Annotated in this window: 206 protein-coding genes, 1 other RNA gene, 1 pseudogene and 1 riboswitch (2 of these 209 only partly in view); of the genes and pseudogenes, 111 read left to right on the top strand and 97 right to left on the bottom strand. The window is 71.2% G+C overall.

Going from position 1 to position 225,386, the window contains the following annotated elements; all coding sequences use genetic code 11:
- Window positions 1–248, top strand: the 3' portion of a protein-coding gene (locus DA075_RS03535; RefSeq protein WP_099956378.1) for a chloride channel protein. It extends 1,540 nt beyond the left edge of the window; only the last 248 of its 1,788 coding nucleotides appear in the window; its start codon lies off the left edge, out of view; its stop codon occupies window positions 246–248.
- 307 nt (window positions 249–555) lie between these two features.
- Here the strand turns inward: DA075_RS03535 and DA075_RS03530 are convergent, their stop codons facing one another.
- The 5 genes from DA075_RS03530 to DA075_RS03510 form a co-directional block, all read right to left on the bottom strand.
- The gene (locus DA075_RS03530; protein ID WP_099952034.1) at window positions 556–1,044 is read right to left on the bottom strand and encodes an Lrp/AsnC family transcriptional regulator; all 489 of its coding nucleotides are present in this window, start codon (window positions 1,042–1,044) and stop codon (window positions 556–558) included.
- A gap of 51 nt (window positions 1,045–1,095) precedes the next feature.
- Entirely contained in the window at window positions 1,096–2,019 is a 924-nt protein-coding gene (locus DA075_RS03525; RefSeq protein ID WP_099952033.1) for an ROK family protein, read from the bottom strand.
- Window positions 2,020–2,025: 6 nt separating this feature from the next.
- Entirely contained in the window at window positions 2,026–3,372 is a 1,347-nt protein-coding gene (locus DA075_RS03520; protein ID WP_099952032.1) for a dicarboxylate/amino acid:cation symporter, read from the bottom strand.
- A 456-nt stretch (window positions 3,373–3,828) separates the two neighbouring features.
- On the bottom strand, window positions 3,829–4,695 hold the full coding sequence (locus DA075_RS03515) for a CYTH domain-containing protein (RefSeq protein WP_099952031.1): 867 nt from the start codon (window positions 4,693–4,695) through the stop codon (window positions 3,829–3,831).
- Window positions 4,696–4,845: 150 nt separating this feature from the next.
- Complete coding sequence (locus DA075_RS03510; protein ID WP_099952030.1) at window positions 4,846–5,433, bottom strand: TetR/AcrR family transcriptional regulator; 588 nt, start codon at window positions 5,431–5,433, stop codon at window positions 4,846–4,848.
- A gap of 70 nt (window positions 5,434–5,503) precedes the next feature.
- Between DA075_RS03510 and DA075_RS03505 the strand changes: the two genes are divergently transcribed.
- From DA075_RS03505 to DA075_RS03485, 5 genes are all read left to right on the top strand, one after another.
- Window positions 5,504–6,817, top strand: a complete 1,314-nt coding sequence (locus DA075_RS03505; protein ID WP_099952029.1) for an MFS transporter — start codon at window positions 5,504–5,506, stop codon at window positions 6,815–6,817.
- Between the two features lie 160 nt (window positions 6,818–6,977).
- Window positions 6,978–7,886 (top strand): thioredoxin, encoded by a 909-nt coding sequence (trxA, locus tag DA075_RS03500; RefSeq protein WP_099952028.1) that lies wholly within the window; start codon window positions 6,978–6,980, stop codon window positions 7,884–7,886.
- A 145-nt stretch (window positions 7,887–8,031) separates the two neighbouring features.
- Entirely contained in the window at window positions 8,032–8,700 is a 669-nt protein-coding gene (locus DA075_RS03495) for an LON peptidase substrate-binding domain-containing protein (protein WP_099952027.1), read from the top strand.
- 64 nt (window positions 8,701–8,764) lie between these two features.
- On the top strand, window positions 8,765–8,968 hold the full coding sequence (locus tag DA075_RS03490) for a Trm112 family protein (protein ID WP_099952026.1): 204 nt from the start codon (window positions 8,765–8,767) through the stop codon (window positions 8,966–8,968).
- Window positions 8,969–9,073: 105 nt separating this feature from the next.
- Window positions 9,074–9,272: riboswitch (cobalamin riboswitch) on the top strand.
- Between the two features lie 147 nt (window positions 9,273–9,419).
- The gene (locus DA075_RS03485; RefSeq protein ID WP_210207044.1) at window positions 9,420–11,447 is read left to right on the top strand and encodes a TonB-dependent receptor; all 2,028 of its coding nucleotides are present in this window, start codon (window positions 9,420–9,422) and stop codon (window positions 11,445–11,447) included.
- A 109-nt stretch (window positions 11,448–11,556) separates the two neighbouring features.
- On the opposite strand, the gene DA075_RS03480 is transcribed toward DA075_RS03485, so the two are convergent.
- Both DA075_RS03480 and DA075_RS03475 read right to left on the bottom strand, forming a co-directional pair.
- Complete coding sequence (locus tag DA075_RS03480) at window positions 11,557–12,033, bottom strand: GNAT family N-acetyltransferase (protein WP_099952025.1); 477 nt, start codon at window positions 12,031–12,033, stop codon at window positions 11,557–11,559.
- Window positions 12,034–12,082: 49 nt separating this feature from the next.
- Window positions 12,083–12,331, bottom strand: a complete 249-nt coding sequence (locus tag DA075_RS03475; RefSeq protein ID WP_232386410.1) for a hypothetical protein — start codon at window positions 12,329–12,331, stop codon at window positions 12,083–12,085.
- Between the two features lie 353 nt (window positions 12,332–12,684).
- On the opposite strand from DA075_RS03475, the gene DA075_RS03470 reads away from it, so the two are divergent.
- Genes DA075_RS03470 through DA075_RS03460 form a run of 3 tightly spaced genes read left to right on the top strand, consistent with a single transcriptional unit; the run spans window position 12,685 to window position 16,692 of the window.
- Window positions 12,685–14,010 carry a cytochrome c gene (locus DA075_RS03470; protein WP_244936495.1) on the top strand — a complete coding sequence of 442 codons (1,326 nt, stop codon included), beginning with the start codon at window positions 12,685–12,687 and terminating at the stop codon, window positions 14,008–14,010.
- Between the two features lie 13 nt (window positions 14,011–14,023).
- Window positions 14,024–14,506, top strand: coding sequence for a (2Fe-2S)-binding protein (locus DA075_RS03465; RefSeq protein WP_099952023.1), 483 nt, complete (start codon window positions 14,024–14,026; stop codon window positions 14,504–14,506).
- On the top strand, window positions 14,503–16,692 hold the full coding sequence (locus tag DA075_RS03460; RefSeq protein ID WP_099952022.1) for a xanthine dehydrogenase family protein molybdopterin-binding subunit: 2,190 nt from the start codon (window positions 14,503–14,505) through the stop codon (window positions 16,690–16,692). Before DA075_RS03465 ends, DA075_RS03460 begins: the two co-directional genes overlap by 4 nt.
- Window positions 16,693–16,936: 244 nt before the next feature.
- Here DA075_RS03460 and DA075_RS03455 read toward each other — a convergent pair whose 3' ends face one another.
- Both DA075_RS03455 and DA075_RS03450 read right to left on the bottom strand, forming a co-directional pair.
- Entirely contained in the window at window positions 16,937–17,179 is a 243-nt protein-coding gene (locus tag DA075_RS03455; RefSeq protein ID WP_099952021.1) for a hypothetical protein, read from the bottom strand.
- 196 nt (window positions 17,180–17,375) lie between these two features.
- Window positions 17,376–17,648: a DUF6894 family protein gene (locus tag DA075_RS03450; protein WP_099952020.1), complete on the bottom strand. Its 273-nt coding sequence runs from the start codon at window positions 17,646–17,648 to the stop codon at window positions 17,376–17,378.
- A gap of 407 nt (window positions 17,649–18,055) precedes the next feature.
- Here DA075_RS03450 and DA075_RS03445 point away from each other — a divergent pair, with 407 nt between their 5' ends.
- Entirely contained in the window at window positions 18,056–18,358 is a 303-nt protein-coding gene (locus DA075_RS03445) for a hypothetical protein (protein WP_099952019.1), read from the top strand.
- Between the two features lie 50 nt (window positions 18,359–18,408).
- On the opposite strand, the gene uraH is transcribed toward DA075_RS03445, so the two are convergent.
- Window positions 18,409–18,783, bottom strand: a complete 375-nt coding sequence (uraH, locus tag DA075_RS03440; RefSeq protein WP_414468178.1) for a hydroxyisourate hydrolase — start codon at window positions 18,781–18,783, stop codon at window positions 18,409–18,411.
- A gap of 127 nt (window positions 18,784–18,910) precedes the next feature.
- On the opposite strand from uraH, the gene DA075_RS03435 reads away from it, so the two are divergent.
- Window positions 18,911–20,266 carry an 8-oxoguanine deaminase gene (locus tag DA075_RS03435; protein WP_099952017.1) on the top strand — a complete coding sequence of 452 codons (1,356 nt, stop codon included), beginning with the start codon at window positions 18,911–18,913 and terminating at the stop codon, window positions 20,264–20,266.
- Window positions 20,267–20,275: 9 nt separating this feature from the next.
- Here the strand turns inward: DA075_RS03435 and DA075_RS03430 are convergent, their stop codons facing one another.
- The 8 genes from DA075_RS03430 to ahcY all read right to left on the bottom strand — a co-directional run bounded on the left by DA075_RS03430 (window position 20,276) and on the right by ahcY (window position 33,379).
- Entirely contained in the window at window positions 20,276–20,980 is a 705-nt protein-coding gene (locus DA075_RS03430) for an aspartate/glutamate racemase family protein (RefSeq protein ID WP_269153898.1), read from the bottom strand.
- A gap of 72 nt (window positions 20,981–21,052) precedes the next feature.
- Window positions 21,053–22,435 carry a M20/M25/M40 family metallo-hydrolase gene (locus tag DA075_RS03425; protein ID WP_099952016.1) on the bottom strand — a complete coding sequence of 461 codons (1,383 nt, stop codon included), beginning with the start codon at window positions 22,433–22,435 and terminating at the stop codon, window positions 21,053–21,055.
- Between the two features lie 275 nt (window positions 22,436–22,710).
- The gene (gene addB / locus DA075_RS03420; RefSeq protein ID WP_099952015.1) at window positions 22,711–25,857 is read right to left on the bottom strand and encodes a double-strand break repair protein AddB; all 3,147 of its coding nucleotides are present in this window, start codon (window positions 25,855–25,857) and stop codon (window positions 22,711–22,713) included.
- Window positions 25,854–26,351: a GNAT family N-acetyltransferase gene (locus DA075_RS03415; protein ID WP_099952014.1), complete on the bottom strand. Its 498-nt coding sequence runs from the start codon at window positions 26,349–26,351 to the stop codon at window positions 25,854–25,856. The genes addB and DA075_RS03415 overlap by 4 nt, the downstream gene beginning before the upstream one ends.
- Before the next feature lie 231 nt (window positions 26,352–26,582).
- A complete protein-coding gene (locus DA075_RS03410) occupies window positions 26,583–27,326 on the bottom strand; it encodes a nucleotidyltransferase family protein (RefSeq protein WP_099952013.1) in 744 nt (247 codons plus the stop codon).
- A 16-nt stretch (window positions 27,327–27,342) separates the two neighbouring features.
- Window positions 27,343–28,872, bottom strand: coding sequence for a tRNA (adenosine(37)-N6)-threonylcarbamoyltransferase complex ATPase subunit type 1 TsaE (tsaE, locus tag DA075_RS03405; protein WP_244936595.1), 1,530 nt, complete (start codon window positions 28,870–28,872; stop codon window positions 27,343–27,345).
- Between the two features lie 257 nt (window positions 28,873–29,129).
- Window positions 29,130–31,601, bottom strand: coding sequence for a sensor histidine kinase (locus DA075_RS03400; RefSeq protein ID WP_099952011.1), 2,472 nt, complete (start codon window positions 31,599–31,601; stop codon window positions 29,130–29,132).
- Window positions 31,602–31,972: 371 nt separating this feature from the next.
- Complete coding sequence (ahcY, locus tag DA075_RS03395; RefSeq protein ID WP_099952010.1) at window positions 31,973–33,379, bottom strand: adenosylhomocysteinase; 1,407 nt, start codon at window positions 33,377–33,379, stop codon at window positions 31,973–31,975.
- 220 nt (window positions 33,380–33,599) lie between these two features.
- Here ahcY and DA075_RS03390 point away from each other — a divergent pair, with 220 nt between their 5' ends.
- The 3 genes from DA075_RS03390 to DA075_RS38485 all read left to right on the top strand — a co-directional run bounded on the left by DA075_RS03390 (window position 33,600) and on the right by DA075_RS38485 (window position 35,872).
- Window positions 33,600–35,234, top strand: a complete 1,635-nt coding sequence (locus tag DA075_RS03390) for an ABC transporter substrate-binding protein (RefSeq protein WP_099952009.1) — start codon at window positions 33,600–33,602, stop codon at window positions 35,232–35,234.
- Between the two features lie 66 nt (window positions 35,235–35,300).
- A complete protein-coding gene (locus DA075_RS37355; RefSeq protein WP_244936494.1) occupies window positions 35,301–35,459 on the top strand; it encodes a ribbon-helix-helix domain-containing protein in 159 nt (52 codons plus the stop codon).
- A 77-nt stretch (window positions 35,460–35,536) separates the two neighbouring features.
- Window positions 35,537–35,872 carry a type II toxin-antitoxin system RelE/ParE family toxin gene (locus DA075_RS38485; protein WP_099952008.1) on the top strand — a complete coding sequence of 112 codons (336 nt, stop codon included), beginning with the start codon at window positions 35,537–35,539 and terminating at the stop codon, window positions 35,870–35,872.
- A gap of 136 nt (window positions 35,873–36,008) precedes the next feature.
- Here the strand turns inward: DA075_RS38485 and DA075_RS03375 are convergent, their stop codons facing one another.
- The 7 genes from DA075_RS03375 to DA075_RS03345 form a co-directional block, all read right to left on the bottom strand.
- The gene (locus DA075_RS03375) at window positions 36,009–36,752 is read right to left on the bottom strand and encodes a pseudouridine synthase (RefSeq protein ID WP_174800048.1); all 744 of its coding nucleotides are present in this window, start codon (window positions 36,750–36,752) and stop codon (window positions 36,009–36,011) included.
- Between the two features lie 10 nt (window positions 36,753–36,762).
- On the bottom strand, window positions 36,763–37,686 hold the full coding sequence (locus DA075_RS03370) for a class I SAM-dependent methyltransferase (protein ID WP_099952007.1): 924 nt from the start codon (window positions 37,684–37,686) through the stop codon (window positions 36,763–36,765).
- A gap of 2 nt (window positions 37,687–37,688) precedes the next feature.
- Entirely contained in the window at window positions 37,689–38,669 is a 981-nt protein-coding gene (gene era / locus DA075_RS03365; RefSeq protein WP_099952006.1) for a GTPase Era, read from the bottom strand.
- A complete protein-coding gene (gene rnc, locus DA075_RS03360; RefSeq protein ID WP_099956373.1) occupies window positions 38,666–39,376 on the bottom strand; it encodes a ribonuclease III in 711 nt (236 codons plus the stop codon). Before rnc ends, era begins: the two co-directional genes overlap by 4 nt.
- Window positions 39,377–39,476: 100 nt before the next feature.
- Window positions 39,477–40,268 carry a signal peptidase I gene (lepB, locus tag DA075_RS03355; protein WP_099952005.1) on the bottom strand — a complete coding sequence of 264 codons (792 nt, stop codon included), beginning with the start codon at window positions 40,266–40,268 and terminating at the stop codon, window positions 39,477–39,479.
- A 150-nt stretch (window positions 40,269–40,418) separates the two neighbouring features.
- The gene (gene acpS, locus DA075_RS03350; protein ID WP_099952004.1) at window positions 40,419–40,820 is read right to left on the bottom strand and encodes a holo-ACP synthase; all 402 of its coding nucleotides are present in this window, start codon (window positions 40,818–40,820) and stop codon (window positions 40,419–40,421) included.
- Window positions 40,817–41,587, bottom strand: a complete 771-nt coding sequence (locus DA075_RS03345) for a pyridoxine 5'-phosphate synthase (protein WP_099952003.1) — start codon at window positions 41,585–41,587, stop codon at window positions 40,817–40,819. The genes acpS and DA075_RS03345 overlap by 4 nt, the downstream gene beginning before the upstream one ends.
- Window positions 41,588–42,261: 674 nt before the next feature.
- Here DA075_RS03345 and DA075_RS03340 point away from each other — a divergent pair.
- The 7 genes from DA075_RS03340 (at window position 42,262) to DA075_RS03310 (ending at window position 51,407) form a co-directional block, all read left to right on the top strand.
- Window positions 42,262–42,801: a PRC-barrel domain-containing protein gene (locus DA075_RS03340; RefSeq protein WP_414468065.1), complete on the top strand. Its 540-nt coding sequence runs from the start codon at window positions 42,262–42,264 to the stop codon at window positions 42,799–42,801.
- Window positions 42,798–44,147 (top strand): MFS transporter, encoded by a 1,350-nt coding sequence (locus DA075_RS03335; RefSeq protein ID WP_099952002.1) that lies wholly within the window; start codon window positions 42,798–42,800, stop codon window positions 44,145–44,147. Before DA075_RS03340 ends, DA075_RS03335 begins: the two co-directional genes overlap by 4 nt.
- Window positions 44,148–44,391: 244 nt before the next feature.
- Window positions 44,392–46,155, top strand: a complete 1,764-nt coding sequence (locus DA075_RS03330; RefSeq protein ID WP_099952001.1) for an ABC transporter ATP-binding protein — start codon at window positions 44,392–44,394, stop codon at window positions 46,153–46,155.
- A gap of 483 nt (window positions 46,156–46,638) precedes the next feature.
- Window positions 46,639–47,175, top strand: coding sequence for a (2Fe-2S)-binding protein (locus DA075_RS03325; RefSeq protein WP_099956371.1), 537 nt, complete (start codon window positions 46,639–46,641; stop codon window positions 47,173–47,175).
- Window positions 47,172–48,185 (top strand): FAD binding domain-containing protein, encoded by a 1,014-nt coding sequence (locus DA075_RS03320; RefSeq protein ID WP_099952000.1) that lies wholly within the window; start codon window positions 47,172–47,174, stop codon window positions 48,183–48,185. The genes DA075_RS03325 and DA075_RS03320 overlap by 4 nt, the downstream gene beginning before the upstream one ends.
- 8 nt (window positions 48,186–48,193) lie before the next feature.
- Window positions 48,194–50,431 carry a xanthine dehydrogenase family protein molybdopterin-binding subunit gene (locus DA075_RS03315; RefSeq protein WP_099951999.1) on the top strand — a complete coding sequence of 746 codons (2,238 nt, stop codon included), beginning with the start codon at window positions 48,194–48,196 and terminating at the stop codon, window positions 50,429–50,431.
- Between the two features lie 79 nt (window positions 50,432–50,510).
- Window positions 50,511–51,407, top strand: coding sequence for an alpha/beta fold hydrolase (locus DA075_RS03310; RefSeq protein WP_099951998.1), 897 nt, complete (start codon window positions 50,511–50,513; stop codon window positions 51,405–51,407).
- A gap of 22 nt (window positions 51,408–51,429) precedes the next feature.
- Here the strand turns inward: DA075_RS03310 and DA075_RS03305 are convergent, their stop codons facing one another.
- Window positions 51,430–52,122 (bottom strand): LysR substrate-binding domain-containing protein, encoded by a 693-nt coding sequence (locus tag DA075_RS03305; protein WP_099956370.1) that lies wholly within the window; start codon window positions 52,120–52,122, stop codon window positions 51,430–51,432.
- Between DA075_RS03305 and DA075_RS03300 the strand changes: the two genes are divergently transcribed.
- The 4 genes from DA075_RS03300 (at window position 52,106) to DA075_RS03285 (ending at window position 54,699) form a co-directional block, all read left to right on the top strand.
- The gene (locus DA075_RS03300) at window positions 52,106–52,375 is read left to right on the top strand and encodes a hypothetical protein (RefSeq protein WP_420813104.1); all 270 of its coding nucleotides are present in this window, start codon (window positions 52,106–52,108) and stop codon (window positions 52,373–52,375) included. The two genes, DA075_RS03305 and DA075_RS03300, sit on opposite strands and share 17 nt — an antisense overlap.
- A 65-nt stretch (window positions 52,376–52,440) precedes the next feature.
- Window positions 52,441–53,055 carry a LysE family translocator gene (locus DA075_RS03295; protein ID WP_099951997.1) on the top strand — a complete coding sequence of 205 codons (615 nt, stop codon included), beginning with the start codon at window positions 52,441–52,443 and terminating at the stop codon, window positions 53,053–53,055.
- A gap of 100 nt (window positions 53,056–53,155) precedes the next feature.
- On the top strand, window positions 53,156–53,716 hold the full coding sequence (locus DA075_RS03290; RefSeq protein WP_099951996.1) for an isochorismatase family protein: 561 nt from the start codon (window positions 53,156–53,158) through the stop codon (window positions 53,714–53,716).
- The gene (locus DA075_RS03285; RefSeq protein ID WP_099951995.1) at window positions 53,713–54,699 is read left to right on the top strand and encodes a GlxA family transcriptional regulator; all 987 of its coding nucleotides are present in this window, start codon (window positions 53,713–53,715) and stop codon (window positions 54,697–54,699) included. Before DA075_RS03290 ends, DA075_RS03285 begins: the two co-directional genes overlap by 4 nt.
- 3 nt (window positions 54,700–54,702) lie before the next feature.
- Here the strand turns inward: DA075_RS03285 and DA075_RS03280 are convergent, their stop codons facing one another.
- Complete coding sequence (locus tag DA075_RS03280; protein ID WP_099951994.1) at window positions 54,703–55,137, bottom strand: tellurite resistance TerB family protein; 435 nt, start codon at window positions 55,135–55,137, stop codon at window positions 54,703–54,705.
- A 94-nt stretch (window positions 55,138–55,231) separates the two neighbouring features.
- Complete coding sequence (locus DA075_RS03275) at window positions 55,232–55,417, bottom strand: hypothetical protein (RefSeq protein ID WP_099951993.1); 186 nt, start codon at window positions 55,415–55,417, stop codon at window positions 55,232–55,234.
- A 136-nt stretch (window positions 55,418–55,553) separates the two neighbouring features.
- Here DA075_RS03275 and DA075_RS03270 point away from each other — a divergent pair, with 136 nt between their 5' ends.
- Window positions 55,554–56,825, top strand: coding sequence for an alpha-hydroxy acid oxidase (locus DA075_RS03270; RefSeq protein ID WP_164712201.1), 1,272 nt, complete (start codon window positions 55,554–55,556; stop codon window positions 56,823–56,825).
- Between the two features lie 147 nt (window positions 56,826–56,972).
- Here the strand turns inward: DA075_RS03270 and olsB are convergent, their stop codons facing one another.
- Together olsB and DA075_RS03260 are read right to left on the bottom strand one after the other, a co-directional pair.
- Window positions 56,973–57,959: a l-ornithine N(alpha)-acyltransferase gene (gene olsB / locus DA075_RS03265; RefSeq protein WP_099951991.1), complete on the bottom strand. Its 987-nt coding sequence runs from the start codon at window positions 57,957–57,959 to the stop codon at window positions 56,973–56,975.
- 179 nt (window positions 57,960–58,138) lie between these two features.
- On the bottom strand, window positions 58,139–58,534 hold the full coding sequence (locus tag DA075_RS03260) for a DUF2267 domain-containing protein (RefSeq protein WP_099951990.1): 396 nt from the start codon (window positions 58,532–58,534) through the stop codon (window positions 58,139–58,141).
- 289 nt (window positions 58,535–58,823) lie between these two features.
- Here DA075_RS03260 and rplU point away from each other — a divergent pair, with 289 nt between their 5' ends.
- From rplU to DA075_RS03215, 9 genes are all read left to right on the top strand, one after another.
- Window positions 58,824–59,141 carry a 50S ribosomal protein L21 gene (gene rplU, locus DA075_RS03255; protein WP_048436258.1) on the top strand — a complete coding sequence of 106 codons (318 nt, stop codon included), beginning with the start codon at window positions 58,824–58,826 and terminating at the stop codon, window positions 59,139–59,141.
- Window positions 59,142–59,184: 43 nt separating this feature from the next.
- Window positions 59,185–59,466 (top strand): 50S ribosomal protein L27, encoded by a 282-nt coding sequence (rpmA, locus tag DA075_RS03250; protein ID WP_099951989.1) that lies wholly within the window; start codon window positions 59,185–59,187, stop codon window positions 59,464–59,466.
- A gap of 192 nt (window positions 59,467–59,658) precedes the next feature.
- Window positions 59,659–60,291, top strand: coding sequence for a GNAT family N-acetyltransferase (locus tag DA075_RS03245; protein WP_099951988.1), 633 nt, complete (start codon window positions 59,659–59,661; stop codon window positions 60,289–60,291).
- A 68-nt stretch (window positions 60,292–60,359) separates the two neighbouring features.
- Complete coding sequence (obgE, locus tag DA075_RS03240; RefSeq protein ID WP_099951987.1) at window positions 60,360–61,388, top strand: GTPase ObgE; 1,029 nt, start codon at window positions 60,360–60,362, stop codon at window positions 61,386–61,388.
- 86 nt (window positions 61,389–61,474) lie between these two features.
- Window positions 61,475–61,912, top strand: coding sequence for a type II toxin-antitoxin system VapC family toxin (locus DA075_RS03235; protein WP_164712200.1), 438 nt, complete (start codon window positions 61,475–61,477; stop codon window positions 61,910–61,912).
- Between the two features lie 71 nt (window positions 61,913–61,983).
- Window positions 61,984–62,241 carry a hypothetical protein gene (locus DA075_RS03230; protein ID WP_099951985.1) on the top strand — a complete coding sequence of 86 codons (258 nt, stop codon included), beginning with the start codon at window positions 61,984–61,986 and terminating at the stop codon, window positions 62,239–62,241.
- 40 nt (window positions 62,242–62,281) lie between these two features.
- Window positions 62,282–63,433, top strand: coding sequence for a glutamate 5-kinase (proB, locus tag DA075_RS03225; protein WP_099951984.1), 1,152 nt, complete (start codon window positions 62,282–62,284; stop codon window positions 63,431–63,433).
- A 142-nt stretch (window positions 63,434–63,575) separates the two neighbouring features.
- Window positions 63,576–64,259, top strand: coding sequence for a spermidine synthase (locus tag DA075_RS03220; protein WP_420813150.1), 684 nt, complete (start codon window positions 63,576–63,578; stop codon window positions 64,257–64,259).
- A 161-nt stretch (window positions 64,260–64,420) separates the two neighbouring features.
- Window positions 64,421–66,772 carry a DUF3772 domain-containing protein gene (locus DA075_RS03215; RefSeq protein ID WP_099951982.1) on the top strand — a complete coding sequence of 784 codons (2,352 nt, stop codon included), beginning with the start codon at window positions 64,421–64,423 and terminating at the stop codon, window positions 66,770–66,772.
- A 24-nt stretch (window positions 66,773–66,796) separates the two neighbouring features.
- On the opposite strand, the gene DA075_RS36375 is transcribed toward DA075_RS03215, so the two are convergent.
- Window positions 66,797–66,940, bottom strand: coding sequence for a hypothetical protein (locus DA075_RS36375; protein WP_164712199.1), 144 nt, complete (start codon window positions 66,938–66,940; stop codon window positions 66,797–66,799).
- 157 nt (window positions 66,941–67,097) lie between these two features.
- Between DA075_RS36375 and DA075_RS36370 the strand changes: the two genes are divergently transcribed.
- The 3 genes from DA075_RS36370 to DA075_RS03205 all read left to right on the top strand — a co-directional run bounded on the left by DA075_RS36370 (window position 67,098) and on the right by DA075_RS03205 (window position 69,079).
- Window positions 67,098–67,265 (top strand): hypothetical protein, encoded by a 168-nt coding sequence (locus tag DA075_RS36370; RefSeq protein ID WP_164712198.1) that lies wholly within the window; start codon window positions 67,098–67,100, stop codon window positions 67,263–67,265.
- A gap of 148 nt (window positions 67,266–67,413) precedes the next feature.
- A complete protein-coding gene (locus DA075_RS03210) occupies window positions 67,414–67,737 on the top strand; it encodes a translation initiation factor 2 (RefSeq protein WP_123834115.1) in 324 nt (107 codons plus the stop codon).
- Window positions 67,738–68,071: 334 nt separating this feature from the next.
- Window positions 68,072–69,079 (top strand): helix-turn-helix domain-containing protein, encoded by a 1,008-nt coding sequence (locus tag DA075_RS03205; protein ID WP_210207014.1) that lies wholly within the window; start codon window positions 68,072–68,074, stop codon window positions 69,077–69,079.
- A 58-nt stretch (window positions 69,080–69,137) separates the two neighbouring features.
- Here the strand turns inward: DA075_RS03205 and DA075_RS03200 are convergent, their stop codons facing one another.
- A complete protein-coding gene (locus DA075_RS03200; protein ID WP_420813103.1) occupies window positions 69,138–69,482 on the bottom strand; it encodes a hypothetical protein in 345 nt (114 codons plus the stop codon).
- A gap of 175 nt (window positions 69,483–69,657) precedes the next feature.
- Entirely contained in the window at window positions 69,658–69,945 is a 288-nt protein-coding gene (locus DA075_RS03195; RefSeq protein ID WP_099951979.1) for a hypothetical protein, read from the bottom strand.
- A gap of 376 nt (window positions 69,946–70,321) precedes the next feature.
- Between DA075_RS03195 and DA075_RS03190 the strand changes: the two genes are divergently transcribed.
- Both DA075_RS03190 and DA075_RS03185 read left to right on the top strand, forming a co-directional pair.
- Entirely contained in the window at window positions 70,322–71,461 is a 1,140-nt protein-coding gene (locus DA075_RS03190) for a multidrug effflux MFS transporter (RefSeq protein ID WP_420813149.1), read from the top strand.
- 120 nt (window positions 71,462–71,581) lie between these two features.
- A complete protein-coding gene (locus DA075_RS03185) occupies window positions 71,582–72,226 on the top strand; it encodes a transglutaminase-like cysteine peptidase (RefSeq protein WP_099951978.1) in 645 nt (214 codons plus the stop codon).
- Here DA075_RS03185 and DA075_RS03180 read toward each other — a convergent pair.
- Window positions 72,210–72,491, bottom strand: coding sequence for a hypothetical protein (locus DA075_RS03180; RefSeq protein WP_099951977.1), 282 nt, complete (start codon window positions 72,489–72,491; stop codon window positions 72,210–72,212). The genes DA075_RS03185 and DA075_RS03180 overlap by 17 nt on opposite strands.
- Window positions 72,492–72,779: 288 nt before the next feature.
- On the opposite strand from DA075_RS03180, the gene DA075_RS03175 reads away from it, so the two are divergent.
- Window positions 72,780–74,171: an SGNH/GDSL hydrolase family protein gene (locus tag DA075_RS03175; RefSeq protein WP_232386443.1), complete on the top strand. Its 1,392-nt coding sequence runs from the start codon at window positions 72,780–72,782 to the stop codon at window positions 74,169–74,171.
- Between the two features lie 3 nt (window positions 74,172–74,174).
- On the opposite strand, the gene DA075_RS03170 is transcribed toward DA075_RS03175, so the two are convergent.
- The 4 genes from DA075_RS03170 to gltB all read right to left on the bottom strand — a co-directional run bounded on the left by DA075_RS03170 (window position 74,175) and on the right by gltB (window position 83,887).
- On the bottom strand, window positions 74,175–76,352 hold the full coding sequence (locus tag DA075_RS03170; RefSeq protein WP_420813102.1) for a TonB-dependent siderophore receptor: 2,178 nt from the start codon (window positions 76,350–76,352) through the stop codon (window positions 74,175–74,177).
- A 509-nt stretch (window positions 76,353–76,861) separates the two neighbouring features.
- Window positions 76,862–78,298, bottom strand: a complete 1,437-nt coding sequence (locus DA075_RS03165) for a glutamate synthase subunit beta (RefSeq protein ID WP_099951976.1) — start codon at window positions 78,296–78,298, stop codon at window positions 76,862–76,864.
- Between the two features lie 11 nt (window positions 78,299–78,309).
- The gene (locus DA075_RS03160; RefSeq protein ID WP_099951975.1) at window positions 78,310–78,945 is read right to left on the bottom strand and encodes a glutathione S-transferase family protein; all 636 of its coding nucleotides are present in this window, start codon (window positions 78,943–78,945) and stop codon (window positions 78,310–78,312) included.
- A 250-nt stretch (window positions 78,946–79,195) separates the two neighbouring features.
- Window positions 79,196–83,887 carry a glutamate synthase large subunit gene (gene gltB / locus DA075_RS03155; RefSeq protein WP_099951974.1) on the bottom strand — a complete coding sequence of 1,564 codons (4,692 nt, stop codon included), beginning with the start codon at window positions 83,885–83,887 and terminating at the stop codon, window positions 79,196–79,198.
- A 712-nt stretch (window positions 83,888–84,599) separates the two neighbouring features.
- Here gltB and DA075_RS03150 point away from each other — a divergent pair.
- The gene (locus tag DA075_RS03150; protein WP_099951973.1) at window positions 84,600–85,658 is read left to right on the top strand and encodes a threonine aldolase family protein; all 1,059 of its coding nucleotides are present in this window, start codon (window positions 84,600–84,602) and stop codon (window positions 85,656–85,658) included.
- An 18-nt stretch (window positions 85,659–85,676) separates the two neighbouring features.
- Here DA075_RS03150 and DA075_RS03145 read toward each other — a convergent pair whose 3' ends face one another.
- Window positions 85,677–86,597, bottom strand: a complete 921-nt coding sequence (locus DA075_RS03145) for a DMT family transporter (RefSeq protein WP_099951972.1) — start codon at window positions 86,595–86,597, stop codon at window positions 85,677–85,679.
- Between the two features lie 102 nt (window positions 86,598–86,699).
- On the opposite strand from DA075_RS03145, the gene DA075_RS03140 reads away from it, so the two are divergent.
- From DA075_RS03140 to DA075_RS03105, 8 genes are all read left to right on the top strand, one after another.
- Window positions 86,700–87,509 carry an IclR family transcriptional regulator gene (locus DA075_RS03140; protein WP_099951971.1) on the top strand — a complete coding sequence of 270 codons (810 nt, stop codon included), beginning with the start codon at window positions 86,700–86,702 and terminating at the stop codon, window positions 87,507–87,509.
- A gap of 134 nt (window positions 87,510–87,643) precedes the next feature.
- Window positions 87,644–88,372, top strand: coding sequence for a protocatechuate 3,4-dioxygenase subunit beta (gene pcaH / locus DA075_RS03135; protein ID WP_099951970.1), 729 nt, complete (start codon window positions 87,644–87,646; stop codon window positions 88,370–88,372).
- Between the two features lie 4 nt (window positions 88,373–88,376).
- Entirely contained in the window at window positions 88,377–89,012 is a 636-nt protein-coding gene (pcaG, locus tag DA075_RS03130) for a protocatechuate 3,4-dioxygenase subunit alpha (RefSeq protein ID WP_099951969.1), read from the top strand.
- Between the two features lie 307 nt (window positions 89,013–89,319).
- Entirely contained in the window at window positions 89,320–90,153 is an 834-nt protein-coding gene (locus tag DA075_RS03125) for a 3-oxoadipate:acetyl-CoA acetyltransferase (RefSeq protein ID WP_099951968.1), read from the top strand.
- Between the two features lie 4 nt (window positions 90,154–90,157).
- On the top strand, window positions 90,158–91,528 hold the full coding sequence (locus tag DA075_RS03120) for a class-II fumarase/aspartase family protein (protein ID WP_099951967.1): 1,371 nt from the start codon (window positions 90,158–90,160) through the stop codon (window positions 91,526–91,528).
- 25 nt (window positions 91,529–91,553) lie between these two features.
- Window positions 91,554–92,735, top strand: coding sequence for a bifunctional 3-oxoadipate enol-lactonase/4-carboxymuconolactone decarboxylase PcaDC (gene pcaDC / locus DA075_RS03115; RefSeq protein ID WP_099951966.1), 1,182 nt, complete (start codon window positions 91,554–91,556; stop codon window positions 92,733–92,735).
- 109 nt (window positions 92,736–92,844) lie between these two features.
- The gene (locus DA075_RS03110; protein WP_099951965.1) at window positions 92,845–93,489 is read left to right on the top strand and encodes a TetR/AcrR family transcriptional regulator; all 645 of its coding nucleotides are present in this window, start codon (window positions 92,845–92,847) and stop codon (window positions 93,487–93,489) included.
- 75 nt (window positions 93,490–93,564) lie between these two features.
- Window positions 93,565–93,807 carry a hypothetical protein gene (locus DA075_RS03105; RefSeq protein ID WP_099951964.1) on the top strand — a complete coding sequence of 81 codons (243 nt, stop codon included), beginning with the start codon at window positions 93,565–93,567 and terminating at the stop codon, window positions 93,805–93,807.
- A 136-nt stretch (window positions 93,808–93,943) separates the two neighbouring features.
- Here DA075_RS03105 and DA075_RS03100 read toward each other — a convergent pair whose 3' ends face one another.
- From DA075_RS03100 to DA075_RS03090, 3 genes are all read right to left on the bottom strand, one after another.
- Window positions 93,944–96,079 carry a TonB-dependent receptor gene (locus DA075_RS03100; protein WP_099951963.1) on the bottom strand — a complete coding sequence of 712 codons (2,136 nt, stop codon included), beginning with the start codon at window positions 96,077–96,079 and terminating at the stop codon, window positions 93,944–93,946.
- Between the two features lie 122 nt (window positions 96,080–96,201).
- Complete coding sequence (locus tag DA075_RS03095; protein WP_099951962.1) at window positions 96,202–96,987, bottom strand: SDR family NAD(P)-dependent oxidoreductase; 786 nt, start codon at window positions 96,985–96,987, stop codon at window positions 96,202–96,204.
- A 52-nt stretch (window positions 96,988–97,039) separates the two neighbouring features.
- Entirely contained in the window at window positions 97,040–97,486 is a 447-nt protein-coding gene (locus DA075_RS03090; protein WP_099951961.1) for a cupin domain-containing protein, read from the bottom strand.
- Window positions 97,487–97,743: 257 nt separating this feature from the next.
- Between DA075_RS03090 and DA075_RS03085 the strand changes: the two genes are divergently transcribed.
- The 5 genes from DA075_RS03085 (at window position 97,744) to DA075_RS03065 (ending at window position 102,141) form a co-directional block, all read left to right on the top strand.
- Entirely contained in the window at window positions 97,744–98,193 is a 450-nt protein-coding gene (locus DA075_RS03085) for a copper chaperone PCu(A)C (protein WP_099951960.1), read from the top strand.
- A 105-nt stretch (window positions 98,194–98,298) separates the two neighbouring features.
- Window positions 98,299–100,068: a PQQ-dependent dehydrogenase, methanol/ethanol family gene (locus DA075_RS03080; protein WP_099951959.1), complete on the top strand. Its 1,770-nt coding sequence runs from the start codon at window positions 98,299–98,301 to the stop codon at window positions 100,066–100,068.
- 54 nt (window positions 100,069–100,122) lie between these two features.
- Entirely contained in the window at window positions 100,123–100,665 is a 543-nt protein-coding gene (locus DA075_RS03075; RefSeq protein ID WP_232386453.1) for a c-type cytochrome, read from the top strand.
- Window positions 100,643–101,269, top strand: coding sequence for a hypothetical protein (locus DA075_RS03070; RefSeq protein WP_099951957.1), 627 nt, complete (start codon window positions 100,643–100,645; stop codon window positions 101,267–101,269). Before DA075_RS03075 ends, DA075_RS03070 begins: the two co-directional genes overlap by 23 nt.
- Window positions 101,270–101,460: 191 nt before the next feature.
- Window positions 101,461–102,141, top strand: coding sequence for a haloacid dehalogenase type II (locus DA075_RS03065; RefSeq protein ID WP_099951956.1), 681 nt, complete (start codon window positions 101,461–101,463; stop codon window positions 102,139–102,141).
- 12 nt (window positions 102,142–102,153) lie between these two features.
- On the opposite strand, the gene tcuC is transcribed toward DA075_RS03065, so the two are convergent.
- Window positions 102,154–103,473 (bottom strand): MFS transporter, encoded by a 1,320-nt coding sequence (gene tcuC, locus DA075_RS03060; protein WP_099951955.1) that lies wholly within the window; start codon window positions 103,471–103,473, stop codon window positions 102,154–102,156.
- A 190-nt stretch (window positions 103,474–103,663) separates the two neighbouring features.
- Between tcuC and DA075_RS03055 the strand changes: the two genes are divergently transcribed.
- Both DA075_RS03055 and DA075_RS03050 read left to right on the top strand, forming a co-directional pair.
- Window positions 103,664–104,464 (top strand): substrate-binding domain-containing protein, encoded by an 801-nt coding sequence (locus tag DA075_RS03055; protein WP_099951954.1) that lies wholly within the window; start codon window positions 103,664–103,666, stop codon window positions 104,462–104,464.
- 147 nt (window positions 104,465–104,611) lie between these two features.
- A complete protein-coding gene (locus tag DA075_RS03050; protein WP_099951953.1) occupies window positions 104,612–104,806 on the top strand; it encodes a hypothetical protein in 195 nt (64 codons plus the stop codon).
- A gap of 12 nt (window positions 104,807–104,818) precedes the next feature.
- Here the strand turns inward: DA075_RS03050 and DA075_RS03045 are convergent, their stop codons facing one another.
- Window positions 104,819–105,079: a hypothetical protein gene (locus tag DA075_RS03045; RefSeq protein WP_099951952.1), complete on the bottom strand. Its 261-nt coding sequence runs from the start codon at window positions 105,077–105,079 to the stop codon at window positions 104,819–104,821.
- Window positions 105,080–105,478: 399 nt separating this feature from the next.
- Here DA075_RS03045 and DA075_RS03040 point away from each other — a divergent pair, with 399 nt between their 5' ends.
- From DA075_RS03040 to DA075_RS03030, 3 genes are all read left to right on the top strand, one after another.
- The gene (locus tag DA075_RS03040) at window positions 105,479–106,843 is read left to right on the top strand and encodes a TAXI family TRAP transporter solute-binding subunit (RefSeq protein WP_099951951.1); all 1,365 of its coding nucleotides are present in this window, start codon (window positions 105,479–105,481) and stop codon (window positions 106,841–106,843) included.
- A 140-nt stretch (window positions 106,844–106,983) separates the two neighbouring features.
- Entirely contained in the window at window positions 106,984–108,810 is a 1,827-nt protein-coding gene (gene typA, locus DA075_RS03035; RefSeq protein WP_099951950.1) for a translational GTPase TypA, read from the top strand.
- Between the two features lie 182 nt (window positions 108,811–108,992).
- Window positions 108,993–110,429, top strand: coding sequence for a phospholipase D-like domain-containing protein (locus DA075_RS03030; RefSeq protein WP_099951949.1), 1,437 nt, complete (start codon window positions 108,993–108,995; stop codon window positions 110,427–110,429).
- Here DA075_RS03030 and DA075_RS03025 read toward each other — a convergent pair.
- The 9 genes from DA075_RS03025 to rnpB form a co-directional block, all read right to left on the bottom strand.
- Window positions 110,362–111,180, bottom strand: coding sequence for an endonuclease/exonuclease/phosphatase family protein (locus DA075_RS03025; protein ID WP_099951948.1), 819 nt, complete (start codon window positions 111,178–111,180; stop codon window positions 110,362–110,364). The two genes, DA075_RS03030 and DA075_RS03025, sit on opposite strands and share 68 nt — an antisense overlap.
- A gap of 110 nt (window positions 111,181–111,290) precedes the next feature.
- Entirely contained in the window at window positions 111,291–112,679 is a 1,389-nt protein-coding gene (gene murD, locus DA075_RS03020) for a UDP-N-acetylmuramoyl-L-alanine--D-glutamate ligase (protein WP_099951947.1), read from the bottom strand.
- Between the two features lie 204 nt (window positions 112,680–112,883).
- The gene (gene mraY / locus DA075_RS03015) at window positions 112,884–113,969 is read right to left on the bottom strand and encodes a phospho-N-acetylmuramoyl-pentapeptide-transferase (RefSeq protein WP_099951946.1); all 1,086 of its coding nucleotides are present in this window, start codon (window positions 113,967–113,969) and stop codon (window positions 112,884–112,886) included.
- Window positions 113,970–114,048: 79 nt separating this feature from the next.
- Window positions 114,049–115,521: a UDP-N-acetylmuramoylalanyl-D-glutamyl-2,6-diaminopimelate--D-alanyl-D-alanine ligase gene (locus DA075_RS03010; protein WP_099951945.1), complete on the bottom strand. Its 1,473-nt coding sequence runs from the start codon at window positions 115,519–115,521 to the stop codon at window positions 114,049–114,051.
- Window positions 115,518–116,975 (bottom strand): UDP-N-acetylmuramoyl-L-alanyl-D-glutamate--2,6-diaminopimelate ligase, encoded by a 1,458-nt coding sequence (locus DA075_RS03005; protein ID WP_099951944.1) that lies wholly within the window; start codon window positions 116,973–116,975, stop codon window positions 115,518–115,520. Before DA075_RS03005 ends, DA075_RS03010 begins: the two co-directional genes overlap by 4 nt.
- Window positions 116,972–118,702: a peptidoglycan D,D-transpeptidase FtsI family protein gene (locus tag DA075_RS03000; RefSeq protein ID WP_099956365.1), complete on the bottom strand. Its 1,731-nt coding sequence runs from the start codon at window positions 118,700–118,702 to the stop codon at window positions 116,972–116,974. The genes DA075_RS03005 and DA075_RS03000 overlap by 4 nt, the downstream gene beginning before the upstream one ends.
- A 167-nt stretch (window positions 118,703–118,869) precedes the next feature.
- The gene (gene ftsL / locus DA075_RS02995) at window positions 118,870–119,319 is read right to left on the bottom strand and encodes a cell division protein FtsL (RefSeq protein WP_099951943.1); all 450 of its coding nucleotides are present in this window, start codon (window positions 119,317–119,319) and stop codon (window positions 118,870–118,872) included.
- Window positions 119,316–120,371 (bottom strand): 16S rRNA (cytosine(1402)-N(4))-methyltransferase RsmH, encoded by a 1,056-nt coding sequence (gene rsmH, locus DA075_RS02990; RefSeq protein ID WP_099951942.1) that lies wholly within the window; start codon window positions 120,369–120,371, stop codon window positions 119,316–119,318. The genes ftsL and rsmH overlap by 4 nt, the downstream gene beginning before the upstream one ends.
- 424 nt (window positions 120,372–120,795) lie before the next feature.
- Window positions 120,796–121,224, bottom strand: an RNA gene (rnpB, locus tag DA075_RS02985) — RNase P RNA component class A.
- 136 nt (window positions 121,225–121,360) lie between these two features.
- Here rnpB and DA075_RS36365 point away from each other — a divergent pair.
- Entirely contained in the window at window positions 121,361–121,531 is a 171-nt protein-coding gene (locus DA075_RS36365) for a hypothetical protein (protein ID WP_164712196.1), read from the top strand.
- Between the two features lie 44 nt (window positions 121,532–121,575).
- Here the strand turns inward: DA075_RS36365 and gloA are convergent, their stop codons facing one another.
- Window positions 121,576–122,016, bottom strand: coding sequence for a lactoylglutathione lyase (gene gloA / locus DA075_RS02980; RefSeq protein WP_093567019.1), 441 nt, complete (start codon window positions 122,014–122,016; stop codon window positions 121,576–121,578).
- A gap of 184 nt (window positions 122,017–122,200) precedes the next feature.
- Here gloA and pepN point away from each other — a divergent pair, with 184 nt between their 5' ends.
- Together pepN and DA075_RS02970 are read left to right on the top strand one after the other, a co-directional pair.
- Window positions 122,201–124,858 carry an aminopeptidase N gene (gene pepN, locus DA075_RS02975; protein ID WP_099951941.1) on the top strand — a complete coding sequence of 886 codons (2,658 nt, stop codon included), beginning with the start codon at window positions 122,201–122,203 and terminating at the stop codon, window positions 124,856–124,858.
- 199 nt (window positions 124,859–125,057) lie between these two features.
- A complete protein-coding gene (locus DA075_RS02970; RefSeq protein ID WP_099951940.1) occupies window positions 125,058–127,409 on the top strand; it encodes a PAS domain-containing sensor histidine kinase in 2,352 nt (783 codons plus the stop codon).
- Between the two features lie 125 nt (window positions 127,410–127,534).
- Here DA075_RS02970 and DA075_RS02965 read toward each other — a convergent pair whose 3' ends face one another.
- From DA075_RS02965 to DA075_RS02930, 8 genes are all read right to left on the bottom strand, one after another.
- Window positions 127,535–128,023, bottom strand: coding sequence for a DUF1203 domain-containing protein (locus tag DA075_RS02965; RefSeq protein ID WP_099951939.1), 489 nt, complete (start codon window positions 128,021–128,023; stop codon window positions 127,535–127,537).
- 136 nt (window positions 128,024–128,159) lie between these two features.
- Window positions 128,160–129,800: a methyl-accepting chemotaxis protein gene (locus tag DA075_RS02960; RefSeq protein WP_099956364.1), complete on the bottom strand. Its 1,641-nt coding sequence runs from the start codon at window positions 129,798–129,800 to the stop codon at window positions 128,160–128,162.
- 551 nt (window positions 129,801–130,351) lie between these two features.
- Complete coding sequence (locus DA075_RS02955; RefSeq protein WP_099951938.1) at window positions 130,352–133,273, bottom strand: bifunctional [glutamine synthetase] adenylyltransferase/[glutamine synthetase]-adenylyl-L-tyrosine phosphorylase; 2,922 nt, start codon at window positions 133,271–133,273, stop codon at window positions 130,352–130,354.
- Entirely contained in the window at window positions 133,270–134,757 is a 1,488-nt protein-coding gene (locus tag DA075_RS02950; protein ID WP_099951937.1) for a HAMP domain-containing sensor histidine kinase, read from the bottom strand. The genes DA075_RS02955 and DA075_RS02950 overlap by 4 nt, the downstream gene beginning before the upstream one ends.
- The gene (locus tag DA075_RS02945) at window positions 134,754–135,443 is read right to left on the bottom strand and encodes a response regulator transcription factor (protein WP_099956363.1); all 690 of its coding nucleotides are present in this window, start codon (window positions 135,441–135,443) and stop codon (window positions 134,754–134,756) included. Before DA075_RS02945 ends, DA075_RS02950 begins: the two co-directional genes overlap by 4 nt.
- A gap of 386 nt (window positions 135,444–135,829) precedes the next feature.
- Window positions 135,830–136,573 carry a YoaK family protein gene (locus DA075_RS02940; protein WP_099951936.1) on the bottom strand — a complete coding sequence of 248 codons (744 nt, stop codon included), beginning with the start codon at window positions 136,571–136,573 and terminating at the stop codon, window positions 135,830–135,832.
- Window positions 136,574–136,721: 148 nt separating this feature from the next.
- Complete coding sequence (locus DA075_RS02935; protein ID WP_099951935.1) at window positions 136,722–137,093, bottom strand: response regulator; 372 nt, start codon at window positions 137,091–137,093, stop codon at window positions 136,722–136,724.
- 135 nt (window positions 137,094–137,228) lie between these two features.
- A complete protein-coding gene (locus DA075_RS02930; protein WP_174800047.1) occupies window positions 137,229–137,840 on the bottom strand; it encodes a pyridoxamine 5'-phosphate oxidase family protein in 612 nt (203 codons plus the stop codon).
- A 154-nt stretch (window positions 137,841–137,994) separates the two neighbouring features.
- On the opposite strand from DA075_RS02930, the gene DA075_RS02925 reads away from it, so the two are divergent.
- Both DA075_RS02925 and DA075_RS02920 read left to right on the top strand, forming a co-directional pair.
- The gene (locus DA075_RS02925) at window positions 137,995–138,801 is read left to right on the top strand and encodes a thioredoxin domain-containing protein (protein WP_099951933.1); all 807 of its coding nucleotides are present in this window, start codon (window positions 137,995–137,997) and stop codon (window positions 138,799–138,801) included.
- Window positions 138,802–138,917: 116 nt separating this feature from the next.
- The gene (locus DA075_RS02920; protein ID WP_099951932.1) at window positions 138,918–139,751 is read left to right on the top strand and encodes a beta-keto acid cleavage family enzyme; all 834 of its coding nucleotides are present in this window, start codon (window positions 138,918–138,920) and stop codon (window positions 139,749–139,751) included.
- A gap of 3 nt (window positions 139,752–139,754) precedes the next feature.
- Here the strand turns inward: DA075_RS02920 and DA075_RS02915 are convergent, their stop codons facing one another.
- From DA075_RS02915 to DA075_RS02905, 3 genes are all read right to left on the bottom strand, one after another.
- Complete coding sequence (locus tag DA075_RS02915) at window positions 139,755–140,813, bottom strand: lytic transglycosylase domain-containing protein (RefSeq protein ID WP_099951931.1); 1,059 nt, start codon at window positions 140,811–140,813, stop codon at window positions 139,755–139,757.
- Window positions 140,814–141,046: 233 nt separating this feature from the next.
- On the bottom strand, window positions 141,047–142,453 hold the full coding sequence (locus DA075_RS36360; protein WP_099951930.1) for a DUF5666 domain-containing protein: 1,407 nt from the start codon (window positions 142,451–142,453) through the stop codon (window positions 141,047–141,049).
- An 11-nt stretch (window positions 142,454–142,464) separates the two neighbouring features.
- Window positions 142,465–143,322: a DUF6502 family protein gene (locus tag DA075_RS02905; RefSeq protein WP_099951929.1), complete on the bottom strand. Its 858-nt coding sequence runs from the start codon at window positions 143,320–143,322 to the stop codon at window positions 142,465–142,467.
- Window positions 143,323–143,468: 146 nt separating this feature from the next.
- Here DA075_RS02905 and DA075_RS02900 point away from each other — a divergent pair, with 146 nt between their 5' ends.
- From DA075_RS02900 to DA075_RS02890, 3 genes are all read left to right on the top strand, one after another.
- A complete protein-coding gene (locus DA075_RS02900) occupies window positions 143,469–143,672 on the top strand; it encodes a hypothetical protein (protein ID WP_099951928.1) in 204 nt (67 codons plus the stop codon).
- A gap of 16 nt (window positions 143,673–143,688) precedes the next feature.
- Window positions 143,689–143,904, top strand: a complete 216-nt coding sequence (locus tag DA075_RS02895; protein ID WP_099951927.1) for a hypothetical protein — start codon at window positions 143,689–143,691, stop codon at window positions 143,902–143,904.
- Window positions 143,905–144,001: 97 nt separating this feature from the next.
- Window positions 144,002–144,778, top strand: coding sequence for an outer membrane protein (locus DA075_RS02890; protein WP_099951926.1), 777 nt, complete (start codon window positions 144,002–144,004; stop codon window positions 144,776–144,778).
- Between the two features lie 162 nt (window positions 144,779–144,940).
- Here the strand turns inward: DA075_RS02890 and aroQ are convergent, their stop codons facing one another.
- Window positions 144,941–145,399 (bottom strand): type II 3-dehydroquinate dehydratase, encoded by a 459-nt coding sequence (aroQ, locus tag DA075_RS02885; protein ID WP_099951925.1) that lies wholly within the window; start codon window positions 145,397–145,399, stop codon window positions 144,941–144,943.
- Between the two features lie 195 nt (window positions 145,400–145,594).
- On the opposite strand from aroQ, the gene DA075_RS02880 reads away from it, so the two are divergent.
- Together DA075_RS02880 and DA075_RS02875 are read left to right on the top strand one after the other, a co-directional pair.
- Window positions 145,595–145,852: a hypothetical protein gene (locus DA075_RS02880; RefSeq protein WP_099951924.1), complete on the top strand. Its 258-nt coding sequence runs from the start codon at window positions 145,595–145,597 to the stop codon at window positions 145,850–145,852.
- Window positions 145,853–145,954: 102 nt separating this feature from the next.
- Complete coding sequence (locus tag DA075_RS02875) at window positions 145,955–146,887, top strand: LysR family transcriptional regulator (protein WP_099951923.1); 933 nt, start codon at window positions 145,955–145,957, stop codon at window positions 146,885–146,887.
- 346 nt (window positions 146,888–147,233) lie between these two features.
- Here DA075_RS02875 and mmsB read toward each other — a convergent pair whose 3' ends face one another.
- The 4 genes from mmsB to DA075_RS02855 all read right to left on the bottom strand — a co-directional run bounded on the left by mmsB (window position 147,234) and on the right by DA075_RS02855 (window position 151,964).
- Window positions 147,234–148,439: a multiple monosaccharide ABC transporter permease gene (gene mmsB, locus DA075_RS02870; RefSeq protein WP_099951922.1), complete on the bottom strand. Its 1,206-nt coding sequence runs from the start codon at window positions 148,437–148,439 to the stop codon at window positions 147,234–147,236.
- Window positions 148,440–148,444: 5 nt separating this feature from the next.
- A complete protein-coding gene (gene mmsA / locus DA075_RS02865; RefSeq protein WP_099951921.1) occupies window positions 148,445–150,031 on the bottom strand; it encodes a multiple monosaccharide ABC transporter ATP-binding protein in 1,587 nt (528 codons plus the stop codon).
- On the bottom strand, window positions 150,031–151,113 hold the full coding sequence (gene chvE / locus DA075_RS02860) for a multiple monosaccharide ABC transporter substrate-binding protein (protein ID WP_099951920.1): 1,083 nt from the start codon (window positions 151,111–151,113) through the stop codon (window positions 150,031–150,033). Before chvE ends, mmsA begins: the two co-directional genes overlap by 1 nt.
- A 92-nt stretch (window positions 151,114–151,205) precedes the next feature.
- Window positions 151,206–151,964 carry an SDR family NAD(P)-dependent oxidoreductase gene (locus DA075_RS02855; protein WP_099951919.1) on the bottom strand — a complete coding sequence of 253 codons (759 nt, stop codon included), beginning with the start codon at window positions 151,962–151,964 and terminating at the stop codon, window positions 151,206–151,208.
- Between the two features lie 159 nt (window positions 151,965–152,123).
- On the opposite strand from DA075_RS02855, the gene DA075_RS02850 reads away from it, so the two are divergent.
- Genes DA075_RS02850 through DA075_RS02840 form a run of 3 tightly spaced genes read left to right on the top strand, consistent with a single transcriptional unit; the run spans window position 152,124 to window position 154,788 of the window.
- Window positions 152,124–152,897: a FadR/GntR family transcriptional regulator gene (locus tag DA075_RS02850; protein ID WP_244936492.1), complete on the top strand. Its 774-nt coding sequence runs from the start codon at window positions 152,124–152,126 to the stop codon at window positions 152,895–152,897.
- Complete coding sequence (locus DA075_RS02845) at window positions 152,894–153,916, top strand: aldose epimerase family protein (protein ID WP_099951917.1); 1,023 nt, start codon at window positions 152,894–152,896, stop codon at window positions 153,914–153,916. Before DA075_RS02850 ends, DA075_RS02845 begins: the two co-directional genes overlap by 4 nt.
- Window positions 153,913–154,788 (top strand): SMP-30/gluconolactonase/LRE family protein, encoded by an 876-nt coding sequence (locus tag DA075_RS02840; RefSeq protein ID WP_099951916.1) that lies wholly within the window; start codon window positions 153,913–153,915, stop codon window positions 154,786–154,788. The genes DA075_RS02845 and DA075_RS02840 overlap by 4 nt, the downstream gene beginning before the upstream one ends.
- 266 nt (window positions 154,789–155,054) lie before the next feature.
- Here the strand turns inward: DA075_RS02840 and DA075_RS02835 are convergent, their stop codons facing one another.
- Window positions 155,055–155,741 carry a nitroreductase gene (locus DA075_RS02835; RefSeq protein WP_099951915.1) on the bottom strand — a complete coding sequence of 229 codons (687 nt, stop codon included), beginning with the start codon at window positions 155,739–155,741 and terminating at the stop codon, window positions 155,055–155,057.
- A gap of 219 nt (window positions 155,742–155,960) precedes the next feature.
- On the opposite strand from DA075_RS02835, the gene DA075_RS02830 reads away from it, so the two are divergent.
- From DA075_RS02830 to DA075_RS02800, 7 genes are all read left to right on the top strand, one after another.
- Window positions 155,961–156,827, top strand: coding sequence for a transporter substrate-binding domain-containing protein (locus DA075_RS02830; RefSeq protein WP_099951914.1), 867 nt, complete (start codon window positions 155,961–155,963; stop codon window positions 156,825–156,827).
- Window positions 156,828–156,897: 70 nt separating this feature from the next.
- The gene (locus tag DA075_RS02825; RefSeq protein WP_099951913.1) at window positions 156,898–157,560 is read left to right on the top strand and encodes an amino acid ABC transporter permease; all 663 of its coding nucleotides are present in this window, start codon (window positions 156,898–156,900) and stop codon (window positions 157,558–157,560) included.
- 10 nt (window positions 157,561–157,570) lie between these two features.
- Window positions 157,571–158,359, top strand: coding sequence for an amino acid ABC transporter ATP-binding protein (locus tag DA075_RS02820; protein WP_099951912.1), 789 nt, complete (start codon window positions 157,571–157,573; stop codon window positions 158,357–158,359).
- The gene (locus DA075_RS02815) at window positions 158,356–159,111 is read left to right on the top strand and encodes an SDR family NAD(P)-dependent oxidoreductase (RefSeq protein ID WP_099951911.1); all 756 of its coding nucleotides are present in this window, start codon (window positions 158,356–158,358) and stop codon (window positions 159,109–159,111) included. Before DA075_RS02820 ends, DA075_RS02815 begins: the two co-directional genes overlap by 4 nt.
- Window positions 159,112–159,182: 71 nt before the next feature.
- Window positions 159,183–160,256 (top strand): enolase C-terminal domain-like protein, encoded by a 1,074-nt coding sequence (locus DA075_RS02810; RefSeq protein ID WP_099956362.1) that lies wholly within the window; start codon window positions 159,183–159,185, stop codon window positions 160,254–160,256.
- A 222-nt stretch (window positions 160,257–160,478) separates the two neighbouring features.
- Window positions 160,479–161,033 carry a hypothetical protein gene (locus DA075_RS02805; protein WP_099951910.1) on the top strand — a complete coding sequence of 185 codons (555 nt, stop codon included), beginning with the start codon at window positions 160,479–160,481 and terminating at the stop codon, window positions 161,031–161,033.
- 62 nt (window positions 161,034–161,095) lie between these two features.
- Window positions 161,096–161,542, top strand: a complete 447-nt coding sequence (locus tag DA075_RS02800; RefSeq protein ID WP_099951909.1) for a hypothetical protein — start codon at window positions 161,096–161,098, stop codon at window positions 161,540–161,542.
- 64 nt (window positions 161,543–161,606) lie between these two features.
- On the opposite strand, the gene hmpA is transcribed toward DA075_RS02800, so the two are convergent.
- Entirely contained in the window at window positions 161,607–162,848 is a 1,242-nt protein-coding gene (gene hmpA / locus DA075_RS02795; protein ID WP_099951908.1) for an NO-inducible flavohemoprotein, read from the bottom strand.
- A gap of 92 nt (window positions 162,849–162,940) precedes the next feature.
- Here hmpA and DA075_RS02790 point away from each other — a divergent pair, with 92 nt between their 5' ends.
- On the top strand, window positions 162,941–163,402 hold the full coding sequence (locus DA075_RS02790; RefSeq protein ID WP_099951907.1) for an Rrf2 family transcriptional regulator: 462 nt from the start codon (window positions 162,941–162,943) through the stop codon (window positions 163,400–163,402).
- Window positions 163,403–163,482: 80 nt separating this feature from the next.
- Here the strand turns inward: DA075_RS02790 and DA075_RS02785 are convergent, their stop codons facing one another.
- Together DA075_RS02785 and DA075_RS02780 are read right to left on the bottom strand one after the other, a co-directional pair.
- Entirely contained in the window at window positions 163,483–164,319 is an 837-nt protein-coding gene (locus DA075_RS02785; RefSeq protein WP_099951906.1) for an NAD-dependent epimerase/dehydratase family protein, read from the bottom strand.
- A gap of 43 nt (window positions 164,320–164,362) precedes the next feature.
- Window positions 164,363–165,082: a GntR family transcriptional regulator gene (locus DA075_RS02780; protein WP_232386482.1), complete on the bottom strand. Its 720-nt coding sequence runs from the start codon at window positions 165,080–165,082 to the stop codon at window positions 164,363–164,365.
- A 149-nt stretch (window positions 165,083–165,231) separates the two neighbouring features.
- Between DA075_RS02780 and DA075_RS02775 the strand changes: the two genes are divergently transcribed.
- Window positions 165,232–166,506, top strand: coding sequence for an MFS transporter (locus tag DA075_RS02775; protein WP_099951905.1), 1,275 nt, complete (start codon window positions 165,232–165,234; stop codon window positions 166,504–166,506).
- A 176-nt stretch (window positions 166,507–166,682) separates the two neighbouring features.
- Window positions 166,683–167,660, top strand: a complete 978-nt coding sequence (locus tag DA075_RS02770) for an SMP-30/gluconolactonase/LRE family protein (RefSeq protein WP_099956360.1) — start codon at window positions 166,683–166,685, stop codon at window positions 167,658–167,660.
- A 195-nt stretch (window positions 167,661–167,855) separates the two neighbouring features.
- On the opposite strand, the gene speB is transcribed toward DA075_RS02770, so the two are convergent.
- Complete coding sequence (gene speB / locus DA075_RS02765; RefSeq protein ID WP_099951904.1) at window positions 167,856–168,893, bottom strand: agmatinase; 1,038 nt, start codon at window positions 168,891–168,893, stop codon at window positions 167,856–167,858.
- Window positions 168,894–169,221: 328 nt separating this feature from the next.
- On the opposite strand from speB, the gene DA075_RS02760 reads away from it, so the two are divergent.
- Both DA075_RS02760 and DA075_RS02755 read left to right on the top strand, forming a co-directional pair.
- Window positions 169,222–170,505, top strand: coding sequence for an MFS transporter (locus DA075_RS02760; RefSeq protein ID WP_099951903.1), 1,284 nt, complete (start codon window positions 169,222–169,224; stop codon window positions 170,503–170,505).
- 17 nt (window positions 170,506–170,522) lie between these two features.
- Complete coding sequence (locus DA075_RS02755) at window positions 170,523–171,596, top strand: helix-turn-helix domain-containing protein (RefSeq protein ID WP_099951902.1); 1,074 nt, start codon at window positions 170,523–170,525, stop codon at window positions 171,594–171,596.
- A gap of 156 nt (window positions 171,597–171,752) precedes the next feature.
- Here DA075_RS02755 and DA075_RS02750 read toward each other — a convergent pair whose 3' ends face one another.
- Window positions 171,753–172,301: a Ros/MucR family transcriptional regulator gene (locus DA075_RS02750; RefSeq protein WP_099951901.1), complete on the bottom strand. Its 549-nt coding sequence runs from the start codon at window positions 172,299–172,301 to the stop codon at window positions 171,753–171,755.
- A 362-nt stretch (window positions 172,302–172,663) separates the two neighbouring features.
- Between DA075_RS02750 and DA075_RS02745 the strand changes: the two genes are divergently transcribed.
- The 5 genes from DA075_RS02745 to DA075_RS02725 all read left to right on the top strand — a co-directional run bounded on the left by DA075_RS02745 (window position 172,664) and on the right by DA075_RS02725 (window position 178,666).
- On the top strand, window positions 172,664–174,049 hold the full coding sequence (locus DA075_RS02745) for an MBOAT family O-acyltransferase (protein WP_099951900.1): 1,386 nt from the start codon (window positions 172,664–172,666) through the stop codon (window positions 174,047–174,049).
- Window positions 174,036–175,019, top strand: coding sequence for a hypothetical protein (locus DA075_RS02740; protein ID WP_099951899.1), 984 nt, complete (start codon window positions 174,036–174,038; stop codon window positions 175,017–175,019). The genes DA075_RS02745 and DA075_RS02740 overlap by 14 nt, the downstream gene beginning before the upstream one ends.
- Window positions 175,016–175,630 (top strand): GDSL-type esterase/lipase family protein, encoded by a 615-nt coding sequence (locus tag DA075_RS02735; protein ID WP_232386486.1) that lies wholly within the window; start codon window positions 175,016–175,018, stop codon window positions 175,628–175,630. The genes DA075_RS02740 and DA075_RS02735 overlap by 4 nt, the downstream gene beginning before the upstream one ends.
- 85 nt (window positions 175,631–175,715) lie before the next feature.
- Window positions 175,716–178,061, top strand: coding sequence for an Orn/Lys/Arg family decarboxylase (locus DA075_RS02730; RefSeq protein ID WP_099951898.1), 2,346 nt, complete (start codon window positions 175,716–175,718; stop codon window positions 178,059–178,061).
- On the top strand, window positions 178,061–178,666 hold the full coding sequence (locus tag DA075_RS02725) for a GNAT family N-acetyltransferase (RefSeq protein ID WP_099951897.1): 606 nt from the start codon (window positions 178,061–178,063) through the stop codon (window positions 178,664–178,666). Before DA075_RS02730 ends, DA075_RS02725 begins: the two co-directional genes overlap by 1 nt.
- A gap of 272 nt (window positions 178,667–178,938) precedes the next feature.
- Here DA075_RS02725 and DA075_RS02720 read toward each other — a convergent pair whose 3' ends face one another.
- The 8 genes from DA075_RS02720 to DA075_RS02685 form a co-directional block, all read right to left on the bottom strand.
- The gene (locus tag DA075_RS02720; RefSeq protein WP_099951896.1) at window positions 178,939–180,162 is read right to left on the bottom strand and encodes an oxalate decarboxylase family bicupin; all 1,224 of its coding nucleotides are present in this window, start codon (window positions 180,160–180,162) and stop codon (window positions 178,939–178,941) included.
- A gap of 165 nt (window positions 180,163–180,327) precedes the next feature.
- Window positions 180,328–180,762 carry a Zn-ribbon domain-containing OB-fold protein gene (locus tag DA075_RS02715; RefSeq protein WP_099951895.1) on the bottom strand — a complete coding sequence of 145 codons (435 nt, stop codon included), beginning with the start codon at window positions 180,760–180,762 and terminating at the stop codon, window positions 180,328–180,330.
- Between the two features lie 4 nt (window positions 180,763–180,766).
- The gene (locus DA075_RS02710) at window positions 180,767–181,933 is read right to left on the bottom strand and encodes a thiolase domain-containing protein (RefSeq protein WP_099951894.1); all 1,167 of its coding nucleotides are present in this window, start codon (window positions 181,931–181,933) and stop codon (window positions 180,767–180,769) included.
- A gap of 2 nt (window positions 181,934–181,935) precedes the next feature.
- Window positions 181,936–182,850: an SDR family NAD(P)-dependent oxidoreductase gene (locus DA075_RS02705; protein ID WP_099951893.1), complete on the bottom strand. Its 915-nt coding sequence runs from the start codon at window positions 182,848–182,850 to the stop codon at window positions 181,936–181,938.
- A 17-nt stretch (window positions 182,851–182,867) separates the two neighbouring features.
- The gene (locus DA075_RS02700) at window positions 182,868–183,641 is read right to left on the bottom strand and encodes an enoyl-CoA hydratase-related protein (protein WP_099951892.1); all 774 of its coding nucleotides are present in this window, start codon (window positions 183,639–183,641) and stop codon (window positions 182,868–182,870) included.
- Window positions 183,641–185,164, bottom strand: a complete 1,524-nt coding sequence (locus DA075_RS02695) for an acetyl-CoA acetyltransferase (protein WP_099951891.1) — start codon at window positions 185,162–185,164, stop codon at window positions 183,641–183,643. The genes DA075_RS02700 and DA075_RS02695 overlap by 1 nt, the downstream gene beginning before the upstream one ends.
- Before the next feature lie 316 nt (window positions 185,165–185,480).
- Window positions 185,481–187,610: an acetate--CoA ligase family protein gene (locus DA075_RS02690; RefSeq protein WP_099951890.1), complete on the bottom strand. Its 2,130-nt coding sequence runs from the start codon at window positions 187,608–187,610 to the stop codon at window positions 185,481–185,483.
- The gene (locus tag DA075_RS02685) at window positions 187,597–188,847 is read right to left on the bottom strand and encodes an ABC transporter substrate-binding protein (protein ID WP_232386492.1); all 1,251 of its coding nucleotides are present in this window, start codon (window positions 188,845–188,847) and stop codon (window positions 187,597–187,599) included. Before DA075_RS02685 ends, DA075_RS02690 begins: the two co-directional genes overlap by 14 nt.
- Window positions 188,848–188,966: 119 nt before the next feature.
- Here DA075_RS02685 and DA075_RS02680 point away from each other — a divergent pair, with 119 nt between their 5' ends.
- From DA075_RS02680 to DA075_RS02675, 3 genes are all read left to right on the top strand, one after another.
- Window positions 188,967–189,815 carry an IclR family transcriptional regulator gene (locus DA075_RS02680; RefSeq protein ID WP_099951888.1) on the top strand — a complete coding sequence of 283 codons (849 nt, stop codon included), beginning with the start codon at window positions 188,967–188,969 and terminating at the stop codon, window positions 189,813–189,815.
- A gap of 272 nt (window positions 189,816–190,087) precedes the next feature.
- The gene (locus tag DA075_RS36355) at window positions 190,088–190,246 is read left to right on the top strand and encodes a hypothetical protein (RefSeq protein WP_164712195.1); all 159 of its coding nucleotides are present in this window, start codon (window positions 190,088–190,090) and stop codon (window positions 190,244–190,246) included.
- Complete coding sequence (locus tag DA075_RS02675) at window positions 190,243–190,485, top strand: hypothetical protein (protein ID WP_099951887.1); 243 nt, start codon at window positions 190,243–190,245, stop codon at window positions 190,483–190,485. The genes DA075_RS36355 and DA075_RS02675 overlap by 4 nt, the downstream gene beginning before the upstream one ends.
- 114 nt (window positions 190,486–190,599) lie before the next feature.
- Here the strand turns inward: DA075_RS02675 and DA075_RS02670 are convergent, their stop codons facing one another.
- The 4 genes from DA075_RS02670 to DA075_RS02655 all read right to left on the bottom strand — a co-directional run bounded on the left by DA075_RS02670 (window position 190,600) and on the right by DA075_RS02655 (window position 193,299).
- Window positions 190,600–190,929: an L-rhamnose mutarotase gene (locus DA075_RS02670; protein WP_099951886.1), complete on the bottom strand. Its 330-nt coding sequence runs from the start codon at window positions 190,927–190,929 to the stop codon at window positions 190,600–190,602.
- A 12-nt stretch (window positions 190,930–190,941) separates the two neighbouring features.
- Window positions 190,942–191,778: an amidohydrolase family protein gene (locus DA075_RS02665; protein ID WP_099951885.1), complete on the bottom strand. Its 837-nt coding sequence runs from the start codon at window positions 191,776–191,778 to the stop codon at window positions 190,942–190,944.
- A gap of 11 nt (window positions 191,779–191,789) precedes the next feature.
- Window positions 191,790–192,788, bottom strand: coding sequence for an aldo/keto reductase (locus DA075_RS02660; RefSeq protein WP_099956358.1), 999 nt, complete (start codon window positions 192,786–192,788; stop codon window positions 191,790–191,792).
- Window positions 192,789–193,065: 277 nt separating this feature from the next.
- Window positions 193,066–193,299 (bottom strand): hypothetical protein, encoded by a 234-nt coding sequence (locus tag DA075_RS02655; protein ID WP_099951884.1) that lies wholly within the window; start codon window positions 193,297–193,299, stop codon window positions 193,066–193,068.
- Window positions 193,300–193,458: 159 nt separating this feature from the next.
- On the opposite strand from DA075_RS02655, the gene DA075_RS02650 reads away from it, so the two are divergent.
- Complete coding sequence (locus DA075_RS02650) at window positions 193,459–194,379, top strand: oxidoreductase (RefSeq protein WP_099951883.1); 921 nt, start codon at window positions 193,459–193,461, stop codon at window positions 194,377–194,379.
- A 5-nt stretch (window positions 194,380–194,384) separates the two neighbouring features.
- Here DA075_RS02650 and DA075_RS02645 read toward each other — a convergent pair whose 3' ends face one another.
- Window positions 194,385–194,819 (bottom strand): phospholipase A2 family protein, encoded by a 435-nt coding sequence (locus DA075_RS02645; protein ID WP_244936490.1) that lies wholly within the window; start codon window positions 194,817–194,819, stop codon window positions 194,385–194,387.
- 395 nt (window positions 194,820–195,214) lie between these two features.
- Here DA075_RS02645 and DA075_RS02640 point away from each other — a divergent pair, with 395 nt between their 5' ends.
- Together DA075_RS02640 and DA075_RS02635 are read left to right on the top strand one after the other, a co-directional pair.
- Window positions 195,215–195,484, top strand: coding sequence for a hypothetical protein (locus DA075_RS02640; RefSeq protein ID WP_099951882.1), 270 nt, complete (start codon window positions 195,215–195,217; stop codon window positions 195,482–195,484).
- Between the two features lie 94 nt (window positions 195,485–195,578).
- A complete protein-coding gene (locus DA075_RS02635) occupies window positions 195,579–196,805 on the top strand; it encodes a DUF2254 domain-containing protein (RefSeq protein WP_099951881.1) in 1,227 nt (408 codons plus the stop codon).
- Here the strand turns inward: DA075_RS02635 and DA075_RS02630 are convergent.
- Window positions 196,796–198,676 (bottom strand): ABC transporter ATP-binding protein, encoded by a 1,881-nt coding sequence (locus tag DA075_RS02630; RefSeq protein ID WP_099951880.1) that lies wholly within the window; start codon window positions 198,674–198,676, stop codon window positions 196,796–196,798. The genes DA075_RS02635 and DA075_RS02630 overlap by 10 nt on opposite strands.
- A gap of 83 nt (window positions 198,677–198,759) precedes the next feature.
- Here DA075_RS02630 and DA075_RS02625 point away from each other — a divergent pair, with 83 nt between their 5' ends.
- The 5 genes from DA075_RS02625 (at window position 198,760) to DA075_RS02600 (ending at window position 205,937) form a co-directional block, all read left to right on the top strand.
- A complete protein-coding gene (locus DA075_RS02625; protein WP_099951879.1) occupies window positions 198,760–200,169 on the top strand; it encodes an amidohydrolase family protein in 1,410 nt (469 codons plus the stop codon).
- Between the two features lie 79 nt (window positions 200,170–200,248).
- Window positions 200,249–200,521: a hypothetical protein gene (locus DA075_RS02620; protein WP_099951878.1), complete on the top strand. Its 273-nt coding sequence runs from the start codon at window positions 200,249–200,251 to the stop codon at window positions 200,519–200,521.
- A gap of 108 nt (window positions 200,522–200,629) precedes the next feature.
- Window positions 200,630–202,459, top strand: coding sequence for a dihydroxy-acid dehydratase (gene ilvD / locus DA075_RS02615; RefSeq protein ID WP_099951877.1), 1,830 nt, complete (start codon window positions 200,630–200,632; stop codon window positions 202,457–202,459).
- 13 nt (window positions 202,460–202,472) lie between these two features.
- Entirely contained in the window at window positions 202,473–203,612 is a 1,140-nt protein-coding gene (locus DA075_RS02610) for a winged helix-turn-helix domain-containing protein (protein ID WP_276330925.1), read from the top strand.
- A gap of 666 nt (window positions 203,613–204,278) precedes the next feature.
- Entirely contained in the window at window positions 204,279–205,937 is a 1,659-nt protein-coding gene (locus DA075_RS02600) for a GMC oxidoreductase (RefSeq protein WP_108394312.1), read from the top strand.
- 222 nt (window positions 205,938–206,159) lie between these two features.
- Here the strand turns inward: DA075_RS02600 and DA075_RS35705 are convergent, their stop codons facing one another.
- A complete protein-coding gene (locus DA075_RS35705; RefSeq protein WP_123834113.1) occupies window positions 206,160–206,399 on the bottom strand; it encodes a hypothetical protein in 240 nt (79 codons plus the stop codon).
- A gap of 380 nt (window positions 206,400–206,779) precedes the next feature.
- Window positions 206,780–210,316: a DNA polymerase III subunit alpha gene (dnaE, locus tag DA075_RS02595; RefSeq protein WP_099951873.1), complete on the bottom strand. Its 3,537-nt coding sequence runs from the start codon at window positions 210,314–210,316 to the stop codon at window positions 206,780–206,782.
- Window positions 210,317–210,814: 498 nt separating this feature from the next.
- On the opposite strand from dnaE, the gene DA075_RS02590 reads away from it, so the two are divergent.
- The 7 genes from DA075_RS02590 (at window position 210,815) to katG (ending at window position 218,261) form a co-directional block, all read left to right on the top strand.
- Window positions 210,815–212,182 (top strand): glutamate--cysteine ligase, encoded by a 1,368-nt coding sequence (locus DA075_RS02590; protein WP_099951872.1) that lies wholly within the window; start codon window positions 210,815–210,817, stop codon window positions 212,180–212,182.
- Window positions 212,183–212,547: 365 nt separating this feature from the next.
- A complete protein-coding gene (locus DA075_RS02585) occupies window positions 212,548–212,979 on the top strand; it encodes a hypothetical protein (protein ID WP_099951871.1) in 432 nt (143 codons plus the stop codon).
- A 114-nt stretch (window positions 212,980–213,093) separates the two neighbouring features.
- A complete protein-coding gene (locus DA075_RS02580) occupies window positions 213,094–213,351 on the top strand; it encodes a sulfurtransferase TusA family protein (protein WP_099951870.1) in 258 nt (85 codons plus the stop codon).
- Window positions 213,348–213,950, top strand: a complete 603-nt coding sequence (locus DA075_RS02575) for an NUDIX domain-containing protein (RefSeq protein ID WP_244936489.1) — start codon at window positions 213,348–213,350, stop codon at window positions 213,948–213,950. Before DA075_RS02580 ends, DA075_RS02575 begins: the two co-directional genes overlap by 4 nt.
- Window positions 213,951–214,113: 163 nt before the next feature.
- On the top strand, window positions 214,114–214,416 hold the full coding sequence (locus DA075_RS02570) for a hypothetical protein (protein WP_099951869.1): 303 nt from the start codon (window positions 214,114–214,116) through the stop codon (window positions 214,414–214,416).
- A 262-nt stretch (window positions 214,417–214,678) separates the two neighbouring features.
- Window positions 214,679–214,834 carry a hypothetical protein gene (locus DA075_RS36350; RefSeq protein WP_164712194.1) on the top strand — a complete coding sequence of 52 codons (156 nt, stop codon included), beginning with the start codon at window positions 214,679–214,681 and terminating at the stop codon, window positions 214,832–214,834.
- A 1,126-nt stretch (window positions 214,835–215,960) separates the two neighbouring features.
- Window positions 215,961–218,261, top strand: coding sequence for a catalase/peroxidase HPI (katG, locus tag DA075_RS02565; RefSeq protein ID WP_099951868.1), 2,301 nt, complete (start codon window positions 215,961–215,963; stop codon window positions 218,259–218,261).
- A gap of 136 nt (window positions 218,262–218,397) precedes the next feature.
- Here the strand turns inward: katG and DA075_RS02560 are convergent, their stop codons facing one another.
- The 3 genes from DA075_RS02560 to DA075_RS02550 all read right to left on the bottom strand — a co-directional run bounded on the left by DA075_RS02560 (window position 218,398) and on the right by DA075_RS02550 (window position 221,550).
- Entirely contained in the window at window positions 218,398–219,528 is a 1,131-nt protein-coding gene (locus DA075_RS02560) for an FAD-binding domain-containing protein (protein ID WP_244936488.1), read from the bottom strand.
- 91 nt (window positions 219,529–219,619) lie between these two features.
- Window positions 219,620–220,813, bottom strand: coding sequence for a COG3904 family protein (locus DA075_RS02555; protein ID WP_099951866.1), 1,194 nt, complete (start codon window positions 220,811–220,813; stop codon window positions 219,620–219,622).
- Between the two features lie 359 nt (window positions 220,814–221,172).
- Complete coding sequence (locus DA075_RS02550; RefSeq protein ID WP_269153900.1) at window positions 221,173–221,550, bottom strand: DUF3140 domain-containing protein; 378 nt, start codon at window positions 221,548–221,550, stop codon at window positions 221,173–221,175.
- A 137-nt stretch (window positions 221,551–221,687) separates the two neighbouring features.
- Here DA075_RS02550 and DA075_RS02545 point away from each other — a divergent pair, with 137 nt between their 5' ends.
- Window positions 221,688–222,476 carry an enoyl-CoA hydratase gene (locus DA075_RS02545; RefSeq protein WP_099951865.1) on the top strand — a complete coding sequence of 263 codons (789 nt, stop codon included), beginning with the start codon at window positions 221,688–221,690 and terminating at the stop codon, window positions 222,474–222,476.
- A 186-nt stretch (window positions 222,477–222,662) separates the two neighbouring features.
- Here DA075_RS02545 and DA075_RS36345 read toward each other — a convergent pair whose 3' ends face one another.
- Both DA075_RS36345 and DA075_RS36995 read right to left on the bottom strand, forming a co-directional pair.
- Window positions 222,663–222,848 (bottom strand): hypothetical protein, encoded by a 186-nt coding sequence (locus DA075_RS36345; RefSeq protein ID WP_164712193.1) that lies wholly within the window; start codon window positions 222,846–222,848, stop codon window positions 222,663–222,665.
- 5 nt (window positions 222,849–222,853) lie between these two features.
- A pseudogene (locus DA075_RS36995) lies at window positions 222,854–223,056 on the bottom strand (IS5/IS1182 family transposase); the annotation flags it as partial.
- Between the two features lie 789 nt (window positions 223,057–223,845).
- Here DA075_RS36995 and DA075_RS02535 point away from each other — a divergent pair.
- Window positions 223,846–224,895, top strand: coding sequence for a 30S ribosomal protein S2 (locus tag DA075_RS02535; RefSeq protein WP_099951864.1), 1,050 nt, complete (start codon window positions 223,846–223,848; stop codon window positions 224,893–224,895).
- 147 nt (window positions 224,896–225,042) lie between these two features.
- Window positions 225,043–225,386, top strand: the 5' portion of a protein-coding gene (gene tsf, locus DA075_RS02530; protein WP_099951863.1) for a translation elongation factor Ts. It continues 580 nt past the right edge of the window; 344 of the gene's 924 nt are visible here — the first part of the coding sequence; it begins with the start codon at window positions 225,043–225,045; the stop codon falls past the right edge of the window.

The raw sequence follows: 225,386 nt of genomic DNA, 5'->3' as shown, positions 1-225,386 counted from the left end.
GCCTCGACGAGCGGGTCTCGGATGCCGCCCTGGCCCTGGTCCACCCCGACGACGTCACGGCGCACGCGATCGACCTGATGCTTACGACCGGCCAGGGCCGCCTGCCGGTCACCGATCCGGCGAGCGGCAGGCTCGTCGGGCTCCTCACCCGCAAGGACCTGCTCCAGGTGCGGGCGGCTTTCAGCCGGGCGGAGATGGAGCGGCAGGCGTACTTTGCGCGGGGGGCGAAGGCGGTGGGGAGCGCGTGAGGGGTGCGGTCGCTTCACCGAACTCCCGCCCGCGACCTCATCCCGAGGTGTCATACCATCGCGCTTTCGCATCGACGTGTCGATGCGAAAGCATCCGGCGCATCGGCGCCGGCGCCCGTTCGGGCTGAGCCAGCGCCTTCGAACGAGTCCGTTCGAAGGCACAAGGCATCAGTCGATCGATGATCGACGGACCTCGAAGAAGGGTTCCAGAACTCGCCGAGACTCATGGAGCCTTTTCGAGGCCCATTCCGTGCGCGCCTCAGGATGGAGATCGCGGATGGGAGGGCCGGGATGCTCCGCGAAAGAATTATTCCTTCAAGTGATCCAACGGCAAGGCCGTCGTATACTTCACCTGGTCCAGTGCGAAGCTCGACCGGATCTTCGCCACCCCGGGAATCCGGGTGAGGTGATCGACGATCAGCCGTTGGTACTGGGTCAGATCCTCGACCACGACGCGCAGCATGTAGTCGGCCTCGCCGCTCATCAGGTAGCATTCCATCACCTCCGGCCGGTGCCGGATGGCGTCGGAAAAGGCCTGGAGGGCGGCCTGGTTCTGCTTCTCGAGCGAGACGTGGACGAAGACGTTGACGTGGAGGCCGAGCGCCTGCGGATCGGCCACCGCGACGCAGCGCCGGATGATGCCCCGCGCCTTGAGGTCGGCAACCCGGCGCCAGCACGGCGAGGTCGAGAGGCCGACCGCCTCGGCGAGCTCGCCGATGCCGACTTCGCTGTCCTGCTGCAGGTGCTCGAGGATGCGGATCGAGGCCGGGTCGAGATCGACGGGTCTGGCCGGCACGGTGTGTCTCCCGGAGGCTGAAAGACGGTCGGAACGACCGCTTAGCACTCCTCACGCGGTAGGTGCATCCGAATCGTTCCACAACCACGCCGCCCCGCGCACCCCGGAGGCGTCGCCGTGGCGGCTCCGCCGGATCGGGGTGCCGAATCCGCCGCCGAAGACGTGGGGGGCGACGCGCTCGGGCAGCGCGTCGTAGGTCTCGGGAATCGTCGAGAGGCCGCCGCCCAGCACGATCACGTCCGGGTCGAGGAGGTTGACGACGCCCGCAATGCCGCGTCCGAGCCGGTCGAGCCAAGCCGCGAAGGTCGCTCGCGCCGCCGCGTCGCCCGCGCGCATCGCCGCGACGATCGCCTCGCCGCTCATCGCCCGGTCGGTGCGGCGGGCGTGGTCGGCGGCAAGCCCCGGACCGGAGAGCCAGGTCTCGAGGCACCCGGTCCGGCCGCAATAGCAGGCCGGGCCCGGGCGCTCGTCGTCGCGGGGGGCGGGCAGCGGGTTGTGGCCCCATTCCCCGGCGATGCGCTGGCGCCCGGACAAGGCCCGGCCCGCGAGCGCGATGCCGGAGCCGACGCCAGTGCCGAGGATCACCGCCCAGACGAGCGCCGCCCCCTCCCCCGCCCCGTCGACGGCCTCGGAGACCGCCAGGCAATTGGCGTCGTTCTCCAGCCGCACCGGGCGGGCGAGCACCCTTGCGAGATCGTCGCCGAGGGGCCGGCCGTTGAGCCAGGTCGAGTTGGCGTTCTTGACCCGGCCGGTCGCCGGCACCAGCGCGCCGGGAATGCCGATCCCGACGGTTCCGGTGCCGCCGGCTTGCGATTCCAGGGCCGCGACGAGAGCCGCGATGGCCCGCAGCGAGGCGTCGTAATCGCCCCGCGGGGTCGCGACGCGCCGCTCGGCCCGGACGTGGCCGTCGAGGTCGAGGGCGATCCCGGCGATCTTGGTGCCGCCGAGATCGATGCCGATGCGCAAGGAGGGCATCCCGGATCAGGGCGCGACCGGAACCGGCTTCTCGTCGGCGATCTCGGTGCCGATCGCCAGCGGGTTGGCCATCACTTCGCGCAGCTTGACCGGATCGAGCTCGCCCTCCCAGCGGCTGACCACCACGCAGGCGACGCCGTTGCCGACCAGGTTGGTGAGGGCGCGGCACTCCGACATGAACTTGTCGATGCCGAGGATCAGCGCCATCGCGGCGACGGGCACCGGGTTGCCGGGAATCGCCCCGAGCGTCGCGGCGAGGGTGACGAAGCCGGCGCCGGTGACGCCCGAGGCGCCCTTCGAGGTCAGCATCGCGACGGCGATGATGGTGGCGTACTGCCCGAAGCTGAGATCCGCCCCCACGGCCTGGGCCAGGAACAGCGTCGCCAGCGTCATGTAGATGTTGGTGCCGTCGAGGTTGAACGAGTAACCGGTCGGGATGACGAGGCCAACCACCGAATCCGAGGCGCCGAGGCGCTTCATCTTCTGCATCATGTGCGGCAGCACCGTCTCGGACGAGGAGGTGCCGAGCACGATCAGTAGCTCGTCCTTGATGTAGGCCAGGAACTTGATGATCGAGAAGCCGGAGAAACGCGCGATCAGCCCGAGCACCACGAGCACGAAGAGCAGGCTGGTGAGGTAGAAGGTGGCGACGAGGCCCGCGAGGTTGCCGAGCTTGCCGATGCCATACTCGCCGATCGTGTAGGCCATGGCGCCGAAGGCACCGATCGGCGCGAGCTTCACGATCATGCCGATGATGCGGAAGAAGATCTCGCCCGCCGCCTCGATGGCGTGGATCGCCGGCTTGCCGCGCTCGCCCAAGCCCGTGATGACGACGCCGGTCAGCACCGCGACCAGCAGGATCTGCAGCAGGTCGCCGCCCGCGAAGGCGTCGAAGTAGCTTTTCGGGATGATCGCCATGATGTGGGCGATCGTGGAATCGGCCTGCGCCTTGCTGGCGTAGCCGGCCACCGCCTTGGCGTCGAGCTTCGAGGGGTCGACGCCGAAGCCGGCGCCCGGCTGCACGATCTCGCCGACGACGACGCCGATGACCAGCGCGAGCGAGGACACCACCTCGAAGTAGATAAGCGCCTTCAGGCCGACGCGGCCGACCTTCTTCAGGTCGCCGATCGACGCGATGCCGTGCACGATGGTGCAGAAGATGATCGGGGCAATCATCATCTTGATGAGCGCGATGAAGGCGTCGCCGAGCCATTTCATCGACTTGGCGGTATCGGGCAGGACGTAGCCGAGCAGCACGCCGAGCGCGATGGCGATCAGAACCTGGATGTAGAGGACCCTGTACCAGGGCTGCGACGAGCCCGGGGCCGTCGCGGACGGCGTGGCGTGCTGCATGATCGTTCTCTCCCCGAGGTGCCGGCCGCCGCCTTCTTGGGATCGGCCGTCGCGGTGCGGCCTCTGCCGCGTGACTGTCGTGCGGAACAGGCCGCGGCCCGGACAGTGTAGAAAGTCCGCGCCCCGTGTTCCAAGTCGAAAATCAGGGAAAACCCTTCGGTTGTCCCCGCTGCGGCCCCGCTGCCTTTGCGACATCGGGAGTCGAGACCGTCCGGCGGCCGTCGCGCGTCGCAGCCGCCCACGAGCGACCGTCTGGAGGTCGGACGCAGGCGGGGCCGGGCGTGCCGTGCAGGCGCGCCGGCGTCAAGCGCCTGATGGATGACGGGGCACCCTTCAACCGTGCGACACCGATCCGTCGCGACCAGGGGGCTCGGCGACGACGAAAAATCCCGGTCTCCGCCAGGGCGGATCCCGGGATGGGTAGATTCATCCGTCGTCGAGGAGGGCTCGCCGCCCTCAGGGCGTCGGCTGGGTCCGGCGCGGGCGCACGGTCCAGCGCTCAAAGGCCGGCGTGCCGTCGTCCCGGGCGGCATCCCCGCCCGGCACGGCGGCGCCGAGGGCCTGGGACAGGCTCTCGATCACGTCGTCGATGCGGGTATCGGGATGAGCCTCCGGCGGAGCAGGCGGCGGCGGCTCGGGGGCGGCCTCGGCCTGGTGCGGCGCCTCGTGGACCGGCTCGGGCTCCGGCGGCGGAGACGGCGCCGGTTCGGGCTGCGGCGGCGTGGCGATGCGGCGCAAGGCGTTGACCACCCCGCCCTCCTCGCCGTTGCGGCTCGGCGCGGCGTAGCGGCCGAAGCCGTAGCGCGGCTCGATCAGATCGAGCACGGCGTCGAGGGCGGCGTTGGACAGGCCGATCTCGCCGGGCTGCGGCACGCCCTGGAGCGCGATGCTGCGGCCCTCGTAGGCCGCATCGGCCGTGACCTCGGGGCCGAACCACGGCGGGACCGGGAAGCCGCCCGCCTCGTCGGGATTGTCGAACACCACCGACACGACGTCGACGGTGCCGGGGGCGACGTAGCGGTCGATCAGGGCGTCGCGGCCGTTGCCGAGGGCCACCTGGGTCCGGTCGTAAGCGGCGCGGCCGGCGCAGACGTCGAGGAGGGCATCGCCATGGGCGCGCGGCACCTCGGTGCGCTCCTCGCTCGTGGCGCCGCCATCGGAGGTGACCAGGACGAGGTGGCACTGGCCGCCATCGACGCGCACGAACGAGGTCCGGCCGGATTGCGGCGGAAAGTAACCTTCGGTGATGCGGGAGGAGCCGCGCTCCTTGCGGATCAGGCGGACCAGCGCCGGCGCAACCTGGAAACGTCGTACGAGGGTCATACGCTCAACTCCACGGGGGTCGCGGCCCAGAGGCCGCGATCGGCGTCAACTCTCGCGTATCGACCGATCATGGCGACAGAATCAAGGCCGTGCTGCCGCCGCCCCCCGATTTATTGACGGAATTCTATTGTGCGGCGCGCGATGCTGGCATCATGCCCGGCTCGCTGCGATCAGGGCCTCGGCGGCATCGGCGAGCGACCGGTTCGGCCCGTCGGCGCCGAAGATCTGCCCGCAGGCGAAGGCGCCCTCGACGAGGAGGAGCAGAGCGTCGGCGAGGCGCTCGGGCGCGCGGGCGCCGAGCGTGCCGGCGACCTCGGCGAGGCGGGCGTGAAGGGCGCGCTTGCCCTCGCGTGCCGCCTCGCGGACGGGGTGATCCGCCTCCGGATACTCGACCACGGCGTTGGAGAGGCCGCAGCCGCGAAAGCCCGGCTGGGCGCTGCGCCGGGCGATGCCGTCGAGAAAGGCCACGAGGCCCGCCGCCGGGTCGCTCGGATGGGCCGCCAGCGCCTCGTCGAGGCGGGAGCGCAGGCGCACGTCGTAATCCGCCAGGCAGGCGACCACGAGGGCATCCTTCGACGCGAAGCCACGGTAGAGGCTCGGCTTCGTCACCCCGGCCCGGGTCACGATCTCGTCGACGCCGACGCCCCGGAAGCCACGGCGGTAGAACAGGTCGCGGGCGGCTGCCCGGATCCGGTCGCCGGCCCGGAGGGGTGCGGTCCCGTCACGTCCCTCCACCATGCATTCACCCTTGACGATGTTACTGACTGGTACGTAACGTCCTAGCACGATTCGGGGAGGATGTCCCAGCATGAGTTCGACCGTGTCGCCGCGGGGCCTCGCCTCCCCCGCCCCGACTGCACCCAGACCGCGCCCCTTCGGCCGGAACTACGCCTTCGTGGTGGTGGGCGTGATCTTCCTGTGCCTGCTGGCGGCCGCGGGCCTGCGGGCCTCGCCGGGCGTGCTGATCCTGCCGCTCGAGCAGGCCTTCGGGTGGAGCCGGAGCACCACCTCCTTCGCCGCCGGGCTCGGCATCTTCCTGTACGGGCTGGTCGGGCCGTTCGCGGCGGCCCTGATGCAGAGCTTCGGCATCCGCCGCACGCTGCTCTGCGCGCTGGCCCTCATGGCGACCTCGACGGGCTTGAGCGCCCTGATGAGCGAGCCCTGGCACCTCGTCGCCACCTGGGGCGTGCTGTCGGGCCTCGGCAGCGGCTGCGTCGCCATCGTGCTCGGGGCCACGGTCGTGAACCGCTGGTTCGCCGTGCGCCGCGGCCTGTTCATGGGACTGCTCACCGCCAGCACCGCCACCGGGACGCTGGTGTTCCTGCCGGGCCTCGCGGCGATCGCGCAGGCGGGCGGCTGGCGACCGGTGGTGCTCACCGTGGCCTGCGCCATCGCGGCGCTGATCCCGGTCGTCGCCTGGCTCCTGCCGGAGCGCCCCTCCGATATCGGCCTCACGCCCTACGGCGCCGCCCCCGGCACCGTCCCCGAGCCGCCCCGGCGCGCCAATCCGTTCCGCGCCGCGATCGACGGGCTGGTGCGGGCGAGCGCCAAGGGCGATTTCTGGCTCCTGTTCGGCACCTTCTTCATCTGCGGCCTCACCACCAACGGGCTGGTGGGCACCCACCTGATCTCGTTCTGCGCCGACCAGGGCATCCCGGAGGTGCGGGCCGCCGGGCTCCTGGCGCTGATGGGCGTGTTCGACCTCATCGGCACCACCGGCTCGGGCTGGCTCACCGACCGCTACGACCCGCGCAAGCTCCTGTTCGTCTATTACGGCCTGCGCGGCCTGTCGCTGATGGCCCTGCCCTTCACCGACTTCTCGTTCTACAGCCTGTCGATCTTCGCGGTGTTCTACGGCCTCGACTGGATCGCCACGGTGCCGCCCACGGTGCGCCTCGCCAACGAGACCTTCGGCGAGCGCGATGCCCCGATCGTGTTCGGCTGGATCGCCGCCGGCCACCAGCTCGGCGCCGCGACGGCCGCGTTCGGCGCCGGCCTGGTGCGGGCCTCGGAGGGCCGCTACCTCGAGGCCTTCCTGGCCGCCGGCCTCACCGCCGTGATGGCCGCGCTGATGTCGCTGATGATCGGCCGGATGCGGCAGGCGGCGCCGGCGGCGGCGTGAAGAAGCGCCGGACGTAAGCCCGCGGGCGCGTCCGGCTCCGGTTTTCCCATGCGTTTTCAGGCTTTCCGCGCCTTGCCCTGGTCAGGGCGACCGGTCTACCCCATCTGATCGGCGGGCCGTCCAGGCCTGCGACGTGAAGGCCGTTCTCCCGAGGTCATCGATGCTTACCGACACTCCCGCGGCCGGCCAGCCCCCCGCGGGCGCCCTGATCAAGGACACCACCACCGCGACCTTCCGCCAGGACGTGATGCAGGAATCCCTGCAGCAGCCGGTGCTGGTCGATTTCTGGGCGCCGTGGTGCGGGCCGTGCAAGCAGCTCACCCCGATCATCGAGAAGGCCGTCAAGGACGCCGGCGGCAAGGTGAAGCTCGTCAAGATGAACATCGACGAGCATCCCCAGATCGCCGGCCAGCTCGGCATCCAGTCGATCCCGGCGGTGATCGCGTTCCAGCGCGGGCAGCCGGTCGACGGCTTCATGGGCGCCCTGCCCGAGGGCCAGGTGAAGGCCTTCATCGAGCGCCTGGTCGGCCCCCTCGGTCCCACCGCGGTCGAGGACCTGATGGCGGAGGCGCAAGGAGCGGCCGAGGCCGGCGACCCGGACGCCGCCGCCGAGATCTACGCCGCGATCCTGGGCCAGGAGCCGGGCCATCCGGGCGCCATCGCGGCGCTCGCCCGCCTGCTCCTCGACCGCGACGACCTCGAGGGCGCCCGCCGCTTCCTCGAGGCGGCGCCGCCCGAGGCCGCCAAGGACCCGGCCATCGCGGCCGTGAAGGCGGCGATCGAGCTCGCCGAGCAGGCCGCCTCGCTCGGCGACCTCGCCGGCCTGCAGCGCCGGATCGAGGCCGATCCCACCGATTTCCAGGCGCGGTTCGACCTCGCGCTCGGCTTCAACGCCAAGGGCCGGCAGCAGGAGGCGATCGACCAGCTGATCGAGATCGTCCGCCGCGACCGCTCCTGGAACGACGACGGCGCCCGCAAGCAGCTGCTCCAGCTGTTCGAGGCCTGGGGCCCGATGGACCCGATGACCATCCGCGGCCGGCGCAAGCTGTCGACCCTGATGTTCTCCTGACGGCGCTCGCAAGTGCATCCGGGGCGCGGCATTACGTCGGACAGGTATCCACGCCGGAGGGCCGCGCCCTAGTTAGCGGGTTGCGATCCCGGGCCCGAGACGACGGGGCCCGGGACCCCTTTCGATCCGCGCGGGAGCGACGCCGATGAGCATGAACGTCGCCTACAAGGGGCCGGCCGACTGCCCGACCGAGATCCCGGTCTTTCCGCTCCCGGGCGCGCTGCTGCTGCCGCGGGGCCAGATGCCGCTCAACATCTTCGAGCCCCGCTACCTCGCGATGGTGGACGAGGCCCTGCGCACCGACCGGGTGATCGGCATGATCCAGCCGGATTCCGATACCGGCGAGACCCCGCTGTCGCCAAAGCTCTTCCGGGTCGGCTGCGCCGGCCGGGTGACCCAGTTCGCCGAGACCGGCGACGGCCGCTACCTGATCTCGCTCACCGGCATCGCCCGGTTCCGGATCGAGGAGGAGCTGTCGACCAGCACGGGCTTCCGCCGCTGCAAGGTCACCTTCGCCCCGTTCGAGAGCGACTTCCACGCCCGCGCCGGCGAGGAGGCGGTGGATCGCGCCGGCGTGCTGAAGGCGCTTCGCGATTTCGTCGAGGCCAACGACCTCAAGGTCGACTGGGCCGGGATCGAGGAGGCGCCGAACGAGGCCCTGGTCAACGCGCTCTGCATGATGAGCCCCTTCGGCCCGCGCGAGAAGCAGGCGATGCTGGAGGCGCCCGACCTCAAGACCCGGGCCGAGGTGCTGATCGCCGTGACCGAGATGGAGCTGGTGCGGGCCTCGGGAGCTGAGCCGACGCTGCAATAGGCGGCGCTTTGGGCTAAAGCCCCGGGGGCAAAGTCCCGCATCGGACCGTTCGGAAGGACCACCCGTGACCGACTCCCCCGCCTCCTTCGAAGCCGCTCGCATCGATCCGAAGCTGCTCGAGCTCCTGGTCTGCCCCCTGACCAAGGAGCGGCTCGACTACGATTCCGCGCGCCAGGAGCTGATCAGCCGCTCGGCCAAGCTCGCCTACCCGATCCGCGACGGCATCCCGATCATGCTGCCGGAAGAGGCGCGTCCTCTGGCGGATTGAGGGCGCGAAGCCGCGCGGGACAGGGCCCCGCGCGGTGTCCCGTCGACAACCGGCAACACACCCGACAATTCGGGGCGGGATGCGTTGGCGCCCGCCGCCTCCCCGTCTAAACCTCGTCGGGACGGTTCCCCCCGGGGATCAAAAGGGAACGCGGTGAGGGCACGAGCGCCCGAAGCCGCGGCTGCCCCCGCAACTGTGAGCGGCGAGCCTCCATCACCGACGTCACTGGGCGTTCGACGCCCGGGAAGACGATGGAGGGCGAAGACCCGCGAGCCAGGAGACCTGCCGTCAGCCGTGGTCACATGTGGGCCGCGCCGGACGGGGTGCGCCGGTGCCTCCACGGTGACGTGCCACAGCCCGCGAAGGCTCGTCCGTGCCTGTCTGCCGTTCTCCTTTCCTCGCGGCCCTCGCCGCCGCGTGCCTGCCCGTCCCCGCCCTCGCGCAGGACGACATCCGCCTCGACCAGATCGAGGTGAAAGCTCCGGCGCCCGCGGTGCCGGGGGCGGCCAGCGCCGGCTATCCCGGCGGCGTCACCGGCATCGGCGGGGCCTTGCGCCCGGTGGACGCGGCGAGCGCCGGGATCATCAGCGGGGCCGCCATCAACAGCCTGCCGGTCACCCGTCCGGGCGAGGTGCTGGAGGCGGTGCCGGGCCTGATCGTCACCCAGCATTCCGGCGAGGGCAAAGCCAACCAGTTCTTCCTGCGCGGCTTCAACCTCGACCACGGCACCGACATCGCCCTCCACGTCGACGGCATGCCGGTGAACATGCGCACCCACGCCCACGGCCAGGGCTACGCCGACCTCAACTTCCTGATCCCCGAACTCGTCGGCGCGGTCGAGTTCCACAAGGGCCCGTACTTCGTCCGCGATGGCGACTTCGCCTCCGCCGGCTCGGTGCGGATCGACTACCTCGACAAGCTGGACCGCAACATTGCGCTGACCACCCTCGGCAGCTTCGGGTACAAGCGCGGGCTCTCGGCCGCCTCCGTGCCGCTCGGCGCCGGCAACCTTCTGGTGGCGGGCGAGGCGCAGGCCTATGACGGGCCGTGGGTCGTGCCCGATGCCCTGCGCAAGCTCAACGGCGTCGCCCGCTACAGCCAGGGCACCGCCACGGACGGCTTCGCCGTTACCGGCATGGCGTACTGGGCGAGGTGGAGCGCCACCAACCAGATCCCGGAGCGGGCGGTGGCGGAGGGCATCATCGGCCGCACCGGCACCCTCGATCCGACAGATGGCGGCGACACCGGACGGTTCTCGCTCTCGGGACGCTGGAGCCGGTCGGACGCGGGCGGCATCACGCGGGCCTCGGCCTACGTGATCCGCTACCAGATGAATCTCTGGAACAACTTCACCTATGTCCTCAACGACCCCGTCAACGGCGACCAGTTCCGCCAGCGCGACGCCCGGGTGCTCGGCGGAGGCGAGATCTCCCGGACGTTCCAGGGCGACCTGTTCGGGTTGGCCATGGAGAACGAGATCGGCATCCAGACCCGTACCGACGACATCCGGGTCGGCCTGTTCAACACCACGGCCCGGCAATACCGTTCGACGGTGCTCGACGACCGGGTGATGGAGGCGAGCGCCGCGATTTACTACGAGAACCGGGTTCGATGGACCGACTGGCTGCGCACCAGCGTCGGCTTTCGGGCCGACGGCTATGTCGCCGATGTCCGCTCCGACACGCCCGCGAATTCGGGCCGGGCTCGCGACGGCATCGTCAACCCGAAGCTCGGCGCGGTGTTCGGGCCGTGGGCCGACACCGAACTCTACCTGAATTACGGCGGCGGCTTCCATTCGAACGACGCCCGCGGTGTCACCGCGACGGTCGATCCGGCGAGCCCGCTCTTCACCGTCGCCCGCGCGCCGTTCCTGGTCCCTTCCACCGGCTACGAGGTCGGCATCCGCAACCGCTCGATCGCCGGGCTGGAGACGAGCCTCGCCCTGTTCCGGCTCGACTTCGCCTCCGAGAACCTGTTTCAGGGCGATACCGGCACCACCGAGCCGAGCCGGCCGACCCGGCGCTTCGGCATCGAGTGGAGCAACCACTACGCCGTGACGTCCTGGCTGCGGCTCGAAGCCGACCTGACCCTCACCAATGCCCGCTTCGCCGACCGCGATCCGGTCGGCCGGCGGATCCCGGAGGCACCGACCGCCATCGCCTCGGCGGGCCTCACCTTCGGCGAAGGTCAGGGCTGGTTCGGTGCCCTGCGCTTCCGCTATTTCGGGCCGCGGCCGCTGATCGAGGACAATTCGGTGCGCTCGAAGCCGACCGCTTTGCTCAACGGCCGGATCGGCTACGCCTTCGACACCGGCGTGAGCCTCGCCCTCGACGTGCTCAACCTGACGAACGCGCGGGCCGACCAGATCACCTACTTCTACGAATCGCGACTGCCGGGGGAAGCGGCGGGCGTCGCCGACCGGCACTTCCACCCGGTCGAGGCCACGGCCCTGCGGTTGACGCTGGCGGGGCGGTTCTAGGCGACGATCCTCCGGTTTGCCCCGGCGGAGTGGCCATCCTCCCTGTCATTCCCGGGCCGCGCAGCGGAACCCGGAATGACCCTGCGGGGGTCGATCAGATCAGAGATGCTCACATAGGCGCTGGCAGATCCCGTCGCATCAGCGCGTAGACCCTCTCTCGATACGGAACCGTCTCCACCGTCCGCCAGCCGATCCTAGCATAGAGCGCTTCCGCGCTGCGGGTATAGAGCCACAGGGCCGGGACCCCGCGGGCGACCGCCTCCGCCTCCACCGCCGCGACCAGCCGGACGGCGTGGCCGCGGCGCCGAGCCTGGGGCGCCACGAAGACGCCGGCGAGCCAGGGCGTCAGGTCGGGCCGCAACTCGAGATCGTGGGCGGCCAGGCTCGCCATGCCGACGGGCTCGTCATCGACCAGGAGCACGAAGGTGCGGGGCATCGGGCCGGCCGTGGCGGAGCCGGCGGTTTCCGCCGCCGTCACCTCGGCGAGGCTGCGCCCTTGTCCCTGCGCGAAGGCCTCCCAGCGCCAGCGCGCGGTGACGGGCACGAGGTCGAGCCGCTCGGCCGTGGTGACGATCGCGTGAGGCATCGGACATCCCCCGGGACGGGCCGTCCTTCGCCCGGCGCGTCCGCTCGGGTCAATGCCACCCTTGGCCGAAGCGGCCGGTCGAGTGCAGCAAGGTGTGCCCGCATTCGAGGCAGAGATAGCGGGTCTCGACACCGCCGCCGAAGGCCTCGATCACCGGCGTCGAAGCCACCACCATGAGGCGGGCATGGGGACGCTCCTGCCAATGCGCGCGCATCTGCCCGCAGCAGGCCCGGCAGGCCGCGTCGTCGGCGCTCATCGGGGGCGGCCCGAGGCGGGCCTTGTAACTCTGCTGGGCCATGCGGCGTCAGTCTCGTGCGGTGGGGCCGCATCCGAAACGATCCCGGGATGGGTCGCCCGCCGGCTCCGCGGGATCAGCAAGAACGGGACCGGCGAGAAGAGGTGAGGCGAGCGGGCGGGAGACCGTCCGTTCGGGGTCGAACCATGCGGACGCTCCGCCGCTCGGCCGATACGGCCAAGCCAAATCGGCGTCGCTCCGCCGACCGGACGATAGCACTGTTTCGCGGGATTGCGGCAAGACTGAGCGAGGGGCAGGCTTGCATGCGAGGATGGGTCCGCGGGAACCGTCGCGGGGGGCACCGGTTGTCTCGCCGCCGGAGGAGCGGGCCTTCGCGACGCGGGAGGAGCCGGTTCGTGACGCGTCGCCGGATCACCGTCTGGCTCGGAGGGGCGTTTCTCCTTGCAGGGGCAGGATACGCCATCGCGGCCTGGCGGCCTGCCCTCGCGCCGGGCGGCCCGGCACCGGCCGAGACCGCGCCGGAGCAGGTCCGCAAGGGGGCAGCCCTCGCGTCCCTCGGCTACTGCGCCTCCTGCCACACCGCGGAAGGCGGCCGGCCCTATGCGGGCGGGCGCGGCATCGGCACGCCGTTCGGCACGATCTACGCCACCAACATCACGCCGGATCCAGAGACGGGGCTCGGCCGCTACTCGCTCGCCGCCTTCACCCGGGCGATGCGCGAAGGCGTCGACCGGGAGGGGCGCCACCTCTACCCGGCCTTTCCCTATACCCACTATGCCGGCCTGACCGACGCGGACATCGCCGCCCTCTACGCCTTCGTGATGAGCCGCGAGCCGGTGCGGCAGGAGGCGAAGGCCAATGACTTGCCCTTCCCGCTCTCCTGGCGCCCCCTCCTCGCCGGCTGGAAGCTGCTCTTCGCGAAAGCCCCCGACATCCCGGGGAACAAGATTCCGGCCGATCCGCGCCGGGATGCGGAGTGGCATCGCGGCGCCTATCTGGCCGAAACCTTGAGCCATTGCGGCGCCTGCCACAGTCCCCGCAATCTCGTGGGCGCCGAGGTGAGAACGAAGGCCTATGCGGGGGGCGAGGCGGATGGCTGGTGGGTGCCGCCCCTCGACCGCTCCTCCCCGGCACCGCTCGCCTGGGACAAGGAGAGCCTCGCCCGCTACCTCGCCGAATGGGATCCGCAGCATGGCGGAGCCGCCGGGCCGATGCGCCCGGTGGTGGAGGCGCACCGGACCGTCCCGGCGGGCGAGATCCGGGCGCTCGCCGCCTATACGGCGACGCTCTACGGCTCCGGTCCCGCCGGCAGCCGCACCGGCCCGGTCGACCGGGCGGTCGCGAGCGACGATCCCTCCCTGGCCCGAGGCGCCGCCACCTATGCGGGCGCCTGCGCGGTCTGCCACGAGAGCGGCGGCGGGGCCGCCGGCGGCGTGCCCTACACCACGCCGTCGCTCGGTCACCGCACCACCCTGCGGGCGCCCGATCCGCGCAACCTGATCCTGGTCCTGCGCGACGGGATCGCACCCCGGGAGCGGGCACCGGGTCCGATCATGCCGGCCTACGGGTCGATGCTGGATCCGGCCCAGATGACCGACCTCGCCGCTTACTTGCGCGCCCGCTTCAGCCCCGACGGACCCTGGCCGAAGCTCGGCGACGCGGTGAAGACACTGATGCGGGATAACCCGCGCCCCGGCGCCCGGGCCGAGGCGGGACGTTGAGGAGGAGACGCCGATGCCGACCCTGACGGTGAACGGCCGCAGCCAGGCGGTCGCGGCGGAGCCGGAGACCCCGCTTCTGTACGTGCTGCGCGATGAACTCGGACTCAATGGTGCCAAGTTCGGCTGCGGCCTCGGCCAGTGCGGGGCGTGCACGGTGGAGGTCGAGGGCCGCGCGATCCTGTCCTGCCTCACCCCGATCGGCGTGCTGGAGGGCCGGTCCGTCACCACCGTCGAGGGGCTGGGGAGCCCGGAGAATCCGGGCCCGCTCCAGGCCGCCTTCATCGCCGAGAACGCGGCGCAGTGCGGCTACTGCATCGCCGGCATGGTGATGCGGGCCCACGCCCTTCTGCGCGCCGTCCCGCATCCGAGCGAGGCCGAGATCCGGGACGCGCTGCGGTTCAACCTGTGCCGCTGCGGCACCCATCTGCGGATCCTCGCCGCCGTGCGGCGCGCCGCAGGGCTGCCCGAGCCCGCCACCACGGGGGCGACGCCGTGAGCGCGCTCACCCGCCGCACGCTGCTCGTCGGCGGCGCGCTCCTCGTCGGAATCGGGCTGCCGCGCCGGTCCGAGGCCGCATCCCTGCCCGGCAGCTTGGCGCAAGCGCCGCGGATCGATGCCTGGATCCGGATCGGCGAGGACGGCGCCGTCACGGTGCTCACCGGCAAGGCGGAGCTCGGCCAGGGCATCAAGACGGCGCTGATCCAGGTGGCGGCGGAAGAACTCGGGCTGGAGCCCGCATCCTTGCGCCTCCACACCGCCGATACCGAGCTGACTCCGAACGAGGGCTACACCGCCGGCAGCCACTCGATGCAGGATTCGGCCACCGCGATCCGGCACGCCGCCGCGGCGGCGCGGGCGCTGCTACTCGAGGTCGCCGGGAATCGGCTCGGCCTGAAGCCGGATTCGCTGCGGGTCGAGGGCGGCGCAATCGCGGCGCCGGACGGACGGCGCATGACACTCGGCGAGATCGCCCAGGAGGTGGAGCTCGACGCACCGGTGCCCGACACGATCGCCCTGCGGGAGCCGGCGACCTACACGATCGTCGGCCGGCCGTTGCCTCGGGTCGACATTCCCGCCAAGGTCGCGGGCGGCGCGGCCTACGTCCAGGACATCCGCACCCCCGGCATGGTCCATGCCCGGATCCTGCGCCCGCCCCGTCCCGGCGCCCGCCTCGTCAGCGTCGACGCGGAGGCGATCGCCTCCCGCCCCGGGGTGATCCGGGTGCACCGCGACGGCGACGTCCTGGCGGTGCTGGCCGAGCGGGAATACGCCGCCGTGACGGCGATGCGGGCGCTCGCCAAGGTTGCGGTCTGGCAGGGCGGCACGAGCGTGCCGGAGCCCGAGGCCTTGTTCTCCGACCTTGCCGGTCGACCGGCACAGCGGACGATCATTCACGAGGCCGGCGCCGATGCGCCGGTGCCGCCGGGGCGCCGGATCACCGCGCAATACCGACGACGCTACCAGATGCACGGCTCGATCGGCCCGTCCTGCGCGGTGGCCGAGTTCGATGGCGGGCACCTCACCGTGTGGTCGCACGCGCAAGGCATGTTCCCCCTGCGCCGGGCGCTCGCCGAGATGCTGTCCCTGCCCGAGGAGCAGGTGCGCTGCATCCATGTCGAAGGGTCCGGCTGCTACGGCCATAACGGCGCCGACGACGTGGCGGGCGACGCCGCGCTGCTGGCCCGCGCCCTCCCCGGCCGGCCGGTGCGGGTGCAGTATACCCGCGAGCAGGAGCACCTGTGGGAGCCCTATGGCGGGGCGATGACGACCGAAGCCTCGGCCGTGCTCGGGCCGGACGGGCGCATCGCCGACTGGGCTTATTCGGTGCGCAGCCCGACCCACCTCACCCGCCCGCCGGGTGCGGGCCAGCTGCTCTCGGCCCGGATGCTGGAAACACCGTTCCCGGCCCCGCCCCCGAAGGCGCTGCCGCAGCCGGAGGGCGGCGGCGACCGCAACGCCATCCCGCTCTACCGGCTGCCCCGGGCGCGGGTGGCGCACGACTTCGTCGCCGACATGCCGCTCAGGGTCTCGGCCCTGCGCAGCCTCGGCGCCTACATGAACGTGTTCTCGATCGAGAGTTTCGTCGACGAGCTGGCCGAGGCCGCCGGCGCCGATCCGGTCGCGTTCCGCTTGCGCCATCTCGACGATCCAAGGGCGCGGGCCGTCGTGGAGGCCGCCGCCGGGCGTTTCGGCTGGGGAGGGGCGCTGCCGAGAGGTCGCGGCGCCGGCTTCGCCTTCGCCCGCTACAAGAACCTCGCCGCCTATTGCGCGCTCGCCGTCGAGGTGGAAGTGGCGCGCGAGAGCGGCCGGGTCCGGCTGGTGCGGGCGCAGGCGGCGGTCGATGCCGGCCAGGTGGTCAACCCGCACGGCATCCGCGACCAGATCGAGGGTGGGATCATCCAGGCGATGAGCTGGAGCCTGTTCGAGGCGGTGGCGCACGATGCCGAAGGTCCGACGAGCCGCGACTGGAGCACCTATCCGATCGCCCGCTTCCCCGACATTCCCGAGCGCCTCGACGTTCACCTGCTCGATCGCTCAGGCCATCCGTTCCTCGGCGCCGGCGAGGTCGCGCAGGGGCCGACCGCCGCCGCGCTCGCCAACGCGATCCGTCACGCCGCGGGGGTGCGCCTGCGCGAAGTGCCGATGCGACCGGAGCTGGTGAAGGCAGCGATCGGGGTGTGACCCGCGGACCGGCCGGGCTGTCGAGGGAGACGACGAGACGCCGGCTGCGTTTCCCTGCCACGAAGTCGGGCAGATCCGACTTCGCTCCTCGCTTGCAGATCCCGGTCAAGCCAGGGATCTGCCGGGATTTAGGAGACGATCCGCGCCGATTGGGTCGAAGGAAGCATCGCCGGGCAGCCTTGCCGCATCCGGGACAAGGTGGAGCACCGAGCCCCGCTCCAGACGACCTCCGCGCGTTGAAACCTCAGGCCTTCTTCTTCGCCCGCGCCTTGGGGGCGGCCTTGGCGGCTTTGGCGACCTTGGCAGCCGCGACCGCCTCGGCCTCGCGGGCGAGACGCAGCGCCTTGAGGCGGGCGGTGTTGTCGTCGCGGCTGCGCTCCGCGCTGGCGAGGTCGGACCAAGCCTGTGCCGCCATCTCGGCCTGCATCTGAGCCCGCGCCGCGCGGGTCTCCGCCTGTCCGCGCGCGGTACTGTCTTGGGTCGCCATGACGTCATCCCTCTTGCGAGACGCGGGCGAGCCGCAGCCTCGGGAGGGCGCCGGGCCGAACGTGCCGCCGAGTGCGACCCGCCCCCGGCGCCCTCTCCTTATATAGGACGTGGCGGAGAATTGTCATGCACTCGCGGCCGGGCCGGTCCGGAGGGCGAGGTGCGAACCGGTCTCGGCGGCCTCGGCGGGACCGGCCTCAATGAGCGTTCGGCGCCCCGTGCCGCGGCTCCTCGGACGCGTCGTCCGCCAGGGCCTCGGCGAAGGGGAATTCCAGCACGACCTCGCCGGCCTCGTCGGTCACCACCAGGCTCGCGGCCAGCAGACGGTCCTGGTTCTTCGGATCATCCATCATCGCGCGGATGATCGCGCGCGACGCCTCCCAGGCATGATCGGGATCGCGCAGTTCTTCACCGTTCAGATCGGTGATCACGTCGTCGCCGATGTGAGTGTTGAAGAAGTATCGGGGCATGGGCAATCCTTCCGGCCGGGCAGTGTTCCTACCTGCCCTGTTCGGCCTTCCGGGACCAGTCCCCTGATCGGGTGATGCGATGCCGATTTCGACGCGTGTGCCCGATTGGGGATCGAGAATGACGAGTCCCATCGTCAACTCCTGTGCAACGCGCCCCGCCGCCCAGGCCCAGTGAGACTGCAACTTGTGGCGGAGATGAGACCTCGCGCGCAATCCAGCGCCGGGTCCCGGCCGGCCATGACGCGGCTCCGTCGACCCGGGCGCCGCCGAACGGTGAACAAGTCGGCTCTTGTCCACTTGCGCCGGGTCCGCGATTCAGCTTTTCTGACCGTGGGTCATTGGCGGGACGTTAGGTCACGAAACCCCTGCGCCGCCCGGCCTCGCCCAAGGGAGCCTCGAGACATCCGATGTTGTGGCGCATCACCCATTGGAGCCGCAAGCTGCCCCCGCCCGCCCTCGTCGGTGGGTTCGACCCGGTTTACTATCTCGGCAAGAATCCGGACGTGGCGGCCGAGGGGTGCGATCCTCTCGAGCATTACTTGCATTTCGGCTGGCGCGAGGGGCGGGATCCTTCCGCCGAGTTCAGCACGCGCGGCTATCTCTCGGCCAATCCGGACGTGGAACGGGCGGGAGTGAATCCCCTGCTCCATTACCGCGAGCACGGCCTGGCCGAGCGCCGGCGCGGCTGGCAGCAGAAGCCGGGCGCCTGATCCCGGACTCCGCACTGGTACGCGAAGTCCCGGGCAGTCCCCGGAGCCTCTCAGCTTCCCCGATAGGTGCTGTAGGCGTAGGGCGCGATCAGCAGGGGTACGTGGTAGTGGGTCAGGCCGGGCCGGACCACGAAGCGCACCGGCACCTCGTCGAGGAAGTCGCCGGCGCCGTCGTCGCCCGAACCCGCGAAATAGGCCCCGACCGCGAAGACCAGCTCGTAGATGCCCGGCCGCAGCGCCTCGCCCGCGAGCAACGGCGCGTCGCAGCGCCCGTCCGCGTTGGTGAGCGTGCGGGCGACCTCCTCCCGCGCGCCGTCGGTCAGGCGCCAGAGCTGCACCGCCACCCCGGCGGCCGGCCGCCCATGGGCGGTGTCGAGAACGTGGGTGGTCAGGCGCGGCGTCTCGGGGCTCGACGGGGTGGGCACGGACATCGTGGGTCTCCGGTCACGGCCCTCAGGGGGTGCCCGAGGCCTGCCGCGCGGTCAAGCACGGCTTGACCGGCGCCGACCGGGGCGCCCAGCATGGCGGCTCCGTCTCCACTGGAGCTCCCGCATGGCCACGCTTCTCCTGCGCAACGCCGACCGCGTCGTCACCATGGACGCGGCACGGCGCGAGATCGCGGGCGGCTTCGCGCTGATCGAGGGTAACCGGATCGTCGCGGTGGGCGGCCCCGAGGCGGTGCCCGAGACCGCCGACACGGTGATCGATCTCGCCGGCCACGTCCTGCTGCCCGGCCTCGTCAACACGCATCACCACATGTACCAGTCGCTCACCCGCGCCGTGCCGGGGGCGCAGGACGCGGACCTGTTCGGCTGGCTCAAGGCGCTCTATCCGATCTGGGCCCGGCTCACGCCCGAGATGGTGCGGGTGTCGACGCAAGTCGCGATGGCCGAGCTGATGCTGTCGGGCTGCACCACCTCGAGCGACCACCTCTACCTCTATCCGAATGGCTGCCGCCTCGACGACAGCATCGAGGCGGCCGACGCGATCGGCCTGCGCTTCCACGCGGCCCGCGGGGCGATGAGCCTGGGCGAAAGCGCCGGCGGCCTGCCGCCCGACGCGCTGGTTGAGGACGAGGCCGCGATCCTCGCCGACACGCGCCGCCTGATCGAGACCTGGCACGATCCCGCGCCGTTCGCGATGCGCCGGATCGTGGTGGCGCCGTGCTCACCCTTCTCGGTCAGCCCCGGGCTGATGCGGGATTCGGCCGTCCTGGCGCGGGCCTACGGCGTCTCGCTCCACACCCACCTGGCCGAGAACCAGGACGACGTCGCCTATAGCCGCGCGCGCTTCGGCATGACGCCCGCCGAATACGCCGCCGATCTCGGATGGGTCGGGCCGGACGTCTGGCACGCCCACTGCGTCAAGCTCGACGAGGACGGGATCCGGCTGTTTGCCCGCACCGGCACCGGGGTCGCGCATTGCCCGTGCTCGAACATGCGGCTCGCCTCCGGCATCGCCCCGGTGCCGCGGATGCGCTGCGAGGGTGTCGCCGTCGGCCTCGGCGTCGACGGCTCGGCCTCGAACGATGCCGGCCACCTTTTGGGCGAGGCGCGCCAGGCGATGCTGCTGGCCCGCGTCGGCTTCGGACCCGCCGCGATGACGGCCCGCGAGGCCCTGGAAATCGCGACGATCGGCGGGGCGCGGGTGCTCGGGCGCGACGATATCGGGGCGCTGACCGTCGGCATGGCCGCCGATTGCGTCGCCTTCGACCTGCGGGCGCTCTCTACCGCGGGCGCCCTGCACGATCCGGTCGCCGCCCTGGTGTTCTGCGCGCCGCCGAGCGTGGGCTTAAGCGTGATCAACGGGCGGATCGTGGTGCGGGACAGGGAGTTGCTCACGCTGGACACGGGCGTGTTGGCGGAGCGGCACAACGTGCTCAGCCGGCGATTGGTGGACGGAGAGTAGCCTCCGTGGTCAGATTCCCGCCAACGCCCAGTCGACCGCCGCCTCGGCATGCAGCGCCGTGGTGTCGAAGAGCGGCACCGGGCTGTCCTCCGGCCGCACCAGCAGCATGATCTCCGTGCAGCCGAGGATGATCCCCTGTGCTCCCCGCTCGACCAGCCGGGCGATGATCGCCCGGTAGGCCGCGCGCGAGGCCGGCAGCGCTCGGCCCTGGACCAGCTCCTCGTAGATCACCCGGTGGACCACGGCCCGGTCGTCCGCGTCCGGCACCAGGACGCCGAGGCCGTGGCGCGATGCGAGCCGGCCCTTGTAGAACTCCTGCTCCATCGTGAAAGCGGTGCCGAGGAGGCCGATCCGGGACAGGCCGGCGGCGCGGATCCGCTCGGCGGTCGGGTCGGCGATATGCAGGAGCGGCAGGCCGATCGCCGCCTGCACCTGATCGGCCATGCGGTGCATGGTGTTGGTGCAGATCAGCACACAATCGGCGCCGCCTCGCTCCAGGCGCCGCGCGGCGTCGATCAGCTCGTCCGCCGCCTCGTCCCAGCGCCCCGCATGCTGCAAGGCCTCGATCTCGCCGAAGTCGAACGACCACAGCAGGCAGCGCGCCGAGCGCAGGCCCCCGAGGCGGGCGCGAACCGTCTCGTTGATGATGCGGTAATATTCGGCCGAGCTCTCCCAGCTCATTCCGCCGATCAGGCCGATGACTTTCTGCTGCACATCCGTCCTCCTTTCGACGGCGATGCGCCGGGGGTGACCTGCCGCCGGCCATCCGGCGGCAGGTGCGCCCGCCTACTTCGCCAGGGCCGCCAGGATCCGCGCCCAGGAGCGGGTGCCCTTGTGGAAGCTCTGGAGGTCGTACTTCTCGTTCGGCGAGTGCACCCGGTCGTCGTCGAGGCCGAAGCCGACGAGCAGGGTGTCGAGGCCGAGGGTGCGCTTGAAGTCGCCGACGATCGGGATCGAGCCGCCCGACCCGATCGTCACCGGGGCCTTGCCCCATTCCTCGGCGAGCGCGCCCTTGGCGGCCTCGAGCGCCGGCATGCCGTGGGGAAGGGCCAGCGCCCGCGAGCCCTTGTGGGTGACGATCTCGACCGAGCAATCGGCCGGGATGCGGGCCTCGACGAAGGCGCGGAAGTTGCGGTCGAGCGCCTCCGGGTCCTGGTCGCCGACGAGGCGGAACGAGATCTTGGCGCTCGCCTTCGAGGCGATCACCGTCTTGGTGCCCTCCCCCGTATAGCCGCCGATGATGCCGTTGGCGTCGCAGGTCGGGCGGGACTGGATCTGCTCGATCAGCATCCGGTCGCGCTCGCCCGCCGGCTTGTTCAGGCCGACGGTGCCGAGGAAGCTCTCGGGGGTCAGGTCGAGGCCCCGCCACTGCTCCAGCACCTCCGGCGGCGTCTCGTGCACGCCGTCATAGAAGCCCGGCACGGTCACCCGGCCCTCCCCGTCGTGCAGGTCGGCGATGATGCGCGAGAGCACCCGGATCGGGTTGGCGGCCGCACCCCCGAACAGGCCGGAATGCAGGTCGCGGTCGGCGCAGGTGACGGTGACCTCGAAATAGGCCAGGCCGCGCAGGGACGAGGTGATGGCCGGGGTGTCGCGGTCCCACATCCCGGTGTCGCAGACCAGCGCCACGTCGGCCTTCAGCTCGTCGCGGTTCGCCGCGACCCATTCGGGCAGGAACTTCGAGCCGTCCTCTTCCGCGCCCTCGATCAGGAGGGTGACGCCGACCGGCAATTCGCCGTCGATCGCCTTGAAGGCCCGGCAGGCCTCGACGAAGGTCATCACCTGTCCCTTGTCGTCGCAGGCGCCGCGCGCGCTGATGACCTTGCGGCCATCCGCCAGCGTCGCCATGCGCGGCTCGAAGGGCGGCGTCTCCCACTCGTTCAGGGGATCGACCGGCTGCACGTCGTAGTGGCCGTAGAACAGGACGTGCGGAGCGCCGGGCTTGGCGTAATGGGCGAGCACCACCGGGTGGCCGCCGGTCTCGCGCAAGGAGACCTCGAAGCCCATGGCGGCGAGATCGCCCTTCAGCCATTCCGCCGCCTTCCGGCACTCCGCCGCATAGGCCGGGTCGGTCGAGATCGACGGGATGCGCAGGAAGGCGAACAGCCGCTCCAGGGAATTGTCGAGGTCGCGGTCGATGTCGTTGAGGATCCGGTCAAGCGCGGCCATGCGGTGTCTCCGGTCTGGCCGGGCCCCCGTCGGCCCGGCACTCACCGCGCCATCACTAGCCCAGCGGCGGCGCGGCCAGAAGCCGTGAGGCACGGGCGGCGGGCCGCCCCGGGCGCATGGCCGGTGGAGAGGGGCGCGAGCGCTTGCGGGGCGCCCTCATACCGTCGCGCTTTCGCATCGACACGTCGATGCGAAAGCGTCCGGCGCATCGGCGCCGGCGCCCGTTCGGGCTTAGCCAGCGCCTTCGAACGAGCCCGTTCGAAGGCGCGGCGGCATCACTCCTCCCCCTCGACCAGCGACCATTCCCTGACCCGCGCCAGGTGGTCGTAGTCGGAATACGCCTTGGCGTATTTCGGGTAGGGCCGGGACAGGTAGGCGGCCTCGCCGGCCATGAACGCGCCGACGAGCCGGCGCAGGCCCGCGACATGGGCCTCGACCAGCTCGGGAAGCGTCCGCCCATCCCCCCGCGGCGCCTTGAGCGGCGCAGGATCGAGCGGCGTCTTGCCGCCGCCGGCGCGGATGTAGAGGAGGTCGGGCGTCTCACGCGCGGGGTCGAGGTCCCGGAAGGCGCCGGCCTGGAGCATCGCGGCCTCCAGGGTCAGCTGGGGCGAGAAGCCGGCGAAGACCTCGCGGGCGCTCGGCGGCTGGCCGGTCTTGAAGTCGATGATGGTATGGCCGCCGTCGCGGCGGGTCTCGATCCGGTCGGCCCGGGCGCGCAGCGTCAGGACGTGCCCGCCCGGGACGGCGAGCGTCCAGCGGCCGCCGGCCTCCGCCTGCACGCGGCGGATCCCGGGGCGGCGCTCGGCCTCCCAGGCGAGGAACGCCTCGGCCAGCCGCACGAAGCGGGGCCACCATTCGGCGTAGAGCTCCGGATAGGCGTCCGAGATCGGCGCGAAGGCGTTGGCGGCGAGCGCGTAGAGGACCTGCTCGGCCTCGTCGAGGGCGGGCAGCGCGTCCGGAAACCGCTCGGCGAAGCCGCCCAGAACGCTGTGCACGATGGTGCCGCGGTCGCTGGCGCTCGGCTGCACCGCCACCGGCTCCAGGGCGTCGAGGCCGAGCACGTGGCGGGCGAAGATCCCGTAGGGATCGCGCACCAGGGTCTCGATCTCGGTGACGCTGAGCGAGCGCGGGAAGAGGGCCGGGTCGGGCCTGGGCGCCGGGCGGCGCAGGCGTGGCGGCAGCGGGCCCGTGCCCGCATCGATCGAAGCGGCGAGCGCCCGGAAACGCTGACCGCCCTTCACCAGGCCGGCCCACAATGCCTCGCCCGCGAAGGCGCGCAGGCGTTGCAGGAAGCGCGACGGCACGGTCGGCGCGCCCTCGCGCTTATGCGCCCGGGTGATGACGGCGTCCGGGCAGCCCAGCGCCTGGACGAAGTCGTGCGCGGTCTGGCCGAGGCGCTTCTCCGGCGACGGCAGGCCGACGCGGTGGCGCATCGGCCGGTTGAGGAAGGCGTCGGTCTCGGCCTTCGGCGGCCAGACGCCCTCGTCGAGGCCGCCGAGCACCACGCGGTCGACGGAGAGGAGCCGCGCCTCCAGGAGACCGAGGATGCGCAGCCGCGGATGCGGGCTGGCCTTGCGCCGCGCCACCACCCGCTCGCGGGCGAGCGCGGTGAAGAAGGACGGATAATCCGAGAAGCGGCCGGCGAGCAGGCCGGGCTCGGCCAGCTCCATGTCGTCGAACAGGGCGTCGAGCACCCCCACCGAGGTGTCGACCTCGTCCTCGTCCGCCTCGGGCTCCTCCGTCTCGGGCCCCGCCATGAGGAGGTCGCAGGTGGCGCGGTGGGCCCTGGCGATGACGATCAGGTCGCCGGGAGCGTCGTCCTCGTCGGCGAAGAAATCCTGGAAGGCGACCGAGAGGCGCAGCAGCAGCGCGTCGGCGGCGTCCCAGTCCTCGGGCGTGAGGCGCCGGCGCGGACGGGGATCGTGCGGCCGCTCCTCGGTCCGGGCGAGCCGCAAAGCCTCCGCGATGCCGGCGAAGCCCTTGGCCGGGGCGGGACCGCGCAGGCACCCGATCTCCAGGGCGCTCGCCGCCCGCTCGATCTCGGCCCGGGTCAGGCCGAGGCGCACCAGCGGATGGGCGAGGAGCGCCAGCACCCGCTCGGGCTTGGCGTCGAGCGCCGCGACGTCGGCGGCGAGCCGGGCGAGGCGCCCGGCCGGGCTGCGCGCCAGCGGCTCGCCCGCCGAGTCGTCGGCGACGATGCCCCAGCGCTTCAGCTCGGCCGCGACCCGGAGCGCCAGGGCGCGGTCCGGCGTGATGAGGGCCGCATTGCGGCCGGGCTGCTCCAGCGTCTCGCGCAAGGCCACCGCGATGGCGAGCGCCTCCTCGCGCTCGTCGGCGGCCTCGACCACCCGGATCCCGGCGGCGCCCTCGCGGGCGAGTTTTTCGCGATAGTCCGGATCGAGATCGGCCCAGGCGTCGGTGGTCTCGGCGGGGCGCAAGGCTTGCGACAGGAGCCCGGCCCGGGCCCTGGCGGCCGGCGTCGGGGTGCCGAGGGGGATCACCGCCGCCCGGTCGAGGGAAAGGCCGCTCTTGCCGACGAGGTGGTGCAGCACCGCCTGCGGATGGGCATGGGCCGCCGCCTCCCCGTCGCCGGCCGGGTCGATGGCGCTCCAGCCGGCGGCATCGAGGTCGCGGTCGAGGCCCGGCAGCACCACGGCGCCGCGGGGCAGGCCGGCGATCGCCGCGATGAGCCGGGCGGTGGCCGGCACCGAGCCGGTCGAGCCGGCGACGATCACGGGATCGGCCGGACGCTCGCGGGTGAGGCGCGCGGCCTCCGCCAGCACCAGGGCCTGGCCGCGCGCGACCGGGTCGCTGACCCCGCGATCGGCCAGGATCCGGGGCCAGAACTCGGCGGCGATGCGCACGAAATCGAGGGTGAGGGAGAAATAGCGCGAATGCTCGGCCTCGACGGCGCCGGCGAGGTCGTTCCAGGGCAGGCCCTCGACGGTCAGCGCATCCATCAGCCCTTCGAGGTCGGCGGCGAGGCCGACCGCATCGGCGGGCGAGGACGGCACCCGGAACGGCACCTCGTCACCCAACGGCAGGAGCTGGCGGTCGACGGTGCCGGCCCAGGCCTGGACGAGGCGGGCCAGGATCAGCCGGCGCTCCAGCGGCGGGATCGGCGGCCGCAGCACCTCCTCGCGGCGCTCGCCCGGAGGGGCGGCGAGCAGGTCGAGCTCGGCCTCGTCGGCCTCGCCGAGGGGGACCATGCGCGGCAGGAGCGCCGCCGGTCCGCATTCCTTCGCCAGGATGGCGGCCAGCGCCCGGGCGGCGCGGCGGGTCGGCAGGTAGAGGGTGACGGCGGCGAGACCGAACGGCCCGCCGGCCAGATCCCCGACGAGGCGGCCGGAGAGCAGCGCCTCGGCCAGGGTGTCGAGGAAGCGTGAGCCCGGCGCGATGGTGAAGACGTGACCCTCGCTCACCGGACGGCCCCGCGCAGGAGGTAGCGCACGGTCTTCGCGCCGCCATGAATCTGGGCGGTGCCGACCTCCTCGAAGCCGAGGGCGGCGTGGAAGGCGTCCGAGCCCGGGTTCGGCGGCACGCGGTTGACCTCGCAGGCGACGCGGTCGTGGCCGGCGGCGGCGGCGCGGGCGAACAGGTCCCCGTAGAGCGCCCGGGCGAGCCCGCGGCCGCGCTGCGCCGGCGCGGTGACGATCCGGTCGACATAGACGAAGCGCGGATAGCGGGCCTGGAACCAGCGGAAGTTCGGGCTGGCGTAACGGGCGTCCTGGTCGAGGGCGATCAGGAAGGCGGCGAGGCCCTCGGGGGTGGTGATGGTCGTCGCGAGGAAGGCTTGGTCGGCAAGGGCGCGGAGGGCCGCTTCGTCGAGGTGGGAGGTCTCGGCGACGTGGGCGGCGTTGAGGGACAGGACCGCGGGGAGGTCGTCGAGCGGGCCGATCGAGAAGCCGGGGGTCATGCGAGGTCCGTGTGATCTATTCGATGGGGCGGCGGGATCTGCGTTCTCCCATGCGGACACCCGCATTCGCACCTCGCCGGACGAAGCGCGAGTTTCTCCTCTCCCCGCGAGAAGTCGGGCTTGCCCGACGTCGTCCGTCGCTTGCAGATCCCAGGCAAGCCCGGGATCTGTCGGGGGGAGGAGAAGTCCCGCGCCCTATTCTTTACCGGACCGAGTTCGGCGAACCCCGCCTCACGGCTGCGTCGCGCTCGCGCGCACCCGCTCCTCGGCCTCGCGCAGGGCCTCGGGGGTGCCGACATGGAGCCATTGCCCATCGAGGCGAAGCCCGAACAGGCGCTCGGCCGCGATGGCGCGGTCGAACAGCAGGTTCAGGGAGAACGATCCCTCCGGCGTGTCGGCGAACAGCTCGGGCTTCACGATCGCGACGCCCGCATAGACGAAGGGCGAGACCTCGCGCTCGGCCCGGCGGGTCAGGCGCCCCTCCTTGTCCATGTTGAAGTCGCCCGGGCCGTCATAGCCGAGGCTGGTGGCGGCGGAGGCCAGCAGCAGCAGCATGTCCATGCGCTCCGGATCCCAGGCGGCGACGAGCCGGCGGAGATTCGGCTGCGGCCCTTCGAGCCAGAACGAATCGGAGTTCAGTACCATGAAAGGCGCCGACCCCAGGTGATCGAGCGCCTTCTTCACCCCGCCGCCGGTCTCGAGCAGCGTGCCGCGCTCGTCCGAGATGGTGATGCGCGGGGCAGCGCGGCGGCGCACCAGGTGCGCCTCCATCAGGTCGGCGAGGTAATGCACGTTGACCACCGCCTCCGGGATGCCGGCCTCGGCGATCCGGTCGAGGGCGTAGTCGACCAGCGACTTGCCGGCGACCTCGACCAGAGGCTTCGGGGTGGTGGCGGTGATCGGGCGCATGCGCTTGCCGAGGCCCGCGGCCAGCACGAAGGCGCGCGTCACGGCGGTGCTTGGGAAATCGGTCATCGCGGGCGGGGTTTCGTCAAGGTTCGGGGCAGAGGCGCGGCAGGTGCGCGGCATACCAGGCCCGCACGCCGGCGAGCGCCGGGTGGGCGAGGTTGCGGGCAAGGTAGCCCTCGATGCGCGGCAGGTGGGCGAGATAGCCCGGCTTGCCGTCGCGCCGGTCGAGGCGGGCGAAGATGCCGAGGATCTTGGTCGCGCGCTGGGCTCCCAGCACCGCGTAGGCGCGGGCGAAGCCCTGCATGTCGAACTCGGCGTCGCGCATCTTGCGCTCGCGGGCGTAGAGGCCGAGCAGGCGAAGCTCGAACTCGGCGCTGGCATCGACCCGGGCATCCTGGAGCAGCGAGGCGACGTCGTAGGCCGGGTGGCCGAGCACCGCATCCTGGAAGTCGATCAGGCCGATGCGCTCGATCCCGTCGCGCTCGGGCAGCCAGATCAGGTTGGGCGAGTGGTAGTCGCGCAGGGTCCAGGTCCGCTCTTCGGCCTCGAGGCCTTCCAGCGCCTCGCTCCAGGCGGCGACGAAGGACGCCTTCGCGCCCGGCGCCAACGGGGTGTTGGCCACGTAGGGCGCGTACCATTCGGGCAGGAGCTCGGCCTCGAACAGCAGGGCCTCGCGGTCATAAGGCGGCAAAACGTGGTCGCGGCCCTCGGCCACCGGCAGCACCCCGGGCAGGGCCGTGCCGTGCAGGCGCGCCAGCACCTTAACGGCCTCGGCGTAGCGCTCGGGACGCGGGCCGTTCTGGTCGGCCACCGGCTCGGTGCCGAGGTCTTCGAGGATGAGGAGCCCCGCCTCCAGGTCCTCGCCCAGGATCTTCGGGGCACTGAGCCCCAGGGCCCGCAGGCCACGATCCATCGCCACGAAGGCGTGCACGCTCTCGGCGAGGTGGACGATGGCGCTGTAGGGCTTGCCGTCCCGCACCGGCGGCCCGTCGGCCTTGGGCGGCGAGACCATCAGCACGGCCTTGGCTCCGTCCGGATTGGTCAGGCGCTCGTAGGACCGGCTCGACGCGTCGCCCTGCATGTGGGTCCGCTCGGCCTCGCCCCAGCCGGAGCGGTCGAGCAGCACGCGCAGGGCCCGCGCCCGCATCAGCCGGCCGCCGAGGCCGCCGCCGCCGATCAGGCGGGCGAGACGGGCGTCGTCGCCGAATTCGGGCTTCAGGGCGAGGTCGATGGCGAGGGTCGGGCCGTGGCGCGGCGGCAGCCGGTCGGGCCACTCGACCAGCGCGATCGCCCGCTCGGTCATCTCGTCGAAGCCGAGCTCGATCAGCTCGTCGGGCCCGCGCAGCCGGTAGAGGTCGGCATGGACCACCGCCTGCCCGGTGCGGCCCTCGTAGGGCTGGACGAGCGTGAAGGTCGGGCTCGGGACTTCGAGGTCCGGATCGCCGACGATCTCGCGGATGATCGCCCGGGCCAGCGTCGTCTTGCCGCCGCCGAGCCCGCCGGAAAGCGCCACCAGGTCGCCCGGCCGCAGGATCTCGGCGAGGAAGCGGCCGAGATCCTCGGTCGCGCTCTCGTCCGGCAGCACGATCTCCCAGGGTGTGCGCTCGGCCATGCCCTCCTGGTCCACTCCGCCATCCTCGCTCACGGGCCCATCAGGGGCGTCGAGCCCCGTCATAGCCCATGAACCTTAATCCTTCCCGGCCGTCCTCGGGCTCGTGCGACACCATGCCCGGACCGACCGGCCGGAGACGATACGCCCAAGTCGGCCGGTCGCAAGCCGGCCGGAGACAACGCGCCCAAGGTGCCGGAATTTCCCGACCCCGTCACCCGCCGGCACGAAACGCTGTCCCACGGCGGCCGCCCTGCCGGCTACTCGGCCGCCGCCAGATGGGCCTCGCCGTCGCCGACCGGGAAGGTGCAGGTGACCCTCGTGCCGGCGCCGGGGGAGGATGCGATGTCGATGCGCCCGCCATGCAGCTCGACGAAGGAACGCACGATCGACAGGCCCAGGCCCACCCCCCGGTGGCGGGTGCCGAGCGTGTGGCTCTCGAAGCGCTCGAACACCCGCTCCATCACCTCGGGCGGCATGCCGCGGCCCTGGTCGATCACCTCGAGCACCAGGCTCTCACCGTCCTTGCGGGCGCAGACCCTCACCTGCTGGCCCGGCGCCGAGAAGCCGACCGCGTTGGAGAGCAGGTTGAACAGGATCTGGCGGACGCGCTTGCCGTCGGCGACGAAGCTGCCGATGTCCGGTGGCACGTCGAGGACGAGGGCGATGTCGGCCTCCGCCAGCCGGTCGCCGATGCCGCGCACCGCCGCCGCGATGGTGGTCTGCACGTCGACCCGCTCGCGCGTCAGCTCCATCGAGCCGGCATCGATCGAGGCAAGGTCGAGGATGTCGTTGATGATGACGAGGAGCGCAGCCGAGGAGCGCATGATGTGGTCGGCATATTCGCGCTGGCGCGGGTTGAGGGCGCCGACGGTCTCGTCGCCGAGAAGCTCGGTGAAGCCGATGATGTTGGTGAGCGGCGAGCGCAGCTCGTAGGAGACGTGGTGCACGAACTCGTCGCGCAGGCGGGTGGTGCGCTCCAGCGCCTCGTTCTTGTCGGTGAGCGCCCGCTCGACATTGACGCTCGCCGTCACGTCGATGTGGGTCAGCAGCGTCGCACCGTCCGGCAGTGGCTCGGCGGCGCAGTCGAGCATGGTGCCGTCGGCGAGCGCCAGCCGGCAGGCGAGGCCGTGGCGGGCGTCCACCAGGCCGGTCACCGCCTCGCGGATCTGCGTCCACGGCTCCTCGGCCGGGCTCAGGGTGCGGCAGACCGCGATCACCTGGTCGATATGGGGCTGGACCTCCAGCATCTCGGGGCCGATGCGCCAGACCTGGGCGAAGGCCCGGTTGGCGAATTTCAGCCGCCCGTCGGTGCCGAACACCGCCACCGGCTCGCGCAGGGTGTCGAGCGTCTCGCTCTGCACCTGCATCAGCACGTTGTAGCGCGATTCGAGGTGGACCCGCTCGGACACGTCCTCGAACAGGTAGGTCAGCCCCCCTTGCGGGTTCGGGTCGGCGAGGACGCGCAGGGTGCGCCCGTCCGGCAGGTGCCACCAGGTCTCCTGCGCCTCCGCCGCCCGGTAGGCGGCGAGCACACCGGCCTTCCAGCTGCGGAAATCCGCCTGCTCGGGCAATTTACGGGCGTTGCGCAGGGTGTCGAGGATCTCGCCGTCGAGGGGCCGCCCCTCCAGGAAGGCGGGATCGAGGTCCCAGAGCTGGCGGTAGGCGGCATTGTGGAAGATCAGCTGCTGGCGCGCGTCGAACATCGCGACGGCGGTGGGCAGCTGGTCGAGCGTGCGGACATTGGCGTCCATCTGGCGCTGCAGGTCGGCGCGCACGCTCTCGAGCTCCGAGACGTCGACCGCGATGCCGACGGTGCCGGCCTCGGTCGGGACCTCGGTGACGTCGAGGGTGCGGCGCGCGCCCGCCACGACGGCGGAGACCCGCAAGGGACCGGTCCCGCCCCGGGAGCGGCGGCGCTCGGCCTCCTCGCGGGCGGTGCGCTCGAGGAGTTCCGCCCCCTCGCGCACCGCGCGGGCGCTGTCGCCCGCCTCCGCGGCGGCGACGTAGGCGGCGTTGGCCCAGGCCAGGCGCCCGTCGCGGCCACGGCGCCAGACCGGCTGCGGGATCGCGTCGAGGAGGCCGGACAGGGCCGAGAGGCCGTGACGAGCCTCCTCCAGGGTGGCGCGCAGCTCGACCAGTTCCTGGCGCTCGCCGGTCAGCTCGCGCAGGCGCAGGAGCGCCTGCCCCCCCACCGCCTGGCCTTGCGCCTCGATGGTGCGGCCCTGGGGCGTGTGGACGGTGCGGCGGAAGCGCTCGCCGCGCCCGCGCAAGGACTCGACGGCAGCGTCGAGGGCGGCGGCGTCGGCGGGCATGAGCCAGGCCCCGAAGGCGAGCACCCGCCGGACCGAGCCCGGCCGGGAGCCCTCCGCGGTGATGCCGACATCGCCCTCGACCCGCGGCTCGCCGCGGGCATCCCAGGTCACGACGACCTGCGGCTCGGAGCCGAGCAGCAGGTCGGCCCGGTCGTGGGCGCCGCGCAGCTCGGCGAGCTCAGCCGTCAGGGTGTGCTCGCGCCGGGCCCAGCGGGCGCGCTCGCGCAGGTAGATCAGCGACAGGATCGTGGCGAAGATCGTCAGGCCGATCAGCACCGCGAAGCCGACGGCATTGTGCGCGTGCAGCCCCGGGGCGGTCTCCGCAGCCTGGGCGGCGGCCGCGAGGCCCAGTGCACCGCCCAATACGCCGGCGCCCGCGCGGCCGCCGAGCCGTCGCGGCGTACGTCCAACCCCCATGATCCGTCCGTCTCCACGCGAACCGGCCTGCCGGCCCTCGACCGGACCGGCACGCCTCACGACCTGAACGCTACGCCTCGAATGACCGCCGGGAGCCGCCCGCGACCGCGGCGCGGTTCCCCTCCCCAGAGATTCGGGCTGAGTTTAGCGCGGCGCGGATTCGCGCCGGAAGGGGTGAATTGGGGGGAGGCCGTCGTCGCCCGCTCGGAGCATCGTCAAGAGCACAGAAATGCCACACCTGAGGCAGAACAAAGACGGAACATTAGTTCCTGACCCGATCGTGCAACCGCGGCAGGCGATCGTACACGCACACGAAAAAGCCCGGCCTTTCGGCCGGGCTCCCTTCGATCACTATGTGATCGCTGCGTCGATCAGTAACGGTAGTGGTCGGGCTTGAACGGGCCGGCCTGGCTGACGCCGATATAGGCGGCCTGGTCCTCGCGCAGCTTGGTCAGCTTGACGCCGATCTTCTCGAGATGCAGCGCCGCGACCTTCTCGTCGAGGGCCTTGGGCAAGGTATAGACCTTCTTCTCGTACTTGCCCGGGTTGGTCCAGAGCTCGATCTGGGCGAGCGTCTGGTTGGTGAAGGACGCCGACATCACGAAGGACGGGTGGCCCATGGCGTTGCCGAGGTTCACCAGGCGGCCCTCCGACAGGAGGATGATGCGGTGGCCGTCGGCGAACTCGATCTCGTCCACCTGCGGCTTGATGTTCTGCCACTTCAGGTTCTTGAGACCCGCGACCTGGATCTCGTTGTCGAAGTGGCCGATGTTGCAGACGATGGCCCGGTCCTTCATCGCCCGCATGTGGTCGAGGGTGATGACGTCCTTGTTGCCGGTCGCGGTCACGAAGATGTCGGCGCGGGGCGCGGCGTCTTCCATGGTGGTGACCTCGTAGCCCTCCATCGCGGCCTGGAGCGCGCAGATCGGGTCGACCTCCGAGACCATGACGCGGCAGCCGGCGTTGCGGAGCGAGGCGGCCGAGCCCTTGCCGACATCGCCGAAGCCCGCGACCATCGCGACCTTGCCGGCCATCATCACGTCGGTGCCGCGGCGGATGCCGTCGACCAGCGACTCGCGGCAGCCATAGAGGTTGTCGAACTTCGACTTGGTAACCGCGTCGTTGACGTTGATCGCCGGGAAGAGGAGCTTGCCCTCCTTGGCGAGCAGGTACAGGCGGTGCACGCCGGTAGTGGTCTCCTCCGAGACGCCCTTGATCGACTCGGCGAGACCCGCGAACCAGCCCTTCGGCTTCTCGGCCAGCATGCGCTTGAGGAGCGCGAAGAAGATCTCCTCCTCCTCGGAGCCCGGCTTGTCGAGGAAGGCGGTGTCGCCCTGCTCGGCGCGCAGGCCCAGATGCACGAACATCGTGGCATCGCCGCCGTCATCGAGGATCATGTTCGGCATGCCGCCGTCATGCCACTCGAACAGCTTGGCGGTGTAGTCCCAGTAATCCTTCAGGGTCTCGCCCTTGATGGCGAAGACCGGGATGCCGGCGGCGGCGATGGCGGCGGCAGCGTGGTCCTGGGTCGAGTAGATGTTGCACGACACCCAGCGGATATCGGCGCCGAGAGCCTTCAGGGTCTCGATCAGCACCGCGGTCTGGATCGTCATGTGCAGCGAGCCGGCGATCTTGGCGCCCTTCAGCGGCTGGCTCGCGGCGTATTCCTGGCGCACGGCCATCAGGCCGGGCATCTCGGTCTCGGCGATCGCGATCTCCTTGCGGCCGAAATCGGCCAGCGCGATGTCCTTGACGATGTAATCCGTATTGCTCGGCATGGTCGGGCTCCCCGTATCGGCCGGTTCGGCTGCGCCTATAGCAGCCCCCCGGCGGGGAGGCAATCAAGATATAAAGATGTCTTTATGCGACCGCTTCGAAGGTGGGCGGGGCACCGTACCGGCCGCGCTTGCGCGCGACTTGCAGCCGCGTTTGCACGCGACTTGCAGAGGTCAGGCGCGTCACGCGGCCGGACGGGCCGCGCCAGCCGGGGTTCTTCTCATGCGTCACGCCTCCCTCTCGCGCCGCCAGCTGCTCGCCGGCGCCTCGGCCCTCGCGGCCCTCGGGCCGACGGGGGCCGTCTTGGCGCAAGGGACTCTTGCCGAAAGGACGGCGTCCGGCAGCCTGACCTACGGCATCTCGCTGTTCGACCTGCCGCTCACCACCGGCCAGCCGGACCGCGGGGCGGGCGGCTACCAGTTCACCGGGCTCACCCTCTACGATCCTCTGGTCGCCTGGGAACTCGACGTCGCCGACCGGCCGGGCAAGCTGGTGCCGGGCCTCGCCACCTCCTGGGAGAGCGACGCCGCGGATCGGCGCAACTGGGTCTTCCGCCTGCGCGAGGGCGTCACGTTCCACGACGGGTCGGCGTTCGATGCCGACGCGGTGATCTGGAACTTCGACAAGGTGCTCGACGCCAAGGCCCCGCATTACGACCAGCGCCAGGCCTCGCAGGTGCGCCCGCGCCTGCCCTCGGTGGCCTCCTACAGGAAGCTCGACGCCAAGACGGTGCAGGTCACCACCAAGGCGGTCGACGCGCTGTTTCCCTACCAGATGCTGTGGTTCCTGATCTCGTCGCCGGCGCAATACGAGGCGGTGGGTCGCGACTGGACCAAGTTCGCCTTCCAGCCCTCCGGCACCGGGCCCTATCGGCTGGCCGCCCTGGTGCCGCGGGTGCGCCTGGAGCTGGTGCCGAATCCGACCTACTGGAACCCCAAGCGCATGCCGCGGCTCGCGAAGCTGACGCTCGCCTGCATGCCGGAGGATCTGTCGCGGGCGAATGCCCTCCTCTCGGGCAATGCCGACCTGATCGAGCTGCCCGCCCCCGACGCGGTGCCGCGCCTCAAGGGCGCCGGCATGCGGGTGACCGGCAACGACACGCCGCATGTCTGGAACTACCACCTGTCGATGCTGGAGGGCAGCCCGTGGCGCGACCTGCGCCTGCGCAAGGCCGCCAACCTCGCCATCGACCGCGAGGGCGTCGCGGCGCTGATGGGCGGCCTGGCGACCCCGGCTCTGGGTCAGGTGCAGCCGTCGAGCCCGTGGTTCGGCAAGCCGGGATTCCAGATCAAGTATGACGTCGATGCGGCGCGCAAGCTGATGAAGGAGGCGGGCTACTCGGTCCAGAACCCGCTGCGCACCAAGTTCATCGTCCCGACCGGCGGCTCGGGGCAGATGCTGTCGCTGCCGATCAACGAGTTCGTGCAGCAGAGCTGGGCCGAGATCGGCATCGCGCTCGAGTTCCAGGCGGTCGAGCTGGAGGTCGCCTACACCGCCTGGCGCCAGGGCGCCGCCGACCCGTCGATGAAGGGCATCACCGGCAGCAACATCGCCTACGTCACCTCGGATCCGCTCTACGCCATCCTGCGCTTCTACGATTCGAAGCAGGTCGCGCCGACCGGCGTGAACTGGAGCCACTACCGCAACCCGGAGGTCGACCGGCTCTGCGACGCGGTGCGGGCGAGCTTCGACCCGGCCGAGCAGGACAAGATGCTGGCGCGCATCCACGAGATCGTGGTGGACGACGCGGTGCAGGTCTGGGTCGTGCACGACACCAACCCGCACGCGCTCTCGGCCAAGGTGAAGGGCTACACCCAGGCGCAGCACTGGTTCCAGGATTTGACGACGCTGGGGTGAGAACGCCTCGTCGTGTGTGAACATGTATGCCCTGTTCATACGCCTTCGGAGCGTACGGGTCTCCCCATGGCGCACATCGAGCGCCTGACGGTCGTCTTTCCCGAGCCGATGGCGGCGCAGATCCGCGCCGCCGTCGAAGCGGGAGACTATGCGTCAACGAGCGAGGCGGTGCGCGACGCCGTGCGCCTGTGGTCGGACCGGCGGCAGATGCGCCCACGACCTTGAGCGGTTGCAGCAAGCCCGGGATGAAGGCAAGGCCAGCGGATCCGCCGGCGAGGTCAATTTCAAAGCTTTGAGGCAGGATGCGCGCAACCGTCTCGCTGCATTGCGCAACGATCGTGACGTTTAGAATTTCGTGGTCGAGATTGGCTCGTGACGCTCTTCTCGATATCTATCTAATTATCGGCCTACACAGTCCGGTCGCGGCCGAGTGCATCTACGATCGCGTCGAACATCGAGCCGAGAAGCTGCGAGAACATCCGAGGATGGGGCCGCGACGCCCTGATATTCGACCCGGAGCGCATGTCCTTGTGGAACCGCCCTATATCGTCCGCTATGAGATCACGCCTGATACCGCAGCGCTTTCGAACGGACTCGTTCGAAGGCGCTGGCTAAGCCCGAATGGGCGCCGGCGCTGATGCGCCGGACGCTTTCGCATCGACGTGTCGATGCGAAAGCGCGATGGTATGAGACGGACGACGAACTCGTCGAAACCGTCGCGTCGTCGCTGTTCTCGACGGCCGCAGGGACTTGAGCCTGGGGATCTGAAGAGTCCTAGCCAAATACCCGCGCCACGTCCCCCTCCCCCATCACCCGGTACTGCCCAGGCTCCAGGTCGGCCGGCAGGTCGAGCGCCCCGACCCGATCCCGATGAAGCGCCGCAACGTGGTTGCCGACCGCCGCGAACATCCGCCGGACCTGATGGTAGCGGCCCTCCGTCAGGGTCACGGCGGCACTCGTCGGACCGTGCACCTCCAGGGTCACCGGCAGCAGCGGCTTCTCCTCGCCCTCCAGCATCAGGGTGCCGGAGGCGAAGATCGCCCCCTCGTCGCCGCGCAAGGGGCGATCCAGCGTCACCTGATAGCGCTTCGACACGCTGGCCTTCGGCGAGATGATCCGGTGTAGCAGCGCACCGTCGTCGGTGAGGAGGAGGAGACCGGACGTCTCCTTGTCGAGGCGGCCGACGGTGGAGAGCGGCGGCTCGCGGCGGCGCCAGCGCGGCGGCAGCAGGCCGTAGACCAGCGGGCCGGCCTCCTTGTGCGAGCAGGTGACGCCGAGCGGCTTGTGCAGCATCAGCGCCATTCCGGGGAGCGGGTCGAGGGATTTGCCGCTGACGGTGAGGCGGGACGACAGGTCCGGGTCGAGGGCGATGCGCTGGTCGGCGTCGCGCAAGGGGGACCCGTCGAGGACGATCGTGCCGGCGCGGGCCAGCATCTGGATCTCGCGGCGCGAGCCGTAGCCGAGATTGGCGAGCAGTCGGTCGAGCCGGACCGACGCCACCTTCGCCTTGCTGCTCATCGTCGAGCGCTCATTTGCGCGCCTCGTGGATCTTGTAACCCTGCGCGGCGGCCCGTTGCGTCACCTCGCGAAACACCTCCGCCAGGGTCGCCTCGTAGGGCAGATGGGTGTTGGCGGTGAGCCAGAGCGTGCCGCCCGGCCGCAGAGCCGCCGCGGCCCGGCGGATGAAGGCCTGGCCGAGCGCCCGGTCCTCGGCGCCGCCCTCGTGGAAGGGCGGGTTCATCACCACGAAGTCGAGGCGCTCCGGCACGGCATCGACCGCCCGGGCATCCGCCCAGCGAAGCGTGACGCGGGGATCCTCGACGTTGCGCCGCGCCGCCGCGACGGCCCGGCGGTCGTTGTCGACGAGCGCGAGGCCCGTCACCTTGGTAGAAGCCAGAACCGCCCGGGCGAGGACGCCGAGGCCGCAGCCGAGATCGGCGCCGCGCCCGGAGAGCGCCGGCAGATGCGCGATCAGCAGGGCGGTGCCGGGATCGATCCGGTTCCAGGAGAAGATGCCCGCCTGCGTCCACAGGCCGAGTTCGGAGAGGTGCTGCGGCGCGCCCTCGGCGATGGACGCGTCGAGCCCGGCCGGTTCGTCCGGCCGCACGGTGCGGACGATGCGGTGGTGGCTTTTGGCGGTCTCGTCGAGGCGGCAGCCGAAGCCGGAGAGCTCGCGAGAGAGCCGCGAGCCGCCGCGGTCCTTCGGCGCGAGCACGGTGAGGGGCGCACCGGGCGCGAGCGCCCGCAGGGCCAGCGCCAGGGTGTAGCGGCGCTCCAGGGTGCCGGGCGGGGCCAGCACGGTGGCCCCCGCCAATACGCCGGGGGGAAGCTCCTCCAGGGCGGCGGCGCCCGGCACGAGGGGCGAGAGCTGCACGGCGCCGTCGGGCACCTCGACGAGGTCGGCGGGCGGATGGCCGTAGACGCCCGGCCGGGCGAGAGCGAGGTCGGTCACGATCAGCCGCGGGGGAATTCCAGGCCCATCTCGCGGTAGCGCTCCGGATCGTCGGCCCAGTTCTCCCGCACCTTCACGAACAGGAACAGGTGGACCTTGGCCTCGGCCGCCTCGGCGATGTCGATCCGCGCGGCTTGGCCGATGGCCTTGATGGTCTGGCCACCCTTGCCGAGCACGATCTTCCGCTGGCTCTCGCGCTCGACGAAGATGGTCTGCTCGATCCGCACCGAGCCGTCGGGCCGGACCTGCCACTGGTCGGTCTCGACGGTCGAGGAATAGGGCAGCTCCTCGTGCAGCCGGTCGTAGATCTTCTCGCGCGTGATCTCGGCAGCGAGCATCCGCAGGGGCGCGTCGGAGACCTGATCCTCGGGATAGAGCCAGGGGCTCACGGGCATCCGGGTCGCGAGTTCGCGGCGCAGGTCGTCGACGCCGTCGCCGGTCAGCGCCGAGATCATGAAGATGCGCTCGAATTGCACCCGCTCGTTGAGCGAGGCGGCGAGCGCCAGCAGGCGCTCGCGGGCGATCACGTCGATCTTGTTGAGCACCAGGTATTTCGGGCGCTTCAGCTCCGGCATCCGGTTGAGGATCGCGTCGACCTCCTCGTCCACGCCTTTCCGGGCGTCGATCAGGAGGCAGACCGCGTCCGCATCCGCCGCGCCGCTCCAGGCGGAGGTCACCATCGCCCGGTCGAGGCGCCGCTTGGGCGCGAAGATGCCGGGAGTGTCGACGAGGACGATCTGCGCCGCCCCCTCCATGGCGATCCCGCGCACCAGCGCCCGGGTGGTCTGCACCTTGCGCGAGACGATCGACACCTTGGTGCCGACGAGGCTGTTGAGCAGGGTCGACTTGCCGGCATTCGGCACGCCGATCAGGGCGACGAAGCCTGCCCGGGTCTCCTGGTGGGGCTCCTGCTGGGTCGCCTGCGGTGGGCCGGACTCTTCGGGGCCGGTGTCGTCGGTTCTGGCGGTGGTCTCGTCGGTCATTCTGCCTGCTCCCCGGGCTCGTCCCCGGTCCACAGCCCCTCGCGCACCAGGAGCGCACGCGCGGCCGTCTGCTCGGCCAGGCGCTTCGAGCCGCCGATGCCGATGCCGGGCGCGACGCCGGTGACCCGGGCCTCGATACGAAATTGCGGGGCGTGGTCGGGCCCGGCCCGCTCCACCACCTCGTAGACCGGCGTCGGCCAGCCTTGCGCCTGCGCCCATTCCTGCAACGCGGATTTCGGGTCGCGGCTGCGCGTCCCTTCCGTCTGGCGGTCGGCCTCGAAGGCGCGGTCGATCACCACCTTGGCGGCGCCGTAGCCGGCATCGAGGAAGATCGCGCCCAGGATCGCCTCGCAGACATCGGCGAGGATCGCCGAGTTGCGGCGCCCGCCGCCATGCACCTCGCCGCCGCCGAGATTCAGGTGCGGGCCGACCTCCCAGGCATTGGCCACCATGGCGCAGCTCTCGCGCCGCACCAGGCTCGACAGCCGCCGCGACAGGTCGCCCTCGTCGGCGCCCGGCAGGGCATTGTAGAGCCCGTCGGCCACGGCGAGGCCGAGCACCCGGTCGCCGAGGAATTCGAGGCGCTGGTAGCTGCCCCGGCCGTTGGTGGCGCTGACATGGGTCAGCGCCCGCACCAGGAGGTCGCGGTCGGCGAAGCGGTGGCCGATCCGCTCCTCCAGCACCGAGAGGTCGGGCCGGCGCCGCATCCCGCGCTTGCGCCGCGGCGGGGCCTCACCCGGTGCGGGGGCCGGCGGGTCGGCCTGCGGCGTGGCGGCGTCGGCGTCGCTCAACTCGTTCAAGCTCCCGTCAGTGGATCGGCTTGAACAGCCGGTTCCAGCGCACCGTCCACGGCCAGTTCCAGATCTGCCAGGCGGCGGCGCCCTCGTCGATCGAGAAGAAGATCACCTCGGCCCTGCCGATCAGGTTCTCGTACGGCACGTAGCCGACATTGCCGAGGTCGCGCGAATCGGTGGAGTTGTCGCGGTTGTCGCCCATCATGAAGAAGTGGTTCGGCGGCACGGTGTAGACCTGGGTGTTGTCCCACAGGCCGCGGTCGCCGTCGCGCTCGATGATCTCGTGGGTGACGCCGCTGGGCAGGGTCTCGCGGTATTGCGGCACCAGGGTCGGCTGGCCGAAGGCGTCGGTGGTCGAGTAATCGGCGATGCGCTCGCGCTTCACCGGCCGGCCGTTGATGTTGAGCACGCCCTCGATCACCTGGATCCGGTCGCCCGGCAGGCCGATCACTCGCTTGATGTAGTCGGTGGCGTTGTCCTTCGGCAGCTTGAACACCACGATGTCGCCTTGCTTGGGCGACGCACCCCAGATCCGGCCCTTGGCCTCGAACGGCAGGTACTCGCTCAGCGGCAGCGAGTACTTCGAATAGCCGAGCGAGTACTTCGAGACGAAGAGGTAGTCACCGATCAACAGGGTCGGGATCAGCGAGCCGGACGGGATGTTGAACGGCTGGAACAGCAGGGTGCGGACCACGACGGCGATCAGGAGCGCCTGGACGCCGACCTTGACGGTTTCCTTGATCGAGTCCCACAGGCCGGCGTCCTTGCCGCGTTTCAGGTCCTGGTCCGTGCGTGCGCGATCCATACTCGTTCTCTCCGGCGGTCCGTGCAGATGTCGCCTGGGCACCCGCCGAGGGCACGCGGCCGGCTTTATGCGCGGTGCGGGGGGTCTAGACCAACGCTTGCCCGCCCGCAACGCGGCGGCGCAGCCAGGGGCGAATCACCCCTTCGCGAATCACCGCTCCGGCAACGCCTCGATGATGACGAAGGCCTGGGCGAGCGGCGGATCGTCGGTCAGCGTCACGTGCAGAACCGGGCGGTGGCCAGGCGGGATCAGGGCGGCGAGGCGCTCGGCCGCGCCATTGGTCAGGTGCAGGGTCGGCCGGCCGCCGGGCAGGTTCACCACCTCCATGTCGCGCCAGAACACGCCGTGGCTCATGCCGGTGCCGAGCGCCTTGGAACAGGCCTCCTTGGCGGCGAAGCGCCGCGCATAGGATGGGGCGCGGGCGGCGCGCCGGTCGCTGCGGGCGCGCTCGCCCTCGGTGAACACCCGGTGGGTGAAGCGGTCGCCGAAGCGCTCGAGCGAGCGCTCGATGCGGCGGATGTCGCAGAGATCGGAGCCGATGCCGACGATCATGCGCGGGTCCCGTCCTGGGCTTGCCGGCGGCCGGCCTCCATCGCGGCCCGCATCGCCCGGATCGCCGCGGGCAACCCGTCGAAGATCGCCTCTGCCATCAGGGCATGGCCGATATTCAGCTCGCGCAGCTGCGGCAGGGCCGCCACCGGGCCGACGCTGTCGACCGTGAGGCCGTGGCCGGCATGGATCTCGAGCCCGAGGGCGTGGCCATGCTCGGCCGCGCGGGAGAGCCGCGCCAGCTCGGACCGGACCTTGGCCGCATCGCCCGCGATCACGGCCTCGCAATAGGTGCCGGTGTGCAGCTCGACCACCGGCGCGCCCAGCGCCCGCGCGGCCTCCATCACATGCACCTCCGGCTCGACGAACAGCGAGACCCGCACCCCGGCCTCGCCGAGCCGCCCGATCACGGGCGCCAGGTGCTCGCGGCCGCCGACGATGTCGAGCCCGCCCTCGGTGGTGCGCTCCTCGCGCTTCTCCGGCACCAGGCAGGCGGCGTGGGGCGTCAGGCGGAGCGCGATGCCCAGCATCTCCTCGGTCGCCGCCATCTCGAAGTTCAGCGGCCGGTCGATCTCGCGCCGCAGCCGCTCGACATCGGCATCGCGGATGTGGCGGCGGTCCTCGCGCAGATGGGCGGTGATGCCGTCGGCCCCAGCCGCGACCGCCGCCTGCGCCGCGCGCACGGGGTCCGGCATCGTGCCGCCGCGGGCGTTGCGCAGGGTGGCGACATGATCGACGTTGACGCCGAGGCGGAGGGGTGAAGCGGACATTGACGGACTTCTCGGGGCGGGATTCTCGAACGGGGGCTCTCGAAGGAACGCCCGCGATGTAGCGTGGCCCCCCGGCCGCCGCCAGCCGCCCGTATGGCGGAACAACACTCCCCCGCGAAAGCGCGGGGCGGCGGGGCATCCGCCTGGACACCTCGCCCGCTGCGCCGCACTGTGCTCCGTACGCGGCGCGGGCCCGGAGGCCCGCCCGGCGTGGCGCATCCGCGCCGCGATAACCCGACGACCGATGCTCGGGCGGGCCGCCGCGCCTGCCCCGGAGGCCCACGATGTCTGCTCGACGGCTCGACCGCGGCGGTGACGCGCCCGCCCGGCTGCCCCTGCCGCTCCGCCCCCACAACTTCGCCGCGTTCCTCCGCCATCGGGGCGTCTCCCCGCCGGAACCCCCGGCCCCGGCCACGGTTGCCGGGAAGACGCGTCGCGTGACCCTGCGAGAGGCCGGTTTGCCAGGAATTGTGCCAGGCGCCCTGCGGACGATCCTGACGGCGCTCGCCGCGCTTTCCGCCGTGACGGCGGTGCAAGCGCAGCAGGGCTCGTCGCCTGCGGAGGCCCAGAAGCCACCGGCAGCGGCACCCGCCCCGACGGCGCCCTCGCCGGCCCCGTCGCCGGCTCCCGGCGCGCAAGCCCCCGCGGCCCCTCCCCCGGCAGCGCAGGCCCCGGTGAGCCAGCCTCCCGCGAACCCGGCCCCGGCAAACCCGGCTCCCGCCCCGGCCCCCGCCGCGCAGGCGCCGGCGACCCCGTCCGGCACGCCGGCCACGGTCCTCGACACCCAGGATTACGACGGCGTCCTCGGCAAGCCGGTGCGCAGCGCCGCCGGCGAGGATATGGGCCGGATCATCGACATCATCGTCGACAAGGACGGCCGGCCGCGGGCCGCGATCATCGATTTCGGCGGCTTCCTCGGCGTCGGCTCGCGCAAGATCGCGGTCGATTGGCGCGCCCTGCACTTCTCGGCCGACAACAAGCCGGGCCGCGCGGTGCTGCAGCTCAACCGGAACCAGGTGCGGGTCTCGCCCGAGTACAAGCCCGGCGACCCGATCGTGGTGCTGGGTCCGGCCGGCCCTGTGCCGGCGCCGGCCTCCGCGGCAGCGCCGGCACCCGCCGCCCCGGCTCCCGCGACGCCGCCGCCCAATGCGGCCGCCCCCGCCTCGCCCCCGGCCCCCGACGAGGCCGCGGCGCGCAACCCGCCGGACAAATGACGCGCCCGCGCCAGGCCCATCGCCGCCCCGTCGCCCACCGCGACCGGGAGGTCGCCCGCGCCGAGATGCGGCCGGACCCCCGGCCGGATGCGACCCGCGACCGTGATAGGGCCGGTGCGTCCCTGGGCCGGCGGCGGGAGAAGCCGGCGCCCTCGCTCACCAGCAGCCGCGGGCTCGACGCCTTTACGTTCTTCGTCGCCAACCTGCAGACGGGCTTCGGCCCGTTCGTGGCGGTCTACTTCACCTCGCAGAGCTGGACCCAGTCCGATATCGGGCTGGTCCTCACGATCGGCGGCCTGTTCAGCCTGTTCGGGCAGGTGCCGGGCGGCGCCTTCGTCGACTGGGTACGCTCGAAGCGCTTCGTCGCCGCCCTGTCGGTGGCGGTGATCGGCGCCTCCGCCGCCGGCCTCGCCCTGTTCCCGACCTTCCTGATCGTGGCGCTCTCCATGGCGGCGCACTCGATCGCGAGCTGCACGCTCACCCCCGCCATCGCGGCGATCAGCCTCGGCCTCGTGGGACATGCGGGCTTGGGCGAACGGCTCGGCCGCAACGCCCGCTTCTCCTCGATCGGCAACGCGCTCGCCGCCGCCGGCATGGGCGCCTGCGGCTACTACCTGTCGAGCGAGTCGGTGTTCTACGTCACCGCCGCCCTGGCGCTGCCGACGCTCGCCGCCCTGTGGTTCGTGCGTGCGAGCGAGATCGACCTGGTGCGCCCGCAGGCGCCCGAGGGCGGCGCGACGCCCGGCGGCTGGGAGAGCCTGAAGCTCGTCGTCACCAACCGGGCGCTTTTGTGCTTTGCCGCCTGCATCACCCTGTTCTTCGTCGCCAACGCGGCGATGCTGCCGCTGGTCGGCAGCGTGCTCACGGTGCGCACGAGCCAGACCGCCACCATCCTGATCGCCGCCTGCATCATGGCCCCGCAGCTGGTGATGGCGCTGATCGCGCCCGCGGTCGGCCGCGCCGCCCAGGCCTATGGCCGGCGCCCGCTCCTCATCCTCGGCTTCGCCGCCCTGCCGATCCGCGGCCTGCTCTTCGCCTACACGGACGCGCCCGAGCTGCTGGTGGCGGTGCAGGTGTTCGACGGGATCTCGGCCGCGGTGCTCGGCGTGATGGTGCCGCTCGTCGTGGCCGATTGCACCCGCGGCACCGGCCGCTTCAACATGGCGCTCGGCGCCGTCGGCACCGCCATGGGCCTGGGTGCGGCGGCCAGCACCACGCTCTCGGGGTACATGGCCGACCATTTCGGCTCCCACGCCGCCTTCCTGGGCCTCTCCGCGGTGGCGGCCCTGGCCCTCGTCCTGGTCCTGGCGATCATGCCGGAGACCCGGCGGCCGAAGGAGCCATGAGTCGGGTTGCGATGAGAGACGGGAAAGCGGTGTGCACCGCAGCGCCGCTCAACTCCCGTTCAGAAACGACGGATTAAACGAGGGGCAGCACCATTCGCCTGCAACATAAGGTGACGCTTGCGCGTTGCGAGAAGCGGGTGGGGCTTGCGGGAGAAAGCGGAGAGATTGCGGCGGGATTCTTGCATCCCGTTTCTCTCCCGACCGTGGGCCGCACGCGTGCGAAGAACCGGGATCGATCGCCACGATGGATGACCTCTGCGCGTACGCCAACCGGCCCTGGGCCTTCGTGGCCCGCTACCTGCGCCGCCGCATCGTGCCCCACGCGGCCATCCTGGTCGCGGTCCTGGGCGCCGTGGCCTGCTCGGTCAGCACACAATACGGATTGAAGGGCGTCGTCGATGCCCTCGGCAAGGGGCCCGAGGCGAACCTGATCTGGCCGGCCCTCACCGTGCTGATCTGCTTCATCGCCGCCGACAACATGCTGTGGCGGGTGGCGAGCCTGATCGCCAGCTTCACCTTCGTGAACGTCACCGGCGACATCCGCCGCGACCTGTTCCAGCACCTGACCGGGCATTCGCCGTCCTACTTCGCGGACCGGCAGCCCGGCACGCTGGCGAGCCGCATCACCGCGACCTCGAACGCGATCTTCACCGCCGAGAACATGTTCGTCTGGAACGTGATGCCGCCCTGTGCGGCGGCGTTCGGCGCCATCCTCTACGTCGGCAGCGTCAGCGTGCCGATGGCGCTCGGCCTGCTCGTCATCTGCGGCGGCGTGGTGGTGCTGATGTTCCGCATCGCCGCCGCCGGCAAGCCGCTGCACCACGACTTCGCCGAGAAGGCCGCCTCCGTCGACGGCGAGATGGTCGATCTGGTGAGCAACATGCCGCTCGTGCGGGCCTTCTCGGCCTATAAGCGCGAATTCGCCCGCTTCGACGAGACCATCGGCACCGAGATGAAGGCGCGGCGCCGCTCGCTCCTCTACCTCGAGCGCCTGCGCATCATGCACGCCCTGATCACCGTGGTGGCGGTGCTCGGCCTGCTCTACTGGGCGATCAAGATGTGGGAGGCGGGGTCCGCCACCGCCGGTCAGGTGGTGCTGGTCTGCACGCTGGGCATCACCATCCTGGCGGCGACCCGCGACCTCGCCGTCGCCCTGGTCGATGTCACCCAGCACACCGCCCGCCTGTCGGAGGCCCTGCGCACGCTCCTGCAGCCGCACGACCTGCGCGACCACCCGGAGGCGAAGCCCCTCGTCGGCGAGGGCGCCCGCATCACCTTCGAGAACGTGGGGTTCAACTACCCGGACGGCCGCGAGGTGTTCGGCGACTTCAACCTCGACATCCAGCCCGGCCAGCGCGTCGGCCTCGTCGGCCGCTCCGGCGGCGGCAAGTCGACCCTGTTCACCCTGCTGCAGCGCTTCTACGACCCGCAGAAGGGCCGCATCCTGATCGACGACCAGGATATCGGCCGGGTCACGCAGGAGAGCTTGCGCGAGGCGATCACGGTGGTGCCGCAGGACATCTCCCTGTTCCACCGCTCGTTGCGCGAGAACATCCGCTACGGCCGGCCTGAGGCGACCGACGAGGAAGTCTGGGCCGCGGCGGAAGCCGCCCGCTGCACCGACTTCATCAACGACCTGCCGGGTGGCTTCGACACCATCGTGGGCGATCGCGGCGTCAAGCTCTCGGGCGGCCAGCGCCAGCGCATCGCGGTGGCCCGTGCCATCCTGAAGGACTCGCCGATCCTGCTCCTCGACGAGGCCACCTCGGCGCTCGATACCGAGTCGGAGGAGGCGATCCGCGAGGCGCTGGGCAACCTGATGAAGGGCCGCACCGTGATCGCCATCGCGCACCGGCTCTCGACCCTGAAGGATTTCGACCGGATCGTGGTGCTCGACGGCGGCCAGGTGATCCAGGACGGCTCCCCGGACCGCCTGGTGCATCTCGACGGCTTCTACCGCGACCTGATCCAGCGCGAGACGATCAAGCTGTCGCGCGAGGCGGCATAGGGGGCTCCGGCGTCCCTCCGCCCAGAGTGATTATTCCTCCTTCGTGGGGCTTGGCGCCGGTTCACTTCGCGTGAGCCGGCGCTTCGCCGTTGGGGGGGACGGCTCGAGGCTCCGCGAGGGCCTGTTCGATGGGGCCGATCCAACTCAAATCATTCGCGTCATCCCGGATTCTCGTCTTCAGGCGAACCCGGGATGACACGGAGGGTGCAACATCTGTATTTTCCGACCGAACAAAACCGCCGAGAAACAACGAAGAACAGCCATCATGCGCCGAGTTGGGGCGCAGATCGTGGGCGGACTTTCGCACGCAACCGCGATCACGCCAGGCCCCTCCCCCGCGACCACCTGCCCGCAGACCCCCCGGGCTCCCTTGGGGAACGACCCCACACTAGAACGGTTATCGGGTATGCCGCCCGGCTTCAGGGCCGCGTGCCCTCTCGGCGCGCCCCGGTGCCGGGCCCCTCACGAGTGATGGCCAAGCCCATGCTGAGCGAAAGCGGCTCCTCCGCCCCACCGGGGACGATCCCCGTCACCCTCACGGTCAACGGGCAGGAGCGGCAGCTCCAGGTCGCGCCCTGGACCACCCTCCTCGACCTCCTGCGCGAGGAACTCGACCTCACCGGCACCAAGAAGGGCTGCGACCACGGCCAGTGCGGCGCCTGCACGGTCATCGTCGACGGCAAGCGGATCAATTCCTGCCTGGCGCTGGCGGTGCAGAAGGACGGCGCCCACGTCACCACCATCGAGGGCCTGTCCACCGGGACACTCCACCCGGTCCAGGCGGCCTTCGTCGAGCACGACGCCTTCCAGTGCGGCTACTGCACGCCGGGCCAGATCATGTCGGCGGTGGCGCTGATCGAGGAGGGCCGCGCCCGCTCGCGCGAGGAGATCCGCGAGCACATGAGCGGCAACATCTGCCGCTGCGGCGCCTATACCAACATCGTCGACGCCGTCGAGGACGTGCTGAAGAACAAGGCGACGGGCGGAGCGAACCGCACCTTCCGGGAGGCCGCGGAATGAACCGGTTCGCCTATACCCGCGCCGGCACCGTGCAGGAGGCCGTGCAGGCCCTCGCGGCCGATCCGGCGGCGCGCTTCATCGCCGGGGGCACCAACCTCGTCGATTTGATGAAGTACAACGTCGAGCGGCCGGGCCGGCTCGTCGACATCACCCGCCTGCCGCTCGACGAGATCGTCCAGCACGAGGGCGGCCTGCGGCTCGGCGCGCTGGTGCCGAACGCCACCGTCGCCTACGACCCGCTGGTCAACGAGCGCTACCCCCTGCTCGCGAGCGCGCTCCTTGCCGGGGCCTCGCCGCAGCTGCGCAACGCCGCCACGACCGGCGGCAACCTGCTCCAGCGCACCCGCTGCTACTATTTCTACGACGAGGGCACGCCCTGCAACAAGCGCGAGCCCGGCAGCGGCTGCCCGGCGATGACCGGCGTCAATCGCATCCACGCGATCCTGGGCGCCTCGGACACCTGCATCGCCACCCATCCCTCCGACATGTGCGTGGCGCTGGCAGCGCTCAACGCGATCGTGCAGGTCGAGGGGCCGGACGGCCGGCGCGCCATTCCGTTCGGTGAGTTCCACCGCCTGCCGGGCGACGAGCCGCAACGCGACACCACGCTCCGGCACGGCGAGATCGTGCTCTCGGTCGACCTGCCGGACGAGGACTTTTCCAAGCACTACACCTACCTGAAGCTGCGCGACCGGCTCTCCTACGCCTTCGCGCTGGTCTCGGTCGCAGCCGTGATCGAGCTGGACGGCGACACGATCCGCACCGCGCGCCTCGCGCTCGGCGGCGTCGCCCACAAGCCCTGGCGCAACGCGGACGCCGAGGGACGCCTCCAGGGCAAGCCGGCGACGGAAAAGACCTTCCGCGAGGCCGCGGACGTGATCCTGGCCGAAGCCCGGCCCTACGCCCACAACGCCTTCAAGGTCGAGCTGGCGCGGCGCGCCATCGTGCGGGGCTTGAGCCAAGCCGCCGCCGGCACGCCGCAATCGCAGACCGACAAGCGCATCGCCTGAGGACATCCATGGCCACCCCCTCGCATTACGTCGGCACTGCCCGGAGCCGGCTCGACGGCCCCGCCAAGGTGACGGGCGCCGCCAAATACGCCGCGGAGTTCACCGCCCCCGACCTCGCCCACGGCGTCGTCGTGTCGAGCGCCATCGCCAAGGGCCGCATCACGGCGATCGACGCCAAGGCCGCCGAGGCGGTGCCCGGCGTGATCAAGGTGTTCACCCACGAGAACAAGCCGCGCACCGCCTGGCTCGACTACAATTACCGCGATCAGGTCGCGCCGCCCGGCTCGCCGTTCCGGGCGCTCAACGGACCCGAGATCGTCTATGGCGGCCAGCCGGTGGCCCTGGTGGTGGCCGAGAGCTTCGAGCTCGCCCGCTACGGCGCCAGCCTGGTCAAGGTGACCTATGAGGAGGAGGTGCCGAACACCGACCTCGAGAAGAACCGTGACGCGGCCTACGTGCCGCCGAAGAAGCGCTCCGGCATCAAGCCGCCGCCGGATCCGCGGGGCGATGCCGCCGGCGCCTACGACGCGGCGCCGATCCAGCTGCGCCACGAGTACAAGCAGGCGATCGAGCACCACAACCCGATGGAGCCGCACGCCTCGACGGTGGTCTACGAGGGCGAGGGCAAGCTCACCATCCACGACAAGATCCAGGGCGTGAACAACACGCAAGGCTATGTCTGCAGCGTGTTCAGCCTGAAGCCCGAGGACGTGCGGGTGATCACCCCTTACGTCGGCGGCGGGTTCGGTTCGGGATTGCGGCCGCAATACCAGCTCTACCTGGCGGTCTCTGCCGCCCTCGACCTCAAGCGCTCGGTCCGGGTCGTGCTGACCCGCGACCAGATGTTCACCTTCGGCTACCGGCCGGAGACCTTCCAGACCGTGGCGCTCGGCGCCGACAAGGACGGGCGCCTCCAGGCGCTGACGCATGATGCGGTCGCAGGCACCTCGACCTTCGAGGACTACCAGGAAGCCGTGGTCAACTGGTCGGGCCTGCTCTATCACTGCCCGAACGTCACGCTCGACTACAAGCTTGCCAAGATCGACACCTACACCCCGTCCGACATGCGGGCGCCGGGTGCGGTGACGGGCATCTTCGCCCTCGAATGCGCGATGGACGAGCTGGCCTATGCCACCGGCGTCGATCCGCTGGAATTGCGCCTGCGCAATTACGCCGAGCACGACGAGGGCGAAGGCAAGGAGTTCACCTCGAAGGCGCTCCGCGCCGCCTACGAGCAGGGCGCGTCGCGCTTCGGCTGGTCGAAGCGCAAGGCGGAGCCCCGCTCCATGCGCGACGGGCGCGAGCTCGTCGGCTGGGGCATGGCGACCGGCGTCTGGGAGGCCATGATGATGCAGTCGAGCGCGAGCGCCACGCTCACGCCCGACGGCAAGCTGGAACTCGCCTGCTCCACCGCCGACCTGGGGACGGGCACCTACACGATCCTCGCCCAGATCGGCGCCGACGCGCTCGGCTTGGCCCTCGACCAGGTGACGACCCGGCTCGGCGACACGGCGCTGCCCGAGGCGCCGCTCGCCGGTGGCTCCTGGACCGCGGCCTCCTCGGGCGCCGCCGTGCAGGCGGCCTGCCGCAAGGTGGCGGAGCAGCTGTTCGGCTACGCCCGCAGCATGAGCGAATCGCCGCTGGCGAATGCGGACTTCGCCCACGTGACCTTCGCGGATGGCGAGATCCGGCTCCAGACCGACCCCTCGCGAAAGGTCGGAATCGCCGAGGCGATGCGGGCCGGCGGCGTCGAGCGGGTCGAGGCGACCGAGAAGGTCAAGCCGAGCATGCTCACCAACATGCGCTTCTCGGCCTATACCCACTCGGCAGTCTTCGCCGAGGTGAAGATCGACGAGGACCTCGGCGTGGTGCGGGTGACGCGGGTGGTGAGCGCCATCGCGGCCGGCAAGATCCTCAACCTCAAGACCGCCCGCAGCCAGATCCTCGGCGGGGTGGTGATGGGGATCGGCGCCGCGCTGGAGGAGGAGTCGATGCTCGACCACACCCTCGGCCGGATCATGAACCACAATCTCGGCGAGTACCACGTGCCGGTGAATGCCGACATCCACGACATCGAGGTGATCTTCGTCGACGAGCACGACGACAAGGTCAGCCCGCTCGGCGTCAAGGGTCTGGGCGAGATCGGCATCGTGGGCGCCGCCGCCGCGGTGGCGAACGCGGTGTTCCACGCCACCGGCAAGCGGGTGCGCGAGCTGCCGATCACCATCGACAAGATCATCGGCTGACCCATCTGGTCACCGAAGGAATGTAAGGGCGGGGCCTTCAAGGCCCCGCCCTTCGCGTTGATAGGCGGGAGCATTGCCCATGGACGTCAACAGCGTCACGGCCGGCGAGGTCGAGATCACCTACGAGGCCTCGGGCCCCGATATGGGCCAGCCGGTCCTGCTGCTGCATGGCTGGCCGGACGATCCGCGGACCTTCGATGGCGTGGTGCCGAAGCTGAACGCCGCCGGCTGGCGTACCATCGTGCCCTATTGGCGCGGCTGCGGGCCGACGAAGTTCCTGAACGCCGAAGGTCCGAAGAGCGGCGAGACGGCGGCGCTCGCCACCGACATCCTCGCCTTCATGGACGGCCTAGGCTTCTCGCGCCTGCCGGTGATCGGGCACGACTGGGGCGCCCGCGTCGCCTACCTGCTCGCCGCAGCCCGGCCGCAGCGGGTGTCCTCGATCGCCGCTCTCTCGGTGCCCTGGGCGCCCGGCCGCATCGGCGTGCCGCCCCTGCCGCAGGTGCGGGCCTTCTGGTACCAGTGGTTCATGAACACCGCGCCGGGCGCCGCCTTCGTGCGCGAGAACCCGGTCGCCTTCGCCCGCGAGCAATGGGTGGCCTGGAGCCCGCCCGGGCCGTGGTTCAGCGACGACACCTTCGGCAAGACGGCGCCGTCGTTCCAGAACCCGGACTGGGCGGCGGTCACCCTCAACTTCTACCGCTCGCGCTGGGGCGCCGACGCGCCCGATTCGCGCTTCGCCGAGCTGAGACAGGCGGCGGAGGATGCGAGCCACATCGCGGTGCCGACCCTGGTGATCCATGGGGGCGCCGATACCTGCGTGCTGCCGGCCTCGTTCTCAGGGCAAGAGCAGCATTTCACCGGCCCGTACCGGCAGGTGCAGCTCGACGATGTCGGCCACTTCCCGACCAGGGAGGCGCCGGACGCGGTGGCGGAGGCGCTCCTGACGCATCTGGGCGAGGTCGGGGAGCACTGACGGACCGACCGACGCGGCTCGGTCACCCGTCGGGAGACCGGGCCCGCATCCGCTCGGCCAGGAAATCGACCAGGACGCGCACCCGCGCCGGAACCGTGGCGCCGCCGACGAACACCGCGTGGATGCTCTCGCGATCCTGCGGGTTGTAGGCGTCGAGGAGGGGGACGAGCTGACCGCTCGCCACCTCCTGCTGGATATGGAAGCTCCCCACCCGGGTGATGCCGACCCCCTGGACCGCGAGCTGCACCGGCGTCTCGCCGCTATTGGCCGTCAGGTTGCCGCCCACCGCGAGCAGAACATCGCGCCCCGCCTCACGGAATGGCCAGCCGGGCTCGATGCGCCGGAAGCTGAAATCCAGGCAATTGTGCCGCGCGAGATCGGCCGGGACCCGCGGCACGCCGGCCCGGGCGAGGTAGGACGGGGCCGCGACGACCGTGCGCCCGGTCTCGCCGAGGCGGCGGGCGGTCAGCGGGCTGTCGGCGAGGGGGCCGAAGCGGATCGCGACGTCGGTCCGGCCACCGAGCACGTCCGCGATCTGGTCGCTGAGATCGATCTCGACGGTGATCTCGGGGTAGCGCGCGACGAACTCCGCCAGCAACGGCACGACGACCAGGCGGCCATGGGCGGTGCTCCTGGTGCTGTTCGCGGCGGGGATGCGCTCCGCCTGGGCCTGCGGGCCGCTGATCTTCCTGTGGGGTGTGGCGAGCTTCACCATCGTGCCGCCGCTCCAGATGCGGGTGGTGAGCGCGGCGGCCGCGGCCCCGAACCTCGCCTCCGCGATGAATATCGGCGCCTTCAATCTCGGCAACGCGATCGGGGCCGCTCTCGGCGGCGGGGTGATCGATGCGGGCCCCGGCTTCCCGGCCGTGTCGCTGGCGGGCGCCGCCGCGGCCGGAACGGCCCTCGCGCTGCTGCTGGGCCTGCGGCGCAGGACGCCGCGAACGCATCTGGCCGCAGCGCGGGGGTGATCCAGCGTCAAGTTTGGCCCGGTTCTTGGATGGACGTCACGCTTACTGTCGAAGGGGCACGCCTGATGGACATCACGACGCTTCTCGCCTTCGCGGCAGCCTTCCTGGTCTTCGCCGCGAGCCCCGGGCCCGACAACATGACCATCGTCGCCCGCACGCTGTCGCACGGACCGGCCGCCGGCCTCGCCTACGGGTTCGGCATGGTGGTCGGCATCCTGGCCGTCCTGGTCCTCGCCGCCGGCGGGCTCGCGGTCGTGGCGCAGGAGTTGGGGCTGGCGATGACGGTCCTGCGCTACCTCGGTGCCGCCTACCTGGTCTTTGCCGGGATCCGCCTCTGGATCGCGGAGCCGGTGCTGCCGGCGGAGCGAGCGGGCGGCACGCGGCCCGGCCTCGCGGCGAGCGTCCTCACCGGCCTCGCCCTCAACCTCGGCAATCCGAAGATGCCGTTGTTCTACCTCGCCCTGCTGCCGAACGTGGTCGGCGCCGCCCTCACGCCGGCCCAGGTCGGGATCCTCGCCGGCGTGATCCTGGCCGTCGAGGCCCTGGTGATCGGCGGCCATGTCGTGCTGGCCGGCCGGCTGCGCCGCACCTTACGGACCCGCGTTGCCGTCCGGCGGGCGAACCGCGCCGCCGGCGGGGTCATGGTGGGAGCCGGCCTGGCGGTGGTCGCGGCCCGCTGAGCCTCTGTCCTTTTTCGTCCGCTTCCGGTCCGCGGGCGGCCTTTCGGACCCTGGGGCTGCGCCTATCCTGACGCCGTCTCAACCCTTAAGGATCAAGCCCATGCCGGACACCGCCCTCCTCGTCATCGACGTCCAGGACTCGTTTCGCCAGCGTCCCTATTGGGACGAGGCGGACCTCCCCCGCTTCCTCGACCGGACGCAAGGACTGATCGACGGCGCCGTGGCGCGAAACGTCCCGGTACTGCAGGTCTTCCACGTCGAGGACCAGGGGCCGTTCTCCCTCGCCTCCGGCCATGTCCGCACCCTGGAGCCCCTGCGGCTGACGCCCGACGCGGTGTTCCACAAACGGCGCCACAGCGCGCTGGTCGGCAGCGGACTCGAGGTCTGGCTGAACCAGAACGGCATCCGCCGGCTGATCGTCAGCGGCATCCGCACCGAGCAGTGCTGCGAGACCACGACCCGCCACGCCTCGGACATCGGCTACGGCGTCGATTACGTCGCCGAGGCGACCCTGACCTTCGCGATGACGGATGCCGCCGGGCGCCGCTGGAGCGCCGACGAGATCCGGGCCCGCACCGAGCTGGTTCTCGCCGGGCGCTTCGCCCGCATCGCCACCGTCGAGGAGGCCTTGGCCAGCCCAGTCTCCCGCCTCGCCGCATGAGCGCGACGGCGGACATTCCTGTCGTCGTGGTCTGCCCGCCGCGCACCCTTCTCCTCGACGTGGCCGGGCCCGTCGAAGTGCTGCGGAAGGCCAACCTGCTCCAGGACCGGGTGCGGTTCCGCGTCATCCATGTCGGGCCGTACGCGGAGGTCACGAGTTCGACCGGGCTCGCGCTCGCGGGCCTCTCTCCCCTGCCCGCACCGCTGCCGGAGGGCGCGACCGTGGTGCTCGCCGGGACGGCGGAGCGGATCCTCGACGACCCCTCGCCTCCCGGCGACCACGAGCGGGCCGCCGAGGCGGCGATCGTCGCCTGGCTGCGGGACACGATCCGGCCGGGCCACCGCCTGGTCTCGATCTGCTCCGGCGCCCTGCTGGCGGCCCGGGCCGGGCTCCTCGATGGGTATGCCTGCACCACCCATCACGCGGCCTGCGCCGAACTCGCGGCGCTCGCCCCGGAGGCCCGGGTGCTGGAGGACAGGCTGTTCGTCGAGGACCGCGAGCGGCTGACCAGCGCCGGCATCACCGCCGGCATCGACCTGATGCTGCATCTGGTGGCGCGTCTCGTCGATCCGGCCTGCGCGGCGGCGGTGGCACGCTACCTCGTGGTGTATCTGCGCCGGGCCGGCAACGACCCGCAGATCTCGCCCTGGCTCGACGGCCGCAACCACCTGCACCCGGCGATCCACCGGGTGCAGGACGCGGTGAGCGCCGATCCGGCCAGGGCCTGGAGCCTGGAGGCGCTGGCCGACATCGCCGCCACCAGCCCGCGCCACCTCTCGCGGCTGTTCAACCGCCATGCCGGGATGAGCCTGCCGGGCTACATCAACGGCTTGCGGGTGGCCTTGGCCCGCGACCTCCTCGCCCAGACCCGCCTCGACATGGAGCGCGTGGCCGAGCGGGCCGGCTTCGCCTCGCCGCGCCAGCTCCGCCGGGCCTGGAGCCGCCTGCACGACCGGCCGCCGAGCGCGCTCAGGGAGGGCTGAGGCTCAGGAGAGCAGCGCGTCCCGGTCGAGCCCGAGCCCCGCCGCCACCTCGGTCAGGGCCCAGTGCTCGGACGGGCTGATGCCCTCGAAATCGGCGACGTCGGCAGCGATGAGGAAGACGCTCTGGCGCTGCTCGGCCGGGCGCTCGGCGACGGCCTCGATGAAGTGCAGGTTCTGCATCCGCCCGGCCCGGGTGCGGGCCCGGCCGATCGCGTCGTAGAGTTCTTCCTCCAGCATCAGGCTGTCATAGCCCTTCTCGAGGATCGGATCGGCCAGCATGCCCTTCAGCGCGGCCTCGAACTCCGCCCCCGCGACCTCGCCGTCGGCCACGATCACGTTGGCGCAGGCCGACACCGCGGCCCGCATCAGCGGGGCATCGCCCGCATAGGCCGTCACCGTCTGCTTGAACCGGCCGAAGGCCGCCTGGACGAAGCTCATCGGTCTCCCTTACGCGAATTGGCGGTGCCCTCCTTAGCAAGCGCGGTCGGGAGAGAAAATCGGCAGCCTGCCGCAGCGCAGCACGGGCATTCCGTCACAGCTCCTGCGGCACCTGCGCATGCGCCAGGAGCGCGAACAGGCCGGGGCCGCCGACACCGTAGCCGAGGAGGGCCGGCAGGATCATTCCGCCGAGGGCCTGGCCGGGACCGACCTCGCCGGAAATGAGCGGCAGGACGGTCGCCGCCGGCCCCGCCGCCACGTGGGTGACGTCGCCGATCACGATCGCGAAGGGTGACGCGCGGCATCGTCCGCCGTTCCGCCGCCCTCCCCCGCCCCGGCTTGCCGGTTGCGGGCGGCCTTGCGCCGGTGCTACCCGTCGGGACGACCGGATCGCAAAAACCGGAGGGGAGGCAAGCGTGGATGCAGACGAGCCCCATACGGGGCGGGCTCTGGCCCATCGGCCGTCCTCCGCCCTGACGCCGCCGCCGCGCGCACCGGCCCGGGCGCCGGCGCCTGCCGCCCCGACCCGCCTGACCGCCCGGCTGCAGCGGGCCCACGCCATCGCGGACCTGCGCCGCCAGGCCGCCCGGCGGCTGCCGAAGGCGGTGTTCGACTTCATCGACGGCGGCGCCGAGGACGAGCGCACCTTGCGCGACAACGTCGAGGCCTTCGACGCCTGGATGCTGATGCCGCGGGTCGGCGTCGATGTCGGCACCCGCGACCTCTCCCGGCCGATCCTCGGCTATCCCTCATCCCTGCCGATCATGATGGCGCCGACCGGGCTCGCCGGCTTCTTCTGGCCGGACGGCGAGGTGGCGGGCGCGCAGGCGGCGGCGCGGGCCGGCATTCCCTACTGCCTGTCGACCAATTCCGTCGGCTCGATCGAGCACGTGGCGGAGGGCGCGCCCGAGGGCGAGCGCTGGTTCCAGCTCTATTTCCTGCGCGACCGGGAGTGGATGCAGGCGCTGCTGCACCGGGCCGCGGCGGCGCGCTACCGGGTCCTGTGCCTCACCGTCGACCTCGCGGTGCAGGGCCGGCGCGAGCGCGACCTGCGCAACGCCTTCACCATGCCGCTGCGGCCACGCCTCTCCACCGCCCTCGACCTCGCCCGCCGTCCGGCCTGGCTCGCCGGGGCCGCCCGGTCGCGGCTGGGCTTCGGCAATTTCGAGGTCGCGGGCAGCGGCTTCACCAGCGTGGCGCAGCACGTTGCCTCGCTGTTCGACCCCTCGGCCAATTGGGACGACATCGCGCGTATCCGCGACCAGTGGCACGGCCCGATGGCGCTGAAGGGCCTGCTGCATCCGGCCGATGCCGAGAAGGCGGCGGCGCTCGGGATCGAGGCGGTGATCGTGTCGAACCACGGCGGCCGCCAGCTCGACGACGTGCCGGCGGCGATCGCGGCCCTGCCCGACGTGGCCGAGGCGGTGGCGGGCCGGGCCGAGATCATCCTCGACGGCGGCGTGCGCCGCGGCACCGACGTGATCAAGGCTCTGGCGCTCGGCGCCACCGCCTGCAGTCTGGGGCGGCCCTTCCTGTGGGGCCTGTCGGCCGGCGGGTCCGAGGGCGTCTCCCGGGCGATCGAGATCTTCCGGAGCGAACTCGACAACGCCATGACCCTGCTCGGCACGCCGACCCTCGATGCCATCACGCGGGATCACGTGCGGGCGCGGCGGGGTGGTGGATGGTGAGGGCGAAGCTCGGTGCTCCGACGGACATTTTCGACCGGTCGAGCTTGTCCGACCGCTCCAGCAGGTAATCCCGCCCACGGCCTCATCCTCAGGTCGCGGATGGGATAAGGGCGGAGCGGTCGTCTCACCGGGACTGTGCCGCTCCCCTCACGCCGCGTGCCGGCCCGCCTCCGCGCCGAAATGGCCGATATAGCGCTTGGCGATCGCCTCGACGGGCAGCACCACGAACACGTCGGTCGTGCCGAACTGGTAATCGACCACCGCCCCGTCGCCGAAGGTGGCGCCGACGCGCAGATAGCCCTTGATCAGCGGCGGCAGGGCCTGGAGAGCGGCCTTGGGGTCGATCGCCTCGCGGCTCAGGCGGTCCATGGCGACGTGGCGGCCCGGAAGGGCCCGGGCGCGCCAGCCCTCGGGGGCGCGGGCGAAGTGGTGCAGGAAGCTCAACGGCAGGGCGAGGCGCTCCGGATCGGTGCCTTCGAGGCTGGCGCAGCCGAGCATCGCGTCGATGCGGTGATGCAGGACGTAGGTCCAGATGCCGTGCCACAGAAGCTCGACCGTGCGCTTGGTGCGGTAGGGCTTGAGCACGCAGGAACGGCCGAGCTCCAGCACCCGCTTGCCGGCATTGGCCTCGAGGACCGGGCCGAGATCGTACTCGCCGGCGGTGTAGAAGCCGAAATGCCGGTCGGCCTGCTCCTGGCGCAGCAGCCGGTAGGTGCCGACGACCCGGGGCTTGGGCTTGCGGAAGGGCTTCGCCTCCTGGGCGGCGTGGTCGATCACCAGGAGATGGTCGCAGACGGCGTCGTACTCGTCGGCGTCGCGGCGCTTGAGCAGGGCCATGCCGGTCGGGATCGCCGCCATCTCCTCGTAGAAGACGCGGTAGCGCAGGCGCTGGGCCCGCTTGACCTCCTTGGGCGTCGTCGCGAGGCGCACCTCGAGGGAGCCGATGCGGCCGAGCACCGGGTCGAGCCCGGGGGTCGAGGCATGCCTCAGGCGCGGGAAGAGCCGCGAGGGCTGGCCGAACCCCTTGAGGTGGATGCCGCCCTCCGCGGCGCGCCCGATGAGGCGCGTCAGAGGAATTCCGGGCGGAGCATCGCGGCCGCCGCCGGCCGGGCCGCGGGTGAGGAACGGAACCATGGTCGAGGCATCCCGTGCGGCGCCGACCGATCCGGCGCCCGGGGGGCGATCGCCGCGACCGCCCCGCGTGGCGACAAGACACCACGAAACCCGGCACGGGAATATGACAGGGGTTTGCGAAGTCCCGCAATCGGTTGGCGGGGCGGCACCGCCCCGCCGCCAAGAAAGCGGCCAAGAAATCAGACGAACTGGCTCAGCCCCGGGACGGAACCGACGATCGGGCCCATCACGTCCTCGCCGGCCTTCTCGCGGCCATAGGCGAACAGCTCGCGGCCGAGCGGCTGCATCTGGCCCATCGGCACGCCGGCGGACATCAGCTTCTGGCCGAGCGCCATCACGCCGCCGCCCATCATGCCGCCGAGCATGCCCATCAGGCCGCCGCCGCCCTCGCCGGGGCCGCCGTCGCCGGACTGGGCGATCGCCGCATCGGCACCCGGCATGGCCGCGATCAGCTTATTGACCTCCTCGGCCGGGCCCTCCTTCTGCAGGAAGGCCAGGATGAGCCCGATCGCCTTCTGGGCCGTGGTCGCGTCGAGTCCCGTGGCCTGCGTCACCCGGGCAACAAGCTCTTCCATCGTGGTCTCCCGCTCCTCAGGCTTGGCTTTCCGGAGGCTTGGCCGTCCGGCGCGCCGCCGGGCGGTCTTCGGCGAAGGAGGGCGGGAAATCAAGGCGGGGCGGCGAAACCGCGCCGTCCGCCGTTGACAGACGGCGCCCGCACCCGTAACGGTGCCATCTGGCGCGCGGGCTGCACGGTCCGCGCGCCGTCGCGTTCGCGGCGGCCTTAATCCAGGCTCCCGAGCGTCAACTGTCAAAAAGACGACCCCGGCGAGGCGCCGGAGGCCGGATGGAACACGGACGAGAACGATGTTCGCAGTGATCAAGACCGGCGGCAAGCAGTACCGCGTCGCCGCCAACGACGTCATCACGATCGAGAAGCTCGAGGGCGAGGCCGGCACCGCGGTCACCTTCGGCGAGGTGCTGCTGTTCACCGACGGCGCCGGCGCGACCCAGGTCGGCGCCCCGCTGGTCTCGGGCGTCAGCGTCGCCGGCGAGATCGTCAAGCAGGCCCGCGGCCCGAAGGTCATCGCCTTCAAGAAGCGCCGCCGCCAGAACTCGCGCCGCAAGCGCGGTCACCGCCAGGACCTCACCGTGGTCCGCGTCACGGGCATCAGCGCCGCGTAAAGCTGGCCGCGAGCCCTTTTCTCAGAATCCAGGAGTTAGCCCCATGGCTCACAAGAAGGCAGGCGGTTCGTCCCGCAACGGTCGCGATTCGGCTGGTCGTCGTCTCGGCGTGAAGAAGTTCGGCAGCGAAGCCGTCGTCGCCGGCAACATCATCGTGCGTCAGCGCGGCACCAAGTGGCATCCCGGCGTGAATGTCGGCATGGGCACCGACCACACCCTCTTCGCGCTCACCGAGGGCCGCGTCCAATTCATTACCAAACGAGGCCGCGCCTTCGTAACGGTCGTCGCCAACGACGCCGCCCCGGCCCTGGAGGCCGCAGAGTAACCCGACGGAGCCAGTGACGAGGGAGCTCCGCCGGTGTCCCCACACCGACCCGGCGACTCCTGCTCATCTGGGCCCTTCAAACGGCCAAGCTCCGAGCGAGATCCGAGGGGAAGGTGGGGCACCACCTTCCCCTTCGTCGTTCTCGTAACCGTGCCCGAGCGGGAGGCTCTGGGTTCGGATCGGAGTCAGGCGATGTTTCCCGACCTCACCCGCGACGATGTCTTCCGGCTCGAGACCCGGAGGCTTTGGCTGCGCTGGGCCCGCCAGGCCGACGCGCAAGCCCTCGTCCGCTTCGCCGGTGAGAAAGCCGTAGCCGGGATGACCGCCCGCATTCCGCATCCGCTCGACCCGCCATCCGTGGACGATTTCATCCTCGAATCGCGGCGGGCCAATGCGGATGGGCGGGCGCTGGTCATGGCGATCACGCCGCGGCGCCACCCGACCCAGGCGATCGGCATCGTGAGCATCGAGCCCGATCCGGACGGTACGCCGCATCTCGGCTACTGGCTCGGCACGCCGCATTGGGGCCAGGGCCTGGCCACCGAGGCCGCGCGGGCGATGATCGACGCCTTCTTCGCCTATACGGAGGGGAGCGAGCTCGCCGCCTGCGCCCGGGTCGTCAACCCGGCCTCGCGCCGGGTGCTGGAGAAGTGCGGCTTCGCCTCGGTCGGCTCCGGCCTGCAGGCCTTCCCGGCCCGGGGCGGCGTCTTCCCGGTCGACCGCTTCCGGCTCGACCGGCGGGCCTGGGACAGCCTGAAGACCTGGCACGCCGCGGGCCTCGTCTTCGCGCGTCATGACCGGCCGGAATGCCGGCCCGGCGCCTGATCTGATAGAATTCCGGCGGCCGGGGCTCCTCCCCGGCCGCCCCCAAACCGATTTCTGGAGTGCGTCCCGTGAAGTTCCTCGACGAGGCCAAGGTCTACGTCCGCTCGGGAGACGGCGGCGCCGGCTGCGTCTCGTTCCGGCGGGAGAAGTTCATCGAGTTCGGCGGGCCCGACGGCGGCGACGGCGGCCGGGGCGGCGACGTCTGGATCGAGTGCGTCGAGGGTCTCAACACCCTGATCGACTACCGCTACCAGCAGCACTTCAAGGCGCGGAAGGGCGAGCACGGCTCGGGCCGCAACCGCGCCGGGGCCAAGGGCGAGGACGTGGTGCTGAAGGTGCCGGCCGGCACCGAGATCCTGTCCGAGGACCGCGAGACCCTGATCGCCGACATGACCACGGTCGGCCAGCGGGTGCGGCTGGCCAAGGGCGGCAATGGCGGCTTCGGCAACGCCTACTTCACCACCTCGACCAACCGCGCCCCTAAACACGCCAATCCGGGCCTCGAGGGCCAGGAGCACTGGCTCTGGCTGCGCCTGAAGCTCATCGCCGATGCGGGCCTCGTCGGGTTGCCGAATGCCGGCAAGTCGACCTTCCTGGCCGCCGTGACGGCCGCCAAGCCCAAGATCGCCGATTATCCCTTCACCACCCTGCATCCGGGCCTCGGCGTGGTGCGGGTCGATACCCGCGAATTCGTGCTCGCCGACATTCCGGGCCTGATCGAGGGCGCGCATGAGGGCGTGGGCCTGGGCGACAAGTTCCTGGCGCATGTCGAGCGCTGCCGGGTGCTGCTCCACCTCGTCGAGGGCACCAGCGAGGATGCCGGCGCCGCCTACCGGCTGGTGCGCACCGAGCTGGAGGCCTACGGCCACGGCCTGGAGGAGAAGCCCGAGGTGGTGGCCCTCTCGAAGGCCGACACCCTCGATCCCGAGACCCTGGCGCTCCAGGTCGAGCGGCTGGAGGCGGAGACCGGCCGGAAGCCCCTGGTCCTGTCCTCGGCGACCCGGCAGGGCGTGACAGAGGCCCTGCGCACCCTGATGGCCCGCATGGATGAGGCGGCGGCCGAGGCGCCGGTGGAGCGGGCCGCCTGGCAGCCTTGAGGGCAGCGCGCGTCGCGCGGGACTCTTCGGGCAGTCGGGAGATGTCCCATGGCCGAGCCTCTGATCATCGACAGCGACCAGCCGCGATGATCGCGGTCGATGCGTCGGCGCTGCTCGCCATCGCCTTCGGCGAGCCGGAGGCGCAAACCTTTCTCGCCGCATTGGCGCGGGAAGACTGCGTCACGGGTACATCAGCAGCCTTGGAAGCGCATAACGCCGTCGAACGCCGCGGCGAACCCGATGCGACAGCCATCCTCCGTGACCTCATGGCGCTCTCGAATCTCACGCTCCTCCCTTTTACGGCGGCCCATACCTTTATCGCGCAACAGGCATTCGATCGGTACGGGCAAGGTCGCGGACATTCCGCGTCCTTAAACTTCGGCGACTGCTTGTGCGACGCGGTCGCCATGCGTGACGATCTTCCTCTACTGTTCAAGGGAAACGACTTCAGCACGACGGCCCGCTTGCCCGCCGTGAGCATGCGGCCGTGGAACCCGCCCTCGACCGGGTTCGCGACCTCGTGAGGCTGGCTCCCGGTTCTCTTGGCCGGCAGGATGGCAGAAGCGTAAGAACTCGGATCGCAACGGAGTGGCTGATGGCGAAGCGTCCTGTCATCGATCCCGCCGACATCGCCGAGCGGATGGCCGAGTGTCTCGAGACGACATCCGACGACGTCATGCGCCCCTTGCACGAACTCGACGCTCATGCCGTCGCAACGGCTTCCCTCACTCCTGCCCAGCGGGAGGAGTACGACGCCCTGCGCGCCCTGGTGAAGGACGTGACCCGATACAGGCTGCCCGGCACCACCTCGGATCACCCCGACTTCCACGGCGGGAACGGCCTGCCGGCATGATCGCTCTCGACACGCCCGCGCTCCCATGACACTCGGCCCCATGCTCACTCACCCCGCGCCCCGCCCGCCCGAGACCCCCACCCTCGACCAGTTCCGCCGCGTCGTCCTGAAGGTCGGCTCGGCGCTCCTCGTCGACCGGGCGCGGGGGCGGCTGCGGCATGCCTGGCTCGCGGCCCTCGCCGAGGACATCGCCGACCTGCACGGCCGCGGCGTCGACGTGCTGGTGGTCTCCTCCGGCTCGATCGCGCTGGGGCGCACGGTGCTCAATTTCGCCCCCGGCCCCCTGCGGCTCGAGGAGAGCCAGGCCGCCGCGGCGGTAGGGCAGATCGCGCTCGCCCGGCACTGGTCGGAGGCGCTGGCCCATCACGGCATCGTCGCCGGCCAGATCCTGGTGACGCCGCAGGACACCGAGGAGCGCCGGCGCTACCTCAATGCGCGCGCCACCATCCTCAAGCTCCTGGAGGAGCGCGCCGTCCCGGTCGTCAACGAGAACGACACGGTGGCGACCTCGGAGATCCGCTACGGCGACAACGACCGCCTCGCCGCCCGGGTCGCCACCATGATCGGCGCCGACCTGCTGGTGCTGTTCTCCGACATCGACGGGCTTTACACCGCCCCGCCGGCGAGCGACCCGGATGCCGAGCACCTGCCGGTGATCGCCCGGATCACCCCGGAGATCGACGCCATGGCGGGCGGTCCCGCCTCGGAACTGTCCCGCGGCGGCATGCGCACCAAGGTCGAGGCGGCCAAGATCGCGATCTCCGGCGGCACCCACATGATGATCGCCGACGGGCGGGTGAAGAACCCGCTCAAGGCGGTGGCGTCCGGGGCGCGCTGCTCGTGGTTCCTCGCCGGCTCGACGCCGGGCGCGGCCCGCAAGACCTGGATCGCCGGCTCGCTGGAACCCCGTGGCACGCTGACGATCGATGCCGGGGCGGCGCGCGCGCTGCAAGGCGGGGCGAGCCTGCTGCCGGTCGGCGTGGTGCGGGTCGAGGGCAGCTTCAGCCGCGGCGACGCGGTGACGATCCGGGCCAGGGACGGGCAGGTGCTCGGCCGCGGCCTCGTCGCCTATGACAGCGAGGATGCCGGCCGCATCCTCGGGCGGTCGAGCCGGGAGATCGAGGCGGTGCTGGGCTATCCGGGCCGGGCCGCCATGGTGCACCGGGACGACCTCGCCCTGGTGGGCGACTGACCCGCGGCGCGCGGCCGGCCGGAATGCGGCCGGCGCGCTGTACGGGGGGCGCGCCGCCGGGTATCGCCGCGGCGAGGCGCCCGCCCCTCCCCCGGCGGCGGAGAGAAGAGTGATGCGGCGTTCCCCCGTGCCGGGCGCGGCCCTGGCGGCCTGGACCGAACTCGACACCGGCCCGATCCCGGGCGGGGGAGGCTCCCTGCGGCTGGTGCGGCGCGACGACGAGCACCTGATCGTCGTCGAGGGCATGGAGCTGATGGGCAGCCATCGCAGCGGCTCCGAGCGGGAGCTCGCGGCTCTCGCCTGCGCGGCCCTGCGCGACCGCAAGGCGCCCCTGGTGCTGATCGGCGGGCTCGGCATGGGCTTCACCTTGCGGGCGGCCCTGGCCGAACTCGGGCCCGACGCCGACGTGGTCGTCGCCGAGCTGGTGCCGGCGGTCGTGGCCTGGGCCCGCGGGCCCCTCGCCCCCATTTTCGGCGGCTGCCTCGACGACCCGCGGGTCGAGATCCGCGAGGGCGACGTCAACCGGGCGATCCAGTCCGGACCGCAGGCCTGGGACGCGATCCTGCTCGACGTCGATAACGGTCCGCGCGGCCTGGTCAGCCGGGCCAATGACCGGCTCTACGATTCCTGGGGATTGAAGCGGGCGCGCTGGGCCCTGCGGCCGGGCGGCCTGCTCGGCATCTGGTCGGGCTGCCCGGACCGCAAGTTCAAGGCCCGCCTGCAGCGCACCGGCTTCGCCGTCGCGGAGCACCGCATCCGCTCCGAGCGTCCCGGGCGGACGCCGCACGTGGTCTGGATCGCGACGCGCCCGCCCGAGGCCGGCTGAGGACAGGGAACGCGGCGGGCTCGCGCACGTGGCGGACGGGGCGCACAGCCTCCCGGCGTCCCTGTCATCTTGTCGTCCCCGGCTCTTGCCGATCGGCAAGGGCATGGTAGGCAACCTGCGGCCAAGCTTCGCACGGCGCGGCGTCCCGGGCTGTCCTCTCCATGCCTCTCCTCGGTCTGCCCCTCCCCGGTCCCGTCCGTGGCGTCCTCGGCTGCCTCCTGGTCGCGCTGACCTTCTGGCTCGCGGCGCACCCGGCGGCGGCCCAGACCGAGGACACGCGCCGCGCCACGCTGAATGCCGGCATCGCGGCGGCCCGAGCCGAGGCGGAGCGGCTGCAGGGCGACTTCAAGGGCCTGCTCGCCATCCGCGACCGGACCGAGGCCCTGATCACCGAGGCCAAGGCGCTGCGGCGGGAGGCGGAGGCGGCCCGGGCGGCAGCCCAGGCGCAGCTCGCCGAGATCGCCCGCGCCGCGGTGCCCGACGCCGCCGGCGCCGAGAAGCGGCAGGCGGAGGCCGAGCTGGCGCAGGTCGAGGCGCGGCTGCGGCAGGACGGGCAGAGCCTGCGCGCCGCCGAGGAGTTGCTGGCCCGCGTGACCGAGGCGCGGCGGTCGCTGTTCGCCCGGCGCCTCCTCGCCCCGAGCCCGAGCCCGCTCACTCCCGCCTTCTGGAGCGAGCTTCTCGACCGGGCGGTGCCGCAGATCGGCGAGAGGCTGGCGGATCTCCGGGCGCGGGCGGCGGAGAACGGCCTGGACGACGAGGAACTCCTCGGCGGCGCCGTGGTGCTGGTCCTGGCGCTGATCCTCTACGGGATCAGCCGCTCGGCCGGACGGCGCCTGGCGCGGCGCTGGCGCCGCCTGTGCGAGCGGACGGGCATCGGCCCGCGCCGGGCGGCGGCGGTCCACGCCGTCATCGAGCTCTGCGTCACGGTGGCCCCGGTGCCGGTGGCCCTGGCCCTCCTGATCCTGCTCAACGAGGACATGGACCTCTCGCCCGGCAGCGTCGATTCGGTGGCGGTGCGGCTGCTCGCGGCCATCGCCGGCGCGATCCTCGGCCCCGGCATCCTGCGGGCGATGGTGGCGCCGCGCGATCCCGCGATGCGGCTCCTGGCGGTTGGCGATCCGGCGGCCCGGACCATCCATCGCACCGGCACGGCGATGCTGCTGATCTATGCAGGAAACCTCGTCTTCGCCGAGTTCGCCATCATGGCGCAGTTCCGGGCGGCGATCGGCGAGGCGGCGACCATCCTCACGGTCCTCGCCTGCTGCGCGCTTCTCGCCGGCGCGCTGGCGCGGCTCGCCCATGCCGAGCCCCCGGACGAGACCGAGCTGGCGGCGATGCCGGCGGCCTCTCCCGTCGGCTCCCTCGGCGCCCTGGCGCCCCTCGCCTGGGCGGTGACGGCCGCCGCCTTCGCCTGCATGCTCCTCGGCCTCACGGCCCTCGGCGCCTTCCTCATGGGGCGCCTCCTCGTCACCGGGATCCTCGTGGCCCTGGGCTGGATCGTGCTGATCGGCGTCGATGCGCTCTCGGTCGCGCCCGGGGACGTCGCCCGCTCGCCCCGGCTGTCGCGATTGTGCCGCACCTTCACCCTCCGGCCCGGGACGCTGGCGCTCGGCTCGATCGTGGTCTCGGGCCTGCTGCATGCCGTCGTGGTCGGCGCGATGGTGTTCGTGGTCATCGGCCCCTGGAGCCTCGCCCATGGCGAGCTGAACCCGTTCCAGGATGCGTTCCTCGGCACCACCGTGGCGGATCTGCGCGGCTGGCTCGGCGCCGCCGGCCTCGCGCTCTTCGCCTTCGCGGCCGGCCTGCTGGCGACCCGGCTCGCCACCGGCTGGCTCGACCGGCGCTTCCTGCCCCATACCCGGCTCGATGCCGGGGCGCGCTACTCGGTCATCACGGTGGTGGGCTATGGCGGCCTCGCCCTGACGCTGGTCGTAGCGCTCGGCCAGCTCGGGGTGAACCCGCAGAGCCTCACGGTGATCGCCGGCGCCCTCTCGGTCGGCATCGGCTTCGGCCTTCAGAGCATCGTGTCGAACTTCGTCTCGGGCCTGATCGTGCTCGCCGAGCGGCCGATCCGGGTCGGCGACCTCGTCACCGTGAAGGGCGAGGAGGGCCGGGTGAAGAAGATCAGCGTGCGCTCCACCCTGATCGCCACCGGCGACCGCACCGATCTGGTGGTGCCGAATACCGACCTCATCACCTCGATCGTCCGCAACAAGACCCTCACGGACGATACCCAGCGCCTGCGCGTGCCGCTCCTCCTCGACAAGGAGACCGACATCGAGGTGCTGCACGAGATCCTGCTGAAGGTCGTCGAGCGCCATCCCAACGTCGCGGCCCACCCGGCGCCGAGCGCCCTCCTGATGCGGATCGGCGAGCACGGCCTCGAATACGAGGTGCGCTGCTTCCTGGTCGATCTCGCGGCGAGCGACGCGACCCGTAGCGAGCTGAACACGATCTGGCTGACGCTGTTTCGCCGCGCCGGCATCAAGCTCGGCGGGCCGCCGGCGGCCTGACGGCCGGGATGCCGGATCGCAGGCTCAGAACGCCCCGACGAGCGGCACGGCGGCCACGATGGCGGTGGCCAGGGTGAGGGCGAGGGCCAGAGCCAGGGAGATCGCCCGTCCCGCCGTCGGGGGCTCTCCTGCCGTCCACGGCATCCGCGCGAGATCAGACCTGGTCATGATGAAACTGCTTGCCGACGCATGGGAACCCGAGTCGCATTAGCATGTTCGGCAAGCCCTTCGGCAGCGTAAACCATGCACAGCGTCTCAAAAATCCTGCCCAGGCATCTCAAAATGACGCGGCGGGGTCGTGCGGAGCCCGGTGGCGCTCCGCGGAATGACCCGCCGGCAGACCGGATGCGCCCTCGCCGGCCACATGACCGGGCCGGTACGCGCACACCCGGCAGACGAAGCAGCGAACCAGAGCGGCTTCTCCGCGACCATCGCCTGCGACACGTCGATCGACGATTTCATTTTCCATGACTTTGCGTCTCAGGCGATCTGATCGACCTCGACCGTCGGACACCGTCAGGAAACAAGCGGACCGATCCCTGAGGTCAAGCTCGCTCCGACCGGCCCGGGATCCTCCCCGTCATCGACCATCCTCCTGACCTTGGAAGCGGCCGCCGGTCTGCCCTCCGCGCGAGCCCGACGTGATGCGCATCCTTGCCACCGGCCTGAGCTTCCTCGCCCTGACCGCCTGCGGGACCGTGACCCGCGGCACGACCGAGCCGGTCACCTTCCTGTCGGAACCGCCGGGCGCGTCGATGCGCACCTCGTTCGGGCCGGGCTGCCCGGTCACGCCCTGCACCCTCGAAGTGCCGCGCAAGCAGGAATTCGTCTGCACCTTCTCGCTTCCCGGCCACGCCGACGTGCAGGTGCTGGTCACCACGATTGCGAGCGGGACGGGCGGCGCCAGCATGGCGGGCAACCTCGTCGCCGGCGGCCTCATCGGCCCGGGCAGGCCATCCCGGTGAGGGCCGGCCACCGGCCATTTCGCGGCGGGCGAGACCCCTCCCCCTCATTCGCGGGGTCTCCGTGCGACGACTCCGTGATTGCGCTGTACGAGGGACGACGGCCGTCGTTTCCGCATTGACGCAGGGCTTCCGCCTGCTCATGGCTTCACGTGCGTCGCCGTGATGGAATCGTCGCGTCCCGACCCTTCCGTCGCGGGCCATCCGGCGCACACGACGGGCGCCCGGATCGGATCCGTGCGCCTCGCGTCACGAGAGGCCGCACGCATCCTTGCCGGAGGCGAAAGCGGCACCAATCCGGGCAGCGGGCGCTGACGCCATGGCGGAACACGCGGCGATGAACTTCATGCTCGAGCCCCTCGCGGCCGAGCAGCAATTCGCCCTCTGGCACGACCTGGTGCAGCCCTTGTTCCGGGTCAGCCTCGACGGGGAAGCCGTCGCAGGCTTCCGGGCCGAGGTGAAGGCGGTCCCGATCTCCGACGCCCTGCTGACGACCGCGACCTCGCGGGCACAGTCCTTCGAGCGCAGCATGAGCGACGTCCGCCGCTCGGGCTGGGACCACGTCGTGATCCAGCACTATGTCGAGGGCGGCTTCGAGGGGCTGTGCGGCGACCAAACCGTCTCGGTGGCCGCCGGGGACATCAACGTCCTCGATCTCAACCGCACCCTGCAGACGCGGGCGACGGATTTCTCCAACCTGACGCTGATCCTGCCGCGGGACCGCCTGCCGATCGCCGGATCGCACGACCTGCACGGGCGGGCGATCGGCCGGAGCAGCGCGCTCGCGGCGGTGATCGGGAGCCACCTGCGCAGCCTGGCCGAGCATGCCGGCTCCCTCTCCCCCCGGGAGGCCAGCGCTGCCCTGGATGCGCTCTGCCTGCTGCTCTCGGGCAGCGACCTGCGGGAGGCCGGCCCGCTCGTGCGGGCGGCGGCCTGCGCCAGCGTCCACGACCGGGTCTGCGCCTATATCGACCGTCACCTCGACGACCCGGCCCTGAGCCCCGCCGGCATCGCCGCTTCCTGCCGGGTGTCGCGGGCGACCCTGTACCGGCTGTTCGGCTTCGAGGGGGGCGTCATGGCCTACATCGCCGGGCGCCGGCTCGACCGGGCCTTCATGACCCTGAGCCGGGCCGATGACGGGCGCAGCAGCATCGCGCAGGTGGCCTTCCGCAGCGGCTTCACCAGCGAGACGCATTTCAGCCGCTCGTTCCGGACGCGGTTCGGGATGAGCCCGCGGGACGTCCGCCGCAGCGCCCAGGATGGCTTGCAGCCGGCCGGATCGGCGCCCGGCCTCGGCCCGCGCGACTGGGTCCAGACGATCCGGCGCCTGCGCGACACCTTCTGAAGCGGGACGTCCGGACCCGGAAAGTGTCGGGCGCCCGACAGCGTCCCGCGCCCTGCCCTTAGGGCAGCGCGCCGATCAGCGCCTTGGCGCGGGTCATGGTGTCGTTGCAGGCCTGGGCATTGCCGGCGCGGTCCTGGTCGCGCGCCGTGCCGATCAGCCCGCGCGCCTCGGCGATCCGGCCGGCCTGCGGCGCAGTCGCGGGGTCGCTCGGTCGTCCCGCCGGGGGAGCCGCGAGAGCCTTGGGCGAGCCTTGCGTCGTCGGCGTGTCGCCGGTCACCGCCGCGGCGCCGGGACTCTCGAGCCGGCGCTCGATCGTGGCGATCTGCTCGGCGCAGGGCGTCGCGGCCGCGGGCGTGGCGATGAGCGGAACCAGAATCGACGCTGCGACGAACATCCCCCGCATCGGGCGGTCCTCCTGCCTGACACCGCCTCGCAAGACGCGCTCGTCATGGGCGGCATCCCCCGGCAACGGATGGCCCCGCCTTCGGTTCGCGCCGCGGGTTGCGGCGCCGGTGTCGCACGGCGCCCCTCCCCGCCCGCATCGGTCGCTCGCCCGGCTTTCGTCCCGGATCCCGGCCTCAGCGCGCGACCTCGTGCGCCGCCGCCGAGACGAGGCGCAGCACCGCGCGGCGGGCCTCGGGATCGGTGATCCGGTTGAAGGCGCGCAGGAGGTCGATCGCCTGCCGCTCGAAGACTCTGCCGCCGTCCTGCTCCGGCCCGGCCGCGGAAGCCGGATCGATCGAGACCCCGAGCACGGCCTCGATCTCGCGCAGGCGGCGCAGCGACAGGCTCCCGCCGGAGACCGCGTCGTCGCCGCCGCGAGCGGGGTTCGGCCAGAGACCGGAATCGAACGCGCCATCGGACATCGGCATCTCCTGCCCCTCGGGCCAGGGGCCCGGGTCGCGGCGCGGCCGCGCCGTAGAAAGTCTGATTATTGTCGCGATCGTTCGCAGACAAACAAGACGGGTCAAGTCACTCAGACGTGATGAGCGATCCGGCCCTCCGGGGGCTCCGCCCGGGCGACGAGCGCCGGCGGCAGGGCTCAGCCATTCCCGTCCGGCATGCCTCGCACGGCCGCCATCGCCTAACAGAGGATCAGCCCCCGAAGGACCGTGAGCGGACCCAGCGATGACGATGACACCGAGGCGTTCCGGCCGAGATCAGGACCAGGCGCCGTCGCCTCATCCGGGCTCGCCACCGGCCTCTTCAGCGCCGGTCTCCTCGGCTTCGGGACAGGCGTCGCTGGCGCTTCTCGTCGCCGTGACCATGACCGGCACAGTGGCCCTGCACATCTTCGTGCCGGCGCTCGCCGCGGCGGCGGCCGATCTCGGCACCACGCCGGTCGCCGCACAGCTGACGATCACCCTGTATCTCGTCGGCCTGGCCTGCGGGCAACTGGTCTACGGGCCGCTCTCGGACCGGTTCGGCCGGCGCCCGGTGCTGATCGCCGGCCTGTCACTCTATCTCGCCGGGCTGCTCCTCGCGATCCCCGCTCCCTCGATCGAGGTGCTGATCGTCGCCCGGGTCCTGCAATCGCTCGGGGCCTGCGGCTCGCTGGTGCTCGGCCGGGCGATGGTGCGGGACGTCTCGACCGCTGCGGACGCCGCCCGCAAGATCGCCATCCTCACCATGGCGATGACCCTGACCCCGGCGCTCGCGCCGGCTATCGGCGGCCTCGTCGCCGGCGCCTTCGGCTGGCGGGCGGTGTTCGTGGTGCTGGCCGCCGTGGTGGCGCTCCTCGGCGCGCTCGTGGTGGTGACCCTGCCGGAGACCAACCGGCGGCCGGTGGCGCTGCCGGGGATCGGCGCCGTCGCGGGGGCTTACTTGCGCCTGCTGCGCCACCCGGCCTACCGGGCCTACCTCCTCGCCGGGGCCTGCGCCGGCACCAGCCTCTACGCCTTCCTGGCGGTGGCGCCGTTCCTCCTCGTCGACCGGCTCGGCCGCTCGTCGCAGGAGGTCGGCCTCGATTGCCTGATCGTGGTGGCCGGGATGGTGATCGGCTCGGCCGCGGCCGGGCGCCTGGCGGGGCGGATGCCGATCCGGCGCGCGGCCAAGATCGGCAACGGCGTCTGCCTCCTCGCCGCCCTGGCGCTGCTGGCGATCGACCGCAGCGGGCATCTCACGGTGGCGACGCTGCTCGCGCCCCTCGTGCTCTATGCGATCGGCATCGGGCTCCTCGGGCCGAACGCGGTGGCGGGTCTGATGAACGTCGATCCCCACGCCGCCGGCTCGGCTTCGAGCCTCTACGGCTTCATGCAGATGGCGCTTGGCGCCCTGTTCACCCTCGTGGTCGCCACCTGGCACGACGGCTCGGCCACCCCGGTGGCGGCGACCCTGCTCGGGGCCTCGGTGATCGCCGCGCTCTCGCTACGGCGGGCGTGAGGCGGCCGGCGCAACCCTGTGAACACACGTTAACCTTTTCTTAACTCGGCCGTTGCCCCGGCGGAGCCGCCGTGCGACCAACTCGTTAACGAGAGCTTAACGGTTGCGGGTACGGGTCAGATGCGTATCGCGGGTCGCAAGGGCGGAATCGGAATCGCGCGGACCGTGGCGGTCGCCGCCGGGCTGCTGGCTTCGGCGGGCGGGGCGGGCAGCCAGACCCTGGCGGCGCTCCCGGCCGTGACCATCCCGGCGGCGGCCGTCGGCGAGGCCCGGCCGGTCCCGGCCTGGACCGAGTTCTGTGCCCGCTACGCGTCGGAATGCGCGGTGGATACCAGCGAGCCGGCGCAGGTGACGCTCACCCCGCGGCTGTGGCAGACGGTCACCGGCATCAACCGCCAGGTCAACGCGTCCCTGCGCGCGGTCACCGACCAGGAGCATTGGGGCGTGCCGGACCGCTGGGACCTGGCCGAGGACGGCTCGGGCGATTGCGAGGATTACCAGCTCCTCAAGCGCAAGCTCCTGGCGCAGGCCGGCCTGCCGCGACGGGCGATGCGGATGACGGTGGTGATCGACGAGAAGGGCGAGGGCCACGCGGTGCTGATGTTGCGCACCGACCGCGGCGACCTGGTCCTCGACAACAAGACCAGTGCCGTGCTGCCCTGGCACAAGACCGGATACACCTTCATCAAGCGCGAGGGCGACGAGAACGCCCGCTGGGTCTCGCTCGGCCGGGCGGTGTCGCCGGTCGTCACCGCGAATCGCTGACGCCGGTCCCGTACCGGGCGGCCAGGACCTCGGTCGCCAGTGCGGCGCTGGCATTGGTCCAGGGCAGCGCCAGCACCACCCGCACGCCGGGCGCCGGCGCCGGGGCGACCGGCCGTGCCATCGGCGCGGTGATCGGCGCCGGATCGAGGGCCGGCCGCAGGGTGAGGGCCGCGGCCTCCCGGCCGCCCCGGCTCAGCAGGACCGCGGACCCGATCGCGACGATGAGCGCGGCCTGGACCCCCAGCCGCCGTACAGTCCGAACCATCTGAAAGCACCCGCCTGTCGTGCGGCGACCTGTTGTGCCCCGTCGCTCGCCTGGAACAGATCATCGGCTGGCGCCGCTTAACGGCCGGTCGTCATCGCGCCAGTCACCTCTTCGGAAATCGGCGATGTTCGGCGATGCTGAACGGAGGTTTTACACTGGCCTTCATCATCCCCTAACCTTGACAGGATGCGACCGGCTCGGCGCGCCGCCGCGCCGGGCTGGGCCGGAACCGGTTGCCGCGCTATACTCACCGCCATGAAGATGCGGGCAGAGCCGGGGACGATGCGGATGGGGTGGCCGACGGGACGGGAACTGTCGCGCCTCGCCCTCTCGCGCCTGCGATTGGGCCTGCTCTCGGGCCTGCTCGCGGGCGTCGGCCTGCCGGAGGCGGCCCGGGCGCAATATTACGACGAGGGCACCGGCTACCGCCGCGCGCCCGCCTACCGGCAAGCCCCCGCGCCCGAGCCGCAACGGCAATTCTACTGGCCCTGGGAGGACCGGCCCGCAGCGGCGCCCCAGGCGCAGGATGCCGGCCGGCCCGCCTATCGTGGCGCCTACCGCACGCCCCGCCCGCGGCGGGAGCGGGAACGCGAGCGGGAGCGCGAGGTGACGCATAGCCGCGAGGGGCGCTCGGTGCAGCGGCCCAAGCCCCGCCCGGCCCCGGTCGTGGCCCGGCCCGCCGCCCCCAAGCCGAAGACCGACCCGCGCACGCAGATCGCGGTGTTCGGCGATTCTCTCGCCGAGCTCCTCGGCCAGGGCCTCGACACGGTCTACGAGGCGAATCCGGACGTGGTGGTGCTCCGCCGCGCCAAGGGCGACAGCGGCCTCGTGCGCAAGGACGTGGTCGATTGGCCGAAGGCCGCGGAGGACACCCTCAAGTCCAACCCGAAGGTGTCCTACGCCGTCGTGATGATCGGCGCCAACGACCGCCAACCCCTGCGCGACGGGGATCAGACGATCGAGCCCCTGAGCGAGCGCTGGCGCGTGCTCTACCGCGACCGGGTCGACGCGCTGCTGAAGGTCTTCACCGACCGCAAGGTGCCGGTTGTCTGGGTCGGCGAGCCGCCGATGAAGAGCGACACTCTCTCGGCCGACATCACCTCGCTCAACGAGATCTTTCGCGATCGGGTGCAGCGGGCGGGCGGCGTCTACGTCGACATCTGGCCAGCCTTCGTCGACGAGAACAACCGCTACGCCGCGAACGGGCCCGACCTCGAGGGGCAGCAGGCGCGCCTGCGCACCGCCGACGGCGTGCACTTCACGAAGGCCGGCGCCCGCAAGGCGGCCCATTTCGCCGATGTCGAGATCAAGCGGCTGCTCGAGGCGACGACCGGCACCCCGTCCCTGCCGGACGCCGTCTCGCCGCTCGCCCCGGAGGCGCCGCCGGCGGCGGCGGGCGAGGCCAAGCTCGACGACGACGCGGCGATCGACCGGCTCATCACCGCGATGCTGCCGAGCCTGCCGGAGCCGCCGGGCATCCCGGCGCTGCCGGTCAAGCCCGCCGCCGGCCCGGTGCTGCCGCTCACCCGCAACGAGGTCGCGCCGGGCGGCCAGCTCGTCACCGGCCGGCCGCGGATCGACCGCGACACCGGCTACACCCTGGAGCGCAGCCTGACCCGCGGCGCGGCACCCCCGACCCAGCCCGGCCGGGCGGACGATTTCCGCTGGCCGCGGGGATGACGGCTACATCCGCGCCGTGAGCGTCGCCAGCACCGAGAACGGCGCCCCCGGCAGGTTGTTGAACTGGTTGAACGGCTGCTCGATGTAGCGCGCGTCGGTCAGGTTCTTCAGGTTCAGCGAGAACCGGGCATGCTCGTCGAGGTCGTAGAACACGGCCGCGTCGACACGGGTATAGGCGCCGACCTTGTAGGTGTTGGAGATGTCGCCGAAGCGCGAGCCGACATAGGTCACGCCGACGCCGAGGCCGAGGCCGCGCCAGGCGCCTTCCTGGACCTGGTAGGTCGTCCAGAAGCTGCCGCTGAACAGCGGCGCCGCCTCCAGCCGGTTGCCGACTGGGATCGTGGTGTCCCGCGTCACCCGGGCATCGGTGTAGCCGACGCCGCCGATGATCTTCCAGCCCGGAAGGATCGTCCCGGCGAGGTCGGCCTCGACGCCCTTCGAGCGCTGCTGCCCGGTGATGATCGAATAGTTGGTCCGGACCGGGTCGTTGGCCGAGACGTTGTTGCGGGTGATGTCGAAGACCGAGGCGGTCAGGCTCAGGTCGGGCGAGAAGTCGAACCGGGTGCCGACCTCGATCTGCTCGCCGGTCTCCGGCGGAGGGTTGACGACCCCGAAGACGTTCGCAGTCTGCGGCTTGAACGAGGTGGTGTAGCTGGCGTACAGCGCCAGGGGTTCGGCGACGCGGTAAATCAGGCCGACCCGCGGCGACAGGCCGGACAATTGCTGATCCGGCGGGATGGCCGTCGAGGTCGGCGTGCGGCTGAAGTAGAACTGCGTGCCGGTGTCGTAGCGCAGGCCGAGCAGGAGCTGCAGGCCGTAGCCGAGATCGATCTGGTCCTGGGCGTAGAGCCCGGTCAGCTCGTTCTTCTGCTTGAGGTCGCTCTGCAGCGAGAGCGCGCCCGGCAGCGCGAGGCCGGGCACGGGATTGAGGAATCTCACCGAGGAGAGCGGGCCCTGGGTGGTGACCGCCCGCCGGTAGCCGTTGAAGTACTCGACGCCGAGCAGCGCGGTGTGGTGCAGGCCGAGAACGTCGAACTTCGCCACCAGCTCAGTCTGGCTGTCGACGGAGGCGTAGGTCGAGGTGGCGGCGGTGGTGCGCCGGGTGACGGTGAGCCCGTTGGCCGAGACGCCGGTGGCGCGGGCCGCGATCGCGTCGAAGCTGCCGCTCTGGGCGTTGAGCACCTGACGCAGCATGAGGTGCTCGTTGAAGTCGTGCTCGACCTTCAAGGTGCCGAAATTCGCGTTGGCGTTGTAACGCGAGAACGGCTCGCCGTAGTAGCGCGAGATGTTGTCGAGCGGCACGCGGCCGTTCCGGGCAATCAGGCCCTCGTCGTAGACCGTGTCCTGCCGGGTGAACTCGCCGATGAACGAGACCCTTGTGTCCGGGCTCGGGTTCCAGGTGAGCGCCGGGGCGATGAAGAAGCGGGAATTGTCGCGCCCGGCGAGGTCGCGGAAGGTCGGGTCGACCTGCGTCCCGAAGCTGAGGCGGGCGGCCAGCCCATCGGCCCCCGGCACCGGGCCGGAGGCCGAGCCCTGCACCCGCCGGAAGCCGAAGCTGCCGCCCTGAATGCTGGCATCCGCCGTCGGCACCAGGCTCGGCTGGCGGGTGACGATGTTGATGACGCCGCCCGGATCGCCGCGACCGTAGAGCACCGAGGCCGGCCCTTTCAGCACCTCGATCCGCTCGACATCGGCGAGGTCGCGCTGGACCGGGTAGAAGTTGCTGGCCTGGTTCATGAACACGCCGTCGATGGCGTAGGTCTGGGTCCGGAAGCCGCGGATGATGAAGGTGTCGCTGCGGCCCTGGATGGTGCCGCCGGGCTGCACGTTGCTGACGTTGAATAGCGCATCGGTCAGCCGGGTCTCCGCACGGTCGACCAGGACCTCGCGGGGCACGACGTTGACGGTCTGCGGAATGTCGCGCAGGGCTGTGTCGGTCTTGGTCGCCGTGGCACTGCGGGTCGCGCGGTAGCCCTGGACCGGGCCGGTGGCGGTTTCGGTGAATTGCGGGCCCCCCGTGCCCTGCGACGAGCCGGCGACCGTGATGGTGTCGAGGGCGATGGTCTCGCCGGACTCCTGTGCCCCTGCACGGCCCGCCGCGAGGCTCGGCGCCGCGCCCGCGAGCAGAGCGAGGAGCAGCGGCGAGCGGCGCCGTTTCGCGGGACAGGAACGTGGGCGCACGGGGACCTCGGCCGGAAGAAACGTCTGCTCCGCGGGTAATCGCGCGGGCTCCAGCAATCAATCGCTTCGTTCGCGCAAGAATTTGAACCGTTCCAGGCCCGGTCGCTATCGGTCCCTGTGTTGCGTCAGCGCATCTATCGCGAGGGCGGATGCTGGGTCAGGGCAGTGGATAAGTCACTTTGCATTCTGCGAATTGGAATAGATCTAATATCGCCGCATAGCCGGTGGGGATGGCTAGGCCCGGTTTTGCCACCCTCCCTGTCATCCCGGGGCCGCGCAGCGGAACCCGGACCCATCACCGCTGACGGTACAGGATGAAGCGTCGCCCGCTCCGCCCCGTCCTTCGAGGTCAGCGGCAATGGATCCCGGGCTCTCGCCTTCGGCGAGCCCCGGGATGACGTTCTGGAGCGGCAGCGAGAGGGTCGACATCCCCGGAACGAGAACGGGACCCGCTCCGATCCGGTGCGGGTCCCGTCGGTCGATCAGGACATTCTATGCGGCCCGCCGCCTCACAGCGGCAGGGTCGTCGCGCCCATCAGCGCTTCGTCGATGGCGCGGGCCGCCTGCCGGCCCTCGCGGATCGCCCAGACCACCAGGGACTGGCCGCGGCGCATGTCGCCGGCGACCCAGACCTTGTCGTTCGAGGTCCGGTACTGGACGTCGTCGGCCAGCACGTTGCCGCGCTTGTCGCGGGCGACACCGGATTCCTCCAGCAGGCCCTTGGCCAATGGGCCGGCAAAGCCGATCGCCATGAAGACGAGATCGGCCGGCAGCAGGAACTCGGAGCCGGGGATCGGCTTGCGGGACTCGTCGACCCGGGCGCAGACCACGCCCTTCACCTTGCCCTTCTTCCCGTCGATGCGCAGGGTCGCGGCCTGGAACTCGCGCTCGGCGCCCTCCGCCTGGCTGGAGGAGGTGCGCATCTTGGTCGCCCAATAGGGCCACACGGTCAGCTTGTCCTCCCGCTCCGGCGGGCGCGGGCGGATGTCGAGCTGGGTGACCGAGAGGGCGCCCTGGCGGAAGGCGGTGCCGACGCAATCCGAGGCGGTGTCGCCGCCGCCGATCACCACGACGTTCTTGCCGGCGGCGAGGATCGGCGGCTCGGCCGTGGCAGCCGCATTGTCGAACTCTTGGCCGACGCGGCGGTTCGATTGGACCAGGTAGGGCATGGCGAAGTGCACGCCCTCGAGCTCCTGGCCCGGCAGGCCCGGATCGCGCGGGGCCTCGGCACCGCCGGCGAACAGCACGGCGTCGAACTCGTTGTGCAGGCTGGCGAAGGAGCGGGTGACGCCGATGTTGACGCCGTAATGGAACTGCACGCCCTCGGCCTCCATCTGCCGCACCCGGCGGTCGATGTGGCGCTTCTCCATCTTGAAGTCGGGGATGCCGTAGCGCAGCAGGCCGCCGGCCTTCGGCTCGCGCTCGAAGACGTGGACGTCGTGGCCGACGCGGGCGAGTTGCTGGGCCGCCGCGAGGCCGGCCGGGCCCGACCCGATGATCGCCACCCGCTTGCCGGTCTTGGCCTCGGCAGGCTCGGGCACGACCCAGCCCATGCTCCACGCCTTGTCGGCGATGGCCTGCTCGATGGTCTTGATCGCCACCGGCTGGTTCTCGAGGTTGAGGGTGCAGGCCTCCTCGCACGGGGCGGGGCAGATGCGGCCGGTGAATTCCGGGAAATTGTTGGTGGAGTGCAGGTTGCGCGCCGCCTCCTCCCAATCCGCATTGTAGACGAGGTCGTTCCAGTCCGGGATCTGGTTGTGGACCGGACAGCCGGTCGGGCCGTGGCAGAACGGGATGCCGCAATCCATGCAGCGCGCCGCCTGCTTCTTCAGGTCGTGCTCGTCGAGCGGCAGGGTGAATTCGAGGAAGTGGCGCACGCGGTCGGCCGCGAGCTGATACTTCTGCTCCTGCCGGTCGAATTCGAGGAAGCCTGTGACCTTGCCCATCGGAAGAGTGCTCAGTTCGTGAAGTGATCGGGCCGGCGGCGGGTCTCGACGACCCCGGCGACGGTGGCGGATGTGGGGAGCACCTCCCCGCAACGGGTGAGCCAGGCCCGGATGGCGGGCCGGCCCGAGAGATCGAATCCGCCCTCGTCGGCGAATTGCGTATAGGCGAACAAGGCGACATCCGCGATGCTGACGGCGTCGCCGACGAACCACCGGGTGGCGGTCAAGTGTCGCTCCATCAGGTCGAGGGCGGCCTCGCCCCCGGCCACCCGCTTCGGGTCGCGGGTCTCGGCCGGTTCGCCCCGGTAGCGCATATGGAAGCGGCAGACCGCGATGGTCGGCTCGTGGCTGTACTGCTCCCAGAACAGCCACTCGTCGATCTTGGCCTGCATCCACGGATCGTCCGGCAGCAGGGACGAGCCGCGGGCGAGGTACCGGATGATCGCGTTCGACTGGGCGAGCGTCCGCCCGTCGTCGAAGACCACACCCGGAACCTGGCCCATGGGAAAGCGGGCGAGGTATTCGGGCGTGCGGCTCTCACCCTTCATGATGTCGACGGGCACCCACGTATGGGCGAGCCCGAGGTGATCGGCGACGTACCGCACCTTCAGGCAGTTGCCCGACACCGTGTCGCCGTAGATCTTCACCGGTTTCTCCCTGCGCTCCCGATCGTCGACGAGCTTCGCCCCCAGCCCTCCCCCCTCTGCGGGGGAGGGTAGCCCCTGCGTCGGCAGGGGTCGGGAGAGGGGCAGCGCGATGCTCTTCCAGGTGGCGCCCGTCAGAACGGTTCCGCCTTATCCGGAAGCGTGGTTCCCCTCTCCCGCCCCGCCCCGCGGGGCACCCTCCCCCGCAAAAAGGGGGGGGAGGGTTTGCCGTTCAACCTTCCGAGCCGCCGGATTACTCCGCCGCCACCGGCATCCGGGCCCGCTCCATCTCGCGCAGGGCCCGCCGGTACTCGACCGGCATCACCTTCACGAACTTGGTGCGGTAGGTCTGCCAGTTGTCGATGATCGCCTTGGCGCGCACCGAGCCGGTATACTTCAGGTGGTTGTTGATGAGGCCGACCAGGCGCTCCTCGTCATGGCCGGACATGTCTGCCAGGATGTCGATGCGCCCCTTGGTCTCCAGGTCGCCGTCCTGGTGGAAGCGACGCATGAACTCGTCCTCCTCCTCGACCGGCTCGAGATCGACCATCGACAGGTTGCAGCGCTTGGCGAAGGACCCGTCCTCGTCCAGGACGTAGGCGATGCCGCCCGACATGCCGGCCGCGAAGTTGCGCCCGGTCTCGCCGATCGACACGACCACGCCGCCGGTCATGTACTCGCAGCCATGGTCGCCCATGCCCTCGACGACCGCGATGGCGCCCGAGTTGCGCACCGCGAAGCGCTCGCCGGCCGCACCCCGGATATAGGCCTCGCCCGCGATGGCGCCGTACAGCACCGTGTTGCCGACCATGATGGTGCGGTCCGACGGCGAGCCCAGCGCATCCGAGGGCCGGATGATCAGCTTGCCGCCTGACAGGCCCTTGCCGACATAGTCGTTGGCGTGGCCGGTCAGGCTCAAGGTCACGCCGGCGGCGAGCCACGCGCCGAAGCTCTGGCCGGCGGTGCCGGTGAGCTTCACCGTGATGGTGTCGTCCGGCAGACCCTCGTGGCCGTGCGCCTTGGCGACCATTCCCGAGAGCATCGCGCCCGCCGCCCGGTCGGAGTTGCGGATCACGTCCTCGACCGTCACCGCGGCGCCGGTCTCGATCGCGTCGCCGACGGCCGCAATGAGCCGCCGGTCGAGGACCTGGTCGATCGGGTGCTTCTGCGCCTCGACGTGGCGGAGCGCGACGGTCTCCGGCACGTCCGGCTTGTGGAACAGCCGGGTGAAGTCGAGGCCCTTGGCCTTCCAGTGCGAGATCGCCGCGAGCTTGTCGAGGTATTCCGAGCGCCCGATCAGCTCGTCGAGCTTGGTGACGCCCAAGCCGGCCATCAGCTCGCGCACCTCTTCGGCGACGAAGAAGAAGTAGTTGATGACGTGCTCGGGCGTGCCCTTGAAGCGCTTGCGCAGCACCGGATCCTGGGTCGCGACGCCGACCGGGCAGGTGTTGAGGTGGCACTTGCGCATCATGATGCAGCCGGCCGCGATCAGGGGCGCGGTCGAGAAGCCGAACTGGTCGGCGCCGAGAAGCGCCGCGATCAGCACGTCCCGGCCGGTGCGGATGCCGCCATCGGCCTGGAGCGCCACCCGGCCGCGCAGGTGGTTGAGCACCAGGGTCTGCTGGGTCTCGGCGAGGCCGATCTCCCAGGGACCGCCGGCGTGCTTGATCGAGGTCAGGGGTGCCGCGCCGGTGCCGCCGTCGAAGCCCGAGATGGTGATGTGGTCGGCGCGCGCCTTGGCGACGCCGGCCGCCACCGTGCCGACACCGACCTCCGCCACCAGCTTCACCGAGACATCGGCCGCCGGGTTGACGTTCTTCAGGTCGAAGATCAGCTGGGCCAGATCCTCGATCGAGTAGATGTCGTGGTGCGGCGGCGGCGAGATCAGGCCGACGCCCGGGGTCGAGTGCCGGACCTTGGCGATCTTGGCGTCGACCTTGTGGCCGGGCAGCTGGCCGCCCTCGCCGGGCTTCGCTCCCTGAGCCACCTTGATCTGCATCATGTCGGCATTGACGAGGTAATCCGTCGTGACGCCGAAGCGGCCCGAGGCGACCTGCTTGATCGCCGAGCGGCGCGAGCGGCCGTCCGGCAGCGGCCGGAAGCGCTCGCGCTCCTCGCCGCCCTCGCCCGAGTTCGAGCGGCCGCCGAAGGAGTTGAGGGCGATCGCCAGGGTCTCGTGCGCCTCCTTCGAGATCGAGCCGTAGGACATCGCGCCGGTCGCGAAGCGCTTCACGATCTCGGCCGCCGGCTCGACCGCGTCGATGTCGACCGGGGCCCGGCCGATCTCCGCCGCGCTCTTGATCCGGAACAGGCCACGGATCGTCTTGAGGTGGTTCTCCTGCTCGTTCACCATCTTGGCGAAGGCCCGGTAGCGCTCGGGCAGGTTGAGCCGCACGGCGTGCTGGAGCGTCGCGACGGTGTCCGGCGTCCAGGTATGCGCCTCGCCGCGCAGGCGGTAGGCGTATTCGCCGCCGACATCGAGGGCGGTGCGGTAGACCGGCGCGTCGCCGAAGGCGTCGCGGTGGCGGCGCACCGTCTCCTCGGCGATCTCGGCCATGCCGATCCCTTCGATCGTCGTCGCCGTGCCGAAGAAGTCGCGCTCGACGAAGGCCGAATTCAGCCCGATCGCGTCGAAGATCTGCGCGCCGCAATAGGATTGATAGGTCGAGATGCCCATCTTGGACATCACCTTGAGCAGGCCCTTGTCGATCGACTTGATGTAGCGGTAGACGATCTCGTCGTCGGCCAGCTCGGGCGGCAGCTCGTCCTTCATCGCGATCAGCGTCTCGAAGGCGAGATACGGGTTGATCGCCTCGGCGCCGTAGCCGGCCAGGCACGCGAAATGATGCACCTCGCGCGGCTCACCCGATTCGAGCACGAGCCCGACCGAGGTGCGAAGCCCCTTGCGGATCAAGTAGTTGTGCACCGCGGCGGTGGCGAGCAGGGCCGGGATCGGGATCCGGTCCGGCCCGACGGCGCGGTCCGAGAGCACGATGATGTTGTAGCCGCCGCGCACCGCCGCCTCGGCGCGGTCGCAGAGGCGGTCGAGGGCACCCTCCATCGCCTGCGCGCCGGTCTCGGCCGCGTAGGTGATGTCGAGGGTCTTGGTGTCGAAGCGGTCCTCGAAATGGCCGATGCAGCGGATCTTCTCCAGGTCCGCGTTGGTCAGGATCGGCTGGCGCACCTCGAGGCGCTTCTTGCGCGAGGTGCCCTCGAGGTCGAGGATGTTCGGCCGCGGCCCGATGAACGAGACGAGGCTCATCACGGCCTCCTCGCGGATCGGGTCGATCGGCGGGTTCGTTACCTGCGCGAAGTTCTGCTTGAAGTAGGTGTAGAGGAGCTTCGGCTTGTCGGAGAGCGCCGAGAGCGGCGTGTCCGTACCCATCGAGCCGACCGCCTCCTGGCCGGTCACGGCCATCGGCTGCATCAGCAGCTTCAGGTCTTCCTGGGTGTAGCCGAAGGCCTGCTGGCGATCGAGCAGCGACACGTCGGTGCGCGACTCGCGCGGCTGCACCGGGCGCAGGTCCTCGAGCACGATCTGGGTGCGCTTCAGCCACTCCTTGTAGGGGTGGGCGGCGGCGAGCTCGCTCTTGATCTCCTCGTTGGAGACGATGCGCCCCTTCTCGAGGTCGATCAGGAGCATCCGGCCCGGCTGGAGGCGCCAGGACGAGACGATCTTCTCGTCCGGGATCGGCAGCACGCCCATCTCGGAGGCGAGGACGACAAGCCCGTCATCGGTGACGAGGTAGCGGGCGGGGCGCAGGCCGTTGCGGTCGAGGGTGGCGCCGATCTGGCGGCCGTCGGTGAAGCAGAGCGCGGCCGGGCCGTCCCACGGCTCCATCAGGGCGGCGTGGTACTCGTAGAAGGCGCGCTGCTCCTCGCTCATCAGCGGGTTGCCGGCCCAGGCCTCGGGCACCAGCATCATCATCGCGTGGGCGAGCGGGTAGCCGCCCTGGACCAGGAACTCCAGCGCGTTGTCGAAGCAGGCGGTGTCCGACTGGCCCTCGTAGGAGATCGGCCAGAGCTTCGAGATGTCGTTGCCGAACAGCTCCGAATCGACGCTGGCCTGGCGCGCCGCCATCCAGTTCACGTTGCCGCGCAGCGTGTTGATCTCGCCGTTATGCGCGACCATCCGGTAGGGGTGCGACAGGCGCCAGGTCGGGAAGGTGTTGGTGGCGAAGCGCTGGTGCACGAGCGCCAGCGCCGAGACGAAGCGCTCGTCCTTCAGGTCGAGGTAATAGTGGCCGAGCTGGTTCACCAGCACCATGCCCTTGTAGACGATGGTGCGCGAGGACAGCGAGACCGGGTAGAATTCCTTCAGCCGCTCGTCCTTGAGGGTGTAGACGGCGTTCGAGATCACCTTGCGGACGAGGAACAGCCGGCGCTCGAAGGCGTCCTGGTCGACGCTGGAGGCCGGACGGCCGATGAACACCTGGCGGTGGCGCGGCTCACTCGCCTTCACGCTCTCGCCGAGGTCGCTCGAATCGACCGGCACGTCGCGCCAGCCGAGCAGCGTCAGGCCCTCGTCGGCGATCGCCTTCTCGACGATCCCCTCGACGGTCTTAAAACCCTGCTCGTCCTGCGGCATGTAGAGCTGGCCGACGCCGTAATACCCGGCCTCCGGCAGCTTGATGCCGAGGCGCTCGGCCTCCGCCGCGAAAAAGCCGTGCGGGACCTGCACCAGGATGCCGCAGCCGTCGCCCATCTTCGGGTCGGCGCCGACCGCGCCGCGATGGTCGAGGTTCTCCAGGATCTGCAGGCCCTGCTGGACGATGGCGTGGCTCTGGCGGTTGTGCATGTCGGCGATGAAGCCGACGCCGCAGGCATCCTTCTCGTTGCCGGGATGATAGAGGCCCTGACGCGCCGGCAGGGCCGGATCGCGCACGACGAGGGCGGGGACCGCCTGCCCGCGGGTGGGGTGCTGGGACTGGTCCGTGCCGCTCATGGTCTGGTCTCCCAAGGTCCGGTCTTCGAAGGCTCGCGGGCGAGCGCGCTGGTTCGTGTCGATCGGGCCGATGCGCCAGTCCGCGCACGGCCCGGTGAGGGACAGCCTGCCGCAGGGACGGGCATGCCTGCCGCAGAGGCAAGCCCGCCGTTCCGGGCAGGTATACCCGCATCATCGGGCGGGCAAAGTGGCGCGGACGGCCTCAGGGGCGCCGCGGAGGCGGGCGGATCTCAGGGCAAGGCCGCCGCCTCTTGTCGTTTCAGTCCGCGGGAGGGTCGGTCGCGTCTCGCGAAGGGAGCGCCCGCACCTCGCGAGCGCCCGGCAGGCTGGTGTCAGCCGGCGTGCGCCCGAACCGCCTGAATGGCGGCGCGTTTGGTATCTCGTTTGGCCGTCGTGCAAGCCACAAGCCAGCGCCCTTGCGACCCGGAGGCACGGGGCCCGACCGGGAAAATGGGACAGCGGTACTGTCCTAACTCGCGGAACCTGCCAGATTTCAACCGCTCCAGCAAGAGGCCATTCCGTCCAGGCTTGTGCTTTTCTTGCGTTTCGTGGCCGCCCCTCGCAACGAAACACCGAATCCGGGAGAGACCACGCATCTTTCCCGCGTGGGACGCAGCCGGCAGGACATGAGAGGCATGAGCCGGTGCGCCTCGCCTGCGCCGGCCCTCCCCGCCATGATGGCGGGGAGCACGATCGAGGGACTTGTAAGTCGATGAACTTCGCGAGCGACAACGTGGTGGGGGCGAGCGCTCCGGTCCTGGAGGCGATCGTGCGCCACAATGGCGGGGCGATGCCGGCCTATGGCGCCGACCCGCTGACGCTCGGGCTCACCCCGCGCTTTCGCGCGCTGTTCGACCATGCCGACCTCGCGGTGTTCCCGGTCGCCACCGGCACCGCGGCCAATGCGCTGGCGCTGTCCGTGATGGTGCCGCCCTTCGGCCTCTGCCTGTGCCACGAGGAGGCGCACGTGATGGAGGACGAGTGCGGCGCGCCGGAATTCTACACCCACGGCGCCAAGCTGCACGGCCTGCCCGGCCCCGGCAGCAAGATCGCGCCCGACACCCTCGACGGCTTCTTGAGCGGCCTGACCCGGCACGTGAAGCAGATGCCGCCCCGGGCGCTGACCCTGTCGCAGCTCACCGAGAGCGGGCAGGTCTACACGGTCGAGGAGATCACGGCGCTCTCCCGCATCGCCCATGCCCACGGGCTTACCGTCCACATGGACGGGGCGCGCTTCGCCAACGCGCTCCAGGCTCTCGGTTGCTCGCCGGCCGAGATGACCTGGCGCGCCGGGATCGACGTCCTGTCCTTCGGAGCGAGCAAGAACGGCGCGCTCGCCGCCGAGGCGATCGTGGTCTTCCGCCCCGACCTCGCCGAGACGCTGGAATTCCGCCGCAAGCGCGCCGGCCACATCCTGTCGAAGGGCCGCTTCCTCGCCGCCCAGCTCGACGCCTATCTGGCCGACGACCATTGGCTGACGAACGCCGCCCACGCCAACCGGATGGCGGCCCGCCTCGCCGCGGGCCTGTCCGAGGTCCCGGGCGTGCGCCTGGCCTGGCCGGTCCAGGGCAACGAGCTCTTCCCGATCCTGCCGGCCGGGCTCGACGCGGCCCTGCGCCGGGGCGGCGCGGTCTATTACGACTGGGCGAGCCGCAGCCTGCCCGCAGGCGAGGCCGTGCGCGAGGACGAGCGCATGATCCGCCTGATCACCGCCTTCTCGACCACCGAGGCGGAGGTGGAGGAGTTCTTGGCGCTGGCGCGACGGGCGTAACGCGGGTGGGGAACGGCGTCACACTGCCCCCTCCTCTCCCGGCGGCGTGACCCGCGGGCGCTCGTGGTAGAGCAGGTACAGCCCCGAGGCCGCCACCACCGCGCCGCCGATCACCGTCCAGTGGTCCGGCAGGTGGCCGAAGATCAGGAAGCCGAGGAGCACCGCCCAGAGCAGGTGGGCATAGGCGAAGGGCGCGAGCGTCGAGGCCGGGGCGCGGCGATGGGCGAGGATCAGGAGCCAATGCCCGAGCGCCCCGAAGAAGCCGACCGAGAGGATGCCGAGCCAGGTCGAGGTCTCCGTCGGCGTCTCCCACAGAAAGGGCAGGAACGGCGCGGTCAGCACCGAGCCGACGAGGCCAGTATAGAACATCGTGGTCTCGGGCGGATCGTAGGCGGCGAGCATCCGCGTCACCACGATGTAGACCCCGTTGACGAGGGCGGTCACCACTGCGAGCAACGCCGCCGGGTGCATCCCCGAGACGCCCGGGCGGCTCACTACCAGCACGCCGGAGAACCCGACCAGCACCGCGGCCGTCCGCCGCCAGCCGACCCGCTCGCCGAGGAGCGGACCGGCGATCAGCGCCACCACCAGGGGCGAGGCGAAGGTGATCGAGGTCACCTGCGCCAGCGGCAGATAGCGGAGCGCCACGAACGAGCACATCGTGGCGGTCACCAGGCACAGGGAGCGCAGCACCTGAAGCCCGGGCTTTCGCGTGCGCATCAGCCCGACGATGTCGCGCCGCGCGGCGAGAAACACCGCCACAATCACGAAGCTGACGAGGTAGCGCACGGCCACGATCAGCATCGGGCTCATCGTCCCGCTCAGGAACTTCGCCGAGGCATCGATGGAGGCGAAGCCCGCCACCGCGCTCACCATCAGGGCGATGCCGGTCAGGGTCTCCCGCTGGCCCGTCTCCCGCAGGCCTCCGCCGCCGCGCATGCTGCCTCCCTCCCTCGTCGCCGTCTCTTGACTTAGAATGGAACTGAGTTCAAATCCAGAACCGCGTTCCAGATTTCGGGACGCGAGACTCGAGCACGAGAGATGGCCGGCTCCCTCCTGCGGCGCGCCCTGGACCTGGTGGAACTCCTCGCGAACCATCCGCGCGGGCTGCCGCTCCAGACCATCGCCGACACGCTGGATATTCCGAAGAGCGGTGCCCACCGGCTCCTGGCCGAGCTGGCCGAGCACGCTTACGTCGTGCAGGATGCAGAGACCGGCCGCTATCTCCTCACCACCAAATTCGCGACGCTCGGCCTCAAGCACCTCTCGCGCACCGGCGTCGTCGACATCGCCCAGTCGGTGCTCAACCGGCTGGCGGATCTGAGCGGCGAGCTGGCGCGCCTCGCGGTGGTCGATTACCCGCGCCTCGTCTGGGTGGCGAAGGCGCAAGGCGCCCGCACCGGCCTGCGCTACGACGGCGACATGGGCTCCGAGGCAAGGCTCTCGACCAGCTCGACCGGCATCGCGTGGCTGGCGAGCCTCACGGACGAGGAGGCCCTGAGCCTCGTGATGCGCCAGGGCCTCGGCTCGCCCGAGGAATGCGGCCCCAATGCGCCGCGCACGGTCGCCGCCCTGATGGTGCTGGTGAACGAGGCCCGCGCCCGCGGCTATGCCTGGGTTCAGGACACCAACACGCCGGGCGCCGCCGCGATGGCGGCCAACATCGTACATCCGCAGACCGGGCGGGCGATCGGCAACCTGAGCGTCGCCGGGCCGAGCCTGCGCCTCACGGAGGCGCAGCGCGACGCCATCGCGCCGGACCTGCTCGCCGCCGCCGCCGACCTGTCCTCGGTCGGCGCCTTCTCCGAGTATCTCGGGGCGCTCGGCGGCCGAACGGCAGTCATGTCGTGACGACACCCTGAAATGGCCCGGGCCGCGGGACGGTGGTAAGTCCCGCAGGCGCGTCGAACGACTGGGCCACCAAGAGCCACCGAGGATCAACCCTCGCACGACCCGTCTCCGAAAGGAGCCTACAGGAGGAAGCGATGACCCACGCCGACAGCGAGTTCCTGCAAAGGGACCGCTCGATCCACCCCCCGGCCTTCACGCCGGACTACAAGACCAGCGTCCTGCGCTCGCCGCGGCGGGCGATGATCTCGCTGCAATCCTCCCTGTCGGAGGTGACCGGCCCGGCCTTCGGCCATTCGGAGCTCGGCCCGCTCGACAACGACCTGATCCTCAACTACGCCCGCGAGGGCGAGCCGATCGGCGAGCGGATCTTCGTCCACGGCCATGTCCGCGACGAGAACGGCCGCGGCATCCCCCACACCCTGGTCGAGTTCTGGCAGGCCAATGCGGGCGGGCGCTACCGCCACCGCAACGACCGCTACCTCGCGCCGATCGACCCGAATTTCGGCGGCTGCGGCCGGACGATCACCGACGAGAACGGCTTCTACTACTTCCGCACGATCAAGCCCGGGCCCTATCCCTGGCGCAACAACCTCAATTCCTGGCGCCCGGCGCATATCCATTTCTCGGTGTTCGGCTCCGGCTTCGCCCAGCGCCTCATCACCCAGATGTACTTCGAGGGCGACCCGCTGATCTGGCGCGACCCGATGGTGCTCGGCATCCCGGACCGCTCGGCCGCCGAGCGGCTGATCGCCCCCCTCGACCTCGGCGCCGCGGTGCCTCTCGACATGCTCGCCTACAAGTTCGACATCGTGCTGCGGGGACGCCAGCAGACGCTGTTCGAGAACAAGCTCCAGGGGAACTGAGACCATGGTCCAGCCGCTTCCCGTCCGTCTCCAGGAGACGCCGTCCCAGACCGCGGGTCCCTACGTCCATATCGGGCTGATCCCGCACCAGGCCGGCTTCGACATCTTCGAGACCAACTTCACCAACGTGCTCACCGGCCCGGACACGAAGGGCGAGCGCATCCGCATCGAGGGCCGGGTCTTCGACGGCGCCGGCGTCCCGGTGCGCGACGTGCTGGTCGAGATCTGGCAGGCCAACGCCGCCGGCCGCTACAACCACCCGGCCGACCGCCAGGAGGGCAAGCCCCTCGACGAGAGCTTCCGGGGCTGGGGCCGCACCGGCTCCGACTTCGAGACCGGCGTGTGGCACTTCGAGACGGTGAAGCCCGGCCCGGTCATCGGGCGTAAAGGGCATCGCCCGATGGCGCCGCACATCAACCTCTGGATCGCCGCCCGCGGCATCAATATCGGCCTCCAGACCCGGCTCTACTTCGCCGACGAGGCCGAGGCCAATGCCGACGACCCGGTGCTGAACCTCGTCGAGCGCGGCCAGCAGCGCGACAGCCTGCTCGCCAAGCGCCAGGAGCGGGACGGGAAGGTGGTCTACGTCTTCGACATCACCCTCCAGGGTCCGAACGAGACCGTCTTCTTCGACGTGTAAATTCCATATTCTACGAGCTTCGGCTTGATCGGTCCGAAGGAAGACAAAGCGCGTCTCCCCTCTCCCGTGTGGGAGAGGGGCCGGGGGATCGAAGATCCCGCGTGAGAGTGGCGCGCTTCCGTGTGAAGCTCTCAGCGTCGTGCGGGCAGCTCGGCGTTCTGTGCCTTACTCTGAACCGTCTCCACCCTGCGCGATCTTCGATCGCCCCTACCCTCTCCCACACGGGAGAGGGGATCCCGCGCATTGCTCGGCACCGGCAGAGATCAAGCCTAGATCCCATCACGACCGCAAGAACAAGGAGAACGCCATGAACCCCGTCGTCATCGCCGTAGCGATCACCGGCTCGGTGCCGCGCAAGAAGGACAACCCGGCGGTCCCCACCACCGTCGCCGAGCAGATCGAGTCGACCCACCAGGCCTTCGAGGCCGGCGCCACCCTCGTCCACATCCACGTCCGCAACGACGACGAGTCGCCCTCCTCCGACCCGGACAAGTTCGCCGCCGTCCAGGAGGGCGTGCGCAAGCATTGCCCCGGCATGATCGTGCAGTTCTCGACCGGCGGCCGCGGCCGCGACCCGAGCGCCCGCGGCCTCTCGCTGGTGCACCGGCCCGACATGGCCTCGCTCTCGACCGGCTCGGTCAACTTCCCGAGCATCGTCTACGAGAACCACGCCACCCTGGTGAACGACCTCGCCGGCACGATGCACAAGAACGGCATCCGGCCGGAGATCGAGATCTTCGATTTGTCCCACATCCACGGCGCCAAGCGGCTGATCGAGGAGGGGCTGATGGACGCCCATCCGCACGTGCAGTTCGTGATGGGCGTGAAGAACGCGATGCCGGCCGACGAGCACCTGCTCGACATCCTGCTCGCCGAGACCCGCCGGGTGATCCCGGGCGCGACCTGGACCGCCGCCGGCATCGGCCGCGAGCAGGCCCGCGTGATGGGCTGGGCGCTCGCCCGCGGGGCGGACGCGGTGCGCACCGGCCTTGAGGACAACATCCGGGTGACCAAGGACCGCCTGGCGGCGAGCAATGCCGAGTTGGTCTCGCTGGCCGCCGAGATGGTGACGCGCCACAACCGCCGCGTCGCGACGCCGGCGGAGGCACGCACCCTCCTCCACCTGACGCAAGCGGCCTGATTCGATGACGCTCTCGGCCCTCGACTCCGCCCTGCTCGGGCCCCTCTTCGCCACGGACGCAATGCGCGCCGTCTTCGCCGACGAGGCCCGGGTGGCGGCGATGCTGCGGGCCGAGGCGGCCCTCGCCCGGGCGCAAGCGGAAGCCGGCCTGGTGCCGGCCTCCCTCGCCCCCGCCATCGAGGGCATCGCCCCGAAGGCGCTCGATCCGGCGGCCCTCGGCCGGCGCACCGCCGTGTCGGGCGTGCCGGTGATCCCCTTCGTCAAGGCGGTGCAGGGCGCGCTTCCCCCGGAGCTGGAGCCCGCCTTCCACAAGGCCACCACCACCCAGGACATCGCCGACACCGCCCTGGTGCTCCAGGTCCGCGACGCCCTCGACCTCGTCGCGGGGGACCTGCGGGCGATCATCGAGGGACTGTCGGTCCAAGCCCGCCGGCACCGCGAGACGCCTTGCGTCGGACGCACCTACGGCCAGCACGCCGCCCCCGTCACCTTCGGCTTCAAGGCGGCGATCTGGGCGCTCGGCATCGCCGAGGTGGCGGCCCTGCTGCCGGCCCTGCGCGACCGGGTGCTGACGGCCTCGCTCGGCGGCCCGGTCGGGACGCTGGCGGGCCTCGGCGAGCAGGCGGAAGCGGTGGGCGACGGCTTCGCCGAGGCGCTCGGCCTGCACCCGGACCTCGCGCCCTGGCACACGCGCCGCGCCCGCATCGCCGAGACCGGCGCGTGGCTCGCCCTGCTGATGGGGGCGCTCGCCAAGTTCGCCACCGACGTCGCGCATCTGGCTACCACCGAGGTCGGGGAGGTGGCCGAGCCCTACGTGCCGGGCCGCGGCGGCTCCTCGGCGATGCCGCACAAGCGCAACCCCGTCTCCTCGACGGTGATCCTCTCCGCCTTCGGCGCCGCCAAGGGCGTGAGCCTCACCCTCCTCGACGGGATGGCGGCGGCGCATGAGCGCCCGGCCGGCGCCTGGCACGCCGAGTGGCACGCCCTGCCGACGCTGTTCGGCCTCGCCTCCGGCGCACTCCGCGAGGCGCGCAGCCTTGCGCAAGGGCTGGTGCCCGAGCCTCAGCAGATGCAGCGCAACCTGAACCTGACGCAAGGCCTGCTCTTCGCGGACGCTGCCGCGAGCCGGCTCGGCCCCGTCCTCGGCGCCAAGGCGGCCCACGCCCTCGTCGAGGAGGCCGCCGGCGCCGTGCGCGACGGCAAGGGCTCGCTCCAGGAGGTCTTGCAGGAGGCCTTGCGCGCCCGGCCCGAGGCGGCGGGCGCCGACCTCGATGCCGCCTTCGACCTGGGCCCCGCCATCCGGGCCGGGGCCCGCACCGCCGACCGGGCGCTGGCGGAAGTCTCGCGCCTCGCCGCCTTCCTGCACTCCGCCTGATCATCATCCGCTGACCGAGGTTCCCATGCCCCAGATCGAGGCCAACGGCACCCTGCTGAACTACGAGCTTTCCGGCCCGAGCGGCGCGCCGGTGGTGGTGTTTTCCAACTCGCTCGGCACCTCGCTGGCGATGTGGGACCCGCTGGTTCCCCATCTCCGCGGCCGCTACCGGGTGCTGCGCTACGACACGCGCGGCCACGGCGCCTCGCAGGTGCGCGACGCGCGCATCGAGGTCGAGGACCTGGCCGAGGACCTGATCGGCCTGCTCGACGCCCTGCACATCCCCCGCGCCCACGTGGTCGGGCTGTCGCTCGGGGGCATGACCGGCCAGGCGGCGGCGAGCCGCCACCCGGACCGGGTGATCAGCCTGACCCTGATGGCCACTGCCGCCTTCATGCCCAGCGAGGCGTCGTGGAACGAGCGCGCCGAGCTGGTGCGGGCCAAGGGCACGGCGGCGATCGTCGAGGCGACGATGACCCGCTGGTTCACGCCCGACTTCCCGGCTTCCTCCCCCGACGCGGTGGCGCCGGTGCGCGCGCAGTTCACCGGCACCGATGCGGCCGGCTACGCGGTCTGCTGCAACGCCATCGGCCGCATGGACCTGCGCCCGGTCCTTAACCGGATCGCCGCCCCGACCCTGGTGATCGCCGGGCGCGACGACCCGGCGACGCCGCCCGCCATGGCGCAGGAGATCTGCGACGGCATCCGCCACGCCGAGCTGGTGGTGCTGCCGAACGCCGCCCATCTGCTTTCCGTCGAGCAGCCGGCCGCCACCGCCGCCCATCTCCTCGGCTTCCTCGACCGGCACCGCGAGGCGCCCGACGCCGCCACCGGGGCGGTGGCCTTCGAGGCGGGGCTCGCCAACCGCAAGAGCGTGCTCGGCGATGCCCACGTGGAGCGCTCGCTGAAGGTCGCCGGTGACTTCGCCGGGCCGTGGCAGGACTTCATCACCCGCACCGCCTGGGGCGAGGTCTGGGGCGATCCGCGCATCCCGTGGAAGACCCGCTCCTTCGTGACGCTGGCCATGATGGTGGCGCTCGGCCGCGAGGAGGAGTTCAAGCTCCATGTCCGCCCGGCCCTGCGCAACGGCGTCACCATCCCTGAGTTGCAGGCGCTGCTGATCCAGACCGCGATCTATGCCGGCGTGCCGGCGGCGAACGGCGCCTTCCGCTGGGCCCGCGAGGTGCTGGGAGAGGATCTCGCCTGAGTCCGGGCGACGAACTCGCCTGAGTGTGGGACGAGGTCGCCTGAGCCGGTGCGCCGGGGCGGCCGGGATGGTAGAGCAGGCGCCATCCCGCCGCCCCAGTTGTTCGATCATGGACGCCGTCACGCCCCGCCCCTCCCGCACCAAGGATCCCGAGCGGACCAAGGCCGACATCCTGGCGGTCGCGACGGAAGAGTTCGCCGCCTTCGGGCTGAGCGGCGCGCGCGTCGATGCCATCGCGGAGCGCACCCGCACCTCGAAGCGGATGATCTACTACTATTTCGGCGGCAAGGAGGGCCTGTACCTCGCGGTGCTGGAGAAGGCCTACGCCGACATCCGGCAGGTCGAGGCCGACCTCGACCTCGGCAATCTCGCGCCGGCCGACGCCATCCGCCGGCTCGTCGAGTTCACCTTCGAGTACGACGCGGCCCATCCGGACTTCATCCGTCTCGTCACGATCGAGAACATCCATCGGGCCGAGCACCTGTCGGGCTCGGAGACGATCCGCGGGCTCAATCTCGGGGTGATCCAGACCATCACCGACATCATCGCCCGCGGGCAAGCCGAGGGCGTCTTCCGCGCCGACGTCGATCCCCTCGACGTGCACCTGATGATCAGCGCGCTCTGCTTCTTCCGGGTCTCGAACCGCCACACCTTCGGGGCGATCTTCTCCGTCGACCTCGACGCGCCGAGCTTACGCGCCCGCCACAAGCGGATGGTCGGCGACGCGGTGATCGGGATGCTGGCCCTGCGCTGATCCGGGCGGGAACCGGACTCGCCGCGCGGCGATTATTCTCCCAAGATTGCACGACATCTTGTCAGGGAGAGCCCGATGACCAGGGGCACCAGCCGCCTGATCCTTCTCGCCGTCCTGGCCGCCTCGCCGGTCCTGGCGCAGGTCACGGATACGCCGCAGCGCAGCCGCGAGCAGACCCCCAACATGCCGCCGCCCCACGAGACCCTGCCCGAGCGGGTCCGCCCGGCAGACCCGGACTCGACCGGTACCGTGCGGCCGAGCGCGCCCGCGCCGGACCCGAAGACGAGCGACGGGGTGCTGCGGCCGCAGAAGGGGTGATGGGTCGAACGCGTTTCGATCTACCCCAGCAGATCTGCCTCCCTCGGTGTCATCCCGGGGCCGCGCAGCGGAGCCCGGGATGACGATGGAGGGTCTCAGGTCCATCTGGAAGACTTGATCAAGATCTATCAAGCTCTCAAAACCGCGCCGTCAGGAACACCCTGACATTCCGCCCCGGCAGAACGATCTCGTCCTTCTTGAACGAGGCCGAGTTACGGATCACGTCGTTGAGCAGGTTCGTGCCCTGCACGCCCAGCGTCACCTCGCTCCAGCCGGTCACCGCCGGATCGAAGGCCTTGGTATAGCTGACCTCCGCCCGCAGGTTGTCGTAGCCGGGCGTGCGCGTCTCGTAGGGCGCGGTCTCGGTATGGGCGAAGGCGTGGAGCAGGTTCACCCGCGCGTACCAGCCCTCCGCCCGGAGGAAGACGCCGCCCCCGACCCGGTGGGGCGGGATGCGCGGCACATAGGTGCCGTCGTCGAAGGTGGCGCGCACGAAGTCGTACTGTGCCTCGATGCCCGCGAAACCGTTGCCGACGGGCAGGAGGTCGAGCTGCGAGCCGATCTCGGCGCCGGCGAAGGTGGCGTTCTGCTGCGAGTAGACGACCTGGGCCAGCTCGTCGTCGCTGCCGCAGCTCGAAAAGTCGTCGCCGCAGCGCAGGCCGGTCAGGCGCTTGTAGATGAAGCCGGTGTAGCGGGTGTAGTAGCCCGTGGCGTCGAGGCGAAAGGGACCCACGGCGCGGCGGATGCTGGCCTCGATGGTGCGGGCGCGCTCCTTCTTCAGGTTCGGGTCGCCGATCTCGAAGGTCTCGGTCGCGTCGTGCGGGCCGCGGGAATAGAGTTCGAAGGCGGACGGTGCGCGCTCGACATACTGGCCGGTGAGGCTGGCGACGAAGCCGTCGGGCAGATCCTGCAGCACGCCGAAGCTCGCGCTCTTCGGGGCGAAGCGCCGGCGGCGTCCATACGAGAGCGGGTCCTCACCCTCGACCGGGAGATAGTCGCCCGGGAACAGCGTCGCGGTGCCGGTGGAGCGCGCCCCCTCGATCCGGCCCGCCGCCTGGAGGCGCAGGCCCCGCTCCAGCCGCAGCTCCTCGAACAGGTAGACGGCATTGCTGCGCGAATCGGTCGGCGCCAGGAGGCCGCCCGCCTCGCCCGAGGTGCCGATCAGCCGCCGGTCGGCCTGGAGGCCGAGCGCGCCGGTGAGCGTGCCGAGGCTGGTGAGCACCGGCACGTGCTGGATCTCCAGGCGCCCCTCCGCCTCACGGCTCTTGAAGGTCGCCTGGATGCCGTCGATGCCGTTGTCGCCGATGCCGATCTCGTTGTGGCGGTAGGTCGAGCCGCCGAGCCAGAACCGGACCGCCTCGATCGGCCCGTCGACCGGGCGGTACTCGCCCTTGGCCTGGAGCTTGTCCTGGGTCGGATCGAGGCGGGTGCGGCTCTGGGCGGCCTCGCCGCCCGGGATCTGGTAGAGCGCGTCGTAATGGCTGAACGACAGGCCGACGAAGCCGCGGTCGAACAGGTACGACATCCCGACAGCGCCGCCCTGCGACTCGTTCGCGGAGTTGCGCTGGATGCCCAGCGGCGTGGCGTAGCTGTCGGCGGCAGTCTTGAACGCGTCGGCGTGGAAGGCGACCGATTGGCCGGCTGCGTCCACCGTCGCGGCGGCGTTGCGGCCGTTATCGACCGACGAGTAGCCGGTGGTGACCTGCCCGGCGACGCCGTTCGGCGGAGTGAGCGTCGGGATGCGGTTGTTCTCTGCCGAGACCACGCCGCCGATCGCCTGGCTGCCGTAGCGCAGGGAGGCAGGGCCGCGAATCACCTCGATGCGGTTGGCGATGAGCGGGTTGATCGGCACGGCATGGTCCTCGCCGAGATCCGAGACGTCGTGGACACCGATGCCGTTCTCCTGGATCCGCACCCGGCTCGTATCGAGGCCGCGGATGATCGGCCGGCTCGCCGCCCCCGGGGCGTAGGTGGTGGCGGAGAGGCCGGGCCGGTCGAACAGGGCGTCGCCCAGGGTACGGGGCTGCTGGCGCACGATGTCGGCCTGGGTCACCACCGTGACCGGCGAGAAGGTGGTGGTGACGACAGGCAGCACGCCGACAGGGAAGGCGCCCGACGCCCCCGCCCCGCCGGAGGGCGCCGCCGCGATCGGGCTCGGCGAGGCGACGTCGATCGTGTCGAGGGCGATGTCCTCGGCGCGCGAAGGCCCTGCGAAGGTCACGGCCGCCGCCAAGAGGACCGAACCCGCCCCGAACGATCCCACCTTGCTCATGCCTGCCCCCGCGAATGGTATAACGTTGCATTCGCGCGACGGGAGCTAGGCTGGCAAGAGGGAAGCTGGCGCACCCCGCACGAGCGCGCCAAGCGTAACGTTATTACAACACGAGGAGCCTCTCAGCGGGCGGCCAGGTCCCGCCGCAGGGTCGGCAGCCCGATCCCGGCGGCGTCGAAGCCGCCATCCACCGCGAGCGTCTGGCCGGTGACGTAGCTCGCACGCGGCCCGCACAGGTAGACGACGGCGTCCGCGATCTCGCGCTCCAGGCCGTAGCGGTTGAGCGGTACGGCGTCGTGGTAATCGGCCCGGATCGCCGGGCTGTGGACCTCCTTGGCCATGGCGGTGTCGACCGGGCCCGGCGCCACGGCGTTGACCCGGATGTTCAGGTGGGCGAGCTCGACCGCCTGCTGCTTCGTCAGGTGCTTGAGCGCGGCCTTGCTGGTGCCGTAGGCGACCCGCAGGGTCGAGGCGCGCTGGCCCGAGATCGACGTGATGTTGACGACCGCCCCGCCGCCGCCCCGCGCCATCACGGGAGCCGCCGCCTGCACGCACAGGAACGGGCCGGTGAGGTTGACGGCGAGCACCCGGGCCCATTCGGCAGGGCTGGTGTCGAGGAGCGGCTTGAACACTGCGGTGCCGGCATTGTTGACGAGCGCGTCGAGCCGGCCGAACCGGGCCTCGACCTGAGCGACCGCGTTCGCCACGGCCTCCGGATCGGCGACGTCGGCGGTCAGCGCCAGGGCGTCGTCAGGACGGTCGAGCGCCGCCGCGGCCTTCTCCTGCGCCGCGCCGTCGATGTCGAGGAGCGCGACCCGCCAGCCCTCCTCGAGGAAGAGTTGTGCCGTCGCCAGCCCGATGCCCCGCGCCGCGCCGGTGACCAACGCGACCTTGCTCTCGCCCGCCATCCCGTATCCTCCCGTTGTTAGTCCGCGTGCATCGCGGGAGGGACCCGGAAGGTCAAGCCGGATCGGCGCCCGCGGCGTTGCGGGCCATGAAACTCTGCGCGGTTCCCGTCGTCGGATCGACGAAGATCACGTCGGTCGGCGCGCGCCGGGGCGTGTCGACGGAGAGGAAGACCACCGGCTCCTCGAGCAGGTGCGGCAGGGCATGGACCACGCCGCGCTCGAAGAACAGGAGCTGGCCCGGACCGAACTCCGCCTCGTCGGAGGCATCGCCGATCCAGAACGTGCCGCGGCCGGAGAGCACGTAGAGGTACTCGTCGCAGCCCTCGTGGTAATGCGCCGGCGTCGGCCGGTAGACGCGGAAGACCCGGGCGCTCGCCGCCGGCCGGTCGGTCAGGTAGGTGTCGACCAGCATCGTCGTGGCACTCTCCGGCAGGGCGGCGGCGATCGCCCCGATGTCGAAGCGGCCCCGCTCCCGGGCCGGATTCTCGCTGTCGGGCATCGTTCGTGCTCCCCGTCTGGCCTCGTCAACCGTCCAAGCTAGCGCGCCGGGGCCTCCTGCGGGAGGGGGCCTGGCGCCGGGTCCGTGTGCATCGGTCGCGGACGATTTTCCGCCGCGCGTTAATCCCGGATCTTGACGGAGCACGGTTGCGGGCTACCCTCTTGCGCAATTCGCCGCGAAAAGGCGAAGCTGATCCTAATAGGAGGAGAATGGATGCCAGCATCCATGTCGCGCCTTGACGCCGAGACGGCAACGCCATGCCGTTGAAGACGCGCCGCTTTTATTGGATGACCAGCGCGACCGTTGCCTTGTGTCTAGGCTGCACCCCGGCCCTGGCCGGCGACATCGACGTGCTGCACGCCTCCGTCGCTCCCACCGAGAAGGTCGGGTCGGACATCCCGCTGCGGATGACGGTCCTGAACCGGGCCGCCGAGGCCGATTCCCTGCTGCGCTTCCGCTGCCCCTTCGCGAATTTCAGCGAGCGGGTGACCGTGGACAAGGGCGGCGAGGGCCCGCCCTCGAAGCGCCCGGTCCAGGCCATCGCCCTCAAGGCCGCGGGCGAGACCGAGCTGACGCCGGAGGGCATGCACGTGATGCTGCTCCAGATCCGCCAGCCCCTCGCCGCGGGCGAGCGCTTCACCTGCGCGGCGAGCTTCCGCAAGGCCGGCTCCGTCGAGGTCCCGGTGGAGGTCCGCGCCGGTCCTTGAGGCGACCGGCGCGCCGACCAGCTCTATTGTCCTAATCACGCCCGGCCGCGAGACGGCCCGCGCCGCGGCGACAACAGACCAAAAGGCCGTCCGGAGGAAACCATCATGACGACCTCACGCACGGCGCGGCGCATCCTCGCCGCGACCTCGCTCGCCGCGCTCACGGCGGCCGCCCTGCCCCTCCCCGCGGCCTTCGCCGCCGATGCCGGCGTCACGCAGGACCGCCTGCTGAACGCCGACAAGGAGGACGGCAACTGGATCCACCACCACAAGAACTTCGCCGGGCACCGCTACTCGACGCTGAACCAGATCAACAAGGGCAACGTCAAGAATCTCAAGGTCGCCTGGACGATGCATCTCGGCGGCATCGAGGGCGGCGGCATCTGGAGCCATGGCGGGCTCGAGGGCACGCCGATCGTCGAGAACGGCATGATGTACGTCACCGACGGGTGGGGCTCGGTCTACAAGATCGACACGCGCGGCGGCGAGGGCAAGCTGCTCTGGAAGATGGACCCCAAGACCGACCGGGAATGGGCCGGCGCGGTCGCCTGCTGCGGCGTCAACAACCGCGGCGTCGCGCTCTGGGGCGACCTCGTGGTCAGCCACACCCTGGACGGGCGCCTGATCGCCACCAACAAGGAGACCGGTCAGGTCGCCTGGCAGCGCCAGGTCGCCGATCCGGACAAGGGCGAGACGATCACCGGCGCGCCGCTCATCGTGAAGGGCCTGGCGATCTCGGGCGTCGGCGGCGCCGAGTACGGCATCCGCGGCTGGATCGCCGCCACCGACCTGAAGACCGAGAAGGAGGTCTGGCGCACCCACACCATCCCGGGCAAGGGCGAGCCGGGCTACGAGACCTGGAAGGGCGACAACAACGCCGCGGTGAGCGGCGGCGGCTCGACCTGGGTCACCGGCACCTATGACCCCGACACCGACACGATCGTGTGGGGCGTCGGCAATCCGGGACCGGACTGGGACAACGCCTACCGCCCGGGCGACAACCTCTACACCGACTCGACGCTGGGCCTCGACGCCCAGACCGGCAAGATCAAGTGGCACTTCCAGCACACGCCGAACGATCCCTACGATTACGACAGCGTGTCGGAGAACCTGCTGGTCGATGCCGGCGGCCGCAAGCTCGCCATCGAGGCCGACCGCAACGGCCACGCCTACGCGGTCGACCGCACCACCGGCCAGTTCGTCTGGGCGACGCCCTTCGTCAAGAAGGTGACCTGGACCAAGGGCATCAACCCCGATACCGGCAAGCCGTTCGAGTACGACCCGAACAAGGACGTGCAGCGCTACAACCCGGCGGCGACGCCGTCGGCGGAGAACAAGAACGCGGATTTCTGCCCGGGCAACATGGGCGGCAAGAACTGGCCACCGACCGCCTACAATCCGAACCTGCAATACTGGTACATCCCGGTCATCGAGAGCTGCAACCGCGTCACCCACGAGGCGATGACGCAGGCGAGCCTGAAGCCGCGGGAATTCTTCACCGGCGGCGGACCGAGCCAGCCGTTCCGGATCACCGGCAGCGTGACGGCGATCGACGTGAAGACCGGCAAGGTCGCCGGCAAGCACGAGACCCAGTTCCCGCTGCTCGGCGGCATGCTGGCGACGCCCGATCTCGTCTTCACCGGCGAGCCCTCCGGCGGCGTGATGGCCCTCGACGCCAAGACCCTCGACAAGATGTGGGAGTTCCGCACCGGCGGCGGCGTCAACGCGCCCCCGATGACCTTCACGGTCGACGGCAAGCAGTACGTCGCGATCCTGGTCGGTCTCGGCGGCGCCTGGGACAAGTGGTTCATCGACTCGACCCCGGAGCTGAAGAACATCCAGACCGGCTCGATGCTCTACGTCTTCGCGCTCTGAGCTGAGATCCATCAAGGGCGGGGCGCCGGGGGCGCCCCGCCACGCACGAGGTTCATGCGGATGCGGACAATGATGGTGCCGGTGGTGATCGCCGGCCTCGCGCTCATGTCGGGCGCGGCTTGGGTGCAGGGCGCGGCTTGGGCGCAGGGCGCCCGGACCAGCGGGGGCGACGGCGATCTCGCGGTGTTCAAGAAGGCGTGCTCGGGGTGCCACAAGTGGCATGGCGGCGGCGGGGGCGGCTATGGCGGCGACGCGCTGTCCCTGCGCAAGACGCAGCTCGAGAAGGATCAGGTCGCCGAGGTGGTGCGCTGTGGCCGACCCGGCACCGGCATGCCCTACCACCTGCGCGGCGCCTACGATTCGGTGAAGTGCTACGATTCGCTCAAGGCCGATATGGGCACCAGCATGCCGCCGGAGACGGCGGTTTTCTTACGCCCGGCGGAGATCGACGCGGTGGCCACCTACGTCGTCACCCAGCTCAAGGGCAAGGGTGACCCGACGATCGAGGAATGCACCGCCTTCTTCGGCGCGACCTCCCGGGCCTGCGACATCTACCGCAAGAAGGAGGGCTCCAATGCCGCGACGGCCTCGCACTGAGCTCGCCGCGCTCGTCGCGCTCCTCTGCGCCGGCCCGGCCCTCGCGGCCGGCCCGGAGATCGCCGACCTGCGCGACCTCAGGGTCGGGATGCCGGTCTCGGAGATCTCCCCCAAAGGCTACGGCGACCTCGCCTGCCGGGAGGGCCCGGCGCGCACGCTCGCGGGCTGGAGCGACTGGCGCGCCTGCCCGGCCGACGCGACGGGAAAGCGCGCCATCGGCTTCGCTTACGCCGACGGCACCACCCGCAACGGCACCCGGGTCGCCGGGCATCCGGCGCGGCTGACGCTGCTCGTCGGCGAGGAGGCCCGGGTCGACGGGCTGGTGATCGAGACCGACGATGCGGTGCCGCTCTACCTGCGCAAGAAGGGCCACCTCCTCGGGATCCAGGCCCGCGGCCACTGGGGCGATGACGGCTGGACCTGCACCGAGGGCAAGCCCACCGGCGACGAGGCGCCGCTCGGCGAGACCTTCGTCAAGGAGGAGTGCCGCAAGAGCTTGAGCGGAAAGAGCGTGACGGTGACCCGCGACCTCTACGGCCACCAGGGCGCCGACCCGCGGGCCTTCATCAGCCGGACCCGGATCGTGGTGGCGGCGACGCGTTAGGGCGCTGCCACGCGGGGCCGGCCGGCCCGAAGCCCTGGAGCCCTGCCTGATCGCGACGGGGTCGGGCGCGGCCCCGAACAGCGTCCGGTTGCAACGCCGCTCGATGCGACGGCGTTGTCTGGACCGCACAGGCACGGCCGCTCCCATGGGTGAGCGAGGCCAACCCCGCTCACCGATCCACGAGACGCCGCATGCCCTTCCCCGCCCCGCTCGACCACGCCGAGGCCGTGGTCTTCGACGCCTACGGCACCCTGCTCGACGTCCATTCCGCCGTGCAGCGCCACGCCGCCGCGATCGGGCCGGAGGCGCAAAGGCTGTCCGAGACCTGGCGGCAGAAGCAGCTCGAATATTCCTGGGTCTTGTCGCTGTGCGGGCGCTACGCCCGGTTCTGGACGCTGACCGAGCGGGCGCTCGACTACGCCCTCGCCCAGCATCCATCGGTGGATCGCGCGATACGGGCGGACCTGCTCGACGCCTACCGGTCGCTCGACGCCTATCCGGAAGTGCCCGGCACCCTGGAGCGCCTGCGCCGGGACGGCCTCAGGACCGCGATCCTGTCGAACGGCGACACGGCCATGCTCGACGCGGCGGTGAGCGCCGCGGGCCTCGGGGACCGGCTCGACGCGGTCCTGTCGGTCGATCCGGCCGGCACCTTCAAGACGGCGCCCGCCGCCTACGACCTCGCGGGAAGGGCCCTGGGCGTCGCGCCGGAGCGGATCGCCTTCTTGTCCTCGAACCGCTGGGACATCGCCGGGGCGGCGGCCTACGGCTTCGCCCCGGTCTGGGTCAATCGCACGGGCCAGCCCGACGAGTACCCGGACCTCGCGCCGGTCCGGGTGATCGCCTCCCTCGACGGGCTTTTGGCCCGCTAGCGCCCAGCCTCACTATTCGCCGGCCGCGGGCCGCGCCGCACCGGGAAGCGCGTCGGTCGCGGTTGCGCCGCGGCGGTAGATCAGCAGGGTGGCGATGAGGCCGCAGGCGCCCGCGAAGGCCATCCACAGGCCCGGCGCCGCCTTGTTGTGGAGTTCCTTGATCAGCCAGGTCGAGACGACCGGGGTGAAGCCGCCGAACAGCGCGGTGGCGAGCGAGTAGGCCAGCGAGAAGCCGGTGGTGCGGACATGCTTCGGGACGATCTCGGTCAGCGCCACCACCATCGCGCCGTTGTAGCTCCCGTACAGGAAGGACAGCCACAGCAACGTGAGCAGCATGTTGGTGAACGAGATGTTGGAGGTGAGCCACGCCAGCGCCGGATAGGCGGTGAGCATCGCCAGCGCCGAGAAGGCGATCAGGATCGGCTTGCGGCCGATCCTGTCGGACAGGGCGCCCATCACCGGCAACCAGATCAGGTTCGACAGGGCGGTGCAGAAGGTGACGATCAGGCTGTCGGTCTCGGACAGCTTCAGCACGCTCTTGCCGAAGGTCGGGGTGTAGACCGTGATGGTGTAGAACGACACCGTGGTCATCACCACGAGCAGCATGCCGAGTGCCACCGTCTTCCAGTTCTGGCCCAGCGAGGTGAAGACCTCGCCGAGCGTAGGACGGTGCTTCTGGTGCAGGAACTCCTGCGTCTCCTCCAGCGAGCGCCGGATGTAGAACAGGAACGGCACGATCATGCAGCCGATGAAGAACGGGATGCGCCAGCCCCACTCGGACATCTGGTCCGGCACCAGGGCGTGGCTCAGGGCGAAGCCGATCAGGGCCGCCACCATCACGGCGACCTGCTGGCTGCCCGATTGCCAGGAAACGTAGAAGCCCTTGTGGCCCGGCGTCGCCATCTCGGCGAGGTAGACCGAGACGCCACCGAGCTCGACGCCGGCGGAGAAGCCCTGGAGCAGCCGGCCGACCAGCACCAGGAACGGCGCCGCGAGGCCGATCGACTGGTAGGACGGCACGAAGGCGATCAGCACCGTGCCGGCGGCCATGATGCCGAGCGTCACGATCAGGCCCCGTCGCCGGCCGATCCGGTCGACATAGGCGCCGAGGAAGATCGCCCCGAGCGGCCGCATCAGGAAGCCGGCACCGAAGGTCATGAAGGTGAGCATGAGCGAGGCAAACTCGTTCCCGGCCGGGAAGAACGCCTTCGCGATGTGGCTCGCGTAGATGCCGAACAGGAAGAAGTCGAACATCTCCAGGAAGTTGCCGCTCGTGACGCGCAACACCGTGGCGACCTTCGATCCCTGCGGACCGTCCACCGGACCTGCCATGCTTTCCTCCCGGATGCGGGCTTCCTCGTCTGCCTCCTCTCTACCGCCATCGCCGGCACGTTTGACAGGAAAATCTAATCCCGCGAAATCCGCGCCCAGTGAGCGTTCGTTCCGGAAAGTCGGTGGAGCAGGCCTGTCGGACGGGCGACCATCGCCAGTGGCTGCGGACGAACGCGCCCGGGAGGAAGCCATGACCACGACGACACTGCGCCGGAGAACCGCCCTCGCCCGCTTGACCGCCGGCCTGCTGGCCGGGCTCGTCCTCGCCGCCCCGGCCCGGGCGGCGGAGATCCGGGTGATGATCTCCGGCGGCTTCACCGCCGCCTACCAGGCCCTGGTGCCGGGGTTCGAGGCGAAGACGGGCAATACGGTGGAGACCGCCTATGGCCCCTCGATGGGCACGGCGCCGGAGGCGATCCCCGTGCGCCTGGCGCGGGGAGAACCGGCCGACGTGCTGATCATGGTCGGCTACGCCCTCGACGGACTCGACAAGGACGGGAGGATCCTGCCCGGCAGCAAGGTCGCGCTCGCCGATTCCCGCATCGGCCTCGCGGTCAAGGCCGGGGCGCCGGTGCCGGACATCCACGACCTGGAGCACTTCAAGCAGGCGCTGCTCGCCGCCCCCTCGATCGCCTATTCGGACAGCGCCAGCGGCGTCTACATCGAGACGGAGATGTTCCGGAAGCTCGGCCTGCACGACCAGCTGGCGGGCAAGAGCCGGATGATCGTCGCCGAGCGCGTCGGCACCGTCGTCGCCCGGGGCGATGCCGCGTTCGGCTTCCAGCAGTTGAGCGAGCTGAAGCCGGTCAAGGGCATCACCATCGTCGGGCCGGTCCCGGCGGAGGTGCAGCAGGTGACGGTGTTCTCGGCCGGAATCCCGAAGGGCGCCGCCCATCCGGAGGAGGCGAAGGCGCTGATCGCCTGGCTCTCCGCCCCGGAGAACGCCGCGGCCGTCGCCGCGACGGGCCTCGACCCGATCAAGGGGCGCTGACCCGGCGCGCTAACCCCCGATTCACGACAAGGAGAATGCGAGGGATCGGATTCACCACCTCTTCACGCCGCCAGGTGCCTGATGGGCCTCACACAACAGGTCTCGCGCCGCCCCGGACGGGGCGGCCAAGCGGGCGGGGACGGCATCATGCGGCAGGGTCGGACACCCGGAGCGGCGGCGCGGCTTTCTGCGCCGCTGCTCCGGCAGGAGACGGGCGGACATCAGCGCTACCTCGCGGCTCCGGGCTACCATCCGGGCGCCCTGGTGATCGCGACCGTGGGCCCGGCGCTCGGCGCGGCGATCCTGGCGGTGATCGCCCTGGGGCTGCGGGGAGCGGTGTGAGGCAGGCGCCGGTCACAGAGGATCGCTGCCGAAGAGGTCCGGTCGCCGGTCGACCGGACGGGCCGGCCGACCTCTCCGGCTGCCCAGCGAGGCGATGACGCGCCGGACGATCGGCAGCTGGACATCGAGCAGAAGCAGATTGACCGTCATCGCGGCAGCGGTCACGAAGAGCGGCACCTCGATCACGAGAGCAACCGGCAGACGAGGGGCTGCTTGCCCGAATCCGGCGCTCGTCACGACGATATGCGTCGCGCGGGCGAGGATGGAGGACACCGCAGTGACTTTCGTGATCGCTTCCCTGACTGGAAACGCCCTCCCCCTCCTCATGGATTCTCCCCTTTTCTGGCCCTGAATGAGATGAAGATGGAGAAGAAATAATCTAGAAAATCTCCATCAGCGTGCGTTCATATCTGATCGGATACGCGCCGTGATTGAGATATGTCTCTTGGCCGAAGCCACTGCGTATGCCTGCGTAGGCGAATCTGCTCGCCCGGATTGCGATAGCACAGCATTGATCGGCGGGCTTGCATGCGCGCTGAACCTTGGGTGGCGCTCGCTCCTCGGCGGCGCGTGCAGGCGAAGCGGAACTGGTCCGATCCCGGCCGGGCGTAGGACCACCCGCGCCAATCGGCCGGATTGCCGAACCCCGCCCCGCCCCGCCATTGAAGACCCATGCGGCGCCACGTTCCCATCGTCCTCGCGACTCTCCTCGCCCTCGTGGCGACGGGCCTGCTCGCCTATCAGTGGCTCGGGCAGCCGACGACCCTGCGCGTCGCGGTCGGCCCGTCGGGCAGCGAGGATGCGCGCCTCGTCGCGGCGGTGGCGCAGTCGCTGGCCCGCACCCACGAGGACGTGCGCCTGCGGCCCGTCGCGACGGGGGGAGTCGCCGAGAGCGCGGGCCTGGCCGAGAGGGGCAAGGCCGACCTCGCGGTAGTGCGCTCCGACGTCGGCATCCCGGCGAACACCCAGACGGTGGCGATCCTCCATCGCAACGCAGTGCTGCTGCTGGCGACCGATCCGTCGCTCGCCGCCGTGCCGGACCTGCGGGGGCGCCGGGTCGGGATCGTGCGCAACCCCTCCGGCAACACCCGGCTGCTCGCCACCATCCTGGAGCATTACGACATTCCGGCCGACGCCGTCACGATCGTACCGATCGGCGACGGGCACGAGGCCGGCGAGGCGTTGCGCGAGCACCGGGTCGACGCCGTGATGGTGGTGAGCCCGCTCACCGGGCGCACCGCCGGCGAGGTGGTGGCGAGCATCGCCAAGAGAAACGGAGAATCGGGAGACGGGACCTCCACCGGCAGCACCCCGAACTTCATCCCGATCGGCGAGGCGGCGGTGCTGGCCCGGCGCTGGCCGGCCCTGGAGAGCGTCGAGATCGCCCGCGGCACCTTCGGCGGCACGCCGCCGCGCCCGGCCGAGACCGTCGCGACGATCGGGGTCAGCCACCGGCTGGTGGCCCAGGCCCACCTGTCCGATTCGGTGGTGTCGGAGCTGACCCGGCTGCTCTTCGTCAACCGTCCGGGCCTCGCCGTCGAGGTGCCGCTCGCCAACCAGATCGAGGCGCCCGACACCTCGAAGAGCGCGTCGCTCCCGGTCCATCCCGGGGCTCAGGCCTATTACGAGGGCGAGGTCGAGAGCTTCTTCGAGCGCTACGGCGACTGGTTCTACCTGATGGTGATGTGCGTCTCGATCCTAGGCTCCGCCGCCGCCACGCTGGTGTCGCGGGCGGCCAACCGCTCGCGGGCCAGGGACATGGCGCTGCTGCGCCAGCTACTCGCCATCGTGCGGGCGAGCCGCGACGTCGAGGAGGTGCTGGAGCTCGCCGACCTCGAGCGCCAGGCCGACGAGATCCTGGCCGCGGCTTTGGCCCGGGCCGGCACCGGCGCCATCGACAATGCCGGGGTGGCGGCCTTCACCCTCGGTCTCGACCAGGCGAGGCGGGCCATCGCGGAGCGCCGGGCCGTGCTGCTGGAGCGGCAGTCCCAGCATCATGAGCGCGGGCGGGACTCGCTCACGACCGCGGCGGAGTGACCCATTCGGAGACGGGTGCCCTCTTGCGAAGAGGCGCCACACCTTATATTGCGACGCAACAGTTTTTCCCCGGCTCGATGCGTCCGGCTGCCATCCTGGCGGCCCGCGGCGTGCCGGGCTTTGTTTGCTTCGGATATCCCATGAAGCTGCGCAATATCGCCATCATCGCCCACGTCGACCACGGCAAGACGACCCTGGTCGACAAGCTGCTCCAGCAATCCGGCTCGTTCCGCGAGAACCAGCGGGTCGAGGAGCGTGCGATGGACTCGAACGACCTCGAGAAGGAGCGCGGCATCACCATCCTGGCCAAGGCCACCTCGGTGGTCTGGAAGGACACCCGCATCAACATCGTCGACACCCCCGGCCACGCCGATTTCGGCGGCGAGGTCGAGCGCATCCTCTCGATGGTCGACGGCGTGATCGTGCTGGTCGACGCGGCCGAGGGCCCGATGCCGCAGACCAAGTTCGTGGTCTCGAAGGCGCTCAAGATCGGCCTGCGCCCGATCGTGGCGGTCAACAAGGTCGACCGGCCGGACGCCCGCATCACCGAGGTGGTGAACGAGGTGTTCGACCTGTTCGCGGCGCTCGACGCCACCGACGAGCAGCTCGACTTCCCGATCCTGTACGGGTCGGGCCGCAACGGCTGGATGGCGACCTCGCCGGAAGGCTCGCAGGAGGACGGCCTCGCCCCGCTCTTCGACCTGGTGCTCGAGCACGTTCCGCCGGCCAAGACCGAGGACGGCCCGTTCCGGATGCTCGGGACCCTGCTCGAGGCCAACCCGTTCCTCGGCCGCATCATCACCGGCCGCATCGCCTCGGGCACGGTGAAGCCGAACCAGCAGATCAAGGTCCTCGACCGCGAGGGCAAGGTCGTGGAGACCGGCCGCGTGTCGAAGATCCTGGCCTTCCGCGGCCTGGAGCGCCAGCCGATCGAGGTCGGCGAGGCGGGCGACATCGTGTCGATCGCAGGCCTCGTGAAGGGCACCGTGGCCGACACCTTCTGCGATCCCGCCGTCGAGACCCCGATCCAGGCCCAGCCGATCGATCCGCCGACCGTGACGATGTCGTTCATCGTGAACGATTCTCCGCTCGCCGGCACCGAGGGCGACAAGGTCACGAGCCGCATGATCCGCGACCGCCTGTTCAAGGAGGCCGAGGGCAACGTCACGCTCAAGATCGAGGAAGCCGCCGACAAGGACTCGTTCTACGTCTCGGGCCGCGGTGAATTGCAGCTCGCGATCCTGATCGAGACCATGCGCCGCGAGGGCTTCGAGATCGCGGTCTCCCGCCCCCGCGTCGTGTTCGAGAAGGACGAGGCCGGCGAGACGCTGGAGCCGGTCGAGGAGGTCGTGATCGACGTCGACGAGGAGTATTCCGGCGTCGTCGTGCAGAAGATGTCGGAGCGCAAGGCCGACATGATCGAGATGCGCCCGTCGGGCGGCAACCGCCTGCGCCTCGTCTTCCACGCTCCGACCCGCGGCCTGATCGGCTACCAGGGCGAGCTGATGACCGACACGCGCGGCACCGCGATCATGAACCGGCTGTTCAAGGCCTACGAGCCCTACAAGGGCGAGATCGCCGGCCGTCGCAACGGCGTGCTGATGTCCAACGACCAGGGCGAGGCGGTGGCCTACGCGCTGTGGAACCTCGAGGATCGCGGCCCGATGATGATCGAGCCGGGCTGGAAGGTCTACCAGGGCATGATCATCGGCGAGCACAACCGCGAGAACGACCTCGAGGTGAACGTGCTCAAGGGCAAGAAGCTCACCAACATCCGCACCACCTCGAAGGACGAGGCGGTGCGCCTGACCCCGCCGATCCGCATGACGCTCGAGCGCTCGCTCGCCTGGATCCAGGACGACGAGCTGGTCGAGGTGACCCCGAAGTCGATCCGCCTGCGCAAGGCCGTGCTCGACCCGAACGACCGCAAGCGGGCGGAGCGGGCCAAGGAAGCGCTGAGCGCCTGATCGCTCGCAGGCACGCCTGAGATCTTGTCCCTCGCCCCTCCCCGGGGCGGGGGATTTTTCATGGCGGACGGTGGACGGCCGACGGACCTGTGTGGATTCCCGCACCGCCCTCCCGTATCCCGTGATCTCTGCCCTTTGTCCTGCGCCGGACGCATCCCCGGACAACGCCGGCAGGAGGCCGTGTGGAACACGAGATCTACCGCTGGCTCGGGATTCTGACGTCGATCCGGGCCGACGTGCTGGCGCCGATCGGCCTCGCCATCGCGGTCATCGTCACGGTGCACGCGCTGATGAACAAGCGCGAGGTAAGCGCGGCGATCGGCTGGATCGGCCTGGCCTGGCTCTCGCCGCTCATGGGCAGCCTGCTCTACGTGATGTTCGGCATCAACCGGGTGACCCGGCGCGCCCGCCGCCTGCCGGTGCTGCCCGGTCCCCGGCCCGGCGCCCCGCCGCCGCCGGTGGCCGAGGTGCCCGACGCGTTCCAGCCCCTGAAGCAGGCGGTGCAGAGGATCAGCGGCCTGCCGCTGGTGGCCGGCAACCGCATCCGGCGCTACCGCCACGGCGATGAGGCGTACCCGGCGATGCTGGCGGCGATCGGCGAGGCGCGGACGAGCGTCGCGCTGTCGAGCTACATCATGCGCGACGACGACAGCGGCCGGACCTTCGCCGAGGCGCTCGCCGCCGCCAAGGCGCGGGGCGTCGCAGTCTGCGTGCTGATCGACGGCATCGGCAGCGGCTACTTCTTCCCGGCGATGTACCGGCGCCTGCGGAGCTTAAGGATCCCGGCCGGCCTGTTCATGCACTCGGCGCTGCCCTGGCGGATGCCGTTCCTGAACCTGCGCACCCATAAGAAGTTTCTTCTGATCGACGGCCGGGTCGGTTTCGTCGGCGGGGTCAACATCGCCGACGAGAACGTCATGGCGAAGGACCCGCCGGAGCCGGTGCGCGACAGCCATTTCCGCATCGACGGCCCGGTGGTCGGCCAGCTCGCCCAGGCCTTCTGGCGCGACTGGGCCTTCGTCAAGGGCGAGGACCTGGAGGGACCGGCCTGGTTTCCGGAGATTCCGCCGGCCGGGTCCTCCCTCGCCCGGGTGGTCACCTCGGGGCCCGACGCCGACATCGAGAAGATCGAGTTCGTGGTGCTGGAGGCGGTGGCCACCGCCCGGCGCTCGGTCCGCCTCGCCACGCCCTATTTCCTGCCGAGCGAGACGCTGCTGACGGCGCTCGGCCTCGCGGCGATGCGGGGCGTCACCGTCGACGTCATCATCCCGCAGGCGAGCAACCACCGGGTGGTCGACTGGGCGACGCGGGCCCATGTCGGGCCACTCCTGGAAGCGGGCGTGCGGATCTGGCTCGACCGGCCGCCCTTCGACCATTCCAAGCTGATGGTGGTCGACGATGCCTGGTGCTTCGTCGGCAGCGCCAACTGGGACAGCCGCAGCTTCCGGCTCAACTTCGAGCTCAATGTCGAGATCTATGATTCCGACTTCGCGGCCGACCTCGACGGGCTGATGCGGGCCAAGATGGAGCAGCGCCTGACGAGCGCGGACCTCAACTCTCGCGGGATGGCCGTCCGCCTGCGCGACGCCGGCGTGCGATTGCTGCTGCCATATCTTTGAGCGGCGCGCGCTTGCGGAAATCCTCGGCCCGGTCGCGAAACGCCTCGATGCGGTCTCGCAGGGGCTCGCGCCTCCCTTGCGGGTTGCCGGGTTCGAGATGGACCACGATCGGCCGGTGGTCGGAGGCGCCGCGGGGCAGCACCGCCTGGCCCCGGCAGGTCAGCCCGCGCACGAGGCAGCGGTCGAGGCGCAGGGGAAGGAGGTCGACCATGGCGTGGGTCGGATGGCGCGGCCCGACATCGTGGAAGCCCGGCAGCAGGGCCGGCCCCACGATGTTGTAGTCGCCGAGCACCGCGGCGCGCACCGGCAGGTGCTGGGCGATGCGGCGCAGCTGGCGACGGTTGAGCACCTGGCCGTGCGAGAGATGGACATTGGCGACCCCGAAGGTGCCGAGATCGAGGATCTGGCAGACCCGGTCGATCAGCGCGCCCGACGGCAGGGTCACCACCTCGGGCGGGCGCGGCCAGGGCGTCGGGCTCCACATGGCGAGGCCGTGGATGCGGCGCGGCAGCGGCGCCCAGGCATAGTGCCCGCCGACCCGGACCTGCAGCTCCGTGATGTCGACGGTCGCCTCCTGCATCAGCAGCAGGTCCGGCTTCTCGTGCGCGATCAGCGCCTCGAGGGCGTCGACGGTCGCGCCGGTCCGCCGCAGCAGGTTCCAGCTGATGATCTTGCGCGGACCAGGCCGGTGTGGGGCGTGGCCGGGCGTGGCCGGAGTCTCGGCAGGCAGGAAGCGTTGGGGGGGCAACATGACACCGCTTGCGAAGCGCTCGGAATGAGCCGGCACGATGGCGCGAGGTGAATCGGGCTGGCTCGGCGCAATGCGGCATACGCCGATTTGCCGATCGAGGGAAATGTGCGTCAGGCGCCTGGGGCGCGCAGGCCCGGCAAAGCTCTTACGAGCGCACGAAACTGGTCGCCGCGATCCTCGAAGCTGCGGAACTGGTCGTAGGAGGCGCAGGCCGGCGAGAGCAGCACCACCTCTTCGCCCGTTCCGTCCCGCTCCGCGGCGGCAGCGGCCTCGGCGACGGCCGCATCGAGCGTGCCGCAACGGCTGAACGGCACCTGTCCGTCGAGGGTGGCGGCGAAGTCCTCGGTCGCCGCGCCGATCAGGTAGGCGTGGGCGACGCGGGGGAAGTACGGCGCGAGGCTCGCGATGCCGCCCTCCTTCGGCTTGCCGCCGAGGATCCAGTGGATGCGCTGGAAGGCCGAGAGCGCCTTCTCGGTCGAGTCGGCGTTGGTGGCCTTCGAATCGTTGATGAACAGGACGGCGCCCCGGCAGCCGACCTCCTCCATCCGGTGCGGGAGCCCCGGGAAGGTCGCGAGCGCTGCCGCGAAGGCGTCCACCGTGACGCCCAGTTCACGGGCGACCGCGTAGGCGATGGCGGCGTTCTGCCAGTTATGGGCGCCGCGCAAGGAGCCGATGCCCGAGAGATCGGCCACCGGCTCCGCCGGCTCCCTGAGCCCGTCGACGACGATCCCGTTGCGGGCGAGGATCCCGGGCCCCTCCCCCGCCTCGCCGACATGCACCCGGGTCAGCTTGCCCGCCCGGCGCTCCGCGATCGCCCGGCAGAAAGCGTCGTCGACCCCGATGATCGCGTGGGCGGCGCCGGTCACCAGCCGCTCCTTGATGGCGGCGTAATGCGTCATGTCGCCGTGACGGTCGAGATGGTCCGGCGTGAGGTTGAGCAGCACCCCGATCGTCGGTGCCAGCGACGGCGTCAGGTCGATCTGGAACGAGGACAGCTCGATCACGTGGACCCGGTCGCTCGATGGCGGCGCCAGCGACAGGATCGCCGTGCCGATATTGCCGCCCATCTGCACGTCGCGGCCGGCCTGCGCCAACACGTGGGCAATCAGCGCCGTGGTGGTCGACTTGCCGTTTGTGCCGGTGATGGCGACGAAGGGCGCCTCGGGGCAGAGAGCCGCGCGCTCGCGGCAGAAGAGCTCGATGTCGCCGATCACCGGGATGCCGGCGCCCTTGGCGAGGTCCACCGTCCAGTGCGGCGCCGGATGGGTCAGGGGCACGCCGGGGGCGAGGATCAGCGCGGCGAAATCCGTCCACGCGGCCTGCCTCAGGTCGCCGGTCTCGATGCCCTGCCGGGCCGCCGCCTCCATCCGCGCCGGGTTGTCGTCGCAGGCGATCACCCGGGCACCGCCGGCCTTGAGGCTGAGTGCCGTGGCGAGGCCCGAGCCGCCGAGCCCGAACAATGCGACGGATCGGCCGGCGAAGGTGGTGGAGGGTGTCATGCGTCGATCGGGCCTTCGCACCGGGGGCGGCGCCGGGCCGGCGCCCGGCGCGTCTCTCAGGCGGTTAGTGAGACGCGGAGCGAGGCTTCGTCAAGCTGTGCCGCGCGGCGGAGGGTGGGACCGACCGGCCACCTCCCCTTTCCCGGATCTCCCTCCGCCGACGCTCCAGTCGTCCGGGACAGGGTGTTGAGGTCGCGAATCGCCCTACCGCAGCTTCAGCGTCGCCAGACCCAGCAGCGCCAGCACCACCGCGATGATCCAGAACCTGATCACCACCTGCGGCTCCTTCCAGCCCTTCTGCTCGAAATGGTGGTGGATCGGCGCCATGCGGAAGACGCGCTTGCCAGTGAGCTTGAACGAGGCGACCTGGATGATGACGGACAGGATCTCCAGCACGAACAGGCCGCCGACGATGCCGAGCACGATCTCGTGCTTGGTCGCCACCGCAACGGTGCCGAGAAGCCCGCCGAGCGCCAGCGAGCCGGTATCGCCCATGAAGATCTGGGCCGGCGGCGCGTTGAACCACAGGAAGCCGAGGCCCGCCCCGATCAGCGCGCCGCAGACGACGGCCAGCTCGCCGGTGCCCGGGACGTAGTTCACTTGGAGGTACGAGGCGTAGATCACGTTGCCGACGAGATAGGCGATGATCCCGAAGGTGGCCGCCGCGATCATCACCGGCACGATGGCCAGCCCGTCGAGGCCGTCGGTGATGTTGACGGCGTTGCCTGCGCCCACGATCACGAAGCCCGCGAAGGCGACGTAGAACAGGCCGAGATTGATGATCGCGTCCTTGAAGACCGGGAAGGCGAGCCGGTAGGCGAGGCCCGGAGCGGAATATTCCGCCACCGCGACGCAGGCGGCGATCGCGATCAGGGCTTCGAGGCCGAGGCGGAACTTGCCGGAGAAGCCCTTGTGGCTCTGCTTCGTGACCTTGAGGTAATCGTCGTAGAAGCCGATGGCGCCGAAGCCCAGCGTCACCATCATGACGATCCAGACGTAGTGGTTGCGTGGGTTGGCCCAGAGCAGGACCGCCACCATCACGCCGGCCAGGATCATCAGCCCGCCCATGGTGGGAGTGCCGCGCTTGGTCAGCAGGTGCGATTGCGGGCCGTCCTCGCGGATCGGCTGGCCCTTGCCCTGGCGCAGGCGCAGGAGCGAGATGATCCAGGGCCCGAACCAGAACACGAAGAAGCCCGCCGTGAACAGCGCGCCGCCGGTCCGGAAGGTGATGTAGCGGAAGACGTTGAGCGGCGAGAACACGCCGCTCAGGTCGGAGAGGAGGTAGAGCATCCCGAAGGCATCCGATCGTAGGCGAGCGGCAACGTCGGGCTTATGCCCGCAACGCTGCGACAGATTCCTGAAGGTTGGCTCAGCCGGACCGGCCGACGGCGAGGTCCTGGTCCGCAGCCCCGCCGTAGCGGGCCTTGAGCGCCTCGACGATCCGGCCCATGCGGGTGCTGTTCGAGCCCTTGACCATCACGGCGTCGCCGGGCCGCAGGGCCGCGACCACCGGATCGACGAGCTCGGCCGAGCTGGCGCGGGCGCCGGCGCGGCGGGCGGTCGGCAGCGCCTCGAACAGCTCCTGCATCAGCGGGCCGGCGGTGAAGACGAGGTCGATGCCGTGCTCCTCGACCGCCTGGGCCAGCTCGCGGTGCAGGCGGGGCGCCTCGGTCCCGAGTTCCATCATGTCGCCGAGGACCGCGATGCGGCGGCCGGCGGACTCGACCCCGGCGAGCGTGCTGAGCGCCGCCCGCACCGAGGCCGGGTTGGCGTTGTAGCTCTCGTCGACGAGAAGCGCCTCGCCGTCGCCGACCTGCAGGAGGTGGCGGGCGCCGCGCCCGGCCGGCGGGCGCAGCTGCGCCAGCGACAGGGCCGCGAGCGCCAAGTCGGCGCCGAGCGCCTGCACGGCGGCGATGACGGCGAGCGAGTTCAGCGCCGTGTGCCGGCCCGGCGTGCCGAGCTGGTAGGTGACGGTCACTCCCATCGCCCGCACGTCGACGATCGACAGGTCGGGCCGCATCACGATGCGCTCGGCGCGGACATCGGCCTCGCGGTGCTCGCCGAAGCTCACCACCCGGCCGGCGCGGGAGGCGAGCGCATGGGCCTTCAGGCGCTCGAAATTCGGGTTGTCGCGGTTGATGATCGCGACGCCGCCGGGCTCCAGGCCGGAGAAGATCTCGCCCTTGGCGTCGGCGATGCCCGACAGCGAGCGGAAATGCTCGATATGGACCGGCTCGACCGTGGTGACGATCGCGATCTCGGGCCGCACCAGGCGGGTCAGGGGAGCGATCTCGCCGGCATGGTTCATGCCGATCTCGAATACCCCGAACTCGCTCGAGGCCGGCATCCGGCTTAACGTAAGGGGCACGCCCCAATGGTTGTTGTAGGAGGCGACCGAGGCATGGGTGGCGCCTTGCGCCGCGAGCACGTGGCGCAGGGCCTCCTTGGTGCCGGTCTTGCCGACCGAGCCGGTGACGGCGAGGACCCGCGCCGCGGTCCGCGCCCGCGACGCCACGGCGAGGCCGCGCATGGCGGCGAGCACGGCATCCCCGTCGCTTGCCTCGTCACGGGAGGGGACGGCGATCAGCGGCCCGGCCTCGGCGAGGTCGGCGGCCCGCTCCTCGGCCACCACCGCGGCGCCGGCGCCGCGGGCGAGCGCGTCGCGCACGAAGTCGTGGCCGTCGCGGGCCTCGCCGCGGATGGCGAAGAACAGGTCCCCGACCTTCAGGGTGCGGGTGTCGATCGAGATTCCGGACAGGTTTTGCGGCGCGTCAGCATCCGCGACGACGCGGCCGCCCATGGCGGCGGCGGCGTCGATCAGGGTCCAGAGTGGCTCGGTCATGCGCGGGACTCCTCGATCGCGCTCAGGACCGCGTCGCGGTCGGAGAAGGGCAACGTCCGGTCGCCGATGATCTGGCCGGTTTCATGACCTTTGCCGGCTACAACCAGCACGTCGCCGGCGCGAAGGTCGCGCACCGCCGCCCGAATCGCTTGCGCCCGGTCGCCGATCTCCTCGGCGCCCGGCGCCGCCGCCAGGATCGCGGCGCGGATCGTGGCGGGGTCCTCGCTGCGGGGATTGTCGTCGGTGACGATGACGCGGTCGGCCTTCTCGGCCGCGATGCGGCCCATCAGCGGCCGCTTGGCCCGGTCGCGGTCGCCGCCGCAGCCGACGACGCAGACGAGGCGCCCGGTGGTGAAGGCGCGCAGCGCATCGAGGACGTTGGCGAGCGCGTCGGGCTTGTGGGCGTAGTCGACGATGCAGAGCGCGTCCCGCACCGTGCCGATCCGTTCCAGCCGACCCGGCACGCCGGCAAGGTGCCCGAGCGCCGCGATCACCTCGGCCTCGCGCCCGGCCCCGGCCGGGGTCGCCAGCACGAGTCCGGCGGCAAGCAGCGCGTTCTCGACCTGGAACGCCCCGACGAGGGGCAGGTCGACTTCGTGGGTCGTATCCCCGACCGCGATCGCGAGGCGCTGGGCGAAGCCTTCCGTGCGGGCGGAGACGAGGCGGATCCCCTCGCCGGCCCGGCCGGTGGTGACGAGCCGCAGGCCGCGCTCGCGCACGGCGGCGATCACCGCCTGGCCCTGCGGACCGTCGGCATTGACGATTGCCGTACCGTCCTCCGGCAGCAGGGTCGTGAACAGCCGCAGCTTGGCCTGGAGATAGGCCTCCGGCGTGCCGTGATAGTCGAGGTGGTCGTGGCCGAGATTGGTGAAGCCGGCGGCCGTGAGGCGCACGCCATCGAGGCGGCTCTGCTCGATGCCGTGCGAGGAGGCCTCCATGGCGAGTTCGGTGACGCCGTCGCGGGCGAGCCGGTCGAGGGTCTCGTGCAGGGTGATCGGGTCGGGCGTGGTGAGCGAGCCGTAGGCGGCCCCGCTCGTGGTGATGACGCCGAGGGTCCCCAGGCTCGCCGCCTCGCGGCCGAGGCGGCCGAAGATCTGGCGCACGAAATCCGCCACCGAGCTCTTGCCGCTGGTGCCGGTGACCGCGACGACCGTCCCGGGCTGGCCCGGATGCAGGCGGGAAGCGGCCGCGGCGAGCGCGGCACGGGCATCGGGGACTTCGATGTAGGCGACGGATTCCGGCAGGTCGGCCGGGCGCTCGCCTTGCGCGACCATCGCGACTGCGCCGGCCGCCGCCGCCTTGGCGGCGAAGAGCCGCCCGTCGGCGGCGGTGCCGGGCACGGCCAGGAACACGAAGCCGGGCTCGACCTTGCGGCTGTCGGCGGTGAGGCCGGTGACGGGGAGGCCGGCCGCCGGACCGGCCTCCGGGAAGAGGTCGCCGAGGGTGAGGCTCATCGTCCGTCCAGCTGGTTGACGTGGTAGGCGCCGAGCTTGACCATCAGCGGGAACGGCTTCACCGGCGGCTCGAATTGCGGCGGCAGGCCGAGGATCGGGGCGACGCGGGCGATCACCCGCCCGGTGACGACGCCGGAATTCCAGGCCGCCGTGGCGTAGGAGCCGGATTCCGCCGCCACCGCCTGCGGCTCGTCCATGATGGTGACGAACAGGTATTTCGGCTTGTCCATCGGCGCCGCCGCCATGAACGTGGTGAACAGCCGGTTCTTGACGTAGCGGCCGCGGATCACCTTCTCGGCGGTGCCGGTCTTGCCGCCGACATAGTAGTAGGGGATCGCCGCCTTCTTGGCCGAGCCCTCGGTGGCGTTGAGGCGCATGATGTAGCGCATCGCCTCGCTGGTCTGGGGCGAGAGCACCTGCGTCGCCTTCTCGCGCGCCTCGGCCTCGCCCCGCTTGAGGAAGGTCGGCGTCATCAGGAAGCCGCCATTGGCGATCGCCGCCACCGCGGCGGAGGCCTGGAGCGGCGCCACCGCGAGGCCGTGGCCGAACGCGATCGTGATGGTGTTGATCTCGGTCCAGCGCGGCGGGATGATCGGCTCGGCGCTCTCCGGCAATTCGGTGCGCAGGCGGTCGAGCAGGCCCATCTTCTTGAGGAAGGCCTTGTGGCCGGGCACGCCGATGCCGAGGGCCATCTTGGCCGAGCCGATGTTGGAGGAGTGGGTGAACACCTCCGGCATCGTGATGACCCGGTTGGTGCCGTGGTACTCGTGGATCTTCTGCCGACCCCAATGCAGCACGCCGCCACGGGTGTCGAAGGTCGAGTTGACGTTGAATTTCCCGGAATCGAGCGCCATGGCGAGGGTCATCGCCTTGAAGGTCGAACCCATCTCGTAGACGCCGACATTCATCCGGTTGATCCGGTCGGGATCGAGGGCGTCCTTCGGCTCGTTGGGATCGAAGTCCGGCAGCGAGGCGAGCGCGATCACCTCGCCGGTGGTCACGTCGAGGATCAGGCCGGCCGCCGCCTTGGCGCGGTAATGCTCCATGCCCCAGGCCAGCTCGTCGCGCACCGCGTGCTGGGCGCGCAGGTCGATCGAGAGCTGGACCGGCGCCATGTCGGCCGACTTCTCGACGAAGCCGAGGCTGTTGAGATCGCGCAGGCCCTGGCGGTCGATATACTTCTCGATGCCGGCGATGCCGACATTGTCGAGGTTGGTCACGCCGAGGATGTGGGCGGCCGCCGTGCCGTTCGGATAGACCCGCTTGTGGTCGGCCAGGAAGCCGACGCCCGGGATGCCGAGGCGGTGCACCTCGGCCTGCTGGCGCGGGGTGATCTCGCGCTTGACCCAGACGAAGCCCTTCTTGGTGGAGAGCTTCTCGCGCAGGTCGCGGGCGTTGATCTCCGGCAGGACCGCGGTGAGAAGCTCGACCGCCTCGTCCTTGTCGTAGATGTTCTTCGGCTCGGCGAAGACCGAGACGGTGCGGATGTCGGTGGCGAGGATCTCGCCGTTGCGGTCGATGATGTCGGGCCGCACCTGGGTGGTGCCGCCGGCCTCGGCCCGGCGGGCGGAGGCGGTGCCCGGATCGTCCGGCAGCAGGGCGAAGCTGACGAGCCGGCCCATCAGGGCGAGGAACACCGCGCCGAAGACGAGGCCGACGAGGCCGACGCGGGCGGCGCTGCGCTCCACCGAGAGGCGGAACATCGCCACGACGCCGCCGCGCAGCATCTCCGCGAGGCTGCGCCGGGCTGCCGCCGGCGGAGCGGGCTCCTCGACGAGCGTCCGCGCCGGATCGATGTCGGCGGCACCGACCTCGGCCGCACCGACCTCGGTGATTGGGGCGTCGTGAGCCTGGGGATCGTGAGCCTGGAAATCCTGGTCCTGGGTCACGGCGCCTACCTCTTGGCCGTCGGGGTGACGGTGCGGGTGGGGGTGGACGTGGAGCCGGTGGTGCGGGGCTCCTCGCTGCGGGCGGCGGTGGTGGAGGGCGCGCGCTCCTTGGCGGCGGGCGTCGCCGTGGCGCCGAGGCCGAGGGCCTCGAGCTTGCGGGCGATCTCGTCGCCGCGATCGGCCTTGGCCGGCAGGTCGGCGAGGCGCCCGAGATGGGCGGTGCCGATCGGCTCGAGCTGCAGGTACTTGTCGACGGCGCCCTGCAGCCGGTCGGGCCGGGTGAGCAATTGCCATTCGGCCCGCAGGACCGCGATCGCGTCGCGCTCCTTGCGCAGGCGGGTCTTCAGCTTGGCGACCTGCTCGGCCTGGTAGAGCGTGTCGTACTTGATCGAGTAGGCGTAGATGGCCGAGGCGATCAGCCCGGCGATCGCCGCGAGGTGCAGGAGGCGGATCACCGGCGCCCTCCCCGGGTCTGGGTCTCGGGCAGGGAGGCGAGGGCCTCGAGCGCCGTCAGCGGCGGCGGCGCGGGCGCGTCGGTGCGCTCGCCGGCGCGGAGCTTGGCCGAGCGGGCGCGGGGATTGGCCCGGCACTCGGCCTCGCCGGCCGCGACCGGGCCCTTGGTGGCGAGGGTGAAGCTGCGCGGGGCGGGCTGGGCCGCCATCGGCAGGTGGCGCGAGGCGGTGACCGCCCGGCCGCTGCGGGCCGAGAAGAACTGCTTCACGATCCGGTCCTCCAGCGAGTGGAAGGTGACCACCGCGAGGCGGCCGCCCGGCCGCAGGGTATGCTCGGCGGCGTGGAGCGCCCGCTGCAACTCGCCGAGCTCGTCGTTCACCGCGATGCGCAGGGCCTGGAAGGTCCGGGTCGCCGGGTGGATGCCGCTGCCGGGCTCCGCCCGCACGACGCCCGCGACGATCTCGGCGAGCGCCGCCGTGGTCTCGATGCGGCCGCGCCGGCGCGCCTCGATCAGGGCGCGGGCCACGGCGCGGGCCCGGCGCTCCTCGCCGTAATGATAGATGACGTCCGCCAAAGCCGCCTCGGAGGCCTCGTTGACGAGGTCGGCGGCGCTCTCGCCCGCCCGCTCCATGCGCATGTCGAGGGGGCCGTCATGGCGGAACGAGAAGCCCCGCTCCGCCTGGTCGAGCTGCATCGACGAGACCCCGATATCGAGAACGACGCCGTCGGCCTGCGCGAAGCCGTGGTCGCGCGCGATGGCGTCGAGGTCGCCGAAGCGGCCCTGCACCAGGACGAGCCGCCCGGCCTCCGCCTCGACCAGGGCCTGGCCGGCCGCGATGGCGGTGGGGTCGCGGTCGATGGCGAGGACGCGGTTTCGCGGATCGGCGGCCAGGATCGCCTTGGTGTAGCCGCCGGCCCCGAAGGTGCCGTCGATGACGCGAGCCGGGCCGGCGCCGAGGCGCAGGGCGGTCAGGACCTCGTCCAGCAGGACCGGGATGTGGGGGGCGGCGTCGGTCACGACCTGCACCCCAACTCGACCGAGACGACGACCCATCCCGCGCCGCGGGCGCGCATTGAGACGTGACGATCCATGGTGCTCCGCTGTCCGCACGAGCCGGGCCGAGGCCGGCCGGGATCGGCGCCAGGGCGCCGCTTTGCCCACGCCCGACATCGACGCGCGACCATCACGCCCGCTTTCGCGGGCGGCGGCCGCCGATGCTGGAATCGCCGTGGACGGGGTGGCTCGGGGTATCATGGGCCTCTGGGGTCGTCAACGCGAGGGCACACGCGGCGGGCAGCACCCGCCCCTGTGCCATCAGAGGCCAGCAAGGTTAACGAAGGCTTGTGATGCTCGCGCGTGTCGCCGGAAAGTGGAGCCGCGCCGACCTGTTTGCCCGCAGGCGCGGGCTCTACCTCGATGATGCCTCGCGCCCGCTGGATTTCAGCTGCGGCGGCCCTAGGACGGGGTTTTTGAGCTGGGTATCAGCCGGCCTGTAAGCCGGGTTCTGTATGGCCCGGCGGATCCGCGAGGATCCCCCGGACGTGGCGGCCATTCCTCTGGGACGGCCGTTGCCGGCCGCCTCGAGCAACCAACCCGGGCGACGGGCCTGAAGAAGGCCGTGCGCGATTCCTCGCGCGTGCCGCCCCTATTCGGTTTTGCTCCCGGTGGGGTTTGCCGTGCCGTCCGCGTTGCCGCGTCCGCGGTGCGCTCTTACCGCACCCTTTCACCCTGACCGGCGCGGGCCTCGCGGCCCGCCCGGCGGTCTGCTCTCTGTGGCACTGTCCCTGGGGTCGCCCCCGCCGGACGTTATCCGGCACCGTCTCTTCATGGAGCCCGGACTTTCCTCCCCGATCCCGCGCACGGGCGAACCCGCTGACAGGACCGGAGCGGCCGCCCGGCCGGCTGACGGGGCCGATGTGCGATGCGGGAGCGCCCACGTCAAGGCGGGAGCACCGTCCGGATGGGTTGCCGCGCCGCGACGCCTTCCTACCTGCCGGTCTCAAGGCCGCCGCGACGCGGCCGCGAGAACGGAGGCAACCCTGATGAGCGAGAACATCGAGGCGGGCTGGACGCTCGAGACCGTGCAGCAGCTCAAGGCCATGGCGCGCGAGGGCGTCTCGGCCTCGGTGATGAGCCTGAAGCTCAAGCGCCCGGTCACGGCGATCCACGCCAAGCTGGCCGAGCTCGGCCTCACGCCGGCGGCCGAGGCGTAAGGATCTGCGAGGGGGCGGGCCGCGTTCGGCCCGCCCGCCGGTTCCTACCAGCTGCCGGTATTCTGCATCGAGGCCCAGGGCTCCTGCGGCGGCTTCGCGCCGCCCTTCTGGAGGATCTCGATCGAGATGCCGTCGGGCGAGCGCACGAAGGCCATGTGGCCGTCCCGCGGCGGGCGGTTGATGGTCACGCCGGCATCCTGGAGCTTCTGGCAGGTCGCGTAGATGTCGTCGACCTGATAGGCCAGGTGGCCGAAGTTGCGCCCGCCGGTATACTCCTCCGGATCCCAGTTGTAGGTGAGTTCGAGCAGCGGCGACTTGGTGTCCTTCGCCCGCGCGGCATCGCCCGGGGCGGCGAGGAAGACCAGGGTGAAGCGGCCCTTCTCGCTCTCGGTGCGGCGCACCTCCTGGAGGCCGAACTTGTTGCAGTAGAAGTCGAGCGCCTTGTCGAGATCGGCGACGCGGACCATCGTGTGCAGGTATTCCATGGCGCTCCATCCTTGCGTGTCGGGGCGCCCGTGCCGGGCGCCGGATCCGGCGTCGTAGCTAGGGCGCCCCGCGACCGGCGGGGAGGGCCAAGACCCGGGACGGATCCCGCGTTGCGCTGCGGCCGGCGCCGGTGCAAAGGCTCTCTCCTTGCGTCGCGCCCCGTGAGACCGCCGAGGAACCCTGATGCAGACGATCGTTCGCCTCGCCGATTACCGCCCGAGCGACTACCTGATCGACCGCGTCAACCTCGACGTGCGGCTGCATCCGACCGAGACCCGGGTCACCGCGACGCTGGCGCTCCGCCCGAACCCGGCCGGCGAGCCCGGCGCGCCGCTTCACCTCGACGGCGACGAGCTGACGCTGCTCGCCATCGCCCTTGACGGGCAGCCGACCGGCCCCGGCGCGATCACGGTGACGCCCCGGGCGCTCACCCTGCACCAGCCGCCCCAGCGCCCGTTCGTGCTCGAAATCGAGACGCAGGTGAACCCGAGCGCCAACACCAAGCTGATGGGGCTCTACCGCTCGAACGGCGTCTACTGCACCCAGTGCGAGGCGGACGGCTTCCGGCGCATCACCTATTTCCTCGACCGGCCGGACGTGATGGCGGTCTACACCACCCGGATCGAGGCCGAGCGGCACGAGGCGCCGGTGCTGCTCGGCAACGGCAACCCCGTCGGGCAGGGCGAGGTCGGCCTGACCCGCCACTACGCGGTCTGGCACGACCCCCACCCGAAGCCCGCCTACCTGTTCGCCCTCGTCGGCGGCCGACTCGGCCGGGTCGGCTCGCGCTTCACCACCATGGAGGGGCGGGACGTCGAGATCGCCGTCTATGTCGAGCCCGGCAAGGAGGCGCGCGCCGGCTTCGCCCTCGATGCGGTCGCCCGCTCGATGGCCTGGGACGAGCGCAGCTTCGGCCGCGCCTACGACCTCGACGTCTTCAACGTCGTCGCGGTCTCCGACTTCAACATGGGCGCGATGGAGAACAAGGGCCTCAACATCTTCAACGACAAGTACGTTCTGGCCAGTCCCGACACCGCCACCGACGCGGACTACGCCAACATCGAGGCGATCATCGCCCACGAGTATTTCCACAACTGGTCCGGCAACCGGGTGACCTGCCGCGACTGGTTCCAGCTCTGCCTCAAGGAAGGCCTGACGGTCTTTCGCGATCAGGAATTCTCTTCCGACGAGCGCTCGCGCCCGGTCCACCGCATCGCCGAGGTGCGCACGCTGCGCGCCCGCCAGTTCCCGGAGGATGCCGGGCCGCTCGCCCACCCGGTGCGGCCGCAGGCCTATCGCGAGATCAACAACTTCTACACCGCGACGGTCTACGAGAAGGGCGCCGAGATCGTCCGGATGCTGCGCACCCTGCTCGGCCCCGAGACCTTCCGGCGCGGCATGGACCGCTACTTCTCGACCTGCGACGGCACCGCCGCCACGGTGGAGGATTTCCTCGCCGCCTTCGCGGCGGAGAGCGGGCAGGATCTCGCCGCCTTCGCCCGCTGGTACGAGCAGGCCGGCACGCCGACCGTCGCGGTGGCGGGCGGCTACGATCCGGCCGCGCGGACCTACACCCTCACCTTCCGCCAGAGCCTGCCTTTGGTCGCGACCGAGGCCGCGGCGAGCGCCGCGCCGCGGCCCCTGGTGATCCCGGTCGCGCTCGGCCTCGTCGCGCCGGAGGGCGGAGCGGTCGAGGCCGTGTCCGAGCGGGTGCGCGACGGCGTGTTCGTGCTCGAGAGGGCGGAAGACAGCCTCGTCTTCACGGGAGTCGCGGCGGCGCCGGTGCCGTCGCTGTTCCGCGGCTTCTCGGCCCCGGTGAAGGTCGAGCACGCGCTCACCCGGGACGAGCGCCTGACCCTGCTCGCCCATGACAGCGACGCCTTCAACCGCTGGCAGGCGGCCCAGAGCCTCGCCCTGGAGGTGCTGGTCGGCCGCGCCAAGGCCGGCGCGCCGCTCGACCCCGAGGCCGGGCCGGGGGGCGCAGGCCTGGCCCGTGCCCTCGCGACCTTCCTCGACGGCGAGGCCCTGGCCGATCCCGCCTTCGCCGCCCTGGTCCTCACGCTGCCGAGCGAGCAGGAGGTGGCGCAGACCCTGGGATCCGAGGTCGATCCCGACGCGATCTGGCGCGCGCGCCAGACGCTGCGGCTGCAGCTCGGCCGCGATCTCGGGCCCCGGCTCCTCGCCTTGCGCGACGCGCTGGCCGAGGCGCCGGGGGCGCCCTTCAGCCCCGACGCCGCCAGCGCCGGCCGCCGGGCGCTGCGCAACGCCGCTCTCGATCTCGTGACCGCGGCCGATCCGGGCAACGGCACGACGCTGGCGCTCGCCCAGCTCGACGCCGCCACGACCATGACCGACCGCCTCGCGGCGCTCGCGACCCTGAGCCTGGTGCCGGGCGAGGCCCGGGAGGCGGCGCTCGCCCGGTTCGGCGAGGCCTATCGCCACGAGCCCCTGGTGCTCGACAAGTGGTTCGCCCTCCAGGCGATGATCCCGGAGGCCGGGACGCTCGACCGGGTCCGCTCGCTGATGGGCCATCCGGCCTTCTCGCTGGGCAACCCGAACCGGGTCCGCTCGCTGATCGCCAGCTTCAGCCTCAACAACCCGACGCAGTTCCATCGCCCGGACGGGGCCGGCTACGACCTCACGGCGGAGGTGGTGCTGGCCCTCGACGGAAAAAATCCCCAAGTCGCGGCGCGGCTGCTAACTGCTTTCAATACTTGGCGTATGGTCGAGAGCGGGCGCCGCCTGCGGGCGGAGGCCGCCTTGCGGCGGGTGGCCGAGGCGCCGGGCCTCTCCCCCGACGTCAGTGACATCGCCGGGCGATCGCTCGCATCGATGACATGATGCACAACCTCTTGTGACTGCTGGTAGAACCGCGCCATCTCCGGCTTACGCGCGCGTTCCGATCACTGGTTAACACTTCATTTCCACGGCGCGAGGCGCTGGACAAAATGCTTGTGGAAATGCCAGATTGAGCCTCGATTCGGGGGCCTGCCGGGAACCTCCGCGGCATCTGTCTTTTTGTTCCGTTGGGGGTTTGGGTATGCTGGAGGCGGATCCCGCCCCCTTGTCGGCGCGTGCCGCGACGATCCTCGGGATCAGCCGGGTTTCGAAGGCCGCGCACCAGCGCCTCGCCCATGCGGAATCCTGGCTCCGGTTCGCTGTCCCGGCGATGCTGGCGGCATTCCTCCTCTGCCTCGGCACCGTCACCGTCCTGCAGCTCTCCGGCCACCGCGAGGAGGTGGTCGGCGATGCGCGGCGCGACATCGACCTGGTGGCCCGCCTGATGGCCGGGACTTTGCCGGCCTCCCTCGCCCGGTCCTCCGGCGCGGTGCCGTCGGAGGTGATGGCCCCGGCCGCCCTGCGCGAGCGGCTGGTGCGCCTGCTGCCGCCCGGCGGCCTGCCCACGGGCCGCAGCGTGCTCCTGATCGGCGCCGACGACGCGATCCTCGCCTCCCTGCCGGAGCAGTCCGGCCTGCCGCGCAGCTTCGGCGAGTTCGTCGGCGAGGTGCAGGTGCTCGGCATCATGGGCGAGCGTGCCGGCGTGCTCCCGGTGGTGCTCGGCAGCGGCGAGCGGGCGCTGGCGACGGTGCGGGCGGTGCCGGGCGGTGCCGGGATCACCCAGGTCGCGGTGGTGCAGACCCTCGATTCGGTCACCGCCCTCTGGGCCGGGCGGGCGCGCATCGCCGCGGTGCTGGTCGGTGCCGTGACCCTGGTGGTAGTCTGCACCGGCCTCGCCTACGCGCTCCAGGCCGACCGGGCCCGCGCCGTCGACCGGGTCTGCGAGCAGGTGCGCCAGCGCCTCGACACCGCGCTCGGCCGCGGCCGCTGCGGCCTGTGGGACTGGGACATCCCGCGCGGCCGGATCTACTGGTCGGATTCGATGTATCAGCTCCTCGGCTACGCCCGGGAGCAGGAATTCCTGTCCTTCGGCGACGTCAACGCCCTGGTCCACCCGGACGACACCGACCTCTACGGGCTGGCCCGCCAGCTCGCCGCCCGCGACACCACCGTCGATCACGAGTTCCGCATCCGCGCCGCCGGCGGCGAGTGGGTCTGGCTCAAGGCCCGGGCCGAGATCGTGCAGGACCTGGAGGACAATGGCCGCCATCTGGTCGGCATCGTCATCGACATCTCGGAGCAGCGCCGCCTCGCCGAATCCACCGCCACCGCCGACATGCGCCTGCGCGACGCCGTCGAGGCGGTGTCCGAGGCCTTCGTGCTCTGGGACGCGCAAAACCGTCTCGTCCTGTGCAACTCGAAGTTCCGGCGCCTGCACGCCCTGACCTCCGACGAGGCCCAGCCGGGCCGGCGCTACGACGCCATCATGGGGCGCGCCGCCCTGCCGACCGTGCGGCGCGAGATCCCCGCCGGCGAGTTCCCGGAAGCGGGAGCCCGCACCTTCGAGGCCGAGCTCGCCGATGGGCGCTGGCTGCAGATCAGCGAGCGCCGCACCAAGGACGGCGGCTATGTCTCGGTCGGCACCGACATCACGGCCCTGAAACGGCACCAGGAGCGGCTCGTGGAATCGGAACGCCAGCTCATCGCCACCATCGCGGACCTCAAGCGCTCGCGCCGGACCCTCGAGATCCAGACCCAGCAGCTCGCCGACCTGGCCGAGCGCTACCTCGACCAGAAGGCCCAGGCCGAGAGCGCCAACCGCTCCAAGTCCGAGTTCCTGGCCAATATGAGCCACGAGCTGCGCACTCCCCTCAACGCCATCCTGGGCTTCGCCGAGGTGATGGAGAGCGAGGTGTTCGGGTCGCTCGGCTCCGAGAAGTACCGCGAATATTGCCGCGACATCCGGTCGAGCGGCCACTACCTGCTGTCGGTGATCGACGACATCCTCGACATGTCGCGGATCGACGCCCGCCGGGTGAAGCTCGCCAAGCAGCCGGTGGCGGTGAGCGAGGCCCTGGAGCGTGCCCTCAAGCTGATCGCCGAGCCGGCCCGGGCCAAGGGCCTGACCGTCAGCGTCGAGATGAGCGCCGACACGCTGGTGATGGCCGACGAGCGCGCCCTGCACCAGATCCTGGTGAACCTGTTGCAGAACGCCGTGAAGTTCACCCCCGAGGCGGGCCGGGTCGCGGTGCGCACGCGGCGCGCCATCGACTCGGTCCACATCTTCGTCGAGGATAGCGGCATCGGCATCCCGAAGACGGCTTTGCCGAAGCTCGGCTATCCGTTCGAGCAGGTCGAGACCAACTTCGCCCGCAGCTACAAGGGTTCCGGCCTCGGGCTGGCCATTGCCCGCTCGCTCTCGGAGCTCCATGGCGGGGGCCTGCGCATCCGCTCCGAGGAAGGCACCGGCACGATCGTGCTGGTGCGCCTGCCGCGGCCCGGCCTCAACGACGCGGCCGAGGCGCGGGACGCGGCGGCCGAGATCGGGGCTTAGTGTCTCTCACCAAACTCCCGATCATCGTCGCCCGCATTGGCGGGGTCGGTACGGCGGGGGTTTCGTGAGGTGCACTTGATCGGCGCCTGAGCCTGGCCGGAGGCCGGCGACGCTCCCGGCAAGCGTCACGCGCCATCCAACACCCGCTCGACCCGCGCCAGCAGACATCCCGGCCGCGCCGTGTGGATGTTCACGAAAGCCGTGCGGGGATCGCCGAGCGCCCGCGCAAGGGGCGCGTCGACCTCCGCGCCGGCGCAGACATGGCCGAGATCGTAGAGACAGTGGTGCTCGCCGTCATAGGCGCGCACGGAGACGAGCGGGTTCGCCCGCACGATCGGCGCGATCGCATCGACGACCTCGGCGCGGGGGCACTCCGCCTCGTGCAGGAAGATCGGGCTCGGCGTCCAGTAGATCCCGAGCGGCTTTGGCAGATCGTAGGATCCGAGCAGCACGGTCTCGCCCGGCTCGGCGAGACGCAGGCAGTGCCGGCACGGAAACCCGCCGCCCGGCGTCGCGACGATCCGCCGGACCGGGTTGCCGCGGTCGTCCGTGCCGGTCGCCCGGAAGCGGGCCGCCGTCTCGGTCGCGATCGGGATGCATTGAAAAGCGGTCATTCGGTCACCTCCTGCGGCGAACCCTATGGGTCCGGGGGGCAGCGCCTCATCCCGCTTCTTGCGCCCGAATCACGCGCGACAGGGAGCCCCGGGCGCCGCTTGCGCCGGCCCGGGGCTGCATCGCTGGCCTCGAGCGTCAGGCCGCCCGCACCGTGGCGAGGAAGCGCGCGACCTCGGCGCCGAGATGCTCGGACTGTCGCGACAGCTCGGTGGCCGAGGCGAGCACCTGGGCCGCCGCCGCCCCGGTCTCCTCCGCCGCACCCGCCACACCGGCGATGTTGCCCGTCACCTCGCCGGTGCCGGTCGCGGCCTGGGAGACGTTGCGGACGATCTCCTGGGTGGCGACGCCCTGCTCCTCGACCGCGGCGGCGATCGCCACCGTCACCGCGTCGATCTCGCGGATCCGCTCGGTGATGGCCGTGATCGCCGAGACCGTCTCGCCGGTGGCGCCCTGCACCGCCGCGATCTGCTGGCCGATCTCCTCGGTCGCCTTCGCGGTCTGGCTGGCGAGTTCCTTCACCTCCGCGGCGACCACCGCGAAGCCGCGCCCCGCCGCCCCGGCCCGGGCCGCCTCGATCGTGGCGTTCAGCGCCAGGAGATTCGTCTGCGCCGCGATCGACGAGATCAGGCCGGCGACGTCGCCGATCCGGCTGACGGTCTGGCTCAGCTCGCGCACCCGGGCCCCGGTCCGGTCGGCCTCCGCCACCGCGGCCTTGGCGAGACCGGCCGAGCCATCGACCTGGCGGCCGATCTCGGCCACCGAGGCGCCGAGCTCCTCCGCCGCCGCCGCGACGGTGCCGACATTCGACGCGGCCTGCTCGGCGGCGGCGGCGACCGCGGCGGACTGACTCGCCGTCTCGGTCGCCGTCCCGGACATCTGACCGGCGGTCGCTTCCAGCTCGGTGGCCGAGCTCGCGACCCGGCCGACGATGCCGCCCACCGCCTGCTCGAACCCATCGGCGAGCGCCATCATGGTGCGCCGGCGCGCCTCGCCCGCCGCGGCGTCGGCGATCCGCTTGATCTCGGCCTGCTCGGCGGCCTTCTGCGCCACCATCGCCTTGATGCCCTCGACCGCCCGGCCGATGACGCCGATCTCGTCGCCCCGGCGCGCTTCGGGGATCTCGGCCTCGATCTCGCCATGGGCCATGCGGTCGAGCACGCGCACGAGGCGGCCGATCGGCCGGGTCACGCCGAGCACGGTGATGAGCCCGACGGCGAGGAGCCCCAGAACCATGCCGAGGGCGGTGAGCGCGATCAGCTGGTGGCGCGTCGCATTCGTCCGCAACGTCAGGTCGTTGGAATTCGTCGCGACGTAAGTCTGGATATCGGTGCCGATCTGGTTCGACTCGCGGATCACCTCGCCGAGGACCGGGTCGATCGTGCGGTGATACAGGTCGAGGGCGTTCGCGTTCTTCCCCGCCATCGCCAGCTTGCGCACCGCGTCGAGCTTGCGCGTGAAGTCGTCGAGACTGGTCGCAAAGGTCTCGATCCGCCCGGCGAAAGTTGGCGCCTGTCCCTGCATCTCGACGAGAACGGCCTTCATCTCGGACGAGGCATCGTCGAACGTCGCGTTCGAGCGGCGCATCAGATCCTGCTCCGGCTCCGCGATGATCCGGATGACGGCGTAGTTCAGGGTGTAGATGATGCGATTGAGCCACCGGGCCGTCGCCGGCGCCCGCGCTTCGCGCACGAGGAACACGCTGTAGGCGTCGTCGATCGCCGTCATGCGCCCTTGGGCGTACCAGACGCAGCCGCCGACGACCGCGGCGACCAGCATGATGGCGGCGGTGAGCTTGTGGAGGATCTTGACGTTGGCGAGCACGGGCTCGGTCCCCTTGAGGCTAAAGTTCAGCCTCAAGGAAGCATTATAAGCTTTAACACAGCGTAAAGCGGTGCCACCGTACAGAAGAATTAGCGCATTCGCTGACAGCTCACCGCAACGACATCGAGAAGAGATGGAAGCGCGACGTCGCAGGACCCGAGCCCTTGCACGCGCGATCACGACAAAACCGATGCGCCGGCTTCGCGGAGACTTCGGTCGCCGGGCGCCGAACGAACGGGGCCCGCCCTCGATCGATCACCATCGAGCACCATGGCCCGTGGCCGAGCGACGGTCAGCAACGCTCGATCGTGCGGGTTGTTCCCGTCCCTACGATGGTCAGGAGACAAGGAGGCCGAGGGAACAGCTGCTCGACGTGTCGCGCGTGTCGGACAGCCAGGGCCGCCCTCCGCAGACATGCGTCGGCAGGCCAACGCCTCGTCCGCCTCGGGTCTCGTTTTATCGCAGATTTTCGTCGCCGAACCGGCAACCGCCATTGCGAAGCCTGCTTAGCCCAGGATCGCCGCGAACGACTCCTGCACCCCGGCCCGGGTCTCCGTGAGCTGCGCCGTCAGCGCCGCCTCGTCGGGCTGGCCGAGCGCCGCCGCGAGGCGGGCGCGGGCCGCCGGCGGAGCGGTACGGCCGAAATCGCCCTCGACCATCAGGCGCTGCCAGTGATGGACGTCGTCGAGGAGCCGGTAGGCCGTGACGAGGCGGCCCGCCATCCCGGCCTCGATGAGGCCGTGGGCGCCTGCGCGCTCCAGCACCCCCGGCGCGTCGAGGCCGACAAGGTCGGGATGGGCGCTCGCGTGGGACAGGACGAGAGCCTGGCCTAGGAAGTCGAGGTCGAGAAGGCCGCCGGGGGCGAGCTTCATGTCGAGGGGACCATGATCGCCCTTCTCGCGCGCGATCAGGGCGCGCATCGCCCGCACCTCCCCGGCGACCACGCCCGGGTCACGCGGCTGGCGCAGGACCGAGGCGGCGGTCGCATCGGCCTCCGCCCTCAGGCTCGCCTCGCCCGCGATGGGGCGGGCCCGGGTCAGCGCCATGTGCTCCCACAGGGCCGCCTCCTCGCGCCAATAGGCCGAGAAGCGCTGCCACTGGTTGGCGATCGGCCCCTGGCCGCCGCTCGGACGCAGGCGCAGGTCCACCTCGTAGAGCCGGCCGCGCCGGGTCGGCACGGTCAGCGCCGCGACGAGGCGCTGGGTCAGGCGGTTGTAGTAGACCGCTGCGTCGAGGGCACGCTTGCCGTCGCTCTCGCGCCGCTCCGGGTCGAAATCGTACAGGACCACGAGGTCGAGGTCGGAATCGGCCGTCAGCTGGCACGAGCCGAGGCGTCCGAGGCCCAACACCGCGAAGCGGCCGCCCGGCACCCTTCCGTGCTCCTCCGCGAAGGCGGCCTCCACGGCCTCGAGCGCAGCCACGACGGTGGCCTCGGCGATGCCCGCATAGGCCCGGCCGGCGCCGGCGGGCGGCAGGATGCCCGAGAGAAGCCGGGCGCCGGCGACGAAGCGCAGCTGCCGGGCGGCGTCGCGGCTGCGGTCGAGAAAGTCTTCGAGGTCGCGGGGCCGGCCGAGGCCGGTGCGGAACTGCTCGGCGAGGGCCTTCGCCTCGGTCACCGGCGCCACGAAGGCCGGGTCGATCACCGCGTCGAGGACGTGCGGGCTGAACGCCACCGTGTCGGCGAGCCGCGGTACGGTGCCGAGAAGGTCGGCGAAGAGCAGCCGCAGGCGCTCGTGCGAGCGCAGGATGGTGAGAAGCTCGACCGCCGCCGGCATCCGCCCGAAGGCGCGGTCGAGGGCGGCGAGCGCCCCGTCCGGGTCGCCGGTGCCGGCCAGCGCCTGGATCAGGGCCGGGACCAGCTCGGTCAGGACCTCGCGGGCCCGCGGGCTGGTCACCGCCGGGCGGCGGCCGAAATGCCAGCCCCGCACCGTCTCGGTCGCCCGCTCCGGCGCCCGGAAGCCGAGGCGGCGCAAGGTGGCGAGCGTCTCGGGATCGTCCTCGGCCCCGGTGAAGACGAGGTCGCCCACCTCCGCCGCGAGGTCCGGCTCGGCCTCGAACAGCAGGGCGTAATGCCCCTGCACCCGTCGCGCCTCGGCGGTCAGCGCCTCGCCGAAGGCGGCGGCGTCGGAAAAGCCGAGGAAGCGGGAGAAGCGCGCGAGCTTCACGGGCTCGTCCGGCAGGCGCTGGGTCTGCTCGTCGGCCACCATCTGCAACCGGTGCTCGACGGTCCGCAGGAAGCGGTAGGCGTCGGAGAGCTCGTCGCGGGCCTCCGGGGTGATCCAGCCCTCGTCGTGCAGGGCGGCCAGCATCTCCAGCGTGCGCCGGCCGCGCAAGGACGGGCGGCGCCCGCCGAAGACGAGCTGCTGGGTCTGGACGAAGAACTCGACCTCCCGGATGCCGCCGCGCCCGAGCTTGATGTCGTGACCGGCCACCGCGATGGCACCGTGGCCTCGCACGGCGTGGATCTGCCGCTTCATCGCGTGCACGTCGGCGATCGAGGCGAAATCGAAGTATTTTCGCCAGATGAACGGCCGCAGCTCGGCGAGGAACGAATCCGCGAGGTCAAGGTCGCCGGCGACCGGCCGGGCCTTGATGAAGGCGGCGCGCTCCCAGTTCTGGCCTACCGTCTCGTAATAGGTGTAGGCGGAGGGCAGCGACAGGGCGGTCGGGGTCGAGCCGGGATCGGGCCGCAGGCGGTAATCGACCCGGTGGACGTAGCCGTCGGCGGTGCGCTCCTGCAGGAGCTTAGCGACCGCCTGCGCGATCCGGCTGAAGAACGGCGTCGCCTCGACGCCCGGGCGCAAGGGAGCGGCGTCGGGGTCGAACAGCACGATCAGGTCGACGTCGCTCGAATAGTTCAGCTCGCCGGCCCCGAGCTTGCCCATGCCGAGCACGATCAGGCCCGATCCCGCCTGCGGATTGATCGGATCGGGCGGGAGGAAGCGGCCGGTGCCGGCGGCCTGGACCAAGGCCGCGTCGACCGCGGCGCTCACCGAGGCATCGGCGAAATCGGACAGGGCCGCCGTCACCTGCTCCAGGGACCAGACCCCGCCGATATCGGCGAGCGCCACCAGCAGCGCGTGGGCGGCGCGGTTGCGGCGAAGCTTTTGGGCGACGTCGCTGCCGGCGGGCCCCGTCGGGCCGGCACGGCCGGCCCCCCGCTGGTCGGCCAGGATCGCGGCGTTGGAGTCTTCCGGCGGGCGCTCCAGCAGGCCGGCGAGCCGCGCGGGGTCGCGGGCGGCGAGGCCCCACAGAAACGGCGAATGGTCGGCAAGGCCGAGGAGGAGGTCGCGGGCCGGTCCGCCCTCGGCCAGGAGCGGCGCGAGGTCGGGGGCCTCGGCAAGGAGATCGGAGAGGCGCGCCTGCGCCCGGTCCGGCTCGGCGAGGCGGGGCGCCCGGGTCAGGCGCGCGGCGAGCGGCCCGGTCACGCGGCACTCTCCCGGACGGCCTGATCGCGCGGCAGGGCCGGCAGGCGCAAGGTGGCGCGCAGGCCCGGCGCGTTGTCCTCCAAGGTGAAGGTGCCCTGGTGCAGGCGCGCGACGGCGTTGACGAGGCTCAAGCCCAGCCCGAAGCCCGGCCGCGTGCGGGCCGTCTCGAGCCGCACGAAGCGCTCCAGCACCCGGCCGCGCTCGGCCTCCGGGATGCCCTCGCCCCGGTCGGCCACGGTGAGCACCACGCTGCCATTCTCCCGCCGCGCCGCGACGCGGACCATTGGCCCCTCGGTGGCAATGCCGGTTTTTTGCCCGTATTTCAGGGCGTTGTCGATCAGGTTCGCCATCGCCTGTCCGATCAATTCGCGGCTGCCATGCAGCACCAGGCCGTCCTCGACCTCGGCCCGCAAGGCGACGCCGCGTTCCTCCGCCACCGCTTCGTACAACTCCGCGACCTCGAGGGCGACCGCCCCGGCATCGAAATCCGCCAGCCCCTCGCGGGCATTGCCGGCCTCGAGCCGCGCGATCATCAGAAGCGCGTTGAACACCCGGATCAGGTTGTCGCTCTCCTCGATGTTGGCTTCCAGCGCCGCCCGCAAGGAATCCGGGTCGTCGCCCTCGCGCAGAGCCGCGTCGGCCTTGTTGCGCAGGCGGGTGAGCGGGGTCTTGAGGTCGTGGGCGATGTTGTCCGAGACCTCGCGCATGCCGCGCATCAGCTCGCCGATGCGGTCGAGCATCGCGTTGAGGTTGCTCGCCAGCCGGTCGAGCTCGTCGCCGTTGCCGGCGAGCGTCAGCCGCCCGTCGAGGTCGCCCGCCATGATGCCGCGGGTGATCTCGGTCATGTGGTCGACGCGCTTCAGGACGCGCTGGGCGATGAACCAGCTGCCGAGGAAGCCGAGGCCGACGACCAGCATCAGCGACCAGGCGAAGGCCCGCCCGATCACCGCCCGCAGGCGGTCGCGCTCCTCGACGTCGCGGCCGACGAGCAGGCGGAAGCCCCCCGGCAGGGTGAAGATGCGCACGATCGCCCGGTGGTCGAGGCGGTCGCCGTCGGTGCCGCGGCCATAGGCCGTCTCGGTCTGGCCCGGCGCGGCGAGCACGCCCGGGGGCAGCGCCTCGACATTGCCGACGACGTGCTCGCCGGCCGGGGTGGTGACGAGGTAGAGCGAGGCGCCGGGCTCGCGCGAGCGCCGCTCGACGACGCCGACGAGGCGGCGGATGCCGCCGGACGCGTATTGGTCGGACAGGCCGTTGATCTCGGCCTCGATGGTCGAGACGATCTGGTCGTCGAGGACTCGCCGCGCGTTCCAGGCGACGTAGCCCAGGGCGAAGAACGCGAAGGCAGCGAAGATCAGGAGGTAGGCGAGCGAGAGCTTGAACGCGGTGGTGCGAAACAGCGCGCCGAGACGGGCCAGCACGCCGTCGGGCGCGCTCGCGCCGAGAGGGCCTGCGCCGAGAGGGCCTGGATTCCGGACGCTCACGCCTCGCCGCCGGCGCGGACCATGTAGCCGGCGCCCCGCACGGTGTGGATCATCGGGCGGTCGAAGCCCTTGTCGACCTTGGCGCGCAGGCGGGAGACGTGGACGTCGATGACGTTGGTCTGCGGATCGAAATGGTAGTCCCAGACGTGCTCGAGCAGCATCGTGCGGGTGACGACCTGGCCGGCATGGCGCATCAGGTATTCGAGCAGGCGGAACTCCCGCGGCTGGAGCGGGATCTCCTGGCCGGCCCGGGTGACCCGGTGCGACAGCCGGTCGAGTTCGAGGTCGCCGACGCGGTAGCTCGTCACCTCGGTCGCCGGGCCGCCGCCGCGCCGGCGGGCCAGCACCTCGATCCGGGCCATCAGCTCGGAGAAGGCGTAGGGCTTGGGCAGGTAATCGTCGCCCCCGGCCTTGAGGCCCTTCACCCGGTCGTCGACCTGGCCGAGCGCCGAGAGGATCAGGACCGGCGTGTCGACGCCCTGCTCGCGCAGCGAGCGGATCAGCGACAGGCCGTCGAGCTTCGGCAGCATCCGGTCGACCACCAGCACGTCGTAAGTCCCCTCGCGCGCCAGCGCGTAGCCGTCGAGCCCGTCATCGGCGGTATCGGCGACGTGGCCGGCCTCGCGGAAGGCCTTGGAGAGGTAGCTGGACGCTTCGCGGTCGTCCTCGATGATCAGAAGGCGCATGTCGGGCATTGTAGGCCAGATCCCCGGCGCGCGGGAGTTCTCGATCCGGGTCCTGGCGCCCTTGAAAGACCCCGGGCCGGCCCCGCCCGGCGTGCCGCTCCGGGGGGTGGGAGCGCGGCACGCCGGGGCATCGCCGCCGGGGGCGGCAGGCCGAGCGGGAGGCTCGGCCTGCCGTGGCACGGTGCACCGGGTCGTCTGGGGGGCGACGATGAGGACCCGGCGCCCCGGCCCTCGGGGCCTTGGAGCGCGGCACCGCCCGGGGGGATGAGGGCGGCACCGCGTCCGGCGACCCTGCCGTTATGGACGCCTCCAGCTTACGCGGGTGTCTCCGCCCCATGAACGATGCGTAATCTTTGCCGGAGCGGAATCCCCGCTCCGGGTTCGCGTCACACTACCGGCGGAGCCGTGGCGGCGGCGTCCGGCGCCGGCGACTTGGTGCCGGAGACCAGCGGCCCGTCGCCGTGGATCAGCGTCATCGCCAGGGCGATCGCCGCCAGCAAGGCCGCGACGACCGCCGGCACCAGGAAGGCGCGCTCGCCATAGAGACCGTGCAGCAGGCCGCCGCTGATCGCCCCGAGCGTCAGGGCGGCCCAGAGCGGCGCCTGGATCCAGAAGGACGGGGAGGGATGGCCCAGCAGCAGGTTGGCGAGGCCGGTGCCGAAGCGCACCACCGCGCCGGTGACGTAGGTGAGCGCCAGGCTGCGGCCCTCCTCGTCCTGCAGGACGGCGTTCTGCATGCCGAGCGCCAGCACGATCGGGTAGGCGTGGAGCGGGAACTCCTCGGGGCCGCGCGGCATGACCAGGCCGACGCAGAGCAGGAGCGCCTGAAGGCCGAGCAGCACCGCGAGCCGCCAGTAGCCGACGGCGGCGGCAATCAGCGTGCCCAGGAAGGCGCCGAAGCAGAACAGCGCGATGGTGCTGCCGACGCGGGTGACGTTGCCCCATTCGCCCAGGCTGACCGCCGCGCCGAGGCGGGTGGTGTTGCCGCTCATGAACGACATGAACAGCTGCGAGAATTCGAGGAACCCGATCGCGTCCGCGCAGCCGGCCAGAGCCGACAGGGCCAGCGCGAACGGAACCCGGGTGTTCGCGGCGGCCGGAAAGGCCTTCGTGTCCTTCTCTGATGCCATTCAGCCTTTCTCCTGTGCTGCCGTCGGGGCAGAAACCGCTCCGATGCAGAACAGGGTGCGAGCGTGACGGTTCCGCTGCAGTGCGTCGGAACACAGCGTCACCCGATGTCGCGGCCGATCGCTGTCGCAAGATGGACGGAGATTTTTCTCAGGCGCGGCGCAGGCCGGGCAGCACGTCGGCAAGAGCGTTGTAGTCGAAAGGCTTGGACCAGGCCGGGATCGCACCGTAATCGGCCGGGATCGCCGCGGTATCGTAGCCGGTGGCGAAGACCACCGGCACGCCGCGTCGGCTCAGCTCGGCGACCAGCGGATAGACGAGCTCGCCCCGCAGGTTGATGTCCAGGACCGCGAGATCGATGGAATGCGACACCATGAGGGTCCGGGCCTCCTGGAGCGTCGGCACCGGGCCGATCACCTCGGCGCCGTGCCGGATCAGCGCCCGCGAGATGTCGTCGGCGATGAAATACTCGTCCTCGACCACGAGAACCCGAAGGGGATCGGGCCTCTCCTGTCCTTTCATCGGCTGATCCTCGCCTTGGCCGGCGCTTCCCGCACGGGCGCCACCCGACCATACACTAGCACGATGCGACGGGTTCCGTCGTGTGAGCAACCTTAAGTTTGTTTATTTCTGAAAACAACTAGAACACGATACTCCTCAGTAGAGCCGCGTCCGGTAGGATTCGTCCATCAGCCGCTCGGCCTCGGCGACGCCGATCGCGCCGGTCTGCTCGGCGAGCACGCGGCCGAGGCTCGGGAAGCTCTCGCGCGGCACCTGGGCCGCGGGGTCCCACAGCCGCGCCCGCATCACCGCCTTGCCGCAATGGAAGAAGACCTCCCGCGCCGTGACGACGAGCCCGGTGGTCGGCACCTTGCCCTGGGCGGCGAGGGGCGCCAGCAGGGCGGGATCGGTGGTGAGGCGGGCGGTGCCGTTGACCCGCAGGGTCTCGGTGAGGCCCGGCACGAGGAAGATCAGGCCGATGCCCGGCGCCGCCAGCAGGTTGCCGAAACTGTCGGCGCGGTTGTTGCCGCGCCGGTCGGGGATCAGCAGGGTGGCGTCGTCGAGCACCTGGACGAAGCCCGGCGCGTCGCCCCGCGGGCTCGCATCGGCGCGTCCCTCCTCGTCGGCGGTGGCGACCACCAGGAACGGCGAGAGCGCGATGAAGGCGCGGGCATGCCGGTCGAGCCGGGGCTGCACCTTGCCCTCGGCGAGGCGGCTGACCGGGCCCATATGGTCGCGCAAGGTGACCGCGTCGCGAATCTCGTCCATGTCGCTGCCTTCCATGTCGCTGCCTTCCCGCCTATCGCCCTCTGCCCGCACGTCGCGCCCTGCCCGCTGCGGCGTCTTGTCCGCGATGCCGGTGACGCCTGCGGCCGCCCTATTTGATGGCGAAGGTGCGGGTTCCGGGCGGTCGACGCAAGCGATGAGAGTTTCCGGCATCACGCCGTCCCGCTTCGGCCTCGCGGTCCTGCTCTGCCTCCTCGGCCAGCCGGCCGCGGCGGGGCTGACATCGAAGGATCTCTCCGGCGTCGGCCTGGCGCCGCCGCCGGGGGCGCGGGCGCCGCTCGACGCCGCCTTCACGGACAGTGCCGACGGCCGGCGCCTGACGCTCGGCGACGTGCTCTCCGGGCGTCCTGCGCTGCTGATGCCCGTCGACTATGCCTGCCGCAACGTCTGCGACCCGATGCTCGCCGTCGCCGGGACGGCGCTCGCCGCGACCGGCCTCGCGCCGGGCACGGATTACCGGCTGGTGACGCTCGGCTTCAATCCGCGCGCGGACGCCGCCACCGCCCGCGCCATGGTGGCGGAGCAGCTCGGCCAGGGGCCGCTCCTCGCCAGCGCCGCGGTGCTCACCGGGTCGCCGGGGCCGGTCGAGGCGGTGACGCAGGCGGTCGGCTACGCCTACGCCTACGACCGGGACACCGATTCCTATGCCCACCCGGCCGGCGCCCTGGTCCTCACCGGCGACGGCCGGGTCGCCCGGGCGCTGTCGCCGCTGGCCATGACCGCCCGCGACCTGCGCCTCGCCCTGGTCGAGGCCGGCGAGGGTCGGATCGGCGGCGTCGGCGACCGGCTGATCCTGCTCTGCTACGGCTACGACCCGCAGACCGGGGTCTATACGCCCCTGATCCGCCGCATCCTCACGGTGTCCGGCCTCGTCACGGTCGCGGGCATCGGGCTCCTGGTGCTGGCCCTGCACCAGCGCTCGCGCGGGGACCATCCGACGTGACGAAGCCGGGGCGGCCCGTCTGGGCGGCGCCGCGCGGGCGGTGCAGAGTGAGACGGTGCCGAAGCGGGTAGCCCCGACGGCCGTGACCGGGACGAGCGCGGAGAACCGAGAGACCGATGGCATCCCCCCTCGTCATCACCGTGGCGCCGAACGGCGCCCGCCGCACCAAGGCCGATCACCCGGCCCTGCCGATCGACCCGCGGGAGATCGGCCTGGACGCCGCCCGCTGCCGCGAGGCCGGCGCCGCGATGATCCACCTGCACGTGCGCGATGCCGAGCAGCGCCATACCCTCGACCTCGACCGTTACCGGGCGGCGCTCGCGGCGGTGCGCCGGGAGGCGGGTCCGGAGATGATCTGCCAGGTCACCACCGAGGCGGTCGGCCTCTACAGACCGGCTGAGCAGATGGCGGCGATGCGGGCGCTCAAGCCCGAGGCGTTCTCGGTCGCGCTCCGCGAGCTCTTCGCCGAACCGGAGGACGAGGGCGCCGCCGCCGCCTTCCTGGCCGAGCAGGCACGGGCGGGGGTCCTGGTGCAGCACATCCTGTACGATGCGGGCGACGTCGCCCGCTTCCAGGGCTTGTCGGCGCGGGGACTGATCCCGCTCGAACGGGCGAGCGTGCTGTTCGTGCTCGGCCGCTACGCGGTCGGCCAGCGCTCGGACCCTGCCGACCTGCTGCCGTTCCTGACCACCTGGAATTCCGAGCACCACCTGGACCTGCCCTGGGCGCTCTGCGCCTTCGGGCCGCGGGAGGCGGCTTGCCTGATCGCCGCGGCGGCGCTCGGCGGGCATGCCCGGGTCGGGTTCGAGAACAACCTCTGGCGGCCGGATGGCAGCCTGGCGCCGGACAACGCCGCGCAGGTCGCCAGCCTCGCGGCGCTCGCCCGCGCGATCGGGATCGCCGTCGCGACGCCGGCCCAGGCGCGGGCTCTGTTCGCCGGGGAGGCGTGAGGCCTACTGGCTGACCGCGGCGGCCGGTTCGGGAAGCGCAGCGGCGGTCTGGGGCACCGGCGGCGCGGGTTTGCGCATGACGAAGTGACGGAACTCGACCGGGCGGCGCGGCGGCAGCGGGACCTTGGGGCCGGCCTCGGGCTCGGCCGGCACGGCGGCCGGATCCAGGGAGGCGACCGCGGTCGCCGCGGCCGATGGGGCGGCCGGGGCGGGAGCCGCCGCGGCGAGGCTGACCGTCTGGCCTGAGGTCGGGAACGGCAGGGTGGCGGCGCCGTCCGCATAGGCGAGGGCCGGACCGGCGGACGGGGCGGCGTGGAACGCCAGGGAGGCCGGGCGGACCGGCGGCAGCGGCACGGTGACGACCGGATCGGCGGCGGCCTGGGCCGACGCCTGCGCGGCGGCCTCTTGCGCCTGGATCTGCGCGGCGGCCGGCTGGTATGCCGCAAGGGTTTGCGGGGCGCCGGGCGGCGGAAGCTGAACTGGCGGCGCCGCTGCGGGCTGGGCGACGGCGCTCGACAGGGCGGCGACCGACGGATCGGCGGAGGCGGTCGTGGCGGCGGCCGTCTGGCGGCTGCCGAAGACGCTGCCGAGGAACCTGTTGAGCGGGTTGGTGGGCAGCTCCCGGACCGGCGGCGCCTCGAGCTCCGCCACGTCGGTGCGGATGCCGGCCCGCTTGGCGGCGTAGTAGTAGCCGCGGGCGTAGTAGCTGTAGGCCTGGGCCTCGTTGCCATGCGCGGTCTTGTAGGCGCCGGCCAGATAGGCGACGCCGTAGGTCAGGTTGACCTTGGCGTCGAGCAGGCCGGAGGCCGGGCCGCTATAGCCCAGCGCCCGGGCGGTGCCGTGCTTGATCTGCATCAGCCCCAGGGCCCCGCCGCGGCCGACCGCGCGGGGATTGTAGCCGCTCTCCCGTTTCACCACCCGGTGGATGAAGCTCGCCGGGACGCCGTTGGCCTTGGCATGCGCCTCGATCAGCGCGTCGATGTTGTCGCGGGCAGGGCTCACCTGCGCCGTGGCCGGGAGCGGCGCCGCGACGGCGACGGCGATGAGGAGGCGCTTGCGCATGCAGGACCTGCTGGAGGGAGCCGGTGCGTGGCCGCACCGACGGGGAGGCCCATCCTGCTCCGGTTCAAATGCGGCGGGAAAGAGACTTGGCCGTTCCGGACCCGGACTTGGCCGTTAACTCAGCCGTGAGATCCCCCGGTTTCGCAGTGCGGTGTGGCGGCCCGGACACAACGGCAAAGCTTTTTCGGGCTCGCCGATGGGGTCGCGACGTCCGGCGATTCGGCTGATTCGCCTCAGCGCCGCCCGCCGCCCCCGCCGAACCCGCCGGGTCCCTCGCCGCCCGGCCGGCCGAACCCGCCGGGACCACCGACGCCGCCCTGACCGCCGAACCCTCCGGGCCCGCCGAAGCCGCCCGGGCCGCCGAAGCCGCCTTGCCCGCCCGGACCGCCGAAACGGCCCGTCCCCTCCGCTGCCGGCAGCCGCGGGTCGATCTCGCCGCGGCCCTGACCGCCGAACGGTCCTTCTCCGCCCGGGCCGAAGGACCGGTTCGACGGACCCGGCCCTCCGCCCGGGCCGCCCGGCGGTCCATCCCGGCCCCCGTGACCCTGCCCGTTGTGACTTGGCCCGTTGTGACTCGGCCCGTTGTGACTTGGCCCGTTGTGACTTGGCCCGTTGTGACTTGGCCCGTTCCGTCCCGGCCCGTTCTGTCCCGGGCCGTTCCGGCCGCCGCCGCCCGGGCCGCCCTGCCCGCTTGTCCCGTCGCGTCCGGCCGGGTCGGGCTTGAGCCGCACGCCGTCGAGGTCGAGCCGGCCCCCGCGGCCGGCGCGGCCGTCGAGGATCGCGAGCCCGCCGCCGGCCGGCACGAGCCCGCCCCGGCCGGACACCGCGTAGCCGGCGCCGGTGCGTAAGCCCCCGCCCTCGCGGGTCACGTAGGCCTCGATCGACAGGCGCCGCACCTCCGCGCCGAACGGCTCGGCCGCCGCCGTCGCCCGCGCCACGGCGAGCCGGGCACCGGCGAGGTTCCCTTCCGCCACCGCCCGCCCGCCGGCGAGCGCCGGGTCGAGGCCGGCCAGCGGCAGGTTGCCGATCCGCAGGGCGCCGCCGGGCCCGCGCCTCACCGGGCCGGCGACGAGGTCCGGGCCGGGACCGGCCGGATCGATCCGGCTCGCCGCGATGCTCCCGTCGGGCCGGCGCAGGCCGCTCACCGCGACCCGCTCGCCGACACGCGGCCGCGGCATCTCGGGCGGCAGCCCGGCGGTGGCGACCGACTGGCCCAGCACCGTCAGCCGGTCCGCCTCCACGCGCTGCACCGGGCCGACCACCTCGTGGATCACCGCGATGCCGGCGGTGGACAGCCCGCCCTCCCCCGGCAGCGCCAGCGTACGGACCACCTGGCCGACCCGCAGGTCCTCGACGCGGGCCGGGCGGCCATCGACCGTCACCGGCACGTCGGCCGGGTAGGCGATGCGCAGGTCGTTGACGATGATGCTGCCGAAGCCCCGGATGGTGCCGACGACGCCGGTGCCGCCGATGCCGCGGTCGCCCTCGTCGTCGGGCCCGGGCCGGATGCCGGTGCCGCCGATCCCCTGATCGAGGATCTTGTCGCCGGCCGCACCGGCGGGGTCCGCGACCGCGAGCCAGCCCGCGCCGGAGAGGAGGCGCAGCAGGCCGCGCCGGGTGACGGATGGGGCACGTCGCACGGGCGGCTCCCTCACGCCTTGGGCCCGGGTCGGCGCGTGGCTTCGGGCCCGGCCTGCGGCGCCTCCTCGGCATAGATGTAGATGCCAAAATTCCAGCGCGCGTCTCCGCCCGGATCGGTCTCGCAGGCCGCGTGCGCCTCGCGGTTGGCCTGCTGCAGCGCCTCCATGGCGATCTCCCGCGCCCGCCCCTCGAGCCGCCGCGCCAGCTCGGGCGACAGCCCGTCATAATGCACGGCGCGCTCGAAGAAACGCGGCTTCTCCTCCAGGATGTTGGTGACCGCGGCGGCGATGTGGTCGTGGAGGTTGCGGCCGAAATAGTAGAGCTGCTGGCTGCCGCCGCCGCTCGGCACGAAGGCGGCCTCGGCGAGCACGATGCGCTCCTCGGCGTCGAGGGTCACGAGGCCGCGGTCGAGCCACTCGTCGAGCACCGCCCGCGGGCGCAGGTCCCGGGTCACCGAGGCGACCAGGCTCTCGAACGATGGACCGGTCTCGGCCGCCCGCTTCAGGGGCTTGGGCCGGCCATCGGCCTCGGTGAAGTCGGGCGCGGCGACCCAGCGGGCGATGATGCGGCTGGTGCGCGAGACCGCCGCCGGCACCGCGCTCACCGGCGCGCCGGCGCCGCGCAGGCGGCGCACCTCCTTGCGGTGGATGCCGGTGAGCAGGCTCACCCGGCTGTCGGTCTGGTCCTTGCCGGGCAGCGCGAAGTCGTACTCGGCGACGTTCACGTAGAGCTCGCGCAAGAGGTCGGTCAGCGCCGGGAAGGTGATCCCGCTGCGCACGAACAGGCGCACCAGCGGGCGCAGCAGGCGGGCCAGCGGGGCCTGCAGGGCGCCCGCATCGGGGGCCAGTCTCGGGGTCGGCTCTGACATCACGATCGTTGTAGCCGAGACGCCGTGGGACACAATCCCACGACAGCCGGTCGCCCCGCGTTTTCCGGTTGACGTGGGAATTTTGCCCACATAGAGAATTGGACGTGGTCAGATTTCCCACGCCGTCAGCCGCCACAGGAACCCCGATGGCCCACCCGCTTCCCCTCCTCTGTCCCTCCGCCGAGCCGCTCCGGCTCCAGACCGTCGCGCGGCGCCGGCTCCCGTCGCGGCTGCCCGTGGCGATGCTGGTGCGCGGACTCGCGGTGATCGCGGGGCTGGGGATGCCGGTGGCGGCGGCGACCCTGGCCGACCTCGCTCACCCCGCCCCGGCGGTGTCCCCCGTCCGCTGACCCAGGAGTTCGTCCCATGCTCGAGGCCCTGCGCAGCGGCCGCCCCCACCCCGCTCCCCTCGGGCGGGCCTTCCCGGCCCCGGAGATCGACGAGGACCGCCCCGCCCTCCGCTCCCGGCGCGACCCGTCTGATGGCGGCGAGGCGCTGGTCGTCGCCGCCCTCTGCCTCGTCATCGGCGGTGCGATCCTGCTGGTCGCCCTCCAGGCGATCTGCATCGTCCAGAACCTCTGATCCGGTTCGGACCGCCGGCGCGACACCGGCCGAGACCTGACAGCCCGGACGGTCCGCCGCCCCGGCTCACCCCCGAAGACAACCAACGGCATCCACGATGACCAGAACGACCGAAGCGCCCGGCCTTGCCGGTGCGCTCGCCCTGACGGCCGCCCTCCTCACAGGTGTCGTGGCGGCGCCCGCCTCCGCCGCCGACCTGCCGCGCCGCGTCGCCCCGCCGCCGGCCTTCACCCCCGTCCCGGTCTTCACCTGGACCGGGTTCTATGCCGGCGTGAATGCGGGCGCCGGCTTCGGCGGCGGGGGCGGCACCTTCACGGATGCCACCTACGGCACGGTGAGCCCGGGCAGCCGCGACGCCGCCTTCGTGGGCGGCGGCCAGATCGGCTACAATTACCAGTTCACGCCGGGTTCCGGCTTCGTGCTCGGCGCCGAGGCCGACATCCAGGGCACCACCTTCGGGCGGGCCCGGAGCGGGCTCGTCGGCACCACCACGTTCACCGATATCGGCCCGACCCTCGACTGGTTCGGCACGGTGCGCGGCCGGATCGGCTACGCTTTCGACCGCTTCCTGGTCTACGGCACCGGCGGCTTCGCCTATGGCGGCGGCGGCATGCCGGCCAACGCCTCGACTTACACCGGCACCCTGCCCGGAAGCTTCCGCACCGGCTGGACCGCCGGCGGCGGCGTCGAATACGCCATCACCGAGCGCCTGAGCGCCCGGATCGAGGCGCTCTACGTCAGCCTGGAGCGCAACGGCGGCAGCGGCGGCCTCGTCTACGACACCGCCACCAGCGCCTATTACGGTCTCGGCAAGCCCAAGGCGGAGTTCGGCGTGGTGCGTGCCGGCCTGAACTACCGGTTCTCGACGGACTGATCATCGCCCCCAGCATCAGGACGTTCGAGAGGACCGGAGGCGGGCGACCGCCTCCGGTCCACGTGCTTTCCCATCGCCATGGATCCTGAAGCGCAAGGGCTCCCGGTCATCGGCGAAGGTCCTCGTCGTGGTCCGAACGCCCCAGCGCGTCACCCTTTCGCGTCACCCTTTCGCGTCGATCAGCTGCGCCAGGCGGCGCAAGGCCAGCCCGTAGCCCTGCGTGCCCAGGCCCGCGATCACCCCGTCGGCGCGCAGCGAGACGTAGGAGTGATGGCGGAAGGCCTCGCGCTTGTGGACGTTCGAGATGTGCACCTCGATCACCGGCGCGTCGAAGGCGTTGAGCGCGTCGAGGATCGCCACCGAGGTGTGGGTGAAGGCGGCCGGGTTGATGACGAGGCCGCCGGCGGTCTCGCGCGCCTCGTGGATCCAGTCGATGATCTCGTATTCGCGGTTCGACTGGTGGAAGCGGATCTCCAGGCCCAGCTCGCCGGCGAGCGCCCGGCAGGAGGCCTCGACGTCGGCCAGCGTCTCGCTGCCGTAGATGTGCGGCTGGCGCTTGCCGAGCAGGTTCAGGTTCGGGCCGTTCAGCACGTAGACGAGGCGGCTCGGTGCAGGGCTCATGGCGGGACTCCGTGGCGCGGGGGCGAGACACCGCTTTAGGCGCCGCTCCGCCGGCCCGCGTCAACCGTCCCGCCAGAGCCGGACGGCATCGCCACGATAGGCGAACGGCATTGGCCGGCGGGCCCCTGCCGCGGCGATGATCCCGGACAGACAGCGGGGCGTCCCGTCCCGCCTCCCGACAAGAGGATCCGTCCGATGCGCAGCCTTCTCCTCGCCGGTGCCGTGCTCGCCGCCGTCTCGACCAGTCCCGCCCAGGCCTGGACCCAGTCCCTCCTGCATCCCGACGGCCAGGGAGCGGCCGTCGTGACCACGATGCCCACCCTCCCGCGCTACAGCGGCACCGACACCCCTCGTCGCGCGGCACCGCGGCGGGTTCCGTCCGTGCAGACCGGCGTGACCGCGCCGGCGCGGCCCTCCGACCCGCCGGCCTGGCCGTCCTGCCCGTGGTGCTGACGGGCCGCCACGTTTCCGACACGCTCCCGCGGTGGTAGCCTCGCGCCCGTCCCCGATGCCGGGGCCTTCGGTTCGCGGCCTCGCACCCCGCGGAGGGCGACGATGGAGATGCACCAGGTCCGCTACTTCCTGGCCCTGTGCGAGGAGCACAACTTCACCCGCGCGGCCCAGGCCTGCAACGTCACCCAGCCCTCGCTCACCCGGGCGATCCACTTCCTGGAGGAGGAATTGGGCGGCGCCCTGTTCCACCGCGAGCGGACCGGCACGCAGCTCTCCGAGCTCGGCCGCACCGTGCGGCCCTACCTGGAGGAGGTCTACGCGAAGGCGCAAGCCGCGCAGGCCGAGGCCCGGGCCTTCGGCCGCCAGCGCCGCACCCGCCTCACCCTCGGGGTGATGTGCACGATCCAGCCCGACGCCCTGGTCGGGCTGATCGGCGGTCTCCAGGCGCGGCACCCGGGCCTCGAGCTCGACATCGTCGATGCCAGCGCCGGGGCCCTGGAGGAGCGTCTGCTGGCGGGGGCGCTGGAGGTCGCGCTCTACTGCCTGCCGGGCCGGGAGCCCGACCCGCGGCTCCACCACCTCGCCCTGTTCCGCGAGCCAATGGTGATCGCGGTGGCCGCCGGGCACCCGCTCGCCGCCCTGGAGGCGGTCAGCCCGCGGGATCTCAGCGGCCAGCACTACGTCCACCGGCTCAACTGCGAGTTCCGCGGCGTCGCCGGCCCGATCTGGGAGGCGCAGGGCTGCACCGATTGCGAGACCATCTACCGGAGCGAGCGCGACGACTGGATCCTGGCGATGATCGCGGCGGGGCTCGGCTTCGGCTTCATGCCGCGCTCCTGCGCGGTCCATCCGGGCGTGGTCGCCCGTCCGCTGGTCGAGCCGGAATTCTGGCGCGAGGTCAACCTCGTCACCGTCCGCGGCCGGCCGCACGCCCCGGCGGTCGGGGCGCTCCTGCGCGAGGCGATGCGCACGGAGTGGTTCGGCGCCCCGGCCCTCGCGACCGAGCGCGAGCGGGCGCGCGGCGGCGAGGCGTGAGCCCTGTCCTTCCGCCTTGTCGCCCTGCCCTGCTTGGCGCCGCCGGCCGGGTCGGTGGCATCCTCACCCCCGGGCTCCGGCGCGTCGCGCCCCTGCGGGGTCGGGCGCGGCCAGCTGATCGCGTCCTCGTCGATGCCCGGCGGGTGGGCCTTGGTGGGGTCATGGGAGGCTCCCCGGGAGACGGTCCCCCGGGGAACACCCCGCGACTAGAGCATTTTCCGACGAAGTGGGCACCGGTTCGTCGCAGAAAATGCGGCAAAATCAAAGAACTAGAGCAGCGCCCGATTGCAACGTGATCGGGCGCTGCTCTAACCGGATTCGCGCCGGGCATCCCGGGCGCGATCCTTCAGCGCTTGCGGTAATACTGGTCGATGCTCACCGCCCCGAGCAGCACCAGCCCCTTGATGACCTGCTGGTAGTCGATGCCGATGCCGAGGATCGACATGCCGTTGTTCATCACGCCCATGATCAGCGCGCCGACCACCGCGCCCGTCACCTTGCCGACGCCGCCCGAGGCCGAAGCGCCGCCGATGAAGCAGGCGGCGATCACGTCGAGCTCGAAGCCGAGGCCGGCCTTCGGGGTCGCGGTGTTGAGGCGGGCGGCGAAGATCAGGCCGGCGAGGGCGGCGAGCACGCCCATGTTGACGAAGGTCAGGAAGGTCAGGCGCTCGGTGTTGATGCCCGAGAGCTTCGCCGCCTTCTCGTTGCCGCCGAGCGCGTAGACCCGCCGGCCGATCACCGTGCGGGTGGTGACGAAGCGGTAGAGCAGGATCAGCGCGAACATCACGATCAGGACGTTCGGCAGGCCCCGGTAGGTGGCGAGCCAGGTGCTGAAGGCGACGATGACCGCGGCGACGAGCGCGTTCTTGAGCGCGAAGGCCCCCATCGGCTCGGGCGTGAAGCCCTGGCGCTGCTGGCCGAGGCGCCGGCGCAGGTTCGAGCCGACGAGGATCACGGCGAGCGCGACGCCGACGAGGACCGAGGTGATCCGCAGCGAGCCGCCGGTGACCACGTCCGGGATGAAGCCGGAGCTGAGCTTCTGGAAGTCGGGCGGGAACGGGCCGACCGACTGGCCGGCGAGCAGCGCCAGGGTCAGGCCCTTGAACACCAGCATGCCGGCGAGCGTGACGATGAAGGACGGGATGCGCAGATACGCGACCCACCACCCCTGCGCCGCGCCGATGACCCCGCCGGCGACGAGGCACAGGACCGTCGCGAGCAGCGGATGCAGGCCCATCTGCACCATCAGCACCGCGGCGAGCGCGCCGATGAAGCCCGCGGTCGAGCCGACCGACAGATCGATATGCCCGGCCACGATGACGAGCAGCATCCCCAGCGCCATCACCACGATGTAGCTGTTCTGCAGCACTAGGTTGGTGAGGTTGAGCGGGCGCAGGAGCGCCCCGTCGGTGAAGAACTGGAAGAAGAACACGATGCCGACGAGGCACAGGATCATGCCGTAATCGCGCAGCGAGCCGGCGAAGGCTTTGGCATTCAAGCCGGCCAAGGGCGAAGGGCGCGGGGCCTGGAGGGGAGTGGCGGTGTCGCTCATTGTCGTTAATGTCCTCCCGAGGTGACGATGGCCCGCATGATCGCCTCCTGCGAGGCCTCAGCGGCGGGAAGCTCGCCGACGATGCGGCCCCGGTTCATGACGAGGATGCGGTCGCACATCCCGAGCAGCTCAGGCATCTCCGAGGAAATGATCAGCACGCCTTTCCCTTGGCCGGCGAGGTCGTTGATGATCGCATAGATCTCGTACTTGGCGCCCACATCGATGCCGCGGGTCGGCTCGTCGAGGATCAGCACGTCCGGGTCGGCGAAGAGCCACTTGCTCAAGACGACCTTCTGCTGGTTGCCGCCCGACAAGTTCACCGTGGCCTGGTCGATGCCGGACGAGCGGATGCGCAGGCGCTCGCGGTAGCGCTCGGCGACCATGCGCTCCCGGTCCTCGTCGATCACGCCCTTCGCCGAGACGCCGGGGAGATTGGCGAGCGAGACGTTGGTGCGGATGTCCTCGTGCAGGACGAGGCCGTAACCCTTGCGGTCCTCCGTCGCGTAGGCGAGGCCCGCGGCGATCGCCGTCTCGACGGTGCCGAGATCGGCGGGCTCCCCCCGCAGCCGCGCCTCGCCGGCGACGCGCTGGCCGTAGGCGCCGCCGAACAGGCTCATGGCGAACTCGGTCCGCCCGGCGCCGAGCAGGCCCGCCATGCCGACGACCTCGCCGCGGCGCACGGTGAGGCTCACATCCTCCACCGCGAGCCGGTCGGGATGGAGCGGGTGGCGCACGCTCCATCCCGTCACCTCAAGGAGCGGCTCGCCGATCGCGACGCCCTCCCGCGGCGGGTAGCGGTGGGCGAGGTCGCGCCCGACCATGCCCTTGATGATCCGGTCCTCGTTCAAGCGGCCGTCCGGCCCCAGCATCGCCTCCCGCGGCAGCGTCTCGACGCTGGCGCCGTCGCGCAGGATCGTGACGCTGTCGGCGACCCGGGCGACCTCGTTGAGCTTGTGCGAGATCAGGATCGAGGTGATGCCCTGCTCGCGAAACGTCTCCAGCAGGGTGAGCAGGGCGTCGCTGTCGCTCTCGTTGAGCGAGGCGGTCGGCTCGTCGAGGATGAGGAGCCGCACCCGCTTCGACAACGCCTTGGCGATCTCGACCAGCTGCTGCTTGCCGACGCCGAGATCCGTCACCAGGGTCTCGGGCGCCTCGTCGAGGCCGACCCGGGCGAGGAGGTCGCGGGTGCGCCTCATCACGACCGGCCAGTCGATCACGCCGAGGCGCGAGGCCGCCTCGTTGCCGAGGAAGATGTTCTCGGCGATCGACAGGAGCGGCACCAGGGCGAGTTCCTGGTGGATGATGATGATGCCGAGCGCCTCGCTGTCCGGGATGCCGGAAAAGCGCCGCTCCTGCCCGTCGAACAGGATGCTGCCGTCGTAGGAGCCGGCGGGGTAGACCCCGCTCAGCACCTTCATCAGGGTCGACTTCCCGGCCCCGTTCTCGCCGCAGACGGCGTGGATCTCGCCGGCGCGGACGGCGAGATTGACGTTGTCGAGCGCCTTCACGCCCGGGAACGCCTTGGTGATGCCGCGCATCTCCAGGATCGGGGATGCTGCCGGCACCGCGCGCGGGGCCGGGGACGCCGCCATCACTTGACCTGCTGGGCCTTGTAGTAGCCGCTGTCGATCACCGCCTTCTGCCAGTTGTCCTTGTCGACCGCGACCGGCTTCAACAGGTAGGACGGCACCACCTTGACGCCGTTGTTGTAGGTCTTGGTGTCGTTGACCGGGACCTGGCCGCCGGTCGAGATGGCGTCGACCATGTCGCTCGTGACCTTGGCGAGCTCGCGGGTGTCCTTGAACACCGTCATGCTCTGCTCGCCCCGCACGATCGACTTGATCGAGGGCAGCTCGGCGTCCTGGCCGGTGATGACCGGCAGGGGCTGGTCGGACGCGCCGTAGCCGACGCCCTTCAGCGACGAGATGATGCCGATCGAGATGCCGTCATAGGGCGACAGGACCGCGTCGAGGCGCTTGTTGCCGTAGAAGGCGGAGAGCAGGTTGTCCATCCGCGCCTGGGCCGCCGCGCCGTCCCAGCGCAGGGTCGAGACCTTCTCCATCCCGAGCTGCTTGCTCGGCACGGTCAATTTGCCGGAATCGATGTAGGGCTTCAGCACCGACATCGCGCCGTCGTAGAAGAAATAGGCGTTGTTGTCGTCGGGCGAGCCGCCGAACAGCTCGATGGTGAACGGCCCCTTGCCGTCCTTCAGGCCGAGCTTGTCGACGATGTAGCTGCCCTGGAGCACGCCGACCTGGAAGTTGTCGAAGGTGGCGTAGTAATCGACGTTCTTCGAGCCGCGGATGAGGCGGTCGTAGGCGATGACCTTGATGCCGCGGTCGCTCGCCTGCTGCAGCACGTCGGACAGGGTGGTGCCGTCGATCGCCGCGATCACCAGCACCTTGGCGCCGGTGGTGATCATGTTCTCAATCTGCGACAGCTGGTTCGGGATCTCGTCCTCGGCATATTGCAGGTCCGGGGTGTAACCCTTGTCCTTGAGCGCCTGGACCAGGCCCTGGCCGTCGGCGATCCAGCGCGCCGACGACTTCGTCGGCATCGCGATCCCGACCTTACCTTTCTGCGGGGCTTGGCCTTTCTGCTGGGCAAGTGCCGGAGAGGCGAGCATCGCGGCGGCCACCAGGGCCCCGCCGATGACGGCGGCGAGAGACTTCATGTTTCCTCCGGGAGAACCCGCATCTTGGTCGCGCGGGGCTGATCGGGACTCGTGAAGCAAGGGCGGGCCGGCGCGTCCGCCGGCCCCGACGGTTACACCCAGCCGCCGTCGACGACGTAGTGCTGGTTGGTGCAGGCGCCGGCCTCCTCCGAGGCGAGGAAGACGGCGAAGCGGGCGACGTCCGCCGGCACCAGCTTGCGCTTGAGGCACTGGCGGGCGTTGATCTCGGCGTCGGATTCCGGCGTCACCCAGAGGGCAAGCTGGCGCTCGGTCATGATCCAGCCCGGCGCCAGCGCGTTCACGCGGATGCCGTAGGGCCCGAAATCCCGGGCGAGCGAGCGGGTCAGCCCGATCACCCCCGACTTGCAGGCGGTGTAGGCGGCCATGCCGCCCTGCCCGATCATCCACGAGACCGAGCCGAAATTCACGATCGCGCCGGCGCCCTTCGCCTTCATGTCCGGCAGGACCGCCTGGGCCGCGAAGAACTGGTGCTTGAGGTTCACCGCGATGCGGCCATCCCAATAGGCTTCCGTCACCTCCTCGGTGGCGTGGCGCTCGTCATGGGCGGCGTTGTTCATCAGCACCTCGACCGGCCCGAAGCGCTCGCGCACCCGGCCGATCGCGGATTTCAGCGCCGGAATGTCGGTGACGTCCGCATGCTCGAAGGCGACCGCGAGGCCTTGCGCCTCCAGCTCGGAAGCCAGCGCCCGCGAGGGCTCGTCCGCGATGTCCAGGAAGCCGACCTGCGCCTTCTGCCGCGCGAAGTGCCGGACCAGCTCCGCCCCGATGCCGGAGCCGCCGCCCGTCACGACCACGACCTTGCCCGCAAGGTCCGGATAGATTGCCGCCAACGCTTCCTCCCTCGAAGCCCGTCGGATCGCTCGACGCACCGAAAATCATTTAATATGACTATTTCGATGGCCCGGCCCTTATCGCGGAATCCTGACCCGTGGGCAAGAGGCGAGAAGCGACGGGAGGACGCGACCTTGGATGAAATCGGCGCCGCAACCGTGCCACGGCGCAGCCCGGGCCACGCCCGGGTGGCGCGGGCGCTCGGCACCGGCATCGTCGCCGGGCGCTACCGGGAGGGCGACGTGCTGCCGGGCGAGCCGGTCCTGCTCTCCGCTTTCGGAGTGTCGCGCACGGTCCTGCGCGAGGCGATCAAGACCCTGTCTGGCAAGGGCCTGGTGGAGGCCCGCACCCGGGTCGGCACGCGGGTGCGCGAGCGGTCGGCCTGGAACCTGTTCGACCGCGACGTGCTCGCCTGGACCATCGAGGCCGGGATCGACGCGCGCTTCCTGAGCGAGCTCGCCGAGATCCGCCTCGCCATCGAGCCGGCGGCGGCGGCACTCGCCGCCGCGCGCCGGAGCAAGGCCGACCTCGACACCCTGGATGCCTGCGTCGTCGCGATGCGCGAGGCAAAGGGCCTCGATCCGGCCTTCGCCCGGGCCGACCTCGCCTTCCACCTCGCCCTGGCGGACGCCTCCGGCAACCTGTTCATGCACTCGGTCGGCGCCGTGACCGAGGCGGCGCTGGACGTGCTGTTCCATCTCAGCCGGCCGACCGACCCGCAGGCGCACGACGTCGCCTGGCGCACCCATGCGGCGATCGCGGCGGCGATCCGCGCCGGCGACGCCGCGGCGGCAGCCCGGGCGACCGAGGCCGCGGTGCGCGACGGCCTGAAGAACAGCGCCACGGCGGTGGAGAGAGCGCCGAAACCGCCTTATCCTAAGGTCAGCGCGCCCTGCGCGCGAAGGAGCCCGGCGCGAAGGAGCCCGCAATGAGCGACACTGCCCCTGCCCTGGACCCCGTCCCGGTCGGCACGATGCCGGATGGCTGCCCGATCCTGGAAGCCCGGCTGGAGGGTGACGGGCTCGCGGTGGCGGTGCTGAGCCTCGGGGCGGTGCTGCGCCGGCTCGACGTCCACGGCCGCCCGATGGTGCTCGGGCGCGACGATCCCCAGGACTACGTGGCCAGGACCCCGCAATGCGGCGCCATCGTCGGGCGCTTCGCCAACCGCATCGCCGGCGGCCGCTTCACCCTCGACGGCACGACCTACGCGCTGCCCCGCAACGAGGCCGGCCGCACCCACCTGCATGGCGGTTCTCAGGGCTTCTCGCGCCGCAAATGGCGCTTCGCCCAGGTGGGAGAGCGCAGCCTGACGCTCGCCTACCGCGCGGCGGACGGCGAGGAGGGCTATCCGGGCGCGCTCGACGTCGCCTGCACCTACGCCATCACCGGCCCCGGCACCCTGCGCATCACCCTGACGGCGACGACGGACGCGCCGACCCTCGTCAACCTGACCAACCACAGCTACTTCAACCTGCTGCTGCCGCAAGCGGGCTTCCCCGCCCCGACGATCGACGACCACGTGATCGAGATCCCGGCCGAGTCCTACCTGCCGGTCGACGAGGGCCAGATCCCGACCGGTGCGATCGCCCCGGTCGCCGGCACGCGCTTCGACCTGCGCCGGCCGACGCGCATCGGCGCCGAGGCCTTCGACCACGCCTTCGTGCTCGGGCGCGAGACGGCGCCCGAGCCCCGTCCCGTCGGCCGGGTCACGGCGGCGGGCAGCGACGTGGCGCTGACGGTGCTGGCCACCGCGCCGGCGGTGCAGTTCTACGACGGCACGCACCTTGCCAAAGCGGGCCTCGGCTATGCGGCCCGCTCCGCCTTCTGCCTCGAACCCGAGGCCTATCCCGACGCGCCGAACCACCCGGGCTTCCCGAGCGCGGTCGTGCGCCCGGGCGAGACCTACCGTCAGATCATCGAATACCGCTTCACGAAGGAGACCGCGCGATGAGCGGCTGGGCCGGCATCTTCTGCGACCGCCCCTGCATCCTCGGCGAGGGGCCGGCGGCGCATCCCGGCCTCGGCCGGCTGTACTGGCTCGACATCCTCGGCAAGCACCTGTGCGAGCGGCCATTCGACGGCGGCAGCACCACGCGGCACGACCTGCCCGTGATGGCCTCGGTGGTGGCGCGGGTCGACGACCGCACGCAGCTGCTCGGCGCCGAGGACGGCCTGTATCTCCGCGACATCGGATCCGGCCGGCTGCGGCTGCTGACGCCGCTCGAGGCTGACCGGCCGGAGACCCGCTCCAACGACGGGCGGGTCCACCCCTGCGGGGCCCTGTGGCTCGGCACGATGGGCAAGCACGCGGAGACGGGGGTCGGGTCGATCTACTGGTTCTTCCGCGGCGAGGTCCGGACCCTGTTCACGGGCATTACGATCCCGAACGCCATCGCGTTCTCGGCCGACGGCACCAGCGCGACCTTCGCCGATTCGGAGGCCGGCACGATCTGGCGCATCGCCACCGACCCGGAGACCGGCCTGCCGGTCGGCGAGCGCCGGGTCTTCGTCCAGATCCCGGCCTCCGAGGGCGCACCGGACGGCGCGGTGATCGACGATGAGGGCCTGCTCTGGAACGCCCGCTGGGGCGGCGCCAGCCTCGACGCCTACGCCCCCGACGGCACCCGGGTGCGCAGCATCGCCATGCCGGCCCGCCAGGTGACCTGCCCGGCCTTCATCGGCGAGGGCGCCGACACCCTGGTGGTCACCTCGGCGACGGAAGGTCTCGATCCGGACCGGACCGACGACCGCTTCGCCGGGCGGACCTTTTCGGTTCCGGTGAAGGTGAAGGGGCGGTTCGAGCCGGTGGTGCGGATCGTGTGAGGTCGGACCAGGCGGCTTGACCAGTCCCGAACGTTGTCTCCGCCGCTGCATGCAGCCAAAGCCAGCCAAGCGTCGCGTGCAGCGGATCAGGTCTTCAGCCGCCGATCATGGTGGCGGCATGCGCGCGCGTCGCGACGGCGAAGCAAGCGGCTATTTCCCGAAGTCCAAGCTCTCGTCACCGATGAGACCGGCGCGGTCCTGATCCTGTCATCGACGTCGAAGGCGGATCCAAGCACCGGCTCCGACTCTCGTCGCCGAGAGCGGAGCTATTCAGGGTCGGCGTGAAACACCGTATACGCCTCCACGGGCTCCCGCTCCGCCCGCAAGCCGTTCACCGGCTCCTCGGGATCGGCGGATCCGAGCGCCATCCCGCACACCACGATCTCGCTCCCCGGAATGCCGAGCTGCTCCCGCACCACCGCCGGATAGCTCGCGATCGCCGCCTGCGGGCAGGTGTCGAGGCCGCGGCCGCGGGCGGCGAGCATCAGGGTCTGGAGGAACATGCCGTAATCGAGCCAGCTGCCCTGCTCCATGTCGCGGTCGATGGTGAAGACGAGGCCGACGGGAGCGCCGAAGAACGTGAAGTTGCGGCCCATCTGGCGCTTGGCCCCCTCCCGGTCGCCCTTCCCGATGCCGGCGAGCCCGTAGAGCTGCCAGCCGAGCGCCCGGCGCCGGCCGAGATACGGTTCGCGCCAGGTCACCGGATAATACGCGTAGTCCCGCGCCTCCGGCATATCGCTCTCATGCGCGGCCGTGAGGGCGTCGGTGAGGCGCCGGAGAGCGTGGCCCGTGACGACGTGGGCCCTCCAGGGCTGGATGTTGCTGCCGCTCGGCGCCCGGCCGGCGAGCGCGATCAGCTCGCGGACCGTCGCCTGCGGCACCGGATCGGGCCGGAAGCCCCGGACGCTGCGCCGGCTGATGATCGCCGCGTCGACCGCGTTGCGCTCCGTCATGGTCGTCTCCCCTGTCAGGCCTTCGGCCCGGCCGATCCGGTGGATTGAGTGTCTCTCACAAAACTCCCGCTCACCGTCGTCGCTCACTGTGGCGGCGTCGGCGCAGCGGGAGTTTTGCGAGGTGGATTAAACCGCTCGTCCGTTCGTTCCCCGTGGCCTCTGGCCCGCCACGTGCTAAGCGCGACGGTGAGGAACGCGCGTGAAGAAGGAATTTTCGTGATGCTGTCGCGCAGATCGCTGGCAGGCCTCGTTGGAACAGGCCTCTTCGGGGCCGGCACCGCGGCGGCGGGGGCGGCCGCCTCCGCGCTCGTGACCCCGGCCCGGGCGCAGGACGCCTCCGAGAGCGCCTTCGACCGGATTCGCCGGACGAAGAAGCTGCGCACCGCGGCGGTGGCGGGCGGCGCGCCCTATTACCAGAAGGACATTGCCAGCGGGCAGTGGCGCGGCTTCTACGTCGACATGGCGAAGGCCCTCGCGGCCGAGCTCGAGGCGGAGCTGGAACTGTCCGAGACCACCTGGGGCAATGCGGTGCTCGACCTCCAGGCCAACAAGATCGACCTGTTTTTCGGCCTCAACCCGACCCCGAAGCGGGCGCTGGTGGTCGATTTCTCCGTGCCGGTGTTCAGCAACGCCTTTACGGTGATCGCCAAGAAGGGGTTTGCTCCGAAGACCTGGGCCGAGCTGAACAGCCCCGACGTCAAGCTCGCGGTCGATGTCGGGTCCTCGCATGACGCCGTCGTGACCCGGCTCTGCCCGAAGGCCCAGGTCGTGCGCTTCAAGTCCGCCGACGAGGCGACGCTGGCGCTCTCGACCGGCCGGGTCGACGCGCAGTGCCTGATTCTGATGCTGGCGATGACCGTGCTGAAGAAGAACGCGGCGCTGGGGCAATTGGTGGTGCCGAACCCGGTCTTCGCCACCACCTCGAATGCCGGCTTCCGGCGCGAGCGCGACAAGACCCTGCGCGACTTCGTCAACACCTGGATCGACTACAACAAGGGTCTCGGCTTCATCCGCCAGACCATCGTGTCGAACATGGAGCTGGTGGGCGTGACCGAGGCCGACATGCCGGCCGGCGTCTCGCTGTGAGCCGGCAGGGTCGCGGAGCGGCCGGAAGCCTGAAGCGGCGCGGGGTGGCCCGCCAGGGTTAGGTCTGGACATGTACACGTGGGATTTCGGCTCGCTCTGGACCTATCGCTGGCTGTTCGTCCAGGGGCTCGGCGTCACGGTGGCCTTCACGGTTGCGATCGTGGTGATCGGGCTCCTGGTCGGCCTCGCGGCCGGTCTCGCCAAGCTGTCGCACCTGGCGCCCCTGCGCTGGCTCAGCAACGCCTATATCGAGGTCTTTCGCTGCACCCCGCTCCTGGTGCAGCTGGTGTGGTTCTACTACGCCCTGCCCATCCTCGCCGGGATCGAGATCTCGGCGGTCGGCGCCTCGGTGCTGGCGCTGTCGCTCTATGGCGGCTCGTTCTACGCCGAGATCATCCGCGGCGGCATCGTGTCGATCGACCGCGGCCAGGGCGAGGCGGCGGCGGCCCTGGGCATGACCCCGGCCCAAAGCCTGCGCCGGATCATCTTGCCCCAGGCGCTCAAGCGCATGGTGCCGCCGCTGATGAACCAGTCGATCATCCAGTTCAAGAACACCTCGCTCGTCTCGGTGCTGGCGGTGCCGGACCTGCTCTACCAGGGCCAGGTCGCGGCCCATGACAGCTACCGGCCGCTGGAGATCTACACGCTCGTGGCTGTCCTGTACTTCGCGGCGCTGTATCCCCTCACCTGGATCGTGCGCCGGGGCGAGCGGCGCCTCGCCACCAGCGATTGAGGCTCAACGCATGGCAGGGACCTCACCTCCGAAGATCGCGATCACGCATCTCGCCAAGAGCTTCGGCGCTCATGTGGTGCTCAAGGACGTATCGCTCGCCGTGCCGGCGGGCGGGGTGGTGGCGCTGATCGGGCCGTCGGGCTCCGGCAAGTCGACGTTGCTCCGCTGCATCAACCTCCTGGTGGTGCCGGATTCGGGCGAGGTCCGGGTCGGGGCCGACGCGTTCCGGTTCGGACCCGGCACCAGGCTGCCAGGGACGAAGGCCCTGGCGCGGTTCCGCGCCAATACCGGCATGGTGTTCCAGCACTTCAACCTGTTCCCGCACCTCACCGCCCTCCAGAACGTCATGGAGGGGCCGGTCACCGTGCAGCGCTTGGCCAGGCCCGAGGCCGAGGCGCGGGCCCGCGCGCTGCTGGCCAAGGTCGGCCTCGCCGACAAGGCGGAGCAGTATCCGAGCCGCCTGTCGGGCGGGCAGAAGCAGCGCGTCGCCATCGCGCGGGCGCTCGCCATGGAGCCCGAGGTGATGCTGTTCGACGAGGCGACCTCGGCCCTCGATCCGGAACTCGTCGGCGAGGTGCTGGGGGTGATGCGGGCGCTCGCCGCCGACGGGATGACCATGGTGATCGTCACCCACGAGATCGCCTTCGCCCGCGAGGTCGCCGACCGGGTGGTCTTCCTGCGCGACGGCGTGGTGGTCGAGGAAGGCCCGGCCCGCGCCCTGATCGACGCGCCGCAGCACCCCGACACCCAGGCCTTCCTGGCCCATTTCCACCGTCGCGGCGAGGTGCCGGCGGCATGAGCGTCCTCACGCGCGTCATCCTGGTGACGGGGGCAGGCAGCGGCATCGGCCGGGCCACGGCTCTCGGCCTTGCCGCCCCCGGCCACGGCCTGGTGCTGCAGAGCGGCCGCAACGCGGCGGGGCTCGACGCGGTGGCGGAGGCGGCCCGCTCCCAGGGTGCCACCGTCGCGACCTGGCTCGGCGACCTTGCCGACCCGGAAACCGGCCCGCGCGGCGTCGCGCTCGCCTCGGAGACCTTCGGGCGCCTCGACGCCGTGGTGGCCGCCGCCGGCAAGGCGCAAAGGGGCGGCGCCCTCGCGCTCGATCCGGCCAGCCTCGCGGCGGCGCTCGCCCTCTCGGCCGAGTCGTTCCTGCGCCTTGCGCAAGCCGCCGCACCGCTGCTGCGGGCGGGCACGGCACCGAGAGTCGTCGCGGTGTCGTCCTACGTCGCCCATCTCTACCGGGCCGATCTCGGCCTGTTCTCGGCCTCCTCCGCCGGCCGGGCCGCCCTGGAGGCCCTGGTGCGGAGCCTTGCCCGCGAGCTCGCCCCGGACGGCATCACCGTCAACGCCGTGGCACCGGGCCTGACCCGCAAGGACCCGGGCCGCGCCGGGGCGCTCTCAGTTGAGGCGATCGCGGCCCTCGAATCCGCCATCCCCCTTGGGCGGCGGGCCGATCCGGCGGAGATCGCCGCCGTCATCGCCTTCCTCGCCTCCCCGGCCGCCTCCTACGTCACCGGCCAGGTCATGCACGTCGACGGAGGGCTCACGTGAGCCGCATCCCCCTCACCGATTCGCTCGTCATCGCGCATCTGCGCGTCGTCCTGATCGAGAGCCCGATCAGGATGGCCCGCCGCCAGGGCGTCGGCGACGTCAAGGGCACGGTCAAGCGGGTGCTCCTGCGCCTGACCACCCGGGAGGGGATCGTCGGCTGGGGCGAGGCGGCCCCCTGGGAGGTGTTCACCGGCACCGCCGAGGGCGCCTTCTCGGCCCTCGACACCTATCTGCGCCCGCTGATCCTCGGCCGCTCGGCGCGTGGCGTCCGGGCGCTCGCCGCCGATCTCGACCGGGCGCTCACCGGCCATACCGACGCCAAGGCGGCAGTCGAGATGGCGCTGCTCGACATCCTGGGCCACGCGTCGGGGCTCCCGGTGGCCGAGCTGCTGGGCGGCCGGGTGCGGGACCGGATCCCGCTGTCGTTCTCGATCGCCGATCCGGATTTCGACGCCGACCTCGCCCGCATGCACGCCATGACGGCGGGGGGCCACCGCCTGTTCAAGGTGAAGACCGGGGTGAAGTCCCATGCCGAGGATCTCGCCCATCTCGAAGCGATGCGGGCGGCCTTCGGCGAGGGCATCGATCTCCGGGTCGATTACAACCAGGCGCTGGCGCCGTTCGGGGCGTTGCGGACCTTGCGCGACATCGAGGCCTTCCGGCCGACCTTCATCGAGCAGCCGGTGGCGCGCCGCCATCTCGACGCGATGGCGGAGCTCACCGCGGCCCTCGACACCCCGATCCTGGCCGACGAGAGCTGCTTCGATGCCGCGGACGCCCTGGAGGTGGTCCGGCGCCGGGCCGCGGACGCGGTCTCGGTCAAGCTGATGAAGTGCGGCGGGATGCTGAAGGCGCAAGCGCTGATGGCGATCGCCGAGACCGCGGGCCTGCCGGGCTACGGCGGCACCCTGTGGGAGGGCGGCATCGCGCTCGCCGCCGGCACCCAGCTCATCGCCGCCACCCCCGGCATCTCGCTCGGCTGCGAGTTCTACATGCCCCACCACGTGCTGACGGAGGACGTGCTGGAGGCGCGGGTGCCGGTCGAGGCGGGCGAGGTGGTGGTGCCGCGGGGCCCCGGGCTCGGGATCGCGGTGAGCGAGGCGGCGATCCGGGAGAATGCGCGGGTGCTGGCGGACACACACTGATCGCCAGTATTGACCTTTCAGGCTCGCGCTCCCTGTCAGTATTTTTCCTAAAATCGGAAGTTTTTCAGCCGGCCCCTTGACGGCGGCCGGCTGGTTAGCCATGTATTAATTATTGCTCGAACAGAGCTGCAAGACACCAAAATAAAAATAAACTTGCCGTAATCCAAAATATCATTGCCCGTTGAGACCCCGCGATCACTGCCGAAGTCAGGTATCGGATCAATGGAAAACGACGATAATCGGCAGACGCTCCTGAATAGCTACGGCCTGCTCGCTTCTTTGTGCATCCTGTTTTGCATCATCAGTCGTGCGCCATCCATATTCGACGAGCTCTCATTGGCAGGCCTCAAGCTGACCAATGTCAACGTCGGATGGGTCGTGATCCTCGGCCCCTGGATTATTTCAGCAGGCATGGTGTGGTTGCTTTACTACGCATCGGTGGTCGTGGTGACCCCCGCCCAGCGGTCGAGGGGCGCACGGATCGCGATGATCGCACTTGCCCTGATCCCGGCGATCGCGGAGTTATTTTTGCTCCGGCAGCTTATCTTCGAAACGACCCAGGCCGGCATTCCCTGTGATCAGTTCGACCACCTGCGCCTGTTCACGGATTTCGATCTTTCTTCTGCGGCCGGGTGGAAGCCCCACTACTGTTTTGGGTTGAAACCTGAACAGCAAGAAGCGATGCCGCATTTCTATCCGCCCTATCAAACTTGGGCGCACGTCATCCTGCCGTTCCTCGTCGGAGCGGCCGGGATCAGGATCGGACGGTTTCTCTGATCCTGGAACCTCGACCACGCGAACCGAAGCGCAACGGAGGGATTATGACGAGGCAAGCAACGATGGCGGCGATCCCCCTCGCCGGCGCGCTCCTTCTCGGCTCCGGCGTGGCCCGGGCTGCCGAATGCGACCAGTTCATTAGCGGCAGGATCGCGGACCAGATCCGCGGTCCGATCGAGGCGACCGACTGTTCCTACCTCGGTCGGGCCGGTGTCGACAAGGCCAATCACAAGCTGGAGAGTGTGTGCTACAAGTCCTCCGGACCTACCTCGTCCGTCGAGATCAATGCCAGCTTCAGTTGCAGCACAAGCCCGGCCGCACTCATCAAATTCTCGACCTCCGATCGAGTGAGAGCAACGGCCGATATCAGAGGTTCCGACTGCCAAGTCCTCGACGTGAAAGTGAACACCTCGGGAGAGATCTCGAAGGTCGTCCTCAAGGCGTTCGACGCGAACGGCCGGGTACGGACAGCCCTGCAGGACGCTCTGAACAAGCTCTGCAAGCGCTAACCCGCACATCCATCACGTGAACCATGCCCCACGCGAGCACCGCGTGGGGCGAATCTGTCGTGATCTAGGCCGCCGCGCGGGCCTCCTCCTCCAGCTCGTCCGCCGGCCCGAAGAACTCGTACCGGATGCGCTCCGCCGGCACCCCGAGGCGGGCGAGGCCGCGGACCAGGCTGGCGAGGAAGGATTTGGGGCCGCACAGGTAGTAGGTCGCCTCCGCCGCCGGTGTGTGGGCGACGAGCCATTCCGGGGTGATGCGGCCGACCCTGTCATACGCCGTCCCGAGCCGGTCCGCGCTCTCCGGTGCCTCGTAGACCGTGTGCAGGCGGATCGCCGGGCGATCGGCGGCGAGGCGCCGGGTGCGCTCGGCCATGGCGTGGACCCGGCCGTGCAGCGCCCCGTGGACGTACCAGGTCGGCCGCTCGGGCGTCTCGGCGTGGATCGTCTCCAGCATGCTCATCATCGGGGTGAGGCCGACGCCGCCGCTCACCAGCACCACCGGCGCCGACGTGGTACGATCGAGCACGAAGTCGCCGGCGGGCGCCGCGACGGTCAGCACCGTGCCGGGATGGGCCGTCTCGTGCAGCCAGGACGAGACCAGGCCGGCAGGACGGCCGGGCGTCGCCTCGCGCTTCACGGTGATGCGGTAAGAGCGGTCGTTCGGTGCGCAGGAAATCGAGTAGTTGCGCTTGAGCACGCCCTCGCCCGGCAGGTCGAGGCGGAGGCCCAGAGACTGGCCGGGCTGGTGGCGCAGCACCGCACCCCCATCGACCGGTACCAGCACGAAGGAGCGGATCGTCTCGCTCTCGATCGTCACGCTCTCGATTCGGAAGTCGCGCCAGCCGGTCCAGCCGCCGGGCCGCGTCTCGTGATCGTGGTAGATCGCGGCCTCGCGATCGATCAGGATGTCGGCCAGGAACCAGTAGGCCTCGCCCCAGGCGGCGCAGATCTCCGGCGTCGCGGCCTCGGCCAGAACGTCCTGGATCGCCCCGAGCAGCGCCTCGGCGACGGAGGCGTAGTGGGCCGGCAGGATCGTCAAGGTGACGTGCTTCTGGGCAATGCGCTCGACCGCGCCGGCGAGCGCACCGAGATTGTCGATGTTGCGCGCATAGGCGAGCACCGCATTGGCCAGGGCCTTCGGCTGGGAACCGGTCTCGCCGTGATGCGACTGGTTGAACAGGTCGCGGATCGCCGGGTCCTGAAACAGGCGCTCGTACATCCGGCGGGTGATCGCGAGGCCGTGGGCCTCCAGGGCGGGGATCGTGGCCTTGACGAGGGCGATGGTGGCGGGGCTCAGCGGGGACGGCATGGCGCGCTCAAAGGTGCATTCGATATGAACCTTATACGGCGCCCGCCTGAAGGTGTATAGGAATTACATGTTATGAAGCGGGCGAGGCTCCCATGCGCCTGACGCGCTACACCGATTACGCCCTGCGCACGCTGCTCTATCTCGGCGCCAACGAGCCGCGGCAGAGCTCGATCGCCGAGGTCGCACGGGCTTACGGCATCTCCGAGAACCACCTGACCAAGGTGGTGCATCAGCTCGGCCGGCTCGGCCTGGTGCGCACCATCCGCGGCCGCGGCGGCGGCCTGCGCCTGGCGCTGAGTCCCAGCGCGATCGTGATCGGCGCGGTGGTGCGGCAGACCGAGGAGGACCTGGCCCTGGTCGAGTGCTTCGGGAACGGCGCCTGCGCCATCACCCCGGCCTGCCGCCTGCGCCGCGCTCTGGCTGAGGCGCTCGCCGCGTTCCTGGCGGTGCTCGACGGCTATACCCTGGCGGACCTGCTGGCGGGGGATGCGGCGCCGGATCTCGCGCGGCTGCTGGGCTTGCCGGAGCCGGAGGGCGAGCAGGTGGAGGTGTAGGGTTCGGAGCGTCCCACACACGCCGGTCGCGCGCGGACCCTCCCCCGCAGAGAGGGGGAGGCTTCATTGCACGGCACGCTTCAGCCCTTCGCCCGCCCCGGCCGCTGATCCTGCGGCGTGTAGTCGATCGTCGTGAAGCTGCCGCCCTGGAGGGTGCGGGCGACCGGGTCGAGGGGGTTCTCCTGGCCGAGGATCTCCTCCGCCCAATCCTCCGCCGACTGGGTCGGCCGGTAGCCGATCGCGGCTGCGGCCGCGCTGTTGTCCCAGTAGCTGCGCGGGTTGTTCGAGGCGCCCCAGACCGCGACGTAGCCCGGGATCGGCGCCGCGATGCTGCGCAGCACGAGCTGGGTGAGGTCGTCGTGGCCGAGCCAGGTCGAGAGGTGGCGGAACTCGGTCGGGCGCGGCAGGGCGCTGCCGATGCGGATGGCCACGCCCTCGATGCCGTGCCGGTCCCAGTACATCTGCCCCATCAGCTCGCCCCAGGCCTTGCTCAGGCCGTAGGCGCCGTCGGGCCGGAACGGGGCGTCGATGTCGAGCCGGTCGTTCACCGAATGCATGCCGAAGGCGTGGTTGGAGCTGGCGAAGATCACGCGCCGCACGGCGTGGCGACGGGCACCCTCGTAGACCGCCTGCAGGGCCACGAGATTGTTCTCGATCACCTCCGGCATCGGCCGCTCGACGCTGGTGCCCGCCATGTGGACCAGGACCTCGGCCCCTTCGAGCAGCCGGTCGACCGCCTCGGGATCGCGCAGGTCGCCGGTCGTCACGGTCTCGGCCTCCGAGAGCGGCGTCAGCGCCGTCGGGCCCCCGCCGGAGCGCAGGACGATGCCGGCATCGAGCAGCCGCGGCCGCAGCACCGCCCCGATCTGCCCGCCCGCCCCCGACAGGGCGACCCGGATTCCCGCTGCCTCGCTCATGCGTCCTCCTTGTTTCGTCGTTGTGCGGCCCCGGCGGCGCGGGTCACGCCCCATCATCGAGGAGCGACGGTCCATCGTCGAGGATCGTCGCGACGTGGTGGGCCAGCGCGCTCGCGAGAGCCGGCCCGTCCCGGCTCTCGGCGGCGGCCAGGATGCCGAGATGGCGCTGCGCCGTGTGGGTGAGGTCGGCCGGCCCGGCGATCAGCTTGAAGCGGTGGTTGTGGGTCAGGCAGCGCAGGAGCAGGGGCTCCAGGCTCGGCCAGCCGGCCTCGGCGAAGAGCCGGCGGTGGAACTCGCGGTCGGCCTCGGCGAGCGCGTAAGGATCGCCCGCCGCCGCGGCCACCTCCATCAGGGCGAGCTGCGCCTCGAGGTCCGCCCGCAGGGCGGCGGGGTTGCCGCAGGGCCGGGCGCAGGCCCGACGGGCAGCGCGGCATTCGAGGTCGCGGCGCAGGCGCAGCATCTCGACCGCCTCCTCGGCGCTCGACTCCGAGACCCGGGTGCCGCGATGACCGGAACGTTGCACCAAACCCTCTTCCTGAAGGAGCAGCAAAGCCTCGCGGATCACCCCCTGGCTGCAACCGAACCGGCCGGCGAGGTCGAGTTCGAGCAGGGCCGCGCCGGGGGCGATCTCGCCGAGCATGATCGCGCGGCGCAACCCGTCGGCCACTTGCAGGTGACGGCGGGCCCGCGCTGGAATCGGGGGGCTCACGGGCTGTCCGGCCCGCATGGTCTCGGCGGCGATCATCGCCTTAGCGTCGGTCATGCCCCCTCCCTTGTCAAGCATTATCAATATCGATAATGACCGCAAAGCTCACCGCGACCACCGCCGGCGACAGAGCGGACGCGCGCAGGGCCTTGATTCTGCATTGTTTCCGGCGTGGCCGGCAACGTTCTCACGGGAAGGGAACGCCGATGGGCAAATCGCGCGGCCTGCGGTGGCGCATCCTGGCGCTGGTCGGGCTCGGCACGGTCGTCAACTACATCGACCGCAACACGCTGGGCGTGCTGGCCCCGCTGCTGAAGGACCAGCTCGGCGTCTCGACCGAGCAGTACTCGTTCATCGTCGCGGCATTCCAGATCTCCTACGGGGTGATGCAGCCGGCCGCCGGCTTCCTCACCGACCTGATCGGCCTGCGCACCGGCTACTGCCTGTTCGCCCTGGTCTGGGGCTCGGCCTGCGCGCTGCACGCGCTGGCGGGCAACTGGCAGGCGATGGCGGCGTTCCGGGGCCTGCTCGGCCTCGGCGAGGCGGCGGCGATCCCCTCGGCCGTCAAGACCGCGACCCTGTGGTTCCCGCCCCGGGAGCGCTCGATCGCCACCGGCTGGTTCAACACCGGCTCGTCGATCGGCGCGATGATCGCCCCGCCGCTGGTGGTGTGGCTGTCGCTGACCTGGAGCTGGCAGGTCGCCTTCCTGGTCACCGGCCTGATGTCGGTCGGCGTCGCCGCCCTGTGGTGGCTGGTCTACCGCGACCCGCAGGACCATCCGGGCTTGAGCGAGGCCGAGCGCACCCATATCGGCGCCGACGCGCCGCAGGCTGTCCTGCCGAAGCCCTCCGTCAAGGCGGTGGTCGGGCGGCGGGAATTCTGGGGCATCGCGGCGGCGCGCTTCCTCACCGAGCCGGCCTGGCAGACCTTCAGCTACTGGATCCCGCTCTACATGGTCAGCGCCCGGGGCATGGACATCAAGCAATTCGCCCTGTTCGCCTGGCTGCCCTTCCTCGCCGCCGATCTCGGCTGCGTGCTCAGCGGGTACCTGTCGCCATACCTCAGCCGGCGCTTCCGGATCTCGCTCGCCAACTCGCGCATCGCCGGCATCGGCTTCGGGGCCGTCTGCATGATCGGCCCGGGGCTGATCGGGCTGGCCTCGAGCCCGTTCACGGCGATCTGCCTGTTCTCGCTCGGCGCCTTCGCCCACCAGATGCTGTCGAGCCTGCTCTACGCCGTCGTCACCGACCACTTCCAGCCGCACGAGGTCGCGACCACGACGGGCTTCTGCGGCATGGCGGGTTATCTCGGCGGCACGCTGTTCTCGCTGCTGATCGGGCAGCTCGCCGGGCGCATCGGCTTCGAGCCGCTCTTCGCCTGCCTCACGGTGTTCGATCTCGTGGCCTTGCTCGTGGTCTGGCTGGTGCTGGGCGAGCGCCGGCGGGTCCGGCCGCTCCCGGCGGGCGCGGTCGCGCACTGACCGGGCTCCCCGGAGAACGCCTCATGCCATCGCGCTTTCGCATCGACGTGTCGATGCGAAAGCGTCCGGCGCATCGGCGCCGGCGCCCGTTCGGACCTAGCCAGCGCCTTCGAACGAGTCCGTTCGACGGCGCGGCGGCATGAGAGAACGCCTTGCATCCGGCGCGGCGGACCGCGATGGTCCGCGCCCGAAGAACCGCCAGGAGGATCGCCCCCGTGTGGACGCCGACGACCCGGTATCCCGACCCCGCCATCGAGGTCATCGATCCCTCGTTTGCCCGCTACCGGGTGTTCAGCGCCGGGGTCGAACGCCTCGCCACCGGCTGCCGCTGGAGCGAGGGCCCGGTCTGGTTCGGCGACGGGCGCTACCTCCTGTGGAGCGACATCCCGAACAACCGCATCCTGCGCTACGACGAGGAGAGCGGCGCGGTCTCGGTCTTCCGCAAGCCGTCGAACTTCGCCAACGGCAACACCCGCGACCGCCAGGGCCGCCTCGTCACCTGCGAGCATGGCGGACGGCGGGTGACCCGCACCGAGTATGACGGCGCCATCACGGTGCTGGCCGATTCCTACGAGGGCAAGCGCCTCAACTCGCCCAACGACGTGGTGGTGGCCTCCGACGGCGCGGTCTGGTTCACCGACCCGCCCTTCGGCATCCTCGGCAACTACGAAGGCGAACGGGCCGAGCCGGAATCGCCCCAGAACGTCTACCGCCTCGACCCGGCGACCGGGGCGCTGGCGGCCGTCGCCACCGACCTCGCCGGGCCGAACGGCCTGTGCTTCTCCCCCGACGAATCGACCCTCTACCTCGTCGAGTCGCGGGCGCAGCCGAACCGCCGCATCCTCGCCTTCGACGTCGGCGCGGGCGGGCGCCTGACGAACCGGCGCGTCCACATCGATGCCGGCCCCGGCACGCCGGACGGCTTCCGCTGCGACATCGACGGCAACCTGTGGTGCGGCTGGGGCATGGGCTCGGAGGCTCTCGACGGGGTGATGGTCTACAATCCCGACGGCATCCTGATCGGCCGCATCCGCCTGCCCGAGCGCTGCGCCAACCTCTGCTTCGGCGGCCGCCACCGCAACCGGCTGTTCATGGCGGCGAGCCAGTCGCTCTACGCGCTCTACGTCGACACGCAGGGCGTGGCCGGGGGCTGACGCCCCGGCCCCGAGCAGATTTCACAAAGGCGGTTGCCGGTTTTGCGGCAACACTCTGCGACAAGACAAGGACCCAAGCCGCGGACGGCGCGCGAGAGCAACGCCCGATCACGTTGCAATCGGGCGCTGCTCTTAGTCTTTGATTGTGCCGCATTTTTCTGCGACGAACCGGTGTCCACGTCGTCGGAAAATGCTCTAACGTCGCCCCGCCGCCACCAGGCACAGCAGCTCGAACAGCACCTGCGCGGCGCATTGCGCCGTGTTGCTGGTCGGGTCGTATTGCGGCGCCACCTCGACCACGTCGCCGCCGACGATGTTCACGCCCGCGAGGCCCCGGAGCAGTTCCAGCACTTCGCGCGGCGTGAGCCCGCCCATCTCGGGCGTGCCGGTGCCCGGCGCGAAACCGGGATCGAGGCTGTCGACGTCGAAGGAGAGGTAGGTGGGGCCGTCGCCCACGACCTCGCGGGCCCGGGCGATCACCGCGGGCAATCCGAGCCGCGGCACCTCCTCGGCATGGATCACCGTCATGCCCGACACGTACGAGAACTCCCACAGGTACTCGGCGCCGCCCCGGATGCCGATCTGGATCGTGCGCGCGGGGTCGAGCACGCCGTCGAGCACCGCCTGGCGGAACGGCCCGCCGTGGTGGAACTTCGAGCCCTCGTAGACGCCGCCGGTGTCGCAATGGGCGTCGATGTGGATCATGCCGACCGGGTGCGCGGCACCGACCGCCCTCAAGGTCGCGCGGCTGATCGAGTGGTCGCCCCCGACAGCGAGCGGCACCACGCCCGCCTTCACCACGGTGGCGAAGAACGCCTCGATGTCCTCGTGGCAGCTCTCGAGCGAGAAGCGGCTGCGGAACGGCACGTCGCCGATATCGGCCGCCTTCAGCTCCGCCGCCGGGGTGATCCGCAGCACGTGCTCGTAGGGGCCGATGCGCTCCACCGCCCGCACCGCCCGCGGCCCATGGCGGGCGCCGGCCCGGTTGGTGACGCCGAGATCCATCGGCACGCCGATCAGCGCCACGTCGAGGCCGCCGAAATCGGGCAGGGTCGCGACCTCGGGGCGGAACGGCAGGTCGAGGAAGGTCGCGGGGTCCGCGAAGGGCCATTTGCGCCGGTCGCTCTCGCTGAATTGCTGCGCGGCGGCCTTCGCAAAATCCGGATCGTCGATGTCGCCACCGGTCGCGTCGAGGTAGCGGGCGCGCAGGGCCGCGAGCTTGGCCTGGTCCATGGGGGGCTCCGGAGATGGGCCCGCGAAGGCTCTCGGAGCCCGCGGGCGCGGCACTCGGGGGGTCGGCCTCGAGAGGCCCCGGCGCGCCCGGCGTGCCCTCGGCCCGCGCCACCCGGCCGCGACAAGAGCGCAGGCCGGCCATGCTGGCAAGCCCGTTGTCCCGGCAGGCGGCGACGGCCACGACTCGGGACTCGCGCGATCCGCCGCCCCGACGCTCCCGAAGGCCGCCACAGATGGGTGATTTGCTCCTGGGTGACTTAGTCCTGGGTGACCTCCTGCCCGACGCCCGTCCGCGCCGCCCCGTCGCGGCGGCCTGACCGGCGACCCGATGCGCTCGCTTCTGGCACCGGCCTGGCCGGGCGTCTGGCTGCTCGCCGGTGCCCATCTGCTCGCCTTCGCGGACCGGTTCATCGCCGCGCTGGTCGCGCCGGCGATCAAGGCGGATCTCGCTCTGAGCGACTTCGCGCTCGGCCTCGCCCAGGGCACCGCCTTCGTGGCGGCCTATGCGGCGGCCTCGCTGATGGCCGGCTCCCTCGTCGACCGCGTCCATCGCCCGCGCCTGATCGCGGCCGGGATCCTGGTCTGGAGCCTCGCCTCCCTGTCGAGCGGGCTCGCGACCGATTTCGGCGCGTTCGTCCTCGCCCGCGCGGGCCTCGGTCTCGGCCAGGCCGTCCTCACCCCGGCGGCCCTCGCGCTCATCGCCGCGCGCCAGCCCCGGGACCGGATCGGGCACGGCGTCGCGCTCTACACCGCCGGCGCCGTCCTGGGGCGCGGCACCGCCTTGGGTCTGGGCGGCGGGCTCCTGGCCCTGCTGCCGGCCCTGGTGTCGGTGCCGGGGCTGCCCGCCTCGGTCGCGGCGTGGCGCGTGCTGTTCGTCCTCAGCGTGGTGCCGAACCTCGTCCTCATGGCCCTACTTCTGCGGATGCGGGATCCCAGCCGCGACGGCCCGCGGCCGATCAGACGGGCGCGGGTCTGGCCGTGGCTCGCCCGCCATGCCGGGCGCTACGCCGCCATCATGGTCGCGGGGATAGCCGTGACCCTGGTGGTACAGACGACCAATGCCTGGGCGGTGACGCTCCTCGTGCGCCGCTTCGGCCTGCCGCTGTCCTCGGCCGGGATGCTGGTCGGCTCGGTCATGACGCTCGCCGCGCCGCTCGGCCAGTTCACCGGCGGGCGCCTCCTCGACCGCGGGATCAAGGCGGGCCTGCCCGGACGGCGGCTGCTGCTCTGCGTCCTCGTCGGCACGCTGCCGCTCTCGGGGATCCTGTGCCTCGCGGAGGATCTCGCCCTCGCGACGGCCGCCCTGGGCGCCCTGGTCTTCGGCCTCGGCATCGGCTCGGTGACGACGCTCGCCGGGCTGCAGATCATGACGCCGCATGCCTTGCGCGGCCGCGTCACCGCCCCGTTCATGGCCGGCATCACGCTCGCAGGCTTCGGGCTCGGCCCGCCCCTCGTCGGGCTCCTGGCCGACCGCGTCTTCGGCGAGGCGGGACTCGGCGCCGCCCTGCTGACCGCCACCGCGCTGGCCTGCGCGCTCGGACTCGTTGCCCTCCTGCCGGCCCCGCACTACGTCAGGGGACCCACGACCGGACAGGTGCGGCCTCCCCGCTGAGCGGGTCCGCGAGCGCGATGGACACGATCACTCTTGGACCCGGGATCGCCGAGCCCGGCCTCTCCGGACCAGCGACGCCGGGCAAGACCCTGGCGGACGACGCGGCCTTCGAGGCCTATCGCGTGCTCTACAGTGGCGGCACCGACGTCGACCGGCTCGCAGGCCCGCTGCGGACCGAGGTCGTCGCCCACCGGATGCCGCGGATGCTGCTCTTCGACCGCCGGCTCGCCGGCGTGTCGCATGCCCGCGCGCCCCGCCGGGTCGCCCGCGACGGCTTCGATCACGTCACCCTCCACCTCGTCCTCGCGGGCAGCATGATGCTGGAGGTGCCGGGTGCGGTCCGCCGGGTCGAGGCCGGGAGCATGGCGCTGTTCGACCTCACCCAGCCGCAGCGCACCTGGACCGAGGGCGCCCGCATCGTCACCGCGGCGATCGCCCGCGACAGGCTCGATGCCGCGACGCTGGACGGCCTCGACCTGCACGGCCTGGTCCTCGGGCCCCGCGAGGCGGGGCTGGTGATCGACTTCGCGCGCTCGCTGGCCGCCCACGCGGCGGCGCTGACGCCCGAACTCGCCGGTGCCGTGACCGAGTCGCTGTGCCTGATGCTCGGCGCGACCCTGGCCTCCTTGCGCGACAACGGCGCCCCGCTGCCGCCGCCCCTCGCGGCGGGCCGGGCCCGCGCCCGAGCAGTCGCCTTCATCGAGCAGAATCTCGGGGATCGCGGCCTGACCAGCGCGGCGATCGCCGCCGGGGCCGGCCTGTCGCGCAGCGCGCTCTACCGGCTGTTCGAGCCGGCGGGCGGCGTCGCCCGCTACGTGCAGCAGCAGCGCGTGGCGCGCCTGCGCCGCACCCTGTCCCGGGCCGACGAGAACCGGACGATCGACGAACTGACAAGCGCGGCCGGCTTCACCTCGCCGGGCCATGCCGGCCGGCTGTTCCGGGATGCTTTCGGCCTTCCGCCAGGGGAATATCGGCGCAGCTTGCGCGCCGAGGAGCCTGCGAGCGGGATCGCCCTGATCGGCGCGCCGCGCCGGGGCCGCGTGGCGAGGCCGCCGGTCGGCCTCACGGCCTGGCACGGCGAACTCCTGTGAGCGGCGCGGCCGGCCCCCGCCGGTCGCGCCGCGACCTCTCCCGACATCGCCGCCCAAGACGCGGCCACCATCAAGACGCGGCCACCATCAAGACGCAGCCACCATCGAGACGCGCCCCATCAGGAGGGGTCGTCCCGGGCGGCCGTCCGGACGATCTCACGCGCTGCGCGAGCGCCCACGCTTGACAGGCTTGGCCCCGGCAGGCTTGGCCTCTGCGGTCTTGGCCTCGAAGGTCCCGGCCTCGGCGGCCGGCGCCGTCACGACGGCGTCGGAAGCGGCGCGCTTGGCGGCTGCCGCGACGTTGCGGCCCCGGCCCAGCCCGATGCTCTTGGCGAGCTCGGAGCGCTGGGCGGCGTAGTTGGCGGCGACCATCGGGTAGTCGTGCGGCAGGCCCCACTTGCGGCGGTACTCCTCGGGGGTGAGCCCGCGGGTCGACAGGTGGCGCTTGAGCGACTTGTACTGCCGGCCGTCCTCGAGGCTGATCAGGTAGTCCGGGGTCACCGTCTTCTTGATCGGCATCAGCGGAACCGGCTTCTCGGCCTCCTTGGCGGCCGGCTGGCCGAGGGAGACGAAAGCGGCGTGCACGGTAGCGATCAGACCGGCCAGATCGGCGGCCGGGACGGAGTTGTTGGCGACGTAGGCCGATACGACGTCGGCGGAGAGGGCGACGAAATCGACCTCCTGGACCAGATCTTCTTGTGACACGGAGAATCATCCCAACTTACGAGCCCGTTTGGCGGGCATAGCCGCGATATCGGTCACAGCGCCAGGGTTTCAACCCATCGTCGCGCGCTCACCCCCGAATTTCCCACAGATGCTTTTGATAATCGGGCAGGCTTGCCATGGCGCAACGGCGTCAGGGGCATCTGGAGATCCACCCAAGCCTTGCGCCGCCTGCAGCCTACTCGGCCTCCTACTCTGTGACGAAGGTCGGAGAGGCGCATCGAACGCGGTGAGATGAGCAAAATTGGCTCAGGCGCCGGCCTGTCACCGTCGAGAAACTTGGCACCGCCCTTCCCCTGGCGCCGAATTTGCACTAACGCCGAAGCACGACCGGCGAGCGCCGCATGCCCTTCCATTCCTTGCCGTTCCTGCTGCTGTTCCTGCCGGTGGCGCTCGGGCTGCACGCCCTCTGCGTCGCCCGCCGGCCAGGCTGGCGCGTCGCCTGGCTCGCCGCCCTGTCCTTCGTCTTCTACGCCTGGTGGGATCTGCGTTTCGTCCCGGTGCTCGCCGGCTCCGTCGCGCTCAACTGGCTCGCCGGCGAGTGGTTTGCCCGAGGGGCCTGGCGCCGCAGCGGGCGCAACGCGATCCTCACCCTGGCGATCGTCCTCGATCTCGGATTGCTTGGGCTATACAAGTATCTCGGCTTCTTCGCCGGGCTGGCGGACGCCATCACCGGCGCGGATCTGCCGCGGGTGTCCCTGGCTCTGCCGCTCGGCATCTCGTTCTTCACCTTCCAGCACATCGCCTATCTGGTCGACCTGCGGCGCGGCACGGCCGAGCGGATGACGCTCGCCGAATATGCCGTCTACGTCGCGTTCTTCCCCCGCGTGATCGCCGGCCCCCTGGTGCGGCCCTCGGAACTCGCGGGCCAGCTCCGCGCGCCCGAGCCGCATTCCGCGGACCGCACGGCCCGCGGCCTGATGCTGCTCACCGCGGGCCTTTCCAAGAAGGTGTTTCTCGGCGACGGGCTCGGGACCATTGTCGATCCGCTCTGGGCCGCCGCCGCGTCGGGCGGGCAGCCGGACTTCGCCACGGCGATGCAGGCGACGGTCGGCTACGCTCTCCAGCTCTATTTCGACTTCTCGGGCTATACCGACATGGCGCTCGGCCTCGCGCTCCTGTTCGGGATCGTGCTGCCGGACAATTTCTCGGCGCCTTACCGCGCGGCCTCGATCCAGGATTTCTGGCGGCGCTGGCACATCACCCTGTCGTTCTTCCTGCGCGACTACCTCTACATCCCGTTCGGCGGCAGCCGGCACGGCGTGCCGCGCCAGCTCCTGGCGCTCTTCGCCACCATGGCGCTCGGCGGGTTGTGGCACGGGGCGGGGTTGACCTTCGTCGCCTGGGGGGCGGCGCACGGCGTCGCGCTCGGCCTTCACGTGCTCTGGCGCCGCGCCGGCCTCCAGCTCCCGCAGGCGGCGGGCTTCCTCGCGACCTTCAGCTTCGTCTGCCTCGCCTGGGTGCTGTTTCGCGCACCCGACTTCGCCACCGCCCTCGCGGTCTATCGCGGGCTGCTCGGCCTCGGCACCGAGTCGGGCAGCACCGCCGCGTTCTGGCCGCTGGCCGCCGGCGCCGCGGCTCTGGCGATCCTCGGCCCCACCGCCCGCGAGGCGGTGGACAGCCTGATCCCGCGGGCCTGGGCGGCCGCGGCGACCGCCCTGCTCCTGGCGGCGATCCTGCTGCAGGTCGGCAACGACGCCAACCAGGCCTTCATCTATGCCCGCTTCTGAGGCCCTGGCCCGTCGCTACCTCGCGCTGACGGCCCTGATCCTCGCGCTCCTCGTCACCGGGGTGGCCGGGCGGGTGATCTGGTTCGACGCCTACTGGATCTTCCGCGACGACCCACCGTGGCGGGCCGTGACCGACGGCAACAGCCGCCTTCTCGACCGGCAGACCCGCCGGGCCAAGGTGCTGCAAGCGCTGACGCGCCCCTACGACCTCGCGCTCATCGGCTCCTCGACGGTCTATCACGGCCTCGACCCCGCCGACGTCACCGGCGTGCCGCCGGGTCGGGTCTTCAATGCCGGCATCTCGGCGGTCATCGCCACGGAGCTGCCGGTGATCGCCGCCGTGGTGGCCTCCCGGGCCCCGGCCCGGGCGACGCTCGGGCTCGACTACTACATGTTCTCGCGTCCGAGCGTGCCGGTGCATCTCGACGAGGCGCTGGCCACCCTCAGCGGCCGGCTCGCCGCACTGATGGGCAGCGTGCTCGGCCGCTACGCGCTCGCCGACAGCCGTCTCGCGGCGGTGGCGGGCGGCGACGATCCGGGCTCCTGGACCCGGGCCGGCTTTCGCATCACCCCGCCCCTGGCGGCGGTCCTGACCCTGGAGAACGATGCCACGCGCCGGCGCACCACGGCGGCGTTCCGGCCCGAGACCCTGGCGGGCCTCGACCTTGCCCTCGACCGTCTCTCGGGCGTCGACCTGGCGGTCTATCTCTCGCCGGTGAGCGACGCGCAACGGCGGGTGCTCGCCGATCTCGGGCTGACCGACGACTTCTCGCAGTGGCGCGAGGCGGTGATGCGGCTCTGCGCCGCCCGCGGGAGGCCGGTCCTCGACCTCACCAACCTCGGCGATCCCTATCCGTTCGATCCCGCCGCCGGCTCCACCCCCGCCTGGCTCGACAACCTGCACTACACGCCGCTGATCGGCCGCCAGGTGCTGGAGCGGCTGGGCCTGCGCCGGCCGGCGGCCCGGTGAGCGCGGCCCGCCCCCCTGACCCACCGGCGAAGGCCTCCGGCCTGCGCCGCCACCGCGCCCTGATGGCCTGCCTCGCCGCCGGCCCGGCGCCCGGCGCGGTGATCCTCGGCGATTCCCTCGCCGCCGGCTGGCCCGAGCCGGACCTTACGGCTGCGACCGGCCTGCCCATTCTCAATCTCGGCCTGCCCGGGGACCGGGTGCAGACCACGCGCTGGCGCCTCGCCGCGATGGCGGCCTTCGCCCTCAGGCCCCGCCTCGCGGTCCTGATGGTCGGCACCAACAGCTTCGCCGATGGCGATGCGCCTGGGACGATCGTCGCCGGCCTCGCCGCCCTGGTGGCGGCGCTCCGCGCCGCCTGGGCACCGCAACGCATCGTGCTCGCCACCGTGCCGTGGCGCGAGAGCCCGCCGGGGCGGAGCGAGGCCGATCGGCTCGCGCTCAACGCCGCCATCGGGGGCCTCGCCCGGAACGAGGCCCTGCTCCTCCTCGATGGCGACGCGGCTTTTCGTCCCGAGCCGACCCATGGCCTCGAGGCCGACCGGCTCCATCTCAACGCCCGCGGCTACGCCGCGCTCAGTGCCGCCCTCGCCTCCCTCCTGCGCACCGGCTGAATCGACGGCCGGGCCGCCGCCGTCATCGGATCGTCACGAGAGCGGCCGACACGCAGGCCATTCCCAAAGGACAGGAGCCCGCCCGATGGACTTCCACCGCCGCTTCACCGTGCTGATGTGCACGCCGGCCTTCGACCCGGACGACCTGGAGGGCGCGCGCGTCAACCAGATCGTCGCGGCGGTCGAGGGGCGCGGCTTCGAGGTGGTGCGGGCCCGGCGGGTCGAGGACGCGGCGATCGCGGTGCAGACCGACGCGGCGGTCGGCTGCCTGGTGGTGGATTGGGGCAAGCGCGGCCTCGACGGCAAGGCGGCGGCGCTCATCGACATGATGCGCAAGCGCGGCCTCGAGATGCCGATCGTCATCATGGTCCGGCGCAAGCGCCTGGAGGACATCCCGGTCGAGCTGCTCGACTTCATCGACGGCTACATCTTCCTCGCCGAGGAAACCCCTGAATTCATCGCCCGCGGCCTGGTCAGCCGGGTGACGCAATATGCCGAGACCCTGAAGACGCCGTTCTTCGGCGCGCTGGTCGACTACGCCGAGAAGGGCAACCAGCTCTGGACCTGCCCGGGCCACAATGGCGGCATTTTCTATAACCGTTCGCCGATCGGCCGCATCTTCGTCGAGCATCTCGGCGAGGCGATCTTTCGCGATGACCTCGACAACTCGGTCCTCGACCTCGGCGACCTCCTGACCCACGAGGGCCCGGCGCTCAAGGCGCAGAAGGAGGCGGCCCAGATCTTCGGGGCGGAAAAGACCTACTTCGTCCTCAACGGCACCTCGGCCTCGAACAAGATCGTGCTGTCCTCGCTCGTGGCCGAGGACGACCTGGTGCTGTTCGACCGCAACAACCACAAGGCGGCGCATCACGGCGCGCTGTTCCTCGGCGGCGGCATCCCGATCTTCCTCGAGACCGACCGCAACGCCTACGGGCTGATCGGCCCGATCTTCCACGAGGCGCTGGACGAGGACCGCATCCGCCAGAAGATCCGGGCCAACCCGCTCGTCAAGGACAAGGAGGCGTGGCGCAAGGAGCGCCCGTTCCGCGTCGCCGTGATCGAGCAATGCACCTATGACGGCACGATCTACGACGCCCGCGAGATCGTCGCCAAGATCGGCCATCTCTGCGACTACATCCTGTTCGATGAGGCCTGGGCCGGCTTCATGAAGTTCCATCCCCTGTTCCAGGGCCGCTACGCCATGGGGCTGACCGGGCTCGACGAGACCTCGCCCGGCATCATCGCCACGCAATCGACCCACAAGCAGCTCGCGAGCTTCTCCCAGGCCTCGCAGATCCACACCAAGGACGGCCATATCCGCGGCCAGACGAGGCGGGTGGAGCATCGGCGCCTCAACGAGAGCTTCCTCGTCCACGCCTCGACCTCGCCGTTCTATCCCCTCTTCGCCTCGCTCGACGTCGGCGCCCAGATGATGAAGGGGCGCTCGGGCATGATCCTGTGGGACGACACGATCCGCCTCGGGATCGAGTGGCGCAAAAAGGTGCGGGCGATCCGCAAGGAGTTCGAGGAGAACGAGCGCGACCCGAAGCGGCGCTGGTTCTTCGACCCCTTCGTGCCCGACATGGCGACCGGCGCCGGCGGCGCCGAGGTGCCGTGGGAGAGCCTGCCGACCGACGAGCTCGCCTCCGACCCGCGCCACTGGGAGCTGAGGCCCGGTGCCGGCTGGCACGGCTTCACCCACGTCGCGCCGGGCTACGCCATCACCGACCCGAACAAGCTCACGGTGCTCACCCCCGGCTTCGACCGGCGCACGGGCGAGTACAGCGAGCACGGCGTGCCGGCCCCGATCGTCGCCCAGTACCTGCGCGAGAACCGCATCGTCGCGGAGAAGAACGACCTCAACTCGCTGCTCTTCCTGCTGACGCCCGGCGTCGAATCCTCGAAGGCCGGCACGCTGATCTCGGGGCTCGTCGCGTTCAAGCGGCTGCACGACGACAACGTGCTGCTCGAAGAGGCGATGCCAGAATTCGTCCGGCGCCGGCCGCAGCGCTACGGCGGCGTGCGCCTGCGCGACCTCTGCGCCGACTACCACACCTTCCACCGGCAATCGGGGACATCTAGCCTCCAGCGCAAGCAGTTCATGCCCGAGCACCTGCCCGAGATGGTGATGCCGCCCAAGGCCGCGGCGCAGATGCTGACCCGCAACAATGTCGACTTCGTGCCGATCGCCGAGGCCGAGGGGCGGGTCGCCACGACCCTGATGCTGGTCTATCCGCCCGGCATCGGCACGGTGCTGCCGGGCGAGCGGCTGGACCAGCGCGCCAAGCCCATGCTCGACTACTTCAAGATGTTCGAGGCCGCAGCCAACCTGTTCCCGGGCTTCGAGGCCGAGATCCAGGGCGTCTACCGCCAGGTCGAGCCGGACGGGCGCATCCGCTTCTACACCTACGTGCTGCGGGAGGGGCGCTGATGGACTCGACGCCTTCGCAGCCCGGGATCGTGATCCGCCCGTCCACGGACGCGGACGTGGCGGCGATGATCGACATCTACGAGCACCATATCCGCCACGGCGTCGGCGATACCGGCGACTTCGAAGAGGACCGGCTCCTGCCGGACGACCTCAAGCGCCGGCGCAAGAACATGCGCTCGAAGCGCCTGCCCCACCTCGTGGCCGAGCGTCACGGGGTGGTGGCGGGCTACGCCTACGCGGTGCCGTTCCGCAAGCGGCCGGCCTACCGCTACACGCTCAAGCACTCGATCTACGTCCATGCCGGCCACCTCCATGCCGGCATCGGCCGGCGTCTGCTGCCGGCCCTGATCGAGGCCTGCGCCGCGGGCGGCTACCGCCAGATGATCGGCTACATCGACGCCGAGAACGAGGCCAGTTTACGCCTGCACGAGGCCTGCGGCTTCACCAGGGTCGGCCACCTGCCGGCCGTGGCCTACCGCCACGGCCGCTGGGGCGACAGCGTGATGGTGCAATGCCCGCTCGGGACCGGAGCCTCGGACCAGCCCTCGACCTGGCGGCAGGAGGCGGTGGTGCAGGAGGCGCGGGCGCCGTTGCCGATGGCGTGAAGGGGATCGGTATCGCGACTTTTGCAAACAGTCCGGAGCAAGGCTCTTCCCCTCTCCCGCGTGGGAGAGGGGTCAGGGGATCGAAGATCCCGCGTGAGGGTGGAGACGGTGCCGCAACAAGCCTGAACGGTTCTGCTGCCAGCACGACCGTTCGATCTTTACGCGGAAACGTGCCACCCCGCGCGATCTTCGATCGCCCCTAATTTCTGTCCCACACGCGAGAGGGGATCCCGCGCTTTGTTCGTCTTACGTTAGATCGGGCTACGGTCACATCACCCCGGCACCACCGGCGTCTTGCCCGCCGGCAGCCCGGCCAGCACCGACTCGTCGATGGTCAGATGCGCCCGCACCAGCGCATGTGGGGTCAGCGCCATCCACTGGTTCAGCGAGACGTCGGCATAAGCCGGGCTGCGGAACAGTTCGAGGAAGCGGAGCGGCGTCGCGCCGGTATTCTCGATGTAATGACCCATGGCGAACGGCACGTAGCCGACGTCGCCGGCCTGGTAGTCGAAGGTGCGGGCCTTCGATTCGGAGCCGAACACCGTCATCCGGCCCTGCCCCGAGAGGTAGTATTGCCACTCGTCGCCGTTCGGATGCCAGTGCAGCTCGCGCAAGGCCCCGGGCTCCAGCTCGACGAGGGCCGCCGCGATGGTCTTTGAGGCCGGAAAGACCTTGGAATCGGTGATGCGGACGGTGCCGCCCTTCGTGCGGATCGGCTCCTGCGCCAGCATGCGGTAGCTGAAGCCCTCCGGCACCGGGCCGGCGCCGCCGGTGCGGTCGCCGGCGAGCGGGCCCGGCATCGGCGCCGGAAAAATGTACTTCTCCTTGTCCGGCAGCTGGGCCAGGGCCGATTCCGGCACCCCGAAATTCTTCGCCAGGATGTCGCGCGGCGTGTGGGCGAGCCAGTCGGTGATCAGGAAGGTCGAGTCTTCCGAGAAATGGCCGTCGTCGAAGACGAGGAGGAACTCGCAGCCGTCGACCTCGCTCTCCAGCCCCTGGATCGAGTGCGGGATGCCGGACGGGAAGTACCAGAGGTCGCCCTCACCGACATCGTCCACGAAGGTCCGCCCGGCCTGGTCGACGGCCGTGATGCGGGCGCGGCCCTTGAGCATGTAGGACCACTCCGCCTCCTTGTGCCAATGCATCTCCCGGGCGACGCCGGCCTTGAGGCGCATGTTGACGCCCGCCATGGCGGTCGAGACCGGCAATTCGCGGATGGTGGTCTGGCGCGCCCAGCCGCCCTCCTCCAGGCGCATGTGGCTGTCGGTGAACGACCATTTGAGGTTCGGCATCGTGCCGTGGTCGGTCTTCGGCGGGCGGGTGGTGAACGGCTCCGCGGCCTGCCGGGCCGGGTTGGTCGGGCCGACGATGTCCGCCCCGTTCCTGCCGCGGATCGGCGTCGGTCCGGACGGGGCCGGGGTCTGCGCGCTGGCGGCGGTGGTGACGAGGCTGGCTGCCGCGGCGGCCAGCGTGTCACGACGGGAGATGAGCGTCACGGGGCGGTCTCCACCTCAAGGCGGGGACGCGATCTCAGGGCCCCGCATGGCGCCCGACAATGCTCCGCCGGCCGGCGGGTTCCGTTGGGTCGGCACCGCCGGACCACTCTCCGCGAGGCTCAGACCCGGAGGAGCCCGGCGACCGGATGGCCGTGCGCCTCGCGCCTACGGGGCCGGCTCCGCGCCCGACGGATCGCCCGCCCCGGCCGGCCGGAAGCACGGCACCGGCGTGCCGTTCTTCGACGTCACGAAGACCAGCCGCACCGCCTGGCCGACCGCGATCTGCTCGGCCTCGCAGTCGACGAGGCTCGTCAGCATCGTCGGCCCCTCCGCCAGGGTGACGTAGGCGATCGCGCGGGGCGGGTCCTCGCGGGTGAGAACCGTGTAGCTGTAGACGGTGCCCTCGCCCGAGGCCTCCTCCCAGGCGGTCTCACCGAAGCAGAACGGGCATAGCGCGCGCGGGTACCAGTGCGCCTTGCCGCAGGCGGTGCAGCGGCGCAGCAGGAACCGGCCCTCGCGGGCCGCCGCCACGAAGGGCGCGGCTTCGGGGCTCGCGGGCGGATCGGGCCAGTCGCCGTCGCGCAAGGAGATGCGGGTCATCGTCTCACTCCCTCCCGAGCACCAGGGTCGCGGCGCCGTGGCGGCTGCCGAGAAGGCCGCCGATCCCGGTCGCGACGGCGAGGTCGCAATTCCTCACCTGCACGGCCGGATGCGCCTCGCCCCGCAATTGCCGCACCGCCTCGATCACCTTGGTGATGCCGCCCCGGTTGGCCGGGTGGTTGTTGCACAGGCCGCCGCCATCGGTGTTGAACGGCAGTCTTCCGGTCCCCGAGATCAGGTTGCCGTCGGCGACGAAGCGGCCCCCCTCCCCCTTCGCGCAGAAGCCCAGATCCTCGAGCTGCATCAGGACCGTGATGGTGAAGCTGTCGTAGATCGAGGCGTACTTGATGTCGGCGGGCGTCACCCCGGCCTCCGCGAAGGCCGCGGGCCCCGAATGGCGCGCCGCCGAGTAGGTCAGGTCGACCTCGCCGCCGAGCTGGCCCTTCTGCGCCTCGCCCGCGCCCATCACCCGCACCAGCGGGCGCTTCAGGCTGCGGGCGATCTCGGGCCGCACCACCACCAGCGCCCCGCCGCCGTCGCTGACGACGCAGCAATCGAGCCGGTGCAGCGGGTCGGCGACCATCGGCGAGGCGAGCACGTCCTCGACGCTCACCACGTCGCGCAGCATGGCGTGCGGATTATGCTGCGCGTGGTGCGAGGCCGCGACCTTGATCCAGGCGAGCTGTTCCGCGGTCGTGCCGAACTCGTACCTATGCCGCCGCGCGCACATCGCGTAGAGGTTGACCGTTGTCGGGCCGAACGGCGTCTCCCAGGCGCTGTCCGGCGCGTCGGCGATGACGGGACGGGCCGCGGTGCCGGAATGGCCGGCGCTGCGCGGCCGGCCGGCCAGCGTGATCAGCGCGACCTTGCACTTGCCCATCGCGATGGCCTGCGCCGCGTGCGCCACGTGGGCGATGTAGGAGGCGCCGCCGATATCGGTGCTGTCGAGGTGGCGGACCTTGAGGTTCATGTAGTCGGCCATCGCCAGCGGCCCGAGGCCCGGCGCGTCGCCCGCGCAGAAATAGCCGTCGACGTCGTCCTTGCTGAGTCCGGCATCGGCGAGCGCGCCGGCGGCGGATTCGGCGTGGAGCTGGGCCACGGTCTTGTCCGGGGCCTTACGGGTCGGGTGCTCGTAGGCCCCGACGATGTGGGCGCATCCGTTGATCGTCATGGTCACACCGGGTCCCAGGAGAACACGTCGGGGCTGCGGTCGAGGGGGGCGAGGTGGCCCGACAAGGCCGGCATGCCGTGCTCCGCGATGGTCTCCGGCGTCCAGCCCTCGCCCCGGTGCACGCCGCGCACCGGGCGGGGATGGTTGAAGATGAACAGCTCGTTGTGGCGGGCGGCGAAGATCTGGCCGGTGACGTGGGCGGCGGCGTCGGAGGCGAGGAAGACCGCGAGCGGCGCGTTCTTCTCCGGCCCCATCGCCTGGAGCTTGGCGACCCGGGCCTTCTGCTCCGGGGTCTCGGCGGGGATCGAGCTCGTCATCCGGCTCCAGGCGAAGGGCGCGATGCAGTTCGAGCGCACGCCGAAGCGGCCCATGTCGAGGGCGATCGACTTCGACAGCGCGGCGATGCCGAGCTTGGCCGCCGAGTAGTTGGCCTGCCCGATATTGCCGATCAGCCCCGAGGTCGAGGTCATGTGGACGTAAGCGCCGGAATTCTGGCGCCGGAAGGTCTCGGCGGCGGCGCGGGAGACGAAGAAGCTGCCGTTGAGGTGGACGTTGATGACCGACAGCCACTCCTCCGGGGTCATCTTGTGGAAGATCTGGTCACGCAGGATGCCGGCATTGTTGACCACGATGTCGAGGCGGCCGAACGCGTCGAGGGCGGTCGCGACGATGCGTTGCGCGGCCTCCCACTCGGCCACCGTGTCGGTGTTGACCACCGCCTCGCCGCCCCGCTGCTCGATGATGGCGCGGGTCTGCTCGCCCGGCGTCGCCGAGGTCTCGCCGAGGCCGCTCAAGCTGGCTCCGACATCGTTGACGACCACCTTGGCGCCGGCCAGCGCCATGGCGAGCGCGATCTCCCGCCCGATGCCGCCCCCGGCCCCGGTGACGAGCGCGACCTTGCCGTCCAGCATTCCCATGGGCGTCCTCCCTGGTCTCATCGCCCGCTCCAGCGCGGCGGGCGCTTCTCGACGAAGGCCCTGGGGCCCTCGCGGTAATCCTCCGAGGCCTGGACCCGGGCGCGGGCCGCGGCGCTCGCGGCGCGCAAGCCCGCCTCGTCGGCATCGGGCGCCAACCGCGCGACCGCCAGGCTCTCGCGCACGGCGAGCGGCGCGTTGCCGGCGATTCCCGTCGCCAGCGCCACCGCCTCGTCCCGGGCCGAGCCCGGCGGCACCAGCCGGTTGACGAGGCCGAGCGCGTGGGCGCGGGCCGCCTCCAGCCGCGCGCCGGTCAGGATCAGTTCGAGCGCGATGGCCTTCGGCAGCGCCCGCGGCAACCGGTAGAGGCCGCCCGCCGCCGCGACGAGGCCGCGGGTCACCTCCGGCAAGCCGAAGCTCGCGCCCTCCCCGGCGACGATCAGCTCGCAGGCGAGCGCGATCTCGCAGCCACCGGCGAGGGCCGGGCCGTCGACCGCGGCGATCCAGGGCTTGGCCCGTACCGCGTGGACGAAACCTGCGAACCCGCCTTCGGGCGTCCAGAGATCGTCGGCGCCACCCGCAGAGATCACCGTCAGGTCGGCTCCTGCGCAGAAGACCGGGCCCGTCCCGGCGAGCACGACGGCGCGGACGGCGTCGTCGGCTTCGGTCTCGGCGACGGCCTGCGCGAGGGCGCGGGCGAGCGCCGGATCGACGGCGTTGCGGGCCTCCGGCCGGTTCAGCGTCACGACCGCAACGTGCTCGCCGGCATGCGCGACGAGGACCGGACCCGCCATCACGCCGCCTCCCATTCGAGGAGCCCGTCGGGCGCCGGGCGCAGGATGCCGTCGCGCCCGAGGGCCGGGCGGTCGAGGTCGGTCAGCAGCCCGAGGGTGGCGCGGTCGGCAGCGGGCACCCGGGCCAGCAGGCGCGACCCGCCCTGCCGCAGCACGACGACGCCCTTCTCGGGGGCACCCTCGCGATCGAACAGCACCGTATGGGTCTCGAGCGCAGCGCGGCCCGATGCCTCCTCCACCACCGGCGGCACCGGCCCGCGGCGGCTGTCCGCCTCGTCCTGGACCGAGACCGGCGCCGCGGACGGCGCGCCGGGCTCCCCACCCAGCACGAGAGCGTGATGCTTGGTGACGAACTCGCCCTGGCCGTAGAGCAGGCCGGCGGCGCCCGGCGCGTCGCGCAGGCGGCGGACCGTCGCGCAGGCAGCATGTGCCATGTAGCCGTTGAGCGGCGCGCCGAAGAAGGTCAGCCCGCCCGCCACGGTCGGCACGGCATCGTCGCTCAGGCCGAGGCTGCGCCGCGCCAGCTTGGGCACACAAGGGAAGCAGCTGTAGAGCTCGATCGCCGCGAGGTCGGCGGGGGTCAGGCCGGCCCGGCGCAGGGTGGCCGACAGCACCGCGTCCTGCGCCGGCGCATGGTCGAAGCGGTCGCGCGACAGCCAGTCTCGTGGTTCGTTCGCGGCGGCGCCGGGACCGATCGGGACCAGGCGGTGCTCCGGGAGACCGGCGGTGCGAGCCAGGCGTAAGCTCGTGACAATCAGGGCGGCGGCCTGGTTCACCACCGGGTTAGCCACCATCAGCTTCGGGTAGGGCCAGGCGATCGGCCGGTTGGCGGCGGACGGGGTCGCGATCTCGTCGGGCGTGAACGGGCGGCGCAGCCAGCCATACGGGTTCTCCGCCGCGACGCGGGAGAAGGCCGCCCAGAGCGCCGCCGATTCGTCGCGGCCCTGGCGCGGGGTCTGGCCCCAGGCGGCCTGGAGCGCGGTCTCGTAGAGCGGGTAGACGACGACCGGCTGCGACAGCCCGTGGCGCAGGGCCTGGGGGTGGAGGTAGTCGCGCACCCGCGGGCTGGTCCAGGCGGGGTCCGGCGCGGTCCAGGGCGGGACGGCGTCCTGCCCGGGCTTGAGACCGGCCCGGCGCGCCGCGCTCGCGCTGTGCTCCGCCTCGCCACTGCACAGGGCCGCGACCTCGACCTCGCCGCGGGCGATGCGCCGGGCCGCCTCGTGCAGGAACCGTACCGGCGTCTCGCCGCCGACCGGGCCATAGGCGAGGCGGGCGGGGCGGTGCCCGGTGAGGTCGGCGACGCGGGCCGGCAGGTCGGCATAGGGCCAGGACACCGCGTTGACGATGTCGAGGGACGCGACGCGCCGGAGCCAGCCGCCGCCGGCATCCGCATCGGCCAAGCGCAGGGCCTCGGCCATCAGGGCGGCGGGCTCGGGGCCGATCGGGAGGCGGCCGGGACTGTCGGGGCGGTCGGCGACCTCGCCGATGCCGATGATGACGGGGATGCGGGCGGGGTCGGTCATGGTGTGCCTGCCAGGGAGGCGCCGATGCCCGACCCCTCCCCCCAAGGAACTCGGGCAAGCCCGAGTTCCGCATCCCTGTGCCCAAGTCGGGCAAGCCCGACTCGGGACGGGGGAGGGTGGCCGGCGGAGCAGGCCGGGAGAGGGGCAGCGCGACGCCGGTCCAGTTCGCGCCCGTCAGAACGATTCGGTCTTTCCCGGAATGGTGGTTCCCCTCTCCGGCCCCGCGCACGAGTGCTTCGCACTCGCGGCGGGGCACCCTCCCCCGCAGAGGAGGGAGGGTTCGGGGGCGCGCTCCGGCCCGATCCCGCCAGCCCCATCACCCCGCCTCCCCGACCTCGATCACCGCATCCGCCGCGAACGCCCCCTCCGGCAGGGCGAAGACCGGGTTGAGGTCGATGGAGGCGAGCCGCGGCCCGGCCGCGACGGCGAAGACCGAGAGGCGCGACAGCATGCGGGCGAGCGCCGCGACATCGCAGGGCGGCCGGCCGCGGGCGCCGGTGAGCAGGGGCGCGGCCTTGATCGAGCGGATCATCGCCTCGGCGACGTCCTCGCCGAACGGGCAGCGGCGGAAGACCACGTCGCGCATCACCTCGACGAAGACTCCCCCGAGGCCGACCATCGCCACCGGGCCGAAGACCGGGTCGCGCTGGATGCCCATGATGCACTCGACCGCGCCCCTGACCTGGCGCGCCACCAGGACGCCCTCGATCCGGGCCCCCGGCGCGTGGCGGGCGGCACGCTCGAGGAGCGTGGCGTGACCGCGCCGGACCGCCTCGGCGTCGGACACGTCGAGGAGCACGCCGCCGATCTCGGTCTTGTGCAGGATGTCCGGCGACAGGATCTTCATCACGACGGGAAAGCCGAAGGACCCGGCCGCCGCGACCGCCGCCTCGGCGTCGGCGCACACGGCCTCCGGAACAGCCGCGATCCCAGCCGCCGCCAGGAGCCGCTTCGCCTCCGCCTCGCTCGGATTCGTCTCCGGCAGGCGGACGGGCTCGCCCGCCGGCACTTCTGCCGGGTCAGGCGCCGAAAAGCTCGCGCCGAGGCGGCCCATCGCGTCGAGGGCGACCACCGCCCGGGCCGGGTCCTCGTAGAGCAGGTAGCCGTCGGCCTCGTATTCCCGGTTGCGCTCCTCCGGGGCGAGGACCGAGAGGGCGTAGAGCCGGTCCGGGTGCCGCGCCTTGACGGCGTTGAGCTGGGCGCGGATCGCCGGCGCCATGCTGGGGGCGCCGCCGATCTGGGTGAAGAAGGCCAGGATCGAGGAATAGCCGCCATCGGCGATCATCGATTCGGTGAAGCGGCCGATCAGCGACAGGTCGTTGAAGGCCTGGGCGGTGCAATCGACCGGGTTGCGCGGCGCGGCGATCGGCAGGATCGCCTTGAGGCGCGCTTGCGCCTCTTCCGGCATCGGCGGCATCGGCAGGCCGGCCGCCTCGGCGGCGTCCGAGATCAGCACGCCGGCGCCGCCCGAGATGGTGATGACGCCCAGCGTGTTCGGCACCGGGTAGATCCGCCGCGTCGCCGCGTAGGCGATGTCGATCAGTTCTTCCGTCGAGCGGGCCCGGATCGCGCCGTGCTCGGCGAGCACCGCGGAGAAGATCGCGTCGTTGCCGGCGATCGAGGCGGTGTGCGACTGCGCCGCCGCGCTGCCGACCGCGCTGCGGCCGACCTTCATCATGATGACGGGCTTTCCCGCCCGCCGGGCCGCCGCGAGCGCGCCGGCGAAGGCCGGCCCGTCCTGAACGCCCTCGACATAGGCCATGATAACGTCGAGGTCGTCGTCCCGGGTCATCCAGCCGATCGCGTCGGCGACCGAGAGATCGGCCTCGTTGCCGGTGGTGACCAGCATCGCGGTGCCGATGCCCCGGGCGCGGCAGGCGGCGAAGAGATGGGTGCCGTAGGCGCCCGACTGGCTGGCGATGCCGATCCGCCCCGGCAGCGGCAGCCCGCCCTCGAGCGACGCGGAGAAGATCGGGTAGAAGCCGGCGGCGGCGTTGAACAGGCCGAGGCAGTTGGGGCCCAGGAGCCGCATTCTGTGCCGCCGCGCCGCCGCGACGAGGGCGCCTTGCGCCGCGGCGCCCGCCTCGTCCACCTCGGCGTAGCCTGCCGTGAACATCACGGCAAAGCGCGTGCCGCGCGCGCCCAGCTCCTCGACCGCCTGGAGCGCCGCCGCGCCCGGCACCGCGATCACCGCGACGTCCGGCACCTGCGGCAAAGCCGCGACGGAGGGGTAGCAGGCCAGCCCCTGCACCTCGGCCCGGTTGGGGTTCACCGGCAGGATCGCGCCCTTGAAGCCGGCGCGCAGCATGTAGGCGATCGGCCGGCCGCCGATGCGGGTCGGGTCGGCGGAGGCGCCGATGATCGCGACCGCGCCGGGCCGGACCAGGGGGGCCAGGTCGGCGGTCGTCACGGCGGTCGTCGAGGCGGCGGGCTCAGTTCTGGACATACGGGCATCCGCCTTCGCTGAGCGGCCGGAACGCCTCGTCGCCCGGAACCGTGGCGACGAGCTCGTAGAGGTCCCACTTGCCCGTCGACTGGGACGGCTTCTTGAAGCGCATCAGGTACATGTCGTGGACCATGCGGCCGTCGGCCCGGACCTTGCCGCCTTGCGCGAAGAAGTCGTTCACCGGCGTTCCGCGCATCTTCGCCATCACCGCGGCCGAGTCGGTGGTGCCGGCGGCCTGCACCGCCTTCAGGTAATGGGTGAGCGCCGAGGTCACGCCGGCCTGGTAGGCGGTCGGCATCGCCTTGCGGCGGGCGAAGAACCGCTCGGCATAGGCCCGGGTCTCCGGCGTGCGGTCCCAGTAGAAGCTGTCGGTGAACAGCGCGCCCTGCACCACCTCGAGGCCGAGGGAGGCGGAATCGGTCAGCGTGACCTGGAGCGCCGCCATGATCTTGTCCGACTGGGACAAGCCGAATTCATGCGCCTGCTTGATCGCGTTGGCGAAGTCGCTGCCCGCATTGGCGAGCGCGATCACCTGCGCGGGCGAGGATTGCGCCTGGAGCAGGAAGGACGAGAAGTCGGGATTGTTGAACGGGTGGCGGACCTTGCCGACGACCTTGCCGCCCGCGGCCTCGACCGCCCGGGTCGCGTCGCGCTCCAGCGCATGGCCGAAGGCGTAATCGGCGGTGAGGAAGTACCAGGACTTCCCCCCACGGGCGACCAGCGCCTTGGCGGTGGCGTTCGACGAGGCGTAGGTGTCGTAGGTCCATTGCACGCTGGTCGGCGAGCACGACTTGCCGGTGAGGTCCGAGGACCCGGCACCCGAGATCAGGAAGATCTTGTTGCGCTCGCGGGTCACCGCCTGGATCGCCAGGGCGACCGCCGAGTTCACGCCCTCGGCCACCACGTCGACGCCCTTCGTGTCGATCCAATTGCGCACGATGGTCGAGGCGATGTCGGGCTTGTTCTGGTGGTCGGCCGAGATGATCTCGATGCGCTTGCCCAGCACCGTCGGGCCGAAATCCTCGACGGCGAGCTGGGCGGCGGCGACCGAGCCCTCGCCGTTGCCCTCGCTGTACTGCCCGCTCATGTCGGTGATGATGCCGATCCGGAGCACGTCGCCATCGGCGCGGGCCGCGGAAGGGGCCGCGAAGGGGGCGAAGAGCGCGGTCGTGGCGCCGAGCGCCCACAGCATCGCGCCGGCGCGGCGCGCCATCCGGGCCCGTCGGGTCCGTGCCATCCTGGTCCTCCCATGATGTCTGCGCCCGGTGTTCCGGGCCGCGCGCGGATCGTCGTTTTCATTCTGTCCGCTGAACGCTATTCTGGACCGTAAACGATCCGCGCGGCAAGGGGTGGGCTTTGGAGGAGCGGCGCGAGGCGGCCGGCGACCGGGCGATCGTGATGGAGGTCGGCCGCGAGGTCGGGGCGGTGACGCAAGCCGCCGCGATCCTGCGGGCGATCGCGGGCGCGCGGGACGCGCTCGGGGTCACGGCGATCGCCCGCGCGGCGGGGGTCAGCCCCTCGACCACGCTCAACATCCTGCGCACCCTCGTGCATGAGGGCTTCGTCGCGCTGGTGCCGGAGACCAAGACCTACCGGCTCGGCCTCGGCCTGCTGGAGGTGGCGCGCCCGCTCCTCAACCGCTCAGACGTGGAATTGCTGCAGCCGGGCCTGCAGCCGATCGCGACGGAGTTCGAGGCGACGACGACGATCTGGCAGGTGGCGCCCGACGACAAGGCGCTGCTCCTCGGGCGGATCGTGCCGGCGAGCGGCATCCATATCGAGTTCCGCCTCGCCACCCGCATCCCGGCCTATGCGGGCGCGATCGGCCGGGCCGTGGCGGCGGCCGGAGAGCGCGCCGGCCAATTGCCCCGCGCCACCCTGCGGGCCCGGTTCGGGGCGATCCGCTGGCATGTGCCGGTGGCGTTCGACACCTTCCTGGCGGAGGTCGAGGCCGCCGCCGCCCGGGGCTACGCCGTCGATCTCGGCCACCTCATCCGCGGCGTGACCTCGGTCGCGGCCGCCCTGTGCGACCGCACCGGCCGCCCGCGCCTCGTGGTGGCGGCCCACCTGTTCCAAGGGCAGCTGACGGAGGAGCGGCTCGAGGCGCTGGGCCTCGCCTTGCGCGGGCTCACCGCAAGGGCGCAGCCGGCCATGTTCGGGGTGGCGGAAGGAGTGGGGCCGGTGCAGCGGGGCGGGCGGCGGTGAGGCTCCTGACCGCGGCAGCACTTCCGCCTCCAACAGGCGGCGGAGCGCGCGGCCGCGTCGGAGCGCGATGAGACGCCCGCGCCGCGAGACCGCACCCCCGAAACCCTCGCTCTGGTTCGAGGTTGTCCGGCGGGCGGCCGGCACCCTGCCGGATGTCGCGGAGCATGCGACGGCGGCCGGGCCTGTCTTCCGGATCGGCCGGCGCCGGCTCGCCCGGCTGGCGGGAGACGGGGTGTCGCTGGTGATGAGAATCGAGGGGGGACGAGCGGGACATGCCGGTCTCGGCCAAGCGCCGGACCTTCGCGGCGGCGCCTGCCCCGGGCGGGCGCCCGACGGAGTGCATCCACCTCGCCACCGTCGATTCCGGCACCCTGACGCACCTCCTCGCGCAGGCCTCCCTCACCCCGACCGGAGCGGACCCGACACCATGACCGAACAGCGCGACGTGACCACCCGGGACGGCACCGCCTGGACCTGCATCGAGGCGCTCGCCGACATGCCGGAATCGGCGAAGGACAAGCTCGCCGGCGAAGGGCGCCGGGCGGTGGTCTGCACGCCGTCAGGCGGCGCGCATTCGGTGCGGCTCTCTCTCGCCGAGGACTGGTGCCGGATGCCGGAGGCCGACCTTACCGCCGCGATCGAGGCGGGGCTCGCGCCGGGCGACGGGTGAACGCGGCCTCGGCCGCTCGATCCTGCCGCCGCTCGGTGTCTCTCACAGCACTCCCGATCCCGAACGTCGCTCGCTCAGGCAGCGCCGGCGCTGCGGGAGTTTTGTGAGGTGCACTCAATCGTGGTGGAAGACCTCCTCCATCATCGCCCACCACTCGTCCTCGTCCCTCGTCTCGAAGGGCCGCTGGCAGGGAATCGTCAGGCTCCACCATTCCTGGTTCTTCGCGTCGGCCGCCATCTTGGCCATGTCGGCCTTGAAGTCGGTGCCGTGGTACTCCCAAGTGCCGAACAGCAGGTTCTCCGGCTCGCGCAGGAAGATCGTGTAGTTGCGGATGTTGCAGCGGCTGATGAGGTCCAGCACCTCCGGCCACACCGCCTCGTGCAGCCGCTTGTAGGTCGCGATCTGGTCCGGGTTCACGCCGATGACCATGCCCATCCGTTGCATGCGACGACCTCCTCAGGGACGATCCAGCCGGTAGAACGCGGCGGCGTTCGCCCCGAACACCGCGTCGTGATGGGCGGGCGGAACGAGGTCGCGGCTTTGCGCGAGCCAGTCGCCGTATTCACCGGCGAGAGTCAGCACCGGCCAGTCGCTGCCCCACATCACCCGCCCGGGCCCGAACAGCGCCAGGATCGCCTCGGCATAGGGGCGCACGGCTTCCGCCCCGCCCTCCCCCGCCTCGGTCAGGAGGCCCGAGAGCTTGCACGCGACATTCGGCAGGGCGGCCAGGGCCGCGAGGGCCTCGCCCCAGCCGGGCGACCCGCCCTGCCCGATCGCCGGCTTCGCGCCGTGGTCAATCACGACGCGTAACGCCGGATGGCGCGCCGCGAAGGTCAGGAGATGCGGGAGCTGGCGCGGCCGGACCAGCGCATCGAAGGCGAGGTCGTGCGCCGCCATCGCGTCGGCCGCGGGCGCGAGGCACGGGTCGGCGATCCAGTCATCGTCGGGATGGTCCTGGAGCATCGGCCGCAGGCCCCTCAGCCACTGGTCGCGGGCGAGGCGGGCGATTCTCTCGGGCGCGTCCGCGGCCTTCAGGTCGGTCCAGCCGACGACGCCGAGAATGACGGGGTTGCGGGCGGCGAGGGCTAGCATCGCGGCGGTCTCGGCCTCGTCCTCGAGGGTCTGGACCAGCACCGTGCCGTCGAGGCCGGCCGCCGCGAGGAGCGGCGCCAGGTCGTCGGGGGTGAAGTCGCGGTGGAGCGCCGCGAGCTCCGGCGGCGGCCAGCGGCCGGGCCGGTCGGCGAGGCGCCAGAGATGATGGTGGGCGTCGATGCGGGGCACGCGTCCGGGCATGGCGGGCCCTCTCAGACCGGGGCGGCGTCGGCGAGGAGACCGCGCGCCTTCAGCCGGGCCCAGAACCCGTCCGGGATCGGCGCCGCGAACCAGGCGGCGTTGGCCTCGACCTGCGCGGCATTGCGGGCTCCGGTGACGACCGTCAGCGCGGCCGGGTGGCGCAGCGGGAATTGCAGCGCCGCGGCTTCGAGCGGCACGCCCTCCTCGGCGCAGGCGGCGCGGAGCGCCTGCGCGCGGGCCGCGATGGCGGGCGGCGCCTCGGCGTAGTTGAACGTGGCCTTGCCGACGAGCAGCCCGGAATTGAACGCCCCGGCCACCGCGATCCCGATGCCGCGGCGGGCGCACGCGTCCATCAGCCCGAGGCTGTCCTGCTCCAGCAGGGTGTAGCGCCCGGCCAGCATGCAGAGGTCGAGATCGGCGACCCGGATCGCCTCGGCGATCACGTCCCACTCGTTGACGCCGAGCCCGATCGCCCGCACGGCCCCCTCCTCGCGCAGCCGCGTCAGGGCGCGAAAGCCGCCGCCCGTCGTCAGCAGTTCCCAGTGATGGGCGTGGTGGTCGCCATGCGTGAAGCGGCCGATATCGTGGACGTAGAGGATGTCGGGCGCCAGGATGCCGAGCCGTTGCCGGCTCGCCTCGAACGAGCGCAGCACGCCGTCATGGCTGTAGTCGAAGGTCGGGCGGAACGGCAGCGGGTCGGCGTAGCCCTCCTCCATCGGGCCGACGCTCGGATCGGGCACCATCACGCGGCCGACCTTGGTGCTGACGACGTACTCGCCGCGAGGCTCCTCCGTGAGCAGGGTGCCGAGGCGGCGCTCCGAGCGCGTGAAGCCGTAGAACGGCGCCGTGTCGTAGTAGCGGATGCCGCGCTCCCATGCCGCCCGGAATGCCCCGGCGGCCTCCGCGAGGCTGGTCGGCCGATAGAGGCCGCCCATCTGGGCGCAGCCGAGCCCGAGGGCCGTGACGGACAGGCCGGTGCGGGCGTGGAGGCGGGGCGTGGCGGGCGTCATGGAGATCTCCGAAGGGCGGAAGGTCGCGTCCGGTCGTTCCGCACTCCGGACCGCCGCGAGGCCGCCCGAAGCGGCCGCATCGTCTCCGCCCTCGCGCACGCCGGCAGCCCTCCCCCGGGCGATTCGCTCGTCCCGGCCGCGATCGTTATCAGGCCCGGCGCGTTGGTAAAGTCACCTCGGCGCCCCTACGGCAGCGATCTCCGGCGGGTCCGTCTCGTCCGGGTCGGCATCCCAGCGCGAGGCGGGGGAGCGCGGCAGGGCGTGCCGGCTCGGACCCTCACCCCGCCGGCGGTTCCGGCAGATAGCCGGCGGCGCGCAAAGCCTCCTCGACGGCGTCGCGCAACGTCCCCTCCGGATCGTCGTTCACCGCCGGCGGCGGGGCGAGCGGCCGCATCGGCGGGAACCGGACGATGTCGTCCGGCGGAGCGGCGAGGACAGCCTCCTCCGCGGCCGTCTCCCCGGGCTCCGGGGCCTTGAGCGGGCGCAGGGTCGAGAGCAGCCGGCCGATCATGCGGGTCCCCTCATAGCCTCCTGTCCCCGCGGCCCGGACGGGCGACGCAATTTGGGCGTGCAAGGAACGTGCACGAGGCCGGTTTCGATCCGTCCTGCCCCTTCCTGCCGATGATCGCGTCCCCATCTCGGGGCTCTCCCCCGATCGACGGAGCGCCGGATGCCCTGGACCACCGCCCTGATCCCGTCCCAGGCCGGGCGCCGCGCGATCGTCACCGGCGCGACGAGCGGGATCGGCTACGAGGCGGCCCTGGCGCTCGCCGGCGCCGGGGCGGAGATCGTGCTCGCCGCCCGGGACGCGGGCAAGGCAGAGGGAGCCGCCGCGGCGATCCGCCGGGCGCATCCCGGCGCACAGGTCGCGATCCGGGCACTGGACACCGCACGCCTCGCCTCGGTCCGCGCCTTCGCGGCGCAGTGGCGCGCGGAGGGCGGGCCGGTCGACATCCTGCTCCTCAATGCCGGCATCGCCGCCGTGCCGCGGCGCGAGGAGACCGAGGACGGGTTCGAGCGCCAGCTCGCCACCAACTATCTCGGTCACTTCGCCCTGACCGGGCTGCTGCTGCCGAGCCTGCGGGCGCACGACGGCACCCGGATCGTCGCGGTGGCGAGCATCGCCCACCGCTCGGGAAAGATCGCCTTCGACGACCTGCACTTGCGCCGCGCCTACGGGCCGCAGAGCGCCTACCGGCAGACCAAGCTCGCGATGCTGATGTTCTCGCTCGAGCTCGACCGGCGCCTGCGCGCCGCCGGGTCTCCCATCCGGTCGATCGCCGCGCATCCCGGGGTCGCGGCGACCGCCATCGCCCGGCGCGGCGACCGGGCCGGGAGGCTCGCCGCGCGCATCGGCGCCGGCCTTCTCGGGCTCATCGGCCAGTCGGCGGCGCGGGGCGCCCTGCCGCTGCTCTACGCCGCCACGGCGCCGGAGGCCGAGGGCGGGGGCTATTACGGCCCGGACGGCCTGTGGGAGGTGCGCGGCGATCCGGCGCCAGCGACGATCGAGCCCCATGCAAGCGACGCGGCCGCGGCGGCGCGGCTCTGGGCCCTGTCAGAGACGCTGACGGGCGTGACCTATCCGCTGTAGGGCGCCTACTCGTCGTCGTCCTCGTCGATTCCCGGGGCCGGATCGACGTGCCCGACGGGGCGAGCCTCCGGCACCGCCACGGTGGGCCCGGACGCGACCTGCGGGCGGGACGGCATCATTCCGGCCGCGAAGGCGACGAAGCCGGCGGCGTCCCGCAGGTCCCGGGACTGGTGCAGGTCGCGGGAGATCAGCTCCGCCTCCCGCTGCAGGCGGGCGTTGCAGGCCGCCGAGGGCAGCCCGCCGCGGGGCGTGCAGGCGTCGTGCCGGGCGCAGGCCGCGTCGAGGGCATCGATCGGCGGCAGCGGGGCGTTGTTGCCCGGGCCGCAATAATTGCCGTGGATGAGGAGCGCCGGCGGCCGGCCGGTCTGGGCCAGGGCCGGCGCCGCGAGGCCGCAGGCGAGGACGAGCGGAACGGTCAAGCGCATCGTCGGAAAGCGCATGGTCTGGTCCCTCCGGTTACGCCGGCCAACGGGTGCATCCGGCAGCGGTTCCGGTCTTGCGGCCAACCGTCTCGCTTCGGGACGGCGGCAACCCGCGACGGCCTGCCGGATCGCCCTGGTGCACCGGAGTGACGGATGCGAGGTGACCGTGTCGACGAGCGACGTCGAGGCCGTGTTCGGCGTCTCGGGCGATCGCGTCGGAAGGCATGATTGGCTTCGGCCTCGCCGAAGCAGGTGCCACTCGCGGATTCGGCCGGGACGCGGCAGATCGTGTCGGAACGGCGCGGCGGAATCAGCCCCGTTCAAGATCGCCGTGCCGGCGGCCGGTTGAACTCCGCGGTCCGCGCCGGTGTTGGAGGCTTGCCGGCTGCCGCCGGGCGCCAAATGTAGGACCGATGATCGCATTCGATTCCGAGACGCCCAGATCTGAGTCGGCCGGATCCGAGTCGGCAAGCTCTGAGACGGCCAGATCCCGCGAGCCGGCGGATGGCGGCCCGACCCTCGACGCGGCGAGCCGGGAGCGGCTTGGCCGCTACCTCCAGGCCCTCTACGAACCCGTGCTCGACGAAGGGCTCGACCCGCGCCTCGCCGAGCTGATGCGCCAGCTCGACCACGATCGCGCCGAGCAGGAGGGCGCGTCCGACCCGGGCCGGCCGGACCATTGACGACGGGATCATCCATGGCCAGCCCTGCCACCCCGGCAGCTTTGCCCTAGACTTGTCCCGGGGAGCGCGGAGCGCCCCGGACGGGTAGGATCGGATGGGCCGCTGGGCGTGGATGGGAAGGCGGGTCGTCCGCCAGGTCTGGTTTCGCGCGGCGCTGATCAGCCTGTTCGGCGTGGCGCTGGCGGTCGTGGCGGCGCTCGTCGGGCCGCTCCTGCCCGGCGACGTCCACGGGAACCTGGGCCAGGACGCGGTCGGGACGATCCTCCAGATCATGGCCTCGAGCATGCTCGCGGTCACGACCTTCTCGCTCACCGCGATGGTCAGCGCCTACGGCTCGGCGACCCAGCTCGCGACGCCCCGGGCGACGCAGCTCCTGATCGGCGACCCGACCTCGCAGAACGCGCTGTCGACCTTCCTGGGCGCCTTCGTGTTCTCGGTCGTCGGCATCATCGGGCTGCAATCGAGCGTCTACGGCGACAGCGGCCGCGTCGTCCTGTTCTCCGGCACGGTGCTGGTCGTCGCGGTGGTGGTGATCACGCTCCTGCGCTGGATCGGCCACATCACCGCCTTCGGCCGCATGGGCGACGTGATCGACCGCGTCGAGGAGGCGGCCTGCGCGGCGATGGGCGCCTTCGCGGCCGATCCGCGGCTCGGCGGCCGGCCGGCGGCCGCGGTGCCGCCCGGAGCGGTGCCGGTCTTCGCCGAGAAGACCGGCTACGTCACCCATATCGACGTCGCCTCGCTCGGGGGCCTCGCGGAGCGCCACGGCCTCGTGGTCCATGTCGCGGCGCTGCCGGGCACGCTGGTCCACCCGACGCGGCCCCTGCTCCACGTCGAGGGCGATGCCGCGGAGCACGGCGCCGCCCTGTCGGTGGCCTTCGCGATCGAGCGGCACCGGCGCTTCGACCAGGATCCGCGCCTCGGCCTGATCGCGCTGTCCGAGATCGCGAGCCGGGCCTTGGCGCCGGCCACCAACGATCCCGGCACGGCGATCGAGGTCCTGAACGCCCTGTTGCGGGTGCTCCTGCACCTGCCGCCGGACGAGCCGGAGGGCGGGGACCTCGCCGGACGCCCGCCCGTCCACGTGCCGCGCCCGACCCTCGACGACATGCTGACCGACGCGTTCCGCCCGCTGATCCGCGAGGGCGTCGCGGAGATCGAGGTCACGATCCGCCTCGCCAAGACGCTCGCGTCCTTGCGCGCCGCGCGCCCCTACGCCGCGCCGGCCGTCGCCCGCCTCGCCGCGCGCCTGGATCGCGCCGCCCGCGCGGCGATCACCGACGCCGCCGACCTCGCCGATTACGAGGCGGTTCAGCGGTAGCCGGCGGCCTGAAGCTCGAACAGTTCGGCGTAGCGCCCCCCCAAAGCCACCAGCTCGGCGTGGGTGCCCTCCTCCAGCACCCGCCCGCCGGCGAGCACCACGATCCGGTCGGCCCGGCGCACGGTGGAGAAGCGATGCGAGATGAGGAGCGCGCTGCGGCCCGCCGCGAGGTCGGCGAAGCGGCGGAAGACCTCGGCCTCGGCCCCGGCATCGAGGGCCGCCGTCGGCTCGTCGAGGACCAGCATCGCGGCGTCGCGGCGGTAGGCCCGGGCGATCGCCACCTTCTGCCACTCGCCGCCGGACAGCTCGACCCCGTCCTCGAAGCGCCGGCCGAGGCGCTGGTCGTAGGCACCCGGCAGGCGCTCGATCACCGCATCGGCGAGCGCCCGCCGCGCCGCCAGCGCGATGCCGTCCCGGTCCTCCCGCGCGCCGATGCGCCCGACCGCGATGTTGTCGCCGGCCGTGAAGTCGAAGCGCATGAAATCCTGGAAGATCACGCCGATGCGGTCGCGCAGGGAGTCGATGTCGTACTCGGCGAGGTCGCGGCCGTCGAGGAGGATGCGCCCCTCCGTCGGCGCGTACAGACGGGTGAGCAGCTTGACCAGCGTGGTCTTGCCGGCGCCGTTCTCGCCGACCAGCGCCACCACCTCGCCGGCGCCGATCCGGAGCGACAGGTGCCGCACCGCCCAGCGGCTCTCGCCCGGATAGCGGTAGCCGACATCCTCGAACACGAAGCCCTCGCGCAGGCGCTCCGGCACGCTCAGCGTTCCGGAGCGGAGCGTCGGCGCGATGGTGAAGAACGAGAACAGGTCGTCGAGATACTGCGCCTGGCCGAGCAGCTGCGAGGCGCCGAGCAGCAGCCCCTCGACGAGGCCGCGCAGGCGCAGGAACGCGCCGCCCAGGAAGGTGAGGTCGCCGACGGTCAGCGTGCCAGCGAGCGCCTCCCCGGCGATGACCAGGTAGGCGAGGTAGTAGGCGAGCGTGCCCAGCGTCGCGAAGCCGCCGCCGGCCAGCGCCCGCCGGCGGGCGAGGTCCCGGTTCTCGGCGAGCAGCCGGTCGGCGAGGGCGCGGAACCGCTCGGCGAGGTGGCCGGCGAGGCCGAACAGCTTGACCTCCTTGGCGCTCGCCGCGTCAGCGCCGAGATAGCGCAGGTAGTCGGTCTCGCGCCGGTCCGGGCTGCGGCGCCAGGCGAGGCGGTAGCCGCGGGCGTTGAAGTACAATTCGTTGAGGAAGGACGGGATCAGGGCGAGCACCAGGAGCAGCACCAGCCCCGGCAGCATCGTGCCGACCGCCACCGCCAGGGTGAGCGCCGTGACGAGGTCCTGGAGCTGGCCCAGGAGCTGCCCGATCAGGTTCGAGCGCCAGGCGACCTGGCGCCGGGCCCGTTCGAGCCGGTCCTGCACCGCGCTGTCCTCGAACTGCTCGAGATCGAGGGAGGCGGCATGCGCCATCAGCCGCAAGGTGGTGGCGTTGCCAACCTTTTCCGCCAGCACGCCGTCGACATAGGACGTGGCGCGTCCGAGCAGGTCGGAGGCGACCGCGAGCCCGAGCTCGATCCCGACGAGGATTCCGATGTGGTGCAGCCGCGGATCGGCGAGCCAGCCCGACACGGGTGGCGGCCCGGCGCGGCCGGCCACCACGGCATCGACCACGAGCTTGGCGACGTAGAGCATCAGGGCCGGCAGCCCGGCGCGCAGGAGGCGCAAGACCAGGCTGGCGAGGCCGAGGCGCGGATCGGTCGCGAGGGCGAGACGGAACAGGGCGGGGAGGTGGCGCAGCGGCCCGAGCCGGGCGGCGGCGGCGCGGCGCCAGGTGGCGAAGTGGCCCTCGGCGAGGCGGCCCTCGGCGGGGGCCTTCGGGATGTCGGTCATGGAGGCGATATAGCCCGGCCGGCGCCGTCCGGCCCCGCTCTTGCAATCCCGTTCCCGCGAGCGACGCGAGGCAGGAGGACCGGATGCGAGATTCGACGACGAGGTCGACAGGGGATGCGACCCGGGCCGGGGAGCCGGAGGCCTGCGACCTCCTCCTCCTCGGCGGCACGATCCTGACGCTGGACGAGGCCGACACGACCCTCGCCGACGGCGCGATCGCGGTGCGCGACCGGCGGATCGTCGCCATCGGGCCCCGCGCCGCCCTCGCGGCGCGGTTCCGGCCGGCCCGGACGCTGGCTTGCGACGGGCGCCTGCTGATGCCGGGGCTGGTCAACAGCCACAACCATACGCCGCTGATGATCACCCGCGGGATGATCGAGGATCTCGGCTTCGCGCCGATGTTCACCGCCGGCATCCCGCAGGGGCACCGCCTGACCGAGGGCGAGGCGGAAGCCCTGGCGCGGCTCGGCGTCTACGAGATGCTGCGCCACGGCTGCACCACGATCGTCGACTTCTACCGCTACCCCCAGGCTCTCGCCCGCGCCCATGCCGAGCTCGGCACGCGGGCGATCGTCGCCGGCCGGGTGCACGACGCCGACCCGGAGGCGCTGACACAGCGCCGCTACGTCTACGACCCGGCGCTCGCCCGCGAGACCATCCGGGAGAACGCCGACCTGATCGCCGCATGGGACGGGCACGACGGCGGGCGCATCCGCTGCGACTGGGCGCCCCACGCCCCCGACACCTGCTCCGACGCCTGCCTGGCGGAGGTGGCGGGCCTCGCCGCCGCCCATGGCGGCAACGTCCACACGCATCTGTGCCAGAGCCCGGTCGAGGTGGAGCAGGTGCGGGCGCGCTCCGGCCTGACGCCGCCGCAGGCGTTGGAGGAGGCCGGCCTTCTCACCCCCGCCCTCCTGGCCGCCCACTGCATCCACATCAAGGCGCGGGACATCGCCCGGCTCGCGCGGGCCGGGGCCGCCATGGCCTACACGCCGCTCGGGAACGCCAAGACCGGGCGCATCGCCCCGGCCCTCGACCTCGCCGAGGCCGGCGTCGAGATCACCCTGTGCACCGACACCTTCTCGGGCGACCTGTTCGAGGCGATGCGCTGGGGGGTGGCGATGCAGCGGATCCGCCGCGGCGCGCCGGTGCTCGACGCCCGTACGGCACTCGCCTGGGCGACGGGGAACGGCGCGCGCCGCCTCGGGCTGGGGGCGGAGGTCGGGGCGCTGACGGTCGGGCGGCGGGCCGACATCCTGGTCATGAACACCGACGCGCCGAGCATGGCGCCGCTGATCGACGGGTACGGCCTCCTGGTCTACGGGGCCACCGGCATGGATGTCGGCACGGTCGTGGTGGACGGGCGCATCGTGATCGAGGACGGCGTCCTGACGACCGCGGACGGGCCGGCGATCGTGCGCGAGGCGCAGGCCGTCGCCGAAGGCTTGTGGACCCGCTCCGGCCGACGGCCGATCACCTCGGGCGGAGCGTGAGCAGGGCTCAGGGAACTTCGCCGGCCGCGCCGCGTCGACTCCGGACGAAAGCTTCACCGCGTCGCGAAGGACGACCCCCATGCCCGCCCGCCCCCTCCTCGCTTCCCTCCTCGCCCTCGGGCTCCTCGCCCCCCTCCCCGCCCTCGCGCTAGATTCGGTGAGCGAGACCGGCACCGGCGGCGGTCCGGCCTCGACGATCCGGGCGCCCAACACCACCGGGACCGGACAGACCGTGCCGAAGCCAGGCGCCCTCGGACCGGACGCGACCGGCACCGTCACCCCGCGCAACCGCCAGGAGGAGAAGCGCGAGGACCAGATCATGAAGGGCATCTGCATCGGCTGCTCGAAGTAGCGGCGGCCGCAGGCCAGCCCTGCATCGGGGGGCGTCCTGCATTCAGGGGACTTGCGGCGGGCAGGGTCGCGGCGGCATGACGCCGTGGCAGCCTTTCGAAGAGTTCCAATGCCCGCCTATCGCTCCCGCACCACCACCCACGGCCGCAACATGGCCGGCGCCCGCGGCCTGTGGCGCGCCACCGGCATGAAGGACGCCGATTTCGGCAAGCCGATCATCGCGGTGGTGAACTCGTTCACGCAATTCGTGCCCGGCCACGTCCACCTGAAAGACCTCGGCCAGCTCGTCGCGCGGGAGATCGAGGCGGCGGGCGGCGTCGCCAAGGAGTTCAACACCATCGCGGTCGATGACGGCATCGCGATGGGCCATGATGGCATGCTCTACTCGCTGCCGTCCCGCGACCTGATCGCCGATTCGGTCGAGTACATGGTCAACGCGCATTGCGCCGACGCCATGGTGTGCATCTCGAATTGCGACAAGATCACTCCCGGCATGCTGATGGCGGCGCTCCGCCTCAACATCCCGGTGGTCTTCGTCTCCGGCGGGCCGATGGAGGCCGGCAAGGTCCATCTCTCGACCGGGATCAAGAAGGTCGACCTCGTCGACGCGATGATCGCCGCCGCCGACGACCGCGTCACCGACGCGGACGTGCAGGTGATCGAGCGCTCGGCCTGCCCGACCTGCGGCTCGTGCTCGGGCATGTTCACCGCCAACTCGATGAACTGCCTCACCGAGGCGTTGGGCCTGTCGCTGCCCGGCAACGGCTCGGTGCTGGCGACGCACGCCGACCGCAAGCGCCTCTTCGTCGAGGCCGGCCACCTGATCGTCGACCTCGCGAAGCGCCACTACGAGCAGGACGACGCCTCGGTGCTGCCCCGCGCGATCGCCTCGATGACGGCGTTCGAGAACGCCATGACCCTCGACATCGCCATGGGCGGCTCGACCAACACGGTGCTGCACCTGCTCGCCGCCGCCTACGAGGGCGAGGTGCCCTTCACCATGGCCGATATCGACCGGCTGTCGCGCCGGGTGCCGGTCCTGTGCAAAGTCGCGCCGGCCGTCGCCAACGTCCACATGGAGGACGTGCACCGCGCCGGCGGCATCATGGCGATCCTCGGCGAGCTCGACCGGGCGGGGCTCATCGACACGTCCGTCGGCAACGTCGCCGCCGGCACGCTCAAGGACGCCCTGGCGCGCTGGGATGTGCGCCAGACCGGCAGCGAGAGCGTGCGCGAGTTCTATCGCGCGGCGCCCGGCGGCGTGCCGACCCAGGTCGCGTTCTCCCAAGCCTCGCGCTTCGACGAGCTCGACCTCGACCGGGAGGCGGGCGTGGTGCGCGATGCCGCCCACGCCTACTCGCAGGATGGCGGCCTCGCGGTGCTCTACGGCAACCTCGCCGAGGACGGCTGCATCGTGAAGACCGCCGGCGTCGATGCCAGCATCCTCACCTTCTCCGGCCCGGCCCACGTCTTCGAGAGCCAGGACGCGGCGGTCGAGGGGATTCTCGGCGGCAAGGTCCAGGCCGGCGAGGTGGTGCTGATCCGCTACGAGGGCCCCCGCGGCGGCCCCGGCATGCAGGAGATGCTCTATCCGACGAGCTACCTGAAGTCGAAGGGGCTGGGGAAGGCCTGCGCCCTCGTCACCGACGGGCGCTTCTCGGGCGGCTCCTCGGGCCTCTCGATCGGCCACGTCTCGCCGGAAGCCGCCGAGGGCGGGCTCATCGGCCTCGTCGAGCAGGGCGACCGGATCGAGATCGACATCCCGAACCGGCGCATCCACCTCGCGGTCGATCCGGCCGAGATCGAAAGCCGTCGCGCCGCTCAAACGGCCAAGGGCTGGCAGCCTGCCGTACCGCGGAAGCGCCGGGTGAGCGCGGCGCTCCGGGCCTTCGCCAGCATGACCACCAGCGCCGCCCACGGGGCCGTACGGAAGATCTGACCCCGTGGGGATCGTGCGGCTGACGCCTCTCGAAGCTCGCCGGGTCGCCCTGGCGGCTCAAGGGTTCCATGCCGCACGGCCGGCCTTGGCGGGGCACCGCCACCTCGCCGGCACGATCGACCGGCTCGGCCTGCATCAGATCGACAGCGTCAACGTCCTGGTGCGGGCCCACTACCTGCCGGCCTTCTCGCGGCTCGGCGCCTACGACACGACCCTCCTCGACCGGAGGGCCTGGGGCCCGCGGCGCGACCGGCGGCTGTTCGAGTACTGGGCGCATGAGTGCTCGCTGCTGCCGCTCTCCCTCCACCCGCTGCTGCGCTGGCGCATGGCCCGGGCCGACCAGGGCCAGGCCGGCTATACCGGGATGCGGGTCTTTGCCGGCGAGCGTCGGGCGGAGGCGATGGCGTTGCTCGCGCGCCTGCGCGACGAGGGCCCGCTGGCGGCCTCCGACGTCCAGACCGGCCGGGCCGGCTGGTGGGAGTGGAGCGAGCCCAAGCGGATGCTCGAATGGCTGTTCTACGCCGGCCACGTCACCACCGCGACGAGACGGCGCAGCTTCGAGCGCGTCTACGACCTCACCGAGCGGGTGATCCCGCCGGACATCCTGAACCTTCCGGACGTGCCGGAGGCGGAGGCGCAAGCCCAGCTCGTCGCCCTCTCCGCCCGGGCGCTCGGGATCGCGACAGTCGCGGAACTGCGCGACTATTTCCGCCTCGACGCGTCCGATGCCGCGGTGGCCATCGCGCGGCTCGTCGAGGACGGCACCCTGCTCCCGGCGGACGTGCCCGGCTGGCCCCCCGCCTACCTCCACCGCGACGCGAAGTCCCCCCGCCGCGTCAACGCCCGGGCGCTGCTCGCGCCCTTCGACCCCCTGGTGTGGGAGCGCGCCCGCACCGAGCGCCTGTTCGGCTTCCGCTATCGTATCGAGATCTACACCCCGGCGGCCAAGCGGCAGCATGGCTATTACGTGCTGCCGTTCCTGCTGGGGGAGGAACTGGTGGGGCGGGTGGACCTCAAGGCGGACCGGGCGGGGTCGCGGCTTGTCGTGCATGCGGTGCATTGGGAGAAGGGGGCGCCGGAGGGTGCGCGACAGGGGTTGGAGGGGGAGCTGGGGGTTTTGGCGGGGTGGTTGGGGTTGAGAGAGGTGAGCTAGGTTCTGTCGCCTCATCGGCCGTAGGAGACCGATAGTCGAATCCGGCTGCCTCGACCAGGAAGCAGCGGAATCATTGCGTTCATCATGCAATGACCGACAGAGGTTTCTTCTCGATCATGGAGGGACCTGCCGCGGGCGCATGACCGCTCCGAGTGGATCGCGAACGTCCGCAGATGGTCGCTCCCACGCCGCAAATCCCGTTCGCGGATCCGGAATGCGCCGCATGATCGTCTCGGTCGGCCTCGCCTCCTCGGACCGGGATACCGTCATCGTCCGGCAGATGCCGTGGACCGTCCTGCCGCCGGCCCGCCTGGAAAAAGACGAAGCGATCCCTGCGAACGCGACGCCCCGGCCGAGCACGGGATCCTCCGGGCCCACGAGGCTCCGGAACATCTCATCCAGCTTCGACTTATCAGTCTTCCCGTGATGGAGAACCGCTTTTCAACTAAAAAAAATACAACAAATTAGATATGCACATTTTAAATCAATTACCAAATTAGGATGAATCTCTGAACTAAAGTGGTATTTGCTGTCTTCTTCCGCGCCAAAAGATTCCTAACATAGCTAAGTTTCACCAAATCTGAATTTGATGAAATTTCAAAATCGTTTTCTTTGTCTAGCTGTCCGCTGGATGGCGACACACTCATCATTGCCGGAGCAGCGGTCATGATTATCGATCATTGTGAAGGACTGGAGCAGTCGCGTCACGACGTCTGTATCATCGGGTCTGGACCGGCCGGCCTGTCTCTCGCCCTGGAGTTGCGGCGGCTCGGCCTTTCCGCCCTGGTGCTGGAATCGGGCGGGCTGCAAGCCGAGCGGCCCATCCAAGACCTGTCCGGGGCCGAGCTCGCGGATCCGGCCCGCCACGACGACATGACCATTGCCGTGGCGCGCCGCTTCGGCGGCACCTCGAACCTGTGGGGCGGGCGTTGCCTGCCCTTCGATCCCGTCGACTTCCGCCCTCGGCCCGGCATGCCCGACTGGCCGATCACCCTCGCGGATCTCGCCCCCTTCCTGCCGACCGCCTGCCGCGTCGTCTCCTGCGGCGAGCCGGTCTTCGAGGCCCCCCTCCCCGGCATCCGCGCCAACGACGACGCCTTCACGTTCGAGAGCCTCGAGCGCTGGAGCGGACGGCCCCGGGTGCAGGTGTCCCACGCCGACACCCTCGCCGCCGACCCGGACATCGACATCCGGCTGCACGCGACCGTAGTCGACGTGCTGTTCGACGAGGGCGGCGCGGCCCGCGCGGTGGTGGTGGTGCGGCCCTCCGGCGAGCGCAGGACGGTGCCGGTCACGCGGCTCGTGGTGGCGGCCGGCGGCCTCGAGACCACGCGCCTCCTGCTCAGCCTGCAGCGGCGCCGGCCACAGATGTTCGGTGGGCCCGACGGGCCGCTCGGGCGCCACTACATGGGCCACGTGATCGGCGAGATCGCCGACATCACCTTCGCGTCGGAAGCCCTCGACACCGCCTTCGCCTTCGCGCGCGACGACCAGGGCTGGTACGTGCGCCGTCGCTTCGTGCCGAGCCCGGCCCTGCAGGCCGAGCACAACCTCCTCAACGTGGCGTTCTGGCCGGTCATCCCGAGAATGGCCGATGCCGGCCACGGCAACGCGCTCCTGTCGCTGGCCTTCCTGGTCCTGTCCTTCGATCCCGTCGGCCGCGCCTTGCTGCCGGAAGCCCTGCGGGTGCGGCACGTGCCGAAGGCCGTCGCGCGATGGCCGCATCTGCGCAATGTCGGCCGCGATCTGCCGGCGGCGGTGGTCGCGGGCGCGCGGGTGGTCTGGCAGCGCTACGGTGCCGCGACGCGGCTGCCCGGCTTGTTCGTGCGCAATCCCGGCTGGCGCTACGGCCTGTCCTACCATTCCGAGCAGTCGCCCTGGGCCGAAAGCCGCGTGCGGCTCGACGACCGGATCGACGCGACCGGGCTGCCGCGGCTGCACATCGATTACCGGGTGCACGAGAACGACGCCCGCGCGGTGGTGCGGGCCCACGACCTGTTCGCGGGCTGGCTCGCCCGAACCGGATTCGGCCGTCTCGACTACCGTCAACCGGCGGAGCAGAACGTCGAGGCCGTGATGCGGTTGTTCGGCCACGGCACGCACCAGATCGGCACCGCCCGGATGGCCGACACGCCGGAACGCGGCGTCGTCGACCGCAACCTGCGGGTGTTCGACACGCCCAACCTGTACGTCGCCAGCGCCGCCGTCCTGCCGCGCTCGGGCCAGGCGAGCCCGACCCTGACGGTGGTCACGCTCGCCACGCGTCTGGCTCACCACATCGCGGCGGAGAAGGCGCGGCTGGGCGCCCTGCGGTCTGCCGCTTGAGCCGGCAGGACCTCGACCACCATCGAACGCCGAGCCTGATGCCGAGCCGAGACGTGTCATGACCGTCTCGTCGAGGCGCCACCCGAGCTGGCGCCTTGTCCGACGACATGGATGTCGGTTCATCGCGGACCATGCGGCACAGCCGCAGCAGCGATCACGTGGCGGTGCCCGGAAACCGCAGGCCGAACATCGGCCCGATCTCTTTTGATTTCTATTTATAGACTATGGCAATATATGATATGACTTCTCAAGATTTTCAATGAAAAGTGCGATATATTTCGCGAGGACGGCATGTTCCGTGCCTGACATATTTATTGTTTCTACGTCAAATCCAAGCGGTTCTGAGCCGGCGCTTTCGTATAAAAGCTCAAACTTGATCAATTTTTTACCTATAGGCTGCTCGCGAATATGCGCAATGACCATGCTTTCGATTTCAGGCCATGTCTTGTATTCCGGTGGCATCGGCGCACCCCCGATTCAAAAATTGAAAATATCATCATAAATTAACGGCAACACTCTCAAAATTTAACAGTCGAATCGCACCGTCGCACCTTGCGGTCAGGGCCTCCACTGCGGTGCAGCGTCCGGCCGTCGTGAGCGGGAGAACCGGACACGTGGTCCGGAGACACAGCGCCACGGGGCCCGGAGCGGCCGCAGCGCCTCGCGTCGCGTCCGGCGCGCCGGACGCCCCGCGGCGATGGATCGACGGGAGCGTGATGGCCGCCGTCGCGAGTTCCGCCATCGCGCGTCAGGCCGCTGGTCCGCCGGCCGGGCGCGAAGGTGAGGAGGCAGAGCATCGCCGCGGCTGATGGGCCGCCCCGGGATCCCGGGGCGCCCTCCCCTCAACTCACCTCCACCTGCACCACCCCGGGCACCGCCCGGAGCGCCCCCGCGATCTGCGGCGTCGCCTGGTACTTGCCCCCGAGCTTCACCTCGACCTCCCGCTCACCCCCGTCGAGGATCAGGATCAACGACACCTCCCCCTCCCCGCGCACCTGCAACCGCTGCTGCACGCTGGAGATCGGGCGCTCGTCGCGCAGGTAGATCCGCATGCCCTTCTGGTGGCGGGAAGCGGCCTGGTCGAGGGGTTCGCAGGTCTGGATGCGGGCGCGCACGTCCTCGCCCTCGGTGCTGGCCTGGAGCTGGAGCACAAGGGCGGCGCCGGGCTCCAGCATGTCGCGGTAGTGCTGGAGCCCTTCCGAGAAGATGATCGCCTCGAAATGGCCGGTCTGGTCGGAGAGGGTCACGATGCCGAGCTTGTTGCCGGTCTTGGTGCGCCGCTCGGAGCGGTCGAGCACGCTCGCCGCGACCCGGCCGACCGTGGAGGTGCCGGCGCGGACCGAGCGGCAGAACTCGGCCCAGGTCTGGACCCGGAGCTTCGTCAGGAGGTCGCCGTACTCGTCGAGGGGGTGGCCCGAGAGGAAGAAGCCGACCGCGTCGTATTCGCGCTTGAGCCGGTCGGCCATCGGCCAGGGCTCGTGGGCGGGGATGCGCAACGACACCTCGGCCGCCGCGACGCCGCCGAACATGTCCACCATGCCGACGGTCTCGGCCTCGGCCGCGCCCTGGGCGAGCCGCATCATCGGCTCGACGGCGGCGAAGGCCTTGGCCCGGTCGGGCTCGATCGCGTCGAGGGCGCCGGCCGCCACCAGGCTCTCCAGGGTGCGCTTGTTGACGAGCTTCGGGTTGAGGCGCCGGGCGAAGTCGCCGAGGTCGCGGAACGGCGTCTCGCCGCGGGCCTGCACGATCGCCTCGACGGCGGAGCGGCCGACGCCCTTGATGGCGGCGAGCGCGTAGCGGATCGCGCCGTCATGCACCTCGAAGGTGACGCCGGAGCGGTTCACGTTCGGCGGCTCGACCTTGATGTTCAGGCGCTGCGCGTCCTGGCGCAGTTCGGCGAGCTTGTCGGTGTTGTCGATGTCGAGCGACATCGAGGCGGCCAGGAACTCGACCGGGTAATTCGCCTTCAGGTAGGCTGTCTGGTAGGTGATCAGCGCGTAGGCCGCGGCGTGCGACTTGTTGAAGCCGTAATCGGCGAACTTGGCCAACAGGTCGAAGATCTCGTTGGCCTTGCCCTTGTCGAGGCCGCGCTCGACCGCACCCTTCACGAAGCGGTCGCGCTGGGCGTCCATCTCCGCCTTGATCTTCTTGCCCATGGCGCGGCGCAGGAGATCGGCGTCGCCGAGCGAGTAGCCGGCCAGGACCTTGGCCACCTCCATCACCTGTTCCTGGTAGACGATGATGCCGAAGGTCTCGGCGAGGATCGGCTCCAGCTTTTCGTGCGGGTACCAGTTCTTCTCGTTGCCGGCGTCGCGGCCGAGCTTGCGCTCGCAATAGACCGGGATGTTGGCCATCGGGCCCGGGCGGTAGAGCGCCACCAGGGCGATGATGTCCTCGAAGCGGTCGGCGCACATCTCGACCAGCGCCTTGCGCATGCCGGCCGATTCCACCTGGAACACGCCGACCGTCTCGCCCTTGCGCAGGCGCTCGTAGGTGAGCTGGTTATCGATCGGCAGCGAGGGTAGGTCGACCTCGATGCCGCGCAGCTTCAGCAGGTCGGTCGCGGCGCGCAGGACCGTCAGGGTCTTGAGGCCGAGGAAGTCGAACTTCACCAGCCCTGCCTGCTCGACCCACTTCATGTTGAACTGGGTCACCCGCATCCCGGTCTTCGGATCGCGGTAGAGCGGCACCAGCTCTTCGAGCGGCCGGTCGCCGATCACCACGCCGGCGGCGTGGGTCGAGGCGTGGCGGTGCAGGCCTTCGAGCTTCCTGGCGATGCTCATCAGGCGGGCGACGACCGGCTCCTCCTCGATCGCGCTCTGGAGCTTCGGCTCGCCCTCGATCGCCTGGGCCAGGGTCACGGGGTTGGCCGGGTTCTGCGGCACCAGCTTCGTCAGCTTGTCGACCTGGCCGTAGGGCATCTCCAGCACCCGGCCGACGTCGCGCAGCACGCCGCGGGCGAGCAGCGTGCCGAAGGTGATGATCTGCCCGACCTGGCCCTCGCCGTAGCGCTCCTGCACGTAGCGGATCACCCGCTCGCGGCCCTCGACGCAGAAATCGATGTCGAAATCCGGCATCGAGACGCGCTCGGGATTGAGGAAGCGCTCGAACAGCAGGCCGAAGCGGATCGGGTCGAGGTCGGTGATGAGGAGCGACCACGCGACGAGGGAGCCGGCGCCCGAGCCGCGGCCCGGCCCGACCGGAATGTCGTGCTCCTTGGCCCACTTGATGAAGTCCGAGACGATCAGGAAGTAGCCCGGGAACTTCATGTTGGTGATGACGCGGATCTCGTATTCGAGCCGGTCGCGGTAATCCTTCTCCGTCAGGCCTTCCGCCGGGCCGTGCTGGCGCAGGCGCTCGGTCAGACCTTCTTCCGCCTGACGGCGCAGCTCGGCCGCCTCGTCGGGGGCGATGGCCTGCGCCACAGCCGTCGTCGCGGCAGCGACCTGCGCCTGCACGGCGGCGCCCTCCGGCGTGCCCTGCGACGGGGTGGTGAGGCTCGGCGCGCCGAAGCTCGGCAGGATGGGCTTGCGGGTGCGCGCCCGGTAGGCGCAGCGCATCGCGATCTCGACGGTCGCCTGGAGCGCGTCGGGCAGGTCGCGGAACAGGTCGGCCATCTCGGCCCGGGTCTTGAAGGCGTGGCGCGGGGTCAGGCGCCGGCGCTTGTCGTCGGAGACGAGGCGGCCCTCCGCCACGGCCAGCAGCGCGTCGTGCGCCTCGTAATCCTCGGGCTTGGCGAAGTAGGGCTCGTTCGTCGCCACCAGCGAGAGGCCGTGGCGATCGGCGAGGCGGATCAGCTCGCCCTCGACGGCGCGCTCGTCGGGCAGGCCGTGGCGCTGCAGCTCGACATAGAGGCGGTCCTCGCCGAAGGCCGCCTTCAGGGTCTCGAGCCGGGCCAGCGCCAGCTCGGCCCGGCCGGCGCGCAAGGCGGCATCGATGGGACCGCCCATGCCGCCGGTGAGCGCGATCAGGCCGCCCGCGCATTCGGTGAGCGCCTGAACGGAGACCCGCGGCACCTCGCCGAGGGCGTTGTCGAAATAGGCCCGGCTCGCCAGGCGCAGGAGGTGGCCGTAGCCGGTCTCGTCCTTGGCGAGCAGCACGATGTGCGGATGCGCGGCGTTGAGCTTCGCCCCGGCCTCCGGCGGCTCGAAGGCGACGCTCAGCTGGATCCCGGCGATCGGCTGGATGCCGGAGCCGGCCGCCTTCTCGGAGAATTCGAGCGCCCCGAACAGGTTGTTGGTGTCGGTGAGCGCCAGCGCCGGCTGCCGGTCGGCGCCCGCGGCCTTCACGAGGTCGCCGATCTTCAGCGCGCCCTCGAGCAGCGAGTAGGAGGAGTGGACGTGCAGGTGGACGTAGCCGACGGGCTTCAGGATCTGCAAGGCGACTCGCTCCTCGTGAGCGCGCCAGGATTCCCGGCAGAGCTTGAGGAGTCACCCCTGAATCACCGCCGCTCCACCGCAGAATCGATGGAACCGCCCTGGCCGTGGCCGCGCCGCAACGGCCGCCCGTCAATGCATCGGCGAGAGCGCCACCGCCCACAGGGCGATCGCGCCGGTGAGCAGGCCCATCGAGGCGACCTCCGTGACAGCGAGGAGGATCTTGCGTATGTTCATGGTCTGTCCCCTTTCGTCGGGTGTATGTTTGTTCTTGTTTTGTTCCGTGTCAAAGGGGGTCCGCGCCGGATCCGGTCGATGTGGTGAACGGTTGGTTGACGGGGCCGGGCTCGGCCGGGAACCATGATCCAGCGACATGGATCTCCGGGGTATGGGGCGACCGCGTTGCGGCTCGATCGTCCACGGCCTATCTAGGCGCAACCTTGACGGTGGGTCGCCGGCCCGCCGGGAGTCATCGTTTTCGTTCTAAGCACGAGGTGGCGCATGGCGCGCGACGTGTCCGACGCGACCCCGCTCGACGCGCGGTCCGAGCTGATCGAGTGGTTCGCGGCCGGCGAGAAGCCGCACGACGCCTTCGCCATCGGCACCGAGCATGAGAAGGTCCCGTTCTACCGCGCCGACCTCTCGCCGGTGCCCTACGACGGCGAGCGGGGCATCTCGGCCCTGCTGGACGGCCTGCGGGCGATCACCGGCTGGGAGACGATCGAGGATGCGGGCCGGGTGATCGGCCTGTCCGCCACCGAGGGCGGCGGGGCGATCTCGCTCGAGCCTGGCGGCCAGTTCGAGCTCTCGGGCGCCCCCCTGCCCGACGTCCACGCCACCGCCCACGAGCTGAGCCAGCATCTCGACGCGGTGCGCCAAGCGGCCGACCCCCTCGGCATCGGCTTCCTCACCCTCGGCATGAGCCCGAAATGGACGCGGGAAGAGACGCCCGTAATGCCCAAGAGCCGCTACCGCATCATGAAGGGCTACATGCCCAAGGTCGGGTCGCTCGGCCTCGACATGATGCTGCGGACCGCCACCGTGCAGGTGAACCTCGACTTCTCGTCCGAGGCCGACATGGTGACGAAGATGCGGGTCGGCCTGGCGCTGCAGCCGGTGGCGACGGCGCTCTTCGCCAACTCGCCCTTCACCGACGGCAAGCCGAACGGCTTCCTGTCCCGGCGCTCCGAGATCTGGCGCGACACCGACCGCGACCGCACCGGCATGCTGCCTTTCGCGTTCGACGACGGCTTCGGCTACGAGGCCTATGCGGACTGGCTCCTCGACATGCCGATGTATTTCGTCAAGCGCGGCGAGACCTATCACGACGTCAGCGGCGCCTCGTTCCGCGACCTGATGGAGGGGCGGCTCGCCACCCTGCCGGGCGAGCGCGCCACCGTCTCCGACTGGGCCAACCACGCCTCGACCGCCTTCCCGGAGGTGCGGCTGAAGCGCTTCCTCGAGATGCGCGGCGCCGATGTCGGCGACGCCAACATGATCGCCGCGCAGTCGGCGTTCTGGGCCGGGCTCTACTACGATCCCGCCGCCCTCGACGGCGCCTGGCAGCTGGTGCGCGAGTTGACGGCGGAGGAGCGCGAGACGATGCGGGCCGAGGTGCCGCGCCTCGGCCTCGACGCGCCGGCCGGCAAGCGGCGCCTGCGGGAGCTCGCCCGCGACGCGCTCGCGCTGTCCGAATCGGGCCTGCGGGCGCGGGCCCGCCGCGACGCGCAGGGGCGCGACGAGACGCTCTACCTCGCCCCGCTCCAGGCCATCGCCGCCTCGCGGACCCGGGCCGAGGACCTGCTCGCGCTCTATGACGGGCCGTGGAACCGCTCGGTCGATCCGGCCTTCGCGGCCTGCGCGTTCTGACGATCCGTTCGTCCCGCGGGCCGGCTCCCAGCTCCTCCCTCCGTCGCCCGCGACCGCAGGGCGGCTTCGGCCGAGGGCGGAGGATCGATCGAGAGGCCGGCCGGCAAGGCGCCCGGGCTATCGCATCCGCCCCGGCCGATCCCTTGGTCGCGCGAACGGCGACAGCGGCATTCCGGCGAATGCTCAAGCTTATCTGACCGCGCCGCACAATCGAGCCGTGTGCGACCACGCACCCGGCGCAGCACAAGCGTAGCCGCTACCGATTGACGGTCCGTCAATTCGCGCCGAATCTTGGAACAGAGGCCGGTCCTTGGCCGTTCTTGAGGCCTACGGGACATCGTCCTCACACGATCGGAGACATCTTCATGTCGCGCATCACCACTCTCGCCCTCGCGGCCGGCGCCGCTGCCGCCCTGACCGCCGGCACCGTCGGGGCGCAGGCCGCCCCGCTGCCGGCCGCCACCTCGGCGGCCATCGCCGGCTCGGGCGCGACCGTCGACCAGGTGCGCTGGCGCGGCGGCGGCTATTACGGCGGCGGCTACCGCGGCTATCGCGGCTACGGCTACCGTCGCGGCATCGGCGCCGGCGGCGCGCTCGCGGCCGGTGCGGCCTTGGGCATCATCGGGGGCGCCATCGCGGCGGGCTCGGCGTCGTCCTACGGCTACGGCTACCCGGCCTATGGCGGCTATTACGGCGGCGGCTACGCCCCGGTCGGCGGCTATGGCTACGGCTACGGCTATCCGGCCTACGGCTACAGCTACCCGGCCTATGGCGGTTATTACGGCTACGGCTACTGATCGGCGGGACCGCCTGAACTGACGGAAGCCCGGCGCGGGACGCCCCCGCGCCGGGCTTTCTCGTGCGCGCCGGATATGCTCAACCGGTCGACGGCGAGTTCCAACCGAGCGACCATGCGACACCACGACCTCGACCTGCGCGGGCTCAAATGCCCTCTGCCGGTCCTGCGCACCGCCAAGGCCCTGCGCGGCCTCGCTCCGGGCGAGGGCCTGTCGGTGCGCTGCACCGACCCAATGGCCGCCATCGACATCCCGAACCTGCTGCGCGAGCGCGGCGACCATCTCGACCGGATGCTCCGCGACGACGGCGTCCTGATCTTCGAGATCCGTCGCGGCGCCGGGCGCGACGATGCTGAGGAGAGGTTTGCGTGAGCCGAGACGACACTCAGCCCCGCATCACGGGCACGCGCACGGTCTACGAGGGCTGGGCGCGCTATCTCGTCGCCGAGGTGCAGATGCCAGACGGCAGCCGGATCGGCCGCGAGGTCGAGGACCATGGGCCCGCCGTGGCCGTGCTGCCCTACGATCCCGAGCGCCGGGTCGCCCTGCTGGTGCGGCAGTTCCGCACGCCGCCCTGCTTCGTCGATGGCACTGCCTCGGTGCTGGAGGCACCCGCGGGCCTGCGCGAGGAGGACGACCCGGAAACGTGCGCCCGGCGCGAGGCCTTCGAGGAGGTGGGCCTGCGTCTGTCGGTGCTCGAACCCGCCGGACGGGCCTGGTCGCTGCCGGGCCTCTCGACCGAGCGGATGGACCTCTTCCTCGCTCCCTATCGGGCCGCCGACCGCGAGGGGAGCGGCGGCGGCCTGGCGGAGGAGCATGAGAGCATCGAGGCGGTGGAGGTGGCGCTGCCGGACCTCGCCGCGATGGCCGACCGGGGCGAGATCGCCGACATGAAGACGCTCTGCCTCACACAGACCCTGCGCCTGCGGCATCCGAACCTGTTCGCTGGTCCATCCGAAGGGCGGTCTTGAGGGGAGACGGCGCCCGCATCATCCTGGCTCGGAACCTGAACGGGCGGTGTACGAACCCCGTCGTTCACGGTTTCGTGATCAGGGCTAGCGTCTCGTTCAGCAGCTGTTAACTTTGGGCGGTTCCGATAGCCCTCCGTCGCAGGGGCCTCGACAGGAGACGCCGATGTTCAACATTGGACCCTTCCACCGTCCGACCGGCCAGCCCGCCGGTTACTACGCCTCGCTCCTCCCGCTGGAGCCCGAGCCGCTGGACTGCACCTCGCCCTCGCCGCGCGAGCCCGCCCCGGCCCCGGTGGAGCCGAGCATGACCCGCCACGCCGTCTCGATGCTGGTCCTGCTCTGCCTCACGCTGGCGGTACACTCGGCAGTCGGCTGGTGGACCCTGCCCGGCAAGGCTCCGATCCTGGCGCCGTCCGCCCAGACCGCGCCGACGGTCCACGTCTCCAGCGTCCGCTCGCCGTCCTGAGCCCGACGGCGCCTCACCTTCCTGCGGCACCTGTGTTGAGATCCTGAGCCGCCACGACCGATTCCGGATCGGGTCGGCATTGTACCGTCTCGGTACCAGGAGACGGCGCGGCTCACTTCCTTGGCCGGCTGGTACTTTGGTCAAGATCGTGTCGAGAAGCCGGCGGTTTCGCGGTTCCCCCTCTTGCGCGACCCCGCCGATTCGTTAACGTCACGTTCAAATCCAAGAAAATCAGTCGTGATTCGCGCAAGGGAGCCAGCGCATGTCCCAGGTCATTCGCGTCAAGCCTACCCAGGACGGCACCTACACGGTTTACCGCGGCACCCTCGTGCTCATCAGCGGTCTGACCCGTGCTCAGGCCGAGAGCTACGAGGCCTCGCTCGCCCAGAACGAGCGCAAGGATCAATCGATCCACTGAACACGACGCGGCGCGCGGCGGCGCGCCTGTCACCGGCACCCTGTGCCGAGGCCCGCGCCGAGGACGCTCTGCGCGGTCGGCCCTGAAGTCGGAAAGACCGGTCATTCGGGGCTTCCAAGACGGACGCCAGCAAGACGGACGCCAGCAAGACGGACGCCAGCAAGACGGACGCCAGCAAGACGGACGCCAGCTTTTCATGGGCCTTACGCGCTGTCGAGCGACGGTGATCGCTTCACTACGAAGTGGCGCCGAACAACTGCCCCATGAAGACCTGTTATGAAGACCTGTGAAATCTTTAGCATCATCCACGGTTCACGCAGCATTGGCTGATCGGCGGCGCCGGGTCATCCCACCCGGAGCCTCACCCCGAGCAGCCCTGCGGCGGAGGCGCTGACGATCCCTCGGCCGACCGCCCCAGGCGGGATGGCCACCCAGGGTGGGGCTCATCGTCGGAGCCACGATGCTCACCCCCCCGGCGCCGTTCCAAGCTGGTAGCGATCACAAGGATCGCTCGATCCGGAAGGGGGCTTCCGGAAACTGCAGCGATCCACCGAGCCGTCGTTCAAGGGGCTGCCTGCGGTCGAGGGCGATCGTCGATCGCCTGCACCTTGAGATCACGCTGCGGCAAGATCACGCTGCGGCGGGGAGAGTCCGATGCCGGCGGACCCCATGCCGCCGTCGCGTACCATGCGGGTCATCGTCATGGGGTGCGCCCTCTCGCATCGCAGCACCCGCTCCTCCGTCGTCGCATCGTGGAGGCTGACGCCGGCGCAGCGGCGACCTTCCGCGAGGCCGGCGGATTCGAGATCCCGAACTCCGCGCGCCCCCAACCGCCCCGAGGCCGCATGACGCGGTGAACGCGAATTTAGTGGCCGCAACGGAAGCGGCGCCTATCTGCGTCAGCGCACCGTATGTTCGTGTCGAGTCGGGGATGAAGGGTCGGTCATCAAGTCGGCGCCGTGGTCGGACCCGTCCACAGCCAGACCCTGCGACCCCATCCTGATACTCGGCATGAGTATAGTGCGCCCTTTGGGATCGCGGACGCTGTCTGAGCAGCGCGTCGCGCGCAGCCGCATGCTTGCCAACCTCCGTCGCGGCTCGCGGTCGGCACAGAAGGATCGACGACGTGGAAACCTATACTGACGTCCTGTCGGGCAAGTGCCCCTTCGGCGGCGACCGCGTCGGCGGCGCCTTCACCACGCCGCCCACGCTCGAGAACTGGTATCCCGACCGCCTGCGCGTCGAGATGCTGCATCAGAACGGGCCGCAGGCGAACCCGCTCGGATCCGACTTCGACTATCGGGCGGCCTTCGCGTCGCTGGATTACGAGCAGCTCAAGAGCGACATCAAGCAGTTCCTGACCAGCTCGGTCTCGTGGTGGCCGTCCGATTACGGCAATTACGGCCCGCAGATGATCCGCATGGCCTGGCACTCGGCCGGCACCTACCGCATCGCCGACGGGCGCGGCGGCGCCGGCCAGGGCCTGCAGCGCTTCGCGCCGATCAGCAGCTGGTGGGACAACGGCAACACCGACAAGTCCCGCCGCCTGCTCTGGCCGATCAAGCAGAAATACGGCAGCGCCCTGTCCTGGGCCGACCTGATGGTGCTGACCGGCACCTGCGCCCTCGAGATCATGAACTTCCCGACCTATGGCTTCGCCGGCGGCCGCGAGGATGCCTGGGAAGCCGACAACGCGACCTATTGGGGCCCCGAGCAATGGGACCCGACCAATGTCGAGGCCTTCGACAGCATGGTGACCCGCGACAAACGCTGGCGTGGCCAGAACGGCGAAGCCGATTACGACCTCGAGAACCCGCTCGCGGCGTCGCACCAGGCGCTGATCTACGTCAACCCGGAGGGGCCCTACGCCAACGGCGACCCGATGGGCTCGGCCCGCGACATCCGCATCACCTTTACCCGCATGGCGATGAACGACGAGGAAACCGTCGCGCTGATCGCCGGCGGCCACGCCTTCGGCAAGAGCCACGGCATGGTCAAGGCTGACGAGGTCGGTCCGCCGCCGGAGATCGCCCCGATGGAAGCGATGGGCCTCGGCTGGCACAACCCGAAGGGCACGGGCTTCGCCGAGTACACGATGACCAACGGGATCGAGGGCTCGTGGTCGCCCGACCCGACGACCTGGGACAACAGCTACCTCGAGAACCTGTTCAAGTACGAGTGGAAGCAGACGCGCAGCCCCGCCGGCGCCCTGCAATGGACGCCGACCGATCCGGACGCACCCCGGACGCCCGACGCCCACATCCCGGGCAAGTCGCACCCGCTGATGATGATGACCAGCGACATCGCGCTCAAGACCGACCCGGTCTACCGCGCGATCTGCGAGAAGTTCCTGTCCGACTTCGACTACTTCACGCTGCAATTCTCGAAGGCGTGGTACAAGCTCACCCACCGCGACATGGGCCCGAAGGAGCGCTATGTCGGTCCGGAAGCCAGGATCGAGGACGACCTGCTGTGGCAGGACCCGATCCCGCCGGTCGATCACCCGCTGGTGGACGAAGCCGACATCGCCGCCCTGAAGGCGGAGATCCTCGGCACCGGCCTGTCGGTGTCCGACCTCGCCTTCACGGCCTTCTCGTCGGTCGCCACCTACCGCAACAGCGACAAGCGCGGCGGCGCCAATGGCGCCCGCCTGGCACTGGCGCCGCAATCCGGCTGGACCGTCAACCGGCGCGCCCTGCCGGTGATCGAGGCCCTGCGCGGCATCATGGCGGGCTTCAACGGCAAGGCGTCCGGCGGCAAGAAGGTCTCGCTCGCCGACCTCATCGTGCTGGCCGGCTGCGCGGCGGTGGAGCAGGCGGCGAAGGCGGCCGGCGCCGCCGTGGAGGTGCCGTTCGTCCCGGGCCGGATGGACACGACCCCGGAGCTGACCGACGCGGAGAGCTTCGAGTGGCTGAAGCCCATCGTCGACGGCTTCCGCAACTACGTCGATCCGTCCTTCGCCGAGATCACGGGAGGACGCGTCGCCCCCGAGCAGGTCTTCCTCGACAAGGCCAACCTGCTCGCCCTCACCGCCCCCGAATGGGTGGTGCTGACCGGCGGCCTGCGTGCGCTCAACCTGAACCACGACGGCGGACGCGACGGCGTCTTCACCGATCGCGTCGGCGTCCTGACCAACGACTTCTTCACCGTGCTCACCAGCATGGACTACGAGTGGAAGAAGGCGAACGCCGCCGGCACGAGCTTCACCCTCGACGACCGGCAGACCGGAGCGACGACGTTCACGGCGACGCGCTGCGACCTCGTCTTCGGCGCGAACGCGCAGCTCCGGGCCGTCGTCGAGATCTATGCCGGGCGCGACGGGCAGGAGCGGTTCGTGCGCGACTTCGTCAAGGTCTGGCACAAGCTGATGATGCTCGACCGCTACGACGTGAAGCGCAACGAGGCAGGAATGACGAAGGCCGCGTGAGCGGATCGCCGTCCCTGTGATCCAGGTCCTCTGATCCAGGTTCTGCGATAAAAGTCCCCTCTCCCTTACGGGAGAGGGGATCCCGCGATGTCGGGTCGGCGGGATTTTACCGGATGAATGCCGGTCGCCGGCACCGTCAGGACGCCATCACCTTCGAAATCGCACTGCGCAGGCGCGAATAGCCCCGGTTCGACAGCGGCCAGGCCCGCTCGTCCCAGACCCGCCGGATCCGCAGGCAGCCCGCCGGAAGGGCGTCCGCCGAGGGGCCGACCGGGGCCCAAGGCGTCACTACCGGCAACTCCCCGGCCCAGCCATCCTGCACGGGCCCGGCCGGGCAGCCGAAATGCGCGCCCGCCCGGGCGAGGGCATCCGCCATCGCCGCCGCATCCGCCGCGCGCACCGGGTCCGCCGCCTCATCGGCCGAGGCGATCAGGCCGCCCACCCGCATCACCCGGGCCTCGCCGAGGGGCAGGCTCTCAGGGTTCAGGTCGTCGAGGTGGAGGAGCAGGGCGACCGGGCCCGCGGGCACCGGATCGGCCGGGGCCAGCGGCCCCTCCCGGGGCGGCATCGCCTCCTCCAGGGAGGCGGCCCCCTCGTCGAGGCCGGCGGGATCGTGGCGCCCCTCGGTGAACTCCCGGATGTTGGCGCGCCGCGCGAGATAGGGCTTGCCCCGCGTGTGCAGGCCCGCGACCCAGCGCCAGGACAGGGTGTTGCTCGCCGGGTCGCCATCGAGGAGATGGCGCAGGAAGAACGCCGCGCCGAGCTCCCACGGCAGGCGCAAGGTGAAGATCCAGATCGAGGCGAACCACATCCGGGCGTGGTTGTGCAGCCAGTTCTCCTCGACAAGTTGCGCCGCCCAATCGTCGAAGCCGTCGATCCCGGTCCGTCCCGCGATCGCCCGCTCATAGGTCCGGCGCAGGCCCGGCTCCGCGGCGAGGCGGTGGCGCGCGGCGTCGCGCCCGGCGCGGTAGCGCGCCCACGCCTCGGGATGGGTCTCGAGATGGCCCTTGAAGTAGCTGCGCCAGAAGACCTCGGAGACGAACTTCTCCGCGCCGCGCTCACCGAAGGCGCGCAGGCCCGCGCGGGCGACCTCCTCCTCGGTCAGGAGCCGGCGTCGCAGGAAGGGCGACAGCGCCGAGGTGGTCGGCGCGGCGGCCCGGCCCCGATCGGTGTTGCGGGCGGCGGCGTAATCCGCCCCGGAGCCGGCGAGGAAGGCGGAGAGCGCGTCGAGGCCGGCGTCGCGGGTCATGCGTGGGAAGGAGGGCATGACCCGGATCTAGGCCGATCGCCCGGCGCGGCAGCGGCGACGACCGCCGCATCCGGGCCATGAGCCGATCAGTCGCGGGGAGAGGCCGGTTCTACGGCTCGCCCGGCAAGGCCGAGGCCTCCAGCCGCCGGGCGCTGCGGCCGAGCAGGGCTTCCCGCAGCCGCAGGGCATCGCCCCGGGCCAGGGCCTCGGCGAGGCGGCGGCGCAGGTCGGCGCAGCCGAGGGGGTGGGCAGGAGCCGGCTGCGCCGCGGTGGACACGACCGGCGCCGGCCCGGCAAGCGCCCGGCCGAGGAGGGCCCGCAGCCGCGCGACGCCGCCCGCGCCGCGGCGGCCGGGCAGCGTCTCGGCGGCGGCCAGGAGGTCGCCGTCCCGGCCGATGCTGCGGCAGGTCTGTTCGCTTCCGCTCGCCGCCATGGCGTCGAGGACGAGACGGCCGAGGGCCGCGAGGGTCGCGCCGTCGGCGCCCGCGAAGGCCGTCCGCAGCGCATCCACCGCCTCGGCCCGGATCAGGTCGAGGCCGTCGCTCTCGCTGCGCCCCTGCCGGTAGGCCTCGCGATAGCGAGCGGCGATGCCGTCGAGCACCCCCGGCCGGCTCTCCGCGAAGGCGGCGAGGAGGTCGACGGCCCGGAGCACGGCCGACCGGGCACCGCTCAGCGAATCGTCGTCGTCGAGGGTCGAATCCGGCAGGTCGCCCGGCCCGACCACCCGGGTGACGACCCCGGCGGCCCGCAGGCGGGCCGGATCGGGGATCCAGACGTCGCGGGAGGGCGTGGCGAGGGCGTGGTCGACGAAGGCGGGCTCCAGGCCCGCGGCGAGGTAGCGGCCGCGCTCGTCGCTCGCATCGACCGGGATCATCTGCCCGAACAGCCCGGGCTCGTAGGGGGCGTGGAAGCCGAGCCGACTATCGGCCACGATCAGCCGCTCGCGCCCGCGCACGAAGGCCAGCGTGCAGGCCGAGACGCAGTAATCCGGAACGTAGGTGGACAGCCCCCGCTCGGCGACGAGCTCGCCGATCGCCACGCCTTCGTCGACGAGGCCGCCGTCGCTGGTGAGGTGCAGCCGCGTCACGCCCGGATTCGCGTCGAGCAGCTGGCGCAGGCGCGCGGCGGTGCCGTCGTTGAGGTCGCCCCACAGCCGCACGTCGCGCCTGCCGGGGCCGAGGATGACGCGGGCCGGCGGACCGTCGGGGGCGGTGTCGAGCACCGCTTCGAGGCTGCGCGACAATCCCCCGAAGGCCGGGGTGAGGGCGCCCGCCATCCCGGCGAGCCCGAGGCACGCCAGCACGACACCAGCGCCGGTCCGGGCGCCAGACCAAGAGCCAGTCCAAGAGCCAGTCCAAGAGCCAGTCCATGCCCGGCCCCGCCGCACACCCGCTCCCGCCATTCCGGTCCCCCACGACCTGCCGGGCTCGAGCCTCGTTGGGCCCGGCCCTCTTGTCCTTGACCCCACTCAGCCACATCGCCGTGGCGATGCGAAGACGTTGAGGTACCCGCAAGGGTCAGCAAGATCCGGGCCGAACTGGGGCCGGAGCATGGTTCGTTTCGCCAATGGGTCTCGCGGCAGAAACAGTTCTCGACGGGACGGCGCGGCGGGAGAAACTTGCGCCCCCGCCCGCGCCACCATGTCGCGGCGGTGGAACTGCCTCAATCTTTGAGCGGATCGTGGCCCCAGTTCATGAGGGAGTAGCGCCAGCGCGACGTCTTCACGTCCTCCTTCGGCCCGCCCTGGGCGAGGTGGCGGTTCACGTAAGCCACGACCTTGCGCATGTCGGCGTAATCGTCGTCCGTGAGGTCCGCCTTCTTGGTATGCTTGATCTCGACGATCCGCCGCCCCTGATGGTGGCCGACCGATTCGCCGCCCTTGGCGCTCTCCTTCTTGGCGCCGTCGCTCCAACCAACCGACTGGCTCTCCTCGGTGTCGAGCCACGTCTCCAGCTCGCCCGGGGCCATGTTCACCGCCTTGCGGAAGGCCTGATAGGTGTCCTCGTGGTCGCCCGCCTCGGATTTGGCCTGCTTGCTCACGCGTCGTCTCCCTCACGATCGAGTCGCGCATTAACGCCAACAGAAGCGCTCGCGTTCGTCGCAGGGCGATGGATCGCCGGGAGACGGGACGGGATGCGGAGGCTAGGGTCGGTCATCCGCTGCACGGACCTGCCGCCATGACCGACACCGACGAATTGCTCTACGAGGTCGATGCCGAGGGCATCGCCCGCATCACCCTCAACCGGCCGCAGGCGCGCAACGCCCTGACCTTCGCGATGTACGAGCGCCTGCACGGCCTTGCCCAAGCGATCGACGCCGACCCGGCGATCCGCGCGGTGGTGATCCAGGGGGCCGGCGGGCGCGCCTTCGCGGCCGGCACCGACATCGCGCAGTTCCGCGCCTTCTCCACGCCCGAGGACGCGCTCGGCTACGAGCGCTTCATGGACCGGGTGCTCGGCGCCCTCGAACGCTGCGCCAAGCCGACCATCGCGGCGGTCGCCGGGGCCTGCACCGGCGGCGGAGCGGCCATCGCCGCGTCCTGCGATCTGCGCCTCGCCACGCGGGATGCCCGCTTCGGCTTCCCGATCGCCCGCACCCTCGGCAATTGCCTCTCGGTCGCCAACCTGCGCCGGCTCTCGGCGCTGGTCGGCGCCGCCCGGGTGAAGGAGATGATCTTCACCGCCCGCCTGATCGAGGCCGAGGAGGCGCGGGCGATCGGTCTGGTGAGCGAGGTGGTGGAGGATGCGGCCGCCCTCGCCGAGCGGGCGACCGACCTCGCCCGCCTGGTCGCCGGCCACGCCCCGCTGACGCTCGCCGCCACCAAGGAGGGACTGCGCCGGGTGCGCGACGAGGCGCCGTCCGAGGCCGGGGACGACCTGATCCTGCAATGCTACACCAGCGCGGATTTCCGCGAGGGGATGGAGGCCTTTTTGGGCAAGCGCCCGCCGCGTTGGACGGGGCGCTGAGGGACATGGCGCTGACGGACCTGGCGCTGACGGACCTGGCGCTGACGGACCTGGCGCCGAGGGACCGTGTCTCCATGTGTCGGGCTGACGGCAACGCGGACCGCCGGGTGCGGCGTCCGGCACCGGTCGGAATATCGGCCAAGGCTCGTCAACATCGTCAGCCTGACGGCATCGGAAACCGGCATATCACGCGTCTGTTGCCGCCGTCGCCGTTGCCTCGACATACTGGTCGGCCGACCTGGCAGGTCGCGCGAGTTCGCGGGCAGCATAATTCATCATGCGGGTCGCGCAAATCTTGATCGAACCGCTCAGCGCAAGCCGCTGGGTGCGATGATTTGTGCAGAGAATCGCACTTTCGACCAGCAAATACATCTCGTGTCGGCCGGTGAGACGGCTGCGACCAGCAGGCGGTAGTCCTGTGTCGGTCGGCGCGTGGCGCTTGCGCCCCACCCACACGCCGGGCCGGATCATCGCCGCTTGCCCCCGCCATGCCGACGCCGCCCGAGCGGGCAGCCTGTGCGTCGAGAACGGCGCTGGTCGGGCGGGCGTCAGGCCTGGCGCGCTCGCGATCAGCCATCGTCGGGGGATCTCTGGGGTGAGCGTCAGACACTCTCCCAACGCCCGCGACGCCTGCCGCTCACCCCACCGTCACGCTAAGCAGATTTCGCAAAAGTGGCGGCCGGTTTTGCGATAAAAATCTGCGGTAAAACAAGAGCCTAAGCGGGCGAAGCGTTGGACCGCCAACGCAAGTCTGCTTAGGCGTCCCGTTATCGAACGGGGTCTCATACCATCGCGCCCTCGCATCGACGTGTCGATGCGAGGGCGTCCGGCGCATCGGCGCCGGCGCCCGTTCGGGCTTAGCCAGCGCCTTCGAGCGTGGCCGTTCGAAGGCGCGGCGGTATCGGACGCTCTTAGTGCCAGAACTGAAACGCCATGAAAGCCGATGCCTTGGGTCACAAGAGTCGTAGGTGCCGCGGCGCGGGCACGCCCGGACCCCGGCTCCGGGCACAGGCGGCCTCGGGGCGACCGGACAACCCGGACGGGCTCGCGCGAACGAGGGTCGATCGCGAGAAGCCGGCACCGGTCATGGGGCCGGGAATGGGCCGGACGAATGCGCCGGACATCGCCGCAACGAGGCGATCTGGCGAGAGCCGGACGGCAATCCGCATGGACCGCCGGTCATCCCGCGCGCCTTGCCATCCCACCCCCGATCGGATAAAGGCCCGCCCATCCCACACGCGGAGCCGGCCTCATGCCTGAATGAGGCGTTTCCGGTGGCCGTCCACCGCTCGGCGATGTCCCTTCGGCATCCGCCTCGGGTGCGCCGGTCGCTTCCTCCGCGGCGGATGAACCGGAGAGAACAAAGACCATGGCCCTTCCCGACTTCACCATGCGCCAGCTGCTCGAGGCCGGCTCGCATTTCGGCCACCAGGCGCATCGCTGGAACCCGAAGATGCAGTCGTACATCTTCGGCACCCGCAACAACATCCACATCATCGACCTCGCCCAGACCGTGCCGGCCCTGCACCAGGCGCTGCAGGCGGTGAGCGACACCGTCGCCAAGGGCGGCCGGGTGCTGTTCGTCGGCACCAAGCGCCAGGCGGCCGACACGATCGCGGACGCGGCCAAGCGCTCGGCCCAGTACTACGTGAACTCCCGCTGGCTCGGCGGCACGCTGACCAACTGGAAGACCATCTCGGGCTCGATCCAGCGCCTGCGCAAGGTCGACGAGATCCTCGCCGGCGGCGGCCAGGGCCTCACCAAGAAGGAGCGCCTGATGCTGTCCCGTGAGAAGGACAAGCTCGAGAAGGCGCTCGGCGGCATCAAGGACATGGGCGGCGTGCCTGACCTGCTGTTCGTGATCGACACCAACAAGGAGCAGCTGGCGATCAAGGAGGCGAACCGCCTCAAGATCCCGGTGGCGGCCATCGTCGACACCAACTGCAACCCGGACGGCATCACCTACGTGGTCCCGGCCAACGACGATGCCGGCCGCGCCATCGCGCTCTACTGCGACCTCGTCGCCCGCGCGGCGATCGACGGCATCTCCCGCGGCCAGGGTGCCCTCGGCATCGACCTCGGTGAGTCCGACGAGCCGATGGCCGAGGAGCTGCCGGCCCTCGCCAACGAGCCCGAGGTCGCCCCGGTCGACATCACCGAGCCGTATGTCGGCGAGCCCTTCGAGCTGCTGGCCGCCCCCCGCGGCGCGCCGGACGACCTGACCAAGCTCACGGGCGTCGGCCCCCAGCTGGTGCAGAAGCTCAACGATGCCGGCATCTACCACTACTGGCAGATCGCCGCGATGAGCCCTGAGGACATCGCCAAGGTCGACGGCGACCTGAAGCTCAACGGCCGCATCGACCGCGACGGCTGGGTCAACCAGGCCCGCGGCTTCGTCGAGGCCGCCGCGGCGGCGTAACGCCGGCACGGATCAGACGCGGGGCGCGTTAGCCCCGCGGACCGGACGACCTCTCAAAGCCCGGCGCCGCCACGGCGCCGGGTTCCCTTTATCCGCCGACCGGCGCGCCTACGGCGTGCCGGGGCGCCCATGCAAGAGGATCCCACGATGGCCAACATCACGGCAGCGATGGTCAAGGAGCTGCGCGAGAAGACCGGCGCGGGCATGATGGACTGCAAGTCGGCCCTCAACGAGACCGCCGGCGACCTCGAGGCGGCCGTGGACTGGCTGCGCAAGAAGGGCCTCGCCAAGGCCGCCAAGAAGGCCGGCCGCGTCGCCGCCGAGGGCCTGGTCGCGGTCGAGTCCGCCGGCCACCACGCCGCGGTGGTCGAGGTGAATTCCGAGACCGACTTCGTCGCCCGCAACGACAGCTTCCAGGCCTTCGTCCGCGAGGCCGCCAAGCTGGCGCTGAACGCCGAGGCCAGCGTCGAGGCCCTCGAGGCCGCCCGCTT

The sequence above is a fragment of the Methylobacterium currus genome (assembly GCF_003058325.1).
GTDB lineage: Bacteria > Pseudomonadota > Alphaproteobacteria > Rhizobiales > Beijerinckiaceae > Methylobacterium > Methylobacterium currus.
The sequence above is the reverse complement of the archived record's forward strand: the minus strand, read 5'-3'. Positions and strand labels throughout refer to the sequence as shown.

Bases quoted from the DNA above. Each gene is read 5' to 3' on its own strand.
- DA075_RS02925 (WP_099951933.1), top strand. From the start codon at position 137,995: ATGAGAGTTTCCGGCATCACGCCGTCCCGCTTCGGCCTCGCGGTCCTG.
- DA075_RS02695 (WP_099951891.1), bottom strand. From the start codon at position 185,164: ATGACCGACCCCGCCCGCATCCCCGTCATCATCGGCATCGGCGAGGTC.
- DA075_RS02960 (WP_099956364.1), bottom strand. From the start codon at position 129,800: ATGCTGGTCGCCGCGGTCGTCGGCGGCTGCGTCTGGTACGCCCAAGGG.
- DA075_RS03335 (WP_099952002.1), top strand. From the start codon at position 42,798: ATGACGCGCCCGCGCCAGGCCCATCGCCGCCCCGTCGCCCACCGCGAC.
- DA075_RS03455 (WP_099952021.1), bottom strand. From the start codon at position 17,179: ATGGCGACCCAAGACAGTACCGCGCGCGGACAGGCGGAGACCCGCGCG.
- lepB (WP_099952005.1), bottom strand. From the start codon at position 40,268: ATGGATCGCGCACGCACGGACCAGGACCTGAAACGCGGCAAGGACGCC.
- DA075_RS02945 (WP_099956363.1), bottom strand. From the start codon at position 135,443: ATGCGCCTTCTGATCATCGAGGACGACCGCGAAGCGTCCAGCTACCTC.
- DA075_RS02640 (WP_099951882.1), top strand. From the start codon at position 195,215: ATGATCGCATTCGATTCCGAGACGCCCAGATCTGAGTCGGCCGGATCC.
- DA075_RS02570 (WP_099951869.1), top strand. From the start codon at position 214,114: ATGTTCAACATTGGACCCTTCCACCGTCCGACCGGCCAGCCCGCCGGT.
- DA075_RS03110 (WP_099951965.1), top strand. From the start codon at position 92,845: ATGGACGCCGTCACGCCCCGCCCCTCCCGCACCAAGGATCCCGAGCGG.
- tsaE (WP_244936595.1), bottom strand. From the start codon at position 28,872: ATGGCCGAGCGCACACCCTGGGAGATCGTGCTGCCGGACGAGAGCGCG.
- DA075_RS38485 (WP_099952008.1), top strand. From the start codon at position 35,537: ATGCGCGCAACCGTCTCGCTGCATTGCGCAACGATCGTGACGTTTAGA.
- trxA (WP_099952028.1), top strand. From the start codon at position 6,978: ATGCTTACCGACACTCCCGCGGCCGGCCAGCCCCCCGCGGGCGCCCTG.
- DA075_RS03305 (WP_099956370.1), bottom strand. From the start codon at position 52,122: ATGGTGAAGCTCGCCACACCCCACAGGAAGATCAGCGGCCCGCAGGCC.
- DA075_RS02775 (WP_099951905.1), top strand. From the start codon at position 165,232: ATGGGCAAATCGCGCGGCCTGCGGTGGCGCATCCTGGCGCTGGTCGGG.
- DA075_RS02675 (WP_099951887.1), top strand. From the start codon at position 190,243: ATGACCGAACAGCGCGACGTGACCACCCGGGACGGCACCGCCTGGACC.
- DA075_RS03445 (WP_099952019.1), top strand. From the start codon at position 18,056: ATGTTGTGGCGCATCACCCATTGGAGCCGCAAGCTGCCCCCGCCCGCC.
- DA075_RS03100 (WP_099951963.1), bottom strand. From the start codon at position 96,079: ATGAGCAAGGTGGGATCGTTCGGGGCGGGTTCGGTCCTCTTGGCGGCG.
- DA075_RS02745 (WP_099951900.1), top strand. From the start codon at position 172,664: ATGCCCTTCCATTCCTTGCCGTTCCTGCTGCTGTTCCTGCCGGTGGCG.
- DA075_RS02835 (WP_099951915.1), bottom strand. From the start codon at position 155,741: ATGACGGAGCGCAACGCGGTCGACGCGGCGATCATCAGCCGGCGCAGC.
- DA075_RS02880 (WP_099951924.1), top strand. From the start codon at position 145,595: ATGCGCAGCCTTCTCCTCGCCGGTGCCGTGCTCGCCGCCGTCTCGACC.
- aroQ (WP_099951925.1), bottom strand. From the start codon at position 145,399: ATGAGCCCTGCACCGAGCCGCCTCGTCTACGTGCTGAACGGCCCGAAC.
- DA075_RS02755 (WP_099951902.1), top strand. From the start codon at position 170,523: ATGGACACGATCACTCTTGGACCCGGGATCGCCGAGCCCGGCCTCTCC.
- DA075_RS02930 (WP_174800047.1), bottom strand. From the start codon at position 137,840: ATGGACGAGATTCGCGACGCGGTCACCTTGCGCGACCATATGGGCCCG.
- DA075_RS02625 (WP_099951879.1), top strand. From the start codon at position 198,760: ATGCGAGATTCGACGACGAGGTCGACAGGGGATGCGACCCGGGCCGGG.
- DA075_RS02650 (WP_099951883.1), top strand. From the start codon at position 193,459: ATGCCCTGGACCACCGCCCTGATCCCGTCCCAGGCCGGGCGCCGCGCG.
- DA075_RS36375 (WP_164712199.1), bottom strand. From the start codon at position 66,940: ATGACCAGGTCTGATCTCGCGCGGATGCCGTGGACGGCAGGAGAGCCC.
- DA075_RS02655 (WP_099951884.1), bottom strand. From the start codon at position 193,299: ATGATCGGCCGGCTGCTCTCGACCCTGCGCCCGCTCAAGGCCCCGGAG.
- gltB (WP_099951974.1), bottom strand. From the start codon at position 83,887: ATGAGCGGCACGGACCAGTCCCAGCACCCCACCCGCGGGCAGGCGGTC.
- DA075_RS03085 (WP_099951960.1), top strand. From the start codon at position 97,744: ATGCCGTTGAAGACGCGCCGCTTTTATTGGATGACCAGCGCGACCGTT.
- DA075_RS02560 (WP_244936488.1), bottom strand. From the start codon at position 219,528: ATGCCCTCCTTCCCACGCATGACCCGCGACGCCGGCCTCGACGCGCTC.
- DA075_RS02715 (WP_099951895.1), bottom strand. From the start codon at position 180,762: ATGACCCGCATCTCCTTGCGCGACGGCGACTGGCCCGATCCGCCCGCG.
- DA075_RS02630 (WP_099951880.1), bottom strand. From the start codon at position 198,676: ATGACCGACATCCCGAAGGCCCCCGCCGAGGGCCGCCTCGCCGAGGGC.
- DA075_RS03205 (WP_210207014.1), top strand. From the start codon at position 68,072: ATGAACTTCATGCTCGAGCCCCTCGCGGCCGAGCAGCAATTCGCCCTC.
- DA075_RS03520 (WP_099952032.1), bottom strand. From the start codon at position 3,372: ATGCAGCACGCCACGCCGTCCGCGACGGCCCCGGGCTCGTCGCAGCCC.
- DA075_RS02660 (WP_099956358.1), bottom strand. From the start codon at position 192,788: ATGACGCCCGCCACGCCCCGCCTCCACGCCCGCACCGGCCTGTCCGTC.
- pcaH (WP_099951970.1), top strand. From the start codon at position 87,644: ATGACCCACGCCGACAGCGAGTTCCTGCAAAGGGACCGCTCGATCCAC.
- DA075_RS02935 (WP_099951935.1), bottom strand. From the start codon at position 137,093: ATGAAAGGACAGGAGAGGCCCGATCCCCTTCGGGTTCTCGTGGTCGAG.
- DA075_RS02890 (WP_099951926.1), top strand. From the start codon at position 144,002: ATGACCAGAACGACCGAAGCGCCCGGCCTTGCCGGTGCGCTCGCCCTG.
- DA075_RS02585 (WP_099951871.1), top strand. From the start codon at position 212,548: ATGTCGCGCATCACCACTCTCGCCCTCGCGGCCGGCGCCGCTGCCGCC.
- DA075_RS03315 (WP_099951999.1), top strand. From the start codon at position 48,194: ATGGCCACCCCCTCGCATTACGTCGGCACTGCCCGGAGCCGGCTCGAC.
- DA075_RS03125 (WP_099951968.1), top strand. From the start codon at position 89,320: ATGAACCCCGTCGTCATCGCCGTAGCGATCACCGGCTCGGTGCCGCGC.
- DA075_RS02670 (WP_099951886.1), bottom strand. From the start codon at position 190,929: ATGCAACGGATGGGCATGGTCATCGGCGTGAACCCGGACCAGATCGCG.
- era (WP_099952006.1), bottom strand. From the start codon at position 38,669: ATGACCGACGAGACCACCGCCAGAACCGACGACACCGGCCCCGAAGAG.
- DA075_RS02970 (WP_099951940.1), top strand. From the start codon at position 125,058: ATGCTGGAGGCGGATCCCGCCCCCTTGTCGGCGCGTGCCGCGACGATC.
- DA075_RS02920 (WP_099951932.1), top strand. From the start codon at position 138,918: ATGGCATCCCCCCTCGTCATCACCGTGGCGCCGAACGGCGCCCGCCGC.
- DA075_RS03055 (WP_099951954.1), top strand. From the start codon at position 103,664: ATGACCACGACGACACTGCGCCGGAGAACCGCCCTCGCCCGCTTGACC.
- DA075_RS03415 (WP_099952014.1), bottom strand. From the start codon at position 26,351: ATGACCCCCGGCTTCTCGATCGGCCCGCTCGACGACCTCCCCGCGGTC.
- DA075_RS03425 (WP_099952016.1), bottom strand. From the start codon at position 22,435: ATGGCCGCGCTTGACCGGATCCTCAACGACATCGACCGCGACCTCGAC.
- DA075_RS03410 (WP_099952013.1), bottom strand. From the start codon at position 27,326: ATGACCGATTTCCCAAGCACCGCCGTGACGCGCGCCTTCGTGCTGGCC.
- DA075_RS03375 (WP_174800048.1), bottom strand. From the start codon at position 36,752: ATGAGCAGCAAGGCGAAGGTGGCGTCGGTCCGGCTCGACCGACTGCTC.
- DA075_RS03050 (WP_099951953.1), top strand. From the start codon at position 104,612: ATGCGGCAGGGTCGGACACCCGGAGCGGCGGCGCGGCTTTCTGCGCCG.
- DA075_RS02780 (WP_232386482.1), bottom strand. From the start codon at position 165,082: ATGACCGACGCTAAGGCGATGATCGCCGCCGAGACCATGCGGGCCGGA.
- DA075_RS03280 (WP_099951994.1), bottom strand. From the start codon at position 55,137: ATGAGCTTCGTCCAGGCGGCCTTCGGCCGGTTCAAGCAGACGGTGACG.
- DA075_RS02685 (WP_232386492.1), bottom strand. From the start codon at position 188,847: ATGGCACGGACCCGACGGGCCCGGATGGCGCGCCGCGCCGGCGCGATG.
- DA075_RS03040 (WP_099951951.1), top strand. From the start codon at position 105,479: ATGCGGCGCCACGTTCCCATCGTCCTCGCGACTCTCCTCGCCCTCGTG.
- DA075_RS02740 (WP_099951899.1), top strand. From the start codon at position 174,036: ATGCCCGCTTCTGAGGCCCTGGCCCGTCGCTACCTCGCGCTGACGGCC.
- DA075_RS03475 (WP_232386410.1), bottom strand. From the start codon at position 12,331: ATGGCCCAGCAGAGTTACAAGGCCCGCCTCGGGCCGCCCCCGATGAGC.
- DA075_RS02710 (WP_099951894.1), bottom strand. From the start codon at position 181,933: ATGACGATCAACGGATGCGCCCACATCGTCGGGGCCTACGAGCACCCG.
- DA075_RS03310 (WP_099951998.1), top strand. From the start codon at position 50,511: ATGGACGTCAACAGCGTCACGGCCGGCGAGGTCGAGATCACCTACGAG.
- DA075_RS03165 (WP_099951976.1), bottom strand. From the start codon at position 78,298: ATGGGCAAGGTCACAGGCTTCCTCGAATTCGACCGGCAGGAGCAGAAG.
- DA075_RS02700 (WP_099951892.1), bottom strand. From the start codon at position 183,641: ATGGCGGGTCCGGTCCTCGTCGCGCATGCCGGCGAGCACGTTGCGGTC.
- DA075_RS02825 (WP_099951913.1), top strand. From the start codon at position 156,898: ATGTACACGTGGGATTTCGGCTCGCTCTGGACCTATCGCTGGCTGTTC.
- DA075_RS03465 (WP_099952023.1), top strand. From the start codon at position 14,024: ATGCCGACCCTGACGGTGAACGGCCGCAGCCAGGCGGTCGCGGCGGAG.
- DA075_RS03185 (WP_099951978.1), top strand. From the start codon at position 71,582: ATGCGTATCGCGGGTCGCAAGGGCGGAATCGGAATCGCGCGGACCGTG.
- DA075_RS02635 (WP_099951881.1), top strand. From the start codon at position 195,579: ATGGGCCGCTGGGCGTGGATGGGAAGGCGGGTCGTCCGCCAGGTCTGG.
- DA075_RS03145 (WP_099951972.1), bottom strand. From the start codon at position 86,597: ATGCGCGGCGGCGGAGGCCTGCGGGAGACGGGCCAGCGGGAGACCCTG.
- DA075_RS03095 (WP_099951962.1), bottom strand. From the start codon at position 96,987: ATGGCGGGCGAGAGCAAGGTCGCGTTGGTCACCGGCGCGGCGCGGGGC.
- DA075_RS03180 (WP_099951977.1), bottom strand. From the start codon at position 72,491: ATGGTTCGGACTGTACGGCGGCTGGGGGTCCAGGCCGCGCTCATCGTC.
- DA075_RS02580 (WP_099951870.1), top strand. From the start codon at position 213,094: ATGCGACACCACGACCTCGACCTGCGCGGGCTCAAATGCCCTCTGCCG.
- proB (WP_099951984.1), top strand. From the start codon at position 62,282: ATGCTCACTCACCCCGCGCCCCGCCCGCCCGAGACCCCCACCCTCGAC.
- DA075_RS02800 (WP_099951909.1), top strand. From the start codon at position 161,096: ATGGCGGCGATCCCCCTCGCCGGCGCGCTCCTTCTCGGCTCCGGCGTG.
- DA075_RS02590 (WP_099951872.1), top strand. From the start codon at position 210,815: ATGGCGCGCGACGTGTCCGACGCGACCCCGCTCGACGCGCGGTCCGAG.
- DA075_RS02820 (WP_099951912.1), top strand. From the start codon at position 157,571: ATGGCAGGGACCTCACCTCCGAAGATCGCGATCACGCATCTCGCCAAG.
- rsmH (WP_099951942.1), bottom strand. From the start codon at position 120,371: ATGGGTCGTCGTCTCGGTCGAGTTGGGGTGCAGGTCGTGACCGACGCC.
- DA075_RS03510 (WP_099952030.1), bottom strand. From the start codon at position 5,433: ATGGTGGAGGGACGTGACGGGACCGCACCCCTCCGGGCCGGCGACCGG.
- DA075_RS03215 (WP_099951982.1), top strand. From the start codon at position 64,421: ATGCCTCTCCTCGGTCTGCCCCTCCCCGGTCCCGTCCGTGGCGTCCTC.
- DA075_RS02620 (WP_099951878.1), top strand. From the start codon at position 200,249: ATGCCCGCCCGCCCCCTCCTCGCTTCCCTCCTCGCCCTCGGGCTCCTC.
- DA075_RS02965 (WP_099951939.1), bottom strand. From the start codon at position 128,023: ATGACCGCTTTTCAATGCATCCCGATCGCGACCGAGACGGCGGCCCGC.
- DA075_RS03295 (WP_099951997.1), top strand. From the start codon at position 52,441: ATGGACATCACGACGCTTCTCGCCTTCGCGGCAGCCTTCCTGGTCTTC.
- DA075_RS03390 (WP_099952009.1), top strand. From the start codon at position 33,600: ATGCGTCACGCCTCCCTCTCGCGCCGCCAGCTGCTCGCCGGCGCCTCG.
- DA075_RS03065 (WP_099951956.1), top strand. From the start codon at position 101,461: ATGCCCTTCCCCGCCCCGCTCGACCACGCCGAGGCCGTGGTCTTCGAC.
- DA075_RS02875 (WP_099951923.1), top strand. From the start codon at position 145,955: ATGGAGATGCACCAGGTCCGCTACTTCCTGGCCCTGTGCGAGGAGCAC.
- gloA (WP_093567019.1), bottom strand. From the start codon at position 122,016: ATGGAATACCTGCACACGATGGTCCGCGTCGCCGATCTCGACAAGGCG.
- DA075_RS03325 (WP_099956371.1), top strand. From the start codon at position 46,639: ATGCTGAGCGAAAGCGGCTCCTCCGCCCCACCGGGGACGATCCCCGTC.
- DA075_RS02840 (WP_099951916.1), top strand. From the start codon at position 153,913: ATGAGCGGCTGGGCCGGCATCTTCTGCGACCGCCCCTGCATCCTCGGC.
- DA075_RS02940 (WP_099951936.1), bottom strand. From the start codon at position 136,573: ATGGCATCAGAGAAGGACACGAAGGCCTTTCCGGCCGCCGCGAACACC.
- DA075_RS02705 (WP_099951893.1), bottom strand. From the start codon at position 182,850: ATGGGAATGCTGGACGGCAAGGTCGCGCTCGTCACCGGGGCCGGGGGC.
- DA075_RS03105 (WP_099951964.1), top strand. From the start codon at position 93,565: ATGACCAGGGGCACCAGCCGCCTGATCCTTCTCGCCGTCCTGGCCGCC.
- murD (WP_099951947.1), bottom strand. From the start codon at position 112,679: ATGACACCCTCCACCACCTTCGCCGGCCGATCCGTCGCATTGTTCGGG.
- DA075_RS03290 (WP_099951996.1), top strand. From the start codon at position 53,156: ATGCCGGACACCGCCCTCCTCGTCATCGACGTCCAGGACTCGTTTCGC.
- DA075_RS02535 (WP_099951864.1), top strand. From the start codon at position 223,846: ATGGCCCTTCCCGACTTCACCATGCGCCAGCTGCTCGAGGCCGGCTCG.
- DA075_RS02600 (WP_108394312.1), top strand. From the start codon at position 204,279: ATGATTATCGATCATTGTGAAGGACTGGAGCAGTCGCGTCACGACGTC.
- DA075_RS03515 (WP_099952031.1), bottom strand. From the start codon at position 4,695: ATGACCCTCGTACGACGTTTCCAGGTTGCGCCGGCGCTGGTCCGCCTG.
- mraY (WP_099951946.1), bottom strand. From the start codon at position 113,969: ATGCTCTACCTCCTCTCCGACCTGAGCGGCGTGTTCTCGCCGCTCAAC.
- pcaDC (WP_099951966.1), top strand. From the start codon at position 91,554: ATGCCCCAGATCGAGGCCAACGGCACCCTGCTGAACTACGAGCTTTCC.
- DA075_RS02830 (WP_099951914.1), top strand. From the start codon at position 155,961: ATGCTGTCGCGCAGATCGCTGGCAGGCCTCGTTGGAACAGGCCTCTTC.
- DA075_RS02905 (WP_099951929.1), bottom strand. From the start codon at position 143,322: ATGTCAGAGCCGACCCCGAGACTGGCCCCCGATGCGGGCGCCCTGCAG.
- chvE (WP_099951920.1), bottom strand. From the start codon at position 151,113: ATGAAGTCTCTCGCCGCCGTCATCGGCGGGGCCCTGGTGGCCGCCGCG.
- rpmA (WP_099951989.1), top strand. From the start codon at position 59,185: ATGGCTCACAAGAAGGCAGGCGGTTCGTCCCGCAACGGTCGCGATTCG.
- DA075_RS02760 (WP_099951903.1), top strand. From the start codon at position 169,222: ATGCGCTCGCTTCTGGCACCGGCCTGGCCGGGCGTCTGGCTGCTCGCC.
- DA075_RS03245 (WP_099951988.1), top strand. From the start codon at position 59,659: ATGTTTCCCGACCTCACCCGCGACGATGTCTTCCGGCTCGAGACCCGG.
- DA075_RS02645 (WP_244936490.1), bottom strand. From the start codon at position 194,819: ATGCGCTTTCCGACGATGCGCTTGACCGTTCCGCTCGTCCTCGCCTGC.
- DA075_RS02665 (WP_099951885.1), bottom strand. From the start codon at position 191,778: ATGCCCGGACGCGTGCCCCGCATCGACGCCCACCATCATCTCTGGCGC.
- pcaG (WP_099951969.1), top strand. From the start codon at position 88,377: ATGGTCCAGCCGCTTCCCGTCCGTCTCCAGGAGACGCCGTCCCAGACC.
- DA075_RS03525 (WP_099952033.1), bottom strand. From the start codon at position 2,019: ATGCCCTCCTTGCGCATCGGCATCGATCTCGGCGGCACCAAGATCGCC.
- mmsA (WP_099951921.1), bottom strand. From the start codon at position 150,031: ATGGCGGCGTCCCCGGCCCCGCGCGCGGTGCCGGCAGCATCCCCGATC.
- DA075_RS03090 (WP_099951961.1), bottom strand. From the start codon at position 97,486: ATGCCCGACAGCGAGAATCCGGCCCGGGAGCGGGGCCGCTTCGACATC.
- DA075_RS03080 (WP_099951959.1), top strand. From the start codon at position 98,299: ATGACGACCTCACGCACGGCGCGGCGCATCCTCGCCGCGACCTCGCTC.
- DA075_RS02770 (WP_099956360.1), top strand. From the start codon at position 166,683: ATGGTCCGCGCCCGAAGAACCGCCAGGAGGATCGCCCCCGTGTGGACG.
- DA075_RS03000 (WP_099956365.1), bottom strand. From the start codon at position 118,702: ATGCTGCGCGGCGGCGTCGTGGCGATGTTCCGCCTCTCGGTGGAGCGC.
- ilvD (WP_099951877.1), top strand. From the start codon at position 200,630: ATGCCCGCCTATCGCTCCCGCACCACCACCCACGGCCGCAACATGGCC.
- DA075_RS36365 (WP_164712196.1), top strand. From the start codon at position 121,361: ATGAGCGAGAACATCGAGGCGGGCTGGACGCTCGAGACCGTGCAGCAG.
- olsB (WP_099951991.1), bottom strand. From the start codon at position 57,959: ATGGTTCCGTTCCTCACCCGCGGCCCGGCCGGCGGCGGCCGCGATGCT.
- rnc (WP_099956373.1), bottom strand. From the start codon at position 39,376: ATGCGGCGCCGGCCCGACCTCTCGGTGCTGGAGGAGCGGATCGGCCAC.
- typA (WP_099951950.1), top strand. From the start codon at position 106,984: ATGAAGCTGCGCAATATCGCCATCATCGCCCACGTCGACCACGGCAAG.
- DA075_RS03005 (WP_099951944.1), bottom strand. From the start codon at position 116,975: ATGAGCCTCACCCTCGGCGACCTCTTCCCGGAGGCCGGTCCGGCGGCC.
- DA075_RS36355 (WP_164712195.1), top strand. From the start codon at position 190,088: ATGCCGGTCTCGGCCAAGCGCCGGACCTTCGCGGCGGCGCCTGCCCCG.
- DA075_RS02805 (WP_099951910.1), top strand. From the start codon at position 160,479: ATGGAAAACGACGATAATCGGCAGACGCTCCTGAATAGCTACGGCCTG.
- DA075_RS03400 (WP_099952011.1), bottom strand. From the start codon at position 31,601: ATGGGGGTTGGACGTACGCCGCGACGGCTCGGCGGCCGCGCGGGCGCC.
- DA075_RS03010 (WP_099951945.1), bottom strand. From the start codon at position 115,521: ATGACCGAGCCACTCTGGACCCTGATCGACGCCGCCGCCGCCATGGGC.
- DA075_RS35705 (WP_123834113.1), bottom strand. From the start codon at position 206,399: ATGCCACCGGAATACAAGACATGGCCTGAAATCGAAAGCATGGTCATT.
- DA075_RS03330 (WP_099952001.1), top strand. From the start codon at position 44,392: ATGGATGACCTCTGCGCGTACGCCAACCGGCCCTGGGCCTTCGTGGCC.
- DA075_RS03435 (WP_099952017.1), top strand. From the start codon at position 18,911: ATGGCCACGCTTCTCCTGCGCAACGCCGACCGCGTCGTCACCATGGAC.
- DA075_RS37355 (WP_244936494.1), top strand. From the start codon at position 35,301: ATGGCGCACATCGAGCGCCTGACGGTCGTCTTTCCCGAGCCGATGGCG.
- DA075_RS03200 (WP_420813103.1), bottom strand. From the start codon at position 69,482: ATGCGGGGGATGTTCGTCGCAGCGTCGATTCTGGTTCCGCTCATCGCC.
- DA075_RS36350 (WP_164712194.1), top strand. From the start codon at position 214,679: ATGTCCCAGGTCATTCGCGTCAAGCCTACCCAGGACGGCACCTACACG.
- DA075_RS03495 (WP_099952027.1), top strand. From the start codon at position 8,032: ATGAGCATGAACGTCGCCTACAAGGGGCCGGCCGACTGCCCGACCGAG.
- acpS (WP_099952004.1), bottom strand. From the start codon at position 40,820: ATGATCGTCGGCATCGGCTCCGATCTCTGCGACATCCGCCGCATCGAG.
- tcuC (WP_099951955.1), bottom strand. From the start codon at position 103,473: ATGGCAGGTCCGGTGGACGGTCCGCAGGGATCGAAGGTCGCCACGGTG.
- rplU (WP_048436258.1), top strand. From the start codon at position 58,824: ATGTTCGCAGTGATCAAGACCGGCGGCAAGCAGTACCGCGTCGCCGCC.
- DA075_RS02725 (WP_099951897.1), top strand. From the start codon at position 178,061: ATGGACTCGACGCCTTCGCAGCCCGGGATCGTGATCCGCCCGTCCACG.
- DA075_RS02915 (WP_099951931.1), bottom strand. From the start codon at position 140,813: ATGCGCAAGCGCCTCCTCATCGCCGTCGCCGTCGCGGCGCCGCTCCCG.
- mmsB (WP_099951922.1), bottom strand. From the start codon at position 148,439: ATGAGCGACACCGCCACTCCCCTCCAGGCCCCGCGCCCTTCGCCCTTG.
- hmpA (WP_099951908.1), bottom strand. From the start codon at position 162,848: ATGCCGTCCCCGCTGAGCCCCGCCACCATCGCCCTCGTCAAGGCCACG.
- DA075_RS03450 (WP_099952020.1), bottom strand. From the start codon at position 17,648: ATGCCCCGATACTTCTTCAACACTCACATCGGCGACGACGTGATCACC.
- DA075_RS03345 (WP_099952003.1), bottom strand. From the start codon at position 41,587: ATGTCCGCTTCACCCCTCCGCCTCGGCGTCAACGTCGATCATGTCGCC.
- DA075_RS03070 (WP_099951957.1), top strand. From the start codon at position 100,643: ATGCCGCGACGGCCTCGCACTGAGCTCGCCGCGCTCGTCGCGCTCCTC.
- DA075_RS03260 (WP_099951990.1), bottom strand. From the start codon at position 58,534: ATGGAAGAGCTTGTTGCCCGGGTGACGCAGGCCACGGGACTCGACGCG.
- DA075_RS03120 (WP_099951967.1), top strand. From the start codon at position 90,158: ATGACGCTCTCGGCCCTCGACTCCGCCCTGCTCGGGCCCCTCTTCGCC.
- DA075_RS03480 (WP_099952025.1), bottom strand. From the start codon at position 12,033: ATGCCTCACGCGATCGTCACCACGGCCGAGCGGCTCGACCTCGTGCCC.
- DA075_RS03195 (WP_099951979.1), bottom strand. From the start codon at position 69,945: ATGTCCGATGGCGCGTTCGATTCCGGTCTCTGGCCGAACCCCGCTCGC.
- DA075_RS02815 (WP_099951911.1), top strand. From the start codon at position 158,356: ATGAGCGTCCTCACGCGCGTCATCCTGGTGACGGGGGCAGGCAGCGGC.
- speB (WP_099951904.1), bottom strand. From the start codon at position 168,893: ATGGACCAGGCCAAGCTCGCGGCCCTGCGCGCCCGCTACCTCGACGCG.
- DA075_RS02785 (WP_099951906.1), bottom strand. From the start codon at position 164,319: ATGAGCGAGGCAGCGGGAATCCGGGTCGCCCTGTCGGGGGCGGGCGGG.
- DA075_RS02810 (WP_099956362.1), top strand. From the start codon at position 159,183: ATGGCCCGCCGCCAGGGCGTCGGCGACGTCAAGGGCACGGTCAAGCGG.
- DA075_RS03150 (WP_099951973.1), top strand. From the start codon at position 84,600: ATGAACTTCGCGAGCGACAACGTGGTGGGGGCGAGCGCTCCGGTCCTG.
- DA075_RS36345 (WP_164712193.1), bottom strand. From the start codon at position 222,848: ATGTATTTGCTGGTCGAAAGTGCGATTCTCTGCACAAATCATCGCACC.
- DA075_RS03285 (WP_099951995.1), top strand. From the start codon at position 53,713: ATGAGCGCGACGGCGGACATTCCTGTCGTCGTGGTCTGCCCGCCGCGC.
- DA075_RS03140 (WP_099951971.1), top strand. From the start codon at position 86,700: ATGGCCGGCTCCCTCCTGCGGCGCGCCCTGGACCTGGTGGAACTCCTC.
- DA075_RS03320 (WP_099952000.1), top strand. From the start codon at position 47,172: ATGAACCGGTTCGCCTATACCCGCGCCGGCACCGTGCAGGAGGCCGTG.
- DA075_RS02790 (WP_099951907.1), top strand. From the start codon at position 162,941: ATGCGCCTGACGCGCTACACCGATTACGCCCTGCGCACGCTGCTCTAT.
- DA075_RS36370 (WP_164712198.1), top strand. From the start codon at position 67,098: ATGACCCGCCGGCAGACCGGATGCGCCCTCGCCGGCCACATGACCGGG.
- DA075_RS03505 (WP_099952029.1), top strand. From the start codon at position 5,504: ATGAGTTCGACCGTGTCGCCGCGGGGCCTCGCCTCCCCCGCCCCGACT.
- DA075_RS02690 (WP_099951890.1), bottom strand. From the start codon at position 187,610: ATGTCCAGAACTGAGCCCGCCGCCTCGACGACCGCCGTGACGACCGCC.
- DA075_RS02730 (WP_099951898.1), top strand. From the start codon at position 175,716: ATGGACTTCCACCGCCGCTTCACCGTGCTGATGTGCACGCCGGCCTTC.
- ahcY (WP_099952010.1), bottom strand. From the start codon at position 33,379: ATGCCGAGCAATACGGATTACATCGTCAAGGACATCGCGCTGGCCGAT.
- DA075_RS02545 (WP_099951865.1), top strand. From the start codon at position 221,688: ATGACCGACACCGACGAATTGCTCTACGAGGTCGATGCCGAGGGCATC.
- DA075_RS03235 (WP_164712200.1), top strand. From the start codon at position 61,475: ATGATCGCGGTCGATGCGTCGGCGCTGCTCGCCATCGCCTTCGGCGAG.
- pepN (WP_099951941.1), top strand. From the start codon at position 122,201: ATGCAGACGATCGTTCGCCTCGCCGATTACCGCCCGAGCGACTACCTG.
- DA075_RS02895 (WP_099951927.1), top strand. From the start codon at position 143,689: ATGCTCGAGGCCCTGCGCAGCGGCCGCCCCCACCCCGCTCCCCTCGGG.
- DA075_RS02845 (WP_099951917.1), top strand. From the start codon at position 152,894: ATGAGCGACACTGCCCCTGCCCTGGACCCCGTCCCGGTCGGCACGATG.
- DA075_RS03075 (WP_232386453.1), top strand. From the start codon at position 100,123: ATGCGGATGCGGACAATGATGGTGCCGGTGGTGATCGCCGGCCTCGCG.
- DA075_RS03025 (WP_099951948.1), bottom strand. From the start codon at position 111,180: ATGTTGCCCCCCCAACGCTTCCTGCCTGCCGAGACTCCGGCCACGCCC.
- DA075_RS02900 (WP_099951928.1), top strand. From the start codon at position 143,469: ATGGCCCACCCGCTTCCCCTCCTCTGTCCCTCCGCCGAGCCGCTCCGG.
- DA075_RS03175 (WP_232386443.1), top strand. From the start codon at position 72,780: ATGGGGTGGCCGACGGGACGGGAACTGTCGCGCCTCGCCCTCTCGCGC.
- DA075_RS03230 (WP_099951985.1), top strand. From the start codon at position 61,984: ATGGCGAAGCGTCCTGTCATCGATCCCGCCGACATCGCCGAGCGGATG.